Raw genomic sequence first — 226,652 nt, forward strand, 5'->3', positions numbered from 1 at the left:
GGCCCTCGCGACACTGGGCCGGCTGGAGGTTTCGGGAGGACGACAACTGCCGGAGGGCACAGACAATCCATTCGGCCGGACATGGTCGTTCCTCATCGATCAACCGGACCGCGAGGCCGCCCTTGGCGGCTATAGGGCGGCGACGCTCGTGCTGCTGAAACGCTCAGTGCGCAATGGCCAGGCCAGCGTCGTCCACAGCCTGGAACATCGTGCCCCTGAGGACCGTCTGATTCCAAAAGCGCAATGGCAAAAGGAACGAGCACGGTACGCGCGAAACCTCGCGGTGTCAGCCAAGCCGGAGGTGACCATCCGCTGGATCAAGGATGAACTCGCGACGGCCTTGAAAGCGATCGATGCTGCGGTGTCCAAGGGCGATATCCGGATCGAAAACGACCGCTTGGTCGTCCCAAAACTCAAGGCGGCGCCGGAAGATGAAAAGCTCAAGGCCATTCGGCGCGAGCTATTCGCCGGCGTCGGAAAGATCCAGCTACCGGACCTGCTGATATCCATTGATGCCACTACGCATTTTTCCTGGGTCCTGTTGGGCAGGGCGCCGCGAAGCGAGCATGAACTCATACTCCTTTACGCGGCCCTGATAGCCCTGGGCTCCGATCTGACCGCCGCCGACATGGCGCGCATGACGCTCAATATTGAGGCCGACGCTGTCGGTGAGATGATGCGCCGCATCGAGGCGAATGGTCGATTGCCGGCAGCCAACCGTGTGGTACTTGATCATTTCAGGACGCTCCCGGTCACGAGATTGTGGGGAGGCGGACTTCAGGCATCAGCCGACATGATGAGCCTTGATGCAACCCGTCGTCTTTGGACAGCCCGCTATGATCCGCGCCGCCGCACGCCGGCGGTCGGAACCTACACCCATGTGCTCGACCAATGGGTGATCCTACACGACCAGGCGGTCGTGCTGAACCGTCGGCAAGCGGGGGCCGCTATCGAAGGGGCTCTTCGCCACGAATCCGTCGACCTCCACCGTGTCGCGGTGGATACCCATGGCCACACACATTTCGGCATGGCGCTGGCCAATCTGGTGGGGTTTGATCTCGCCCCGAGGCTGGCCGGGATGAACAAACGCAAGCTGTATCTCCCACGTGGCCTGAATATACCTGCCACCCTTCGACCGATTGTGAGCGAGACCGTCTCACTCAGTGCCATCACCCAGGGCTGGGACCCGCTCCTGCGGATTGCGGCATCGACCAAGAGTGGCTGGTGTTCGGCGACCTACGTTCTGGACCGCTTTGGCAGCGCCGCACGAGGCGATGAAGCATTTCAGGCAGGAGATGCCTTCGGCAAGCTCTTGCTTACCCGCTTTCTGGGCGCTTATCTTGGCGATCCGGCGTTCAGAGGGATGAATGACGCCCTGCTTAGCCAAGGTGAGTCGGTCCACACCCTGCAGCGCGCGATCTATTCCGGCCCGATCGGCGCACGGCATGGCCGGACGCCAGAGCAGATGGCCGCGATATCGTCAGGCCTGACATTGCTTACCAACGTCATCATGACGTGGAACGCGACCCGGATCGGTGAGGTTCGAGCGCGAATGCCGGACATCTTTCCGGATCACCACATCAAGCACATCGCCCCCAACGCGCACGAGCATATCAACACCAAGGGCGTCATCACGATTGACGTCTCGCTACACCGGGACCGGCTCTTGGGCGCGGGACCGCCAGCGGCCGGGATTAGAAATGTAATATGAAAAACCTCCCCAGTGAGGAATATCAATCACTTACAAGAAACAATGCGTCGTTATTTAAGCAATTTCAACGGGTTGCTTAGCGGCACTTTTTGCATGGCCGTCACGAGAACCCCGACAAGGAATCCATCGCCACCATTAAGGCCCTTGAAGCGGCCTATGGCCCGGCATGGGTCAACGAGTGGCTGGCCATCCGTGGCGTCGAATCCACCATCAATATCGGCCGCGCGGCGGCGGCCCCCTATACCTCGGAGAAGCTGCATGAGTCTGTTTGACAAGCTGCGGGGGCGGCGAGCTGCGGAAAGCGCCCCGGTTGATCCCAACCCCTACCTGAACGCGCGGCGGCAATGGAATGAGCATGTGGGCGGCCTCGCTGCCTCGCGGCGCTTGTGGCAGACTATGGCAATCCTTTCGATGCTGATCGTCCTCGCCGCTGTCGGCGGCATCATAGCGATTGGCAGTCAGTCGAAATTCATCCCTTACGTGGTCCGTGTGGACTCGCTGGGGGACGCGATAGCGACCCAGCGGGCCGATGTGGCTTCGCCGGTCGATGCGCGCGTGGTGCAAGCGCAAGTCGGCTCCTTCATCCAGTCGGCCCGCATGGTGACGGCTGACGTTGAACTCCAAAAGCAAGCCATTTTCCGGGTCTATGGGATGCTCGCGCCGAATGATCCGGCGTTGGCAAAGATGACCGACTATCTCAACGGCAACCCCGACAATACGCCTTTCGCTCGCGCGGCGCGGGAAACCGTATCGGTCGAAATCGCCTCGGTGATTCAGCAAACCAAGACCTCTTGGCAGGTCGATTGGACCGAGACGGAGCGCGATCGGCAAGGCCAGCCTATCCAGCCCCCGGCGAAAATGCGCGCGCTCGTCACAATCCGCGTTGCGCCACCCAGCTCGGCAACCACGGAAGAACAAATCAAGCAAAACCCCTTGGGCGTGTTCGTCCAAGATTTCTCTTGGTCGCGCACACTCTGATGGGAGGGACATTCAACATGAAAAAGATCGCCTATTTCGCCGCCGCCCTCGCGGCGCTGCCTTCGCTCGCGTCCGCGCAGGACGGCCCGCCGCTTCCCGACGACATGCCGCCAGCGAACGCGCCCATGCCAGCCGGGGGAGGGGGGCAAGTAGATCCCAATGCCTATATCAACCCGCGCAATCCGAACCTGACGCGCACCCAGCGCGAGGGCCTGACGATCGCGCGGCGCTGGCAGGCGGAAAGCGCCGAAGGCATCAAGCCGGTGCCGGGCACCGAAGGCGCGGTATTGTTCGCTTTCGGCACCTCCGAACCTTCCGTGGTCTGTGCTGTGCTGCAAATCTGCGATGTGCAGTTGCAGCCGGGCGAGAATATCAATTCGGTGAACGTGGGCGATAGTGCCCGCTGGATGATCGAACCGGCTATTTCCAATTCGGGGCCGAACGAAACCCAGCATCTTATCATCAAGCCGCTCGATGCGAACTTGAATACAACGCTGATCGTGACGACCGATCGCCGCACCTACCATATCCGGTTGGTGTCGCACCGGACGCAATTCATGTCGCGGGTCGCGTTCACCTATCCCGATGAAGCGCAAGCCAAGTGGGCCGCTTTCCGCGCTCGATCGGACACGGCGCGCGCCGAAAACACGATGGCGGTGCCCGATGGCGCGCGCGGGACAGGCAGGGGAGGGAGCGAATATCTCTCCAATCTCGATTTCCACTATAGCGTTGACGGCCGCGCGCGCTGGAAGCCCGTCCGGGTTTACAATGATGGCGTCAAAACCATCATCGAAATGCCGCACGCGATGGAGCAGACGGAAGCGCCGTCGCTGCTGATCGTGCGGGCCGGGGGCAGCGTGTCCAAGGCGGCTGATACCTCCATCGTCAATTACCGGCTCCAAGATGGCCGCTACATTGTCGATCAGATTTTTGACCAAGCGGTCCTCATTTCCGGTGTCGGCAAGCGCCAAGAGCGCGTCACCATCACAAGGGGGGGCTGATCGTGCGCGGTGCGATTTTTGTATCAGCGGCCTTCCTGCTTACGAGCTGCGCGGGCGTTTCGCACCGGGACAGCTTCGCCGTTCCGGCTCCGCCCGATCAGGCCCAAGCCCTCGTTGACGATTCCGTGGCAGAGCTGGTGAAGCTCTACCCGCCCGCGATTAGCCGGGTTCTGATCCCGACTGGCGGGGGCGGAGCCTATGGCGGGGGCCTGCGCTCCTCGATGCGCCAAGCGGGCTATGCGGTGATTGAGACGGGTAAGGGCGTGAAGCCCGATCCTGCGGCCACGCCGCTGCGTTACTACGTCGATCAGCCGATTGCCGATTCCTACCGCGTGACGCTGCGGGTCGGCGCGCAAACTTTCTCCCGCATATATGGCGTGGATGAAAAGGGCATCTACCCGTCTGCCGGGTGGGCGCTCGATCTGACCGGCGCAACGCCGGAGCTGATCGAACGGGCGAACCGGCCCGTAACGCCTGCCGCGCCGCCTCCCGCTCCGTCGCCGGTGGCCAGCACACAAACCGGCTTTAGCGGCAATGCGACGGGGGCAGGAACGTGGTCTGTCAACCTGACGGGCTTCTCCTCCGAAAGCGCAGCACGCGCCTATTGGCGCGCGACGGCGCGCCTTCGCCCTTCGTGGGCGAACATGACGCCGCGCTTTGTCCAAAACGGCCGCTCTCACGGCATCCAATTCGGACAGTTTCAATCCAGCGCGACGGCGCGCGCCAAGTGCAAGGGCATCCGTGCCGCGCGCTGTGGCGTCGTCAAGGCCGGGTAAGGGGGTAGGTTTATGTCTGATGCTGATAGCATGTCGCCGGAAGCCTCGCCGGGCGGTGCAGCGGACGGGAACAGCGGGCGCTTGGTGACGGGCGTTCGCAGGGTCAATAATGCGCCGCTGCTGATCGTCCTCGGCATTGTGGCGCTGTTCATCGCCATCGTGGTGTCGATTATGATTGATCGCTCCTCGGACAATGCGGCGACCAAGGTTCAACCGGCTGTCGGTCAAAGCTCGGCCGATGTTGCGAACAAGGTTGCGGGGACCGCTCCAAGCGGTGCTGCGGAAGTGATGGCGAACGCGCCCCCGCTGCCGCCTGCCGATGGCATCCCGGTTGCGCCGGTCGATCCCAATGCGCCGCCAACCGTCACCGCCTCGCCCGCGCAATCCAACGGCCCCACGGCGGCCGATCTGCGCCGGGCACGCATGGAAGCGATACGCGAAGCACGCCTTGCCCAATTTGGCAGCGCCGTGCGCTCTCCTACCGCCCTGAAATGGCAGGACGGCCGCAATGGGGCATCCTCTGGCTCTGGCGGCATGAGTGGCGGCGCTGATCCGGCAAGCCAGCTCGTCGCCCTCCAACAGCAAATGGCCGCTGCAATGGCGCAGGGCCGCCAGCCCTCGGCCTCCGACATTGCCACCCTTACGGCCCTGTCAAACCAAGTGGCCGGGGGAGGAGCCGGGCCGGGGGCCGCCAATGCCCGCCCGCCTGCCAACTATGGCCAGTTCGCCAACAATGCGGGTGGCAATCGCTGGGCCTCGAATAGCCAAGTAGAAGCGCCCTCACGCTACCAGCTCCGCGCGGGCTTCGTCATTCCCGGCACGCTGATCTCCGGCATCAACTCGCAAATACCGGGGCAGATTGTCGCGCAAGTTTCCCAAAACGTGTTCGACACCGCCACGGGCCGCTATCTCCTGATCCCGCAAGGCTCGCGCCTTGTCGGCGCGTATGATTCCAACCCGGTCTTTGGGCAGACGCGCGCGCTCATCGCGTGGCAACGGATCATCTTTCCTGACGGCAAGGCGATCGACCTTGGCGCTATGCCGGGGTCGGACAGCGCGGGCTATGCCGGGTTCCATGACCAAGTGAACGCGCATTGGTTCCGTATCTTCGGCTCCGCTCTGCTCATGTCGGGTGTGACCGCTGGCGTAACCCTTAGTCAGCCGCAAACCGGCCTCAACGCCAATGGCACCATGTCCGCCAGCCAAGCCCTTAGCCAAGCTCTCGGCCAGCAACTCGGACAGACCACGGCGATGATGATTGAGCGCAATCTGAACATATCGCCCACGCTGATTATCCGTCCCGGCTTCCGCTTCAACGTGGTTGTCGTGAAAGACCTAACATTTTCAAAGCCTTACCGCTCATTCGATTATTGACGCCAAATGAAAGGGAGCAAGCAAAATGAAGTCTCGAATTTTAGCCGCTAAAATTTCTTTGGCGATCACTCTCGCGCTGGCGGCCCCGTCCGCCAATGCGCAAATCTCGGTTATCGACGTTGCGAACGTCCGCCAGACAACCGTTTCCGCGCTGCAAAACGTCGCCACGGTGGCGAAGCAAATCCAGCAGTATCAGACGCAGCTACAGCAATACCAAAATATGATTCAGAACACGGTCGGCGCGCCGGTCCAGCTCTGGCAGCAGGCTACGCAAACGATCGACAGCCTCCAAGGGCAGGTCAATCAAATCAGCTCGTTCGCTCGCCAAGCTGGCGACGTGAACACCTATATGAACCAATTCAAGAATCCGTCCTATTATCAGACCAACGCTTGCACGTTCGGGAATTGCACGGCGGCGCAACGCGCGGCCGCCTTGTCCGCTACTCGCGCCCGCACAACAAGCCAGATGGCCGCAAATGCAGACGCCATGAACGGGATCAACACCGCAATGAGGTCGCTCGCGTCTGACGGCCAACGCCTCGACCAGTTGCAGTCCAATGCCACGGGCGCGAGCGGGCAGATGCAAGCCCTATCCTATGCCAATCAATTCGCGGCTCAACAGGCCAGTGAGTTGCAGAAAATTCGCGGCGTCCTGCTCGCACAAAGCGCCGCCCTGACGGCCCAATCGCAATATCAGCTTGATCGTGATGCTGCGGCCACGGAGGCATCGGCGGCAATGCGGAAAACCAAGCCGACGCCGATCGGAACCTATCAGAATTGAGGGATACCCATGCCGAAATTACGTCTCATTGCGGCCGTCTCCTGCTGCACCGCTACGCTTCTTCTCGCGGCTTGCGGCAAGTCCGAGTCAGAGCCGAAAACGATGCTCTATTACTCTCAACATTTAGATGAAGCCCGTGAGAAGGTTGCCCGCTGCAAAGCCGGTGTCGAAACCGACGCGGAGTGCCAAGAGGCAGGCAGCGCCTTAGCGCACGAAACCAAGCCGACGCCGATCGGAACCTATCAGAATTGAGGATAGCACTATGAAGGCTTTGGCTCGCCTGCACCTGTCCGCCTTGGGAGTGGCGCTCACGCTCGCCGCAACCCCTGCCTATGCGCAATCGCAAGGTATGCTCGATAATGTTCTGAACAGATATAAGGGCATGGCGGCGGCGTGGGCGAGCGTCTTCACAACACACGCCTCAATCCTATTCGGCGCTCTCGCGGCGATCAGCCTCATTTGGACCTTCGGGCAGATGGCGCTGCGGCGTGCCGATCTTGGCGAGTTCGCCTCCGAAGCAATTCGCTTCGCGGTCTTCTGTGGGGTTTTTTGGTGGCTGCTCATAAACGGCCCCGCGATCGGCATGGCCATCATTGAGGGGCTTCGCTCGCTCGGAGCGCAAGCCTCTGGTCTGCCCGACAACTTGGCCCCTTCCGGCATTGTCGATATTGGCTTTGATATTTTCCGCCAAGCGGTTGAATCGTCCAGCGTATTAACGCCGGTCGATTCCGCTCTCACCATTCTGGTTTCTCTGGGCGTTCTGATCGTCTTGGCTCTCGTCGGCGTGAATATGCTGCTCCTTTTGGCCTCCGGTTATATCCTCGCCTATGGCGGGGTTATCTTCTTGGGTTTTGGCGGCTCCCGGTGGACCTCGGACATTGCGTTGAACTATTTCAAAACGGTGGTCGCGGTCGGCGCGTCCCTGATGACAATGGTTCTCATCGTCGGGGTCGGTAAGACTTTCCTCGACCAATATTATGCTGCGACGGGTGAGGGTTCTACCCTCCAAGATTTAGGGACCATGCTTGTCTTCGCGGTCGTCCTTCTGGCGCTCGTAAACAAGGTTCCCGCGATGGTCGGGGGCGTCATTAGCGGCGGCTCGATCCATGCGGCGGGGGGCATTGGAGCCTTTGGGGCAGGGGCCGCGCTGGGCGCTGCCGGGATGGCCGCTGGGGCTGCGGCCACGGGCGGAGCTATGATCGCTGCTGGCGCGATGAACGCTGCGGGGGGAGCCAGCGCGATCAAGGCCGCCTTCGCTGCCGCTGGTGGGGGCGGTGGTGAAGGCGGCCAAACCGGGATGGGCGGCGGGCAACCGCTGTCGTCTGCGGGCGACATGCCGGGAGGCGGCGACAACGGCGGCGGCGGCGGTGGGGGCGGCGGGACGCCCCTTAGCATGGCTATGGGCGGTGATGGCGGTTCACCCCCGGCCAATGACAACAGCCGCCTTCAAGGCGGCTCGGAAGCCGCCAGCGCGGGCGGCGGCACGGCTGCAAGCGCCGCTGCGGGCAGCGAGGCGGCCGATCGTGAAGACAGCAACGGCGGCGGCGCTGCCGGTGGGTCGCCTGCGGGGGAGGGGGAGGCCAGCTCCGCCAGCTCGCAAGGTGAAGGCACGCCCGCAAGTGGCGATACTGGCGGCACGCAACGCACCGGCCTTAGCCGGGCGGCGAAAACCGCAAGCATCCTCGGCGGCGCTGCCGCTGGCATGGCGGTGGATGCTTTGAAAGAGCGGGTGGGCAATACGGTGGGGGGGCGATTGGCGGCCAATATCCGCGCGTCGGCCGCGTCGGCATCGTCGGGAAGTGAAACGCTCGCTCCCGCGACCGGCGCGGGCAGTCCCGCCAGCTCGTCCGATTCATCGCCGCCGCCCACGGCGCAATTCGCGGGAGATACCATTTCGGCCGCCCGTGATGCGGGCGACATGGAGACGCCAGAGGATGAAGTTGCGGCCTTCGTCCAGAGAAGGGGGGACAGCTAATCATGGCCGCTGATCTGCCTCCGGTTGTCATAGAAGAACGGGTGCAATGCTCGATCGCGGCGGCGCTGCGCTATAACATTCCGGCGAACGTCATGTTGGCGGTCGCGGAGCAAGAGAACGGGCGGCCCGGTGCGCGCGTCCAGAACACCAATAACACCGCCGATCTTGGCTCGATGCAGCTCAATTCCAGCTATATTCAATCGCTGGCACGCTACGGCATCCGGCCCGAATATGTGCTTGCGCCGGGGTGCTATCCCTACAACCTCGCTGCATGGCGTATCAGAAACCATATCCGGGATGACAAGGGCGACCTGTGGACGCGGGTTGCCAATTATCATTCCCGAACGCCGGTCCATAATGCCCGTTATCGGGCGCTGATTATGGCGAAAGGCGCGCGCTGGGAGGCGTGGCTTTCCTCGCGCTATAATACCTACAGCGTGAACGGCGTGCCGGTAAGCGGCGGCGCTCCTGCTACGCGATCGACCTCGATCCCGCTCACGATCACGATCACGGCAGCCGACGCGACGGGCGGGGGCCAGCTCGCAGCGCAACCGGCGATCGTCCAGCCCCAAGGCAGCGCCGACGCCTCGGCGGGCTATGTCGCCTCGATCTTGGCCGCTGCGTTCAATGCCCGCATAACCGATACGTGGCGGGCGCTGGAAGCCAATTACGGGGCCGCCAACAGCTTTCACAAATATGGGCAGGCGGTGGATTTCGTGCCGCGTGCCGGGCTGCACACGATCACGCGCGAGCAAATCCGCGCCGTGATGGCGCAACATGGTATTCGCGTGGCGGAGCTGCTGGGGCCGGGGGACCGGGGCCATGCCGATCATTGGCATCTGGCGTTCTATACCGGCGATCAGACTCGGCCGCTCGATCGCGCTCAAATTGTCGTCGCCAGAGCGGAACGCGGGGTAGGGGGCCTAACCTCGGCGGCCGTGCAGCCGATGGGCAGCTATGAGGCTGCGCCAGCTCCGCAAGCCCGCGTCATGGCGGCTCGGCCGAACGCCGCGCCTATTTCCGTTGCGGTGAATTTCCGGCGCGACATGCTGCATCCTTCGCCTACCGATCCCACGGCGGACCCGCGCTTTATTCCGCGCACAATCACCGCCAGCAATTGAAGCGACGGCGCGCTAGGCGCTCAATTCGGCAAGCCGGTGTGGGCGCTGATCCCCATCCCGGCCAGCTCCTCAATGAGCCAGTCTCGAAAGTCCGAAATGGATTTCGCGCCTTCGGCCCTCAAGGCGGCAACGTCTTCCTCTTTGAAACTCCAATCGTCCTTGCCGATGTGGCGCAGGGCGCGCCAAACGCAATGCTTCTGATAGCTGTAGATCGCGCAACGGAGATACCCGCGAACGATCTTTTCCATAGCCGCATCGTCGTTGCGGTGGCGATCTAGCAATGCGTCAAGGTCGGCTATGGACGGATTGGGATCAAGCATGATCGGCCTCGATCTGTAAGGCGAGCTGGGCGAGGCGATCGGCAGCAAGCAAGTCGTCGGCCGCTAGGTCGATAGCGAAGGGTTCGCCGGGTTCGGGCGGCCGTCGATCGGCGGCGAAAGCGGCAAGATAGGGTTGCGCCGCGTCGGTTTCGATCCAACGCCAGAAGGCAGGCCCTTGGCCGAATAGCCCGGCCTCGAACATATCGAGCCGGGCTTGCGCGAAATCATCGCACATTAGGCGAAGTGGATCACGGCCGATTCAGTGGTCCGCCCCTGCGGGCGCACGACAATATCGACCTTGCAGCCAAGCCGGGTGAGCATGGCTAGAAGCCGCTCAACCGAGACGCTGCGGAACTGGCCTCGCAGGATGCGCGACAATTCCGGTTGGGTAGATCCCGTAACCTTGGCGGCGGCGATCTGCGTCAACTTCCGCTCCTGCATGGCCTCGGCCACACGGGTAACGAGCTGGGCTTTCAAAAGGTGGGTGTCGGGGTCGGCAAAGCCTAGATCGGCAAAGACATTGCCGCTGCCTTCCTCAATGATTTCGTCCTGTGCGCTCATGCTGTGCCTCGCGGGGTCTGGTGTTGCCGGTGATGCTCCTCGGCGGATTTCAGCCGCGTTCGGATCAAATCCATATCGGCCTGCGGCGTGGCCTTGCCCTGCTTGGATTTCTTCTGGAAGGCGTGCAGGACATAGACCGCCTCCGCAAATTTGACCGTATAGACCGTGCGGAACGTATCGCCTTGGTAGTCGTCTATGATCTCGACCACGCCAGCGCCGCCAAAGCCCTTCAAGGGCTTAGTGCTGGGGTGCTGTCCGCCCTGCTGCGCGAGGTGCAGGGCATAGCCCATTACGTCCTGCACATCGTCCGGGAACTCCCGAAAATCGCGCTTTGACGATGCCACCCATCGAACCGGCCGTTCAGTATCCATCGCGGCTATTATGCACAAATATACATAGCTCGCAAGCGGAAATTATGCGCGTATGTGCATACTGCGTGAGGCCCGATGCTATCAGCGGAACGATTGTCGGCCGCCGCGATCGGGGCGGCTCAATCGAGCGCCCTACGCGACGAATGTATCAACGCCGGGGATGCAGGGCCGCAATTTTATGCTAGAGGCCCGGCGCGGCCCACGCCCCCCAATTTGTGCGGCCGTCCACTTCCGACGATGGCCCGCAAGGACTCGCCATCGTCGGAAGACCAACAAACAATCTAGCCGATGCCACGCGCCGCCCCCTGTCCGGGCAGGCGAGGGATGCTTACCGTTGTAATAAAATTACTGTTCAATCTGGCCCTAGTTGCGCGTGCAATTGCCCTATTGTTGAGTCATCGTCCCCCTACAGCGACCGAAAGGAGGACTAGGCTATGGTTGATTCTTCCAATATCTATCGAGAGCAACGGAAAGCGGTTGCCCTAGAGTTCATGGAAAAAGCTCTTGCGATACTCGTTGAGGTCGATGATTCAGCCGCAGATTGTTATCTCCAACAATCAATAGATACGTGCATGGCGTCACCGCGCATGACATTTCCCGAAGATGAATTTTGGGATTGTGTTGATGAATTGCCGCATTTGACCGATCGCGTCTTGTTCCTGCATCGGCAGAACGGGCTTGCGATCGAGCAAATCGCCAAACGACTAGGCATCGAACAGAAAGAGGCGGCCGAACGGCTTTCCGTTGGGCTTGCCCTTGTTCGCGGCTCATTCAGCCTGATGGAACATTAATCGCCGGAATCGGGGGGAGGGAGCATCTTGCCGAGTGTGGCGACCAATTCACCGGGCATGTAGGGCTTGGCGATATAGGCAGCGCCGTTCGGCAATTCGCCTGCACCTGGTCGCACACGGCCAGAGGTAACAAGGACCGGCATGGATGGCCATCGGTCGCGGACGGCAGCGGCCAAGGCGAGGCCGGTCATTCCGGGCATTTCAATATCGGTGAATACCGCGCCAATGTCATCGCGGCCGTCAAGGATCGCCAGAGCGTCGGCCGCCTCGCACGCCTCAAAGACGCGATAGCCCGCGTCCATAAGAATGTCGGCCGCCATCGTCCTCACTAGGGGTTCATCCTCCACAACCAGCACGGCCGCGCTGCCCGATCCTAATCCCATTTTCCCGGCTCCCCGTCCTTTTCGGCCTTCTCCTGTGCCGCATCACGCAACATTCCCGCCCAGCAAGCGAGGATCAAACCTTCATCGGGTGCGGTTTCCCCGGTGATGACAGCGTAAATCCCCAGCACGTTGGAGGTTTCCTCCACCGTTGAGACGCCTTTCCCTTCCAGCAACCCGGCGAGGACCGCTAGCGCCCCGCCCATCGCCCGCACCATTGCCGGATCGGAGAGCTTCGCGCCGGGGAATACGTCTTCATCTGGCGTCCCCTCGTTCATGCGGCCTGCGCGCCTCCCTTGGGTGCGATCATCACTTGGTTTCGGCCGCCCTGCTTTGCGGCGTAAAGGGCTTCATCGGCCGCTTTGAGGGCCGCCCTTGGATCAGGAAAATCAAACACGTCCGCAATGCCAGCGGAGAATGTAATTTGGCCCAATGGTTCATCCGTCTTGCGGTTTCGTAAGCGACGTTCGGCCATTTGTTCGCGCAAGCCGTCAAGTTTCTTATGCGCTTCGGACAGGCTGACGCCTCGGAACAGCATAACAAACTCCTCTCCACCGTGGCGCGCTACATGGCAATTATCGTCCGAAATCGTAGCGAGCATTTCCGCGATAAGCCGAATGACCCGATCGCCTGCATCATGGCCGTGCGTATCATTGATGCGCTTAAAATGGTCTATATCGCAGAAAGCTACGGTCAGCGGGTCAAAGCTCGCTCTGGCGTCACGATATTCCCGCTCTAGGACCGTCTCGAAAGCCCGGCGATTGGGAAGGCCGGTCATGTGGTCAATCTCCGCCTCGCGCCGCGCCTGTTCCAGACTACGGCGGAGCGCCTTAGCCTCCTCCTCGCTGCGCCGCATGTCGGTTTCCAGCTTGCGGGTTCGCTCAAGCATCGCCTTCGCCAAATCGGCTAGGCTGGAAAGGATTTGCCCCGTTCCCTGAACCTGATCCAGCTCGGCCACATGCTGTTCCAGCTCGTCGGTATAATCGGCCGTCGCGCTGCGCGTGTCGTTGGCGTTCTTCGAGAAACTTTCAAGCGTCGTTTCCAACCTCGCCATGAGGTGCTGGATGCCATCGTGCTTGTCGATCGTCTCGTCTGCCGCCGTGATTTCGTCCAGCCATTCCTGTGTCACGGCTAGGCCAGCGGTCACATGCTGGGCGATCTTGCGCGCAAGGGCGGGATTGGACCCGGAAAAGGCTCCGTGCGCGGTGAGAAGATTATTGGGCGTCACGTCCAGCTCATAGGTGAGCAGGAAGGCCGCGATTTCATCAAGCAGATGGCGGCGCGCCTGCTGGAAGACATTGCCAGCGCCGTTTGCGAACGCCGGTTTCCCGTCCACGCTGCGCCCCCCGCGCGCGCCGCGAAAACCAAGCCATTCCAGTATCGAGCCAGAAGAATTTCCCGAATTGGTCACTTACCCCCCCAACAAGCAAAACCGATGGCAGCGACCTCGCGCCATTTCCGAAACTGTGCTGTCGGGAGTAGGCCGGAAAGCCAGCGGCACGCCCCCATATTGGAGGCGTGCCCGCTTGGAACCGGGTGTTGGAAACCTGATAATCGTCAGGCGCGAACGCCTTTAAAGCCGGGTGGCTTCTGGACATGCGCGTCCGCCACCCGGTCGTTAAGCTCGACCGGCTCGATTATCAGAGGGTTTCCACGCCCCCGCCCACGTCTCCGCAGGTAGTGCGTGGATAGGCCAAAAGTGCCTCGAAAAGCAATGAATCGTTACGCTAGAGGGACGGGCCGCGCGCTATCGGTCAGCGTCGGCGGGCGTCGTGGCCAGCCCGTCCCTCGTAAGCGTCATATCCTCAATGACGCGGAGAATTTCGGAACCGCGCATATGGCACATGCGCCAGCGCGCGCCCGGCGTTGCACCTTCCGCGCGATCGGAAGCAACAATGCCGTCGAACATCGCGCACGCCTCGTCCAGCGTGGCAGTTTCGCCTATCAGGTGCCAACAGCCTTTCATTTGGCCCGCCATGCGGAAGTCCACCGAAAAGCGGTCGCCTTCCCGATAATCGTCATACGCCATTTTCTTCGCCCCCCGATCCGCTGCCTGCGGCCTCGTCCGCTGCACGTAGCGCCTCATAGAGCGGCGTCTTGCCGATCTTGAGCGCGGCGGCCGCCTGCCGCACCGTCAACCCCTTATCCATCATGTCGCGCGCGCGTTTCAGCACTCCCGGCGTGACAACCGACCTACGGCCGCCCTTTCGGCCGCGCGCGGCGGCGACCTCCAACCCGGCCTTTGTCCGCTCGCGGATCAGCGACCGCTCAAAGTCGGCCAACGCCGCGAATATATGGAAGATCAACGCGCCGCTGGGCGTCGTCGTGTCCATCCCGGCATCTGTCAGCGATCGGAAGCCTATGCCCCGATCACGCAGATTTTCGACAAGCCCGACCAGATGGGGAAGCGAGCGGCCTAGCCGGTCGATCTTCCACACGACAAGCGTGTCTGACGGGCGAAGATAGGCCAGCGCCTCGGCCAGCCCGGCCCGCTCTGCCTTCGCACCGCCTGCAACGTCCGTGAAGATGCGGGCACAACCCGCCTTCTCTAGCGCGTCGATCTGCAAGCCCATGTCCTGTTCGGGCGTCGATACCCGCGCATAGCCGATCAACGCCCCGCCCTCGGCGCTGCGCCTATTGAGCGTTCCGGGGTCTGGCGCGCCCATCATCGCCACCCCTGCCAGCTCGCAACCGCACGGGGGCACTCACGCGCAACCCGCCCGTCCTGATCCCAACGCGCCACATAGACAGCCTGCCCGGCCTCGATCTGGCGGCATGAGAGGCTGCGCCCCTGCACATAGACCAACGCCAGCGTGCGCCCGTAGGGGTCAACCCCTACGCGCTCGATCGAAAGCGGCCCTGTCATGGTCCGCTGCAACGCCTCTTTGCTCGCCTCGGCCCGCTGCCGGTCGCAAATCGCGCCGGGCTTGGGCACCGGCCTGCACCGGCTGTTGCTCGGATCGTCGGGCGCGTCCACGCCAAGAAACCGGATACGCTCGTCCCCGCATCTGATCGTGTCGCCATCGGTCACGGAACAACCCGCCAGCGCGGCGGCGGCGATGAACACCAAGGGCATCAAGTCAGCCTCTCCAACCGATAACCAGAGGCATGATGTTCGCTGGGGCTGGCCGTGGTGATGTAGCGATCATCCCACGGCGCGGCCCCTGCCAGCGCCAAATCGACCGGCCCCCCGATCTGTTTGGCGATACGGCCCGCCTTCGCCCGCGCGGCGCTATGGCTCGCCATGCGCTCGGTCGTAATCGTCGGTTGCGCCGCGATCACGCCGGATTCGTCCCCGCCATAGGCATGGAACTCGAATTGCAGCATGGGAGGAAAGCTAGTCTTACCCCCGCCCGTCGCGCCGAAAACGGCCGTGTGGCCCATAGCGTCACTCATCCCTTGATCCCCTTCGGAGCATCATTGCTCGCCATTCTCTCCGGCCTGCTTCTTCGCCGCGCGATCCCACTCCCACGCTTCATCAAGCATGATCGGGGCAGGCTTGCCCCCAAAGGCTTGCTCGATAGCCTTGGTGGCGGTGCCTCGATCGACGGCACCGGCATCGCCAGAATCGGAAGGCGGCCGATCGCCGGGGAAGCCCTGCTTCGCCAGCTCCTCGCCTATGATGATGCGGGCGCGGTCGCGCAGCTCGGCGGGCAAGTCGCCCATAATGGCCGTGAGGGCTTGCGAGGCGGCGAAGGCCCGCGCGACCTCGCCCCGCATTTCCGTGAGGGCCTTCGTCTCGCCAGATTCCGCAAGGCGGACATACAGCAAGCCGATTTCGCCCCATGTCGGCGTCAAGTCGATGGTTTCCATAGCAGGCGCTCCTTATCCGTGCCGCGTTTCCAGCTTGTCGGCTTCGGCCTTCGCCCCCGCCAGCTCGCTTTCAAGATTGGTGGTGTAGTCGCTCATCACGTCCCAACCTTCGTTGCCGTAGATGAAGCGGGCATAGCCCTGCCGCTCCATCTTCCCGGCCTCGTCGGGCTTCATGGCGAATAGATAATCCTCGTCGGTGGCGAACATGGCGGCCATGATCGCCTTAACGTCCGTGGACGCCTCCAAGGCGATTTCCTCGCCGTCATAGACCGACACGGCATAGCCGCCCGCAATCAGCCCCTCGGCCGCTTTCCGCGCAATCTGGCGCTCGATCGTCTGCCGCGTCTCAACCTTCATCGCTCTACCTTCCTTCGCCCTGTCTATAGGTCCAGCTCGCCTTGTCTGAACTCGGCGGGTTCCTCGCCCTCGCGCCCCTGCCAGAGAATCTTGTCACCCGGCCCCCAGATGGTGACAAAGCCTTGCCCGCTGGGTCGATAGGCAGGCGGCGGCTTCGCCTCGTAGTTATAGCAACTGCTCCGGCCCATCGTGCCCGAAAATGAAAGCGGGCCTCCGGGCCTGTGCATCACGCGGAAGCAATGGCCGCTCGGCTCCTTCACGCGCCGCCCGCGCCCCGTCATTGCCCAATAGCGATAATCGGATTCCTCCCGCTCGCTGGGCGGCGTCCAATGGATGCAGCGCACGCAGGCGGCATCATAGGGCAAACGCGGCGGAGCTGGCGGGGTATCGTCCAGCGCCGGGCCTCCGTTGTGGCCGAAAGGCGGGCGGCCCGTCACGCGGCCTCCCTCTCCGCCAGCTCGCGACGGGCGCGGCGCTTTTCCAGCACGCGGCGCGCGGCGTGCGTCGACTCTAGATCGGGGTGGCCATTGGCGATTTCCTCAAGGGTCGCGCGAGGCGGTGCAATGATCGTTCCCGCGTCGATCGCCGCTTGATAGAGGCTCGCGGTCCTGCCTGCCTCGATCAACAGGCGGCGCGTTTCGCTCTCATACCATCTGCGGAAAGTCTTGGTCGTCGGCGCTGAACGCAACCCGGCGTGGATATGGCCCCGCGCCTCGGCCATCGTCACCAAGCCGCGCTCGCGGGCGAAGGCATCAAGGCTCTGGACGGGAACGGCCCCGGTCGTGTCGCGGTCCACGGCAAGCCAGCGCCGCAACTGCTGCCGGTGGATGCCGATCCCTCCGCCGTCCGTCTCTGCGATGCTCGGATGCTGGCCGATCGCGCGGCGCATCGCGTCCCGGTAAATGGCACCCCCTGCGAGGAGGATTCTATCAGCGCCCCGCGCCGCTTCCGCGAAGGCCGCATGATTGGACGTTGGGAGCCGGAGCAATTCAGCGGCCCGGCTCGGCGTCATGCGCTGCTCATAGTCAGCGATCCGCATATCTGCCGGATGAAAGCCATAGCGGGCGGACAGGAACCAGATTTCGGGGCGGCAATCTTCCCCCAGCTCGGCCAGCGCCGCGCGCAGCGTGCGCCACATCGGACCATCATAGCGATCTATGGCGGGCATCGCCTCCTCGCCGGGGCGTTTGGTCGATGAACAGGCCATCACGATAAGCGCGGTCATGGTTGCGTGCCTCTTGTGTCCGTTTTCTGTCCGTAAATCTAATGTGTCCGTAAACTCATTGCAAGCAATAAAAGGCGGACAAAATGCGATTGTCCGTAAAAGGACCGTCTGACGGACAAGGACGCGGAAGGAGATAGTGCTTGGCGAGACGGCGACTGGTGAGCGCGGAAATCTGGGCAGGGCATTATGGCGCGCCGCTCGATGAGCGCGAGATTGCGCGGCACTATACGCTGACCGGTGACGACCTGGAAATTGTCGGCCGCCGTCGCGGCGATGCCACCCGGCTCGGCTACGCGATGCTCCTACTCTATATGAGATGGCCTGGCCGTGCGCTGGAAGCGGGTGAAGTCCCGCCCGCTCCTGTGCTCGCCTATGTGGCGCAGCAACTCGGCGTCGCGCCCGAAGCCTTCGCGGACTATGCCCATCGGGACCAGACCCGTCGCGAACATCTCGTTGAAATCCGACGATCGCACGGGTTCAGGATTTTCGACCGCAAGGCTTTCCACGAAGTTGTCGCATTCTCGATCCCGATCGCACAGACCATCGTCCACCCCGGCCAGATGGCGGGGGTCATCGTTGACGAACTTCGGCGCCGGCAGATCCTCCTGCCTTCTTCATCGGTTCTCGAAGCGGTACTCCGGCGTGCTCGCCAGCAGGCCGAACAGCTTACCTATGAAGTGCTCACGAACGGCCTGCGGCCCGATACGCTGCAGGGGCTGGACGATCTGCTGGCCCGACGAACAGGGCAAGCCGCGACATGGCTATCCTGGCTGCGCAATGCACCACAGTCGCCGGCAGCGCGCAACATCCTACGCCTGATCGAACGGCTCACTCATATCCGCGCGCTGGATCTCGATCGCGCCCGTGCCGACATGATCCCGGCTTTGACTTTTGACAGGCTGGCGGACGAAGGCAGCCGGATCACACCCCAGCACCTTGGCGAACTCAATGCCCTGCGCCGCCATGCGACGCTGGCGGCGCAGGGCATCCGTCTTGAGGAAAGCCTGACCGATGCCACCCTGACGATGTTCGACAAGCTGTTGGGCAGCATGTCGCGTCGCGCCGAGAACCGGACCCGTGACAAAGCCCTCAAGACGGTGCGCGAGTTGCAAGGCCATCTCCGGACGCTCACAGGGTCTTGCCGCATTCTCATCGAAGCGCGCACCAACGGTGTGGACTCTCTGGCGCAGATCGAGGCGCTGGATTGGCAGCGCTTCGCCGTGGCGGTCGCGCGGGCCGAAGTACTCGGGCGACCGGAAACCGTCGATCGCACCGCTGAATTGATCGAGCGGCATCGCACGGTGAAGCTCTTTGCCGGTGCCTTTCTCAACACCTTCGAATTTCGCGGCGCCGGTGCGGTGCAGGGACTCCTGTCGGCGCTTACCATCATCGCGGAGCTATACCGGACCGGCAAACGGCGCTTGCCTGATCGCGTGCCGCTGCGCTTTGTGCCCTCCGCATGGCGGCCGTTCGTCCTGCGGGACGGCATCGTCGATCGCGCCGCCTATGAACTATGCGCCTTGTCCCAGCTACGGGAGCGGTTGCGAGCGGGAGACATATGGGTCTCGGGAAGCCGCCAGTTCCGCGATTTCGATAGCTACCTCATCCCGCCGGCCACCTTCGACGCGCTTCGCGAGAAGGGGCCGTTGCCGCTCGCCATCGAAACGGACTTCGATCGTCATATCGAGGAAAGGCGCGCCAGGCTCGACACGGCGATCGAACAGGTGACGGTCCTCGCCCGACAGGGCGAGCTGCCCCAGGTCAGGCTTGACGAAAGCGGCCTTATCATCTCGCCGCTGAAAGCGGCAACGCCACCCGCCACCGAGATTGCCCGTCGCGCTGCCTATGACCGACTGCCGCGCGTGAAGATCACCGATCTCCTGCTTGAGGTCGATGCCTGGACCGGGTTCAGCGAATGCTTCATCCATCGGCGTTCGGGCCGGGAGGCCGACGACCGCAATGCGCTGCTCACCGTCATCCTTGCCGATGGCATCAATCTCGGCCTCACACGCATGGCGGAAACCTGCCGAGGCGCAAGCCTGCGCCAGCTCGCCCATCTCCACGACTGGCACATCAGCGAGGCCGCCTATGGTGAAGCGCTGGGAAGGCTGATCGACGCCCATCGCGCCATGCCGCTCGCCGCGCTGTGGGGAGACGGCACCACCTCGTCGAGCGACGGACAGCAATTCCATGCCGGGGGCCGTGGCGCCGCAATCGGCGACATCAACGCGCGCAGCGGCAACGAACCGGGCGTTGCCTTCTACACCCATGTCTCGGATCGATATGACCCCTTCGCGACCCGGGTAATCGCGGCGACCGCCGGCGAAGCTCCCTATGTGCTGGATGGCTTGCTGTATCAGCAGACCGGCCTGACAATCGAGGAGCACTACACCGATACAGGCGGTGCATCGGACCATGTGTTCGGCCTTATGCCCTTCTTCGGCTACCGCTTCGCGCCGCGCCTGCGCGACATCAAGCAGCGTCGTTTGCACCTCCTTCCCGGCCAGGAAGCCGGCCCCTTGCTTGCCGGCATGACGGCCGAACCGATCGCATTGGGTCATGTCGCGGCGCATTGGGATGAACTGCTGCGGTTCGCCACATCGATACGCACCGGCACCGCCACCGCTTCGGCGATGCTTCGCCGCCTGTCCGCCTATCCGCGACAGAACGGACTGGCCCTCGCGATGCGCGAGCTGGGCCGCCTCGAACGCTCGATCTTCATGCTCGACTGGCTGCGCGACATTGATCTGCGCCGGCGTACCCAGGCGGGCCTCAACAAGGGCGAGGCCCGCAACGCGCTCGCACGCGCGCTCTTCTTCAACCAGCTCGGCGAATTGCGTGATCGGCGGTTCGAGAACCAGACCTATCGCGCCTCCGGCCTCAACCTGCTCGTCGCCGCCATCATCCTGTGGAACACCCGCTATCTCGAAGTGGCGCTGGCTGATATCGGCACGCCCGACGAAATCGCACGTCACGTCGCGCCATTGGGCTGGGAACATATCTCGCTCACCGGCGACTATAGCTGGAATGTTGAAGATCGGCCCGATCCGGATGTCCTGCGGCCACTGCGCGCCATCAGTTCGTTGCTCGCCGCGTAACGTTCACCATACGTTCGCGCTTAGCGTGCGGATGCGTCACTTTCGTGTAGTCACCCCTTTTGGAGGCAGGCTTGAGCCGGGGCGATCTGACTGAAGCGGAATGGCGTGTTTTGAAGGGTTTGCTGCCTATTGAGCCAGCGAACCGAGGGCGCGGACGCCGTCCTGAAGAGAGCCGCGCGATCATCAACGGCATACTCTGGCGGCTTCGCTGCGGAACTCCGTGGCGTGATGTTCCGCCCAAATACGGCAACTGGAACACGATCTACCGGCGGTTCCGGCGCTGGAGTGAGGCCGGGGTCTGGGAGGCCGTCTCAGTGACGCTGGCCGAGATCATGGCCGACAGCGGCCACTACAGCATCGATAGCACAACGGTTCGCGCCCATGTCTCGGCAGCGGGCGGAAAAGGGGGGCTTGTCGACGAGCTCTTGGCCGCTCGCGGGGCGGGTTCACCAGTAAACTTCACTGTCTGGCTGATGGACGAGGACGACCGCTCGCGTTCCACCTGACTGTCGGCGAAGCTGCTGACTGCAAGGCTTATGACACCCTGATCGCCTTGCCGGAACAGGCACCCAAGGCGCTTCTGGCCGATAAGGGCTATGATGCAGATGCTATCCGCGTCGACCTTGCAAAACGCGACATACAGGCCGTCATCCCGGGACGATCCAACCGCCGCGTGAAGATCCACCACGACCGCGAACTCTACAGGCAGCGCAACCAGATCGAGCGCTTCTTCGGACGCCTCAAAATCAATCGCGCCATTGCCACCCGCTATGACCAACTCGCAGACAGCTTCCTGTCCATGGTCCATATCGCGTCAGCAAAATACTGGCTCAAATTTGTCCACGCCGCCTAGAGGCGCGTGGCGATCACGGCCTTGTCGCGTAAAAGCGATGACCTCCCCGTCGTCGATCGTATTTCTGGGTGACAATCACCCGATCCCGCCGGCTTTGCCGTTACCCAAATCCGATTCTATGATCGACAAACCAGTTTGTGTGCAGAAGATGATCATCAATTGGGCCGGAGCGAACAGACCCTATGCCAGCTTCGCCATGAGCCGCCCGGCGGCCCCCTGTTCGGCGGCGAGATTGCGATTGTAAGCGAGCGGCATGCGCGGGCTTTTCCAGCGCAGCGCGTCCATGATCCCGGCCAGCTCCTCACCGCTGACGAACAGATCCTGGTTCAGCCCCACCCGCGTCGAATGCGCGCTGATCCCCCGGAGCAACCGTGTCAGATCGTCGGCGGTGAGGTCGGGCAGCGCGCCGCGGTCGAACGCCCGGCGGATGATCGTGCGCCAGAGCGGCCCGATCGATCCGGGATGCAGCGCCGCCGCGCCAACATCATAGGCGGTGCGCGCCGGCTGCGCAGGCTTACCCTCCCCTCGCATCAGCACCAGCCTGCCTTCCGCGTTGAGCCGGGCGATCCCCTCCCCCGCCACCGCCGCGCGTGCCTTGATCCGCCGCACCTGCACCCGGCGAAACAGCGGCCCTTCCGCAATGTCCGCCGCCTCGAGCCAGGCGGTGATCGCGCGTACGCTGCGCGCGCTGAGAAATGCCGTCGCCCCCTCCCCTTCGGGATCGCCCTTCGAACGCGGGACCCGCAGCAGCCGCGCTTCGGGATCGGTCGCCTCGAGAAGGTGCTCGACCTGGATCGCGACCAGTTCGGAGGCGCGCAGCCCGGTGTCATAGGCGGTTGTGACCGGACAAAGAAGACTGCATCCGGCCCCATTTCCCCGTTTTGCCGGACGGACAGAATTCGCTGCAGCGGCCTCACTTTCTGACGCCCTTCAGCATGCGCGCCGCGGCGTTGGAGGACGGCGCCAGCTTGCGGCCATAGCGTAGAGCAGTCGCGGTAGAGGTCCAGCGCAACGCCTGCGCAATCGGCCCCGCGTCCTCGCCATTGGCGAACAGGTCCTGGGTCAGCCCGACCCGCAGCGAATGCGTGCTCAGGGCATTGATCGCCTCGGCCAGATCGGCTCCCATGAGATCGACCAGGCCCTGATCGGCGGCTGCGAGCGCCGTCCGCTTGATGATCAGACGCACAGCGGCGGGTGTCAGTGCGTCTTCCCCAATTTTGTATGTCGCGGTGGCAGCGCGCGCGGGCCGCGCGACCATGCGGTCGCGATCGACCTGGGCATGATAGGCCAGATCGCTGATGGTACGTTCGCGCCGGGCTTCGCTTGGCTTTGTCCTGGTCACCGCCACCCTGCGGAACAGGACGCCCGCGCGTATGGAGGCTGCCTCCCGCCACAAAGCCACACGCCGCATCGTATCGGGCGAGAGCCACACCAAGGCCCCTTTCCCGTCCTGGTCGGTTTTCGAGCGTGCCAGCTCGAGCAGAGCTGAGCCGTCCTCTTGCCCTTCAATCTGTTCGAGCGCGACCGCCGCCAGTTCCGACACCCGCAGACCGGCATCATAGCCCAGCGACAGGATTGCCGCATCGCGCAGTCCCACGACATCGCGCCCACAGGCATCAAGCATGACCGCAAGCGTGAACCCCTTGACCGGCTCCGGCCCGACTCCGTCGCCGAACCGCAAGGGGCCGGCCTGGCGCTGCCTGACCCCGGCCCGGCGCCGCAGGCCACGAAGGGCATCGCGGACCACCCCGGCACCGACGAGATTGGGAACACCCAGAAGGTGATGGGCCACCGCCAGCGAAGACAGGCGCCGGGACACGGTGGCCGGCTTGAACTTACGCGTCTCGCAATAGTCGACATAGGCCACGAGCCGAGCTTCGCTGGCGGGCAAACCGATCCCGCCCTGCCCTGCCGAAAAGTGCGCGTAGCAATCCAGGTCGACCGCGAGCGCCTTGATGCTGGCGGGCGCCCGCGCCTCGAGACTCTTCTTGAAATTGAGTTCGACCAGACCAGCGCCTTCACCCGTCAGTTCCTGGAGCAAGGCGACGAGCTGGGCTTCGCGATTCCGCGCGGACCCGGAACGCCGACGGGGCAGTTTGGTCTCGCCCGGCGGCAGGATCGTCACGATCTCCCCGGCAACCGCCGCCTTCGGTTGTGCCAGGCGCGGCGCCGGCGCAGACATCGGCAAATCTGATTTCTTGCTCATGGGCCAACCCGGCCTGACGCTGCGGGACAGCCTCCGGCAGGCCAGTCCGGCGTTATTGGCAAGAATCCGGTGTTATTGGGAAAAAAATATCGCCCAAAACCGCGGGCAGCGTGGAGTCCGGTCTTATTGGGAAAACGACACATGGACGGGATTATAGCTGCGAAAATGTGGCTGTCACTATCGATAACAACTCATTATCGTTAGTTCGAAAAAAGGCTGATCAAGGCTGGTGCAGTTAAGTCGATTTAACTAGACTTGGTGGATGGCAGACCCCTCGCCCCCCTTCCATCCGCTCCAGTCAGACGAGGATGCGCCCCTCGACGCGCTCATGGCGGCGCGGGTGCAGGCCACGCTTGCCTGGGGCCAACTACAAGGCAAATTATCACATGTGCCTCGCCAAGTGGCCCATCATTTTTGCGCCGCGCTCGTCCGCCTCATGCTCATCGAGGCCCTCGCCCAGTCTGGCTTTTCCGGCGCCGAGGGCTGGTTTTCCGCGTGGTTTTCCGGCCTCGCCCCCGTGCCTGACGTCACGACCCAGATCACCGCCCCGGCAGCGTTGGTCGCCGACACGCTGCTGTCTGAGCTATCCCTGTCCACCTGGGAACCGCTGGGGCAAGCGACCGCGCAGATCCGCGCCGCGGCGCGCTTCGATCAGGACAGGCACCATGCTGAGCCTGAAATCCCGCCGGCGTTCGCCGTCGAGGAAGCCACCAGGCTGTCCGAGTCCCTCGCATTGGGTCCCGAGGAAAATTGGCCGCTCGCCGCGCTGGATCGCCTGCACGACGCAGCCGCAGGCTCGCCGCATTTCGCGCCTGTCGAGCGGAACCGCCAGTTGCTTGCCCTGCCATCCGGGCCGATGGTCTTCGAGCAGGCAAGGTCCGCCATGCCGCTATGGGCGCTCGATCTTGTCGCCGGTCGTCTGATCGCGCAAAGCAACCCGGGCTCCCCTCCCCTCCCCTTACCCGGCACCGTGCGGGCCGAAGCGCTCCGGCCCGAATTGTGGCCGCGCGAGCGTGCCATTCTAGTGGCTGAGGCCGCCGGAAATGCCGCGCGCCGTGTGAGCGAACAACTGGATGCGGCCTATGCGCGGGTGCAGGTTATGCAGGCGGCTATTTCCCGCCTGCGCTCGACGTCGCGCGCGCCGCATCTGTACCGGCTGCTCGCCGGCTTTGGCCCGCTGCGCCCGCTGCAGATCGAGCAGGCCCTGGGCGTATCGAAAAACGGCGCGCGCGATCTTGTGGCAGCGCTCGTCAAAGCGGGCTTGGCCGAAACAACCGCTCCCCGACATCAGGCGGTCATTCGCGCCCTGCCGCCCCCACGCACTTATAATGTCCCGGCAGCAGAGGACGACGTCAGTGCCGACAGCCCTTATGCCGAACATGACGCGATCATGGCCGATATCGACCGCCTGCTCGCCCGCGCGAATGCCTCCTGTCGAGGAAATGATCTGGACGAGTGAGCCGGCTGCAAAACTCCAGGGCGAATGGAAATTTTCGCCTTGGATCCGCTGTTCAAGCAGCGTTGCAGGCCGCTCAGTCGGCAGATTTCAGGCAAATAATTGATTTTGAACCATAAAATAAAAGTGCCCGCAAAGGCCCCCTAGAGCGCGAAAACGAGGCTCGGATAGGCCAAGGGTGCTCGGAGACCTTCAACACGCCCTACGAGGCTCTGAGGGCAAAATTGAGCCAAATGTCCTGTGGCCGGCATGTGTCGGCCGATTTTTGCATCGTGCGGCAGCGCAAGCTCCGTGTCATGCGCCCTTAAACGTCAATCCTGTCAGAAACGCCGCCGCTTTCATCTGGATCGGCGCGAGGCACTGTGTCCCCTCCAAAGCGTCGAAGCCGACGGGAAGACTTGGCAGATGGAGCAGGACGCGAAAGTCTGGATCGGCGAAGCACGCGGCGAGCCGCGCCCGCAAGCGATGGACATCCTCGTGGCAATCGTCCCAGCGATCGCCATCGCAACGCGCGACAGGATCAGTACCGTCCGCCAACCCGGCTTCCTGCAGATACACCAGCGCCTCCTGGAAGCCCCGCAAACAGGTCTGCGCGGAAATCTCACCACCAGCCATCTCGGCGGCGCGGCGGAGACTCACCTCGTGCGCCAGCGCCGCACGGCCCTTTCGCCACACACCCTGCCAATGCACAAAGCTGTAGTTCTCCTTGGCCCGCTCCAGTCGCTTGCAGACCTTGCCCAGTTCCCGGCACTTGCGCTCAAGCTGCCGCAGGCCGATCCTCGCGATCGTCTTCGCGAGGTCCGGGAGTTTGGGGCCAGACGCGCCCCGCGCCCTGCCCGTTGGCGCGCCGCGTCCGGGCCGCGTCGTGAAGCCGAAAATCTGCTCCCATTGGCCGGCTTGGAGTCCGTCTTTACTGTGGAGGGCCGCCAAGAGCAGATGACGGGCAGGTGCGATATGGAAGCAGTTGCCGACCAGCGCCGCCCGATAGCGTGCCGGCATAGCCCCGAAACTGGGGTCACTCCCGCGAACATGGGCGCGCGCAATGGTCCCATTCCAGGCGAGGCGGGTTTTGACCAAGGTAAAGCGGGCCATTTGCGCCCGGGTCCGATCCACATTCTCCTCAAGCAGCTGCCGCGCCGCGTTGCCATGCCCCCGGACCATGATCCCCCGCAGATCGGTCAGCAACAAGGCATGGGTTTCGCAACAGGCGGTCACGCGCAAAATCCAGCTCCGCTCGATCCGCCATGGCTCGGCGGACGCCAACCAATCGCGCCAGCACTGGGCGCAGCCGATCGAACGCAGCGGCAAAGGCAACAGATCGGCCTTCGGGCAGCCCACGAACGTCCCGGAAATCGCCTTCTCCGGTACCATCGTCGCCCAAGCCAACCGCTCAACCATGGCGTGACGCGGTTCCGCCGCGCCAGCGGCTGAGGATGCCAGATCGCGATCGGCCAGCGCCGCGTCGATCCCGAGATGGCGAAACAGTGCCTTGGGAGTGGTGTCATGACACTCGGCCAAGCGCCGCAGCCAGGATTCGAAACATTCTTCGGGCAGCGGCTTCACCCGAAACGCCAAGGGTTCGATGTCCCGGCCGCTCATTCCGGGCTGTAGGGCATGAAGAGCTGCAACGCCTGGCTGATGTCGTCCTGCGTCACCAGCGCACGGTCATGCCGCTTGGCGACCTTTCCTGACCAGCGCAGGATCCGCTTGAAATTTCCGGTCACCCCGCCGCTTTCGCGCCAAATGCGCTCGGCAAAGGCGGGGTCGGCCAGATGGTCGGGCTCTTCCATCCCCATGCCGCGCGCCAGCGCCCTGATCAGGCGCTGCGAGGGCTCGCCTGGCTCCCATAGCGGCAATTTGAGCATGATCGAACGGTAGGCCAGCTCGACATCGTCAGCAAAGATCTGCCGGGCGACATCGAGGCCCGCCACGACCAGGGGCACATTGCCCGCGCTCATCAGGAAACGGAACGCATCGAGGGTGTCGCGCCGCGCGACGCCGCTGGCCGTCAGCATCACGTGGACATTATCGATTGCGACCAGCCTCGTACCCTGTGCGGCCAGGAGATCGACCACCTTCAAATCGGCGGTTTTGTGCGTGTTCGTGCGGATCGGCCAGCCCTGTTTCCAGAGCAAGGCGAGGTTGATCTTGAGCGAGGTCGGACTCGAGGGAATGACCGTCCGCAACACTGGTTGATAGCGCGCCTCGCCCCAATGGGCAGGCTCGGGAAAGGCCTCGGTCAGGCGCCGCTGGGCTTCGCGCAAGATCGAGGTCTTCCCCATGCCGGACTGGCCGGTGAGCACGATGCAGGTCGGGCGTTCCTCGGGGTCGTCATGGGCGACTTCGACAATCGTCTCCACAGCGTTGTGGGCTTCTTCGAAATCGATCCAGAATGGGGATGCGGGCGCCAAGGAAGGCGGTGGTGCAGCCACGCTCATGTCCGCTCCTGCAACCAGTCATCCTCGCCCAGGTCCGCGACCGGTTTCCAGTCAACCGGCGGCCGTTCGGGCTTTCGGGCAACGCGCAGGTCCGCCAGTGTCGTCCCCTCCCCTTCCCGGCGCTTGGCCTGGCGCCTCGCCTCCTTCGTGCGGGCGCGCGCGTCGTGGATTTCCTGGTTGGCGGCAGCAACCGCCCGTGCGGTCGCGGCGCGACCGCCATCGGCCTGATAGGCCCTGCCCAAGGCCCTGACCCTCGCTCTGCCGGCTTCCCAGTCCGCCTCCCAAACGTCTGGATACTGGCCGATGACCGGCAGTTCCACATAGCTGCCGTCCAGGTCGGCATAGACATGCTGGATCGTCCGCTCATCCCAACTGATCTCGACCTTTTGGCCGATTCGGGCGGCGAGCGCCTGATGCCAGTAATGGCGATATTTGATCCGAACGCCCTTGGCATGGACCGTCAAGGACGTCGACGGCAGGAACTGGCGGAAGAGCTGCTCCGCATCGACCGACAGGGGCAGCAGCCGGCCGCGTCTGGCCGCTTCCCGCTCCCACATCTGAGCGGGGCAGAGGCCGCCCAGCGCGCTGTGCGGCGTGTGGTGATAGATCGCGATCTGGCACAGGAGCCATCGCTCGAATTCAGCCAGCGTCATCGCTGCTTCCGCTTCGGCATCGTACCCGTCGCGCGCCGAGACGTTCGATCCCGTCGCACCGGGCAAAAGTCTCAGTTTTCCGACCATTGTGCCGATCAGCCGCTCGATATGCCCGCCTAGATGGGCAGGCCCAGGCTTGCGGACATCGGGGTCTATCCCGTTGCGCACACAGGCCCGTCTGAAGCCCTCCGACCGATGCGGTTTAGCCTGGTCCGCATGCAAGCGGCTGAACAGGCCATACATTGGGTAGCTGACGTCCACTCCCAGATGATTGAGGATCGGCTCCTTGGGCAACATGGCACTCGCAACCGCCCGCCCGCACCGGAATATCGAAGGGTCGCCGAAGCTGACATAGTAGCCGAGGATCGATCGGGTCCAGATTTCGATGAGGAAGGTGATCCAAGGTCTTCCGAGCTGTTCCCGCCTCAGGCTATCGACCAGGATGACATCACCCCTGGTATGATCCATCTGAACCAGGTCGAGAAATCCGTCGCTGCAATATTCGCCGGGGTGTGGCTCATGGGCACTTCTGGTCTTTGATCCCATCGTGGCTTTGGCCCAGACGCGGCTCGGAATTTCACACAGCAGCCGATCGATCGTTTTCTCGCTTGGGATCAGATCGGCGGAAAACCCGTGATTTCCATTATCCGCGTGCAACAGGCCCCATATCTGCCGCGCCGCTTCCGCCCGCGACGGCGACACCATCTTGAGCGCAATTTCCTCGATCAACGTCTCGATCGCAGCCATCACCTCCGGATCAATCCGGTGCGATCCGAGAGTGGGTCCCCGCGGTTTTGGAGCAAGCGTCTCCGCGACCGGATGCGCCCTAAATCGCGCAGCCAATGTCCGTATCTGCCGCTCCTTCAAGCCTGTTGCCTCGGCAATCGCCGCGACCTGAGCTGCCGTCACCGGGCCGGAAAGGGAGATATGTTGCCGGAAGTGCGGGTATAGCGCCAAACCCGCCTCGAGCGATTTGAGACTTCGTCGGGGCGCGGGAGACGGCTTGCGCTCAATCATGGATGGACTCCACAACGATTTCTGCGTCGATGAAAATGTAGCTTACTTTGTCGACCACCGCGACGGACAAATCGAGCGAGACAGAATTGCTTGCAGTATCGTCGCTATAACCTTTTGATTTGACGATGAAACAGCAAAATGCAGTCTACTTTGTCCGCTGACACCCGACCTGCTGCTCGCCTATGCCGAGGCGCAGGCCGCGCTCACCCGCCTCGTCGATCGGGTGACGCTGAGCCCGGTGCGCGCAGCCCTGCGGACACGGATGGCCCTGGCCGAACGCGCGGCGCTCGGGGCGCTGGACTCGTTGGACCTGCCCGATGATGCTCTTACCATCGACGCGCGCGGCCGGGTGGCGACGACGCCCTATGACCTCACCCATTGGAAGCAGGCGATCGGCCAGCCCATCACCCTGGCGGCGATCACCGAGGACCCCGCCGCGCTGTGCGCCTGGTTCGGGGCCGATCAGTCTCCCTCATTCGATCCCGACGCCTGGGCTGCTCCGCTCGCGCGCGATCCCGGCGTAAGGCTCGCCGCGATTGCCCGCTGGCAACAGGCGTGTAGGGAGCTCTCCCCCGCCCCGCCCCTGCTCCACGCGGCCCGCATCGCGGGCCTGTGGCGGCAGCACGCACCGCTTGGAAAGGGCGACCGGATCGCCAGCCTGCTGATCGGCGATCGCTGGGGGGCCGGGCGCTGGGCCGGCAGCCAGGGCGGGCTCACTGCGCTCGGGCTCCAACAGGCCGGTGCCTCGTGGAAAATCGCCCGGGATGCCGAACTCGACCGGCTCTGGCTCGACGCTGTCCGCGCCGGCGCGGAGGCCCATCTGGAGATGGAGACGCGGTTACGCAGCTATGCCCAGAGGGTCGCTCTCCATTTGGCCGGGCGGCGGCGGCTCGGCCGCCTGAAGGACGTGCTTCGGTTCGCCATGGCCCGCCCCAGCGTCACCAGCGGCCAGGTGGCGCGCTCACTCGGGCTAACGTCGGCCGGCGCGATCAAATTGCTGACCATCGCGGTGACCGAAGGCCTGCTGCTCGAGCAGAGCGGCCAGGCGAGTTTTCGTCGCTATGCCATTCCAGTCACCCCCCCTGCCCCGGGTCGGCGCCGCGCGCCGGACCCCTTTGCCACCGATTTTTGGACAGAAGCGGGCGAAATTGACACCCCCTCAGAGCACCGATGAGACGCGAAACGCGCCAAGATGGGCACAGATGATGCCAAAGAGCCTTAAATCGCCCTACAGCCTTCTGAGGGCATTTTAGAATTGTTTCTTGATTTGTTCTACTTCGCCAGCACTTCTGACCGGTCAATGCGAGCGCTGGTTGCTATATGGCTCACAAACGTCCAGCCATTCTGAAATTGCGGTGGGAACCGAGGCTCCTTGTCGATTTTCTATAACGTCCTCTCATCGCTACCCAATGCCGTTTCCAGCTATCCTGACTTCCTGGGGCTGGCTTCTTAGGCGAGTCGGCCGCCAACGGTAATGCCCGAGTGATGTCGGTGACCGAGCTACGTGTTTCTCCGCCACCGCAGGCACCCCCTTGGCGGGCGATCAAGCTTGCCGCCACCTCGCGCGACCCTGCCTTCATCCTGAGCGTCCCTCCCCTCACCTCGCCCCGGGATTGGTCCACAGTGCCGCCTGTTTCGCGGCAATTTCCCACCAGCACTCGCATTCGCGGCTCTCCCCAGCCCGGATGCTTCTGTTGGAGCTCGGCGCCCTCCCCCCGGCCCAGCTCGCCCGGGCCCTGCCTGCAACCAATGCAGGCGCGACCAATGCGCTGCACTGCCTTGAAGGCCCGCATTTGGCGGACAGTCTTGAACCGTTCGCGCCGCTCGCCAGTACCATCATGTCGCCCACCGTTTCCCAGTCTGCTTGATACCGGCCGTGCGAACCGATCTTTCTCGCAGAGCACGGATCGCGTTCTCAATGACACGCCAAGCTTGCATTGCGAACGATCTTGGACGGGGTCGGAATGTGATATGGCACATCCGACAATGAACTGTTCGGGGGGCCTGAGGGTCGTTCCCCGCCCGACGTTGGCCGCGCGGGAAATCGCGTAGCAATCAGCCGTTCACAGCCCCACGCGTCTTGGCAGCGAATGCTGTCCGCCACAAAGAGCACAGCTATGAGGTTTGCGGATCGGCTCGACTTTTTGCCGCTATGAATGTGAAGAGTGTCTGGGTCCGCGGAGAAAATCGGCTTCGCCACCGTCCTCCCCTTTGCCGATTATGCGCCAGGAACGTGTTTTCATTTATCATGCCGATAATGACGATCGCAGGGCTGGAACCACTCCATTTTAACCGAAATACAAGGACGGCCGGCCTCAATCCGGGGCATAGGTCACATATCGCCGTTGCCTCTAGCGATTCTAAAAACACGTTGAATGGCCGGAATACGGCATCAGCTGCCGGGCGTATTCGCGATGCCATAGGCAAGGGAGTAGAGTGGAAAATGTCCCGGGAGCGCAAGCTAATGGACGAAACAGTTTAGAGCCGCAACCGGGTGCGATGCTTCAGAACAGCGCGTTCGAAGCGTCTCAATCGCTGCGTGACAGAGCGGGGCAGGGGGTGATCCGTTTTTGACGCTGAGATCCCACGCAGAGTCGTAAGCATTTGCGATCATCCACACCTGTGGAATGACCTCGTTGCCGTCGGGTGGCGTCCTAACGTGTTTTTGGAATCGCGCGCAAAACGACCTACTCGAGCCACAGTCGGAATTGCGCCGAGCTAAAGGCCCAGCATTCTCCGGAGTTCAAGCCGACTTGTCGCTATGGTGACCTCCGACAGGGAGGTCCAAAGGAACTTGCCTCATGATACACCGCATGATTCTAAAAACACGTTGTAGGGAACAAAGCATCGGACGACGATCAAAGCCGAAACTTATTGCGGCGATGATGCTCTTTGACAAATCCATAAAACCGCTTCGAATAATTCCGCGGCAACTCGAGCGGATTTGCACCGAGAAAGGCGTCAAACCGACGCATAAGTTCATCATAATCCCAACCAGCAAAATCGGTTCGGATCGCATGATAGGTTTCCGGATCAAGGACCTGCTTTGCAGTCTGTCCGCGGCGGGGTTGGGAATCGCGCTTGGGTGATGTGGGCGCTTTCGACTGGGTCGACCGTCCATCTTCGTCGACCCTAAGTCCCAACGAAAGATTAGCAATCATCGTCCTGGCCATCGCCGGATCTATGAAGGCCTGCTCGGCATCCACCTGAGCCTCCGAACGATTGGCGATTACGGACGATACGGGCAATGAAGTGGAGAGGGGAGGGGAGAGGGGCTGCGATCGTCGATTGGACGAGGGGTCTAAATGCCGTCGCATAACCATTTTCAACTTTGGCTGGGCAGATCGATCCTCGATCACTTCCAGCGAGATGTCAGGCAGCTCGTTCGCTCGAGCCAACTCGAGGAGCATTTTTTTGAAGACCGGAAAACTGCTTTCGCTCCCACTCTTCTGATAGAGCGTCTCGAAGCCTATAGTAAAACCCTCGGCGCCATTGCCGCCGGCATGCTTACGAGCAGCGCGATATAACCACTTGCCCAATCCGCTGGTAATCTCGAAGTAGAGGGGAGAGATCGCAAGAACATTGCGTTTCTCCATCACGCCATCGAAGAACCATTTGGACAGGGTGATTTCCATACCAAGCGAACGCTGCGTCCGTTCATCGACAAGGTGCGTATAACTGTCGATCCAAGAGAAAGTAGTTTCTCTGCTCTTCGAACTGGCTCGGATATTCGTTTTGATGGTCGTCGCCTGAAGACGATCAAGCGCACTTACAAGTCGCTCATAAGCCCGACCGCTGGTGCCCCAACAAATTCTCTTGAGCAAATCCCCGGGCTGGAGCCTGATAACCGGGGAGATGTCGTTGATGCCGCGCTCCTGCAATTCGTTCAGGTGCGACGCCAAGTAGATCATGATATCCGCGTCCCAGATCGTCGCCATTCCATAAGCGGGATTGGATGACACATGGACGGTCACAGATTTATCTGGGCTTACATACTCAATTGGCTTGAGCCGCTTGCGTTTCGACAAGCTAAAAAACGGCCGCTGCATCGTCTCTTGATAATCCCGCAGCGAAATATCGCTGAAGTCGGGCAGCGTGAAAAACATTTCGAATTGAATTTTCCGCTCTTTTGGAGCCGCGGAGCTGGCGCCGTCAGACACGCGATTGCACCTCAGCGTTTGCGATTTCCCCCCGGGGGGAAATTCGGCATATCTCTCTGATAATAAAAAGAAAAATGCCAAAAAGCAGCTTTTTGAATTCGCACATGAACGGCCGCTCCCTTAGCGTTTACGGCCAGCTACCAGCTTCGAGCTCTCAATAACGGGACGCAGTGCGCTCAGAATTTCGTCTGTTGAAAGCTCCGATTGCGAAAGCGTGATCGTCAGCATTTTCCGCTGATCGCGATCGACCTTCCCAATCATCGAGCCATCGTTGGCAGCAATCTCTGCCTTCTGTACGCGCCCCTTCGTCGTGACCGCTTGTAGAAGTCGTGTCATCACCTCCGGACCGGAGATCGGTTGTTCATCGCCAGACCTGCGGAAGCTTTGCTCGGATGCAAGTTGCTCTGCTGCAACCTCCATCTTTTTGCGAGCGCCAAGGTCACGCAGGACGGGGAGGAGCTTCTCCGCATATTTTGCATGCAGATCCATCGGTGAACTGAACGCGCTGACGACAAAGGGGGGCAACTCCGTCAACGCAATATATCGAGCCAGCTGCGACTTCGAGATTTTCAAACGCTCTGCCATCCGCAGCTGCACGCCACCGTAATAGGCATCGACCGCCGCTTTGTAATTGAGGCCGCGTTCGAGGTCCGAAATATCTTCACGCTCGCGATTTTCGATGTCCGCGAGACGAAAGGCAGCTTCGTCATCAATGTCTTCGACAATCGCGACCAGGTCGATGTCGGGATAGTGATTGGCGTTGAGCCATGCGATGGCCCAATGTCGACGGGTCCCGATTATGAGCTCGTAAGGACGATCCGGATTGGAGGTCTTTCGGACGACCGCCGGAATCCGATTTCCATTCTCTGCCAGAATTGAATCGATCAGGCTCCGTAGCCTGTGTTCGTCGAGCAGGGAATAATCGCGCGCGTTACCAGGCCAAATCGAACATTCTGAAGGCTTGAGCCGCATGGTCGGCCGTTTGACCAGCCGCGCAGCTTCCCCGAAGGCTTCCAACCGCTTGTTGGTAAAATTGCGCGGGGGAAGGGAGGGTTGCTCGGATGGCGCGGGCGATTGAGGAGCCTCAATCGGCGCAGAAGCGAGAGCTTCACTGATCAGCGATTTTCTGCTCATGCCGCCACACCCACATTCATGTCGCCTGCGCCCGAGATGCTGGTTGACGGCCATTGCTGGCGGATCTGTTGTTCAACCTCCCGAAACACGGCATCCAAATTTTCCCGGCACCGATTGTAGGTTTGATGTGATGCCGAAGGCTTTGATTCGTAAATTGATCGGAACGCCTGGGTGGCATTTTTGATTTCTTCCGACGCCAAAATTGGCAGGCTCAGCAACATTCCCGCGTAGGTAGCCTGCATGATTTTCCACATGTCGTTTTCACCGGGTTTGCCCGGCGAAAATGTTGAGCAAACAACTCGGATGAAACCGTAATTCACGGGCGTGCCATTTTGCTCAAGAATTTCGATATTGTCAGCGATGGTATCCATGAAATGGATAGTCGACAGGTAGTCCAGCTGACGAGCCGGAACGGGGATGAGAAGGCCCGTCGCTGCTGCCATGACATTCAACCCCAGGAAACCCATCGCTGGCGGCGGGTCGAGCAGGATGACATCGTAGTCTTTGATAATACTTGAAATACCAACACGCAGAGCCTGCAGACTTTCCCTTACGGCTTGCCCGCCATCCTGAAGGGTTGCGGTCAGATCCCACTCGGCATCTTGAAGGCCTAGGCTGGAAGGAATGATCTTGATCGTAGGCCAGGGTGTATCCCTGATAGTTTGGGAAAAGTCGCTAAAAGTGCTGCGTGGCGAAAGAAACGACCCAAGAGATTGCTCGTCATCAATCAACGTCTCAGGCTGGATATCAAACATTGTGGTCGTGGACGCCTGAGGGTCGCAATCAATAACGAGAACACGGTAACCATGGAGTGCGAGATAATCCGCGAAATGTTTGGTGATCGTGCTCTTGCCGACCCCGCCCTTGAAATTTTGAACGGCGAGGACAACGGCGTCTTCATCTGCCTGCTTCCCGACGTGAATACCCAGCGCAGACCGAATTTCAGTCAGATCTTCTAGCGTATAAAAGCGTCGGCCATTTTGCTGCTGCTTTGGCTGCGGCAAGCGCCCCTTGGCTTCAGCTTTTGCAAGTGCCTCGGGGGTGCGACCAATCAGCTCTGCTGCGATCGTCGGACCGAAGGCCAAATCAAGAGTTTTGTGACTTTCCGGTCGAAATGCGAGGGATTTGATATGGTCGCGCATCTGCTGGCATGCTGTGGTTGTATTTCTCAGCGTGTTGACGGTGAACGACATGGGACCCCTCTTCCGAATCATATCTACGACGCGGTTGGTGTTTTATGCTCCCATAATGCGGTGAAAGTCAAACCGTGCCAATCAAGTGGTCTGTGACGCGATCCTTTGCCGCTAGAGGGGCTCGAACGGAAACCCTTCGTACTCGCGATACCGGGAGGCAAGCCCTACCCTGATATCCTGCGGGTTGCGTAGGTGCCGACTAAGCCAACGCTGACGCAATCAATCTCATCAAAATTTTCAAGGATCCGCCGTAGGCGCACCCGTTAGATTCGTTTTAGAGAGGGTTAAAAGGATTAGGATGTCCTGTCATGCGCGCAAAGGCCCAGATTTTCACGAGTCGATATAGATAGTGGAAATTTGATCGCACGTTGGATGAGCGTTGAAAACACGACAGAGCGATTACGAAATCACGTTGGATTTATCATGAAAGTACGTCGGCATTGCGTTCCGGCGGTTCGTCAAAGGCGGCTCGTGTGTCGGTTGCTCATGACCGTGGGACAGTGGTCCTTCATATATCTCGACATCACACGCCAACCTAACATACAGATGTCTGCGCCAATGTATGGCGGGGCACGATCTGTCGTGGTATATGTTTCCGACAGCAACCTAGGAGATAGTCATGACCGCGTATCGAGGCCGAATCGTGTCGGGCGGCCGTCTTCAGATTCCCGCAGACGTTCGAAAGGAGCTCGGCCTTGCCGATGGCGACAACGTACGTCTTGAAGTCGTCGATGGCGAGCTCCGCGTCCGCTCTTATCATGCTGTGATCAAGGCTATCCAGGCTGAAGTGCGGAAATATGTGCCCGCAGGCGTTAGTCTTGTCGACGAATTGATCGCAGACCGCCGGGCGGAAGCAGCGCGTGAGTGAGGTCGTGCTGGATGCATCGGCCTTGCTGGCCGTGTTCAATGGAGAGCCTGGTTCCGACCGTGTGATCGAGGCGTTGCCCGAGGCTGTGATCAGCGCCGTCAACCTCGCTGAGGTGGCGACCAAGCTCCAGGAGCGCGGAATGCCCGATGATCGCATCCGCGCCAACATAGAGGCGCTTGAGCTGACTGTCATTCCGCTCGAAATGGGACTGGCGATTGATACCGGTCTGTTGCGCGCCGCTACCCGCTCGGCCGGCCTCTCGCTGGGCGACCGGGCTTGCCTGGCGTTGGCCGGTTCACTGGGCGCAACGGCGGTAACGACTGATCGTGCTTGGCAAGACCTCGACATTGGAATCGCGATCGAACTTGCGCGCTGACGATGGCACGTGTTCGATTTTCGATTTCCCTTTTCAGTTGATGTCCGAGCGCTCGACAGAGCCCTCCACCGGTTGTGGGAGAGGGGGCTCAAAGGCGAGCACGGAACTTCCAACGCTACGCCCCTTCAACGCGACAAGATGAACAGCCTTTTCAACGTGTTAAGTCGATCAAACCTCGGTTGCTCGACCAGAAAATTCCTGTTTCATGGGAATGGGCTGCGGTGCTGCCTATGAGATCAAGAGAATAACCACCCGTGGGGTTACGGCTTCCACGATGTGGACCCTCCGTTTTTTCTCTTGATCCCGTCAACCCCGCTGCCTCGTCACCCCCATCAGGAATTAGCCTGATCGAGTGGAGGTTAAGCCAGTGCAGAACATCGCTGAATTTCGCATCATCGGCCGCATCGGAAAGATCGCCGAGCTAGACAAGGTCACCAAACTCTCTGTCGCCGCAAACTACAACCGCCAGGACAATGGCGAGTGGATCACCGACACTCACTGGAATGAGGTCACGCTCTTCGGTCGACTGATCGAACGCGCCGCCAAGGCCGAGAAGGGCGACATGGTCCACATCACCGGCCGGGTCCGTCAAAACTCCTACGACGCCCCCGAAGGCAAGCGATACACCGTCGAGCTCATCGCAGACGGCTTTGCCATCCTGGCCAAGGCGAGCGACGCCGAACTGGCCAGCAGCTAGAAACCGTGGGGCCGCATGAGAGCGGCCCCATCCTATCATGGCAATTGCCTTTCAATCAGGCGGGCAGCGGTTCGACGGACCGCTGCCCGCCGTCTGCTTGGGTCCACAGTCCCAAGCCGGTTCGATTTCGACATTTGGGAGATAGGATATGAGCGGCATTGCTGAAGCTGGGCTCATCTTTCTCGTCATCATCGTGCTGAGCATCTTCGGTAGGCGGGGCGGCGGGGCAGCGCCGCCTCGCACCCGTAACGAGGATGAGGAGACCTGGTGGTATGCCCGTCGATCCTGGCGGGACGAGCGGCGATGAAAACGATCGCGGTGAACATCGAAAAGGGCGGGGCGGGCAAGACCACCATCGCCTGTCACCTTGCATGGCACTTGGCCGACGCTGGCCATCGCGTTCTGGTGCTGGACCTGGACCGCCAGTGTAACGCCTCCGCGGCACTGCGCGACTTTGAATCGCTGGGTTCGTGCAAGCCGCTGTTCGAGAATGCGTTCCAGCCGCCAGCTGTGCCGGAGCGCGCGATTTATTCCAATCGCATGACAGGCGAATATGATGCCGACTATGGGAAGGCGCTTGGCGCCTTCCGCGCGAACTTCCCCATGCTGTCGGACGCCTATGATTATTGCGTCATCGACACGCCGCCAGCTTGGAGCTGGATCAACTTCGCCGCGCTCATGATGTGCGACGATCTGATCGTGCCGGTCGAGCTCGGACCCTTCGGGCCAGACTCGACCAGGCAGCTTTCCAACTCGATCCAGACCGTCAATCAAAAGGGCAGGCGCACCCCGATCCGGATTGCGGGCCTGGTCGCGAACCGGGTCAAGGCCAATGACCGAAACCAGCTTGCGATGCTGGAGGAGCTCAAGGCCAAGATCGGCCGCAATCTGTTCGCCACCCATCTTCCCGATCGGGCGCATTATAGTCAGGCGGTCCAGGCCGGGGTTCCGGTGTGGCGGTTCGACAAGGATGTGCGCGCCTCATTGCCTCCGATGCGTGCCTTTCTCGACGAGGCGATGGAGAGGATCAGATCCTGATGGACTTTGGTAATTTCGACATATTCGCAGCCAAGGACGATGTGGGGAACCAGGAGAGGGTGCTTTCGCTCGATCCTCACCAGGTCTATCCCGATCCCGGAAATGTCCGCCGCGCGATCGAGCAGACCGAGATTGATGGCCTGGCCGAGACAATTGCCGCGCGCGGCCAGTTGCAACCGATCATCGTTGCGCCAGCGGATGATGACGGTCGCTACAGGATTCAGTTTGGCGAGCGCCGCTGGCGCGCCTGCCTTCAACTGGGCCGCCCTGTCCAAGCCATCGTGCGCGAGATGTCCGATCCTGATCAGTTGCGCGTGGATCAGTTCATAGAGAATGACCAGCGTGAAGATCTGTCTGTCCGCGACATGATCGCCTTTGTTGCCGATCAGGTGGCGGGCGGCAGAAGCATCGCCGATCTCGCCCGCGGAACTGGTCGTGATCGCGCACGCCTTTCCCGCTTGCACAGCCTGGCGACAGCGCCGGATTTTATCGTGGCTCGCCTGGACGATCTCCCCATCCGCGGTGCGGTCGCCTTGATGAACGCCGCAGCTCATGACGAAGCGGGGGTGAGGCTGCTCCTCGACCGGGCGCCGGTCGGCTCCCTGACGATCGCCGATTGTGAAGCCTTCGCTCGCCGTGACACGGCAGCGCGAACCCTCCCGGAAACGCAGGAGCGCGTTTCCCCGGCGCCCACTCCGGCCGCATCGGCGTCTCTGCCAAAGGACCCGAAGCAGTCTCACCGTGCCCCGGTTGGTTCCTCGGTTCGGGAGCAGACAGAGGCCGTGCGGTTTATCGACATCGATGGAAAGCGCGCCCGGTTGATCGAAGCGGTGGTGCAGTTCGAAGGTGAAGACCAGGCACGCACGGTTCAATTCTAATCCTGCCCCTGAACCCGCATTCCTTTCCGCGTTTTCCAAACCTCCCCGACTGACAGAAGGCTGTGGCACGCGCCACAGATTGGAGCGTGATTTGTGGAGGTTGATTGAGGGCAGGATAGGGGTTGTGGTTGCCGTTGTATTACAGTAGCTTAGCTGCACAGGAAGAGGATCGCCATCGTGACAACCTCCACTGAAACCAAGTCCATCATGACGGTGCGGGTCGATCGGGCGACGCTTGCGGCTTTCGACGCGCTTGCCGAGGGGAGGGGAGGGCGCAGTGCTCTCCTTCGGTCCTTGCTGGACCAAGCGATGCGACAAGCTGGCGGTGCTCCCAATGTCGAGGCACGTAGGGAGCGGACCACCAATCGCATTTCCTTCCGCGTGACGGATACAGAGATGGCGGTCCTGGGTGTGCGCGCCGCGCAGCGCGGAACGGACAGGGCAGGGTGGGTGAAGGCCCTGATGCGTCGGCACCTTGGTCTCAAGGGCCATGTCGACGATGGCCTGCGCGAAACGCTCGGACCGGTGCGGATGCAGCTGCAGCGCATCGGCCGCAATCTCAACCAGGCCATGAAGGCGGGAAATGCGGCTTTGTTGGCTGACAGTGGCTTGCAGATCGAGAGCGAGCTTCGTCGCATTACGGACATGCGGCAGGAGATCAGCGATCAGGTTGCGGCTCTGAGCGAGGCGCTGCGCAATGATCTCAGCTATTGGAAGGTCGCAGACTGATGCCCTTCGCTGAGCGCGAGGACGAACTGTGGGGTGTGTTGAAGCCGGTGTTTCGGCCGCGCGTGTTTGGCGATCCGAACCTGGCTTATGCCAAGCATCTGTTCGATCAGGCTGGCGCGTTCAAGCCAGCCAAGGGTGGGGCGGCGGTTCGGGCGGACCCGCGTGCGGTCCTGGCGCGCGTGGTGCGCAAGGCGCCGGAGGTTTTGGTAAAGGTCACCGGCCGCAAAAAGGGTGCCGAGCATCTCGGCGCCCATCTCGCCTATATCGGGCGTCATGGTGAGATTGCCGTTGAAACGCGCGATGGCGAGCCGATCGCCGACAAGGGCGAGCTTGCGCAGATCGCACAGGAGTGGTCCGAGCCGCTGACCTGGCGGGAGCGGGCCACCGTGTCGGCGGTGGCCATGGTTTTCTCCATGCCGGAAGGGACTGATGCCGAGACGGTTCGACAGGCGGCGCGGGAGACAGCCGATCGAATGATCGGCGACAATCATGATTATCTGATGGCGCTGCACACCGATACACCCCGGCCTCATGTCCATCTGACGGTGCAGGCCGAAGGACTGGATGGCCGGCGCTTTGATCCACGCCGCGAAGATCTGTTCAAATTTCGTGAGACCTTTGCCGAAGCGCTGCGCAGCCGGGGTGTCGAATGCGAGGCCACGCCGCGCTGGACGCGCGGGCAGGGGAGGGCGGGGAGCAGCATGGCGCTCGCCCAGATGCGCGACAAGATCAGGCGGGGGGTGTCGCGGCAGCCGACCGAGGCTGACATGCGGCAGGCTCGCGAGGCCTTGGCCATCGCCACCGGGAAGGCCGTGTCGCCCGCATTTGTCGCGCGCGCAAAGGAGCGGTGGGAAACTACAAAGGATAAGTACGAGAATGCGGCAGATAGGTTCGACCGATCCGCCGATCCGCGCGATCAGCTTCTTGGCAAGGAGCTTCGCGCGTTCCTGAAAGATCGAACGGCTCTCGAGACCGTGCCCGACCGGGTGCTGAAGGATGCGTTGGAGCGTGTCAGGCGCGTTCAGGATCAGCAGCGTGACAAATTACCAGATAGAAGGCATTCCAATGCCTCTCCGCCTGATCGAAAGCGATAGCAGCTGCGATTTTAGCTTGCTCGTGTGACCTTGGAAGTTCGACCCGTTGACGGTGGGTACTGCTTCGTTGCGCGGAAGGCAGGGAGCCGTCATAGGCTGGCAGCGATGGATGAGAATATAACCGCCTTGATTCTACGCGTGATTGAGCGCGCTCCGCACTGGTTGCGGCATGATCTGGAAGCCAAGGATGCAGGCGCCCGGCAGCGTGCTGAGGAGACGCTGGCGGCCATGATTGCCGATGCTCTGGCCAACGGAAATGCCGGGAATTCGGTCGATTGAGGCCGTGAGCGTTAGCGCGCGCTAGTTAGTAGTCGGCTTTTCAGCAGACCATGACATGTCGGCGCGGAGGTCCCATGGGTGGTTATACAACAAGGCCGCGCCATCGTAGCCGAAGCCTGGAGAGCGATATTCACAAACCCTTCGTTTGGTGATAGTTTTTCACAGGCGGTGATGACCATTCGCAGATGGCCTTGATCTGGGTGATTGATTTTCACAGGAAGTAAGATGGGTGAATGGCCTTCGCAGACAGTGAGAGATTTTCGCGGACGGCGTCTACCCGAACTGGCAATCCCGAGCGGCTATGCCGCGCTCATCTCCCGATACGACCTCTCGCTACCCCTTCCACCACGCCTCGCGGCGATCGCCGAACGCCATCATCCAGTATCCACCGACGACTGGACGTTGCTGACCCCCCGCCATCAGGCTGAGCCAACCCTGGCGGGCCAGCTCGTCTTCGCGTTAAAGTGGGAAGGCATCGATCTTGGCGTCCTCGCTCAATTGTTCGCCGTCCTCGGCGCCGATCCGGTCCGCGATCTCATCCTCGCGACACCGACTGGCGCGTTCGCCCGACGCATCTGGTATCTTTACGAATGGCTGACGTCGACCGAACTCGACATCCCCGATCCCGGGAAGGTCAAGGCAGTGTCGATCGTCGATACAGACCTGCAATTCGGGCTTGACCATGGCGTCGCGTCGGCACGACACAAGGTCGTCGACAACTTACCGGGATCGCCGGCCTTTTGTCCCATGGTCCGGCGGACGCCACGTCTCGAGGAGGCGGGGACTAAGCACCTAGACCAGATCGCCCGCCAGGAAGTCGGCCGCATCCGGGCGGATCTCGTCTCGCGTGCGGCGGCGTTCCTGCTGCTCAACGATTCCAAGTCTTCGTTCGCGATCGAAGGTGAGCGCCCATCAGGTACACGCGCTATCCGCTGGGGTCAGGCGATCGCACAGGCGGGCAGCCATCCGCTAAGCCTCGCCGAACTTGATCGTCTCCAGCGGATCGTGATCGGTGACGCGCGTTTCGTGCGTCTAGGCCTGAGAACACAAGGCGGTTTCGTCGGCGTCCATGACCGCGACAATGGAGATCCGCTTCCCGACCATATAAGCGCACGCCATGAGGATCTTGGCATCTTGCTGGACGGTATAGTTGCCTATGCGGACCGAACACGGTCGCAAGGCTATGATCCAGTCGTTGCCGCCGCAGCGATAGCCTTCGGCTTTGTCTACATCCACCCTTATGAGGACGGGAACGGTCGTATCCACCGCTGGCTGATCCACCACGCGCTCGCCTCGGCCAATTATAATCCGCCCGGACTTGTCTTTCCGGTCAGTGCCGCGATCTTACGTCGCCTCGACGCCTACCGCCTGGTTCTCGAGAGCTACTCCAGACCATTGCTCCAGGAAATAGAATGGCAGCGAACGGCAGATGGAAATGTCGAAGTGCTCAACCAGACCATTAATTTCTATCGCTACTTCGATGCGACCGCGCATGCCGAATTTCTCTACGATTGTGTCGAACAAACAATCGTCGAAGACCTGCCGCGGGAAGTCCGGTTCCTTGAGGCGTTTGATCGCTTCAGCGACGGGATCCAGCAAATCGTCGACATGCCCGATGCACAGGTGGAATTGCTACAAAAATTTCTGCAGCAAAATACCGGTCAGTTCTCTCAGCGCGCGCGTTCCCGTGAGTTCGCCGCACTGACCGACGACGAGGCGGCCCAGATCGAACAACTCTATACAGATGCGTTCGGAGATGAGGATTGGCAGCCTTAATCGTAAAGCAAATCAGACTGTTTCAGGTGGGACTTTCCGGCATGTCCGGTTTGGAGCGAGACAGCGTCGAATTCGACAATCGCGGGAGAATGGGCCGGCGCCCGAAACCCTTCGACAAAGCGGACATGCTGCCTGGTCCCAGGGCGGCAATGGGGTGTCCGCTACTGAGGATGGCTATTCGACCGCCGAGCGACGAAGAAGGTCGACCCCGGAATCGATCCGCAACGGCTCTATCTGGGCGGGAACGATGGAAGCCGACGCGGTCAATCAACGGCGGTGACCTGTCGAGCGAAGGTCGCGGTGTCGTCGACGATGCGTGCGCGATAGCGAAACGGACGAGCCATAGCCATTACCATGCCGATGTGACCAATAGCGGGATAGCGCTTGATCCGGACTGTGACGCCGCCGGCTCGCAGCCTTGCGGCAAGCGCCTCGCTGTTGCGCGCACGCACGGTTCCGTCTGAACCGCCGACCAGAAGCAGCGCGGGAGGATCGCCTGCGCCAGCCCAGCTCACCGGCTGAGTGTCGGCAGGTCTGGGCCATGTACCAAACGCCGCCTTGCTGGCAGGAACATCGAAGGGCGCAAAGTCATAAGGGCCGGCTATCCCCACCAATCCTTTGACCGCCTGTCTATCCTTGCCGAGCCAGCGATCGTCGACCGCCAGCATCGCAGCGATATAGGCGCCCGCTGAATGGCCGCTGAGTACGATATAGCTTGGGGCGCCACCATATTCTCTTCCATGCGCGGCGATCCATCGAACGACGCTGGCGCCATCCTTCACAAAGTCAGGATAGAGATTGGCCGGGCCGATCCGATAATCGGGAATGACTACCAGAAAGCCCTGCGCCGCCAATGCCCGGCCGACAAAGGCATAGCCCTTTCGCGTGCCACTGGCCCAGGAGCCGCCATAGAAGAACAGGATGACTGGCAGCCGCGCATTCGCTGCGCGTTGACGCGGTGCATATATGTCCAGCTTTTGCCGTGGTTCCGCGCCATAGGGAATGTCGCTCGCCACTTTGACTCCGCCCCCATCCTTGGGAACAAGCAGGTCGAACGTCCGTAGCGGCGAAATGGCGACTGCAACCATCGCGGCGAGCACGCATGCTCCCGCCGCCACCCATCTCCATCTCCAGCCCATCGTTCCTCCACGCAAGACAAGGGATAATGCGCGGCCCGGCGCGAAAGCGCCATGGGACGAAGGAAGTCCACCAAACGGACAAGATCGGCGGACTTCCACAATTGAGAGGACACGCGATCGAGTCAGGGCATCAGCACCGTATCGACAACATGGATGACGCCATTGGATTGCATCACATTGGCGATGGTGATCTTGGCCGAGCCGCCCTTGGCGTCGGTCAGATACCAGGCATTGCCCTTCTTCCAGGCGGTCAGCGCCTCTCCCTGAACCGTCGTCAGCTTCGCCTTGCCCGCATGAGCCTTGGCATTCGCCGCGATGTCGGCCGCAGTCATGCGTCCGGGGACGACATGATAAGTCAGAATCTTGGTCAACATGGCCTTGTTCTCTGGCTTTACCAATGTCTCGCCGGTTCCGGCGGGAAGCTTGGCGAAGGCTGCATTGGTCGGGGCAAAGACGGTGAAAGGACCCGGACCTTTGAGCGTCTCCACCAACCCGGCGGCCTTGACGGCGGCGACCAGCGTAGTGTGATCCCTGGAATGGACGGCATTGTCGATGATGTCCTTGGCCGGATACATGGCAGCGCCGCCAACCATCGGATTTTTCATCATCATGTCCTTGGCAATGGCGATGCCGCCGCCGGCCAGGCATGTGGCGCTGGCCACGATGAGCGCGAGTTTGGAAAATTTCATTGGAAAAGCTCCTGAAAACGCCATCCCGATTTGGGGGAGGTAGCCTAGCTACGGAGCTTTGCGCCAAAGGATGCGTTCGCCCGCAGTCAGAGAAGCGATATTTTTCCTGTGGCGATCGGCGCGGAACTGGGCGCAGCGTGCGGAGCCCCATGTTGCGGTTCCATGGTGATCGCCAGGGTGGCGCCGTCGACCAGCAGCCGGCGCTGCTGGGCGGACAGCGGCACCGATGTCTGACCCGCCCGCGGGATCAGCCCAAGCGACACCGGTGCGCCGCCGTCAGGGATCACCCATAATTCAGGAAATAGCCCGGTTGCCGGGACGGCGGCGACGACGCGGAGACGAATCTCCGCTGCCTGCGGGTCGTAGCGGGCGAGAACGACCGGCCCGTCCGTTTCGCCGACCATTTGCGCGACGGCCATCGGCGCAGACACCGGCTCAAGGCCAAAGGGGTGCATGACGAGGACGATCGCCAGCGCCGCTGCGATCGCGCCGGTCAGCAACGCTCCGGCGCGCCACCGAGAAAGACGTATTTGCAGGCGGGCGGTTGGATCGGCGATCCGCGCCGCCACTGCGTCCCACACGGCGTCGTGCGGCGCGACATCCTCCCATGCGCCGTGCAGTGGCGCTAGCCGCGCTTCCCAGTCCTGCACCAGGCGCGCGAAAGCGGGATCGGACAGTTGCAGCGCAATGCCGCCGCCCGCTCCGGCCCCGCCAGAACGCCGAGCGCCAGTTCGGCCGCCAACGCATCGCGTTCCTCTTCGGGGGTCAGAGCGTCACTCATCGCTCAGGCAGGCCTTCAACCGCAGTAGCCCGCGCCGGATCAGGCTTTTCATCGTTGCCAGCGGCATGGCCGTCCTTTCCGCCAGTTCGGCATAGGTCAGCCCGTCGAAAAAGGCAGCGCGGATCGACGTGCCGGTACGGTCGTCCAGTTGCTCCAGGCATTCGAACACACGCGCCCGGTCCTGCCGGGCCATCAGCGCCTCATCGGCGCGCGGCTGCGCATCGGCGACCTGGGATGCGGCATCCTCCGGCAGCAGAACCGCTTTACCCGTCATCCGCCGCCAGTCGATCGCGCTGTTGCGAGCGATCGCGCATAGCCAGGTCACGGGACTGGCGCGCCTGGCGTCGAACCGGGCCGCCCTGTTCCAGACCTTGACGTATACGTCCTGCAAGATGTCCTCCGCGCTCTCTTGGTCGCCCGAGATACGCAGGCAAATTCCAAATAGCTTCGCACAAGTCAGCTCGTAAACCTGTCGCAGGGCCAATTGGTCCTGCTTCGCCACGCCGGCCAGCGCGGCGATCAACCGTTCGCGGGCCAGATCGGCCTCTTCCTTCATCCGGGCATCCTCACGCGCTCGAACCTAAGGGCCCGGTACTCCATTGCAAGAGCGATGGCGGACATCCCCGATCATTTGATCCAAGCAGCCCGTGGCAAAGATACTGAGGGTTGGACCTTTTCCCTCCAGCATCGCGCTTGATCGCGATCTTGACGTCTCTCAGAGCGCCGATTTTTGCAATCCAGCCAAAGCATCACGCATTGATGAATGTCCGGAATCTGGAACGCGATTTTGGCTCGGGAACGACCACAAAGGGTCGGGATTCACAGGAAGCAGCCGTGCCGTTCGCGACGAATGACAGGTGTGTCACTTTACCGGGTAAGAAAAAGTGCCACTGCCGTGAAATGTAATGGAGCGCCGCCGCGTCCGACGGCGCCCACCCAAAATCAGCCGTTCAGCTGATCTTTGACCGCCTTCGCAGGCGTGAACGTCAGCTTCTTCGAAGCCGCGATCTGAATGGTTTCTCCGTTGGCCGGATTGCGACCCTCGCGAGCCGGGCTGTCTTTTACCTTGAACTTACCAAATCCGTTCAGGCTCACTTCGTTACCGTTGGCTGCGGCATTGGCGATGGCGGTGAACACGGCATCGACATAGGTACGGGCGTCGGTTTTGGTGAGGCCATGCTCGGCAGCAATGGCTTCGGCTAGGGCTGTATTGTTCATGAAGGAACTCTCCCAATGAATGGAGAGGCCCTATTTACTGGCTTTTGGGCCCGCAGCAACGGGATTTGCGTCCACAAGCCAATCTGCCGCGCTGGGTAAAGTGACAGATGCGTTTTTTGTTGTTCTCGACACGTGCCGGGGGATTCACAGGCGCCGCGCATGTGCTAGATTCCTGATATGTTCCAGCAGCCCGACCTTTTCGAACCCCGCGACGCAGCGCCCAGCCTTGGGTCGCTGCCCGATCTTATCGACCGAATTTCGCAGGTTTCCAAGCGTCCGCGCTATGCCTTCATGGTGCTGAACCTTATCTACAAAGCCGTGGGGCAGGGCGATAGCATCGGACCCTATGTCCGTTATGAGGGGGCGCTGCTGCCGGTTCGGGATTGGCTCTGCGAAGCGTTGATCCCTCTGGCGCAGAGAGACGGTCGCAGGCGCACGCTGATCGAAGCGGTGCGCGCGGACCTCGTCACCCAGGGGCAACTGCCCGACGACCCTGCCGCCGCCGAGATGCTGATCGCGGAGGAAATCAAAGCCCGGATATTGCGGTCGGGCAGGACCAGCATCAGCCGGGCGGCGTCAGACCTGGTCCGAGCCGGGTTGCTCCGCCGCCATTATAAGGGATTTCGTGTCGACCACGCGAACCGCGGCGCACAGCGTGAAGCGGTTTATACGATCACGCCCGAGGCGAAACGGGCTTTGGGTCGAGTACATTGAGGTCGATGCCGATCGCCTGCACTGCACGTCAATCGTCAGGCGGCAGGTAATCAGGCCAGAAACCTGACTCTGGATCAGCCTGCTGCGCATAGAGAGCGTCTTCCGACAGAACCGGCTTGGGCGGCGGCGGGGGCAGGGTGGGATTGCCGCCATCAAGGTGGACACGAATGATGGCGCCGTCGTAGGTCGCTGCCTGGAAGATCGCGCGGACATCCTGGCCCTGCTGTATCTTTGCGCCGATCCAGCCACAGCGTTCGGCGGAAAGATAGCCGATCTGGAATCCGCGAGAGGAAAACACGGCGACCGCGCTGGAGTCCATCTTGTTGCCGGGTTCAGGGATCAGCGAAATGGCATCGCCCGGATTGAGCATCCGAATTTCGAACTGGCGGTTCGAACCATCGCTATTGGGATGCAGGGCTCCGACAACGGCGAGACTGAGTTCCTTTGGCATCGGCTGCGCTGAGGAGGAATTTGGCTTGCTGTCCAGAGCGGTGGAAAGCGGACTGCGGTCACGCTTTTGTGAACCTGCCTGAATGGGCCAGGTAAAATGTGCAGCCTCACCCTGACGCGAGGCTGCACATCTTCTTCCTTCAGTTGATGGAGGCGGCTGCTTCCGGCGCCTTTGCTTCCACGGACGCCGGCGCGGCAGGCTTTGTGTCACCCTTCGCAGCTTTGGGCTTAGGAGTTGCCTTTGCCTTGGTTGCGGGTTTCGCCTTTGCCGCCGCCTTCGCAGCCTTCCCCGCGCCGTTCACAGGAGCGCTGGTCGCTGCGGTCGGTGCTTCGGCTTTCACCTCGACAGGCGCTGTCGGCTTTTCCTCTTTGGGCGCAAACATCGAGAGGCGCTTGCGGGGCGCAGCCTTTTCAGCGGCAGCCGCCTTGGCGTGCGCTGGTTTTACGTCTGCTTTTGCATCCGGCGCTTGCGATGCCTTGGGCTTTGCGGTTTTCGCAGGGGTTTTGGCAGCAGCGGCTTTGGGCGCAGCGGTAGACGCCGCTTCAGCCGGCGCCACGGCTGGCTTCTTTCCCAGACCAAGTTTCTCCGCCACGGCGCGACGCGCATCCGAATAGCTCGGCGCCACCATCGGATAGGATTTGGGCAGCTTGTAGCGTTCGCGATATTGTTCGGGCGTCAGACCATGCTGAGCAAGATGACGCTTGAGTGTCTTGTAAGGCTTGCCGTCGATCAGGCTCAGAATATGGTCGCGCGACGAGATGCTTTTGCGTACCGAAACCGCAGGCGCAAATTCTGGTGTCTCCACTTGCGCGGCAGGAGAAGACAGATCCTGGGTCAAGGCAGACCGGGTGGTCTTGATCAACTCAGCCAGACCTTCGCTCGACACTGTGTTGTTTGATACAAAGGCGCTCAGCAGTTGAACGGTGAGAGCGGTGACGTCGGTGTTGATTTCATCTGCCATGAAGATTGACCCATCTTGCGTGATGGGCCTGCTTTGCGCGAATTTTGTTCGATTGTAAATGTCGCGAATATTGCGGGATCATAATGCCGACGATCAGTCGCTTAGCCATTACTGTTCGCGGCCTCAATCGGGCAGAGCTGAAAAGGTAATATGTGCGCTTGCGCCCTTGCGCCCTTGCGAACTTCAGGTTCCCATTTTCGTGAAAATTCTTGCGTCAGGGAGATGGACTTCAATGGCGCTGTGCAACAGGGGCCAGACCGCCTCATCTTCGGAAACGCCGACGACCCGCTGTGGTCCGACCCCAATGGCAGCGACGAGGAGGTGGCGGCCTTGGTATGGAGTCATCGTTGCAATTTGCACGATGGTGGACCAGGGCGCGACCCACTGATTGGGGGCCATCTGCTAATCCAATCCTTGCGCGTCGGCGCTCCGAACGTGGCAGACCGTGCCTGCCTACTGGTTGCTGCGTCATCGCCTGCCTCCTTGCTCGATCTGATCAACGTCCATTGGGCGACCGCTGCCGTTGCAGGATCTGGCTCTGCTGCATCGAGCGGAGACGTTCATCCTGTTGTTGGCGAAGCTGCACCCCGGCAATCCGTTCGCCGCGCTCGATGCGTCCGGCCACCTCTTCCTTGCGGCGATCGACAAACGCATTGCCCCGACCTTCGTCCTGCGGGAAGCGCTTGGCCGCAATGGTCATGGCATGGGCGACATGGCTTTGGGCGCGGCGCAGCTGCGGATCCCGGGCATTGTCGGCATGGGATTGGCGGCGGAACCGTTCGGCAAGGTCCGTGCGCTGGCCCGGCTTTTCCTTATTGTCGCGGACCTGATTGGCCGTTCGCGGCGAGCGTTGCTTCACTTCCGCGTCACCTGCGCTGCGCACCTGGGAGCGTGCACTCATTGACCCTGCCTGGAGCGCCTGGTCCCGCTCCGCCGCCGCCCGTGTCTTCGCGTCAGGCCGGTAGCCCTCGATCGTCAGCCCTTGCGCGGCTGCGGCCAGATAGGCGGCGCGCTTGAATTCCGCGTCGCCATTGATCTTGAGCGCAGTCCAGCCATTGGCCTTGGCAAGCCGAATGAGGTCGGGAAGGGCGCGGCTGTCCTTCGCCTTGATGCGGTCAGGCGCAATGGTGGCGACCGGGTCCTTGTCGTGGGCGCTGCGATAGAGCTTGTCGCCCACACGCAGGAACCGCGATTGCAGTTCATCGGGCATTTCGATGGTGGCACCCTTGCGCTTCGTCTCGGCGGCCGGTTCGGGAGGGGTGAGGTTATCAGCCATTTATCGCTCCTGCTCAATGATACCGACCCGGCGGTCGCCGCGTTGGTTCGTCTCCATGTCGATCAATATGTCGTCAAATTCCGAAGTCACGACGCAATCCATGGCGAAGGTCTCGGGATCAGGATTTGTCAGCTGATCAGTGTCTGGCAGAACGCAGGGAGGAAGATCCTCATCCTCCCTGATGTGCCGGTCGATGGGCGCGACGCTCGGTGGCGGAGCCAGCCGGCGCGTGAAATGGCGATCGCCATAATAGCGGATCTTGTCAGCCCGGATCGGCGGCATGCCGCCGCGCAGCAACAGTAGCTCGTCACCGGGGAACTGCATCAGTTCCTGCGGCAGCAACAGCGCGCGGCGATGGTCGGACATGGATTTGGAGCGATTGGCAAGAATGCCATGGATGGTGAGCGATTTGGTCACTGCCTCTTGCCCCACATAGCCAATCCGTTCCGACAGCTCGTTGGCGACCCGCAGCTCCTTGGGCGTGAACGCGATCTCGACGCCGCAATTGGCGACGATCTCGTCGGCAACATGCTCGCCATAGACAGCCCGAAGCTGGGACCGGGACTGGATGACCGGTAACAAGCGGATGCCATAGCCCGCCACATAGGAGAAGGCGCCGGCTATGACCTGGGCGCGGCCGAGCCGCGCAAACTCGTCGAGCAGCACCAACACGGAGATCGGCGTGCGTGCGTCAGGCAATTCGCGGACATTGAGGTCAATAAGCTGTTGGAACAGGAGATTATAGAGCGGCGCGACCCGATCAAGCTCGTCGGGTGACACCCCCAGATAGACCGACATGGGTCGCATCCGCAGTTCGCGCAGGTCGAAATCGCTATCCTCGGTGGCCGCATCGACCCGGGGGTTGAGCCACAAGCTGAGCTTGGATGTGACCGTCTGGACGATGCCGGCAAAGGTGTTGTCAGCGCCCGACGTGAAATCAGCGAGCGCGTTGCGGCAGCCTGCCGAGAGGCGCAGACTCCGATCGTCGAGTATCCGGCGGAAAGTGCCCCGCGTATCGCCCGTGGTCATCAGCCGGTAGATGGCGCCGATCGTGAAGGGCCCGTCGGCTTGGGCGAGATAGGCGCCGACGCCGACAAAGGCCGTGCGCGCGGAATCGGTCCAGAAGGGTTCACCCCGCTCAGGAGGCACGAACAACATGGTGGCGATCTTCTGGAGCTCGATGATGACCTGGTCGGCGTCCTGCCTGTCGATATAGCTGAGCGGGTTATAGCGGGCGGTACGGCCCTCGGTATCGGTCGGGTTGAACAGATAGACGGCCTGGCCATGTTTCGCACGAAACCCCGCGGTCACATCATAATTCTCGCGCTTCACATCGAGCACGACGGTCGAGCCGGGCCAGCTCAGCAGATTGGGGATGACGATACCAATGCCTTTACCTGAGCGCGTGGGGGCTTCGACGATGCAATGTTCATTGCCCTCGAAAATCAGGTAGCGACCGGATTTCTTGCCCAGGACGATCCCGTCCTTGCCGCGGAAGCCGTGGCGCACAATTTCGCGTTCCCTGGCAAAACGGGCCGCGCCGTGCAGTGGCGGCTTGCGGGTCACGAACCAGTAAAGAAGCAGACCCGACAGCAGCGATCCGGCTGCCATGCCGCCGGCGAGCCCCTTTTGGACGATAGGGTCACCCCGATAATACCAGAAGAAGGCCGGCATCTTCAGCGGATCATAGGCGGAGGCGGGAAGGCCCAGGGCGAACCACGCGACAATGGAGCCGGTTAGACACAGGAGCAGGAGGACGGCGGGAATGCCGATCGCCAGCGTCGCGCCCCGGCTCATGCGGCGTGCCGCCCTGCGGGATCATAATAGATTTCCGTGACGCGAAACTGCCCTTTCACCTTTTTCATCTGAACCACGACGTCGACGAGGATCTTGAGGAGCGAGCGGATATCGTCGCGGCCAAGATCCGCTCCCCCCTCGCTCTCCTTCACCAGCAGGGTGAGCTGGTCGAAGGCCAGTTCCGCCGACGCAGCGTGGATGGTCGTAATCGATCCGGGATGGCCGCTATTGACGTTGCGCAGGTAAAAGAAGGCGGTGCCGTCCCGCAGCTCCTGCAGCAAAATGCGATCGGGCCGCATCCGCAGGGCGCTTTCGAGCAACTCCTTGGCCGTGACCTTGGCGGTGCCCTGACCGTCCTTGCTGTAGGTCATGTGGACGACATTGCGGTGGGGGACCACCAGCTCGCTTGTGTCTTCGATGGTGAGCAGCCGTTCCTCTTCCGGGATGAGCTGGATCAGCCCCTTGGCGAAGGTCGTCTTGCCCGACCCGGTCGCGCCGGAGATGAGGATATTGAGGCGGCTGCGCACCGCCAGGGTGAAGAATTCGACATGACGCGCCTGCGCCAACAAGCCGAGGAGCTGATGCTCAATGTCGGTCATGCCTCGCTCGGCGACCTTCGTTTCGGCAAATAGGCCGCTTTTATGGAAATCCTCCATGCTCATGGCTTTTGTCGATGGCTTGCGGATTGTGATCGACACTGTTCCATCCGGCGCCACCGGCGGCGCGACGATCTGGACGCGCTCGCCGGTTGGAAAGATGGTGGAGCAGATCGGGTTTTCGCGGGTGACATCCTGGGAGGTGAACGCTGCCGCCGCCGTCGCCAATATGTTGAGGCGGGGGAGGGTCAATTCCTCTTCCCGGCCCCAAGTCCACCCATCCTTCCGCTCGACCGCAACCTCCAGGGGCTGGTTGATCACCACCTCGGTGACGTCCTCATCATCGAGATATTTGCGTAAGGGACGGATCGCGTCGTCCAGCACCGCCGTATTGCGGAAGGCGGTGACGCTCATTTGAGACCCAGTCCATAGACTTGGGCAAAGTCGAAATCCTGGGCCACGGTGATGGCAAGGTCCGTCCCCTGCGGCACTCGCAACACGGGCTTTATCTGTTGCGTGTCCTGGAGGATGGTGGACGCGGAATCCGAGGGCACGCGGGTGACATTGCTGCCGGCCTGGCCCACGGCATTGGAGGCGACCGAGGCACCATCCTCCAGCACGCTGAACAGCAGGGCGGAGCCAAAGCGCTCCCAGAAGAAGCGATCGACCTTCCCGCCAATGCCTGCCCGCCCCAAACTGTCTGACGCGGGCGACGTGATGTCGATCGCGACCCCGCGCGGGGTGACGGCGCGGCTCCACATGGCAAAGAGGCGATATTGCCCGCGATTGAGCCCGCCTTGATATTCGCCGAAGACCCGGGTGCCTTTCTCCATCAGCACGACCCGGCCATTGTCGGAATAAATGTCGCGTGGAACGATGCAGGTGGCATAGCCTGGCACGCTGCTGTCCATCGCGGTCTGGAGAGTGCAGGGAATGATCGACCCTGCGGTGACCAGATAATTGCGGTCGCCGATCATGCGCGCAGTGGTGCGGCCGATTGCCGAGGTACGCTTGAGATTGTCCAGCGCGGTATTTTGTTGGGAGGCGCTTTCAGCACCGCTGGCACCGGGCAGGTTGCCGCCGAACGCTGCGGCTTGTTGGCCAAGCGATTGGCCGCTGGTGCCGCTATAGGCAACCAGGGTGGAGCGGCGGGCGGAATCGCGCAGGGCTTGCGCTTCTGCCATCCGTCGCTGTGCAGCGGTTGCTTCCGGCGATTGCTTGGCATCGGTGCCAGGGGTTCCCGGCCCGATTGCGGGGACCTGCTCGCCGGTGAGCGGAATGGGCGCGTTGGGATCTTGCGCGGCTGTCTCCAGCGTGGGCGCGATCACGGTCTTGGGATCATAGGGTACTTCAGGGGCGGGCGGCTTGGCCTTGACCTCGGGCAGCTTGTTGTTGCCGCCGACACCCGCAGCGATGGTGAGGCCGGCAAACAGCAGCGAGCCGCCGATGGCCCCGGCCACGATCATCTTCTTCGTGTCCCACTGGAACGAGGTCAGCGAAGGAATGCGGTTGGGGCGATCGACCGCTGCCGCATCCCGGTCGATCTCGTTCATGTCGGGGGTCGCGTCGACGTCGAAATGCCTGTCGTTCACATCAATTCTCCGTCTTGCGCTCCACCACTTCCGACGCCGTGTCCGTCTTGGGATCGCGGCCGTAGAAGTTCGGGCTGTCATTGTAGATGCACAGCACCACCTTGCCCCGGCGCAGGCGCAGCTGTCGGAACACGCCATGGATCACGACAAATTCGTCGCGCACATCGAAGGAGGCCGTGGCTTCGCTGCCATCGGGATTGACCGTGAAGATGGCGGGGATCTCGCGCTGATTGGGAAAGCGCAGGACCGTGAACTGGCCATTGTCGGTGACTTCGGACGGCTGGATTTCTGACGAGCCCTGCACGCTGTAGTTGAGGTTGCGCATGCCTTCGAGCACGCCAAGGTCGAGCGCTGCCTTGATCGCCCCATTTTGCTGCGCCAAAACCTGGGTGAGCTGCTGGCGGGCAGCGGCCTCGCGGCGGGCTGCCGCCTCCTGCTCGGGATAGCGTACTCTGACTTTGTAGAATGTTTCGGACGAGCGGCCATTGGCGACGGCGGCGAGCGCAAAGGTGTAGTTCCGCTTCTGGCCCGCATAGTCGGTGACGACGATGAGATTGGTCCCGCCCGCGCGCTCGCGCGGTTTGATGAACAGGGAATTTTCGGCCGGGGCGACTTCCCAGGACACGGTATCGCCCATGGCCACGAATTTGATCACCTCGCCTTGCGCGAACTCGATCTGGGTTGCCGTGCGAAAGGCGCTGCGTATGGCGATGACATTTTGATCGCTATAATTGACCTCGCGGACCCGATGATCGGCGGTGACCGGGCGGGGTGTGTTTTCGGCGGCGGCGCTTATCGGGAGCGCAACGGCCAGAATCGCGGCCGATGCCATGAGGAGCTGTTTCATTTTCCACCTATCTCTACGTCCGCGCGATAGGCTTTCACCTGGAAGCCGAGCGGATTGGCGTAGCGGCCCGCTTCGGATTCCGGCTTGGAAAGCACGTCGAACGTGATGGTTGCGATGGCTGGCGTTTCGGTGGCCTGCCCATCTCGTTCCAGCCGCTTGGTGAACCGCACCTGGGCCACGGTCGGGGAGATGAAGGAGACCGCCCGCACCGCGACGAAGACCGTATCACTGGCCGTCAGCTGGTTCTGCGGGGAGTCGGGATTGTCCTTCTTATAGAAGCTGATCCAGCGGCGCTGTTCCTCCGGCGCCGACAGGGCCAGCACCTGGTTGAAAAATTCCTGCCGCGCCTGCGGTATCCAGCCCTCGCGGGACCGGACATAATTGGCGAGGAAATATTTGCGGACCGCCTCATCATAGGTGACGGTCTTGTCGCCCCGAAGCTGCTGGGTCACTTCGGTGGCGCCGGTCGAGCGATCGACGGTGACGACATAAGGCACCACGGTCTTGAGCGGCGATAACATCGCCACCGACGCGACGCCGACCACCGCGATCGCGCTGGCGGCGCCCGCGACGATCCAGGCGAGCCGCTTCGACCGTTCGGCCGCAACGAAGCGTTCCCGATCCCAGCTTTGCGCTTCGGCGAAATAGGCCTTCAGATCCTCGGCGCTGTCTTTGACCCCGATTGCCATGATCAGCAACTCGCATAGACGGCGCGAGAGGAAGCGCCGGGGGCAGGGGGAGGCGCAGCCTCGCTGATCGGTGGCACGCGATCCACCTTCGCTGCTGGACCACCGCTTTGCGGACTGCTGGGTGAAGGGAAGAATTGGGTCGGTGGGGTGGCAGGCGCGGGTGCCACTGCATTGCGCGCGGGGAGCGTCGGGAGGATTGTCCCATAGGGATTGGCGGGCCGCTTGGCCTGGCCATTGCAGCGCGGGACCTTGGCTTCCTTGGCCGCAAAGACGGGAGCAGCCGGCGGAAGTGCAAGAAGGGCAAGCGGCACGAGGGCCTTGACGATATTCACGGCATTTCTCCTATCGCGTGCGGGTCAGCGTTCCGCCGCCGCCGTTTCGGCTGCCAACCAATTGCCAGGCGCCCGCACCAATGGCGCGGACGCCGCTTGAGGGTGCGCCCGCCATGGTGCGGCCTGCGGCCGGGGCGAAGTTCACTGTAACGGCGTTGGCAAATTGGGCTGCCAGGGCAGGGCCACCGCCACCCAGACCAGATGCCAGGCTGGGGATCTGCAGGAAGAAGTAGAAGCCCAGCACATAGAATGACAGGGCCTTCATCACCGCGATCAGCAATTCGTCGTCGTTGCTGATAGCATTGATGAATGTATCGGTCGTTTGCGAGATGAACAGCGTAACCAGCAGAGCGAACACCACCAGCATGATATAGCTGATGGCGGAACCCATCCATGAGAAGAACCAGCCCCTCGTCGAATCGAACAACAAGGCAGCCACAAACAGCGGGCCGACGACTGCCAGCAGTGCGAGCGCGAAGAGGGCAAAGGCGCAGATCGTGAATCCCAATGCGCACGAAAGCAGCGCAACAATCAAAATGATGAGATTGGCGATTGCGGCGAGGATGATTTCGACGAAATTGTTGGGAATGCCGACAAGATTTTTGCCCGCTACGATCGTATGAGCTCGAATAATCTCCTCGATCTTCGTGATCGCGTGGAAGGCACCTTGCAGCAGATTGTCGAAATAACCGCCAAGACCGTTGACGTCTGCGCCTCCGAGCGCGTTGGCGAACTGCCCTGGCAAACCATTCATGGTGAAGAGGCCGATGGATGCACCATAGAGTGAGCTGACTGCCCAGGTAAGGGCTGCGAGCTTCAGCGCGCGATACACAAATTCCCGCGCGGGATATTGCACAGCTCCCCTGAGGATCGCGCCCCCCAGGAGGATGATGTAGATGGTGACGCCGACGCGGAGGGGGGCAGAAATAATACCGATCACCGAAGAATAAAGTGCGATGATGCCGGCGAGGGCGCCATCCACTGAATTCATCATGTTTTCGAAGATCGGAAAATTCATGGCGCTGCCATCTTGCTAATTCTGAATACCAGCCTGACGCTTCAATTTTTCACGTCGCTCATCCTCAATTTTAAGCATTCGCACGGTATCGTCGTTATTACAGTTTTGAGTCACGACAGAGGGCCAACTCGCTACCGGTCTCTGTGAGCTTTTCCATTCCGAACACATCTTTTGAACTGCCGCTGCATCGTCGGAATGAGACATCAAATACTCAACCGAGCGGAGTGGAATGTCAGACCGCAATGTCTCACCAGACTGCGACTGTTCAGACCGGGAACAAGCGGAAAGCAAAAGCAATGCCGCGCTGCTGATTTTGACGACCTGACGCATTATTCGATACCTGCCTGAGATTTGAGCCTTGAGAGTTGACGGTCCTGTGCAGCGACGTATCCCTGATAATCGGCTTCGGCCTTGGCGCGCCGTTGCAGTTCGACCGCTTGCAGCGCCATCATGTCATTCGTCATCTGCGCCTGTTCCAGCTGAAGGCGGGCGCTCATGTCGGCCCGTTCCGCCGCCGAGTTCGCGGTGGCCAGGCGGGTGCGCAGTTCTTCCAGGCCTTCGCGTCGGCTCGTTACGGAATCGCCCACCGATCCAGCCAGGCCCGCCGTAACGGCGGCACTTCGTGCGCCGGTCTCATAGCTTGCGCGCGTGCTGTCCGAGACGTCAGGGGACAGCTGCCCCATCAAGCCTTGATACACGCTGTCGGACCGACCGCGCAGGCGACCGATCACATCCAGATTTCCGTTGGCATAGCCGTCCAGGCTGCCGGAAGAGACGTTCAACTCGCGCATGGCGTCGGTGCGCAGGCTGCTCGCAATGCTCCCGATATCGGTCGCCTTGTTGAGGTCGCGATACAGATCGCGGGCCTGCTGAAGCTGATTGGCCCCTTGCGCCAGCATCGATACGCCCTGGCGGACCTGCTCCAACTGCTGGAACAGACCACGGGTATCGCTGACGGGGATTCCCTGCGCCTGCGCTGACGTTGCGATGGTCAGAAGCGAGGCCCCTGCCACCCAATAGTGAAGTCCTTTGCCCTTCATCCTACCCTCTCCTCTCAACTTGAGCGTCGGCGCTGATGGAAAATGGGGAGCCACACGGCCGGATCGGGGCCATGTTCGGCGATCACCTCGCAGGCCACGGCGGTCGTTTCCGCCCGGCCTGACAGAACGGCCAGTTCATTGTCGAGGCCTGTCAGATCCAATTCAACGACCACGGAGTCATGCCCTTGCTTGACCAGAAACTTGTGGGACTCCTGGCTGAGCTCTTCACGGATGAGGGCAAATTCGGCCTCCGTCATGGAGAAGCCGTCGATATAGTCCCGCCGCTGGCCATTGGGGTTGGGGAGCATGATCTTCGTTGCGACCTGCTCAAGGATGGAATGGCTGATGTCGCTCTTGAGCGCATCGCCGGGCGATTGGGTCGCGAACACCATGAGCGCATTGCGCTTGCGGTAGGTCTTCAAGCCGTCCTGCGCGAAGCTGCGAAACGCATTGTCACCCAGCGCCTTCCAGAATTCGTCGATCACGATCATGGTGCGCTCGCCGGTCAGCAGCTTGTCGATGCGATGGAACAGGTAGAGCATCAACGGAGCGCGAATATCGGCATTGTCGAGAAAATCGGTCATGTCGAAGCCGATGAAACGGGCGTCGAGCGTCATTTCGTCGGTGGCGTTATCGAACACCCAGCCCAGCGCGCCGCGCGAAGTCCATTTCTCAAGCCTCGCACCCACCCCGCCTTCATCGGCCATGCCGAGCATGGTCCGCAACGCGTCGAGCGAGCGGGCCGCGGGCGGCAGTTTCATGACGGCCGCAATGCCATCATCAATCCGCTTTTCTTCCTGCACGGAAATGGCCCGTCCTTCGACGCGAACCAATTGGCGGATCCACAGCGATAGCCATGCTCGGTCTTCCGCCGTGTCCGACAATGCCTTCAAGGGCGCAAAGCCCGTCGGTGCGCCGTTGGCGAGCGTCAGATAGCTGCCGCCGCTCGCCAGCACAAAAATCTGGGCGCCGCGATCCTTGTCGATGAAGATCTGCCGGGCACCGGTCTTTTCCGCCTGTGCCATGAGGAAGTTCAGGAGGACCGTCTTGCCACCGCCAGTCGGGCCGATGACCATCGTGTGTCCGACATCGCGCTTGTGGAAGCTGAAGAAATAGGGGCTACGCGCGCTGGTCTTGAGCAGCGCGATGGCATCACCCCAATGATTGCCGGTCGCGTGACCGGCGGGATAGGTATGGAAGGGCGAGAAGGCCGCGAAATTGAGCGACGTGATCGGCGCCGGCCGCGCCCGCCATGCAAAATTGCCGACAAGCTGGCTCCAATAGGCGGCTTCCAGTGCGGCCCCCTCGCGTGCTGCCACCATGCCTGTGTCTGCAAGCGCGGCACGCGCGATCGACATATGATCGCGCAGGGATTTAAGGCTGCCGCCATAGACGGCCAGGGTAAAATGATGGTCGCCGAGCACGAAGCGGTTCGACATGAGATCGTCGGCCGCATCGACCAGATCGTGCATCTGGCTGATCGCCCGATCGTCGGCATTCTCCATCTGTCGCTGCCGCAGGCGGAAGCGCTCCGCTGCGGTGGCGCGGCCGAGGAAGGTGAAGGATTGGGTGAGGACGAACCCGAAATCGACGGCGAGGAGGGATTCAAACTGGCGAGGCGTGGTAAAGGCGGGATATTCCCGAATGCCGAATATGCCGCCGAACGAACTGCGATCCGCATCGCGGACTTCCACGGTCTCTCCACCGAAAATGACCCGCTGCCGATAGAGTGCGCTGCCCAGATGGCCGCGAATGATCGGCACGCGGCGATAGCGGCCGGTCATCACCATCTCGGTGACTTCCAGCGGTTCGGAGAATTTAAGGCCGCATTGCCCATAGATAGCGAGGCGGCGTGGCTCACAGCGGGCCATCAACTTCTCGAAATCCCGGGCCTTATCTTCCAGGAACTCGATCAAATCCTGATCGACCGCATTGGCGGCCGCGTCATTCCTGCCTTTGGACCGGAAGAGATGAATGAGCTTGTCGGCGCCATGCGCAGAAGGGCGCACCAGCAGGGTGACAAAGAAGCGGTTGATGAACATCCGCTCGCGGTTGATGCGACCGAAATAGGCGGCATCCAGATCGCGGGCGAATTTCGATCGGAAATTGCCGCCGGGATATTGTTCGACCCGCGCTCTTACAAGATGCGTCCAGATGGAGAGGCGGTCATCATGGAGGTTGCGGAGCATGCCATTCAATTTGGCGTGCCAATCGTTGAGGTCGCGGACATCGGCGGATTCGAAGGCGCGGCCCTGCAACTCGAAGCTGAGCATAATGGCCCCAGAATCGAGCACGATCATCTGGTCGTTGATATGCCGGGCATAAGGCAGAAACTTGGTCGGCATCACTTCCTTGAGCGCGACCTTCAACGGCACCTGGGCTGAGAGGCGATGGGCATTAGCCATGGCGGCCGAAGCCCTTGCGCGCGATGCCCTTGAGAGGAAGAGGGGTATAGCTCGATCCGCCCCAGAAGGTCCGGTTGCGGTTCGCCGCCTTGGTGCGGAAGAACAGGAAAATCAGCCGAAAGGCATTCACATCCTGACGCACCACGATGCGGGCGAGGCCATAGCAGACCGCCGCCGTGATGAGCGCATAGATCGGATTATTGGTGCCGATGAGGACAATGGCCGAGACCAACAGGATCGGCACGGCGGCCTCAATGGGGATGCCCGCCCATAGGGCAGGGCGCGTCACTGCCAGGAACAGCGTGTTGCGCGCTATTTCTTCTCTCTCCTCGCCCAAGCGGTCCTCCTGGCTCTCAGAAAATGGCGGCCCGGCATCGTGTCGAGCCGCTTGGCTATCAGGCGGAGCCTGCGATCTGATCCACTATCCACGGCGCGGAAAAGATGATCGCAATCCCGATGATCACCGTGACAAGGCCGCCGGTGTTGACCCGCCCCATGAGCCATCCCGCGCCCGCGATGATGACCGCGATCACCGCCAAGGCGCGCAGCAGGCCATTGCTGAGCAGGCTGAGCACATTATTGGCGAAGCCCTCCAGATTGGCAGATTGGGCAAAAGCGGGGTCGGGAGACAGGAGCGTCGCAATGCTGACGATAGCAGCTATGGCTGCAAATGACGTCACCTTGCGTTGCAGTGGTGACATGCCCCTTACATAGCGTTGGACGGACGATCGTACCGGCCACGCGCGTATTTGCGAGACTGCGCTCAATTTCATCAGCTTCCTCCTATTTCCGCGTGACGGGCACGCTCGAAAGCCGCTCGGGAGAAGACGTCCCAGGCGGGCGGTGGCGATGCCGCCGGTGTCGGCCCGGCATTGGCCATATTTTCAGCAGCCAACTCGGCCAGCATCGTGGTGGGGGGCTGGCTCTCCTTGCCGCCTTCTGCGGCGCTTATCGGCGCGGCATAGGCAACAGGGGTCACACCATTGGCGACGCCAGCGTTGCTCAGCACACGATGCACATAGCCGTTGCGAAAACCGCGAATCTGGCTGCCGCTATTGTACATCGAGAGAGCGACGCGCAGGGCCTCCTGGGGCATCCTGCCGTCGCGGACCCGGTGGTAATTGCCCGCAAGCACCTGTCCGGCCGCGCCGATATTGGCGCAGGGATCGAACACGCTGGCCCATGTAAGACCGAGCGCATTCATATTGTTGGAGTTGATCTGCCCAAGGCCAAGATCAACCGAATAGCCTTTGGCGATGTAGCTGCGCGCGATGCGCGCCGCATCCGCCGCATTGGTCGGGCGATCGGGTTGCTGGGCCACACCGTTGACGTTGAGGGCAAACTGATAACCTTTGCTTTCGGTATGCACCACGGCTGCAATCGTGGATGGGGCAACGCCGCTTGCGCATTGTGCGGCCAGCCCCAAGATCGCGGCGGTCGTGAACTGCATTATTGCGGCCCACCCGGAATGGCTGTGGCCTCGGCTTGCGCCACCTCCGCTTGGGTCGGGACAATATAGGTCTGCCGGCTGCCGTCCTGCATCGTCATGACGACAGTGCCGGGTCGCCCATTTTTCGGCTCTCTGTACTTTGCCGCCCTGACACCGCCAGCGGTGCATGTCGGAAAGCCCCCGCCCAGGGCAAGGCTTCGCAATAATTTGCGGATGGGAGGCACGCACTGCGCATATTGCATCCAGCCGCCCGGATTGCTTGCGCACAGCAGCACCTCACAAGCCCATGTGCTGTCGGCGGCCTTGGCCGAATAGGGCGTAGCACACGTCAAAAGGCATGCAGCAACGCCGAAGGAAATAGACAAGCGATTTCGCATGTTTTCACCTCTATGGGAAAACAGCTTAAGTCGCTTTCAGGGCACTGCCTAGCCTGCCCCGATGACGCAAATTCCTGAAACTAAGGGATTATCTGGCTTTTCGATTTCAGAAACGGGATGGATCGTTCCATTGAGGCGATGGATTGACGCCAATCATCGCGCTGTAGCCATAGGCGTTCACAATATGACGAATGGCCGATGAAATCTTTGAATATAAACGGATTCTTTTCTTATCGTAGAGTGCGACATGGTAAGGCGTCGAACCGCGCCAGCTGACCCGGACGTTGATGTACCACTTGCCATCGTCATCCCGTTGATGCACCTGAATGTCGGTGATCGTGCCCGCGACCGGGCGATGGGATGTGAGTTCGCGTTCCAGGATCAGTTCGAGTTCCATTTTACCTCATGCAGCGATTTATATATATATCGCTGGTATCGTGACGTTATTCTTATTAGCCTTAGGGTAAGTGGCAAGTGAGAGGAGGTCCAGTGAGCGGTCGCAATCCCGACGCGGTGGCACGAGATGCCGAACGCATCGTCCGACAGCTTGGCGGCAAATGGCAGGGTGATTACGCCATGTGCCGCTGTCCCGCCCATGCCGATGGCGATCCCAGCCTGTCGGTCCGGGTCGGCCGCAAAGCAGTGCTCTTTCACTGCTTCGCCGGCTGCACCTCCGATGCCATTGTCGAAGCGCTGCGCACCGGCCAATTCGCTCCGCCGGCTGGCCATGATCCTGGCCGACGCCATGAGGGAGGGAAGGCCGACTTCAATAAGCTGGCGCTATCTACGTGGCGCTTTGCCGATCCCTTCATCGGCAGTCTCGCGGAACGGTATATCCGCGGTCGGGCGATCGTGCCGACGGGCATCACCGCCCGCTTTGATGCACGCTGTCAGTTTGGCGGCGGTGAGGACAAGGCTTTTGCGCCTGCTCTCATTGTTCCGGTTGAAGAAGATATCGGTGTGGTCGCCATCCACCGCACCTTTTTGCAGGCTGACGGGAAGGGCAAGGCTGCGATCACCAAGCCCAAGAGGTTGTTGGGAAACCCTGGTGGTGGCGCCGTACGATGGGGTGGAATTCCTGCCGATGGCATATTGCGGCTCGCAGAAGGGGTTGAGGACGCCGCGAGCGTCATGAACATGCTGGAGCCGGAAACCTTCGTGTGGCCGGTGTTGGGGATCGAACGATATCAGGCCATCACCATTCCCGAGAGCATCCACAAGATCATCATCTATAGCCAGCATGGCGGTGAGGCAGAGCGCGCCATTGAACGCGCGGAGCCGCATCTCACTGACAAGGGGCGGCAGCTCGATGTGAAGCTGCCGCCGCACTCTGGCGACTGGAATGACCTTTTGCGTGAGATCCGTTCGCAGTGAAGCTGTTTCCTGGGCTTCCCAACCATCAACGGGTCATGCTTGCGCTGATGTTTGGTGCGGTGTCGGTCTATGCCTTGGCACAGCAAAAGCAGCAGATCGGACGAATTGCGTCGCTGCGATTAATCGATCCAGCACCCCGAGTGATTGATGGTGATACGCTGGAGGTAGCGGGATCAACGGTTCGCACTGTTGGGATTGATGCGCCGGACGATGATCTTCCACAGCTCAAGCGGCTGTCAGCGCAGACGATGGCAGGTCTGGTTCAGCGCGATGGGGGCGTCGAGTGTGCAGCCAGCTTGTTTGATGTCGCGCTTCGCCAGGAACAGCAGTGTCGCAGCCCCGCAACCAGCTATGGTCGATTGAACCTCCCATGCCGCCTGGAGAAAAATGGGGCGAGCCTCGCAGCCACGATGGTGGCGCAGGGTTATGCCGTAGACTATCGGCGATATTCTGGCGGTGCCTATGTGAAGCTGATGCAGCAGGCGGCCCGGCAACGCATGGGTCTGTGGGGCCAGGACTATGAAGGCATGCGCCGACTGGCGGTTGATCGAGCGGGGTTGCCTGCTGGTTGTCCAAAATAAAGACGGAGGGCCGCATGGTTTTAGAAGCTGCCGCCGGGCTGCCTCGAGTGTGGGCGGCAAATGTAAATTCACGGAATTGCGGTCTTGAAATACACGCGGCGCTCCCGAGGAGGGTGACAGCATTAAACTATCGATAATGACATGGGCGTTTTGGGCGCTACAATTCTGTCCATGAGCGGCAACTTCGCCTGAGTGTGTCGCCCCCCCCACCTGGATATGGCCGTGGCGGCTTTAATCCACTACAAACCAATCGGTCGACTCGGTGAGGACAAGTCAAAATCTACCTGGCCAATGCTGGTTGATAACAGTAAAAATTGATTTCAAGTGCGAGTGGAAGCTGCATCGAGCCCCGCATTTCTTAACTTCCGTAACGCACCAAGGCAGGCTACCGGACCCAATGATCTCCATTCATCCATTGTACGATCTTCCCGAAATTGCCGCTGGCGACGACCTTGCGGCACTGTTGCGAACCAGCCTTTGCTCGGCAGGACTGCTGCCTTTGCAGACCGGTGATGTGCTGGTGGTGACACAGAAGATTTTGTCAAAAATGGAAGGCCGGATGGTCGACCTTGCCACGGTCGTGCCCAGCCCGGAAGCAATCGAACTGGCCGAGCAGACGCGCAAAGACCCTCGGCTGATCGAACTGGTGTTGCAGGAAAGCACGGCGATCGTCCGGGCCGTTCCCAATATTCTGATTACCCGCCATCGACTGGGCCATGTGATGGCAAACAGCGGCATTGACCGGTCCAATATCGGTCCGGGCGGAACCGAGCGCGCCTTGTTGCTGCCGATCGATCCAGATAGATCGGCTCGACGATTGTTGGAAGCCATGTCTTCCCACAGCGACAGTCGGATGGCGGTCGTCATTTCAGACAGCTTCGGCCGCCCTTGGCGTCATGGCGTTGTGGGCGTGGCGATCGGGGCGGCGGGGCTGCCGGCGTTGGTCGACCGACGCGGTGACCAGGATCGCGACGGCCGACAGTTAGAAGTAACCCAGATTGCGCTGGCCGATCAGATCGCGACCGCCGCCGCGCTTGTTACCGGCGAAGGGGCTGAAAGCGTACCCGCCGCACTGATCCGCGGCCTGAATCTGCCCGAGGGCGAAAATGGTGCTGGCGCCATCGTTCGCCCGGTGGACGAGGATTTGTTCCAGTGAGCGGGCGCGTCACAGTCCTGACTGGCGGCGTGGGCGGCGCGAAGCTCGTGCTGGGGCTGTTGCAGGTCTGCGCGCCAAAAAACATCACCGCTATCGTCAATACGGGCGATGATTTCCAGCATCTGGGCCTTTCTATTTCGCCCGACATCGACACGCTGCTCTACACCTTGTCAGGCAAGGCCAACAAGGCACAGGGCTGGGGACGTGAGGGCGAGACGTGGACCTTCATGGAAGCGCTGAAATCGCTGGCGGGCGAAGATTGGTTCCTACTGGGCGATGGCGACATGGCACTGCATGTCTTGCGCACATCCATGCGCGCATCGGGCCTGCCGCTGAGCGGGGTGACCGCACATTTCGCGGCGAGTTGGGGGCTTGGTCTCAACATGCTGCCGATGAGCGACGATCCGGTTGCCACCCATGTCATGACCGATCAGGGCGAACTGCCCTTCCAGCGTTATTTCGTAGAGCAGCGCTGCGCCCCTGCCGTCCGCGCCATCCGATTTGCGGGTGCGGAGGCGGCACGGCCCGCGCCCGGCGTGTTCGATGCAATCCGTGACCCAGAGACGCGGGCTATCGTGATCGCGCCCTCCAATCCCTGGCTCAGCATCGATCCGATATTGGCCGTGCCGGGCATCCGGGAAGCGCTGGCTGCCGCATCCGCGCCGGTCATCGCCGTGTCCCCGATCGTTGGTGGCCAGGCGGTGAAGGGGCCGACCGCTAAATTGATGGGCGAACTGGGCCTTGCCATCAGCAACGAGGTCATTGCAAATCAATATGCGGGCATAGTCAACGGCCTCATAGTTGATGAGCGCGATGGAGCAGAGGGACTTGCCATCCCCCACGCTGTCACCGACACGCTTATGAAAACTCTGGGCGACAGGGTAAGGGTTGCGCGCGCCGCCCTGGATCTTGCCGCACGGTTGGCCTGAGGCAATGAACTGCTGGGTTGTCATACCGGTCAAGTCGCCTGCATATTGCAAGACGCGCCTTGCGCCGGTCTTGGACGAGGCGGAACGCCAGTATTTGGTCGCGGCGATGCTGGAACGCGTCTATACGGCCGCCTGCGCGGTGGCCGGACCGGACCGGACCTTTATACTTGGCCCGTCGCGGCATGCCCTTGGTAACAAAGTTCGTCTGTTCGGCGATCCAGGGGGCGGCCTCAATCCTGCCGCGACAAGCGCCCGCGATGCAGCGCTACAGGGTGGCATTGAACGGTTGATCCTGTTATCCGCCGACTTGCCCCGGGTCGCAACTGATGACGTCGCCGCTCTGATCAACATTCCGGCAAGAACCATCGCAGTCGCACCCGATGAGAGCGGTCAGGGCACTAATGCTCTGTCATTGCCTTTGCCACAAGCGAGCGATTTTCGCTTTCATTATGGTTTGGGCAGCTGCGCCGCGCATCGGGTCGAGGCCGCTCGCCTCGCCTTGCCCCTTTTAGCGATCGTTCGGCCGGGCCTTGGCTTCGATATCGACGAACCCGCTGAACTTGCCGGCTGGTATAACGCTGGACCGAATAGTAGTTTCACAAATCAATTCTAAGGTTGTGCGGAGCATCTGCATCGTTTGGCTATAGTTTCAGTCAAGCCTGCTTTGCCTCCGTACCGGGGTCATGGCCCCATGCTGATGTTCGGGTCGGGCGCTCCAACGTGCGAAGCACGGTCTTGGAAGGCCGCAGCGGATTGAGCGAGGTCATATCAACGTATCCATCCGGCGGCCGCCGCCTTGTCGTGAGGTAGTGGACTGCTCTTAAGAATGCTCTCGAGAGTAGGCTTAGGAGCGGTTCATGGGGCAGATAACGGTGATGACCGGGCCGGAACGGCGGCGGCGGTGGAGCGATGAGGAACGGCTGCAGATTTTGGCGGAAGCCTTTGCGCCGGGAGCCAGCGTTTCGGCCGTGGCGCGACGGCACGACATTTCCACGGCGCGGATCTACACGTGGCGCAGCAGGCTGCGGCAGGTGCCTGTGTTGACCGAGTTCGCCGAGGCGGTGGTGGACAATGGCGCCCAGCAAGGCGCGCAACAGGCCGGGATGCCGGTGATCATCGTCGATCTCGGCGGCAAGGGACGCGTGAGCATATCAGCTGCGGCATCACCTGCCTTGGTGTCGGCGGCGCTGAAGGTCTTGCGATGATCCCAGCAGGCGCACGGGTGTGGATCGCAATGGGCCATACCGATATGCGTCGTGGGATGCAGAGCCTCGCGGCGATGGTGCAGCAAAGTTTTTCGCGAGACCCATTTGCCGGCGATCTTTGGGTCTTTCGCGGTCGTAACGGGTCGCTGGTGAAGATAATCTGGCACGATGGCCTCGGGATGTCGCTTTATTCGAAGCGGTTGGAACGTGGCAAGTTTATTTGGCCCTCTGCGAAGGACGGCGTGGTGTCTCTGACGAGCTCACAGCTGGCTTGTTTGCTGGACGGAGTGGACTGGCGGAACCCGCAATATAGCTGGCGCCCGCAGAGCGCGGGATAAGCGCGGATTTTCTTCATCAAGCCGCATTTTCCGCTTCAACCGGGCGGTTTTCTGTGATTCCATCCCGGTTGTGGACGCCGCCGTTTCGCCCCTGCCTGACGACATCGAAGCGCTCAAGGCGCTGGTCCGGCTCAGCACGCAGCGCGCAGATGCGGCCGAACAGCGCGCGACGAGTGCCGAGGCTGAACTGGCCAATGCCCGTGCCCGGGAGAGCGCCACCGAGGCCTTGATCTCCCACTACAAGTTGCAGATCGCCAAGCTCAGGCGTGAACAGTACGGCCCCAGCGCCGAACGCACCCACCGGCTGCTTGCCCAGATGGAGTTTGAGCTCGAAGATCTGGAAGCCGACGCCGCCGAAGATGATCTGACCGCCGAGACCGCCGCGGCAAAGGCGACGAACGTCACAGCTTTCGAACGCAAGAGGCCGGTCAGGAAGCCGTTTCCCGATCATTTGCCCCGCGAGCGCGTCGTCGTCCCGGCGCCCTGTTCTTGCCCGGCCTGCGGCGGCATGCGCCTGTCGAAGCTGGGCGAGGATGTGACCGAGACCCTGGAGGTGATCCCGCGCGCCTGGAAGATCATCCAGACCGTGCGCGAGAAGTTCTCCTGTCGTGCCTGTGAGAAGATCACGCAGCCGCCGGCGCCGTTCCATGTCGTGCCGCGCGGTTGGGCCGGACCAAGCTTCCTCGCCATGCTGCTGTTCGAGAAGTACGGGCAGCACCAGCCTCTCAACCGCCAGGCTGAACGTTTCTCCCGCGAAGGTGTGCCGCTGAGCGTCTCCACGCTCGCTGACCAGGTCGGTGCGGCTTCCTTTGCCTTGATGCCCATCTTCCGGCTGATCGAGGCCCATGTCTTTGCCGCCGAGCGAGTGCATGGCGACGACACTACCGTGCCGGTCATGGCAAAGGGCAAGACCGATACCGGTCGATTATGGTGTTGATTGCCGTTGAGAAGTGACCCGGGATTTCCACCGAGAAGTGACCCGCCTGATGGTTATGTTTCGGATGTCATATGTGGGTCAAGGTGCGGGTTTCTCCTTTCTGGGTCTGGCTTGCTGGGCTGAGCTGTTCTTGAACCGGAAGCTGTCGTTGCCGGTCTCCAGGATGTGGCAGTGATGGGTGAGCCGATCGAGGAGCGCTGTGGTCATCTTCGCGTCGCCGAACACGGTGGCCCACTCGCTGAAGCTCAGGTTGGTGGTGATGATGACGCTGGTGCGCTCGTATAATTTGCTCAGCAGGTGGAAGAGCAGCGCGCCGCCGGAGGCACTGAACGGCAGATAACCCAGTTCGTCCAACACGACGAGGTCCGAGTGGACGAGCCGGTTGGCGATCTGCCCGGCGCGCCCCTGGGCCTTTTCCTGTTCCAGGGCATTGACCAGTTCGACCGTAGAGAAGAAGCGGACCCGCTTTCGATGATGCTCGATCGCCTGAACGCCCAGCGCCGTTGCGAGATGGGTCTTCCCGGTGCCCGGACCTCCAACGAGCACCACATTGTCGGCAACATCGATGAAGTCGCAGCGGTGCAACTGGCGCACCAGCGCTTCGTTGACCTCGCTGCTGGCAAAGTCGAAGCCGGCGAGATCGCGATAGGCGGGGAACCGCGCAACCTTGAGCTGATAGGCAACGGATCGCACCTCGCGTTCGGCCGTCTCGGCTTTCAGCAACTGGGAGAGGATCGGCACGGCCGCCTCGAAGGCGGGCGATCCCTGAGCCATGAGATCGGTCACGGCCTGAGCCATGCCGGGCATTTTCAGGCCGCGCAGCATCACGACGAGGGCACCGGTGGCGGGATCATGACGCATGACGGTTCTCCCGGCGCAGGGCATCGTAGCGCTCGACATTGGCCATTGGCTCGCTGACCAGCCTCAGCGCCTGTGGCGCCGTTACCGGCGGCATCGAGAGCGGTTTTCCATCGAGCAGCCTGTGCAACAGGTTGAGGATATGGGTCTTGGTGGGCACGCCCGCGTCCAGCGCCAGGGCGACAGCGGTCAGCACCGCCTCTTCGTCATGGTGCAAAACCAGGGCGAGGATCTCGACCATTTCCCTGTCGCCGCCGGGATTGCGCAGCAGATGCCGTTGCAGCCGCTGGAAGGCCTCGGGCAGTTCGAGGAACGGCGCGCCGTTGCGCAGGGCGCCGGGTTTGCGCTGAACCACCGCCAGATAGTGACGCCAGTCATAGACGGTGTGCCCCGGCCCATCATGGGATCGGTCGATAATGCGCTGATGCTCGCATATGACTTGCCCTTCGGCGACGACCAGGAAGCGATCGGGATAGACCCGCAGGCTGACGGGCCGATTGGCGAACGACGCCGGCACGCTGTAACGGTTGCGTTCCAGGTGGATCAGGCAGGTTGGCGAGACCCGTTTCCCATGTTCGACAAAGCCATCGAACGGTCTGCCCATCGGCATCAGGCTTTCCACTTCATCGGCCCAGGCATCGGCGACCGAACCCGGTTCGATCCCGTGCGGGATATCCTGCCACAGCTCCTTGCAGCGCTCCTCCAGCCATAGGTTGAGAGCATCCAGGCTTTCCGCCTGCGGCGTGGGTTGCCATAGCCGATGCCGGGCATCCTGGACGTTCTTCTCGATCTGGCCCTTTTCCCAGCCTGCTGCCGGATTACAGAACTCGGCCTCGAACAGATAATGACTGACCATGGTGAGGAAGCGGGTGTTGACGTTCCGCTCCTTGCCGCGCCCGACCTTATCGACGGCGGTGCGCATATTGTCATAGATGCCCCGGCGCGGAACACCACCCAGCACGCGGAACGCATGATTATGGGCATCGAACAGCATCTCGTGGGTCTGGAGCAAATAGGCCCGCACGAGAAAGGCGCGGCTGTAGCTGAGCTTGAAGTGGGCGACCTGCAGCTTGGTGCGCACGCCGCCGATGATCGCCCAATCCTCGCTCCAATCGAACTGGAATGCTTCCCCCGGTGCGAAGGACAGCGGCACGAATGTCCCGCGCCCGCTCATCTGTTGCTCACGACGATAATCATCGCGCCAGTCCCGGGCAAAGGCCGCCACCCGATTGTAGGAGCCATCATAGCCCAGGCTGACCAGATCAGCATGCAACTGCTTCATCGTCCGCTTATGCTTGCGGGTCCGACCCATCTCCCGTCTCAGCCAGGCTGACAGCCGCTCCGCGAACGGGTCCAGTTTGCTTGGGCGATCGGGCACCTTGAACCGCGGCTCGACCGTGTCCGAACGTAGATATTTACGGATCGTATTACGTGACAGCCCGGTACGCCGCGCAATCTCGCGGATCGAAAGATGATCGCGGAAATGCCAGCGCCGGATAACGCTCAATAACGCCATGTCCAACACTCCATGACCCCTCGCTCGTCAAAGCCAGGGGTGAGTTCAACATGGGTCACTTCTCAGTGGAAATTTGGGCCCTTCCCGGGTCACTTCTCAACGGCAATCAACACGCCATTGATCTGGATCGAGAACGGCCGCTTTCGAAGGATGATCGCTCCAGACCGGACTAAGCAAAATGTCCCATTTGCCGAAAAGCGGCCCCGCCGCATGATTCCAGCTCGGCCGTTCGGTGGGTGCTCGATGGCACGATGAAACGAGAAGCGATGGGGCATGGCTCGGGGCGCCTCATCGCAAACGAACGAGTCCTGAGTGCCAGTAGCCTCCGCAATATGTCTTGCTATTTATCCGTAAACTCCGTATTTTCCGGCTAGGAGAATCGTTATGGCCCATTCTGTCAGTTCCGTCGAGGCATCCAAATCTTTCGGTCGCATCAGTCGGCAGGCATTGGAAAGCCCGCTCACCATCACGCATCATGGGCATGAAAGCCTCGTCCTCATGTCGCATGCCGAATATCTGCGTCTCAAGAGCCGCGATCGGGAGGTGCTCGCACTCGGCGACTTCACCGAAGAGGATCGCGCCGCCATTGCGGCGACGCGCGCGCCGAGCGAAGCTGCCGATTTCGATGATGAATTGCGGGATCACTGATGCCGCTTCCAGTACCGGTTCCCGGCCTTGTCATTCGATATTCCTTTCTCTGGAGCCATGAAGCCAAAATCGGCGCCGAGGATGGTAGCAAGGATCGGCCCTGTGCCGTTCTGCTCACGACGACGACCAAGGACGGCCAGCACATCGTCACAGTCCTGCCCGTGACCCACACACCGCCCGTCGACGAACGGCTAGCCGTCGAGATTCCCACAAGGACCAAGGCGCGCCTTGGTCTCGACAACGCTCGCTCCTGGATCATCCTGTCTGAAGCCAATCGGTTCCAATGGCCTGGTCCCGACATTCGTCCTGTTCCGGGTGCGAAGGATGGAGGCGTCGCCTACGGCTTGCTCCCAGCCAGCCTGTATGAGCTCGTGCGGACCAAGTGGCTTGCGGCGTTCGACGCACGCCGGGTCGGACAAGTCCATCGCACATCATAATCTCGACGACTGATCCCGTTTCACGATCCGACAGGATGTGGGGGTGGAGGAGATACATGGGTCAGATGTCGACGGGATCGGGCGGCGCGTCTTCGATGGGACCAAAATCGTCGTCGATCGGCTCCAGGGTAGCCAGATAGGCAGCCAGCGACAGAACCGGGGCCGGCTCGATAATGAGCCGATCACCATCCTTGCGGATGATCGCTTTTTCGCCTGGCAGCTCAAACTCGCCCGGAATGCGGATTGCCTGACTGCGGCCATTCTTGGACAGCTTGACGTGGCGCTGGCCGTTCATTGCAACTCCTTGGCCTATGCCAATAGCATATCCCAGCGCACTTCGCGAAACCGGGCCCTGCGATTACCCATCGCTTGCCGGGGAGCCGCAGGTCGAATTTGGACCATCCTCATTCGAGCTTTCGCATCAGTCTTCCGGCAGCCCCCTGCTCGGCGGCGAGGTTGCGGTTATAGGCCAGCGGCATGCGCGGGCTTTTCCAGCGCAGCGCGTCCATGATGCCGGCGAGCTCCTCGCCGCTGACGAACAGGTCCTGGTTGAGCCCCACGCGCGTCGAATGGGCGCTGATCCCGTCGAGCAGCCGGGCCAGATCATCGGCGGTGAGGTCAGGCAGGGCGCCGCGCGCGAACGCCCGCCGGATGATCGCGCGGTACAGCGCCCCGATCGAACCGGGGTGCAACGCCCCTGCCCCGACATCATAGTCGGTTCGGGCTGGCTGCGCGGGCGTGCCCTCGGTCCGGCTGATCACCATTCTGCCTTCCGCGCCGATGCGGGCTTTGGGGTTTCCCCGGCACCGCCGCGCGCGCTTTCACGTGGCGTACCTGGACCCGCCGGAACAGCGGGCCGTCGTGGATGTCCGCCGCCCGCCGCCAAGCCAGGATCGCGCGCACGCTGCGCGGGCTTAAAAAGGCGGTGGCCCCCTCGCCTTCCGGGTCACCCTTGGTCCGCGGAATCGCGAGCAGCCGCGCTTCGGGGTCGGTCGCCTCCAGCATATGCTCGACCGCGATCGCCACCAGCTCCGAGGCGCGCAGCCCGGTGTCATAGGCGGTCGAGAGCAGCGCCCGGTCGCGCAGTTCGGGCAGCGTCTCGCCGCAGCTGTCGAGCAGCGCGCGAATGTTCAAGCCTCGGGGCGCATCGGCGGCGACATCACGCACCGGCCCCTTGAAGCGCAGCGGCCGCGCCTGGCGCTGCGCGCTGCCCTGCGCCTTGCGGATCGCGCGCAGCCGCAGCTTGACCAATTCCGCTTGGGTCGGGTCTTTCAGATCGACCAGCTGGTGGATCTTGGCGATCGAGGCCCTGTAGCGGCTGAGCGACGCGGGCTTCGCCCCCTGCCCTGCCCGCGCATCAAGATAGGCGGTCACCACTTCGGGCGTCGCCGGCAGCGCGATCCGGTTGGTGCGGCGGCACCAGAGGTCAAACGCCTCGAGATCGGAGTGCAAGGCCCGGATCGAATGCGGCGAGCTCGCCGCCTGATAGGCGGCGATGAGATCCTCGTTGAGGGTGATACGCTCGCCCGCGCGCATGGCCACGACGGCGCCGATCAATCCGCCCGCGGCGTCGGGCGCGAGGGCGCCGGTATCGGCGGAAATCGAAACGGTTTCGTCGGGGAGAGGGTGCGGTTCCATGGCCTTGTTACTAGGGGGCACCTCAAGGTTCGTTCGCCAGACAACGCTAAGCCGGAGATGTTTCTGAAACTCTGCAATAACCTTTTTGCATGCCTGCCCCATTGCGCGGGTCTAGCCTGACCGATTGGGGGGTCATTCCGACTCAGGCGGGGTACAACATGGCGCGGCGCAATTTACTGACGCGGGAAGAGCGCGAGCGGCTATTCCTACCAAGAACCGACCACTTCTCGATCATCAGGAACTACACGCTGACGGTCGAAGACCTGGATATCATCGGAAAGCGACGAGGCCCCGTTAATCGGCTCGGTATTGCTGCTCACCTTGCCTTACTGCGGCATCCTGGGTTTGGGCTGCGCACGAACTCGGACATCCCCGATGCTATACTCAACTACCTGTCTGCGCAGCTTGGCGTCGCTCCGGGCACATACGGTGCCTATGGCCAACGTCCGCAAACGCGAACCGACCACAGCTCAATTGCCGCTGATTACCTCGGTCTTAGGCCGTTCACACGCGCGGATGTTGCCCACGCTATTGAACTTGCAGCCCGTGCAGCCATGCGCAGTGACCGCGGAGAAACAATTGCCAGATCCTTGATGGATAACCTGAAGGCGGAGCGCTTTATTCTGCCCCTGCCCGACACCCTCGAGCGGGCCGGGCTTGCCGGGAGAGCACGCGCTCGTAAGCGCGCAGCATCGGAAATCGTCGCCGAACTGGGCGGCAGTACATTGGAGTTGCTCGACGCACTCCTGATCAATGACCCAGCCCTTGGTATGACGCCGCTGGCTTGGTTGCGGGATATGCCCGGATCTCCGTCAACCAAGAACATGAATGCGCTTCTCAAGCGGCTGCGGTTCATACGTGATCTCGGGATTGAACCGGCAATCAGCCTAGAGACTGTTATGGACTTGAGAATCGATAAGATTGAAACGGTTCGGCATGAGCACTTGCCGCAAGCCGTACCCGTCCGATGTGTCCGATGAAGAGTGGTGGCTGGTTGCGCCCTACCTGACGCTGCAGCGTGAGGATGCTGGACAGCGTGAGCATAGCCTTCGCGAGGTGTTCAACGGACTGCGCTACATCGTGAAGACCGGCGCGCCGTGGCGGTGGATGCCGAACGACCTGCCGCCTTGGGCAGCGGTGTATCAGCAGACGCAGCGCTGGCTGGCGGCGGGCTGCTTCGAAGCGCTGGTGGACGATTTGCGCGCCATGCTGCGTTTGGCGGCGGGACGATCGGCCGAACCCACCGCTGCGATCATCGACAGCCGGACGTTGCGCTCCACGCCCGAGAGCGGCGAGCGCGCCGCCTATGACGGGGCAAAACGCAAGAAGGGCTCCAAGCTCCATATCGCGGTCGACACGCTCGGCCACCTGCTCGCACTGCATGTCACGCCGGCCAGCGCGGAAGATCGCGGCGAGGTCGAGAAACTCGCCCGAACGGTCCAGGCCGTCACCGGCGACAGCGTCGAGATCGCCTGGGTCGATCAGGGGTATACCGGCGAGCGTGCCGCGCAGGCCGCCGAACGGCACGGCATCACCCTGGAAGTTGTCAAATTACCCGAGGCGAAGCGCGGCTTTGTTCTCCTTCCCCGTCGATGGGTCGTCGAACGTTCCTTCGCATGGGCAACCAAATTCCGCAGGCTCGTCAAGGATTACGAACGATATGCCCAAACCCTCGCAGGGCTACATGTCGTCGCTTTCGCTTGCCTCATGATCAGGCAAGTCGCCGCTCTCACCGCAGATTCATAACAGTCTCTAGCAACCACGGGCTTCCGCTTTGGCCAATTCGTGCGCGAGGGCAGCGTCGCTCCGCCGTTTCTGTTGGCCGACTATTCCCACAATCGCCGCAGAGCGACGCTGGCAGCCGCGGTCGTCAATCTCGAGGTCAAGCTTGCAGATGCCGCAATCCTGATGTTCGAGCGCCTCATTGGCGGGCTGTTCACCCGAGCCAAGCGTGGCCAGGAACGCCGCTATCAGGACACAGCACCTTCGGTCGGCAAGCTCATGCGACTGTTTGGTGCAACGATCGCGGCGCTGGATATGGCAGAGGAAACTGGCGGCGATCCGCTGGTCCTGGTCGATGAGATGGTGGGCTGGCATCGCCTGATGGCAGCCCGTCCGCACGTCGATGCCTTGGCGGATCTCGCTCAGGAGGACACTCTGGTTCTTGCAACCGAGCGATACGCTACACTGCGCCGGTTCTCCCGCAACTTCCTCGACACATTCACGTTCAAGGCCTCGGGCAGCGGGACCAACCTGCTCTCCGCTCTCGATCTCCTCAAGCAGGCCAACGGCAGTTGGGGTACGCAGTTGCCAGCAAACCCGCCGATGCCCTTTTCCAATCGGCATTGGTCCAAATTGATAATGGAGGGAGGAAAGGTCAGCCGTCCGCGCTACGAGACGGCCGTGCTGGCGACACTTCGAGATAAACTGCGAGCGGGCGATGTCTGGGTCGAAGGAACGCGGGCTTACCAGCGTTTCGACGCCTATCTGCTCCCCCGCAAGGCCGCACAATCGGCAATCTCCGAACTGCCGATCAACGTGAATTCCGGAGAATATCTGGCTCATAAGAGCGCCGAACTTGATCGGCGATTGCGTCACTTCGCGCATCAGCTGCGGACCGGCCGCTTGCCTGGCGTGACGCTCGTTCGCGAAAAGCTGAAAGTCGTTCCGCTGCAAGCGGCGACTCCACCAGAAGCGGAAGCTCTTGACCGCAAACTCGATGCCCTACTCCCGCGCGTCCGAATTACCGAACTCCTGCTCGAAGTCGCTGAACGTACCGGATTTCTCTCTGCATTTCGGGATGTCCGCTCGGGCAAGGAGCACGATAAGCCCGCTGCCGTGCTCGCCGCCATTCTGGCGGATGGTACGAATCTCGGCGTCGAACGCATGGCCAACGCCAGCCAGGGCGTCACATATGCGCAGCTCGCCTGGACCCAGAACTGGTATATCTCGCCCGAGAACTACGAGGCTGCTCTGGCCCAGATTGTGCGCGAACATCACCGCCTCCCGTTCGCGCGAAACTGGGGCGAAGGTGTCAGTGCATCATCCGACGGCCAGTTCTTCCGCACCGGCCGGATCCGATCGGGCGCAGCCGAGATCAACGCAAAATACGGTCACGAGCCAGGTATCAAAATTTACTCGCACCTTTCCGACCATTTTGCCTCGTTCAGTTCGCGCATCATGTCTGCCACCGCAAACGAAGCCCCATACGTGCTCGACGGCCTGATGCTAGGGGCCCGCGAATTGCCACTGAAGGAGCTGTATACCGATACCGGCGGTGCGTCGGATCATGTCTTTGGCCTGTGCCACCTGCTCGGGTTCCGTTTCGTCCCTCGAATGCGTGATCTTGCAGACCGGCGGCTCGGAACCATCGTATCCGGTGCAAACTACAAAGGCATCGAATGTCTGTTCGGCCAGGCGATCAAGGTCGGCACCATTGAGGCAGAGTGGGATGATCTCGTCCGAATGGCCGCCTCAATTCGTGAAGGAACTGTTGCTCCATCTATCATCCTGCGCAAGCTTTCCGCCTATCGCCGGCAGAACAAGCTTGACCTTGCCCTTCGCGAACTTGGCCGCATCGAGCGGACGTTGTTCACGCTCGACTGGCTGGAACAGCCGGATTTGCGCCGCGCCTGCCAAGCCGGATTGAACAAGGGAGAGGCCCGGCACGCTCTGGCAGACGCCGTCTACACCAACCGCCAGGGCCGGTTCACCGATCGAACTCTTGAGAACCAGCAATACCGCGCATCTGGGCTCAACTTGCTCATCGCCGCCATTGCATACTGGAATGCCCTCTATCTCGGCCGGGCCGCCGATCGCCTGCGGTACTCGGGAATTGAGATCGACGAAACACTGCTAGCGCACGTCTCACCTCTGGGTTGGTCGCATATCGGCCTCACAGGTGACTACCTTTGGGAAGATGCATCTTTCAGCGGCAACCGCGGGTACCGAGCACTCCACGACCCGAACGGCAGACTTCGGCTCGTCGCCTAGGATGTTCTCAGTATTTCCAGCTTAGCGTTGTCTGGCGAACAAATCTTGAGGTGAGGCCAATATAGGTAAGCGGATCCTCATCCTCATTTCCCGCTCGCAACCGGCTTGCGGGCGGTTTCGGGCGTCCGATAGCTCGCCTGAAGCTGGCCTGCCGGAACGCCATGTTGAAACCAAGCAACACAAGAAGCAGTCCGAAAAAATCCACGAGCCATACATAACCGGGCACATTTCTCTCCTGAAGTTTCCAGGATTGCCGCGCGCGTTCATCCCGCGCATGCCGCCAATCCCTGATCGAGGCCGGCGATCAGATCTTGTTCGGCTTCGAGGCCAATCGAAAGCCGCAGCAGGCTGTCGCTGATGCCCGCTCTTGAGCGCGCCTCCTCGCCCATATCGGCATGGGTCATGGTCGCCGGATGCGCGACCAGGCTCTCGATCCCACCCAGCGATTCCGCGAGCGTGAAATAGCCGACCGCAGCGACAAACCGCCGAACCGCTTCCACCCCTCCTGCGAGTTCAAAGCTCAACATCGCCCCGAAACCGCGCTGCTGGCGTGAGGCGATCCGGTGGCCGGGATGGGCGACGAGACCTGGATAGTGGACTTGGGACACCGCCGTATGTCGGTCGAGATATTGCGCGACGATCATCGCGTTGCGCTGCTGCTGCTCCATCCGGGCAAATAGCGTGCGAAGGCCCCGTAAGGTTAGCCAGGCATCAAACGGCGCGCCTGTGCTCCCCACGACATTTGCCCAATTACGCAAATCATCGACCTGCACCGGATCAGCCGCGACAACTGCGCCGCCGATCACGTCGGAATGGCCGTTGAGATATTTGGTCGTGGAATGGATGACATAGTCCGCGCCCAGCGCGATCGGTTGCTGGATAGCCGGTGAAAGAAACGTGTTATCGACGGCAACCGCAGCCCCCGCCGAGCGCGATTTTGCGGCAAGCTCTGCGATATCGACGACCCGCATCAAGGGATTGCTCGGCGTCTCGATAAGCACCAGTGCCGGAATATCCTCCAGCGCGGCGGCAAAGGCGCTCTCGTCCCCCTGATCAACGAACCGGACGACGCAATGCCCTCGGTTCGCGCGCGCCTTCAACAGGCGCATCGTACCGCCGTAGCAATCATGCGGTGCGAGGATAAGATCGCCCGGCCCGATTCTCCCGACGAGAAGATCGAGCGCGGCCATGCCGCTCGCCGTGATGACCGCGCCTGCGCCACCTTCAAGCTTCGCCAGTGCCTGCCCGAGAAGATCGCGGGTGGGATTACCCGCCCGACCATAGTCATAGGAGCGCGGTTGATCGTAGCCGGCAAACTCATAGGTGCTCGAAAGATAAAGCGGCGGAGCGACAGCTCCAAAGGCCACATCGCTGGCAACGCCGTGCGCGGCGGCGACTGTCTGAAGGCGAGATGCCTGATCTTTGGGTTCAGTCATTGAAGCAACGCCCCTCTGTTACTTGAAGTACGATGCCAGATCGGCTGAGTGGCCAGTTTGCGGCCCAAATATTTTGTAAGTGACCGGCCTGACCGAACTTCGGAAAGACGCCGGCTGCGGCAGGGGGGGCCGCGAGCCGGCGTCTAACCTGGTGAAGTAGCCGCTAAACCGAGACGCCTGCGCCGCCGTCCAGCGATGCGGCCACATCCTGCACCGATCGCCATACTCCGTCTGCGTCATGCACTTATCCTCGGTTTCTGGCTCCCTTCCCGCGCTCCGGCCTGCTTTCGCAGGATCCTCTCCGGGCGCTGTTGTCGTGAAGCAACTTCACTCTGCAGATCGCGTTGTGCCGGTTAGAATACCATAAGACAAATGAATGTTATTTCTGTTTCAATGCATCATAATTGCATTAAATGCTGCTTGCTCATCCCAATTGTTCGAAGATGCCGGTGAAGACCGGCCGCAAGCGCTGAATTTCCTCGCGATGGACAGCCGACAGGGCGTCGAGCAAGGCATAAGCCTTGGGGGTAAGGCGTAGCAGCGCCCGCCTGCGATCGGTAGCAGCCGCCTCGCGCGTAATAAGCGCCAAGGCTTCGAGGCGATTGATCAGGCCCGTGGCGCTATGCGGCTTTAATATCAGACGTTCGGCGACATGGCCGACGGTGGCTTCATCCGGCGGACAGCCCCGGATCGCGAGGAGAGCCTGGTGCTGTTGCGGCGTCAGCCCGACTTCGATGGCCTTTTCCTCGCTGAACGCCTGGAAGCGGCGAATGGCGTGGCGAAATGAGGCCAGCGCCACATAGTCAGCATCCCCCAGCAATTTATCCTTTTGCCTCAATTGATCCTCACTGATTGAAATACATCGCAATGCGATATAATGGGCTCGAGCTACTTTTGCAGGATAATATCGATTCATGTCGCTGACACCCCCACGTTCCGTTGAAGGCCACCAACTCGCCGACCATAGTGTCGATCGCCGCATGGTCATGCTGGCGGTCATGGCCGTCGTGGTCGGGACGGGCGGTGCCTTCGGCGCATGGGTGCTGGTCAAACTCATTGCGATTGCCACCAATCTCTTCTGGTTCGGTCGACTCTCCGCCGATCACTCCGTGATAACCGACGCATCGGTGGGCTGGCTGGTGGTCGTGATTCCGATCATCGGCAGCCTTATCGTGGGTCTGATGGCGCGTTTCGGATCGGACAAGATTCGCGGCCATGGCATTCCCGAGGCGATCGAAACGATCCTCTTCGGCGAGAGCCGACTGTCGCTCAAGGTGGCGCTGCTCAAACCCCTGTCCTCAGCGATCTCGATCGGCAGTGGCGGACCCTTCGGCGCGGAAGGACCGATCATCATGACGGGCGGGGCCATTGGTTCGCTGTTCGCCCAATGCTTCCATCTCAGCGCGGCCGAGCGCAAGACGCTCCTCGTGGCCGGTGCGGCAGCCGGCATGACCGCCATCTTCGGTACGCCGCTCGCGGCGATCTTGCTGGCCGTCGAAGTGCTCCTGTTCGAGTGGAAACCGCGCAGCTTCGTCCCCGTCCTCGTTGCAGCACTTGTTTCCTTCGCCTGGCGTCCGCTTCTGCTCGGATCGGGACCGATGTTTCCAATGGCGGCGATGGCTCCGCAGGAAAGCTGGGCCCTGCTCGCTTCCGGCGGGATCGGCCTCGTCGTCGGTCTTGAAGCCGCTCTACTATCGACATCCCTCTACCGTATCGAGGATCTCTTCCATCGCCTGCCATTCCACTGGATGTGGTGGCCGGCGATCGGTGCGGTGGTCGTTGGTCTGGGTGGTCTCATGGATGCACATGTGCTTGGCGCCGGTTATGCGAGCATCGAGGCTCTCCTCAATGGCTCGTTATCGCTCCGGGTCGTTGCTGCGCTCCTCGTCGTGAAGGCCATCGTCTGGTTGGTCGCGCTGGGGTCGGGCACGTCTGGCGGCGTTCTTGCCCCGCTCCTCATCCTGGGCGGCGCAGCCGGCTTCCTGCTCGGGCAGTTCCTGCCCGGCGATCCGGGGTTCTGGGCCATGATCGGCATGGCGGGAATCATGAGCGGCGCGATGCGTGCGCCGATGACCGGCGCGATCTTCGCGGTCGAACTCACCGGGCACTTCAGCGCCATCCCATGCACGATCGCGGCTGCGGGCGGCGCCTATGCCATCAGCGTGCTGCTGATGCGGCGATCGATCCTCACCGAGAAAATCGCGCGGCGCGGACGGCATATCCTGCAGGAATATACGGTCGATCCGCTCGACCTCATCCAGGCCGGTCAGATCATGACGCGCGATCCGGCGACCCTACCGGGCACGATGACCGTGGAGGCGGCGGTATCCTTCTTCGCAACCAAAGCCGTGCATCGCAGCTATCCGGTGACCGACCCGCAAGGAAGATTGCTGGGTCTCGTCTCTCGCACCGATGCCCTGCGCTGGCAGGGCGAGCGCGACGACGATCAAACGCCGCTCATCGACGCCATCTCGGACGCAGCACAGCCCGTTGCCTATCCCGATACGCCCACCGGCGTCGTCGCCGATCTCATCGTCGAATCCGGCATCGGTCGCATTCCGATCATCGAGCCCGGAACCAGGCGCGTGCTCGGCATCCTTTCGCGCCAGGATCTGCTCAAGACCCGCAGCGCAAACCGCCATGCCGAACTTGGTCGCTCACGCCATCTCGGAACAAAACTCCAACCACGCACGCAGTAGAACGGCCTAGGATCGGTCGGTTACGACGTGCAAGGACGGGACCGGGGAACCAACCCGCACCTATTTTCGTTCGTATTGCGATACAAACTCCTGCCGCGGCATCGGAAAAGGAGGAACGGGGGGACGTCGCATGTCGGACGCCAAGGTGCTGCTGCTGGTTGAGGACGAGCGGCTTATCCTGTGGACGCTGCAGGAGATGCTAGAATTCGGCGGATACGTGGTCATCGCCGCGACCTGTGGAGTGGATGCCATCACCATTCTCGATAGCCGTCATCCTGAAATCGCCGGAGTGGTCACCGATGTGAGGCTTGGGGTGGGTCCCAACGGATGGGAGGTATCGTGGCGCGCCCGAGAACTGCAACCGGATATTCCTGTGGTGTATGCATCAGGAGATAGCGCCGCAGAATGGCCGCTTTATGGTGTTCCCAAAAGTATCATGGTTCCCAAGCCATACGGAACGTCGCAAATGCTGACGGCGATCTCGTCCATTCTTATATCGTCGACGCCCTGAGCGTCTCGTCGCCAGTCTTTACAAACGACCTGCGTTTTCGAGATCGAGAGAGCTGAGAAGCGCGGCGGCATCACAACAGATTTCTTGATGGAAAACTTCAATATCTTGCGGTTTTGCGTTGGCTCGATCCCGCTAGAAGGCACAATATGTGTAAACCTCTTCTCGCGCTCGTCGCGCTGCTTTTGATCCCGTCTGAACTCGAGGCGAAGGACGAGGCAAAGCCGTCATTGCAATTCACCGTTCTCGAAGACGACTATCAGTGGAACAATGACATCGAGAAGGCACGCACCACTCTTGCCCGGGAGATTCCGCCAGGCACGTCCTTCTGGAGCGCGCTCGACGTCCTTGAAGAGGCTGGCGCGCATTGCACGGGCGATCGGCAAGATCCCGAGATCGCGCGTTGTGTCTATTCCGACTGGATGATGGTGCATGACTACTACCGAGCCAATTTTTACTGGACGGCGGTCGTCCACCTCGACGATGGCAAGGTGGGGAGCCTCACGCTCGATCGCACCGTCGAGGAGAAATGAGCGGGAACCGGGTTCGGCATCACCGAATTTGTACTGCGGTCGTCGGTCAGCGAATCCTGGAAGGCTGCGCGCACGCGCCAGCAGCAAACGTGGCAGCCCAGGTTCTGACGGCAGAGGAAATCACATCGCGTTTCAGTTGGTCCATCCTCCGCCAAGTGTGAGGAACAGCGTAATCTGATCGTCATTGATCGCCGCGCGCGCCTCGGCCGCCGCCTGATCCGCCGCGATCCGATCACGTTCAGCCTCGAGCGCGGGCAACGCGGCGATCTTGCCTCCACGCCGCAACCGGCCTATCCGCATCGCTGCTCGCATGGCATCTTCGGATGCACGATCCAGGCTTTCCTGCTGCTCAAGCCCAGCTTGATAATTGGTCAGCGCCGTCTCAACCTCTCGCAACGCCTTGATCACCGCGCCGTCAAACGCGGCGAGGTCGCCGCGACTTTGGGCCTCAGTTGCCACAATGCGGGCGCGAACGGCATGTCGGTTGAGCGTCCAACTGATCAGCGGCCCGAGACCAAAACGGTTGGTAAGCGGTGACAGGAAATCGGCGGCAGCCCCCGTGGAGCCGATCGATGCCCCCAGGCGGATGTCTGGATAGAGATCCGCCGTGGCGACGCCGATCCGCGCCGTCGCCGCGGCGAGCCGGCGCTCGGCCATGCGGATGTCGGGCCGACGCTTGAGCAGCGCGGCACCGTCGCCAACGGGGATCATGCGTGTCAGCGCAAGCGGGGCATGGCACGCCAACAGGCCGGGGTCCGCGTCGCTCGGCATGCGACCGGCCAGCGCTGTGGCACGGAAAAGGGCGTTGCGTTGGCGCGCCACCAATTGTGGGAGCCGGGCCTGGCTCGCTTCGAGCAACGCTTGTCGCCGGTCCAGTTCATAGGGTGCCGCGCGTCCATGCGACACCATGATCCGGATTAATCGAACACTTTGCTCTAGGACAGCAATCGCACGACCCAACACATCGCGCTGATAGCCCGCGTTACAGATGTCGGCATAGGCGCGCGCCGTCTCGGCCGCGACGGTCACACGCACCAGATCGCGCGCCGCCACGGCAGCGTCGGCATCGGCACTTGCTGCCTCGATCCCGCGCTTTATTCCGCCGAACAGATCGAGATCATAGCTGACCCCGATGCCCATATTGTAGATTTGCCGCGTCGGCGGCTTCACATGGCTCAACTCGGCTTCCGCCGAGCGCTGGGCCCAGCTTGTTTCGGCGTTCGCGCTGCCCTGAATTTCCCGGCCCGCATTGCGCTGGTCGAGCAAGGCCAGACTGCGTTCGAGATTGGCCTCGGCCACTCGCAGATCCGTATTGGCGGCGAATGCCTGTTCGATCAGCCGGTCGAGGGTCGGGTTCTCGTAGAGCCGCCACCAATGATCGGGCAGCGGTTCCTGCGTCGTGGCCGCGCCTATCGACTGAAACGCGCCTTGCGCCGCAGGTGCCTTCACCATCGCGGCGTCAGGCACATGATAATCGGGTCCGACCACCGTGCAGCCGCCCAGGGCGGCTGCAGCCGCCAGCACCAGCGCGCGCCTTACCATGGCAGGCTCCGGTGCACGCTGCGCCCATCATCGCGCGGATGAACGACAACCGTGGCCGTCTGGCCCGGAATCATCCGTACATTAGGCGGTATTCTATCAATCGTGACACGCACGGGAATGCGCTGCGCGAGGCGAACCCAGGTGAAGGACGGGTTTACATTAGCCAGTTGCCCGTCGGTTCCGGCCCGCTCGCGATCCTCGACACCGCCCGCAATGCTCTGAACATGCCCCTCGATCTCGTCAGCAACGCCCATCAGGTAGATGCTTGCACGGTCGCCGACGCGGATCGCCGGCAATTTTGTTTCCTCAAAATAACCTTCCACCCGGAGCGAGTGGTCATAGACGAGCGCTAACGCGGCTTTGCCGGCCGTCAGATAGACCCCGGGCTGGAGCGACATGTTGGACACGGTCCCGTCCACCGGTGCACGCACGATGGTTCGTTCCAGATTGAAGCGGGCCAGGTCGCGCGCTGCCACCGCCTGACCAATCGTCGCCCGCAGTCCTTCGACCCGCGCCGTGCCTTGTTCGATCACTTCAGCGGCGATCACTTCGGGCATGGCCCGGTTGCGCCGATCCTCACGGACAGCTTGCGCGAGCGCGGTGCGCTGGCTTGCCACGTTGGCCTCGGCCTGTTCCAGCGCAAGCCGGTAGCGCGGACGGTCGATGATGAAGAGTATCTCGCCCTTTCGGACCTTCTGATTGTCGGCGACCTTCACCTCGGTGACGAGCCCACTGACATCGGCGGCCACCGGCACCATGTCCGCGCGCACCTTGCCATCACGCGTGACCGGCTCGACCTGATAGCGCAGCCACAGTGCATATATCCCCCCCAGAACTACGAGTATGACAAGGAGCGTGGCGAGCGATCGCAGGAGATTTTGTCGGTGCAACATGTCAAGACGCGACCCATCGGTAGAGGAAACTATCGGCGAGCGCGCTCAGGCCCCACCACAGCAGAATGAAGAGAGCGAGCTCGAGCAGGCTTGGGTGCCAGAGCAGTCGATAGCCCGGCAGGCGCTGCAGGAGCCCGCGCACAATATAGACGAGCACCGCGGCCAGCACGCCCCAGGCGAGCGCCGCCGGCATATAAATGCCGAGCACATTGATCTCCTCGATCATGCGCTTTCCCCAGCTCTTGATGAAACGATATGGGGCGCAGCGGCAGTCGGGAAGAGATTGCAGCGCATCCCTACCAGCGCCCGCAAGGCAGGCCGGCGATGCTCATCGAGCGGCAGGCTGAGAAGCGCTTCCAAGGCCCGGTCGATCGGATCGAGCAAGCCGGGCGGCGGAGCATCCGCATTGCCATGGCGCCAGCGATCCCCATAAAACACCGCCAGCACGGCAAGTACCGCGCCCAGGCGGTGCCGCACGTTATGCGGGACATGAGACAGCGCCCGGCGGATCGGAATAATGTTGCGGCCGATCCTGAGGTCCGCCAGACCGTCAGCGGCACGGAGTCTATCGCCGGCGGGCGCCACCGCCATGCGTGCAGCCACCTGCCCGAGCCGATCGACCGCTCTTGCCGTCCAGCGGTCCGGACGGAACGGCCGACGAATGTCCGCAAGTAGGGCCAGTTCACCCCAGTTCGCGCGCAGGATACGCCGGGCGGTCCACAGGACATTGGCCGATCGGAACATGCGGGTGACGGCAAGCGTCGCTACAATTCCACCCAGCTGGGCCAACCCCGTGTTGATGAACAGTGCAAAATCCGCCTGAAAACGCGCGAGAAAGCCCATGGCGACAATGAAGCAGGAGAACATCGGCAATGCCTGCGGCGAACGTGCGGGATCGGCCTGGATATAGCCCGTCCACAGCAAGGCTGGCGCCAGCGTGACGATCAGCATTTCATAGCCATCGACCCGGGGCAGGATCACGAAAAGATAGAGGGCCGCCAACGGAAAGGTCTTGAGCGTCGCCACGAGATAGCGACCGATCACCGGCGCGGGATCGTCCTGTGCGGCAAAAGAACAGGTAATGAGCGCGGCAAAGGCCGCGGTCGCCGATCCATTAGGCCAGGCGAGCAGGATCCAGACGGCGCAATAGAGCCCGATTGCCGTGGCGGTCGCCAGGCCCGCGAGCGCAGCGACGCCATGATCGCGGGCAAGCGAAAAGGATTTTGCGGCAAGAATTTTAGCGCTGGGCCGACCCGGTGACCCGATCCTGTCCGCCAGCCTTCGACTCGCGGCCAATGCGGTCAGGAACTCGGCGATGCGGATGCAGGCGCTCGCGGTCAGCAGGTCGTTCCAGTCGCCGCGCGCCTCAGCGGCAGCCGCCAGCGCCTCGCACCGCCGCACCAGCGATCCCACCCGGTGCAGCTCGCTTTGCTCATCATCCAGCCAGTCGGTGACGTCGGCCAGCAAAGCTTCGAGCTCCGGGGGGAGATCGCCAGCTTCGCGAAGGCGGTCGAGCCGGTTCGCCGCAGCCGAGGCAAGTGGCAGGACGGTGGCGAGCTGCTGTTGCAAGGCCGTAACCCGTCGCCGGGTCGCGGGAGCCCAGCGCTGATCGAACGGCAAATGGACCGCGATCATGCCGAGTTCGGTGACATCCGCCGCCAGTGCGCGGCGATGCGCGTCCTCGAGACGGGTATGTTGACTGCCAAGCGCCTCTGCGGTCCAGCGGCGGGCGTGACCCAAAAAAGATTGGACACGGGCGCGAATAGCCGGCGTCGCGCTCCAGGGTTGGAGCAGCGCATGAACCGCCGTCACGCACAGGATAGCAACCGTCATCTCCTGCACCCTCGCGGCCGTGGTTTCGAAAATATTCCCCGGATCATCGAGATACGGAAAGCTGATCACCGCTGAGCTGAACGCCGCCATCTGGAACAGGAAAGCACGCGGGGTGCGATCAAGAACCGCAAGATAGATGCAGAAACCTGTCCAGGCCGCGAGGCACAAGACCAGAAGTTCGGGCGAGTTCTGCAAGTTGGGAACGAGCAGGATCGTGACAGCGGCACCGGTTAGTATGCCGCCCAGACGGTAGAGAACCTTGGGCCGAAAGGCACCGGCCATGGGTTGAGCGGTAACGTATACCGTCAACAGAGCCCACCAGGGGCGCGGCAAACTGGCTGAGAAGGCTATGGCCAACGTAGCGGCTGCCGCCAGCAAGCTGCTGAGCGAGAAGAGCAGCTTCTGGGGGTCAACCACCAAGGGAGAGGCTGGCAGGCGTTTCCCGCCTGCAAACGCAACAAGCATCACTGACAACCATGACAAACGGGATTGTCACGATCGACAGCGACCGTGGTCATTACCTCCCATGGATATGAGAAAGCTCTTTAACCGAGCCAGCGCCCTAAACCGTAAATCAAAATATTAATGGATAAGCGCAAATATTTTGCGTTTAATTCTTTCTTGTGGACGCGCGCGAATTGGTGCCTTGGTCTGTCTTGTTCGAACCATCAGACATGTCCTGCCCTTTGCCCGACACAAAGAATGCGGCGATCGGTACGGCGAGGAAAATCAGCAGCATAGTCTGCTCCTCACTGAGGAGGCGATATTCGCTGAGGCAATAGAGAGCAAAGGCGAGCCCAGCGAACAGAAGCGTCCACAGAGCCCGCGACCATGTAAAAACGGCCTGTGTAGCAGGGTCGCCCGACATAAACCTCTTCATGCGGCATCCTCTCCTGTCGATGCTCGCTCGCAACCAGCTATCTTCATGGTTTGATAGAAGCAGGGTGAAAGAATGCGCACTGCGTCGCAAACGAATGTTTTTGCAGGTTAAGCGCAAAAACTCTGAGGTCGCGCAAACGGGGCATCAGCATAGCACGCAGGGGCGTTCGCAAAGCGAGAGTAGGAAGCGCCTATTCGTCCGCTATCAACTGAGCAGTTGGCGCTTTCAAAGCCGCTTCGATCAGGCGACGCACCTTCCCTCGGCGTGCTACGTCCGAACCCCCAGCTGCAGCGGCTTCACGCCGGGCTCGTCGAACGAAACTGCGCATTTCAGCAAAGCTCGGCCGTCTATTCTGGCCTAGAACCGCGATGAGGGCGGGATAGATCCAGATCTGCGTTGCCATCAGTGCTTTCCTTTAGAGAGGGCGGAGCGGCCCGGCTTGGTATCGCGCGAAGATCCTCCATCCCGTTCTTCCCGGCCTACCAGATAGAGCAGGCCTGCCCCAACCAGAGCGAACACGGTGGCCATCTTCACGAACTCACTTTGCCCTAACGCAGCCAGCCAGGTGCCACCGACTATGATGAGCAGAAAAGCCGCGCCCCAGCGCGGATGATGAACGCGGGTGGCCAGCCACCAAGCCAGACAGGACAGCGATATCGCGACCAGCAAGCTGCCCAACGTCAGGCCGACAGCCGTGACCAGGATTTGCAACATCGGCATATCTGCCTCCATCGACATCCCCTCCGCGCCCTTCGTTCCAATATATCGTGTTGCGATATATTTACAAGGACCCCGCTCATCACTTCCAGCATTCAAGGCACGATGGTCTGGTTAATATATGGTGCGCGCGCCAGGTGCCGAACTACCGTCCAAACCAGAGGAAGGAACTGCCTTCATTCCGTGGCGAATTGGGGATGCCGCAGCGCCCAAATCGGTACTCGCCCATCTGTCGCGGACTGATAGACGTCAGGGTAGCGGCTCAGCGCAGCATCGACGGCACCCGGATGAAAGGGGGCGTCGGGCTCGAAGCTGTCGAAGCCGCAACGCCGCATAAAGAATACGAGATCAATGAGCACGTCACCGATCGCGCGGATTTCGCCTGTGTAGCCCGCCTCGCGCAATATGCTTGCGCTGGAAAAACCACGCCCGTCGCGAAACCGCGGAAAGTCGATCTCGACGAGCCGCACGCGGCCAAGTTCGGGTAACAAGGCGCGGACATCATCGCCCGCCTCGAGAAGCACTGAGGTTGCGTCCTTCTGATTGAGAAACGCATCCAGGGAAACTCCCGGCTCATCCGGTGCCGGATCGTCCCGGAAGCGTAACGGATCACCCATAAATAGCCTCCTTGAACGGATCCATGCCAACGCGGCGATAGCAATCGAGAAAGCGTTCACCTGGCTCGCGAATCTCACGATAGCGTTCGATCGTGCGTTCGACGGCATCGACGATCCCGGTCTCGTCGAAGCCCGGCCCGGTGATCTTGGCCTGCGAAACATCCTCGGCCCCGGACCCGCCAAGCAGCAACTGGTAGTTCTCTGTGCCCTTACGATCGACACCAAGGATACCGATATGGGCCGCGTGGTGATGACCGCAGGCGTTGATGCAGCCCGAAATCTTGATCTTGAGTTCGCCGAGGTCGAGCTGACGATCGAGATCGGCAAAGCGCTCTGCGATCTGTTGGGCGACGGGTATCGAACGCGCGTTGGCCAGGCTGCAATAATCGAGTCCGGGACAAGCGATGATGTCCGTGACGAGGCCGAGATTGACGCTTGCCAGCCCCGCCGCGTCCAGCGCCTGCCAGACCGCATGGAGATCCCGCTTGCGCACATGGGGCAGCACGAGATTCTGGACATGCGTCGAGCGCAGGTCATCGAAGCTGTAGCGTTCGGCAAGGTCGGCCACGAGCTCCATCTGCTCGGCTGAAATGTCGCCGGTTATACCCCCGTCGGGTTTGAGGCTGATATTGACGATGGCATAACCGGGCGCCTTATGTGCGGCGACCTGGCGATCGACCCATAGCGCGAAGTCGGGATCGGAGCGGTCGAGCTCCTCGGAAAGCCCGGTCTCGAACGGCGGCGGGTCAAAATGGGCGGCAATCCTGTCATACTCGGCCTGCGGAAAATCCCGGCCCAGCGTCAGGATGTGCTCGAACTCCATCTCCACCTGACGGCGGAACTCTTCTTCCCCCAGTTCATGAACAAGGATCTTCATCCTCTGCTTGTGGATGTTGTCGCGCCGCGCATGCCGGTTCCACACCCGCAGGATCGCCTGGATATAGGAAAAGATCTGGCCTGCCGGACAGAACGTCCTGATCGGGAAAGCGATAATCGGCGTGCGCCCCATACCACCGCCAGCATAGACCTCGAACCCCTGCTCACCGCTCTCGTTCTTGATGATGCGCAGTGCACAGTCGTGCCAGCGCAGCGCGGCACGGTCTTCCTGCGCGGCGATCACTGCGATCTTGAACTTGCGCGGCAGATAACTGAATTCTGGATGGAACGTCGTGGCCTGGCGGATCAGTTCGGCCCAGGGCCGCGGATCGCATATCTCGTCGGGAGCAGCTCCAGCATAATGATCCGCCGACAGGTTGCGAATGCTCTCGCCGCTCGTCTGGATGGCGTGCATTTCCACCGTCGCGAGCTCAGCGAGGATGTCGGGCGCATCCGCCAGTTTGATCCAGTTATATTGGATGTTCTGTCGTGTCGTGAAATGACCGTAGCCTCGGTCATATTTGCGCGCGATATGCGCCAGCTTGCGCATTTGCCGCGAATTGAGCGTGCCGTAAGGCACCGCTACGCGCAGCATATAAGCGTGCAGTTGCAGGTAGAGCCCATTCTTGAGCCGCAGAGGCTTGAACTGGTCTTCGCTGAGATGGCCTTCGATCCGACGGCGCGTCTGGTCGCGAAACTCTTCGACCCGGGCATCGACCATGGCCTGATCATACTCGTCGTATTTGTACATATCAGCCTCTCACGCCCAAGGGGACATCAGGATGGCATCACGAGCACTCATGCACAAAATGACTTTTAATGCAGCGATCCATCAAAATAATTGCTCGATAAGGCCGGTCGCTGCAGGCCAACAACCATGGGCCGATCGTTGCAAGTCGGCTCGAGGGCGATCCCGGCCTTAACATGTCTGTGACATACAGGTATGGTGTTGCAGATTGGTTCTCGGGAGTTCTGCGTGCGGCTGACACGCTACACGGATTATTCACTGCGGGTCTTGATTCACCTGGCCCTTCACGAAGAGCGCCTGTGTTCGATCGGCGAAATCGCGCGGGCTTATGATGTCTCCCACAATCACCTGATGAAGGTCGTCAACGCCCTGGCGCACGACGGCTTCATCGAAACCGTTCGCGGTCGCGCCGGCGGCATGCGTCTCGCCCGACCAGCGGATGAGATCACCGTCGGCGAGGTCGTCCGCCGCACCGAGGAAGGCTTCCAACTCGCAGATTGTTCCGGGTGTGCGCTGTCTCCCGCATGTGGACTGACCGGCGTGCTGGCGCAAGGCATGCAGGCGATGATGGCGGTATTCGATACCTACCGGATTTCCGATCTCCTGTCCGATCGTGAGGCCATGAAGCGGCTGATTAACCGCCAATCACCGCTCGGCGTCGGCATGGACTAAATGATACAGCTGCGGATTTCCGCGCAGGTCAATGCTCCGCTTCAAGATGCGCTGCGGCGCGATCGATGTTGACCCGATGGCTCTCGAGCATCTCGCGAAGATCGGCATGCAATGCCTCGTCACGAACCCTAGGGGTCAGAGATTCCAGTTTGCGAACCACCCAGGCTTGTCCGCGGTTGAGAAAGGCGAGCCTTTCAAGCGGATCAGGGATTGCCAACGCCTTCTTGTAAAAGGCGCCGGTCTTGCGTGAGGGCGCTGCGCCCAATCGCCTGATCTGCCTCGAGAGCATCGCGCACCAACGTGCTTCGTCGGCACGGACCGATCGCATCAGTTCGGCGTAGTCGGGATCGTTCGCCGACTTGGTGCTGGCGAGCGCGACGCGGGCGCCGGCCCGTTCGGCTTCCAGCAGTTCGTGGAGCGCCGCGAGGATCTCCTCGCGACCGGCAAAGCCCATGTAAATGTCATCGGCTTCGCTGGCGTAACAAACGGGCGAGGATGGTTCGTTCACGGTCATGCTGTAATCGCCGCGGCCGCCTTGAGGCCGGCACGAATGCGGTCCATCACGCCCGGGTCGGCCTTTGTGCTGTGGACGACATAGGCCGAGTACGAAAATTCAGGACTTCCGGGGACGAGAGCGAGGCGGCCTTCCTCGAGATAGGAGCGGATGAAGCCTTTGCGAAAATAGCCGCTACCCCCTGTCGCCAGGATATAATCGAGCGCGAGCGGACCATAGCTTATCGAAACGACGGCGTTAGGCTGATCCGGGAAAGCGGCGTGATAGCTCCCGGCAAACTCCTCACCCCAATCGATCTGAACATGATCTTCCGGTGCGAGAGGGCTGCTGGTTGGCGTGGTCCGCACCAGGACCAACTTTTCCTCGAACAAGAGTTCGGCGATGATCCCCGGACGGCTCGGCGCGGCATAGAGCACCGCCATATCGAGTGAGCCATCCTGGACCTGCTCCATCAGGCGTTCGGATGTGTCGATATGGGTGCTTACCGCGATTTCCGGACATTCCCGACGCATCCAGAGCAGCCAGTGCCGCAGCAAGGGACTCCACAGACTGAGCTCGGCGCCGACCGTTACCACGGTCTCCCGTCCCGGCGGGAGCGCGACGGCGCGGCGCGCCCGATCCCAGACCTGCACCATGGTGGTTGCAAAGCGCAGAAACTGCTCGCCCGCCGGTGTCAGCTTCGCACCTGCCTTGTTGCGGATGAATACTGGCCGATCGAGCAGGTCCTCAAGCACCCGGATGCGGGCACTGACTGCGGTCTGCGTGAGGTGAAGGTTCGACGCAGCGTTCACAAAACTGCCGGTTTTGACGACTTCCAAGAATGTGCGCGCAACATTGATATCCATAAGCCATCATCCTTGCGCTCAATGCGCAATAATATTCATTTGCTTGCTTCATGGTAGCGGGCCGATGATGGGATCACAAGGCAAGACCCGTGTGATCGACCCTGGACAGGCACCAACAACCATAAGGCGTCCAACGGTTTGGGCGAACTTTCAGATGAAACCTTTAGGCCGCTTTACGCCCGAACCGCCGCCGCCGCGGGCCGAAATCTGGAAAGTCAGCATAGCGCTGGCGTTGCTGGTTTTAGGGATAGGCATAGCACTTTTCAGTTTTTACGACGCTGGTGCGATCAGTGACGATGTCTTCGTTGCCGTGGTGGTCTTCGTGATCGCGGTTTGTATCGGTGTGATCCTCTCTCTCGATTGGGAACAAACGGCACATCGCCGAGTGCGTCAGCCCTGGCAGGAAGTGCCCCCTCCGTTTGACTTCATTGCGCTGTGGTCATCTGAAGACCGACAGCCGTCGGGTGAAGATGCCCCTAATCTTCAGGAAACCTGCCGCCGCAAACCGCCTCCCTCGTCACGGACAAAGCTGCCGTGAAGGCTGACAACGATGATGACCGACAAGCGCGTGGACCAGAGCGCCCGCCCTCCATGTCCGGGCTCTATCTGATTTTCGCCGCAAGCATCGCCTTCGTCTCGATCCGCCTTTTTGTCGATTTGCTCCGCCAAAACGGCTTCGTCGCCGAAGGGGACGGCAATGGGATAGTGCTGTTCGCCATGCCGATAGCCCTCCTCGTGATCGTGGGGCTCGGACCGGGAACCCGGCGCTAATTTATATCCAATATCTTTGCTGATAAATAATATTAACATTCGTTTGTATGATGCTTCGTCCATCTCCACATCAGATCTGCGATATGAAGGAGTTCCCATGGCCATTCAGCTCGGGCAGATCGCCCCCGATTTCGAGCAGGACAGCACGCACGGTCGCATCAGCTTCCACGATTGGCTCGGCGGAAGCTGGGGTGTCCTGTTCAGCCATCCCAAGAATTTTACGCCGGTCTGCACGACGGAACTGGGCGAGGTTGCCAAGCTCCGGTCCGAATGGGACAAACGCAACGTCAAACCCATTGGCCTCTCGGTGGATCCGGTCGAAGCCCATCACAAATGGGAGCTCGACATTCACGAAACCCAAGGGACGAAACTCGACTTCCCGATGATCGCCGATGCCAACACCAAGGTGTCGGCGCTCTACGACATGATCCACCCCGAGAGCGACCCGACGGTCACTGTCCGTTCCGTCTTCGTCATCGATCCGTCACGCAAGGTGCGGCTGATCCTGACCTACCCGCCTTCGACCGGTCGGAATTTTGCCGAGATTCTCCGTGCCATCGACAGCCTTCAACTTACAGATGCCCGTAGCATCGCAACGCCCGTCAACTGGGAACCTGGCGAGCCGGTCGTCATATCGCCGAAGCTGTCGGACGAGGAGGCATCCCGGCAGTTCCCACAAGGCTACAAGACACTGAAGCCCTACCTTCGGGTCGTCGATCTGCAGGCTCCCGGGCAATGAGGCAATTGGAGGAGAGTGGAAAAAGACAGACCGCCGCCGACGGAGCAGACGACGGCGGCCTCTCCGACCTGTTGGCCCGCAACCGCGTATGGGCTGACGCCAAAACCCTGATCGATCCCGGATTCTTTAAACGGCTCGTAGGCCAGCAGCGGCCACGCTACTTCTGGATCGGCTGTTCGGACAGCCGGGTGCCGGCCACCGAAATCGTCGATCTCGATCCCGGCGAGATGTTTGTTCATCGCAACGTCGCCAATCTCGCCACGCCGAGCGATCCTAACTTCGCCGCCGCCTTGGAGTTCGCGGTCGATGTTTTGAAGGTCGAGCACATCATCGTCGTGGGCCATTACGGGTGCGGCGGGATTCAAGCGGCAATGGCACCGGACAGGGACGACGCGATCGGGCTTTGGCTCGCACCGGTGCGTGAGCTCTATCAAACAGTCTGCTGCACCCCGGATACCAATGCAGACCGTTTGTGCGAACATAATATCCGCGCCCAGGTGAAAGCACTCGCAGCCAACCCATTGGTTCTTCGGGCCTGGGCGCGGCACGCTGCGCTAACGCTTCACGGTTGGGTCTACGCCATTGGAGACGGCCTTCTCCAACCGGTCTGCTCACCCGTCAGTCGCCACCCCGATGAGGCAGTTCCCAAACTCCGGATTGCAGGCGCGTCATGATCGCCGTGCGCGCCCTGTGCCGCGTGAGGGCGATTGGCCATGACGACAGCCTCGTCGACGCCATCTCCGCCTGCAAGGGCGCGAGTGAACCCGATCGCGACATTGATGCACGGATTGCGCTGGCCGTATTTCCGGCACTGCGCAGCTTGACCGTTATTGCTCCGGGAGTCTGGCTGCAGGACGACGGCAACCACGTTCGGGCACTGCTCTACACGGCGACTTGCCGCGCTGCCGCTATGTTGGTGCCATCCGGCTATTGGATCGAAGCCGGCCCCCAGGGAACCACCGTGGTGGGCGAGCTTGGCCAATGGACAGCCCATCACCCGGTTGAGGCAATCGCCCTGTGCATGGCCGCGCTCGATGCGCGAAGGGCGGAGCTGTCCTATGCACATTGACCGTTCTCACCAAAGACCATTGCAGCGCCCTGTGCGGCTGCATCAGCAATGGTCCCGCAGCGCTCATCATCAGGGCCTTCCTACCGACTTATCTGCGCCGGATGGTGCCGCATCATCACGCCTCGGCCGAAACGATTTCCGGCGCTATTTCTGCTCAAGGAGACAAGCGATGGCTGATCAAAGCCGCAATGCTGTAATAGCTCAATCCGACCTTGAGAGGCTCGTCTTCGAATTGCCTCCCCTGCCCTATGGGACCAAGGATCTCGAGCCTGTCCTCTCGGCGGAAACACTGGAGATCCACCACGGCAAACATCACGCACGCTACGTGGAAACGCTCAATCGGCTGCTGGCCGAGCAGAATTTCTCGGCCCACACGCTCGAGGAAATCATCCGTATCGCGCACGGCAGCGGCGCGAAGGGCGTCTTCAACAATGCAGCCCAGGCATGGAACCATAGCTTCTTTTGGGAGAGCATGGCGCCGAAAACGGTTAAACCTGCCGGGCTGCTCGCCAGCGCCATTTCGTCCGAATTCGGGAGTCTCGAAACGCTCAGACAGCGTTTTTCCGCTGAAGGAACGGGCCATTTCGGATCGGGTTGGGTCTGGCTCATCGCGAAGCGCGACAAGCTCGAGGTGATCTCTACCCACGACGCGGGTAGCCCAATCCTTGAGGAAGGGGTGACGCCGCTGCTTGCTTGCGATGTGTGGGAGCATGCCTACTACATCGATTACCGCCAGGATCGCGCGGGCTGGATCACGTCCTGGTGGAACAGGCTCGCAAATTGGAGCTTCGCCGAAACGCAGTTTGACGCAGCGATCGGCCAGGGCAAGCCGTGGCGCTATCCACCATCACAGACCGCCCGTTGAATAAGGAGGAGAAGTAAATGCTCGTTGACGTTTTGGCTGGCGATAGCAGTTCCCCAGCAGCCCGGGGCAGTTTTCACTTCGCGCGGTCACCCCAGGCAGGCGAAGAGATCGAGATCGACGGAACGGTCGTCGTCGTGACGCGGGCCTGGCATCGGCCCAGCATCTATTACCAGGGTGCCAAGTTCGCGATTCTCGTCGAGGAACCTGTCGCTGACGCCCAAGTGCGTCCAGAAGTCCGAGATCACGCCGACATGGCGGTTTGAGTAGACGCGGAGAAGGGCGATGTCGCCCTTCTCCGCGCTCAGTCAGGCGGCGAGCAATTCGTCCGCCGGACCGAAGAATTCGTAATGAATGCGGTCGGATGGGACGCCAGCCAGCGACAAGGTCGAGACGGCGTGCCGCAGAAACGGGCGTGGTCCGCAGATATAGTAATCGGCCTCACCTACAGGCGTGTTGGCGACCAGCCATTCATCGGTAATGATGCCGGCGACGTCATAATCCCGTCCTGCGACTTCATCTTCGAGCGGGGTCTGATGAAAATCGGTGACGGTGATTGACTTGCCCCGCCCAGCGACAGCGCGAACATGATCACGCATTGCGTGGGTATCGCGGTCATGAGTTCCGTGGACATAGTGCACGGGGACTCCCGCCTCGCCCTCAGCAAGCGTTTCGAGCATGGCCACCATCGGGGTCAGCCCCACGCCGCCCGACAGGAGGATCACCGGGCGTTCGACATGCGCTGCCAGGAAGAATTCGCCTGCAGGCGCGGCAACTTTGAGCACCGTGCCCGGCTTGGCTTCATCATGAAGCCAGCCTGACGCAAGACCAAGCGGCTCACGCTTGACCGAAATGCGATAGGTTTCGCCGTTGGGGGCTGCTGAAATCGAATAGTTGCGCTTGACTGGCGGATGTCCCGGAATTTCAAGCCAGAAGGTCAGATATTGCCCGGGCTTGTGCCGCATGACGGCCCCGCCATCAACGGGGCGCAGAACGAAGGAATTGATGACGCTACTCTCACGCACGACGTCCTCGACGCGAAAATCGCGCCAGCCATTCCATCCGCCGGTCGCATCCTTCTGTTCTGAATAGACTCGCTGCTCGCGGGCGATCAGGATGTTGGCCAGGAACCAGTAGGCTTCGCCCCAGGCAGCGAGAATTTCATCGGTGGCCGCATCCCCCAGCCCCGCCTTGATCGCCCCCAGGAGCGCCTCGGCAACGTGCGGATAATGTTCGGGCAGAATTTGCAGGCCAACATGCTTCTGCGCGATCCGCTCGACCGCCGGGGCAAGCGCACCGAGATTTTCGATGTTGCTCGCATAGGCGAGAATGGCGCCGGTCAGTGCCCGCGGCTGCGAACCGGCATCACCATGGTGCGATTGGTTGAAAAGGTCGCGAATGTTCGGGTTCTGGAACATCCGGGAATACATCTCGTTCACGATGTCGAGGCCATGCGCTTCGAGCGCGGGGACGGTCGCCTTGACGAGCGCAATGGTCTGATCGCTGAGGGGCTGCGTCATCAACTTCTCCTTTTTGAATGCGTTGAAAATCCCGGAATGTCAGAGCTTGGGAATGTGATCGTAAAAATCCACCTGCATCTTCATCGGCCCTGTCGGCGTTACGAAATGCGGTTGCTGAGGGAGAATCAAGCCAGGCTGGTCAGGCGTCAGGACGATCTCCGAAGGTGGCTCGAGGTAGGTTAGCCGGAGTTCGCCCTCGAAAACCCGGATCACGCCCCAAACACCAGCCTTCGTGTCATGTCGCGCGCGCAAGGCAGCCGGCAGAGTGTCCTGGTTGAACACCGGCGTGGAACGGTAAGGCAAGATTTCAGCCATGGGTTTGCCCTGGTCGCTCGATGGCATCCTTACGTTCCGCGTTGGCGACCGATGCAGCACTCCGTTCCTCCAGTTGGAAGAACATCGCCAGTTGCAGGCTCTCGGCGATGCGCCGCGCCTTCGCTTGTAGCGCCGCTGCCGCTTCGGGCGTCATCCTGTCATTGGTCGTTTGAACCCAGAGTGCGAGCCACCGCTCGAACAGCGCGGGCGTTATCCTGGCCTTATGCTTCAAATGGGCCGGCATCGGTTGCCCCTTGTATCGGCCACTGGTGAGCATGACGGAGGACCAGAACGCAGTCAGCTTCCCAAGATGCTCCGGCCAGTCATCGATCGCATCGTTGAAAATCGGCCCAAGCGCGGGGTCGGCGCGGACCCGCGCGTAAAATTCCTCCACCAAAGGAGTCAGCTCTTCTTCTCTGATTTTCGAGACACCGTCCACGACTCGCGCTCCAATCATGTATATATAATACATCTATCATGATTGCGCATAAACGCAAGGCTAGCGCATATTTCCAGGTCGTCGGTCGCGGCGATGTACACAGCCTGAGAAACTGCTCAGCCCCGCTAGTTTAGCCTTGAATCCGAAACACGAAGGCATAGCATCAGCCAGCGACCCGAAGGAGTCTCGGTAAGACGTAGACACCTTTCCTTGCCCGCCCGTCAAAAGACGGGCGGGTTTTCTTTTTCGATTCCGTCGGACATTCGCTGGAACGCTAATCCGCGTGATCTGGCGCACTCGGAATTTTCAAACACCGTCACAAATACCTAATTGTGCGCAGATCAAGATCTAATCACCCGATTTTCGCGATCAAGCGGCCGGCGGCACCCTGCTCTGCCGCCAGATTGCGATTATAGGCGAGCGGCATCCGGGGACTCTTCCAGCGTAGCGCATCCATGATCCCCGCCAGATCCTCGCCGCTCGCAAACAGATCCTGGTTCAAGCCCACCCGCGTCGAATGCGCGCTCACGCCCTTGAGCAACTGCGCCAGATCATCGGCGGTGAGGTCGCTCAGCGCGCCCTTGTCGAAGGCGCGCCGGATCATTGCCCGCCAGATCGGCCCGATCGAACCCGGGTGCAACGCCCCCTCTCCCACATCATATTCGGTGCGCGCCGGCACCGCCGACTTCGGCAACGTCTTGCGCAGATCCCAGCTTTCGCGGCCAGAAATCGTCTCGATCCGCCGCCCCTTGACCGCGGCCCGCGCCTTGTAGCGGCGCACCTGCACCCGGCGAAACAGCGGTCCCTCCTCGATGTCGGCAGCCGCAGTCCAGGCGGCGATCGCCCGCACCGAGCGCGGGCTGAGGAACGCGGTCGCGCCCTTTCCCTCCTGATCGCCCTTGCTGCGCGAAATCGTCAGCAGCCGCGCCTCGGGATCGATGGCGTCCACAATGTGCTCGACCTCGACCGCGACCAGCTCGGAGGCGCGCAAGCCCGTGTCGTAGGCGACCGACAGCAAAGCCCGATCCCTGAGCCCCGGCAAATCATCCGCGCAGGCCTCAAGCAGCCCCCGCACATTAAGCCCCCGGGGTGCATCCCGCTCGACATTGCGCACCGGCCCCTTGAACCGCAGCGGCCGCGCCTGGGCTTGCGTGCTGCCCTTCTCCCGGCGGATCGCGCGGAGCCGCAGCTTGACCAGCTCGGCCTGGGTGGGATCCTTGATGTCGAGCAGCTGGTGGATCTTGGCGATCGACGCCTTGTAGCGACCGAGCGAGGCGGGTTTCGCCCCCTGCCCTGCCCGGGCATCGAGATAGTCGGCGACCGTCTCGGGAGTCGCCGGCAAGGTCACGCGCCCGTTTCGGCGGCACCAATGGTCGAACGCCTCGATGTCGCTGGCAAGCGCGCGCAGGGAATGCGGCGAGGATGCCGCCTGATAGGCGGCGATCAGCTCGGCGTTGATCGTGATTGGCGATCGGCAGTTCAGCTTGGTCACCTCCCAGGCGAGGTCGACGGCCTGTCGGCCTCGCCGGCTGCTGATGGGCGCTGGGAGGCTCATCTGGACAGCGCGACAATCTGGTCGAAGCTGTGCGGTTCGACCCCATAGATAGCCTCACGCGTCACGCGCCCATCAAAATCGCTCTGCCATGACCAGAATATCGTCTTTTCAGTGTCCAAATGCCCTGCCCTCCGCCGGGATGCACATACCCACCTTATAGGGGGCGTCACATAAAACGGGCACAGATATACGCTAAGGCCTGAGGGCGTCGGAAAACACCTGTTTTTCGTACACTGCGGATTACAAGTCCGTTGAATTCTATGTTCGCGGCACCAATCTGCTCAATGAACTGGCCTTTGCGCACACGTCCTTCGTGAAGGACCAGTCACCTCTGCGCGGACGAAGCGTCGCCTTTTGCATGCGGCATTCTTTCTGAGTAATACTGTGCCAGTCATCGGGAGTGTCTGTCGTCAGAACATTTGGCGCAGATCGCGGCGTAGATTAGCGGAGCGCGGGCCTCGTCCTGGGGTTGATATTAAGCGGCGAGCTTGCGGTGCTGCAAGCGTCGGTGTTCGATGGTCTTCCGTTTGATCCTTTCGCGCTGTTGGATGATGGCGTCAGCCCTGCCGAAGTAGGTGTCGGCGGGCGTCACATTGCCGAGGCTTTCGTGATATCGGCGGTGATTATAGTGGTCGATGAAGGCCTCGATCCGGGTCTCCAGATCGCCGGGCAGGAAGTAATTTTCCAGCAGGATCCGGTTCTTGAGGGTCTGGTGCCAGCGCTCGATCTTGCCTTGGGTCTGGGGATGCATCGGGGCGCCGCGGACATGGCTCATACCGTTGGCACCGATCCATTGGGCCAGCTCCTCGGCGATGTAGCTCGGACCATTATCGCTGAGCAGCCTGGGCTTTTGCACGACCCTGGCTGACGAACAGCCCGAGGCTTCAAGCGCCAGTTCCAGCGTGTCGGTGACGTCCCCGGCGCGCATGGTGGTGCAAAGCTTCCAGGCGATGACATAGCGGGAGAAGTCGTCGAGCACGGTCGACAGATACACCCAGCCCCAACCGATGATTTTGAAGTAGGTGAAGTCGGTCTGCCACATCTCGTTCGGCCGCGTCGTCTTGGTGTGGAACGCATCGGCCGCCTTGATCACGATGAAGGCCGGGCTGGTGATCAGGTCATGGGCTTTCAGAAGCCGGTAAACCGTCGATTCCGACACGAAGTAGCGCTTCTCGTCGGTAAAGCGCACAGCCAACTCGCGGGGCGATAGCTCGGACTGGTCCAGCGCCATCTCGACGATCTGCTGCTGGATATCGTTGCCGATGCGATTCCACACCCGGCTCGGCGCCGATGGCCGATCCTCCAGCGCCTCCGGCCCGCCTTCGAGGTAGCGGTCATACCATCGATAGAAGGTCCGGCGGGGGATGCCGAGCTGGTCCAGCGTCCGCTTGGCGGGCAGATGCGACTGCTCGACGATCCTGATGATCTCGAGCTTCTCAGATGCGGGATACCTCATTCTTCGTCGCCCCCATCCGCGATCATGCTTTTTTTGAGCAGACGGTTTTCCAGCGTCAGGTCGGCCACGCATTCCTTCAGGGCACGGGTTTCGCGGCGCAGGTCGTGCACCTCGCCGGTGGTCGCAGCTCGGGCGGTATCGCCGGCCAGACGACGCTTGCCCGCTTCCATGAACTCCTTCGACCAGGTGTAATACAGGCTCTGGGCGATGCCTTCCTTGCGGCACAGCTCGGCGATACTGTCTTCGCCGCGCAGCCCCTCCAGCACGATCCTGATTTTGTCCTCTGCAGAGAAGTGCCGGCGCGTCGCACGCCGTATGTCCTTCACCACCCGCTCAGCTGGGGCCTTCGGCGCCGATTTTTTCAAGGAGGATTTGGGCTTCATCTTCGTTCCTTCGTCACTACGACGAAGCCCAAATCCTCCTTAAATCACAACCTCAATCTGTGCCATTGGCGCTGACGGCGGACAATCGCTAGCCACTGGGAAGACATCGTCCGCCTCGCAACATCTATCCGGACCGGAGTCACGAGTGTCTCCACCATGCTCGAGCGCCTTGGTTCATATCCGCGCGCCAACGGCCTGGCGCTGGCGCTACGCGAGATAGGCCGGGTTGAACGGACGCTTTTCACCCTAGACTGGATCGAAAAGCCGGAAGAACGGCGCCGTGCTACGCGCGAACTGAACAAGGGCGAGGCGCAGAACGCCCTCAAGCGCGCGATCTTCTTTCACCGCACCGGCCGGATACGCGACCATGGGCTACAGGCTCAAGGACACCGAGCGTCCGCGCTCAATCTGGTGGCTGGAGCCATTGTCCTCTGGAACACGACCTACCTCGAGGCGGTGCTTCGCCATATGGAGCAGCAAGGAAAGGAGATCCCGGCCGAATTTCTCCAACATCTGTCACCGCTGGGCTGGCAACACATCAATCTGACCGGCGATTACCTTTGGACGGATCATGACTTAACGACCGGCACGCTACGGCCGCTGCGCCAAAAGATCGGCGCTACCGTGCCCCAAAAGGCTTAGCGTATATCTGTGCCCGTTTTATGTGACGCCCCCGGCTTGGGAAAACATAGTCTTCGATTGCACCTCCTCGTCGCTCCAGCCATGCTAACAGGCTAGGCGGCGTGGACAAATTGGTTGACGTTGCGCCGGGCCATTGATTCAAGGCTGCCTTTTGGAGGCAGGCTTGAGCCGGGGCGATCTGACTGAAGCGGAATGGCGTGTTTTGAAGGGTTTGCTGCCTATTGAGCCAGCGAACCGAGGGCGCGGACGCCGTCCTGAAGAGAGCCGCGCGATCATCAACGGCATACTCTGGCGGCTTCGCTGCGGAACTCCGTGGCGTGATGTTCCGCCCAAATACGGCAACTGGAACACGATCTACCGGCGGTTCCGGCGCTGGAGTGAGGCCGGGGTCTGGGAGGCCGTCTCAGTGACGCTGGCCGAGATCATGGCCGACAGCGGCCACTACAGCATCGATAGCACAACGGTTCGCGCCCATGTCTCGGCAGCGGGCGGAAAAGGGGGGCTTGTCGACGAGCTCTTGGCCGCTCGCGGGGCGGGTTCACCAGTAAACTTCACTGTCTGGCTGATGGACGAGGACGACCGCTCGCGTTCCACCTGACTGTCGGCGAAGCTGCTGACTGCAAGGCTTATGACACCCTGATCGCCTTGCCGGAACAGGCACCCAAGGCGCTTCTGGCCGATAAGGGCTATGATGCAGATGCTATCCGCGTCGACCTTGCAAAACGCGACATACAGGCCGTCATCCCGGGACGATCCAACCGCCGCGTGAAGATCCACCACGACCGCGAACTCTACAGGCAGCGCAACCAGATCGAGCGCTTCTTCGGACGCCTCAAAATCAATCGCGCCATTGCCACCCGCTATGACCAACTCGCAGACAGCTTCCTGTCCATGGTCCATATCGCGTCAGCAAAATACTGGCTCAAATTTGTCCACGCCGCCTAGCGTGGGCGTCATCCATCAACTTGAATTGGACGGGTCGGCCGATCTTCTGCTGCACGACCATCGCAGGGGTGCGAATGGCTCGGTTGCAGACCAGATAACAGCCCGCAGCGTGCTGTCGATTGCAAGATCGAACTACGCTCGATCGCGTATGCGTCTGGTCCGATCGAGATAGAAGCGAACTGCGCAAACCTGTCGAGGCTTAAACGCACGTTTCGCGCCAACCTTACGGCTGGCATTCCAAGCGTGCCGTTCTTGCGCAGCTGACCGCGACCGCGATTTGCCCAACCTAAAGCGGACGGCCCGGCCCTCCCGGTCAGCTCCGTGGCCATATGTGAATGGCCGCTTCCAAGCACGACGCTCGGCCCCTTCAGGCCGGCGTTCACGCGCTCGTCGATGTCTTGCGCAGCTTGGAAACCGGCGACTTGGACATGCCGGTCATGCCCATGACCTGGGCCAGTTCGTCGACGCGGCGCGTGCTGACGCCGCCTATCCACGCTTCCTGGATCACGGCCACCCCAAACACACCGCTCCATTCATGGAGCTTGCGCAGGATTCCTGTTCGTCGCGGCCCCACATGCCGGTGGCAACGATCCGGGAAATGCCGCCTTTCACACGGATCGCGTCACGGAAATGATTGCCGCCTAAGGCACGGCGATACGACAAGGCGGCTTGACCAACATCGCGAAGATGGGCACCATTAATATCCCAGACTCCACTTGCGAGTGAAGGGAGTTTGGGAAGCACATCAGATTAATGAAATGAATGAAGGTACAGGCTTTGGGCGATTCATATCTCCTGATTGATGGAGACATGCAACCGGCAGGCATGATCGCCATTCCCGGCGGTCGCTTCTCAATGGGGGAGGAGGGCTTCTACCCTGAGGAAGCCCCGGTGCGACAGGTGCAAGTCGACGATTTCCTGATCGACGCCACTCCCGTCACCAACAGGCAGTTCGCAGCCTTTGTGGCGGCCACCGGCCATCGCACGCTGGCGGAGATCGCGCCTGACCCGAACGACTATCCCGGCATGCCCCCGGAGATGGCGAAGGCGGGATCACTTCTGTTCAGTCGACCCAGTCATGTGCCGGACATGCGCGATTACCGCTATTGGTGGTCCTTCTGTTTTGGTGCGGACTGGCGTCACCCGCTGGGCCCGGGCAGCAGCCTTGACGGGCTGGAGGATCATCCAGTCGTCCACATTGCCTATGCCGATGCCCTCGCCTATGCTGACTGGTTGGGCAAGGCGCTGCCGACCGAAGCGGAATGGGAATATGCCGCGCGGGGCGGCGTCGACGGGGCGGCCTATGCCTGGGGTAGCGAACTGGCACCCGGCGGCGCGATGCTCGCCAATTACTGGCAGGGTGCCTTCCCGGTCGAAAACACGCTGGCCGATGGGTGGGAGCGCACTTCGCCGGTCGGCGCCTATCCGGTCAATGGCTATGGCCTGTCCGACATGATCGGCAATGTGTGGGAATGGACGCAGGATTGGTATGCGGATGCAGCGAAAAAGGGGGCGAGCGCTAGTGACTGCTGCATCCCCCGCAACCCGCGCGGCGGGAAAGAGCAGGAGAGCTACGACCCGTGCACACCAGATATCGCGATCGGCCGCAAGGTGCTGAAAGGTGGATCGCATCTGTGTGCGGAAAATTACTGCCAGCGCTATCGCCCGGCGGCCCGTTATGCGCAGCCGATCGACACGTCGACCTGCCATGTTGGCTTTCGCTGCGTGGTGCGACCCAGCTCAGCCTTGTGAAGGGTTACACCAATTTTCTCTCGCGCCTCAGAGCAATATTATAAGACGAGCCAGAAATTAAGTGCCCACCGTTTTTCCGCCTTGTCAGTTGTCTATCAATCGAATGTCAACGCGTTCAATTGTAGCATTGTTTAACTCATAGGGGGCGGCATAGCGATTACTCACTGGACTCCCGTTGTCGCGCCCCACATCTGCCGTCTCGGCGCCCGCGGAATAGGCGGAAATCGCCGTTACGGGAATGTTTCCTGATGCGACTTCGTGGTTATTAATATAGAGATGCGCGGTACCGGAGCCGCGGTCAGTGCTGCGAAACTCGACGGACAGCGTGGATTTGCCGGGCGAAACCACCTGCGGCGATTCAATGTGATAAATGTCCGCCGACAGACCGTTCACATCGTAGTTCAGCTTTCCATTCTTCAGATACAGACTAAAGCCCGCTTCGGATCCGCCGACTGCCATTATCACACCCTGGCCTCCTTGCTTCATGTCAACTACGGCGTCGATCCTATGACTATTGCCCTTCAACGGCGCGAAGGCTTGGTCGGACATGCCATGCGCGCCGGGCCCATAATAAGTAAAGTTAGTGGTCCCTTTCCACAGGCGCTCGTTGTTGAGCCGGCCCCGACTCGGGTTATCATCCAGAGGATAGACGTTGTTGGCCAGCGCCTCGTGGTGCCAGAGCGCCTTTAGTTCCTCCAGCTTGGTCGGGTTTGTCGCCGCAACATCCTTGACCTCCGTGAAGTCGTTGGGGCCATACAGATGCCAGACGTCATCCCTGAAAGGCGTGTTATGCTGGAAATCCCAAGGCGTGGCACGATGTTCGACCACGGCCTTCCAGCCATTGGCATAGATGCCGCGATTGCCCCACAACTCATAATATTGGATTTTGTGTCGCTCCGGCGCCTTTGGATCGACGAAGCTGTAATTCAACGCCACGCCGTCGATTTTCTGCTGGCTAACGCCATCGACCTGCGCCGGCGGTGTGATCCCTGCCGCCTCAAAAATGGTCGGCGAGATATCGACGACATGGCCATATTGGGATCGGACCCCATGCCCCTTGATGGCTTTGGGCCAGGACAGGATCATGGGCACGCGGGCGCCGCCTTCATGAGAGGACTGCTTGAAATAGCGGAACGGCGTATTGCCCGCCATGGCCCAGCCGGCGTGATAATGCGGCGTCGTGGCGGGGCCACCCCATCGGTCATAATATTCGAGATTGTCCACCAGAGTCGTGGGCTGTCCGTTGGCGAAGCGCATCTCCCGATAAAGGCCTTCCAACCCACCCTCTGCGCTGGCGCCATTGTCGGAGACGATGAAGATCAGCGTATTGTCGAGCTGTCCGGTGCGTTCGAGCGCATCGAGCATACGGCCGAATTCATGATCCGCCTGCGACAATTGCGCGGCGAACGCCTCCATCTGGCGGGCGTACATCTTCTTCTGATCCGCGCTCAGGCTGGACCAAGCGGGGATTTTGTCGCTACGCGGGGACAGCTTGGCGTCGCGCGGGACGACCCCAAGCCGTTTCTGCCGCGCGAATATCTGTTCTCGGGCGACATCCCAGCCCACATCAAACTTGCCTTTGTACAGCTCCCGCCACGGGGTGGTCGATTGGTGCGGTCCGTGCACCGCTCCCGTCGCCCAGTAGAGATAGAAAGGCTTGTCGGGCGCAGAGGACTTGGTACCGGTGATGAAGTTGATCGCCTGGTCCGCCAGATCGGTAGTCAGATAATAGTCCTTGGCGTGAGGCCGCGTCGGGATGAGGCTGTTATCCTGCCAGAGATTAGGCTCGAAATGGTCGCTGTCGGCACCCATGAAACCATAAAAATGGTCAAAGCCCTGTCCCAGCGGCCAGAGGTCGAAAGGCCCTGCAGGACTGGTGAACTGACCCGGTGTGTGATCCCATTTGCCTATCGCCATGGTGCTATAGCCTTGGCCGCTCAGAACCTTCGCGGTGGTGGCGGCGCTCTTGGGAATGATGTCGTCATAACCGGGAAACCCGGAAGGTGCAGCCGCATGCGATCCTATATGGACGGCATGATGGTTGCGTCTTGTCAGCAGGGCGGCGCGTGACGGCGAACAGAGCGAAGTCGCGTGAAAATTGTTGTAGATGAGGCCGCGCCCAGCCACCCTGTCAATATTCGGCGTATTCGCCAGTCCGCCCAATGCACCGATCTGACCAAAGCCGACATCGTCCAGCACCCAAATGACGACATTAGGGGCGTTTGCCGGCGCCTTGGTCGGCACCGGCCAATCGGCCATGCTGTCCTTGGCATAGGTCGAAATCCTGCCCTTGAAATCCGGTGCATGCGCCGGCTGAATAGGAGCAGGCGGCGCGACGGGTTGGGCTGTCAGACAGGAAGCCTTCAAGATCAGAAGGAGAGGCGAGCCACTGGCGAGCAACCGTACAAGTTGACGAGTTGCTCTGTTTTTGCCTGCCATCGTCATACGCCTCTCCTTATTCAATCTGAAAATCTGCTCGGCGGAAAATCCATTTGGCGCGAAGGGGATCAACTCAGCGATCAACCCGCTGTCGGCTTGATCATTTCACGTCGATGCTGAGCTTCCGCAGTTCACCGTCGAACAGATTGGGTGCGGCATAATCGTCCGGCGCGACGGGCGTGCCCCGGTCGCTGCCGACGTCGAAGCTTTCGTCCAGCGTGAAGCGCAGGTTGACGGTGGCCGGGATCTCCCCGTGCGCTGCAGGCTTGCCATCCACCAGCAGAGTGAGGGTCGCGCCTCCCTGCTCGGCCCCTGGGCGCCGCGTCAGTTCGACCCCGAGCCGATGGTCGCCGGGTGGCAGAGCCGTGTCCGTCGAAACCGTGGTCTGCGCGCCGCCCATCATATTGTAGCGAAAGGTCGGCCGCCCCTGCTTGAGGTACCAGCTCAGACCGCCGAACCGCCCGCCCAGAGCAAGCAGCGTTCCATTGCCTTGTCCCTGCGCCAGACGCACGTCGGCCGACAGGGCGAAGCTGCGCGTGGCGAGCGGCGGTGCGACATCCTCGGGGATGCGGTCGGCTGGGCCGTTGAAGAGGAAATGGGTCTGTCCGGCAATATAGTTCGGCCGCCCCGCCATTCCCTCGTAGCGATGCACCGGCAGTGCCTTGTAACGGCCGGCTTCCGCTTCGAACAGCGCCTTCATCTCTGCCAGCTTTTGTGGATAGCGCGCGGCGACGTCGGTCGACTCGCTGAAATCCTTACCAAGGTTGTAGAGCTGCCATTGACGCCCATCGATATGGGCGGGCTTTGCAGCGTCCCTGCCGAAGGTCCAGGGCATGATCTCCGGCATCGAAGCGGCAAACCAGCCGTCATGATAGATACCCATATTGTCCCAGATGCTGTAATATTGCGTATTTCGCCGGGACGGCGCGGACTTGTTATCAAAGCTGTAGCGCATGCTGACCCCGTCCAGCGGCTGCTGGGGAACGCCGTCCACCTGCGCAGGCAGGCTGACATGTGCGACGTCCAACAAGGTCGGCATGATGTCAATGATGTGATGGAATTGCGGACGCACGCCACCCCGGTCGCGGATGTGATCCGGCCAGCTGATCACCACCCCGTTGCGGGTCGCGCCGAAATGCGACGACAGTTGCTTGAACCAGGGAAAGGGCGTGCTCATTGCGAACGCCCAGCCTGAGGAATAATGATTCATCGTCGTCGGACCGCCAAGTTCCGACCGGCGCGCGTCGATCTGGCCCAGACTGTCGTTCAGTCCGTGGAACAGCGCATGTTCATTGGCTGTGCCGTCGATCCCGGCCTCCGCGCTTCCGCCATTGTCGCCCTGCACATAGACGACGATCAGATTGCCGTTGGCCTGCCTGCGCATCGCCTCGATGACGCGGCCGATCTGATCGTCAGCATAGGCGAGCGCCGCAGCATAAACCTCCATCTCGTGCGCATAGACGCGCTTCTGCTGATCGGTCAGGCTCGACCAAGCCGGTATCGCATCCGGTCTGGCGGCAAGCTTGGTTGAGGAAGGGACGATACCCAGCGCTTTCTGCTTTGCCAGCGTCTCTTTCCGGATCGCATCCCATCCTCGGTCGAACCGTCCGCGGAACTTGGCGATCCATTCAGGAGGGGCATGGTGCGGGGCATGGGCGGTGCCGGGCGCATAATAGATGAACTGCGGCTTGCCGTTGTTGGCGCCGTCAGCCCGATTGATCCAGGCGATCGCCTTATCGGCAAGGTCGCGGTCCAGAATATAGCCTGGCTGGTCCGTCGGTGCTTCCACAGGACTGTTGTCGCTGTAGAGAGCAGGCGCCCATTGGTTGGTATCGCCGCCCAGAAATCCGTAGAAATGCCCAAATCCGAGACCTGTGGGCCAGCGGTCGAACGGGCCGGTCGGGCCGGTTTCCCAGCTTGGCGTGATATGCCCCTTGCCGAACATGGCCGTCGCATACCCAGCGTCCCGCAACAACCGCGCGCCCGTCGCCGCGGACTTGGGTATGTCGCTCGTAAAGCCGTCGAAACCAGATGCCGCGTCGGTGACATTGCCAACATTGACGGAATTATGATTGCGGCCGGTCAAAAGCGCGGCGCGGCTTGGTGAGCAGATGCCGGTGGTCGTCATCTGCGTATAGCGCAGCCCCTCCGTCGCCAACGCATCAAAGGTCGGCGTGGAAACTGGCCCACCAAAGGTGCTGGATGCGCCAAAGCCGACATCGTCCGTCATGATGAGCAGGATGCTGGGCGCATCAGGCGCCGGCTTCACCAAGGCAGGCCATGCGCCTGCCGCCGGCGGCGAAGCGGTCTGCGCTTGGGAAACGGCGGCCGTCATCAAGGCCCATCCGCCGGCAGCTGTGAGCAACAAACTATACTTGATCATATGGGTCCTCTTCCGCAACCGGCCGATGGGGAGGACCCCACCGGACCGGCATGCCACATTTTCATGAGGCCGGCGCAGACTGCCCGGCGCTTACGTCCTAGAAGCGGTAGCCGATTTCCACACCGTAGGTCCGCGGCTCGCCATAGACGCTGCTCTGGATGCCGACGCCTTCGGCGAGCAGGCCGAGAACGCCGATCCGGTAGGTCTCATTGGTCGCATTGTTGACGAAGGCAGCCACCGACGCACTTGAACCGCCGACATCGTTCAATTCGGCCCGCAGATTCACGAGGGAATAGGCTGGCTCCAGACCCTGTATCTCAAAGTCGTCGAGATACACACGGCTCCGCCAGGTATAGTTCAAGATCAGGTTCAATTTGCCCGTTTCCGGATTGATCGGGGGCGAAATGGTCGCTGTCGCCCCCGCCTGATGTTTGGGCACGCCGCGCTGGTCGAATTCGGGTCCGCTGGCGGATGTGGCGCGGCCCTCCAATATCTTGACCTTGGTATAGGAGTAGAAGCCCGTCAGCGAGAAACCGTCGGTGCTCAACGTCGCCTCAAACTCGCCACCGCTATTGCGCTGCTTTGCAGTATTGTCGACAATGGTGAAGACGTTGTCATTCACGAAGGTCGCCCGCTGCTTCTGAACGTCGGATGCGTCCTGCCGAAACAGCGCCGTGCTGGTGGTCAGGCGGCCGGCGCCCAACGGTGTGTTAGTCTTCAGCCCGATTTCATATTCGTCGACGAATTCCGGCGCGAAGGGCTGTAGAGCGACAAAGCTGGTAGCGCGGGTCGAAAAGCCGCCCGCGCGGAAACCGTGGCGGTAGGATGCATAAGCGGTCACCCTGGCGCTGGGTTCATATTGAACCGTTGCGTCATAGGTCCATTCCTTGAAGCTCTTGCTGTTGGTGAAGGAGCAGTCGGACAGCGGAACTGTCTGCACGCCGGCGGTCGCGGCATCAATGTCGAATGAGCAGCGCCCGGTAGTGCCGTCGGCATTGGGGAAGTTTCGCTGCGCGGGTGAAACCGTGATTTTGCGTTTATCGTAGTTGTAGCGCAACCCTCCCGACAGGGAGAGTTGGTCGGTCATGTGGAACGTTCCCGCCACAAAGCCGGCTGCAGTGCGCGAATAGCCGGTGCCCGGTGTATAGTTCCCGAACAGAATGGCCGGCGCCGTCCGCGGATTGAGTCCGGCTCCGGCAATGCCAAGTTCTGGGAGGGTGACGCCGATGGAACCATCAGTGCCCTTCTCCTCGAAATAATAGGCGCCGACAATATATTCCAATTTGTTATCGAATGCCGTGCCCTGGACCTGGAACTCTTCGCTGATGTTCCGCGACCGCGCAAATTGATATGGCGTTATCATGAACGCAGGAATGCCATCATAATCCTGCACCATGTCACGACGTTGCTTCCTATATCCGAAGATATTCTTCAGCGTGATGTCGTCGCTTAAATTCCAGGTCGTCTTGTTCGTGACGCCCCAGTTTTTCATCCTTTCATAAGGCGCGCCGAATGCATCCAGATTGCCGCCGTCACCCGCGCCGATGTCGAGCGAAAATCGGCGCGTACGGAACAGCCGCTGCGCCTCGGCGAACTGCGCTGGGATGTTGGAGTCGATCCTGCCGGCCCTGCGCAAATTCTCGTAGTTGGTGATCGCTGATGGCTGGGAAATTGCGGTCAGGAAGGCGGCAGTGCCAGCCTCCTGCGACTTGTACCAATCGAAAATTGTAAGGGATTCGAACCCAGCGAACGGTTCGACCAGGGCCGAGATACGAAAACTGTCGAAATTCTGGTTATCGTACCGGCGACCTGTTGTAACTTCATGCGCCCAGCCGTCCCGCTCATGTGTCTTGCCGGCAAAACGCAGAGCGACGCTTTCACCCAGCGGAATGTTAAACACCCCGTAGATATCGTGCATGTCGTAGTTGCCATATTGGCCCCGGACCTCGCCGGTAAATTCACCCAACTTGGGATGCTGGGGCTCGACCAACACTGCGCCGCCGGTCATGTTGCGACCGAATAGCGTGCCCTGGACCCCCTTCAGCACTTGGACGGATTGAAGATCGTAGAAGGATTTGCCAAACCCGTAGGGGCGTGGCTGAACGACTTCAGCGAAGTAGGTCCCGACCGGCGGATCGGTGAACAGTTGCGTTTCCTGGGTTCGCTGGCCGCGCAGCGAAAAGGCGACGGTATTACGTTGGCTCTGCGAGCTGGTGATCGTCAGAGATGGCGTACGATATTGCAGGCTTTGCGCATCCGTTACTCCCGATCTCTCGAGTTGCGCGCCGGAAAGGGCCGACACCGAAAGGGGCACATCCTGCAATGCCTCCTCGCGCCGACGCGCTGTCACGACAATGTCCGAATTGTCTGACGCAGCCACACCAGATTGAGGCGCAGCCTGCGCCCAGGCTGACGCCGAAATTGCGGATGTACACATTAAAAAGACTGCAGACGACACAAGGCGCTTCACGGCCTTTCTCCTTCCCTCTGTTATATTGAAGACTTGGCGGCCGGTTAGATCACCTTTATACCATTAGTAATGATGGCTTTGATCTGATCGATTTCTCGCTCAAGCCATTCAATGCTGGAATTGTTGGATTTCAACCAGCGCCTGAAGACTGCATTGCGTAATATTTCGAAATGTCGCACTATGTCTTCGGCTGGTATATCCGCTCGAATCTTTCCGATGCTCTGCAACAACTTCGTGCGGGCTATCCGGGCCGTCCGATTTGGTTCGAGATCGATCACCGGATCATTGTCATCAGAGGAGAACAGGTTCGCGTACTCGACCCCCAAGCGCATTAACACACGACACTCGGCCATGGCCTTAAGCGTCCGGTCAAACCGCGGGAAAAAATCCTCGATTTCACCCGTGCTGAGTTCCGCATTTTCCTTTAGGGGCGTTGTGACAGGCTCACTCAAATGATGCCGTATCACCATCGTGATCAGCGCAGGCTTGGAATCAACATAGTTGAAAAGCGTTTTCCTGGAAATGCCTGCCGCGAGCGCGATCGCATCCATCGACGTCGCGTCATAGCCATCCTTCACGAATAAGGTGGCGGCGGCAATGATAATCTGTTGCATGGTTTGGGCCATGCGTCGTTCCAGACCCGCCATTCTCTCCATAAAACTTTCTCACGGATACACCATGCCGCACTCTCTACACGGAGTGTAATTCCTATACCAGAGCCGCCTCGGCGCCAAGACGACCCATCACATTCGTGATCGCATCACTAGACCGTGGAGCCCTTCATATGACGCATATCCTGCGGTATTATATGAAGTTCCAGCATTCGCCTGGCGAGTAAGGTTTCAGATATGACTGAGGGCACGCCAGAGTTGGTTAATGGTTCGCGCACCGATGCATCGCAGATGAACCCTGAGTTTGGCGAAAGCCACCTCGATCGGATTGAGGTCTGGTGAACATGCGGCAATACCGGGACTGCTTTAACCAAAAGAAATTGTTGAACACTATTGGCGAATTTATAATCCTGAACGAGTTTCTGAGTATTGTGCAGGTTGATATCTTCGGCTTATGCGAACGGAGATCGCTGGTAGCTAACGACAGCTATAGCCGAGGGCCTTCTCCAAAGCTGACAGTCGGCTACGTCCCAGCCTTTGCCGGAAAGCGGACCGGCATTGCGGTCCCAAAGCCCGTCAGCGATGGCCTGTGCTCGAGAATGTGGCCGGAACCTCTTCGCTAAACCCGGCGCCCCGTGACCAGCTGATAAATGACGACAATCACCGCCAGAACAAGCAGCAAATGAATGAGGGCACCACCCACGGGAACCACGAAAGCGCCGAGCACCCAAAGAACGAGCAGAATGAGCAGGACTGTCCACAACATGACACGACTCCTAAAACATTACGGGAGGTAAACAGATGCAGGCTGGATCGGGTTCCTGCAGCAGACCGGCAATTCGGTCCCATTTCCCTCAAAGTCGGGCTGTCAGCAAAGAGTGCGACGGCGTATCAGAACGGCCCGGAGTGCCTACGGCGTAAGTTGGGGCTCGCTCAGGAGTTCCCAGTCATATTTGAAACCGTCGATTTCGACAGTGCCGCCGCGGCCGTGCGTATGAAGCATGTTATGCCCTTAGCATGCCAGCAGCGGCACTCCACCCATCACTGGTGGTGCAAGGTTTTCTCGAACCCTTCATTCGCCTTGGTCATCTTGGCCAGTTTCCTGAGGTACGTGCGGACATGCCGTTCGAACCGCGTGTCGTCATAGGTGCTTGCCGCCTGATAGTCGTCTTGGCTGATGAGTTCCTTGAGCCGCGTCGCGAACGCGGCCTGGTCGTTTGTGCAAGCGGCGTCCTTTAGCGCGCGGCAAGCCCATTCCTCGGCAACGGCCTTGTCATAGTCGTCCCGCGCCTCATAGCCGCGCCTGTCCGCCGCAGCCTGATCCAACCGCGACACCTCGAAACGACGCGCAAGCCATTTGCGGACCAGTTCTCCATCCCACGGTTTCGACGTATTCGTCATCGTTCTTTTCCAGTCAGTTAGCGCCAAGAACCAGTGCTATGAATTTGCTCATGTGATGCGGCTGCTCGTGTCGCTATAGGCTGAACGAAATCAAGGAAGCTAGATCGACATATGGCCCGCAAACGTTCGAAACACGATCCCTATGACCATCTCCCGCAAGAAGACGAGGCGCCGGCAGCGCCGGCGCTCTGCTGGCTGTGCGGTCGGCCGACCGGCAAGACCATCGTCTGGCATCATCCCGTGCCCAAGAGCCGCGGGGGCCGCGATGTCGTGCCGATGCACTCGATCTGCCAGCAGACGCTGATCGCCAATTTCACCAATTCCGAACTCCAGCGCCACGGGATGGAGGTCGCGGGCCTGCTGGATAATCCCAACGTGCGCAAATTCGTGGACTGGGTGGCGAACAAGGATCCGGACTTCACGGCGACCATCGCCAAAAAGCAGCGCTGAAGGACCTGCTCCCCTGACCAGTTCCCCCTCCTCCATTTGCGTGGCCGCTCTCTACAAGTTTGCCCGGCTGGACGACTGCGAAGCGGTTCGTCGCGAACTGGCGCGGTTGTGCTGCAGCGAGGGATTGAAAGGAACGCTGCTGCTCGCCAGCGAAGGGATCAACGGCACAATCGCCGGATCGGACCATGCGATCGAAAGGGTCGTCGCATTCATCCGCCGCTTGCCGGGCTTCTGCGATCCGGAGGTGAAATATGCAGCGTCCGAGACGATGCCCTTCCACCGCATGAAGGTGCGGGTTAAGCGCGAGATCGTGACAATGGGTCAGCCCGGGATCGATCCGCTCACCGGGGTCGGGCATTATGTGTCGCCGCAAGACTGGAACGCCCTGATCAGCGAACCGGGCACGATCGTGATCGACACGCGCAACGACTATGAGGTGGCGGTCGGCAGCTTTGCCGGCGCGATCGATCCAAAGACCGCGAGCTTCCGGGATTTTCCTGCCTGGTTCCGCGCCGAGCGCGAGCGGTTGCTCGGCACGATCGATCGGCCGAAGATCGCGATGTTCTGCACCGGTGGCATTCGCTGTGAGAAATCGACCGCCTTCCTGAAGGCCGAAGGCATCGAGGATGTCTATCACCTCCAGGGCGGAATCCTGAGATATCTGGAGACCGTCCCTGCTGAGCAGAGCCTGTGGGAAGGAGAATGTTTCGTCTTCGACCAACGCGTCGCAGTAGGCCATGGACTCAAAGCCGGCACCCATGTGCTTTGCCATGGTTGCCGCCGGCCAGTCAGCCGTGGAGATCAGGCCTCGCCGCTCTACGTGTCTGGGGTAAGCTGTCCAGCCTGCCATGCGACGCGCACCGATGCCCAGCGCGCGGGTTATGCCGAACGCGACCGGCAGGAGCACCTCGCCAAGACGCGGGGCGTCGCACATATCGGCGCCAGCGCGGCCGAGCGGCGTGAGAGATAGGCCGATCCTCTACAGCTTCCGGCGCTGCCCCTATGCCATGCGCGCCCGCATGGCGCTGCTGGTCAGCGGCACAGCCTGCCACATTCGCGAGGGCTCGCGCAAGCCCGCGGAACTGATCGCCGCGTCTCCCAAGGCGACGGTCCCGGTGATCGTGCAGACTGATGGCCGGGTTATAGAGGAAAGTCTGGCGATCATGCGCTGGGCGCTGGCGCGGAACGATCCCGAAGGATGGCTGGAGCGCGAAGACCGCACGCTGATCGAAGCCAATGATGGGTCGTTCAAGCACCACCTCGATCGCTACAAATATCCCGAACGCCATGCCTCAGACCCGGCCGAGCATCGCGCGGCGGGACTGGCGATGCTCCAGCTACTCGAAGCGCGCCTCGTTGCGCGGGGGAGTCTGTGTGGAGACCGGCGGGGCATCACCGACATTGCGATTTTCCCTTTCGTGCGGCAATTCGCCGAAACCGATCGCGCCTGGTTCGACATGCAGCCGCTTCCCGGACTGCAGGCATGGCTCCGCGATCATCTTCAATCGGTGCTGTTTGGCGCGATCATGGTTCGCCTCGAAGCGTGGCAAGCGCGCGACGCTCCGCGGGGATTCCCAGGAGATTGACCCAGTTTTGACCGGCGATACTGCCAGCCGTCGCCTCACCGCTCAGCATTCTCTCTGATTTCGCGATAGGCCGCTTCATCCCCCCTGCCCGGCTCGGACATCGTTGACCGGCATCGCTCTGCGCATGAACGCGCCAAACATCGGCACGGTAAAGGCCGTCTCTCCATAGCCGGGTGTGTAGATCATGCCCTTGGTAATCAACGATGCGCGGACGGGGCCGAAGCTGGAAGGCTTGCGGCCCATATGATCGGCGATGGCGGTCGAGACGAAGGGCCCCTCCCCGAGATCCGCCATCGCGCGCAGATAGCGTTTTTCCGACGGGGTGAGCCGGTCGAAGCGAACGCGAAAAAAACTGTCGTCGAGCGCGGCTAGCGCGGTGGGGTGGGCGAGATCGACGTCGGCAGCGGTAATCGGGCAAGCGGCGGCCGCATCCCAGCATTGCTTTCCCCATTCCTGCAGAAAATAGGGATAGCCTTGGGTGACGGCGATGATCTGCGCAACCGCATCGGCCTCGATGGTGCATTCCTCCGCCTCAATCGGATGGACGAGGGCAGCGGTGGCCGCCTCGATCCCCAGCGGACCAATGCGGGTGAAGAGGAACAACCGTTCGGCATAGGATTTGGCTTTGCCCATTTGTCCGGCCAGCTGCGGCAGGCCTGCGGCCACCAGCGTTATCGGTCGGTCATTCTGACGCGCGCGATGCAACGCGGCGATCAGCGCCGCCAATTCGCGTTCGGGGACATATTGCAATTCATCAATGAACAGCACGAGCGCTGTCTGCCGTTCAGCGGCTGCGGCACCGGCCAGGTCGATCAAATCGATGAGATCGGCGTCGAGATCGCCGTTATCGGCTATGCCGATTTCCCCGAGATCCAGCGATGCCTCGAGCTCGCCATAGCTGAGCTTGAACGCCTTGACGAAGCGGGCCAGCGCACCCAGGCCGCGCTTGGCCAAGGTCATCGCCGCCTGTCCGCGGTCGAGTTTCAGCATGGCGGTCCGCAACGCCGGAACCAGCATGGCGGGCAGCGACTGCCCCTCCGGCGCCTCGATCGGCACGCACAATATGCCCTCCCCTTCGGCCGCCCGGCGCATGGTGTTAAGGAGGACCGTCTTGCCCACGCCGCGCAGACCCAGCAGGATCATGCTTTGCGCATGCCGTCCATTGCGGATGCGGTCCAGCGCGATAGCAACGCTTTCCAGCACATCTTCCCGACCGGCAAGTTCGGGCGGACTGCTGCCCGCACCGGGGGCAAAGGGGTTGCGACGAGGATCCATTCTAGGGCCTTTAACAGGTTATAGCCGATTTAGATAGAACTGGTTAAAATGACTAGGCGGCGTGGACAAATTGGTTGACGTTGCGCCGGGCCATTGATTCAAGGCTGCCTTTTGGGGGTGACTACACGAAAGTGACGCATCCGCACGCTAAGCGCGAACGTATGGTGAACGTTACGCGGCGAGCAACGAACTGATGGCGCGCAGTGGCCGCAGGACATCCGGATCGGGCCGATCTTCAACATTCCAGCTATAGTCGCCGGTGAGCGAGATATGTTCCCAGCCCAATGGCGCGACGTGACGTGCGATTTCGTCGGGCGTGCCGATATCAGCCAGCGCCACTTCGAGATAGCGGGTGTTCCACAGGATGATGGCGGCGACGAGCAGGTTGAGGCCGGAGGCGCGATAGGTCTGGTTCTCGAACCGCCGATCACGCAATTCGCCGAGCTGGTTGAAGAAGAGCGCGCGTGCGAGCGCGTTGCGGGCCTCGCCCTTGTTGAGGCCCGCCTGGGTACGCCGGCGCAGATCAATGTCGCGCAGCCAGTCGAGCATGAAGATCGAGCGTTCGAGGCGGCCCAGCTCGCGCATCGCGAGGGCCAGTCCGTTCTGTCGCGGATAGGCGGACAGGCGGCGAAGCATCGCCGAAGCGGTGGCGGTGCCGGTGCGTATCGATGTGGCGAACCGCAGCAGTTCATCCCAATGCGCCGCGACATGACCCAATGCGATCGGTTCGGCCGTCATGCCGGCAAGCAAGGGGCCGGCTTCCTGGCCGGGAAGGAGGTGCAAACGACGCTGCTTGATGTCGCGCAGGCGCGGCGCGAAGCGGTAGCCGAAGAAGGGCATAAGGCCGAACACATGGTCCGATGCACCGCCTGTATCGGTGTAGTGCTCCTCGATTGTCAGGCCGGTCTGCTGATACAGCAAGCCATCCAGCACATAGGGAGCTTCGCCGGCGGTCGCCGCGATTACCCGGGTCGCGAAGGGGTCATATCGATCCGAGACATGGGTGTAGAAGGCAACGCCCGGTTCGTTGCCGCTGCGCGCGTTGATGTCGCCGATTGCGGCGCCACGGCCCCCGGCATGGAATTGCTGTCCGTCGCTCGACGAGGTGGTGCCGTCTCCCCACAGCGCGGCGAGCGGCATGGCGCGATGGGCGTCGATCAGCCTTCCCAGCGCTTCACCATAGGCGGCCTCGCTGATGTGCCAGTCGTGGAGATGGGCGAGCTGGCGCAGGCTTGCGCCTCGGCAGGTTTCCGCCATGCGTGTGAGGCCGAGATTGATGCCATCGGCAAGGATGACGGTGAGCAGCGCATTGCGGTCGTCGGCCTCCCGGCCCGAACGCCGATGGATGAAGCATTCGCTGAACCCGGTCCAGGCATCGACCTCAAGCAGGAGATCGGTGATCTTCACGCGCGGCAGTCGGTCATAGGCAGCGCGACGGGCAATCTCGGTGGCGGGTGGCGTTGCCGCTTTCAGCGGCGAGATGATAAGGCCGCTTTCGTCAAGCCTGACCTGGGGCAGCTCGCCCTGTCGGGCGAGGACCGTCACCTGTTCGATCGCCGTGTCGAGCCTGGCGCGCCTTTCCTCGATATGACGATCGAAGTCCGTTTCGATGGCGAGCGGCAACGGCCCCTTCTCGCGAAGCGCGTCGAAGGTGGCCGGCGGGATGAGGTAGCTATCGAAATCGCGGAACTGGCGGCTTCCCGAGACCCATATGTCTCCCGCTCGCAACCGCTCCCGTAGCTGGGACAAGGCGCATAGTTCATAGGCGGCGCGATCGACGATGCCGTCCCGCAGGACGAACGGCCGCCATGCGGAGGGCACAAAGCGCAGCGGCACGCGATCAGGCAAGCGCCGTTTGCCGGTCCGGTATAGCTCCGCGATGATGGTAAGCGCCGACAGGAGCTTTCAATTACCCACAAGTGTTGCGGCTGACGTTGGCACCGATTTTGATGTCCATCAGGCGAGACCATCCTCTCCAGATGACGATGTTGCCAGGCGGCGGGTCATGGGCTCGCGCAAGATAGCCTCCGAGCCGGGCGATTTGGGTTAGATAGTCGGAAAGGGTTCTGCCTGGCGGTTCATTCTTTCGGGAAGCTGCGAGGCGGTCGATCAGGGTAATTTCGACATCGGTCAGGACCAGCCGAGGCGAGGCGTCAGGAGCGGCGCGATTGATCATGGTCATCCAAAACAGGCGCCATGACAGAATGCAGAATATGGCGATCAGATTGGCGAGGCGTTCGGCGGTCCGCAGCCGTGCATCTTCGGCTCGGCAGCCAGATTTGAGTATCTTGTGGAAGAGTTCGATCTTCCAACGCTGGGCATACCAGTCAAGCTTTTCGATGGCTTCGTCAGGCGTTGTTACCGGCAGATCGGTGATGAGCCGCCAGTCGATTGGGGGGCGCCCTTCAGGCGTTCCACATTCACGGGCATGCAAGATGGTCAGGCTGAGGGAAGGATAGCGCTTTTGCTTTCCGATCGGCGGCAAAACTTGGATTCGCCTATAGCGTAGTTCGATGTCGGCATGATCGTCTTTGCCAATGGTGATCCGATGCATGCCTTGCACGGTGGTTTCGCTCATTTCGTCGGCGATCGTATGGCCACCGTCGCCAGCCAGACGATCGACACAGGTGCGGACCAGGAAATGCGTGCCGAGCGCCTGTGTTTCGCAGAAGAACTCGTAAATGTCGTTTTCCCGATCGCCAATGTGAACCAGTCGCTCCGGATCGCCCAGCAGGGTGGTCGATTGGCGCATATTCTCGAGCCAGCGGTAGCTCTCCTTCTCCTCGATCGGCACGCGCGTGGGATTGATCCGCCGCTTCAACGCGTTGGCGCCCTTGAACCTGGTACGGGTCCAGAATTTCGCCGCTGTCAGACCCAGTGGCAATCCCTCGGTTGTGATCGCAAGGCTGGAGTGCATGAGCAGGCCGCAGACCGTATGAAGCCGAAGCCGACCATTCTCATCACGCCGGCTCGGCGCAAGACCGATGGCGCCAATCGTTTCAGGATTGCGCCTTTGATAGGAGAATTCGGTGGTGTCCTGTAAAACCAGGATGAACCCCTCAAGCGCCGCCGCGCGTGCCCGTGTCGCCTGGAAATGCCCGGCAAGTATGTCTCCCTCGTTCACCGAGCCATTAGACAAAAAACGGTAGGCCGCCTTGGTATTGGCCCAGTCCTGGCACGCCATCGGTATCGGTGCGCCAATCGCTCCTGCCATCTGCTTAAGCATCGTTCGAAGCCGTTCGGCCAGTCGCTTATCACGAAAGGCGGCGGGATCGACTTCCCCGTCAGCCCATCCTGCCGCATCGAAAACGGACGTCTCCACGTTGCACCCCGCCAACCGCTTTAGGTGCCAGGGAATGAATCATGCCTGATTCCAGGCGAGCAATGCTCATGCGGCCAACGGAATCACGTTCGCGACCACTTGTGGGTAATTGAAAGGGCCTGAGGACCGCGGTTCAAGCGGCTTCGGTGATCGGTTGCTGATCTGGACGCCAGTTCCACGGCATGAGTTCATCCCAGCGGGCAGCAGGCCAATTGCCAGCGATCTTGGCGATGACGTCGGCGATATAGGCCTGCGGTTCGAGGCCATTGAGTTTGGCGCTCTCGATGACGGAATAGACGGCCGCCGCGCGGTCGCCGCCCGCCTTTGATCCGGCGAACAGCCAGTTTTTACGGCCCAGGGCCACGCAGCGCATGGCGCGCTCCGCAATGTTGTTGTCGATCTCCAGACGGCCATCGTCAAGGAAGCGCGTCAGCGCGACCCAGCGCTTGCGGCCATAGGCGATCGCCTTGGCCATCTCGGACTTGGGCGAGAGACGGCGCAGGGCATCGTCGAGTGCCTGCCGCAGCTCGTCGATCAATGGTCGGGTGCGGTCCTGCCGGCTTCGTCGTCGGATATCGGGTTGCTGGCCTCGAACCTCTGCCTCGATCTCATAGAGCTGGCCAATGCGTTCCAGCAGATCAGCGGTAAGCGACGTCGGCTTGGTGGCGTGGATGTCGAATATCTTCCGCCGGAAATGCGCCCAGCAAGCAACCTCGGTGACGCGGTTCGTGTCGTAGAGCTTGTCATAACCGGCATAGCCGTCGGCCTGAAGATAGCCGGTGAAGTTGGCCAGCTGCCGCTGGGGATGCGCGCCGGTGCGATCGGTGGTGAACTCATACCAGACGAGCGAGGGGTTGGTGGCGCCGGAGCCGCGATCGTCGACGGCGTAAGTCCAGAGCCTGCCGGTTGCCGTCTTGCCGCGGCCCGGATCAAGCATGGGAACCGGCGTATCGTCAGTATGGATCTTCGAAGCGGTCAGGCCGACCTCGCGGATGCGACTGACGATCGGGTCGAGCAGCACGGATGCTTGTCCAACCCAGCCCGCCAGCGTCGAGCGGTCGATCTCGATGCCCTGCGCCGCCATGATCTCGGCCTGGCGGTAAAGCGGCAGATGATGATCGAACTTGGAGACGACGACGTGGGCCAGCGTGCCGAAGGTCGCCTTGCCCCGGGCAATGGCTTTTACCGGCGCGGGCGCCTGCACGATCTTCTCGCAGGACCGGCAGCTATACTTGGGCCGGATGGTCCGAACCACGCGCCACTGTACCGGCACCGCATCAAGCATCTCGTCGCTATCCTGCCCCAGAGGCCGCAACGCGCCGCCGCAGTCGGGACAGGCGCAGTTGCCCTTCTCAGGTTCGATCCGCCGATCTTCGCGTGGCAAATGGGCGGGCAGCGCCCGAACAGGCGATGGCCGATCGATGGCTACTGGACCGCCTCGACGCGCGGCGGCGACAATGGCCTCGCCTTCCAGTTCCTCGAGCGCCAGTTCAAGCTGTGCGATCTGGGTATCGAGCTTCTCGGACGACTTGCCGAACTGCATCCGCTTGAGGCGCGCGATCTGCACGCGCAGTGTGTCGATCAGGATGTCGCGGGCAGAAATATCGGCGTGGGCGGCCGCCAAAGCAGCTTCGAGCTCGGCGATCCGAGCGTCTTTGTCAGCGGTGGAAAGGCCTGCGTCCAACACCGCGATCCTATAGCGGAACAGCCGCCGGGATGCCAGAAAAAGTGCCGGAAAATGGGCGTTCTAGCCCGCGAGTGACGGGGTAAAAGTGCGTTCCGGCCGCCGCCAGTCAATGCCTTCCAATAGCATGGAAAGCTGGGCCGCCGTCATCACCACCGACCCGGTCTTGGTCGATGGCCACACGAACCGGCCCCGGTCCATCCGTTTGGAAAACAGGCACATGCCCTGGCCGTCATACCAAAGCAGCTTAACCAGATCGCCGCGCTTGCCGCGAAAGGCGAACAACGCGCCGGAATGCGGGCTTTGCTCCAGAATCTGCTGCGTCATCACAGCAAGGCCGTCAAAACCCTTGCGCATGTCTGTCGCGCCGCAGGCGAGGAATATCCGCGTTGAGGGCGGCAGCGGGATCATCGCGTCAGGATACCGATCACCCGCGACAGGGCATCGGCATCGACCGTGGCGTCCACGTTCACCCTGATGCCCGACGGCAGCTCGATGCCGATCACTCCGTCGCTGCGTGCCGCGACCGTCGGCGCGGGCAAGGCTGGCTGCTCGCTGATCTGCACCTCTGCAAATGCCGGCTCCGCCAGCTTGCGAACTCCGGCAAGCTCACCGGACATCGCCTGGCGCCGCCAGGTGTAGATCGAGCCGCTGCCGACGTCATGGCGTTCACAGGCCGCACGCACGGAGCCCTCCGGGCCGAATGCATCGCGCAGGACGGCCAGCTTCTGCTCCACCGTCCACCGTCGCCGGCCCGACACCCGGCTAACGATCTCTATCCGACTACTCATACGACCGCTCGTATGAGTAGTCGCTGCACCGCTAGCTGAAACCTCGATCTCGTCCGACACCCGCCACTCCCCTCAAAGAGCGGCAATCATCCCGGCGATTGGGCGCCGCGCAAGGCGGCCGTCAGACCCTTTCAATTACCCACAAGTGGTCGCGAACGTGATTCCGTTGGCCGCATGAGCATTGCTCGCCTGGAATCAGGCATGATTCATTCCCTGGCACCTAAAGCGGTTGGCGGGGTGCAACGTGGAGACGTCCGTTTTCGATGCGGCAGGATGGGCTGACGGGGAAGTCGATCCCGCCGCCTTTCGTGATAAGCGACTGGCCGAACGGCTTCGAACGATGCTTAAGCAGATGGCAGGAGCGATTGGCGCACCGATACCGATGGCGTGCCAGGACTGGGCCAATACCAAGGCGGCCTACCGTTTTTTGTCTAATGGCTCGGTGAACGAGGGAGACATACTTGCCGGGCATTTCCAGGCGACACGGGCACGCGCGGCGGCGCTTGAGGGGTTCATCCTGGTTTTACAGGACACCACCGAATTCTCCTATCAAAGGCGCAATCCTGAAACGATTGGCGCCATCGGTCTTGCGCCGAGCCGGCGTGATGAGAATGGTCGGCTTCGGCTTCATACGGTCTGCGGCCTGCTCATGCACTCCAGCCTTGCGATCACAACCGAGGGATTGCCACTGGGTCTGACAGCGGCGAAATTCTGGACCCGTACCAGGTTCAAGGGCGCCAACGCGTTGAAGCGGCGGATCAATCCCACGCGCGTGCCGATCGAGGAGAAGGAGAGCTACCGCTGGCTCGAGAATATGCGCCAATCGACCACCCTGCTGGGCGATCCGGAGCGACTGGTTCACATTGGCGATCGGGAAAACGACATTTACGAGTTCTTCTGCGAAACACAGGCGCTCGGCACGCATTTCCTGGTCCGCACCTGTGTCGATCGTCTGGCTGGCGACGGTGGCCATACGATCGCCGACGAAATGAGCGAAACCACCGTGCAAGGCATGCATCGGATCACCATTGGCAAAGACGATCATGCCGACATCGAACTACGCTATAGGCGAATCCAAGTTTTGCCGCCGATCGGAAAGCAAAAGCGCTATCCTTCCCTCAGCCTGACCATCTTGCATGCCCGTGAATGTGGAACGCCTGAAGGGCGCCCCCCAATCGACTGGCGGCTCATCACCGATCTGCCGGTAACAACGCCTGACGAAGCCATCGAAAAGCTTGACTGGTATGCCCAGCGTTGGAAGATCGAACTCTTCCACAAGATACTCAAATCTGGCTGCCGAGCCGAAGATGCACGGCTGCGGACCGCCGAACGCCTCGCCAATCTGATCGCCATATTCTGCATTCTGTCATGGCGCCTGTTTTGGATGACCATGATCAATCGCGCCGCTCCTGACGCCTCGCCTCGGCTGGTCCTGACCGATGTCGAAATTACCCTGATCGACCGCCTCGCAGCTTCCCGAAAGAATGAACCGCCAGGCAGAACCCTTTCCGACTATCTAACCCAAATCGCCCGGCTCGGAGGCTATCTTGCGCGAGCCCATGACCCGCCGCCTGGCAACATCGTCATCTGGAGAGGATGGTCTCGCCTGATGGACATCAAAATCGGTGCCAACGTCAGCCGCAACACTTGTGGGTAATTGAAAGCGACAGGAGTCCCTGCACCGCACCGGCGCCGCGAAATTCGAAGGTGTTGAGAAAGGCACCGGCAAAGAGCTTCACCGTGCGATGCCGCTCGATCAATTCAGCGGTGCGATCGACGGTTTCCGGTCGCCCGAGTACTTCGGCCCGCGCGACCGCCACGGCGAAGCGCTGCCAATCCAGCGCCTCGATCTGCGCCAGAGAGTCCACACCGTTGGTGCGCGCTTCGATGAGAATGCGGCAAGACCCTGTGAGCGTCCGGAGATGGCCTTGCAACTCGCGCACCGTCTTGAGGGCTTTGTCACGGGTCCGGTTCTCGGCGCGACGCGACATGCTGCCCAACAGCTTGTCGAACATCGTCAGGGTGGCATCGGTCAGGCTTTCCTCAAGACGGATGCCCTGCGCCGCCAGCGTCGCATGGCGGCGCAGGGCATTGAGTTCGCCAAGGTGCTGGGGTGTGATCCGGCTGCCTTCGTCCGCCAGCCTGTCAAAAGTCAAAGCCGGGATCATGTCGGCACGGGCGCGATCGAGATCCAGCGCGCGGATATGAGTGAGCCGTTCGATCAGGCGTAGGATGTTGCGCGCTGCCGGCGACTGTGGTGCATTGCGCAGCCAGGATAGCCATGTCGCGGCTTGCCCTGTTCGTCGGGCCAGCAGATCGTCCAGCCCCTGCAGCGTATCGGGCCGCAGGCCGTTCGTGAGCACTTCATAGGTAAGCTGTTCGGCCTGCTGGCGAGCACGCCGGAGTACCGCTTCGAGAACCGATGAAGAAGGCAGGAGGATCTGCCGGCGCCGAAGTTCGTCAACGATGACCCCCGCCATCTGGCCGGGGTGGACGATGGTCTGTGCGATCGGGATCGAGAATGCGACAACTTCGTGGAAAGCCTTGCGGTCGAAAATCCTGAACCCGTGCGATCGTCGGATTTCAACGAGATGTTCGCGACGGGTCTGGTCCCGATGGGCATAGTCCGCGAAGGCTTCGGGCGCGACGCCGAGTTGCTGCGCCACATAGGCGAGCACAGGAGCGGGCGGGACTTCACCCGCTTCCAGCGCACGGCCAGGCCATCTCATATAGAGTAGGAGCATCGCGTAGCCGAGCCGGGTGGCATCGCCGCGACGGCGGCCGACAATTTCCAGGTCGTCACCGGTCAGCGTATAGTGCCGCGCAATCTCGCGCTCATCGAGCGGCGCGCCATAATGCCCTGCCCAGATTTCCGCGCTCACCAGTCGCCGTCTCGCCAAGCATCATCTCCTTCGCTTTGCGTGTCCGTCAGACGGTCCTCTGGCGGCCAACAGGAATATGTCCGTTAACTCTGGACCTGTAACGGCGATTCGGACAAGATCGCATAATGACGGGAAAACGGACAGGATCGGGCATCATGTGGCGCTGATCGGCTATGCGCGCGTCTCGACCGCAGACCAGAAGCTGTCGCTCCAGCTTGACGCGCTGAACACTGCCGGGTGCGACCGTATATTCGACGATCACGCATCCGGGGCAAAAGCCGATCGGCCTGGCCTAACCGAAGCGCTCGCCTATTTGCGCCCCGGCGACACGCTGGTGGTCTGGAAACTCGACCGCCTCGGCCGCTCGATGAGCCACCTGATCGAGAAGGTCGGCGAGCTTGCGGCGCGCGGCATCGGGTTCCGCTCACTCACCGAGAATATCGACACCACCACTTCGGGCGGCATGCTGGTGTTCAACATCTTCGGCTCGCTGGCCCAATTCGAGCGTGACCTGATCCGTGAACGCACTCATGCCGGCCTCAAGGCCGCACGCGAGCGGGGCAACAAGGGTGGTCGCCGGCCTGTCGTTACCCCCGACAAACTACGTAAAGCGCGGGCGCATATCGCAGCGGGCCTCACTGTTCGTGAGGCGGCGGCCCGGCTCAAGATCGGCAAAACCGCCCTATACAAGGCTCTGGAAAACGCGTGAAACCGCTGGCGATCAAGAACTCGTGGGTGCTGGTCACAGGGGCTTCGACCGGTTTGGGCAGAGCGTCCGCCCTCCGCTTGGCGGCATCGTACCAGGCCAAGCCCCTGATTGTTGGACGAAGGCTCGACAACTTGCGGGAGCTACAGACCGAAATTGACGAGCGGTTCAATGTGCCGTGCGAGATTATAGTGGCTGATCAACGTGAAATCGAGGGCAGGGAGAAAATCGCGGCTAAGGTTGCAGAATTGCAAGTAACAGCCGCTTTGTTGGTTGCCGGAATGACGAGCGTTGGTTCATTTGATGCAGGCCGTGCCGACACTTATGCCGAGGTAATTGAAACAAACATACTCGGTTTCACGGATTTGCTGGCTCGCCTGATTGCGATTTTCAGGGAGCAGCCGTTTGAATCCTCAGTAATCGCCGTGTCGAGCCTGGCGGGCGAAACATCCGTGCCCTTCCAAGCGGTCTACGGCGCGTCGAAAGCCTATGTGAGCACCCTCATGCGAGCGCTTTCCGTGGAGCTTGCCGGGACGGGAGTGAGTGTTGGGTCTTTTGCACCCGGTGGAATCGACACAGACATGGCTGCCCTCAGCGATTTGGCCCCGTGACCGCGAAGCTGTGCAAATTGGCCATTTGGGGTTTCAGCGCCAGAGTCCCTCGAACCGGCGTCCGGCCGTACGCGTGTAGCGGACGGTATGTTTGGGGTCACGGTGGCCGAGATAGTCCTGGATCAGCCGGAGGTCGTAGGCGCGGTTCGCGAGCGCGAACCCGCACGAGTGGCGCAGCATGTGCGGGTTGACCGGCGGCAGGCCGGCGCGCGCCGAGGCTTGGGTCAGCAGGTAATTTACGGCCTGACGGGTCAGCTGAGCCCCGCGCTCAGACACGAACAGCCAAGGCAGGTGATCGTCGCGCCCGCTGAGGTAACGCCTGATCGCGCGCAGTTCGTCGCCTGCGATCGGCTGTTCGACTGACAAACCGTTTTTGAGGCGACGCACCCACAGGCGCGATACGGCAACGTCGACCTCGTCGCGCCGCAGCGCGGTCGCCTCACTTACACGGAGCCCATGACGATACATCATGAGCAGGAGCAGGTGGTCGCGCGGTCCATGACGGCCAGCCTTGGCGGCATCGAGCAGGCGGTCGATTTCGGCTGCGGTGAGGAAATCCTTGCGGCGTTCGTGAGCATCAGCGGCCGCATCGGCGCCACTCTTTACATTTCGCCGGCTGATCACCTTCTCAGCCATGCTGCGTTCTCCTTGGCGCATCGCCTTACTGTCGGAGCTACTCTTGACGAAATACGCCTTTTGTAAAGAGTGAATAGGCCGGTCGAGGTTTACGCGGCTATTCTTGCCTCAATGTCGAGCCGGCGCTCCATGTTCAGGTCGAACGCGCCATACGGGCTGACATGCGCCCAGATGAGGGGAGTCAGCCCACGCTCGTCCGCCGCGGTCATGCGCCCTCGCCAGCGTTCCTCGGCGAGTACGCGCTGGAGCATCAGCGTGTTGACGTACACGAGGCAGGACTGGAGGAGGTGCAGCGCCGCGACCGACGCCTGCTGGTCGTCGAGCCGATTTGATGCGACCTCGCCGCCTCGGCCAAAGAAGATGAAACCGTTGGCTGAGTTCCAGGTCTCGACGACGTTCAGCCCTTCGTTGATCTCGCGACGCAGGGCCTCGTCGTGCAGGTAGCGGCAGAGAAACGCGGTCTTCATCGCCTTGCCGAGCTCGGCAAGCGCCTTGTAGGTCGGGTGCTGGACGTTGTTCCTCGTGAACCGCCGGAGGATCGCCTCCGGATCGGCGGTGCGCTCGGCCATCGCGGTCGCGTAGCGGACCATCTCGTCATACTGCCGCTCGATCAGCGCCCAGTCGATCGGGCGCGTCAGGATGCAGCCGAGGTTGGGGTAATCGTCCGCCGTGCCGGTCCCGGGCAGATAGAGCTTCTGGCCCGCGATCGCCTTGAGGCGCGGTAGCAGCTGGAACCCAAGCAGCTTGCAGAACGCGAACGCCACCTCGCTCTGCCCGTGGCTGTCGACGTACTGGCGATCGACCTCCATCTCGGTGTCATGCGCGAGAACGCCCTCGATCATCGAGGCGACCTCGGACGACGAGCAGCGCTTCAGGCGCGAATGGATGCACACCGACTGGCGCTCGACGTGCCAGTAGATCATCACGCCCCGCCCGCCGTAGCGCACGTGCCACTCGGTCATCAGGTTCTGGTCGAAGGCGGCGAAGTGCTTGCTGTCCGATGCGCACGCGGTCGTGCCCTCGCCCCAGACCGCCGGATCGCGCGCGGCGAGCGTCGCGTTCACCACGCGCCTGGTCGCATCCCGCAAGGACTCGGCGTCGATATAGCGGCGGCGGGTGTGGAGCAGCTCCTTATAGGTGAAGCCGTGGTCGCCGACGACGAGGCGCTTCAGCCCGGCGTTGGTGCCAAGGCCGTACAGGCAGAGCAGCAGACGCCGCCGGACCTCGTCGGGGTCCGTCGCCTCGCGCGATGCCGCCGTCGAGAATGCCTGGGTGAAGCCTATGCGGAGGTCCGCCTCCTTCAGGATGTCGAGCAAACCCGTCATCGGCCAGCGGCGGCCGAGTTCGCCGCCGAGCGCCTCGAGGGTGGGGGGTGCCGGAAGGGGATCGAGCGGGGTCACGACGATCGGGTGACGCCGGCGCGGATTGAGTTTGACCTTGGTGTTGCTCGGCATACCGGGATCGAGCACCGCCAATGCCTGCTCCATCTCCGCCTTTACGGCACAGGTGAAGGCGCGCGCGTCGGTGGTAAGGCCGAGCCGCTCATAGCACTCCGCCCGTCGTTCGGTGTCAACGGGCGCCGAAGATTCCGCAAAAGTGGGCATCTAAAATTCCCTAGTTTGGCGGGACGGTTGTGTCGGTGATCAGCCGTGATGGAGATCGGGATTTTCCTTTGCTGGCGGGCGGCCACGCCGTTTGGGCAAGGGCGGCGGGTTGATGGACGGTGCCATGCGCGCATGCTCGGGCAGCAGGTCAGCGTGCTGTCGCATGCGATAGCTGGAGCCCTCGATCTGGATGACCACCGCGTGGTGAAGGAGGCGGTCGAGCAGCGCGGTGGCCACCACCGGATCGCCAAAGACATCACCCCATTCGGCAAAGCCGCGGTTGGATGTCAGGATCATAGCGCCCTTTTCGTATCGGGCATTGACGAGTTGGAAGAACAGGTTGCCACCGCCCGGCGTAACAGGGAGATACCCGATCTCGTCTACGACGAGCAGCGCGGATCGGCATAGGAAGCGGATCCTTTCGCGCAGCGTGCCCTCCCGTTCCGCCTTGGTCAGTGAAGCGATCAGATCGGCGAGCGGGATGAAGTAGACGCTCTTGCCCGCCTTCACGGCCTCGACTGCAAGAGCAGTGGCGATATGGCTTTTTCCGGTACCGGGCGGACCCAACAGATGCACCACCTCGGCCCGGTTGATGAAGTCCAGGCCAGCGAGCGCCAGGATGCGGTTCCGGTCGAGCGATGGCTGGAAGGAGAAGTCATATCCGTCCAGCGTCTTGATGATCGGCAGCCTTGCCATGCGCAGGGCCGCCTTGATCCTGCGGTTCTCCCGGAGCGATAGTTCTTCGTTCAGCAATATGTCGATGGCCTCGATGCCATCGATTTTGCCCTGCTCTATGCCGCGCAGGGTGGCGTCGAGCATCTCCAGAGCGCGTGGCATTTTGAGATGGACCAGGCTGCGGCGGATATTATCGACGCGGGATGCGGCACCCCCTTGGTTCATGGCCGTTCTCCCCGCGCCAGTTGGCTGCCGATCGCCTGATAGATGGCCAGGGAGCGCACAGCGACATGCTCGCCTATACGACCGATGGCGATTACCTCTTTGCCATGGATACGGCGCTTGGCGCCGCTGCCGCCTGTCCGATGCGCAGGATCGATCCTACACTGCCGACGCCCCTCAAGAACCGGGTGCTCGGCAATGACCTGGCCCAGGTCTACGATCCTGATCTTGTCAGGCAACTGCTGGATTTCGACGACGCGCCGAGTGCGATCGGGAACGCTGTAGTAATTGCCGCCGACAGAGACCATCCCATCATGGCTGACGCGGCGCTCCAGCTTCAGAACGGCGTCAAAGCGACCCGCCGGGAGCAGCTGCAACTCAGGCTGCTCGGCGGCGAAGGCTTCAACAATAATCCGCTGCGTCGTCCCGTGGACACGGACATTGGCGACGGTATCGAGCCAGTCGATTAGCTGGACATTGAGATCGTCCAGATTGCGGAAGCTGCGGCCCAGGAAGAAGTCCTTGCGGATATAGCTGAACGGCCGCTCGACCTTTCCCTTGGTCTTGGCCCGATAGGGACGGCAGGCGCGTGGCACGAAGCGGTAATGCCCCGCCAGGGCCAGCAATGATCGATTGTAGATGATATGGCCCTGATCATCTTCGCCGGTTACGGCGGTTTTCATGCGATCGTAGAGGATTTCGATCGGGACGCCACCGAGCGCTTCAAAGGCCTGCATATGACAGCGCAACAGAGTTTGGAGATCCTGGTGCATGACGTAGCGTGCAAACAGGAAGCGCGAATGTCCCAGCACCAAGCTGAATAGCCAGACGATCCGGCTGACGCCGGGCTCATCGGTAAATTCGACGACGAACCGGGCAAAGTCGACCTGTGCCTGCACGCCAGGCGGCGTCTCGAACCGAACCTCGAAGGGCTTGGGGCCGTTTTCCGGTCGAATCGCTGCCAGGAACCGCTTTACCGCAGTATAGGCGCCCATATACCCCAGCTCACGGATTTCCCGCGTCAGACGCGCCGCCGTCAGATCGGGAAAGGCCACCACTCGCTCACGCAAAAATTCTAGATAGGGTGCCAGTTTGTTCGGTCGACCCAGCATGCGTGGGCCGTAAACCGGGGCCTCGACACCCCGTTCGATATATTTTCGGATGGTCTTGGGATCGCGACCAGTGCGTCGGGCAATGGCGGATATCGATACGCCCTGCCGATGTAATTCGAGGATCATCATCAATTCTCCAAGTCGGATCATCGGCCCCGTCTCCGCGTCTGCAAAGGAGATGAGGACAATGTCGGCTCATCTCATTCTGCCGGGGCTAGCCCCGGCAGAATGAGATGAAGGGGCCACCAACTAGGGAATTTTCAAAGCCCACTTTTGCGGAGAATTGCATGACCGATGACATTCGGCGAAGTCAGCAGGCAGATCGTCGTCGGGGTTGCGGAACCGGCCGGCGCCCGTGACCCACACCTCCTTGCACCGAAGCTTCTCGCGCAGGGTCTGGAGCACGCAGATCTCGTAGTTGATCCTGTTGACCCGCTCCGAGCCGTCCGGCGCTTCCTCGATCACGATATCGCGCCACTTGGGCCGCACGACGCCCTCGATCGCGACCTCCGCCGTGCTGAAATACTGCCGTCCGTCATTCTCGGCCGCGCGGATCTTCGCCAGCGCGTCGGTGAGCGGCTTGTGTGCGCTGTTGTTCGAGCGGAAGTCGAGCGCGGCGAGGAGCTTCGGCATCATGCGCCGGTAATAGGCGCCGTAGGAGGCGCGGACCGCTTTGTGGACGCGGCGCGCCGGCGCCGAGCCGGTGGCGAGCGCCTCCTTGACCAACGCCTGGAAAGTGCGCTCGTCGACCACGGGAAAGATCACCTCGCGCACGGAGCCGTCGGGCGCGCCGGTGACGGCGGAAGCCACCTTGAACAAGATGCCGGTCTTGCCCCTGACCGCCCTTGCTTCCTCCAAGAGCTCGGTCACGACGCGCCGCTCGGCCTTGACCGTGATGCGGTGCGTGATCTGGATGAGCAGGTCGACCAGCCCGTCGACGATCTCGGCCTCGCGCGGGACGCAATAGAAGGCGAGCAGCGGCAGCCTGATACGATCCGGGTGGCGGCGAAGCTCCCAGGCGCTCTCGACCGCGGCCCGCCTGCGGAATCGCTTCACAAGGTCGGGATGCACGCCGCCGAGCAACTCTGCCGATAGTTCAAGTCCACGAACCAACTCGAGCTTGGCGATCTCGGCCAGCAGGCTGTCGAGCCCGGGCTTTCCGGGATCAGCGGACAGCCGCGTATAGGCCGCGCCCTCACCATCGTCGGCGAGCAGTGCGTTCAGGCGCGAGCGGGCTCCATCGTCAAGGCGATCACCGACGGCGGCGAGCATCGCATCATCGTGGCCGGCGCGAAGCGAGCGGACCAGTCGGTCGAGGCGGTACGATCCGGGCCTGACAACCCGCCGCGCGGCGAACCATCCGGTGATCTCGTCCTCAAGCGCGGACAGTGTCGGCTCGCGGGGGAGCATGTCCGACAGCAGCCACGACCGAAACGCTGCCTCGGCCGCATGGTCAAAGGTGCCGACCGCCAGATGATCGAGAACAAGCTGGCGGTGCCGGCGTCCCGAGCGACCGGTGAACGCGTAGCTCTCGACGTCTGCCTCGACGCCGATCTGGCCGGCGAGATGCGCGATCACGGCCGGGGCGAGGTCCGCTTCCTCATCTGGAAAACGGCCCTGCGACCGCCAGAACGCCAGCTGACAGGCGAGCCCCAGCTTACCGGCATCAGCATTGCCAGCGATGAACGCAACATCGTCGGGCGACAGCGTCCAGCGTTCACCCAACTCGTCCACCGACCACAGTCGCTTCATGCACGCCCCCTGATCCACGCCGCAGCGGCATGCTAACCCGGATCACCGGACGCGCGAAGCCAAATGGCCATTTTGCACAGCTTCGCGGTCACGGGGCCGACTCGCGATCAACCGCGCTCATCCCCGAGCGCCACCCGCAACATGATCTGTTCATTTGCGATGTGGGCGACGCCGTTCTGAAAGACGTGATGCCGCAAATGGAGCATCCGTTCTATTCGCTCTCGAAGAAGCCTGAGACGGCCGTTCGCCGCTATGAGCATAACGGTAACTGGCTTGAAGTAACGCCAAGCGTGAAGGGCCTCGCGACGATCTACGACAAGGATATTCTGATCTATTGCATTTCGCAGATAATGGCGAAGCTCAAACTGAATGAACCTGTCTCACAGCGCGTGCGGATTAGCAGCCGCGAATTGCTTGTGTTCACCAATCGCGGGACTGCTGGCAAGGATTACAAGGCGCTGATCGAAGCTCTCGATCGACTGGAAGGGACACGCATCCGCACCAACATCGTCACCGGCGATGAAGAGCAGGTGGACGGCTTCGGCCTGATTGACGCGTCCGCGATCCGCCGCAAGCACGGGCTGGACGGGCGATTGCTCTATTGCGAGGTCAAGCTGTCGGATTGGGTGTTCAACGCGATTCGGCATAACGAAGTGCTGACGCTCCACCGCGATTATTTCCGGCTGCGCAAGCCGATCGAACGCCGGATATACGAGCTGGCGCGCAAGCATTGCGGCCAGCAATCGAGCTGGAAGGCATCGGTTGAAATCCTGTTCAAGAAATCCGGCTCCCAAGGAACCGAAAGGCGCTTCCGCTTTGCGATCAAGGAGCTGGCCGAAAGCGATCATTTGCCCGACTACCAGGTGGAGTTCGACCCCGAGACGGACATGGTGACATTCACCAATCGGGGCTCGATGAAGGCTGCGCTGACGGCCCCTGCTGCGGAGCCTTGGACCGGGCCGCTCGATGGCGACATTTTTGGTGACGCGCGCAATGTCGCGCCAGGCTGGGACGTTCATTATCTCGAACGCGAATGGCGGGAATGGCTGGGCGAAAACGAGATAGCCCCGAAGAACCCGGAGCGGCATTTCATCAAGTTCTGCCAGAGCTGGTTCGAAAAGCGCGGGCGGCCGTGATCCGGCCCGGCGCTGGCTCGCTATGAACCGTCCTGACCGCCTGCTAACCCATTCAGCCCCCATCCCAGTATAGGCGTATACAGGTATACGCTGACGCTAACTGGTGATGCGGCCCTCCCCTTCTTCACGAACAGGTCGTCCAGCGCTTCGCCGAGCAGCTTCTGAACCGTCGTGCCCTCTTCGGCCGCGAGGATGCGGAGCTGGGTGCTGACCTCGGGCGGGAAATGTCCGCCGATCAGCTTGGTGCCCTGTCGGCCGCTCGGCGCGGCCTTCTCGCTGCTATCCGCCGGAGAAGGCGTAGCCAGCGGTGCCGGGGCCGGCTCGCCGCCGGCCTTGGCGCGGTCGAGCATCGCTTGCAGGGAATTGCCGCCCTTCGCCATCACGCCGCCTCCTGCCGGAATAACTGTATATCTGTATACTCGTATAGCCGTCGTATTTCCTCGGCGGCGGGACCGTGTGGCTCGAACTCCTGCACGGCTTGGCCGGCAGCCTGGGCGCGGAAGAAGGCTTTGCGGCTGCCGATCGTCACCGGGCAGACGCTCGCCCCCAGCTCGGCGACGGCCTTGATCGCATCGCCGGTTTCCTGGCCCTGGGGCGGCACGAAGGTCAGCACGACGGAGAAGGGGCGATCGAGCTGGCGCACGACGTCGAGCGTGTGGGTCATGCTCATGGTGTCGAATACCGCCGTCTTGGTCGGGATCAGGATGAAATCGGCATGGCGGGCCGCTTCATAGGCAACGTCGCGCGCGACGGCCGCACCGTCGATCACGACAAGATCGGTGCCGGCGTCGGCGCACGCCTTGAGCATCGCCGGCAGGCGCACGGGCTGGATCGAGGCCACGGCCGGGGTGTCGAGCTGGCGAACGTCTTTCCAGAACGAAGCCGTCGCCTGCGGATCGAGGTCGATGATCGCAACCTCCTTGCCGGCTTGCTCGGCCGCGACCGCAAGGCAGGTCGCCAGCGTCGTTTTGCCGACGCCGCCTTTCTGCGAAAGGATGGCGAGAACCTTCATGCGACACTCCTACGGGTATAGTCCTATACCTGTATACAGGTTCATTACGGAAGGAAAGTGGGCACGCGTCGCTGAAATGACGATAAGGGCGGCGCTGATTCTGAAATGACGATCGCGCCTCACGCCTCCGGCTCGGGATCGTCCTCGTCGAGCGGATCGTGCTGCATCGGCCCATGCCCCTCGATCGGGCAGAGCGGCGCGCCGGCCTGTTCCAGCCATTTGCGCGCGGTCCTCACCGTGTAGCCGCACGTCGCGCAGTCGCATTTGAGCAGCCGCGTGGTTTGCTTCTTGGGCGCGGTCGTTTCGCCGGCGGTGTCGAGCCGGGCATGGAGAAGGGGGCCTGCCGCATCGAGGATCGGTGCCACGCTCGCCAGGAACGCTTCGCCCGGTGTGGTGGCGCGCATCGGCCCGACCAGCCCCAATCCCAACACGACCCGTTTAAACGTCTTCCCATGCCCGGCCGGGATGCCGACAGCGGCGTGGACCAGCTCGTGCGCGAGGATCGCCGCGATCTGCGCCGGCATGGCGTCGGGCGCGTAGGCGAGGTCCGGCCGGATGAAAATCTCGAAATGGCCGTCACCGCTCAGCCGATTATCCCAGCACTCGCCGATCGCCTTGCCTTTGGCGCCCCGACTGGTGAAGCCGATCGCGACCCGCGCGCGCGCGGGCAGGGGGGCCTCAAGCGGGGTCCATCCCCGCAAAAGTACCGAACGCGACATAGGAATTTCGGTCAAGCACTGAGGGCATTCGGAGTGCCGGACGCGACTTTGAGGACCCGCTTTGCATGATCGCGCAACTGGCCGTTCGGTCCGACGTAGCGATAGAGCGTCGCGCGGCTAATGCCGAGTTCACGGCATAGGTCAGCGATATTCGTGTCGCGATTGGCCATCGCAGACTGGGCCAGGCGGATCTGGTTTTTGGTCAGCTCGAATTGGCGGCCGCCTTTACGTCCGCGTGCGCGGGCAGCGGCGAGACCCGCCATTGTGCGTTCGCGAATGAGATCGCCCTCGAACTCGGCCAGTGCCGCGAATATCCCGAATATCAGTTTGCCGCTTGATGTGCTGGTGTCTATATCGGCGCCCTGGCCGGTGAGGACGCAAAGCCCGACGCCTCGTTCAGACAGACTGCGTACGGTCGTGACCAAATGCTTGAGATCGCGTCCCAGCCGGTCAAGCTTCCATATATAAAGTGTGTCGCCTGGCCGTAGCGCTTTCAGGCAGGCTTCCAGCCCCGGACGATCATCCCGCTTTCCAGACGCTTCGTCCTTGTAGACGTGGTCGGGAGTGACATCGGCCGCCGTGAGCGCATCCATCTGAAGGTCGAGGGTCTGCGAGCCGTCTGCTTTGGAAATCCGCGCATATCCGAGCTTCATGAGTGTTTCACAGACGGTCGTTTGTGTGACGCTGGCGAAACAGCCCGCCAGCATGATCGATTTTGTATCATATCCCGTCTCACAGATAAAGGATAGCAAACCCTATCCAAAACGAAAAGAGACGCAGCTTATGCCACGCATGCAAATTCTCTCGCCCGGCGAACAGAACGCTTTCGACACACCGCCCCGGATGAACGCTGCCCAGCGCAAGGCTGCCTTCGATTTGCCACTCGGCTTTCAAAAAGAGATCGAGCGACTGCGGGATCCAGCCCACCAGGTCGGGTTCTGTTTAAATGCCGGCTACTTCCGTCATGGCCGGCGCTGCTTTGCCCCCGAAACATTCCACGACAACGACATTGCACATGTCTCCAGTCGGCTGGGGCATGACGCGGGAATGTTTGCACCCGCCGCCTATCCCGACCGGACACGTCAACGCCACGAGCGGATAATAGAGCGCCTGGCCGGTTTCCGGACGCTCGGTGGCGATGGTGAAGCGCATCTGTCTCTCATGATCGACCAGAAGGTCAGGGCTCACGAGAAACCGAAGGTTATCTTCCAGGCTGCCGTCGACCATCTGCTGACAAATCGGATTGCCTTGCCGGGCTACCGGCGCCTGCAGGATTTGATCCTGTTGGCGATCGGGCGGTCCAGAACGCGCGAGATGGCTCTGGTCGATGCCCACCTGCCACCGGCACTCGGCCGGGAACTCGACCTGCTTCTGGGTGATGGTGAGGAAACAGACGGGATCGCGCGGAGCCGTCTGGCGGCCCTCAAGCAGAATTCACAATCCGTTCGTCCCCGTTCGGTCAAGGACAGGCTGGCCAATCACACGGAGCTCTCCGACCTGTTTCACAAGCTCGAACCGGTCATTACGGCCCTGGGTTGGGATCGAAGCAGCGCCCGCAATTACGCGCTTGCCGTCATGAAATCGGATCCCCACGATCTGCGGCGTCGAAAGCCGGCAGACCGCTATCTTCACCTCATCGCCTTCGTCGTCCATCAATACTTCTCGCTGCAGGACAATCTGGTGGCCACGCTACTCAGCTCCGTTAAGGCTACCGAGACTGCGGCAAGCCGCGAGTTCAAGGACTGGTGCTATGTCGAGAGAAAGTCTCAGGCCGCAAAGCTCCGGGCCCAGATACAGGCTTTCGAAGATCATTTCCAATCGGCCATGGCCACCCTGCGCGGTGTGTTCGAAGCCGACCTCACAGACGCTGACAAGCTGCAGAGCCTGCATCTCTTGCTGTTCCCGGTCGATGCGGCGCCAGTGTTGTCCGATGCCATTCTGAAAGACATGAAGGATGACGCGAGCGTATCGCAGAACGAGGACGCCCGCTATTACGACATTCTTGAAGCCAGATCCCGACGCCTGCAAAACCAGGTGTCGGGTGTCATGAAGTCTCTGTCCTTCCAGACGGAAACACATATCAAGCCGCTGCTGGCGGCGCTGGTGCATTTCCGCAAGGCCGATGGCCAGGTGACGCGATCGGCGCCATCAGGCTTTCTCGATCCCGACGAGCGCAAGGCCGTGGGAAGTGGCGCGGAATTCAGGCCGTCGCTTTATAAGGTCATGCTGTTCCAGCACGTCGCCAGGGCGATCAAAGCCGGCGGTGTAAACCTGCCCCAATCTCACAGATATCAGCCCCTGGATAGCTATCTGATCGGGACAGAGCGCTGGCAGCGCGATCGTGAGCAATTACTGGAACGCGCCGGAATGGCGCGTTTCTCGGACCCGAACGCCGTGCTTGCGACGTTGAAGCAAGCCCTGAGCGACCAGTTTCTCCTCACCAACAGCAATATCGCAGACGGCAGAAACCTTCATGCGACGGTCGCGGCTGCCGGCCACATCAAGCTCAACACGCCCAAGCAGGAGGAGATCGAGACGACTGCCCTTTCCAGGCTCTTTCCGCAACGGCACTATGTGCCGCTCTCCGAGATCCTCAACACGGTCAACGTCGCTAGCGGTTTTGCCGACAGCCTGTCGCATCTGCGCCAGCAATACGCCCGCCCGGTTTCGACCGCCGTTCTCCTGGCCGGCGTCATTGGCCTGGGATGCGGGATCGGCCTGCGGAAAATGGCCCGAATATCCGGTGCGATCAAGGAGGACGCTCTGGATCACGCCGTCAACTGGCACTTCTCCCGCGAAAATCTTGTTGCTGCCAACGATCGCATCCTCGCCCTCATGGACAGCCTCGATCTCCCGGAAATCTACCGGCGCCATGCCGGTGAGACCCACACGGCCAGTGACGGCCAGAAGTTCGAGGTAACCGGCGATAGCCTCGATGCCAGCCATTCCTTCAAATATTTTGGGAAAGGTCAGGGAAGCAGCGCCTACACCTATGTCAGCGACAAGATCTTGCTCTGGTATTCCACCGTCTTCAGCGCCGCCGAACGCGACAGCGCCTACGTCATCGACGGTCTGATGCACAACGACGTGGTGAAATCGACGATCCATTCGACGGACACCCATGGCTATTCCGAAGCGATCTTCGGCGCCACCTATCTCATCGACATTGCCTATGCCCCCAGGATCAAGGGCCTGAAGCATCAAACCCTGTATGGCTTCAGGTCCATGACGCACGAAAATCGGAAGAACTGGGCCGTCCAACCCGACAAATATGTTGACGAAAACATCATCCGTACCCACTGGGACGAAATTCTCCGGCTCATGGTCACCATCAGGCTCAAGGAAACCACGGCGTCGGATATATTCCGGCGGCTCAATTCATATTCCAGGCAGAACAGTCTTTACACCGCCCTCAAAGCTTTCGGACGCATCGTCAAAACCCTGTTCATCCTGCGCTACATCGATGGCGTCGAACTGCGAATGGATATCGAAGCCATGCTCAACAAGGTCGAACTGGCCAACCGGTTTACCCGAGCGGTGGCCGTCGGCAGTCCGCGTGAGTTCATCTTTACCGTCCAGGAGGATCAGCAGGTAGCCGAAGCCTGCAACCGCCTGATCAAGAACGCCATCATCTGCTGGAATTATCTCTATCTCGAAACCAGGCTACGCGCCGCCGATCCCGAAACGCACGCCGAAATGATGCAGAGTATCAAGGCCCATTCGCCGCAATCCTGGGCGCACATCAACATGCTGGGCGAATACGATTTCTCCGACAAGAAGCTTGCAGACAGCTTCGGTATCCTCCCCCTGAAACAGGGCCTCTGAAACCAGGCCGTAAATTGGGGAATGAAAATGAGGGAATTTATCAGCAACTCAATACCTTGCCAGAATTCCTATGTCGCATTCCGCCCCTTTGCGGGGACGGACCCCAAGCGCGTCGAACAAGGGCGCCATGCCGAGCGCCACCCGGTTAAGCCAGCTTTCGCGTTGTCGTCGGTCATCGCATTTGCTCCTTCAAATCGCCCACGGGCGATGGCCTCGCCATCGCTCCCGAGTTCGCGCGGAGCAGCGGGGGAGAGGGGGCAGCGAGAATCTGCCGGGTGGTGCGGGCGCAGCGAGGCGCAGCCGAGTGAGCCACGGCCGGCTGATTGTCGTTGCTGAGGGGGAGGGGGGGCGGCGTCCCCTTCACCCGCCCCGGCGCGTCTGCGCCGACAAGACCCAGGACGAGATCCGCGCTAGCGGTTCTCGGCCCCGCCATGTGGATCGTCACCTTGGGCCGAGACCGCGTGCGGGCTCGGGGAGCGAAGCGACTAGAGCCACGGTGCTGCGCCAGCGGCAGGCGCATGTGCCACATTGCTTTCTCTGGCACTAAGTGCTATACAATCGCCATGATCGACGCCGAGGAAGCCGCGCGGACCTTCAAGACCGCCTGGTTCGCCAAGGCGGCGCGGAAGGCAGGGATCACAGATGACGAACTGTGCGAGGCTATTCGCGCGGTCCGAAAGGGTCAGGCCGATGATCTTGGCGGCGGCGTGTTCAAGAAGCGCCTCGACAAGAACAGGCACCGCAGCATCATCCTCGCAAAAGGGCGGCGCTTCTGGGTTTATGCCTATCTGTTCGCCAAGAAGGACCGCGCCAATATTGATGATGCCGAATTGCGGGCATTTCGCGAACTCGCTGATCTCTACGCCCAAAGACGGAGGATCAGATTGAGCGGGAACTGGAAGCGCGCGAGATACTGGAGATTTGCATATGACCGCCAAGGGTAAGTTCAAGAGCGATGCTTTCGAGGCGATTCATAGCGCCGCTGCTGGCATGTATCGCGTCGGCGCGATCGACAAGGCCACCATGCGCCATTTCGATGAAAGCTGCCTGACCACGCCGCCGCCGATCGCGCCGGCTGAAATCAAGCGGCTGCGCGAGCGCAACAAAGTCAGTCAGCCAGTTTTCGCCCGCTACCTCAGCACTAGCGAAAGCACGGTGCAGAAGTGGGAAACCGGGGCGAAGAAGCCAAGCGCACCGTCGCGCAAGCTCCTGTCGCTTGTCGCAAAACACGGCATTGAGATCCTCGCCTGAGATCGTCGGATTAACCGGGAGAAACCGCCGCACCGGCGGGAGTATAGTCCTATACCTGTATACAGATTGAAAGATCAGGCGTGGTGAAGCCCGAGAAATTGCCGACGATCCTTGCCGTCCATGCGACCGGGCCTGCGTCCATCCATCTCGCCTGGTCGGACGGGATCGAGGGCGAGTTGAGCCTGACCGCCGTGCTCGCAGATCGCCGTTTCGCGGCGCTGCGCGATCCGGCGGAGTTCGCTCGGGTCGGGGTAGGGGAGTGGGGCCACAGCCTCGTTTGGCCCTCCGGGGCCGCGCTGGATGCCGACACGCTCCGGCACGAAATGGAGCTGTCGAGGGTGCCTAACGCCACAACCCGCGAGGCGATGGCCGAGCTGTCGGCCGGGCATGGCGCAAAGTTCGCCAGCGTCGATGCGCTGATGACAGACCTCCGGGACAGTTGAAGCCTGATCCTACGTCAGCCTATACGGGCTATGGTCGCGGTATCCATTCCGCATAGCCCGATCGTTCAACCCCGCTGGCAGCGATGCCGGCGGGGTTCGCGTTTCAGCGCTGGGCGCGCGCCAAGGTGGACAAGGGAAGGGCGAGCAGCTCGTTCATGGCCTCATCTCAAGGTTTGTGCGCCAGACAACGATTTGGCGAACATAATGAGAACAAAGGCTATGCCACGCGTTTGAGGCGGGCCATGGGATCGTTGAGGGTGCGGAACTCGCCAGGGGAGAGCCGGTTTGCCCTTTGTCACAGATAGTCGCCGGTCAAGCTGATGTGCGCCCAGCCCATCGGCGAGAGATGGGCAAAGAGGGCATCGTCGAACGTGCCGCCGGATGTTGTGAGGTGCTCGGCTGCGGCGTCCATGTAGATCGTGTTCCAATAGACGATCGCGGCGATGACCAGGTTGAGGCCGGATGCCCGATATTGCTGCACCTCATGGCTGCGGTCGATGATACGGCCCTGGCGGAAGGTGTAGATCGCCTGCGCCAGGGCATGGCGTTGCTCGCTGTTGTTGAGACCGGCATGGCATCGCCGGCGCAGATCGGGGTTTTCCAGCCAGTCGAGCATGAACAGCGTCCGCTCGATCTTGCCGATTTCCTGTAGCGCGACGTCGAGCTGGTTCTGCCGCTCATAGGCGGCGAGCTTCCGGAGCATGACCGATGGCGCGACGTGGCCGGCCTTGATCGACCCCACGAGGCGCAGCACGTCATCCCATTGCTCGCCGATGATGTCGGTGCGGATACGCTTGCCCAACAGCGGGGTGATGGACGGATAGGCCGTGACCGGGCGCGATCGGCGCAAGCCGCCTGTCGGGAAAGTCGCGCAAGCGCGGGCAGAAGCGAAATCCCAGCATGGCGCACAGCGCGAAGACATGATCGGTCGCCCCGCCGGTGTCGGTGTAATGCTCGGCGATTTTCAGATCGGTGCCGTGGCTGGTGAGGCCGTCGAGGACATAGGGCGCCTCATGCGTCGCGGCCGAGATCACGTTGATGTGGTGTAGGGCGCGCGCTGATCGGAAACATGGGTGTAGAAGCTGAAGCAATGATCGACACCATAGCGGGCGTTGATGTCGCCTCCCGACGCGCCGCGCTTCGCGCCTCTGAAGAACTGCCATCGGAGCTGGACGTGGTGCCGTCGCCCCATACCCGCGAGAATGGCAAGCGGTGGTGCGCGTTGATGAGAACAGCCAGCGCCGCGCGGTAGCTGTCGTCGCGGATATAGGCGTCATGGGTCCACAGAGTTGGTCGCGCGTGACGCCCTGGCTCGCGGCCGCCATGCGCGACAGGCCGAGATTGGTGGCGTCGGCGAGGATGGTGGCGAGCAGCGCGTTTTCATTGGGACATGGCTCGCCGGTGCGCAGGTTGGTGAACGCTGCGAGAAAGCGGTTTCCTGCGCTACCTCATGCAGCAGTTCGGTGATGCGGATGCGTGGCATCATGCATCGAGCCGGTCGGCCAGCGCTTCGGCGTCTGGCGTCGCGATCATTCGAACCGGGGATATCTGGAGGCGGTCGTCGCGGTATCGCACACCTTCCAGAGCGTCGCGCTTCAGACGCTGGGCAAATTTCTTCAGCGCCAGTCCAGTTCGCGGCCCCGCTGTTCGAGCCAGTCGCCGGCTGTGGGTGGCAGGCCAAGAGCCGACACGATCGGCTTCGCCTTCGGTTCGCTGAGCAGGTAGCTGTCGAACCGGCGGTATCCCGCCGACCGCTCCACCCAGACATCCCGGAACGCAGCTTGTTGCGCAGATGCGCGATCGTTGCGATTTCCCAGAGCCGCCGGTTGATCTTGCCGTCATCGCCCACGACGATTTTCCGCCATTCCTTGCGGAAGGGCATTGGAGCGTCGGCAGGCAAATCACGTTTGCCCGACCTGTTGAGGTCGCGCAGCATCTCGATGGCGGCGATCGTTCTCGCGCTGCCTTTTCCGGCCTTGAACTGTAGCGCTTCAAGCAGGTCGGGGGCGAACTTGCGCAACGTCGCATAGCGGTCGGCCGCGACCGTCAGCGGGTCGAGGCTGGCGGTTTCCGCGATCGTCGCTACTTCCGGTCTGGCCTTCAGGAGCGTGTTCCACCCACCGAAGCGTCCAGGGCCTCTATCGGATCTTCGCCGGTATCGACGGCATCGGTGAGCGCGTCGATCGTCCTGCGAAGATCAGCATCAGCCGCGCCACATTCTTCGACGTGGTGGCATAGCTGCGCGCTTGGGCGTTCTTCGCGCGGGTGAAGATGCTGCCGATCAACTTGTCCGCCATCTCCAGAGCGCTGTCGGTCAGCCGTTCCTCGAGATCGAGCAGGAAGGCGACAAGCGTGGCGCGTCGGCGGGAGGGGATATATCGCTCGATCATGTAGGCAGGCGAAGCACGGCTTCCCTGACATATTGCCGAAATCGGTCCGCATGGATGCGGCCCGCCACGTTCGGAGAAATGCCGATCGTCCGCAATTGCCGCAGGCGGTCGAGAATCTGGCCGATGTGATCGGGCTGACCGCGACGGGGATGGTCTTGAGCGAGGCGAGCTGACTTATGCCGCCGGCGTCGTCAAAGAGCTGGTCGAGGGCATGGACCTGTTCGGCGCTGAGATCGGCGATCAGAGCGTAGACCGCTTGTTTGCGGGCACGCGCGCGCCCCGCGCTGCTGGCACGCTCGATGGTGGAGATCGACGGCAGCAGAATCCTGGCTTCGCGAAGGGCGGTGACGACGCCGTTCGCGATCGTCATCCCTTTGTGGGTCGCCCATGCCGTTTTCGCGGCCGCTTCGATCATGAAGGGAATATCGGCGCGGGTTGGTCCCCGAAGACCAAAACGCGCCGCCAGCTCGCGGGCATGGTCCGTCATTGTCTGGTCCCGCGCCGCATAGTCAGCCAGGTCCGTGACGCGCAAGCCAAGTTGTTCCGCGACGAAGGCGGCGAGATCATGGGGGATCGCTCTCCTGTCCTGTAACAACTGGGCAAGTGTGATGCCCGGGTGGCGCAAGAGCGCGAGTTGCAGCGCGACGCCCAACTGGTTCCGTCGCTCCCGCCGCGCACCGATGATCTCGATGTCCGCAGGTTCGAAGATGTAAAGCCGGGCTAGATGGTCGCGATCGGTCGGGATAGCGAGGATCTGATCGCGCTCGCTTTCGGTCAGGAGCTGATGCTTGCGCTTCGTCATGCCGATTCCCGTCCACAAAAGGTCATCTGCGCCTATGGACAGCGAGTAGTAAAGAGACATAGTATGTGGACGGATATGGATGGGGCGAAGTGGTCGCCTTCATAGCGTCCACAGAACGACCGTTTGGGAGACGTGCGGCATGGGTGATATTCTGGGCTATGCCCGCGTCAGCACCGGCGATCAGGACGTTGCGGGCCAGACCATGCGTCTGGAGAAGGCTGGCGCCATCAAAATCTTCACCGATGTCATTTCAGGTAAGAGCATGGAACGGCCCGGTCTGGCTGAGCTAATCGCCTATGCCCGCAAGGGTGACACGCTGGCGGTGGTCCGCCTCGATCGGCTTGGGCGCTCGCTTGCCGAACTTCTCACCACGGTTGAGACGCTACGCGGTCAGGGCATCGCGCTCCTGAGCCTTGAAGAAAAGATCGACACTTCGTCAGCTGCCGGCGAGCTCATCTTCCATGTGTTTGGGGCCATCGCCCATTTTGAGCGACGGCTGATTTCTGAGCGAACCAGAGATGGTATTGCCGCCGCCCGTGCTAAGGGCAAACAGCCTGGCCGTCAGCCGCTGGACATGTCCAAAGTGGATGCGGCCATCAAGCTGGTCGAAGCTCGTATCTCGCCTACCGAAGCAGCGCGGCAACTCGGCATCGGCCGATCGACCATTTATCGCGAAATGCGTAGGATGGGAATCGAACGGCCCGCCTGATTAAGCGCCCGTCCGTTCGCATCGAGCGTTCGCCATGCGTTCTCGCTTAGCGTTGTTTAGCGTACTTTCCACGCTATGCCCTCCAGCAGCGTGTTCGTCGACGGATCGATGACCGATACCGTGTTGGAAAACTGGTCCGAGGTGTAGAAACGGTCCTGAGCGCTGATAGCCCGATCAGGCTGGGCATTGGGAACCTGCTGCGCATTTGCCGGGAGTGCGACAAGGGCAGCCGCTATCGGCAAGGTGTACGACACGATGCTCAGCGTCTTCTTCATTTGTCGTCTCCCATGTGATGGTGCGCGCTGGCAGCGGGGCCTGTCTTTTTCGCGAGAATGTCCTGCATGACGGCGATCTCCTGCCGCTGCTCGACGATGATGCCCTGAGCCAGGCGGCGCAGGCGTTCGTCTTTTCCGTATCTGAGCTCCGCTTCCGCCATCTCGATCGCGCCCTGGTGATGGGGGATCATCATCGCCGCGAAGTCGCGGTCCGGGTCGCCCGATGGCGCAATCATCATCGCATGGTGCATCCGCTCCATGGAGGCTGCCATCTGGCTTGCAAAGCCATCGGACGATGCCGCCAGTGCGGCCGCCGATGCTGTCGCCGCGCAAAGGCCGGCCAATCCCCATAGCAGTTTCAAGTGAAGCCCTTTCGTCATGGCGTTCCGGCGATAACGCCTACAGCGGTCGCAGGTGTCATCCTCGCAGCATGCAACGGAAAAAATGCGAGCTGCCGAGGAGCAGGTACGCCAACGCAGGCGTTGCCTGTCGAACACATGGCGCAACACTCGCCATCGATCCAACCGATGATTTTTGTAGTTTCGATAGGATTTGACGATCAATGGCCTGGCTGGATGATCCCGCGTTGATCGCCGAACGCAGAGCGGCACTTGGTGCGCCGCACATTGCGCCGCTGGAGATATGGCGTGAGGGGCTCGTTGGCGCAGGACACACGGTGCCGCATTTCGACCCGTTCGATGGCGGCATAGATGCGCGCCTTCTCCTGCTTCTTGAGACGCCGGGCCCCGGGCCTGATCGCACTCGCTTCGTGTCGCGGGACAACCCATCTGGCACTGCTCGTAACCTTCGCCGTTATCTGGAAGCGGCGGGCATCGCGCGAATGGACATCGTTCAGTGGAATTGCGTGCCCTGGATCGTCCACGCCCCCGGTGCCCGCAATCGCGCGCTGCGCCGAACGGAGATTGCCGAAGGTCTCGCAACGCTTCCCGACCTGCTTGCGAAACTGCCGGGCGTGCGGGTCTGCATCTTGGCGGGCCGGGTGGCGGCGGGGGCGGAAGCACTTATCGAAGAGGCACGGCCCGATGTGTCGGTCATCACCATGCCCCACCCTAGTCCGGCCAATGTCTGCACCAGTCCTGATGTCAGCCAACGGATCGAAAGCGCGCTGCTCGCCGCCAGGAACGCACTCATCAAATGATCTTAGAACGAGATTGGAATGATATAATCAATGCGTTGGAGTGATTGATCGGGCTGCGGTATCAATGGTGACAGGAGATCACCATGACCCTTGAACAATTACGCATCTTCGTGGGCGTTGCCGAACGCGAACATATGACGCGGGCCGCCGAGGCACTGGGCGTGACCCAGTCCGCTGCCAGCGCGGCGATCGCTACGCTGGAGGCCAGGCATGACGTGCCGCTCTTCAACCGCGTGGGCCGCGGCATCGAACTGACCGAGGCGGGTCGCATGTTCCTCGATGAGGCACGCGCCGTTCTTGGCCGCGCCGCGACGGCGGAGCTTACCCTGGCCGAGTACGGCGGCCTGAAGCGCGGAACCCTGCGCCTTGTCGCCAGCCAGACCATCGCCAGCTACTGGCTGCCCTCGCGCTTGGCTCAGTTTCACAGCCGCCACCCCGCGATCCGCGTCGAACTCGCAATCGACAACAGCGAGGGTGCGGCGGCACAGGTACTGGATGGCCGCGCGGAACTGGGCTTTGTCGAAGGTTCGATCGACCAGCCCGCACTCGCCCACTGGAAAGTCGGCGAGGACCGGATGCTGCTGATCTCGGGGCAGGCTGTCGATACCATCGATGAGGACTGGGTGCGCGGCGCCAACTGGATCGTGCGGGAGCACGGGTCCGGCACACGGTCGAGTTTCGAGGATGTCCTGCGTGATCGCGGTATCGATCCGGCAGACCTGAACATCGCCATGACGCTGCCGTCCAACGAAGCCGTACGGTCCGCTGTCGAGGCCGGCGCCGGTGTCGCGGTCCTTTCCGAACTGGTGGTGCGCCGCGCGCTTGCTGCGGGGCACCTTCATGAATTGCCGCTCGCGATGCCAGCCCGTCCATTTGAGGCGTTACGCCACAAGGAACGGTATCGCACTCGGGCAGCCGACGCGCTGACCGAACTGGTCAAGGAGTTTGGATGATGACCACGGATATCAAGCCCATCCTCGAAGGGATGCGCCCGCTCAGCCGGCTCGATCACCCGCGCGAGATGATCCGCCAGTTCACGCCCAACTGGTTTGCCGCAACCATGGGCACGGGCATCCTTGCGCTGGCCCTCCCGCAGATGCCGGGCATCGGCGCTTCGCTCAAGCCGGTGGGAGAAGTGATGTGGTTCTTTAACATCGGGCTCTTCACCCTTTTTACCGCGCTCTATACCGCGCGCTGGATCCTGTTCGGCCACGAAGCGCGGCGCATCTTCGGGCACAATACCGTATCGATGTTCATCGGCACGATCCCCATGGGCCTCGCCACGATCATCAACGGCTGTCTCGCATTCGGTATCGCGCGCTTCGGCGAGGGCATCGTGCCGGTCGCCACGGTCTTGTGGTGGATCGACGCCGCCATGGCGGTGAGCTGCGGTGTGCTGATCCCGTACTTCATGTTCACGCGCCACCAGCATTCACTCGATGGGATGACGGCGGTGTGGCTGCTGCCGGTCGTGGCGGCCGAAGTGACGGCTGCCAGCGGAGGACTGTTGGCGCCGCATCTGGCGCAGGGCAGCGCACAGTTTGGGATGCTCGTCACGTCCTACATCCTGTGGGCCTATTCGGTCCCGGTCGCCTTCAGCATTCTTGCACTGTTGATCCTGCGCATGGCGCTCCACAAGCTGCCGCATGAGGGCATGGCCGCATCGAGCTGGCTGGCGCTTGGCCCGATCGGTACCGGCGCGCTGGGCATGCTGGTTCTGGGCGGCGACGCCCCCGCGATCATGGCTGGGCATGGGCTGGCCGATGTCGGCACTGTCGCCCAAGGCATCGGCACAATCGCCGGTCTGTTGCTGTGGGGCTTTGGCCTCTGGTGGCTGGCGCTCGCCTCGCTCATCACCTGGCGCTACTGGCGGGCAGGTATCCCGTTCAACCTTGGCTGGTGGGGCTATACCTTCCCGCTAGGCGTCTTCACCGTGGCAACCTTTCGCCTTGGCACGACCCTGAACCTTGCCTTCTTCGGTATCGTCGGCACCGCCCTGACCCTGGCGCTCGCGCTGATGTGGATCGTGGTGGCCGCCAAGACCCTGATCGGCGGATGGCGCGGCAATCTGTTCGTATCACCCTGTATCGCCGCTACAAACTGATCGGGCATTGCGATCAGTAACGGCGTTCTGATCGCTTGCTTCTCACAGCAGCACCCGCCACCATTTTGCCCGAGAGGATACGACCATGGACAGACTGGATGCTGAGCTCGCGGCCGAAACAAGCCGCCGCCGTTTCCTGCAGAATGCCGCGCTCGGCGGTGCAGCCATCGCTGCCGCACCCGCTCTGGCGCAAGGCATCACGCAGGGTCTGACCGACCTGCATCTCCCCGGCGGCAATGCGCAGCGCCCAATGACGAGCGCATTTCCCGGCAAAGGAAGCATGATCCTCCAGCGCGTCCATCCGCCGTTGCTGGAAACACCGATGGATGTCTTCGACCGAGATGTGTTCACCCCCAATGACCAGTTCTTCGTGCGCTGGCATTGGGCGGACATCCCGACCTCGATCGACGTCGATGCCTTCCGGCTCACTATCCGCGGGCACGTCAACAAGCCGATCGCAATCAGCCTCGAACAGCTGATGCGCCTGCCGCGGGTGGAGATGGCCGCGGTGAACCAGTGCTCGGGCAATTCGCGCGGGCTGTTCCAGCCCCGCGTCCCCGGCGCGCAGTGGGGCAACGGGGCGATGGGCAATGCGAAGTGGCTCGGCGTGCGCCTGCGCGATGTGCTCGATCTGGCCGGGGTGAAGGCGGGGCGGTCCAGGTCCGGTTCGGGGCGCTCGATCAACCTGTGGTCGCCGGTGCCCCGGACTTCGAGAAGGCGCTCGACATCGATCATGCCCGCGACGGCGAAGTGATGATCGCCTTCGGCATGAACGGCACGCAGCTGCCGCTCCTCAACGGCTTCCCGATCCGGCTGATCGTGCCGGGCTGGTACTCGACTTACTGGGTCAAGATGCTGAACGACATCGAGGTCTTGCCCGGGCCTGATGACGAATACTGGATGGCCAAGGCCTACAAGATCCCGGCGACGCCGGGCGCCAATGTAAAGCCCGGCGCCAAGGACTTCCCAACCGTTCCGATCAACCGCATGATCCCGCGTTCGTGGGTTACCAGTCTGGGCGAAGGTCAGCGGATCGCACACGAGGCCTCGATCCCGCTCGGCGGTATTGCCATGGGCGGCGACTGCGGCGTGGCACGGGTCGATGTGTCCACCGACGGCGGTCGCCACTGGTTTGCAACCAAGCTCGGACCGGACCACGGGAAGTACAGTTTCCGGCGGTGGGACGCCCAGGTTCCCTTGCCCGGCCCCGGAAAGACGTCGCTTATGTCGCGCTGCTGGAATACGGCAGGCGTCGCACAGCCGATGGCGCCGATCTGGAACCCTGGCGGTTTCATGCGCGGCAATATCGAAACCACTACCATCGTGACGGCATAAGGAGCTTTGGCATGAAAGCGCCAACCCCAGGCATGCTGGCCGTCGGACTGCTCGGCGTGACCGTCTTCACCCTCATGATGGTGGGCCCTCCCGGCAGCTACACCCCGCTGCCCGAACCCCAATCCACAGGGCCTACACCCAGCAGCATTTCCGTGAACGGCTTTACCATGACCTCGGATACGGTCGATCTTCCTATCGATGAGCAGCAATATCCCGATGGCCCTCATGCCGATGTCATCAATGCGAATTGCACGTCTTGCCATTCCGCCAGCATGGCGATGACCCAGCCAGTGCTTTCAGCGGACCAGTGGAAGGCAACGGTCACCAAGATGAAGGATGTCTACAAGGCTCCCGTGGCGGACAAGGACATTCCGGCTATCGTCGACTATCTGACGGCGATGAGTGCAGCGCAGGATGGGGCGCCGACCGGAAAGGCTCAGGATACCGCCCCCGGCACCGCGCCGGATGCCTCCGGAGGAACGGGTTGAGGCGCCAAGCTGCGTAACGTCTGCTTTCAGGCGCTACCCTAGGAGCATTGAGCGGCGGGAATGGGCGCATGTTGCCCAATCGCGGGACGGAATGGAATTGATGAAATCCAGCAGAAGCGCCGCATTCAGGTGCGCGCCGCCAACCTCCTAAGTTAATGGACACTTGCCGCTAAAAAGCGTGCGGCCAGCTAGAGGCCAAATGCGCCTGCCATCCGTAGGCTCGCGGGTACTTAATGGCGCGAAGAGAACGCATTTCCGGCCGCGTCACGGAAGAGAGTTTTGTAGGCCGTCGAGGCGCTCCGTAACGCGGACATCCGCTCGACTTTTTCGTTCCGATGGCACGCTGCTTCCACTGTTCTTTTCAACGTCGGCGAGCACGCCTGACGATCTTGGATGAACTGTTGGAGTGCGATGCTATCGACCATCCGCGCCCATACGTCGACAACCGGCTCGTCCTCGTTTCGCACCGTTGGGTCACAGTCTGCATCGAGCATCGCGGCGCAGATTGCGATAAGGCAACGACGCATTGAGGGGCTGGCAAGCGCGAGCGGCATTTCACAGGAAGGCTCGTTGGGGCAAACGTTATCGAGCGTGAGCACAGGCGCCGCAAACCGATGTAGGAGTCTATCACGCAGTCTCCAGCGCCTGTGGGCCCTTGCGAACAGTAGACAGATTCTGGCGGATTCTTCGAGCAGCTGACCGGCTGAAGTGTCGTTGAAGCGAAATTGATCTGGGACCTTTCCCCTAAGCGCACCCCTCAGCGCGGCTTCAAAGGCTACGATATTGATCCAGATGGGCTGCGCTGCTGGCTCAAGCTCGAGCGCCCTGGGGTGCGCCCGTTCGAGGCCCCGACGGCAGCGAATACAGCACAATCTTGGCGGCCCCTGCGATGACCGCTTAATCGCCCAATGACTACTCCCGCAAGACACGCATCGATCGACGAGTGGCCAGTGGTGCCGGAAACAGAAGCCCCACGCAGCCATGGCCCAGTCCGCACGGATATAGGCGGGGCGGCCAGCGGCATAGTCCTCGGCAAGGCAACGACTGCACCAGCTCAACCGGAGGGTAAGAGCGGGCGCGAAATCTCGGCTAGGATCATCGGATGGAACGTGGTGCCAGGCTACAAAATCCGGGGTGATCCTCGGATACCGATAGCAAAGACCGAGTTCGGCGACACTGTTTTCCGTGAAGCCCTCGCTTGCGGCAAGCTCAGCGATCATCGATTTTTTTGGGTTTACATCGGGATGCCGCCAATGGCCTGCGCGATTTCGATAGGCGCGCAGCAAAGGCTCACCCGGAGCCCGCTGATCGCGCACGCGCGCCAGCCATGAACTGAGAAGTTCATCCGCGAATGGCTCCACGAAACTCATACGGTCGCCCGGCCGATTGTCCTTCGCTTGCCTGCCGACGTAAACATGGAGACGAGAGGAAGCGTCACGTCGTTGGCCTCGAAGCTTGCGGCATCAAGCATCTCGCGGCCATCGCGGATAGCCGTGACAGCGGCTGCCTCGATGAGCCGGAATATTCGGCCCGTCACACCCTGGGTGAGGGCCAGCACGCGTTGCCGCGCTTCGACGGTGTCGAGCATCGATGGGCGTCTCAGGGGCAGCAGGCCCGAGAAGCTCGCAAGCAGCTGGCGCAGGGCATGATCGTTGCGCCATGGCATCAATTCGAACGCCCCAAACCGGTCGGCAAGGTTCGGATCCATCAGGACCGCCATCCGCGCGTCCTCGGTCCCTGCGCAAACAATTGGAATTTTCAGATCGTTGGTCAAAAAGCGGATAGTATTGAGGAACACCCGCTGCTGGCGAGGAGTGCCGGCGAGCATCCTGTCGATTTCATCCAGGACGAGCACCTTGGTTTCGACTTCGGCAAGCAGTTGCCTGGCTTCCGCTCGCATCGATCGCACGGACAGTCGGCTAAGGTCGACGCAATTTAGCGCGGTCAGCACCTCGGTGTAAAATTGCTCCTCACTCGGCTCTGGCGGTATCTGCGCGAGCAACACCGGCATCTTGCTGAGCCCGGTCCTGATATCGAACTGAGGAGCGTGAAGTTTCGAGAAGCGGCTGACAATTTCGGTCTTGCCCATCCCGGTGGCGCCAAACAGTAACAGGCAGGGCATTCGCCCTCGCGGCGGATAGATTACCAGGTCTTCAAGGTGGCGGAGCGCGGCCTCAGCCTGTGGCAACGATATCCAGCGGTCGCGGCGTAGCCAGTCGATCCGGGCCTCATCGGTCAATTCGGCATACTCGCGATAAGCCGGGAAGATATGGCTGTAGAGCACGTTCATGACTGCTCCTCGATCGCGAGTGGTACAACCGGCCCGTCGAGATTTGGCGGTGTCAGCTGCGCGTTGGCCTCTTGGTGCTGGACAAAGGCCGCAGGCGGTTCGCCGCGGATGAGCGCATCGACGATGCGTTGGGTTGATCGTCGAGCTCCGCGCGTCTTCTCTACGGCCCTAAGCACAATCCTGCGCTGCGTGCTCACCATCTCGAAAAGCATCTGCTCATCGACGGCGGTTCGCCCGCGCTCTCGAAGCGCTCTCAGGGCTTGGTCGTGCTCGAACTTGGTAATTGCAGGACGCCGCTTATCGCGAAGAGGAACTGTGACATGCTCGCCGCCGGGCAGTTCGAGATAGACGGCCGAGAGGTTGAGCGGATTGTATTTGATCGGGAATTTATGAACGCTGTTCGCGACCAGCGTGGCCAAAGCGCCATGCCAGTAGAAAACGTGGAAGAGTTTGATGCCCTCGCGCCGGACCCGGCGCATCTCGAACGGGAGGAAGTCGAGCAGAAAACGTTCTTCATCGGCCGGCAGGCGCAGGGCTGCAACACGCTTACCTTGATCGTCCTGCCACGCTGTCATCGGGGGGACGCCAAGTGAGCTGTGAATGGTGCGATGATAGATTCCCACCTGGAGGGCGAACCATCGCTCGAATTCCTTGAGGGTCATGCAGGCTTTGCCCTCAGCGTCGTAGTCTCCCTTGTCCTGGATGTTGGAGAACGTAGTACCCGGAAGAAGGTGAACTTCGCCGATGGCGGTGCCGATCATGCGCTCGATGTGCCCGCCAAAGTGCGGAGTGCGCGGTGGACGGTAGTGAAGCTCGATCCCAAATTGCTGGCAGCCCCGAGTCAGCGCGCGTGAGTGAAATTCCGAGGCATTGTCGAGATGGAGGATGTCTGGCAGGCCGAAGACAGGCCATGCGAAGGTGAGCTCTCGATCGGCCAGCCAATCATTCTTGGGCAGTACTGCATGACGGATCGCCATGCCGACCGAAATCGCGGAAGGTCGTTCCAGTGAAATGTAGAAGCCGGGTATCACCCGCGTCGCTACGTCGATCTGCAGGGTCAGCGTTGGCCGCCCGACCGGTCTCCTGAGATACTCATCGACGATGATGATATCGACCAGCGTGTGGTCCATCTGTACGACCTGAAGAGGGTACTGCGCCTCGTATGAGCTGACGACGGGTCGGAAGCGGTCTGCTGCGGCTTTGGTCCCATCACGGGCGCCTGTCAGGCGTGTCCGTTCCACGGCGTTGACCCGCAGGACAACAGTTTGCCGTGCTGGAGGTCGCAGATTCTGCTCCAGGCACGAAAAGCGAATTTGACGGACCAGTTGTGCGATGGTGGGCTTTGGACGGCTGAGATAAAATTGCTCTATTTTGGCATCGATCAGGCGTTCCACCTCGCAAGGGAGGCGAGAGCGCCCTTTGGGAAATCCATCGTGCTGGTCGACCAACGAACTGGTCACTGGGTTTTCCCGGTATCTCGCGAGCAGTTCGTAAATTCGGGACCGGTTGAGGCTCAGCTTCAGGCCGGCCTCAGCAATCGCTTTGCGTCCGAGCCGGGGCTCTGCCGTAAGCGCACGAATGATAGGCTCGCGCTCACAAGCTTTGCGCCATTCTGTATGATCAACCGTCGTGAGGGCAGTGCCTGTTTCGGCCATGACCTATCCCCGATTTTCGCCAGGGACTCGTGTTGCCGGGTCCGGTCGTTTTGTAGCAGAATCGCGCTGTCAGGTCGAACGTCCGGAGGTATTCTTGTACATGATCCACGCAACTCGGCCGTTTTCTCGTCCGCCCGTATTCTTTAAGTGACAAGGTGCGCTACAAGCGCCGCCGTGACGGCAGGGGTGAGCACGCATGGAAAAGACGGTTTTCTGGTCATGGCAGAGCGATCTCGACAGCCGGGTCACGCGCGAGGTCGTCCGTTTCGCGCTCGACGCCGCGATCACGATGTTGTCGGCCGACGTCGAAGAGGCCGATCGACCGAGCCTGACCTCGGACACGCAAGGCGTCGCCGGCACGCCCGATATCGTCGCGACCATTCTCCGCAAGATCGACGAAGCTGCGGTGTTCGTCGGCGACGTCACGCCGATCTCCGTGTCGGAGAGCGGCAAAGCCTGCGCTAACCCCAACGTCCTGCTCGAGATGGGCTATGCCAACCGGGCGCTGAGCGAGCACCGCGTCATCCAGGTCTGGAACACGGCGTTTGAGGGCGCCATGCTCGACAAGCTGCCGTTCGATATGCGCGGACGGCGCGGGCCTATCAGCTTCCATCTCCCCGTCGGCGCTGACACCTCAGAGCTGCGGCGAGTGCGTGGAGAATTGGCAAAGCAGCTCGCGGGCGCGTTGAAGGCCTCACTGGACGAACTTCCCCCGCCGCCGCCAGAAGCCATTCATTGGCAGGCGCACTTCCCGGGCGATGCCGATCTCTGGTTTGATCGGTCCGAAGTGCAGACGGTCACCAATCCGATGCACGGCACGACGAAGCTGCGCTGGAAGCCGCACTTCGCGGGCTATGCGCGGATCATTCCGTCGAAATGGGCGGCGAAGCCGGGAGCAAAGCAATCTCTGGCCGGGAGTGCGGGTCATTCGGCGCTGCTGGCGCAGCCCAACTCGCTCAATTTCGGAATCAGCAAGGGCGGAGCGATGGTCTATTGGCCCGGCACCGCGGAAGAGGGCGTCGATCCCACCGTCGCCTTGACCCAGTGGTTCGAGAAGACCGGCGAAATCTGGGGCGTGGGCGGGGGGTTCCTGTTTCAGCGCGATGGCGAGAGGCTCACCCTGTCGACCGGCTATTTCTACCAGCGCTGGCTCCACTTTCTGGAACGGAACTGCGCGCTTGTGCTCGCGCACGGCGGCGCGCTGCCGATCCATGTCCGGCTCGGCATCAGCGACATCAGGGATAGCTGGTGGCCGCGCGGCCCGTTCCAGTTCAACGATGAGGGCTACGCAGCGGTTGAGGACGCCTACGAATATGACACGACGCTGACGTCCGTCGCGCCTGAGGAGCTACAGCGTGTCGGTGTCGAGGCATTCAACGGCCTGGCCGCGGCTTACGGCATGGAGCCCTTCACCCACGACCAAATCATCGAACAGTCGAGGCCCTGAGCGTGGACACACTGCCCGCCACGCTGCCAGAGGCCGACCCGCCTTCGGGATCGGGAATCGATCTGGCGTGGGAAATGACGAAGCTTGGGGCCGGGCAGACGATCACCGTCAACAAGGCTCTGATCGACGCCTATCAGGCCGCCTCCTCTCCCCACAGCATCCGCGCCCTCAAATCCGATCTGGAAGCGTTCGACCTCTGGTGTCGGCGCTCGCACAGAGCATCGTTGCCGGCGACCCCCGAACTCGTGGCTGACTATCTCGACGCAAGGGCGGGGAAGGGGGCCAAACCGGCTTCGCTCGGCCGTTACAAGGCGTCGATCGCGAAGATCCATCAGCTTCTCGATCTGAAGGATCCGACGCAGACCGAGCTGGTCAAGTTGCGGCTCAGGGCGATCCGGCGCGAGAAGGGGACGGCGCAGACTCAGGCGCGGCCGCTGCGATTCAAGGGAGCGGTGCGCGATGTGGAACGCGAGGCACCGAGGGGGCTGAACGTGCGGGCATTGCTCGAGGCCTGCCCCGACGATCTGCCGGGCCGGCGTGATCGCGCGCTGCTGTCGGTTGCTTATGATACGGGGCTGCGCGCCGCCGAGTTGGTGGCGATCGCGGTCGAGCATCTTCTTGAGGCTCTCGATCCCGAGGCGCGCCTCCTTTCGATACCGCGCAGCAAGGGCGACCAGGAAGGGGAGGGGGCGACTGCATTCCTGTCGCCGCGCTCGGTGTGTGCGATCATGGCCTGGACGCAAGCAGCAGCTATATCCTCGGGGCCGCTGTTCCGTCGGGTGCAGGTGCGGCGATACAAAGCCCGGCTGGCGGTGAAGGGAAGGCGGATCGAGAGCATTTCGGCGCGCGAGACCTGGGACCTGCGCAAGACGCTGCCTCGGCCCGCGATTGCGGCGCGGACGGAATATGATGTTGGTGACCAAGCCCTTCATCCGGGGTCAATCGGACCGATCTGGCGTTCGATCATTCAGCGGGCGTTCGATCGTGGCGCGCTGGCCGATCTCACCGCGGATGATCTCGCGCGGCTGCTCAAGGGGATCAGCGCGCATTCGACGCGCGTGGGGCTCAACCAGGATCTGTTCGCGAGCGGCGAGGATCTCGCGGGCATCATGGATGCACTGCGGTGGAAGAGCCCGCGAATGCCGCTTGCCTACAATCGCAATCTTGCTGCCGAGGCGGGCGCGGCGGGGCGGCTACTTGGGAAACTCAAGTGATCAGGAGGCCTGTCGCAGGCGATGCAACACTATTGGCGGGATAGCTGCCCTTCTTCTCGTCGTGACGGAGCATGCGCCGTCACGGAGCGGAGTCACCGATTCAATGGCATCGATGGCACGCGGCGAACGAAAAGCAGCAGCATCGCGACCAGCGCAAAAGCCCCGCTGACGAGGAACGTCGCATCGGCACCGAACCTGTCCCAAACGACTCCGGCGATGACGCTGGCAAACAGCATGGTGAGCCCGGTCGCGAGATTGAACAGCCCGTAGGCCGAACCCCGGAGTTCCGGCGCCGCATTGTCTGCAACAAGCTTGGCGAATAGCCCTTGCGTCAACGCCATATGGGCTCCCCACATGGCGATCCCGACAAATGCCCCTCCGATGCCGCGCAATAACGCCAGTGCGAGGTCGGCGAATATTAGGCAGATCATGCCCGCTGCGAGAATGGCACGCGCCGACACGCGGTCGGACAATTTTCCAGCTGGATACGCGCCTAACGCGTAGATGATATTCATGGCAACAAGCACCAGCGGCGCCAGCGCGAGCGGCAGGCCCTCCGCATTCGCCTTCAGGATCAGAAAGGCCTCGCTGAACCGCGCGAGCGTAAAGACGACGCCGACGGCGACTAATTCCCAGAACGGGAGCGCCAGTCGCCCGAGATCGGCAAAACGGATGGGCGAGCGAGCTGCGGCATCGCCGTGCCGGGGCTCGGCGTCTTCGACGCCCACGACCACCAGCAGCACTGCAATGGCCGCTGGGATGGTCGCGAACCAGAAAACCGAACGGATGTCGTTGGTGAAAACTACCATCAGGCCAACGGCAAGTAGCGGCCCCGCGAACGCACCAATCGTATCGAGCGACTGACGTAGCCCAAAGGCCTTGCCCCGGATCTCGGGCGGCGTGACATCGGCGACCAGCGCATCTCGCGGGGCACCGCGTAATCCCTTGCCGATCCGATCGGCGAAGCGCGCGCCGAGCACGACAGGTGCGCTCCCGGCGAGCGCGAACAGCGGCTTGGTCAGCGCCGCGAGGCCATACCCGATCAGGATCAGCGGGCGACGCTTGCCGATACGGTCTGAAATGTAGCCCGAAAACACCTTGGTGATCGAGGCGGTCGCTTCGGCAACACCGTCTATTGCGCCGACGACAGCGACGCTGACACCAAGCGTCGTAGTGAGAAACAGCGGCAGGAGCGCATGGATTATCTCGGACGACAGGTCCATAAACAGGCTGACGAACCCCAGCATCCAGACCGTGCGGGGCACTGCGGTGACGAGTGGTTTCATGCCTGGGCCACCTTGTTCTGTTCGCGGCCGCTCCGCCCACGTCTCCGCAGGCACATGCGGGTTAGCCTGAAACTGTAAAGAACGACCCTGGATTTTCGTTCGCTCCGCACCGCCGATGGTAACATTCCCAGCTGCGCTTCGCCGCCGGCTGTTCCAGCGCGAACGGTGCGTGCCGCGTCGGCGCAGCCACGTACGAGCCGTACTGGGGCACAATGACAATCACCTGAATGCTGGTTAGTTAAGGCTAGCATCGCTGGCGCCCCGGGCAGGAGTCGGCAGGCGGATGATCACGCCAAAGCCTCTCGCCGGCCGAGACAGGGTTGCCTCGCCGCCGTGCCCGGCAGCAATGGCCTTGACTAGAGCCAAGCCGAGCCCATGGCCTGCAGTCGTGCGAGAAGCTTCTGCCCGCGCGAAGCGTTGAAACAGTCGATCGGCTTCGGCCTCCGGAACGCCTGGTCCGTCGTCTTCCAAGCGAATGTTGATCGTGCTTTGCGACGCGAGAGCGGTGAGGGTCACGGTCGTTCGTGAGGGCGTATGTCGCAGGGCATTCTCCAAAAGGTTGGAAAGCGCCTGCGCAAGCAAGCGGCGATCGCCTCGAAGTCGCAACCCGGGCGGGATGCTTGCCAACAGCCGTCGCTCACTTGCTTCAAAGTCCGGCCGATAGGTATCCGCCATCTCCTCAAGAAGAGCGGTAACGTCGACAGAGACGAGCGCGCGCCGCTCGGCAAGCCCCTCGACTTCGGCGATCCGCAAGAGGGCAGCGAAGATCTCCAATAATTCGTCGGCTTGATTACGCGCGGCGTGGATCGCCGCTGCGCGCTCGGCTTCGTCCTCGCCCGTCGAAGCGCGCTCAAGCTGGTTGCACAACCGAGTCAGAGGCGTGCGCAAGTCGTGCGCCACATCGCTCGATACCTGCCGAAGATTGTCCATCAGCGCACCGATCCGGTCGAGCATCTGGTTCAGCGTGGCCGCAAGCCGGTCGAACTCGCTCTGCGAGCCGTCGCGCGGTACGCGCTGGGTTAGGTCACCGGCGATGATCGCCTTCGCGGTGGTGTCCACCCGCGACAGGCGCCTTCGGGTCAGCCAACCGATCAGCGCGGCCGCACCAACGCCCAGCGCAAGCATTGCGCCGAGAGCGCCGGCGAAAAGCATTTCGAGCGTGCGATCGATCTCCTTCAGGTCGTGTCGATCAGCGATGACAACCAGAAGCCCACCAGGAAGAGCAGAAGTGAGAGATTGGCCGACCCCAGTATATCGCCCCCGTCGGAAGCGGAAGAACTCCTCATAACCCTCCTTGAGCGGGACGAGCGGCGATATGGTGGCCGCGATCGGCCGGCCGGCATCATCGACCAGCAGGTAATCGAGGCTGGACGAGTTGCGAGCTTTCTCGCGAAGCCGAATAGACTGTGCGATACTCGCAGGGCCGCCTTCCTTCGCTTGGTCAAGCAGTGCCTGGGATTCTACCGCGACGCGGTGATCGAGCTGCTTTTCCAGCGCCTCGTGGGTGACGATATAGGCGATTCCGCCGATCGCCAAAGTGGCGGCGCTGAACGCCAGTGCGACCAAGGCGACGACGCCGAAGGTAGATCGCCAGAGGCGGAGCAGCACCTATTCGTCCCGGATCATGTAACCGGCGCCGCGCACCGTATCGATCGCGTCCTCGTCGAAACCAGCGTTAAGCTTGGAACGCAGCCGGCTGAGATGGGTTTCGACAATGTTGGTCTTCGGGTCAAAGTCGAAATCCCACACGCGCTCGAGGAGCATGGTGCGCGTCATCACCCGATGGGGGTTGCGCATCAGCTCGGCCAGCAAGGCGAACTCGCGGGGTTGAAGATGGATACGCTGTCCGGCGCGCTCGACGCTCCGGCGGTCGAGATCCAGCACGATATCGGCAACCCTGAGCTGGTGCGGCTCGCTGCGCTGCGCTGGTCGCCGCGCCAGCGCGTTGAGCCGCGCCGCCAGCTCGGAGAACGCGAAGGGCTTCACCAGATAATCGTCTGCGCCGCTCTCCAGCCCTTCCACGCGATCGGCGATGCCGCCAACTGCCGTCAGCATCAGGACCGGGGTGGTGTCGCCGGCGGCGCGCAGCGCCTTGACCAATGCGAGGCCGTCGAGGCTCGGCAGCATCCGATCGACCACGATCGCCTCGAACTCGCCGCCGGTGGCTTTGAACAAACCGTCCCGTCCGTCCGCGCTGATCGCGACCTGATGCCCAGCTTGCGCGAGACCCTGCGCCACAAACGCGCTGGTTTCGGAATCATCCTCGACGATCAATATACGCATCTCACACCTTACCTCGCTCCAGCATCCGTGCGCCAGCCACCACCCAGAGCCCGAAATAAAACGACTTCGCTTTGCGACACCAGCAAATCGGACTCAACCTGCTGGAGCGTGGCGGCGGCAAGCGAGCGCTGCGCGTCGATCTGCAGCAGCCCCGGCGCATCGCCTAGCCGAACACGCGCCGTGGCCCGCCGGACATAAGATTGCGCCTCGCGCGAGGCCAAATCCAGATCGCGATTCCGACGCATCTCCGCGTCATAGGCGGCCAGCGCCGTCTCCACTTCGCGCAAGGATCGTAGCACAGCCACGTCCCATCCCGCGAGCGCTGCCCGTTCGGTCGCACGCGCCTGTTCCAGCTTGGCTCGCGCGGGCGCCTGGTTCGGAAAGGCCCAGGTGACGAGCGGCGATGCGACCGCCTTGAACCCGCCGGACAATAGCCCGAGCGCCCCGCCGAGATTGACTCGGGGATAAAGATCCGCGCGCGCCACGCCGACACGCGCCGCAGCGGCGGCAAGGCGTCGCTCGGCCTCGCGCACGTCGGGGCGGCGCAACAGAAGGGCGTTCCCGTCCCCAATTGGCGCCACCGCGCGAAGACGAGGCGGCGTCTTGCAAGTGAAGTTGTAGCTCCGCGCTTCGGCAGGGGGACGGCCTTGCAGCGTCGCCAAGCGATAGAGCGCATTAGTGCGCCGCGCCTCAAAGGGCGCTACAGCCGCGCGGGTGGTGGCCGCGGCCGTCGCGACCTGCGACACTTCCAAGGGGGATACCTCGCCGGCGCGAAGCTGCTCGCGCACGAGGGCAACCGATCTGTCCTGTGCGGTCGCGATCTCGCGCGCGGCATCGATCGCGCGGGTCGTGCCGCACAGGTCGACATAGGCGAGCACCGTATCGGCAACCACGGCGACGCGCAGACCGTCGAGGATCGCGGCCTGTGCCTCGGCATCGGCGTGGGCGGCCGCTGACGCGGAACGAAGGCGACCGAACAGGTCGATATCCCAGCTCGCTGTCGTCGCTATGTCGTAATCGGTGGTCGGGACGTTCCCCGATGCGCTGGGTTGCGAGGCGGAGTTGTCGATCCCGAGCGCGCTTTCGAAGGTCGTTTGCGGAAGCCGCGCCGCCTGCGCTTGCCGCAGCGCCGCGCGCGCACCGTCGAGATTGGCATAGGCGACGCGCAGGTCTGCATTGGCGACAAGCGCCGCGCGGACGAGACCGTCAAGCGCAGGGTCCTCATAGAGCCGCCACCAATCGTCGGGCACCGGCTCGATCGAGGCGACCGGGAGCTGTGCGAATGCGCCGGTCGCGCTCGCCGGTGCCACCGTGGCTGGCGGCTTAGGTACGCTCATGCACGCGGAAGCGAGGAGGGCAAAGACGGGTGCAATGCGCGGAAGGACGGTCATGCCAGCGCCTCCTGGCGATCGGCGGCAGGCGCAGGGCGCTCTTGGCCGTAGCGAGCATAGAGCGCAGGCAGCAGCAGCAGGTTGAGCGCTGTCGATGAGATGAGGCCGCCCAGGATCACGATCGCCATCGGATGCTCGATCTCGTGGCCGGGGGCGTTGCCGGCGACGATCAGCGGCACCAGCGCGAGGCCTGCGCAGGCCGCGGTCATCAGGATCGGCACCAATCGTTCCTCGGCGCCGCGCAGCACCAGCTCGCGCCCGAACGCCATGCCCTCGTACCGTTCGAGGTGCCGATAATGCGACAGCAGCATGATGCCGTTGCGCGCGGCGATGCCGATGACGGTGACGAAGCCGACCAGCGAGCCGAGCGACAGCACCCCGCCGGTGAGCGCGACCGCCACCACCCCGCCGACCAGCGCGAAGGGCAGGGTGATGCCGACCAGCGCGGTAACGCGGCGTGAGCGGAACTCGACCCATACGAGGAGCAGGATGCCGACCAGGCACAAGGCGCCGGTGGTCCATAGCCGCTCGCGCGATTCCTTCAGCGCGGCGTATTCGCCGAGCACCTGGGGATGATAGCCGGCCGCGAAGGGCACTTTGGCGACCGCCGCGTCCACGGCCTGCGCGACCGTGCCCAGGTCCGCGCCCGCGACGTTCATGGTGACGTCCAGACGGCGCTGGCCGTTCTCACGCTTCACTTCGTTGGGGGCGGGCACGATGTCGATGTCGGCGATATCGGCAAGCCGCACCGGCGCGCCGCCGCCCGATGCAACCCCGGTGGCGGGCGGCGCCTGTATCATCAGATCGCGTAGCGCATGGATGCTGCCCCGCACCGCAGGTTCGCCCCAGACCGCGACATCGAACGCCTTCTGGTCGTGGTATATCTCGCCGACCTTTGCTTGCGCGACGAGCACCTGGGCCTGGCGGCGGACCTCGCCGGCGGTGAGGCCGAACCGGGACAGTTCGATCGCGCGCGGCCGGATGCGGATTTGCGGCACGAGCACCTGGCTTTCCAGCTTCAGGTCGGAGACCCCCTGGATGCCGCTGATGGCGCTGCGGACGCGCGCGCCGGCTGCGCGCAACTCCTCCTGATCGGGGCCATAGATGCGCACGACGATCGTTGCGCCGGCGCCGGTCAGCACCTCCTTGATGCGCTCGCGCAGATAGGTGAGCACATCGCGGAACAGGCCGGGATAACCTTCGACCACTTCCTTGATGCGCTTGACCGAAGCGTCATAGTTGGCGCTCTCGTCGAGGCTGATCCATAGCTCGGTGAAGTTGGGACCGACGACCTCGTCAGCCTGTTCGGCGCGGCCGATATGGGCGCCGAAGTTGCGGACGCCGGGAATGGCGCGCAGCTCCTTCGACGCGCGGATGGTAATCCGGTCCATCGCCTCGATCGAGGTGCCCGGCTTCTCGACGAAGTGCATGAGGAAATCGGTTTCGCGGAAGTCCGGGAGGAACTGGTCCTTGAAGGTCGCATAGCCGGCGCCGGTGAGCAGCAACCCGCCCGCGATGATGCCGACCGCGATCGACGGACGGCCGACGACGCGCGGCAGGAAGCCGGCGTAGCGGCGCTTCAAGGCAGTGACGAAGCGAGTATCGCGCTCCTCCTTCAGCGGTGCGTTGGGGAGGAGCAGCAGGCACATCGCCGGCGTGACGGTGAGCGCCACCAGCAGCGACGTGGCGATGGCAAGCACATAGGCGATGGCGAGGGGCTGGAAGAAGGTGCCGGCAACGCCACCCAGGAAGAAGATCGGCAGGAAGACGAGCATCACGACGAGCGAGGCGAACACCACGGCCGAGCGCACTTCCAGTGAGGCGGCCAGCACGACATCAAACGCTGTCTTTGGATTGGCAGACTCCCGATTGAGCCGCAGGCGTCGTGCAATGTTTTCGACGTCGATGATCGCGTCGTCGACCACCTCGCCAAGCGCGATGACGAGACCCGCGATAATCATAACGTTGATCGTCGCTCCCGACCAGAGCAGCACCAGCCCGGCGCCCAGCAACGACAAGGGGATGGCGGCAAGGCTGATCGTCGCCTGTCGCCAGTCGCGGGTGAACAGGAACAGCACCGCCGCCACCAATACGCAGCCGATCAACAGCGCGCGGGTGAGGTTGTCGATCGAGCGCTCGATGAAGGTCGCGGGACGGAAGATGGTCGTGTCGACCTTCACGTCCTTCAGTCCGGGCTTCAGCTCGACGAAGGCAGCCTCAACCGTGTGAGTCAGCTCAAGTGTATTGGCAGTGGGCTGCTTCTCGACGATCAGCATGATGCCGGGGCCATCGTCGATGATGGCGTCGCCGATCGGCGCACTGAAGCCGTCGACCACGCGGGCGACGTCGCCGATCCGCACGGGGGCTTCGCCGGCCTGCTTGACGATCGCCTGGCCCAGCTCGGCCGCGGTCTGGACCGCGCCCGCCTGCTGGACAGCAAGCCGTTGGTTGGGCGTGTCCACGAACCCACCACCGCCTACAAGCACCGCGTCACCGGCGGCAGCGCGCACTTCGGCCAGCGTGACACCGGCGGCGCGCAGAAGATCGGGATCGACGAGCACTTGGAGCTGGCGATCGCGCTGGCCCCATACCGCGACGTTAGCGACGCCGGGCACCGCCATCAGGCGGGGCCGGATTGTCCAACGCACCAGCTCTGAAAGCTGCTTCTGGTCGAGCTTGGTCGATGATAGCCCGACCTTCATTGCCCGGCTTGTTGATGAGAGGGGCGGCATCAGCACCGGCTGACGCGCGGCGAGCGGCAGCCGCGGTTGCACCTGCGCGATACGCTCGCCGACCATCTGGCGTGCGCGGATCACGTCGGACCCGCGCTCGAAAAGGATCTGGACGGACGACAGCCCAAGCACCGACTTGGAGCGCAGTGTCATCAGGCCGGGCACGCCGTTGACCGCGGTCTCAATCGGGACCGTGACCAGGCTCTCGACTTCCTCCGTGGAAAGGCCCGGCGCTTCGGTCTGGATTTCGACCATCGGCGGAGCGAACTCGGGGAACACGTCGAGCGGCACGTCGCGCCCGGCGCGGATGCCGAACACGACCAACAGCACGGCGACCGCGAGGACGAGAATTCGCTGTGCGAGCGCGAAGTGGATGAGACGGCCGAGCATCAGTGCGCCGCCCCGAACTCGGTCCCGAACAGCTCAGCCGCGCCGGTGGTCACGATCTCTGCACGCTGCGTCAGCCCGCGGGCGAGTAATGCGCGCCCGTTCGCCTCGGAGGCGACCTCGACGCGCTGGCGCACGAAGGTATTGGCAGCAGTCTTCTGATAGACCCATTCGCCGCCATAGATATCGCGCAGGATCGCGGCGGACGGAACCGACAGGCCCTCGGTGCGGCCGGCAAGTGGCAGGTCGACGGACACGCGCTGGCCAACCCGGAAAGCACGGTCGCGATTGTCGACCGCAAAATACAGGTCGACAGTGCCGGCGAGTGTATTGGCCGAAGGCGGCGCCTGCACCGGGCGCGCGCGGCGCGGCGCGGCACCATTACCCAGCGGACGGATCGTCGCGGCACCGTCTCGGCGGACATTGCCGATGTCGCCGCTGAAGACGGAGGCGCGCACCCACAAGATCGATTGCGAACCCAATGAGGCAACGGTCGGGCCGAGCAACTGGCGCTGCTGGCGCGCGGCGCCAAGCGCGGCCTGCGCTGCTACGAGTGCGGCAGCGGCTTCGTCACGCGCGCGGACGCTACCCGCTTCCTCGCGCACCAAGCCCTCGGCGCGATCGAGCGCAATCCGGGCGAGCCTGGCCTGCGCGCGCGCGCGCGCCAGCTCGGCGTCCGCGGCCGCCTGCTGGCTGCCGATCTGCTGAAGATTGGTAGTCGAATTGACCGGCACACCGTTGGCGCTCGTGGGTGGAACGACGATCTCGCCAGCAACCTGTCGCTGTGCCGTTGCCGAGCCGCCGCCCACGCGCGCCAGGCCGATTCCGAGTCGCTGTTGGGCTTGCGGCGAGAGTGTCAGCTTCAGCAGTTCCGTTTCGTGCACGATCGGCTCGGCGTGCGAGGGCGGGGCCGCTGGTTTCGATGGGTTGCTGCCGCAGCCGGCGAGCAAGATGGGCAATAGGAAGAGGGAATGGCGCATGAACGCGGCGTAACATCCGAATGATGGGGGCCGGTGGAGCGCACTATACAATACGTCAATGTGCGCGCCGAGAAGCGATAGACGTCCGCACCCTCGTCAGTGACTCAATGCATTGGGGAAACATTGGGACGAGTATACAATACCCCAATGCAGGAGCTCATGGCTTGCTCCTGGCCCGTCATGCAGCCATGCGGCAGATGCAAATCGTTCGCATTAGCATTGACGTGTCAGGGGAAAATAATGAAAACTAGTATCATCTCGCGCATCTCTTTGGGGGCCATGTCTACCGTGCTGGCGGTTGCTGGCGCGGCACCGGCCTTCGCGCAGACGCAGGACAAGCCGACGGAGCTGGGCGGGGTCACAGTGACCGACACGGCCATCGACGATCAGGAAGCCGAGACGTCCTACAAGGTCTCGCGCAGCATCGGCGCGACGCGCACCGATACGGCGCTAGTCGACGTGCCGCAGAGCGTGACGGTCGTGCCGGTGAAGCAAATCGCCGATCAGGCGGCCAACAGCATCGGCGATGCGATCCGTTATGTCCCTGGCGTCTTCTCGTCGCAGGGGGAGGGCAATCGCGAAACCCTGTCGTTCCGTGGCAATTCGACCACGGGCGACTTCTTCGTCGATGGCGTTCGCGACGACATTCAGACCTATCGCGACCTCTACAACATCGACCGACTTGAGGTGTTCAAGGGGCCGAACGCGATGATCTTCGGCCGCGGCGGCGTGGGCGGCCTCATCAACCGCGTCACCAAGGTTGCCGATAGCCGGCAGCATATCGCCGGTCGCCTCGAAGCCGGCAGCTTCGACCACTATCGCGGGCAAATCGACATCGGCGCGCCGGCGAGCGAGGTGCTTTCGCTGCGCCTGACTGGTGTCTATCAGAACAGCGGCAGCTACCGTGATGGCGTCGACTATGAGCGCTGGGGTCTCAATCCCACCGCCACGTTGGCGCTTGGCCCGGACACGACGGTGTCGGTCGGATATGAACATTTCGAGGATAATCGCGTCGCCGATCGCGGCGTCTCGTCCTATCTGGGACAACCGCTCCGCACCCGGCGCGGCCAGTTCTTCGGCGATCCCGGGAACAGCCCGACGTGGACCGATACCGATGCTGGCACGCTGTTTATCGAGCATCGCTTCAGCGAAACGGTGTCGATCCGCAATCGTACGCGCTACGCGGAATATGACAAGTTCTACCGCAATGTCTTCGCTGGCGCGGTGAACACCACCACCTAGGTCAACCCGGCTGGCCTGCCTGCCGGGAGCTATGCTTCCGGTACGATCGTCGCAATCCAGGGATATGACAACGCGACCCAGCGCAAGAATCTGTTCAACCAGACTGACGTCAACGCGACGTTCTCCACCGGCGCGATCGAGCACACGCTGCTGATCGGCGCCGAGTTTGGCCGCCAGGAAACGGATAATTTTCGTAACGAGGGTTTCTTCCCGACAGCGACGAATGCGCAGGGGGTCTCGCCCATCTTCGCTACAATTGTCGCGCCGCGCGTCCGACGTCCCGACGTGCTCTGGCGCCAGACTGCCAGCAGCGCAAACAATCATAGCGTTGCCAAGGTCGCAGCGGGTTCCATTCAGGATCAGATTGCGCTCTCGCCGATGTTCGACGTCGTGGTTGGCATCCGCTACGAGCATTTCAACACGAAGGTCCGCGATCAGCGCACGGTCGGTTTCCCGGCCGGCCAGCAGCGCGAGTTCGACGTCACCAACAATCTGTGGTCGCCGCGTGCGGGCCTGATCTTCAAGCCGGTCGAGCAGGCTTCGATCTACGCCGCTTACTCGCGGACCTATCTTCCGCGCGGCGGCGATCAGCTCGCTGGCCTGAACCTTACCAATCAGAGCCTCGCGCCTGAAACATACGACAACTACGAGATCGGGGCGAAGTGGGATATCGTGCCCACATTCAACCTCTCTGTCGCGGTGTTCCAGCTCGATCGCAGCAATGTGCTGGCCCTCTCCGATCCCAACAATCCCAGCTCGCCGACGATCCCGATCGGCCGCCAGCGGACCAAGGGCGTCGAGCTGAGCGCGCAGGGTGAAATCACCGATCAACTCAGCGTGATCGCCTCCTATACCTATTCCGATGCCAAGTTCCTGGACTCGCAGTCGGGAACTGTCCTGCGCGGCAATCGCGTCGCAAACGTGCCGAAGCACGCTGCCGCACTGTGGACGCGGTTCGATCCGACGGAGACGCTCGGCGCCGCGATTGGCGTGATCCACCAGGGCCGTCGTTTCGCTGCAACGGACAATCTCGTCTCGATGCCGAGCTACACCCGGGTCAATGGCGCGATCTACTATCGCTTGTCTCCGCAGCTCGATTTCCAGCTCAACGTCGAGAACATCTTCAACGAGCGATATTTTCTGTTCTCGAACAGCAACACCAATATCACGCCCGGGTCGCCGACGGCGTTCCGGGTCGGTGTCAACGCCCGATTCTGATGTTGTCATGCGCGTGTTCGGCCTTGCGCGGCTCACATCACGCGAACTCTATGTGATCGGCCTCCTCCGGGGGGCCGATCCGGCGACCGGGTCCGCCGATCTGGTGGCGCATTTCGATGGGCTTCGCACAGCAGCTGCCAACCTCGGCTTCCATCCGGGGCCGCCGGACGGTGCCTATGCAAGCCGCCATGAGCTGTGCCTGCTCGGCTGCAGCGAGAACCCTGATGTGCTTCTGAGTATCGGCAAGGCGATCCGCCGGCCTGCGCTTGCCCGCGCGCGCCATTTGGACGGTCAGGGCATCCATCTCGCCCACGCGGCGATCTCGCCGGGTTCGGAGTTTCGCGGCAGCCCCCGCCTGATGTTCAAGCGAGGACTTCTCGTGCGTGTTCGGACCGGACTCTACTGCGCTGCGCCCGAGACAATGCGTGGGTGAGGGTGTGAAGGTCAGCGAATTTGGTCAAGGGAAGTCACACCGCGAGGCCGTGCGGCAGGCGCGGGATACGCAAGCGGGCGAGCTGACTGGGGGGCGGTATCAGCCGAGCCGCAAGCTTCGCTGGATCTCGCTCGGCATTATCGCAGCCATCCATGTCGCGGGGTTCTACGCGCTGCAATATCTGGACGTGAACATCGTCCGCCGCCGTCCGGTGCCCCCGCTGGTGGTCAACCTCCTGCCGCTCGATCCGCCGCCACCGCAGTCCATGGCGCTTCCGACGCAAAAGATCGTCGAGCAAGCGCCGAAACCCCAACTGGTGGTCGTCCCGCCTCCGCTGATTGCGATGCCCGCAGCGCCCACGACAGTCCAGACGACAACGAAACCCGAGCCCGCGCTTCCAGCGCCGGTCGAGGCAGACGAGCCCAGACCGGCGGCGCCACCCGCAGCAAAGGCGCTGGCCAACCTAAACACGCGGCTGCTCTCGACTGAGTCGCCCCGCTATCCAATGGAATCACGGCGCCGTCGCGAAGCTGGAATCGTGGTTCTCTTGGTCGTCGTCGACGAGCAAGGTAGCGTGAGCGACATTTCGATCGCAAAAAGCAGCGGTTTCGAGCGGCTCGACAAGGCAGCGCTGAGTGCTGTGCGTCGTTGGCGCTGGTCTCCTTTGATGATCGAGGGTCGACCGAGCCAGGTGACGGGCCTTGTCCGTATTCCCTTCGAACTCAAGGCTGCGCGCTAGGGGTTCTGCCAACAAACTGTATGCTGATCGCCGCTGGTTTTGCACCAATAGTAAATTAGAAGGGCAGGCCTGACACCGGGACCCGATCACGCCTGCTCCGGTGCACGAAGTGAGGACAGGACTTTTCGTCAACCTGATAAGCGCGCGCAAATCCACGTCGTGATCGTGTTGATTGGACGAGTTAATCGCTGGGCGAACCAGGTTTCGACAGAGCCCGGTCCATTGAGGCTTTCCGCGCGCCAGCCCAGGGCGACCATCCCGCTGCAGATACAGACCAAGGTGCCGAAGCCAACCAAGGGATAGTCAGCGGCAGCGGTTTCCACATAGCTAGAAACGCGGATATAGCCCACAATTGACAGGATTCCGACGCCGATCCCGTAGGGCGAACTTCCCCGCACCGGCAGTGCACCGAGAAGCAGTGCGAGGAAGGGAAGGAACAGGCACAATGCGGCATAGGCGCATCGCGAGGCAAGGGACGAAAGCGCGGCTCTCGCTCCCGTGCCGGTGGCACGTTCGGATTGAATTCGCGGGATCAATTCCGTGTAGGATAACCGATCGAGCGCGGTTGTAACACGGCGCTGGGCGTTGCGATCCTCGCGTACTAGATTGATCCTCAGCCGCGCGAAGTTCATGCTAAAAAAGCCGCCCTCGGAGCGCGGTGCGAGACTCTGGCCATTCTCGAGCAGGAGATTGAGGTTTCCGGCATCGTCGAAGGACGCTTCGGCCTGCCCGGCGGCTAACACCGTGTTCTTTCGAACGATGAAGACGTTGATCAGCTTGTGCGTGGAGTGGTCGAAGCTGTCTGCCGTCATGATCGTATCATTGTCGAGCCGGACGAACTCGCGAACATTCCCGCCGAGGCCATAAAGCCCACGGCGTATGTCCGAGATGAGGCTGTCCAGCTCATATTCGCCGGCCGGGCGGAAATGGAAGTGGATGCCGATCTCGGCCGTGGCGCAGAACAGGCCGATGAGGAGGGGCACCATAGATAGTCGCGCCGGGGATATGCCAGCTGCCGCGAAAATTTGCCACTCCCCGCGCAGCGCCAGCGACCGAAGGGTAAGTGCGATCGACAGGAAGAGAGCCAGGAGGATTCCAATTCCGAGATATTCGGGCAGCAGATAGAAGGAAAATCGCGCAAGGACCTGCAGTGGCTTCCGCACATGCTCAAGGAAGTTCAAAAGGCGCCCGATATTTTCCAGAAGCAGGATTGCGACAATGCACACCAGAATGGAGGCAAATCGTAGCAGAATCCGCTGGAGAAGGTACCGGTCGATCAACATCTGCGGTCAACGCTGACTGTGACGTGTCGCCCACCAAAGGAACCGGACGATCAAAGGCCAGCCTGAGCAACTGAACTGCCACTTCAGCCCGCACTGGTCCCGAAAATCGGCGCGTGGGGCGCGATTGATCGCCAGCAGCCGCGCTTCTCTTCGGGTTCGAGCGGTCCGCCTGGACGCAGTCCCGGCGACCGGAACTAAATGTGCATCTGGCGGCGGCGTAAGAGACTCAGGCCGCATCGGCGATTCTGCACTTACTGAGCGAGTAAGTTTCGAACAATCGCTGGAAATGATCGTCCATGCTTTGCACATCGCACGCCGTCAGGCTTGCGCGCTGTCGATGGAGGGCCGGTCCGGCCGCAACAAATCGGCGAATGGCGTTGGCCAGGCCCCATGCCGACCTTGCTTCATACATCTCCCCCTGGCCTGGCACGAATTGATCGGCCGCCCCGCCTTCGTCGGGAACGATGAGGGGAAGGCCGCTGGCTTTTGCCTCGGCGGCAACCATGCAGAAGGTTTCGGCTTCGCAGCCGTGGACAAGTGCATCGGCGCTCGCCAGCACGGCAGCGACTTCCCGCCGGTCGGTTATCGGGGCGGCGAGATGAACATGGGGATTGTTCGCGGCCGCGCGGACGACAGCCGCTTTCTGCCGCCCATTTCCGAGTAGAACGAGGCCGACAGGGTGGTCGTAGCCTATCGCCGTGATGGCCTCGATGACCATCGGCCAGCGCTTCTCGGCGGCGAGGCGTCCGAGGCCCAGGAGAAGCGTCGCATCCTCCGGCAGGTCGCACCGTGCAAGAAGTCGCGCCCGGAGTTCCGCATTTCTTAGCGCGGGCGAGAACAGTCCGGGCGCAACGCCCATAGGGATTGTCCTCACCTTGTTGAGTCCGCCCGCGCTCAGTCGTGCAGAGAGGCTGTCGCTGGCGCTCACGACCATGTCGAACTGATGGTCTAGCCGCCGCAAATGACGCCAGTACCAGTCGAAACCGCGATCGATTTTGTCCCGCGATGCGAGCGTACCGAACCAGCGATAGGCATAGGCGGAGAGTGGATCGGCATGCATGACCAGCGAGCGCAACGCGGGACCTTGCCAACGGGCCACCATCGCCGGGCTAGCCCAAGGCGACGACGCCTCCACCACGTCGGGAGCGAGACGATCAAGCAGCGCATGGAGTGCAAGCTCGTCGGCGAAATAGCGATAGCGGCGGTCGAGCGGGAAGCGCGGAGCGGCGAGCGTCATGATGCACCCGCCGGCGGTGCGCTGGATGGTGCTGTCATGTTCCCCCGGCGCGACGACGATCACCTCTTCGCGTCCTGGACGCGCGACTTGCAGCTTGCGCTCGACATAGGTTTTCACGCCGCCACCTTGCGGAGCATAGAAGGCGCAAACATCGACGATCCGCATGGGTCTACCTTTCGATGGGGCCGAAGGAGAACAGCCCCTTGCGGTAGTTGACGATGATGCGCACGCGCGTGGGCCCATCGCCGACGTGTACGCTCGCGGACGCAGCGTTTGGCTTGGACCATCCAAGCTTCGGGTTGCCGCTGAAGCCGATGCCGTCGACGGAGAGGCCGAATTTTCGGTTTGCGTCGCGGTCGTGCAGCAGGCTGAGCGCGAATGTTCCAGCGGACGGTGCGCGGATGCAGAGTTCGACCGGGCCTGTACGCGGCACATCGACTTCGACGCGTCTAAATGTCTTTCCGGCGCTCAGCAGGATGTTGTCATCCTGAAGGAAGTCGCGATCATTGGCCGGGTATAGTTCAAGTTTCAATCTGCCGCGTCGATCCTTGAGGCCGATGACCTCGACCAGCAGAGAGGATCCCGCCTCGCCCGGCCGGCATTGTCCCTCGGCTTTGCCGAGATCCGGTGTAGACGGCAACTGGGCGCCGACGAGGAACAGGAGTGGCCCCATCGTGATCATCGCATACGGCTTTCGTCGAGCAGGGCGGACATGCCGAGACTGCCGCCGACCAGCAGATGCGCGCCCAGGATCAGGCTGGCCATCAGGGTCATGGCGGCGACGATCTGTTGGTCTGACCCAACCATAAAGACCGCAAGACCAGCGAAAACGACGTCTTTGTTGGGCAGAAACGGCAGCCGCGACAGAAGCTGGCGCGCGGTCGCCAGGAGCAGCCACCAGCTCAGGGCGACTGCGGGCAGCAAGAGATGCCACATGATCGCCGCCAGAAGCGCCGAAATTATGATCCGCGCAACATGCGTGCCGGCTACAAACCAAAGTTCACGACGAGGCAGGGTGAACAGGCGCTTGCGCAGCAGGAGGGCCCCGATCGACGAGCCGAGGATGAAGAGTGCCGAAGCGACAAAGGCGGTGCTGTCGATCCCGAGGTGAAGCGCTCCCAGGAACGGCGCCGACATGATCACCATCAGCAAGGTGAACACGTTGCCCGTAAGTGCGCTCAAGATTGCCACATCCTTGATTGCGCCGAAGGGGGCGGCGCTGACGTGCGCGTTCCGCCGCGCCCAGGTGTAGAAATAGACCTCGCCCAGATACCCGAGGAGAATCTCATTGCTGACGAGCTTACGCAGGAGTGCGGCAAACCCTTCGGCCGGCAGCGACCACAGGCGGCGGAAGATGATCCACTCGCTTGCTGGGCCGACGAGATAGGAGGCTATGAACGTTCCCCAAAAAAGGGGATTTGACGGCAGAAGTGTAAATAGACTGCGATAGTCGATTTGCCGGAGTTGGTAGCTTACCGCGACAAGGATAAGGAAAGAAATGAGCGGTCCGGCCCATTTCGTCCAGTTCCTGCCTTTCTCCACCAGTGGAGCAGGATCGATGACATGACCGATGGTCGCTACGGCTTCGATCTTTTCCAGTGATGCTTGAGCGGTATTGCCCATTGAAACGGTGCTGATCATGAACAAGGATCTCCAACCTGCGCACGCTGACGGCGTGGGCTGGGCGACACCTCAGTTCGGATCGCTAAGGCTTCTGCCTCGTCTCTGTGGCGATGAAGCATGGCCATCGCCGCCAGATAGGCCTCGGATGCACGTTCCAATGTGAAGCGATCGGCCTGCGCCAGACTCAAGCGTTGATTCTGAGTCGCGGGATGAGCGCGCGCGATCGCTGCTGCCAGCATATGTTCATCGCCGACCGGGACCAATTCACCCAGCAGGCCATCCTGCAGTAGTGTCGCCATGCTGCGGCTGCAGTCGGTAGCGATAATCGAAAGGCCAGCCGCAAGCGCCTCGAGCACGACCGCGGGCACGCCTTCATAGTTCGACGACAGGAGCAGGATGTCGAACTCCGGCAGGATCGTCGCCGGCTCCGCGACATAGCCCGAGAAAATCACGCGACCGTCCAGGCCCAGGCGCTTTGCCAGAGTTTCGAGTTTCGGCCGCTCTGGACCGTCCCCAATCACCGTCAGGACATCGTCTTCGCAGGCACCGCGAGCAAACGCGCGAAGCATCAGGGCGATGTTCTTCTGCGGCGCGAGCCTGCCGACGGCGACAAAGCGCCCGCCGGCATGGACAGTGCGATCGATTCTCGGGTTTGCCCTCAGCCTGTCGATCAGCGACATGGACAGCGCGGGATCAGGGATGATGGTGATCCTGTTGGGTGGCACGCTGAGCCGTTCTTGTATCTCGTCCGCCATTGGACCTTCCATGCCGACGAGATGATCAAGGAATCGGCCCTGAACTCTGAGCCAGAGGCGATACAGCGTCCGCTGCCACCACGGCTTGTCGTATCGATCGAGGTCGTTGCTGACCTTTGCCAATATCGGGGGACAGCGGCGGCCGAGCAGGAGCCTCATGGCAACGGCGATGACCGCATAGGTGTTTCCAGCGCAGAACAAGACATCCGGACGCAGCTCACGGATTACGCGCGGGAGCGTCCTGATCATCCAGATCGTCTCCCACCTCGCCGTTCGCGGGCGGGGAACGGGCGGCGTGATGAACTCTATGCCCGCGCCAACATCATGGCCCATTTCGCCATCGGTCCTGCCGAGGAACAGGGGCGCGTCCACCCCCAATGCACGCCATTGCCGGACCAGTCGCAGCGCGATGCGCTCGACGCCCCCGGGTTCGAAGCTGTGAAGGAATGTCAGCACCCTCAAGCGGTTTGCTCCGTTCCGAGCAGGTCGCGATAGTGTGCCGGGCTATGGGACTTTCTGACATTCGCAATGGTGCGATCGATGCTTGCCATCAGTGCCGGTACGCCCGTGTCCCCAGGATGCACACCGATGCGCGCGACGGATAAGCGCCGCAGAAGTGGCGGCAACGCTCGAGCCACAAATAGCGATGACGCGATCCGGCTCGGACTGCGGCTTGCCCAAGTCAGCACAGGGCTTCTGGACAATATGCGTCCCGTGACTGGGTGCCACACCTTCCAGTGATCTTCGGCCAGCGCGAAACGACAATCCGCAAGCGCTTCAAGGGCGCCGGGTCCATAGAGCCATGCCGGGGCGATGAAGCCTGCCACATCGCGACCCGTGATGTCCTCAAGGAGTGCCCTACCGTCGAGCATGAGCTTGACGGCGCCCGCGCGGTCCAGGCCGAGAAATTCCCCTTCTCCGGCTGTCATGTAGCTGGCCTTGAAGCGGGCAGCGCTCGTGCGGTGCCCGCTCAAATCGCGATGGAACCATCCGTGCAGGAATATCTCAGTGCCACGCTCCGCCCAGGCTCTCAGGCGGGTGGCGAAGGGGGAGCCGGCCGTGATCGGAGTCTCGCCCCAGTAGTTTGGCACGACGAGAAGGGCGATCCTGTCTTCCGGCGCATGGCGACAAAGGTGACTTTGCAGCCGATCAACCGCACTTTCGAAGCGCGGGCTGACATCGTGGATGCTGAGCAGCAGGTGCCGCTCACGTGGTGTTGGGATCGACATTCTATCGCGGGATCCCGCCGGATAGATTTGGCCGGCGATCGGCGGAGTGGCGGCCGCGGGCGCTGCACCCGGAATCGGCTGGACGCCGATGCGTGGCTACGAGGGATGGCAGGAAAGTCGCGCTCTCCAGATATCCTGTCTTCAAATCCGCCTCCGCTTCCCGAGTGGATTGAAGACGCTGTCGGATGAGGCAACCTCAGTCGGCCGGTAGAAATTAAAAGGTGTTCACTGCCGACTGCGGTTGTGCGCCGATCGTGTCGTCGCAGCGAGACTTCGAATTGTTCGGTTGGATCGATGAACAGGTTCTGGAAGATCGGCATCATCGTATCGGTGTTGGCCCTGCTCGGGGCCAGACACCCACACCCGCTAGATGTTCTGCCCGCGCCGTCGGCTACGCCGCGTTTCGATGGGACGCTGTCGGTCCTTACCTATAATGTGAAAGGCCTGCCGTGGCCGGTCGCGCTTGGGCGCGGTAGTGCGCTTGAACAGATCGCGTCAAGATTGCGCGCATTGCGAAGTTCGGGGCGAGCTCCGCAAGTTGTCGTCCTGCAGGAAGCCTTCACGGACGAGGCTCGGTCGATCGGTGTTGAGGCGGGCTACCGCTATGTCGTCTCGGGTCCCGAGGCTGATGACGCGGGTTCCACGTCGATGACGCATGAGGACCGTGCCTATGCGTCCGGCGCCCGCTGGTTCAAGGGAGAGACGGCCGGGAAATACGTCGGTAGCGGCTTGCAGATCCTGTCCGACTATCCGATCCGGGCCGTCAGTAGAATCGCCTTTCCGTCCTTCGCCTGTGCGGGCTTCGATTGCCTGGCTAACAAGGGTGCACTGCTTGCAAGGCTCGACATTCCCGGCGCTGCGACGCCCATCGATGTGCTGACGACCCATCTCAACAGCCGCAGGGCCTCGCGCGTTGGAGATTTTCGCACCATCTATGCCTATCGTCGCCAGGTGGGGGTGCTGAGCGAATTCATTCGCGATAATCATGACTTGCGCCTTCCGTTGATCGCGGCGGGCGACTTTAACGTCGGATCGGCGGCTCCGCGCCGCGAATTCCTCCTGGCCGATGTGAGAACCAAATGGGTGCAGAATGAGCCTGTCCGGGACGCATTAGGTCAATTCCAGAGGCAGGGGGGTATCCTCTCCAGCGATGCCGCCGATACCTTCAGGCGCGCGCGCGACTGGCAATTTTATTCCGATGGGAAGGCGGGCAGGCTGGTCCTTACCGGGATCGATGTACCTTTCGGCCATGACAGGCCGGGAGGCATGCTGTCAGATCATGTAGGCTATGTGGCGCGCTACCGTCTTGAGGCGCCGAATGCAGCGGCTGGCGACGTAGAGCAAGCTACCAAGCCCGTGAGATGGAAAACGTGAATGTTCGGGGGCGCAGCGGCGTATATTGCGGCGCTTCCATGATCGAGAACGGATTGCCGAAGGCGAAGCTGTCGCCCCTCACGTCGAACATATTGTCGATCCGCGCCCCGATGGTCAGCCGGTTCCGGGTGAAGAAGGCCGCTATGGAGGAGATGGTATAGTCTCCCATCTCGCGGTCGAGATTCTCATCGAAGGTTAGACGCGACCGACCGATATAATTGGCTTGCGCCGAGACGCTCGTTGCCCAGCTACCCAGCGTGAAATTATACTGTGCGGTCAGCCGGCCTGTTAACTCGGGCGTGATGGGCAGCCGGCGGTCGTCGATCTCGAGTCCGGCTTCTGTGCTGACCAGCCTGGCATTGAGATAGCTGGACCCGGCCGAAAGCTGGAACCCGTGAAACGGACGCCAATCCGCGCTGGCCTCGATGCCATAGATGCGACCCCGGCCCGCATTACGCGTCGAGACGAGTCCGTTTGGTAACAAATAGTCCGACTGGATATGGCTCCAATCGGTGTAAAACAGGCTGGCGCTGACGGAAAGGGCATCTCCCGCGAATGTGTGACGGAGGCCGAGATCGAAGGTGCCGAGTTCGTCTGAATCAAACCGGCGGGACGCGGCCTGACCGGTAGGTGCCAGGCCTCCGGGCCGCAGAGCACTGGCGAAGCGCAGATAGACGATGCTGCGTTCGCTGGGCGTCCACGCCACAGCGAGGCTTGGAGACAGGATTGTTTTGGACACCCGGTCGGATGAGCTGCCGGACTGCTCGAGAGCCTCGTCTTCCGCAATCGATCGGAATAGACGGGCACCCGCAATCGCCTTGATGCGATCGACGAGCGGGATGGTGACTTCGCCGAAGACGGCAAATTCCGTGATCTTGCGGTCCAGCGATTCGACGGTCTGCGCGTTGTTCCCCGAACTCATGATCCCCTGGTTATGGCTGCGCGTGCGCATATAGGATAGGCCCGCAAGCCAGGTCGATGAACCGGCCGGGGACACACGAAGCTCATGATTGATGATCGTATATTTGCGATCGTCCAGATAGATCGACCGTCCTGAGAATCCGAACTTGGCCGACGCATCGGTTGAGTCCAGCGTGTAGTCGACCCCATGGTCGATGTAGCTCGTGGTCGCGAGCAGATTGAGCTCGCCGATCCGTCCTTGAACCGTTGCCGCCACCGATTTGAAGTCATTGTCCGTCGGCTCGGCAATGCGCGCCTCGCGGCGCACCGCGTCGTCGGAGGCGGTCACATATTGGCTGTCGCGGGAATTCATGTCCTGAAGAATGCCGGACACGTCTATAGACCAGTCGATAACGGGCTTCCAACGTAAGGCCAAGCGAGCGCCAGTGGTCTTCGTTTTGTTCGCGTCCCGATTGCGCCCGAGATTGTCTATATAGCCGCCCGAACGCGTCAAATAGCCGACGCCGCGGACCGCCAGACTGTCGGTGACGAGCGGGAAGTTCAGGACGGCCTCGCTCCCGCCGCCCAGACCGCCATGCTCGACAGCTTCCCCGATCAGCCGGAAGTTACCGCTGATCTGAGATAGATCGGGCTTGCGTGTAACCATATGATAGATGCCGCCGAGCGCGCCCGAGCCATAGAGAGGGCCTTGCGGTCCCTTGAGGACTTCTACCCGTTCCATATCGACCAGGCGCACATCTGGGTCGGGCGCGTCGAAGGTCACACGCGCCTCATCGAGCTGGACGGCAACCGTCGACTGGCTGGGGCCGTTGAAAGGACTGTCGGCCACGCCGCGAATGAACTGCCGGTTGCGTCCGGGACCAAGGTTCGTAACGGCTAGCCCCTCGACTGAAAGCGCAAGATCACGGCTTCCAGCGGACAGTCGGCCGGTGACGTCATTCTCTAGCGGCACGATCGAGACCGACATGGCTACGTCCTGGAGAAGCTGCGGGCGTTTCTGGCCGGTCACGATAATGTCGCCGACAGGCTGTGGGGAGTGCGTGATCGGCGCGGCGGGCGGCTGAACTCGGCGAGATCGCGCTGCTCGTGAAGGCTGCGGCTCGCGTTCGATCCGATAGGCCGTTGGGCCTACGCGTACGGCTCTCCAACCGCTTCCGGACAGCAATCGGCTCAGTGCTTTGGCGATGCTCATCGACCCGCGCAGTGCCGGCGCGCGAAACTGCGGCAGCTCACCTGAAAGGCCAACGGAAACGCCCGTCGCCTGGGACAAGGCCGACAGTGAGCTGCTAATTGGGCCTGCGGGAATATCCAGCCGGTATTGGATGTCTCTTGCGGCGGCCGGCGAGGATACGAAGACTGCCTCAGCGAGCAGCGCTGATGCGAACGCTATTGCCTTGCTCTTCGTAGGAAAGCGCCATGAGATCCGACAAATTGGCCAATAGTTTAGAGCCGTCCCCAATGGCCAATACCCCCGAAAAAGGTCGATTGCTGATAGCGGGATCCACCGCGATCGTTTTGCCAGAATAGCGTGCAATGTCGGCGGCGATGATACTGAGGGGCGCGTCGTTATAGACGAGCCGGCCTTGTCGCCAGCTCCCGACATCCCCGACCAGGACCGGGCTTACCTGCGCGGAATGATTGCCCCGTTGCGCGATCAGTTGCTGGCCCGCCGACACGCGGGTGGCTTTGCCGCTTTCGGAAGCGACAGAGACATGGCCTTCAGCCACCGCGACGGCAACCGCCTCGGGGGAAAGGTTGAGACCAAATGCCGTTCCGATATCTCTGATGGCATATTCGCCGGCCTTGATCGAGAGGACGCGATTTGGATCATGATCTACGGCGAAAAAGACATCGCCTTGTGCCAGTTCGAGGTTCGTCGGATCGCCGCCATTCACGACGAGCCGGCTGGAGGGGGAAAGGTCGACCGAAATTCCCTGGGAGAGAGCGATATGCTTCGTCTCGCCGCGCGCGGTCGCATAGACGACGTCCTGATGCTGAGACCAGAACATAGGAATGCCGACCGCGAGTGCCAGCGCGGCCGCGACCGATCCATAAAGCCATCTGCGACGCGATATCATATGGGAATCGACGCGCTCAGGGCCCGGCGCTGCGCGCAGGATCTTGAGATCGTCGATGCGCTCATCCACGATCCGGTCCGTGAGCGTGACCTCGTCGAAGGCTTTGCCATGCAGCGGATCTGCATCCAGCCAGCGTGTATAAGCATCCCAGTCCGCATCATCGTGCTTGAGGGCATGGTGCCACGCCAGCGCTTCATCCAGCAGCCGTTCGTCGATCTCCGACCGCGCCGTCATGGCGATGGGCTTTCTTGGAAGGTCATAATTCGTCGATCGACGTCACGCATGGCCTTCCACCTCAGTCCAACAACGCGCGGCGAAGATACTTCATGGCCACCGCCATATGTTTTTCGACGCCGCTCTTGGAAATGCCCAGGCGCATTGCGACCTCCGCATGGCTCAGCCCCTCGACCTTGTGAAGCTCAAATGCCCGGCGCGCTCCGTCGGGCAGCGTCTCCAGAGCGGAAGCCAGCCGGGCCGTCTCCTCACGATCGAGCATGGCCTCTTCCGCGTTTGGCCCGGCATCAGCCCGTTCGCTTCCGCCTCCAGCACCAGAGAGATCGTCGAGCCAAACCCGTTCTCGGCGCATCCGGCGCTGCCTTTCCCGAAGCCGGTCGATCACGAGATTCTGTGCCATGCGGAAAAGATAGGCCCGGCCATTGGCGATCGGCGACGTTGAGGCGTGGCGCAGCCTGATCCACATTTCCTGAAGAATTTCTTCGGCCTCACCCGAATCTCCGATGCGCGCGATCAGCATGCGCAGCAATTCTGCGCGGTGTAGGCGATACAGGGCTTCGAGGCCTTGAGAGCTATCGGGTCGCACAACTCGCCTTCTAGTGAATGCACAGCGAGCGACAACCAGTTGCGTCACCGGAAACGCATTGACCCTCATGTTGCGCGCATCCGGTTCGGCTGTTCCTGACGCGCGACGCCCGTCCGCGGCCCACCTGTGGGGGCTATTGTAAGGGTTGTCGTGAAGGGCGGACGTATTGAACCACACGCGGGGCTGCAAACCGGTCTTGTGCCCGATGCTCGGCGGCGATTGCCTTGATCAGATCGAGCGGAAGGCCATTCAGGCGTGAAGCGACTGATTCCAGGCGTGACCCTTGAATTCGTCCGGCGGCCGGAACTGCGCTGGCACCGCAAGATTGTGAGAGGTGGCAGGCGTGAACCGCTCTAAGGCGATCCTGCCCCGACCTGTCTACAAATGGCCGTTGTTACCTGGCCACGTTTTCGTCTCGTCGGGAGTGCAGGTTATCAATCTCGGCCTGGCGTGTTGCCAGATACAGGGCGCGTCGCGTCGCGTAGGGATCGCCTGGTCCTTTCCGAACAGTCTGCAGGGTATTATCGAGTCGCAGCCGACGATCTAGCAGCTTCAGACTTCCCGTTGTCGCCACATACGTAATACCTCCGATCTGACCACCGGCCAATGAAGGCACGAGCAGCCGATCTACGCCACCACCAAATAGATCCCGAATCGTAGTCGGCCCAATCAGCGGAAGGAACAAGAACGGTCCAGGCTTCACGCCATAGTAGCCCAGGGAGTTGGCAAAACTGTTGGGCCGACGCGGCAGGTTAAATGGCCGATTTTTGGCAACGTCCATTATTCCGACGACTCCAATCGTCGTGTTGACCACAAATCTGCCTAACGTCTCGACCGCTTTGCCTGGCTTAAGTTGGACAAGGTAGTTCAATAAAACTGTCGGCTCATGAAGATTGTAGAAAATGTTCCGCAAACCTCCGCGCACCGGCTTGGGCACGACATGCTCATAGGTGTGCGCTGCAGGACCGATGATCGCATCATCAACGGCTTGCGTTACGGCGAAGGATTCGGCGTTGAGATGCTGTAGTGGATCGCCTCGCGGCCGAGCGGTCACCACGATGTCACCTTGGCTCGTCCCGCTGTCGTTCGGAAGTGCAGTGGTTGCGATCGGCGCTGGGGCCGACGAGGGCGAAGCGGCGATTGGTGCCGATTCGACCGGTAGAGGTGTTTGTGGCGGCGTATCGTCGCCTCGCGGCTTCGTCGACTCTGCCTCGTCGACTTGGGCGGGCAGGGTCGGCGTGTCGGTCGGAGGAGCAGGGTCCGGTGGGTAAACGGCCAAGAGCGTCACAGCGAGCAGCGGAATCATGAGTTTGAAGGGTCCACTTTTTACGGCCTAGGGACGGTGAGATATCCGCGCCCATGACGCCGAAGGCTTATCGGCGACGGTCCGGCTCGAAGGCTGACCCAAGGGACAACGCGACGCTGAAACCTGTCAGCCTCTTAGACGGCACCGAGTCGATTTGCCGCATGTCGCTTCTTCCGAAAGACCGGCTTCAGAGCTGTTGGTGTGTGGAACGAGATGGCTCAGCCGTCGCCAACGCCCGGGATGCTGGCGAGAATGGCGAGGTGGCGTTGTAGCTTGGGCGGCTGCGACAATAGCGGTTGCTTCAGCGGTTGCTTCCGCTCGGCGCCCTCGATCTGCCAGAAGGCGATCTTATCGCGAAGGTTGTCTGGCGCCTGAGCACGTTGATGGTCAAGTGGTGGTCCTGTTCGCGGGGCCAGGCCGCCGCTTTCCCGCATCCGGGGGCCAGCCATTTCTCAGTCCGCCGGTTGAGGCCTTGAACATGCGATTAAATTTTCGCGGGCCCAGACCATGGGATGATCATTTCGCTCCTCTTTTGTGATATATATATGGGCGGCAGTTGACGAGTACGGCCGGAGTGGCCGGAGGATCATGCGCTAGCTGGCGCGCGCCGCCTGACGAATGCCGGTTGATTGTATGTACAAGGGCTCGGCGATCGGTTGCAGCGGTAAGCCGAGTACGCGACCTCGATCGACTAGCGATTGCGGGATTTCGGCGCCGACTACAACGCGTGTCAGCAGCGGCAGCGGATGAGGCCGTGATTCTAGCTCAGAGACAAGACCCGACAGAAGTTTCGCATCGACGGCCATCGAGGTGATCCGAAGGTTGTGGATCGCGTCCACCATCTGAGCATAATCGGGGCGCTCGCGATCGGCGAGACCGAGATGATGCGAAGGGGCCGCGACGTAAGTGCCGCCGGCAAGAATCGTCGGGAACAAGCCCGCAACCGATTCCAGTAATCGCCAGGCTGGAAGCAATGCCAGGTGGCGATCGAAGTGGCTTGGTTTCGCCGTCTGTATCAGCGACTCCGCAACGGCAATCAGAGTTCCGGCGGTGAACCGGCTTTGCCCGAAATGGCCATCATGCCCGGATGCAAACATGACGGCTGCAATGCCGCACGGCAGTGAAGCAACCGGAACGGGCGCGCGAAGGGGTATTCTGGCGGTTGTACGCAAATAGACTGCCTGCGCCCCGCTCCAGGCAATGGCGGAGGCCACCTGATTTGCCGTGAAGCAATCAGGCAAAGGCAGCCGAGCGATGCCAGCCTCGAACATCGCCAGCTGGAGCAGGCACTGGGCGAGACCATGCTCCAGTTGGACTGCGACCGGCCAGAAAGGATGGAAGTCCTCACGCAGATCTGTCGCGAGCGTCTTCACCATCTGTGAAGTCAGAAAGTAATCGATCGGGAATTCCGTGACGGGATCTATTGCCATGCGGTCGTAATGCTGGTTGCCGTGGACATGCAAGGCTTGGATGAGGCGGTTCATGGTGCGCTCCGGTCAGGACGGGCAGGGGTTGCCAAGAAGACGGCACGATTGCCGATGGCCGCAGTTATTAGGCGGTCGTGTTCACCTTTTGGATGCCTGCGGCAGCACGGATGACCGGATCGGTGTCTTGTTAGGCTAAGGTTGGGAGGGCCCGCTTCGATGTTCTGGGCCAAACGGCTCATTGGACCGCCTGACTGTTGATTACCGTTGAGAAGTGACCCGGGATTTCCACCGAGAAGTGACCCGCCTGATATTATGTTTCGGATGTCATTGATGGGTCAAGGTGCAGGTTTCTCCTTTCTGGGTTTGGCCTGGTGGGCCGAGCTGTTTTTGAACCGGAAGCTGTCGTTGCCGGTTTCCAGGATATGGCAGTGATGGGTGAGCCGATCGAGGAGCGCGGTGGTCATCTTGGCGTCACCGAACACGGTGGCCCATTCGCTGAAGCTCAGGTTGGTGGTGATGATGACGCTGGTGCGTTCGTATAATTTGCTCAGCAGGTGGAAGAGCAGTGCGCCGCCTGATGCGCTGAACGGCAGATAGCCTAGCTCGTCGAGGACGACGAGGTCGGAGTGGACGAGCCGGTTGGCGATCTGCCCGGCGCGCCCCTGGGCCTTTTCCTGTTCCAGGGCATTGACCAGCTCGACCGTGGAGAAGAAGCGGACGCGCTTTCGATGATGCTCGATAGCCTGAACACCCAGCGCCGTGGCGACATGGGTTTTGCCGGTGCCCGGTCCGCCGACCAGCACGATATTGTCGGCAACGTCGATGAAGTCGCAGCGGTGCAACTGGCGCACCAGCGCCTCATTCACCTCGCTGCTGGCAAAGTCGAAGCCGGCGAGGTCGCGATAGGCGGGGAACCGCGCGACCTTGAGCTGATAGGCCACAGACCGCACCTCGCGTTCGGCTGTTTCGGCTTTCAGCAACTGGGAGAGGATCGGCACCGCCGCCTCGAAGGCGGGCGATCCCTGCTGCATGAGGTCGGTCACAGCCTGGGCCATGCCGGGCATTTTCAGGCCGCGCAGCATCACGACGAGGGCGCCGGTGGCGGGATCATGACGCATGACGGTTCTCCCGGCGCAGGGCATCGTAGCGTTCGACATTGGCCATCGGCTCACTGACCAGCCTCAACGCCTGTGGCGCCGTCACCGGCGGCGTCGAGAGCGGCTTTCCATCAAGCAGCCGGTGCAGCAGGTTGAGGATGTGCGTCTTGGTCGGAACGCCTGCATCCAGCGCCATGGCGACGGCGGTCAGCACCGCCTGCTCGTCATGATGGAGGACCAGCGCCAGGATCTCGACCATCTCCCTGTCGCCGCCGGGGTTGCGCAGCAGATGCCGTTGCAACCGCTGGAAGGCATCGGGCAGTTCGAGGAACGGCGCGCCGTTGCGCAGGGCGCCGGGCTTGCGTTGAACGACGGCGAGATAATGACGCCAGTCATAGACGGTGTGGCCGGGACCATCATGGGATCGGTCGATGATGCGCTGATGCTCGCATATGACCTGTCCCTCTGCGACGACCAGGAAGCGATCGGGATAAACCCGAAGGCTGACGGGCCGATTGGCGAAGGACGCCGGAACGCTGTAACGGTTGCGTTCCAGGTGGATCAGGCAGGTTGGCGAGACCCGTTTGCCATATTCGACAAAGCCATCGAACGGTCTGCCCACCGGCATCAGGCTTTCCACTTCATCGCCCCAGGCATCGGCGACCGAACCCGGTTCGATCCCGTGCGGGATATCCTGCCACAGCGCCTTGCAGCGCTCCTCCAGCCACAGGTTCAGGGCATCCAGGCTTTCCGCCTGCGGCGTGGGTTGCCATAGCCGATGACGGGCATCCTGGACATTCTTCTCGACCTGGCCCTTTTCCCAGCCCGCTGCCGGATTACAGAACTCGGCCTCGAACAGATAGTGACTGACCATGGTGAGGAAGCGGTTGTTGACGTTGCGCTCCTTGCCGCGCCCGACCTTGTCGATGGCGGTGCGCATATTGTCGTAAATCCCACGGCGCGGAACGCCGCCCAGCACGCGGAATGCGTGATTATGGGCATCGAACAGCATCTCGTGGGTCTGGAGCAAATAGGCCCGCACGAGGAAGGCCCGGCTGTAGCTGAGCTTGAAGTGCGCCACCTGCAGCTTGGTGCGCACGCCGCCGATGATCGCCCAGTCCTCGCTCCAATCGAACTGGAATGCTTCCCCCGGTGCGAAGGACAGCGGCACGAATGTCCCGCGCCCGCTCATCTGTTGCTCACGACGATAATCATCGCGCCAGTCCCGGGCAAAGGCCGCCACCCGATTGTAGGAGCCGTCATAGCCCAGGCTGACCAGATCAGCATGCAGCTGCTTCATCGTCCGCTTCTGCTTGCGGGTCCGACCCATCTCCCGTCTCAGCCAGGCTGACAGCCGCTCCGCGAACGGGTCCAGTTTGCTCGGCCGATCGGGCACCTTGAACCGCGGCTCGATCGTGTCCGAACGTAGATATTTACGGATCGTATTACGTGACAGCCCGGTACGCCGCGCAATCTCGCGGATCGAAAGATGATCGCGGAAATGCCAGCGCCGGATAACGCTCAATAACGCCATGTCCAACACTCCATGACCCCTCGCTCGTCAATGCCAGGGGTGAGTTCAACATGGGTCACTTCTCAGTGGAAATATCGGCCCTTCCCGGGTCACTTCTCAACGGTAATCAACAGCCTGACCTCCTTATGTAAGGATCACGTTCAGAAACGGGTTGCTCAATCCCAAATGCGCTGTGTAGCTTGAAGCGGTGATCGCCGATGTGTGCGCGGCATCGGGTCAAATTTGCTGATCGGCGTTCGACAGAGATCAATTTTTCAAGATAGACAGTTATCGGTCGTATCTTTTCATTATGCGCAATCGGGTGATAGCCGTGCATTGTGCCCCAGCCTCAGCCGGTTGGTAAGGTGGCTATCTGATCGGAGGTTCTAGCTTGAGCGATTCTCCAGTACGCCGTGCTCGCTTGATGGCAGCCAGCGCTCCGTTGATCATGGCGATAGCATCAGGCTGTGCATCGGCGCCGCCGTTCGTCGGCGATCTCGTCCCGGCATCGAATGGCCAAATTGCCGTCGTTCGAGTTACTGGCCACATTGAAGATACGGGAATAGTCATTGACGGCGACGTTCGAAGGCCCAACGGGTACGCTGGAGTAGTCCCAGGATATCTGCGGATCGAAGGGCGAGATGCTTCTGGATCGGTTATCGGCGTGACCAAGGCCAACTGGGGTGAATTTAAGTCTCGTCGGTTTCGACTGGCCTATTTCCATGCAAATCTTCCGGTTGGGAACCCTGCGTTGGTTAAATCGATTACCATTGAACCGGTGACCGCCCCTGGCAAGTAATGCGCCACTCGCGAGTGCGGCCTAACCTCGCAGAAGGCGGACACTGTCGCCGCCAAGCTCGCTCGCGTCAAAGTGTTCGGTGCCAGATCTGCATGGTCCTTGATGAATTTGGCGCCGTTCGCGCGTGAGCCGCTTTCCCCTCCGCTGCCTTTCGTTGCGAAGCTAATCGGCTCGTTCTTCGACTTGCGTCCGGGCCCTGGGAGTGATGGCCAGGATGAGAGCGGGAAAGAGCAGCAAGACAAGCGGGACAGCGGCGGTCAGGCCGAAGATGATTGCTGTTGCTAAAGGCTGCTGCAACCCGGCCCCACGACTGATCCCAAGCGCTAGCGGGCTCAGCGTCAGGATGGCGATGAGCGCGGACATCAGGATGGGACGAAGGCGCTTGTCGCCTGCTTCCGTGAGCGCCGCCGGCTCAACGGGTCCCTTCAAATCCAGTTCGGATAGATAGAACACGATCAGTTCGGTCACCATGCCCACAACCATCGTAAGCCCCATCAGTGCAGACACGTCTAGCTCGATGCCGGAGATCCAGAGCCCGCAGAACACGGCGGCCGCGCTCAGTAGCACGGTGATGATCGCCGCCAGCGTCCAGGCAATTCTCTCGAATAGCACGGTCAAGAGCAATGCGGCCAACAAGAGTGCTGCCGCAAAAACCATTGCCATGTCTGCAAAGCTCTGGCGTTGCTGGGAATAGAGGCCGCCATAGTCGACTCGAATTGAGGCGGGCAGGTGCAGTCCGGTCATGGTCTTGCGAACCTCTGCCATCCCCGAACCGAGATCGCGGCCTTCAAGCCTTGCCGTGACGTCGATAAAGGGGGCGAGGTCTTCGCGCGTTCGCTGCTTCTGGCCGGCGGCGATCGTCACGTCGGCGATCTGCCCGACCCGCACGAGATGGCCATCGGGCGCTGTCAACGGCAGGTCAGCGACCTGTGCCGCGCGTTCGCGGATGTTGATCGGGCCGCGTACGCGTACGCCGATGAGCTGCTCGCCGATTTTGAGGCTGGTGGCCTGACTGCCTCCGACCAGCCCCTCAATCTGGCTCGCGATCGTGGCGGGATCGAGGCCATGCTGCTGCGCGATACCGGGCCGCACGCGAACCGAGATGGCATCGCCGGCGACGCGCAGCCCATCGACTACCTCGACCACGCCCTTGATCTGGCCGATTGCCTGCGCGACCCGCTTGGCCGTCTGCTCCAATATGGCCGGATCGTCGCCGAATAGCTTGATCTCGATCGGTTGCGGCACGGCGGTGAGGTCACCGATCAGGTCTTCCATGAGCTGCATGGTTTCGATCTGCAGCCCGGGTACCTTCGCTTCGATCTGCTGGCGGATATCGCCCATGACCGCTTCGATCGGGCGCCGGGATCCGCCCTTCAATCGAATGAAATAATCGCCCTCGTCGGCTTCGGTCAGGCCGCCGCCAAGCTGCAGGCCTGTCCGGCGCGAATAGCTGGCCACCTCGGGTGTGCGCTGGATGATCTGCTCGACCTCGCGCAGAAGGTGATCGGTGTCGGAGAGGGCCGCGCCGGGCTGTGCCTTGTAGTCTAGGATGAACCCTCCCTCATCCATTTTCGGCATGAAGCCGGAAGGCACATTGTACCAGGCCAGCGATCCGGCCAGAGTGAGGACGGTGCAGACTATGATCGCAAAGTGGGCGGGCCGCTCGAGCGCATGGCCGATCGCGCTGTGATAGCGAGCGCCGAGCCGTCCCAGCCAGCCCGACGCGCCTTCCGCCGCCTCGGCATCGCTCGGCCGCAGCCAATGAGCGCAGATCAGGGGGATGAGGAAGCGCGCATAGAGCAGCGAAATCGTCAGCGCTGCGACCATGGTCACGGCCAGCGCCTTGAAGAAGCCGCCGCTGACGCCGGAGATGAAGGCCAGCGGCAGGAACACAACTATCGTGGCGCCGGTCGAACCGAACAGGGGTTTCGCCATCTCTGCGGCGGCAGTCAGGATCGTCGGCGTGTCCCGTGCCGCCCCTTCCTGCATCCGGCGCATGACGTGCTCGAGCATCACCACCGCATCGTCGACGATGAGGCCCACGGCCGCGGCCATGCCGCCGAGCGTCATCATGTCGAAATGCATGCCCATGGCGAAAAGGATGAGGCACGTGCCGGCGAGCACCGCGGGGAGGACGGCGGCGGTGATCGCCATCAGCCGCACCGAACGCAGGAACAGGAAGAGTACCAACCCGGCAAGCGCTGCACCCAGAAGAATCGCGTCGCGCACTGCATTGGCCGCGCCAACGACGAGTTCGGATTGATCATAGAAGGGCGTCACGGTGACGCTCGGCGGCAGGCCAAGCCCCTTGAGGCGGGCATCGGCATCGCGCACCACCTTGACGGTATCGCCGCCAAGCGCCTGTCGGACGTTGACCAATACCGCGCGGCGGCCGTTGCTCGTCACCAGCGAATAGTTCGGCTGGACGGTCGGGCGGATCGTGGCGATATCTCCGACCGTCACGATCCCGGCGCCGCCTGCCGCCCCTGCCTTCACGGGGGTCGCTGCGATGTCGGCAGCTGAGGTCAGGCGATTTTCGACGAGCAGCAGGTAGAGCCGATGGCGGTCCTCGATGCGTCCGGCTCCGCGGACTACGTTGGCCTGCCCCAGAGCCTTGACCACGTCGTCGGGCGACAGGCCCAGGGCAGAAAGCCGCGCGGGTTCGAGGTCGACCGAGAATTCGCGCGGCGAGCCGCCGAGGACATCGACGCCCGCCACGCCGGGCACTGCCGTCAGCGCCGGTCGGACCTTCAGCTCCGCGATCTGACGCAGCGCTTCCTGATCGAGCGAGGTGGAGGTGAGCGCAATGCCCACCACGGGAAACAGCGTCGGATCGGAGCGACGCACCTCGAAAGCCGTGCCTTGGGGGAGGGAGGGCAGAACAGTCGCCAGCGCGCCTTGCGTCGCCAGCGTCGCCGCCGTCATGTCGTGGCCCCAGTTGAAGTTCAGTGCGACCTCGGCCGAGCCGCGACTGGTCGTCGAGCGCAGGTGCGCCACCCCGGGCACCGAGCGCAGCGCGATCTCGATCGGCCGGGTGATCTCGGCTTCCATCTGGGCAGGATCGCGCTCACCCGCGTCGATCGCGACGACGACGCGGGGATAGTCGATGTGTGGAAACAGGCTCACCGGCAGCCGCAGTGCGCCGGCGACCCCGCCAAGAGTCAGCAGCAGCATCGCCAGCCAAAGGCTGCGAGCGTGGCGCGCCAGCCTGGGCCTCACTTGGTGCGAACCTTCATGCCGTCTTCGACGCCGGTTGCGCCTTCGACGACGACCAGTTCGCCATTGCTTACGCCCTTGAGGACGGCCGCCCTCTTTCCGTCGCTAGCCCCGGTCTGGACGTCCCTCCGGTGTGCGATGCCGTCCTTGACCACATAGACGAAGGGCTGGCCACCATCGTCGAGCAGCGCGGCATAGGGCACCGTGGTCGCGGCGCGCGAGGCGCGCGTCACCAGGCGGGCCGACAGCGGCTGTCCCGCGGCCAGGCCCTGTCGTGCCGGAATGTCGACTAGCGCCGAGGCAAGGCGCGTCTGGGCATGAGCCACCGGACTGATGCTGGCGATGGGCACGACGAAGGGAGGAGATCCGTCGCCGGGATGCACCTCGATCGGACTGCCGGTGGCAAGCCCGCGCGCGAGTGCGGGATCGATACCGAACCGCGCTCTGACCGAGCCGGAGCGGGATAGGGTCGCAATCGCTGCGCCGGGCTGGACCAGATCGCCCACGCTCGCGCCGGTTGCATCGACAAAACCGGCATGGGGCGCACGCAAGATCAGGTTCGCGCTGCGTTCGTTGAAGGAGGCCATCAGCGCCGAAGCAGCTGCCGCGCGCGATCGGGCGGCTTCGACGTCGGCGTCACTGGCGAGGCCGTCGGTGCGCAGCCGCTGCGCCCGCGCCAGCGCTTGTTGCGCGGCGGTCGCATCGGCCGAGGCCGCGCGGAACTGGGCCTGGCTTGCCGGGCTGGCCCGGAGGCGGGCGACGATCGCACCGGCCGCCACGGCCGAACCCGCGGGCGCCTCGATCGAGACCACCGTTGCCTCGACCGGCGCTGACAACACGATTTGGCTGTCGCCGCCGCGATCGATCTCGCCGTAGAGCGTTACCGTCTGGGCGATGTCCCCGGTGACAGCTTTGCCAAGGGCAACCAGTGCGACAGGGGTGACATTGCCGCTTTCGTCGGCGCTGCCCCCCGAGCAGGCGGTGAGCAGGGCCAGAAGGGGTAGGATAGATAGACTTTGCTTCATTTCCACCCCTCGATCGGTTCGCCGCTCAGAAGTTCGAGGGCAATCGTCTGTTCCAAAATGGCTTGGTGGGCCTGGGCGATGATCAACTGCCGATCGCGCAATTGCTGCGCGGCCGTCATCGCTGCCGCGCTCGACAGGTCGCCCCTGCGGCTTGCCCGGCCACTCGCGTCCGCCTGGCGCTGCAACGTCGGCAATCCGGCTTCGGCTTCGCCGAGTTGTCGCCGAGCGAGCGCTATGCCCGCTGAGGCCGCCGCGATATCGGCGCGGGTCTGGAACAGGCGCGCTTCATATTCGGTCTTGAGCGCTTCGCGCATGGCGCGTTCGACGGCAATGCCCCCACGGTTGCGGTTCCACAGCGGCAACGTGAAGTCGATCGTCGGACCCAGCAGCAAGTTCCCCGCCGAGTCGCGGTTGGCATTGACCGTCAGGTTGAGCGTCGGAAACTGATCGAGCACCGCCTTGTGCACGGCCGCTTCCTGCGCGCCGTAGCCCGCGCGCAGCGCCGCGAGATCGGCACGGCTGTCGCGGGCGAGGGCGAACAGGCGATCCGCGGGCGGTGGTGCTTGTGGCAGGACAACCGGTGAGAGCGCCAGGGGCGTGTCGGGTGGCAAGCCAAGCAGACGCGCCAGCTCCCCCTTGGCGGTGAGCAGATCCCGCTCGGCTGTCCTAAGGCGATCCGCGGCATCGAATGCGGCGATGCGCGCCGCTTCCGCGTCGCTGGCGGGAACGTCGCCTCGAGCGACTGCCCGCGCGGTGCGCGCGAGCTGCGCTTGCGCCGCAACGTCGGCTGCCCGGGACAGATCGACGATCCCGGAAAGCCCGCCGATCCGCACCGCCTGGATCCTTGCCTGCCCTGCCGTTTGCCATTCCGCCCAAGCGAGATCGAGGCGCACCTGCCGCGCCTGCGCGCGGGCTTGCTCGCGTGTCACCGCTCGCTTGCGTAGCGCATTGAGATCGAGGCCGAGCGCGCTGGCAATGTTGAGGAAAGTGTCGGGGCCGCTCAGGACCTTGTCCGCACCGATGCTGAAGGTCGGATCGGGCAGGAGCCCGGCCGCGAAAGCCTGCGCATCGGCCACATCGGTGCGCGCGCGCAAGGCGATGAGGTCGGGGTTGTTGACTACCGCCAGAGCGGCCACACCTTGAGGTGTAAGCGGTGCGGACAAGTCGACCGTCGCCGGCTGAAGCCAGGGGCGTAAGACGGAACTTGCCCGGGCTTGCAGCACGCCGGCGACAGGTGCGGCGAGAACCGCCGCATGCTCGTTCAACGGAGCCGGAGCGTAGTGGGCGCAGCCTGCTGTGAGCAGAACTAGGGGCCAAGCGGGACGGAACTTCACAGTGGCATCCTTCGCGGGATTCTGAGTTCTGCGACGAGGCCGGGATCGGCGTCGCCAAGGACCAGGCTGCCCCCGTGGACGTCCGCGATCGCCCGCACGAGGCTTAGACCGAGCCCGTGCCCCGGGGTCGAACGCGAAGCTTCAAGCCGCACGAAGCGCTGCTGGACGCGCTCATGTTCATGCGGAGGGATGCCGGGCCCATTATCCTTGACGCGAACGACGATCTGATCGGCTTGCGCGAATGCTGTCAGTTCGACCAAGGCTCCCGGCGGGGTATGACGCAAGGCGTTCTCGATAAGATTGATCGCCGCCTGGGCAATCAGTTCGCGGTCTCCCTGGACCCAAAGCTCAGCGTCGGTGCTGACAGAAAGGGTGTGGTGCAGATCCTCGGCCAACGGAATGTGGGCTTCGCCCAATTCCGACACGAGCTGTGACAGGTCGACTGGCTTGAAGGCTTTGCGTAGCCGGCCCTCTTCGAGCTCGGAAATCCGCAGGATGGCCTCGAACAGAGCCAACAGGTCGTCAGCCTGATCGACCGCTTCTTCCAGCGATGCGGGGTTCGTTCGGCAGTCGGGGTCCATGCGCATCGTCTCGAGATGATTGCGCAGCCGGGACAACGGTGTGCGCAGGTCATGGGCGAGATCGCCTGTCACCTGCCGCAAATTGGCGATCAGTCCAGCGATCCGGTCGAGCATCGCGTTGAGCGAGGCCGCCACCCGGTCGAACTCGTCACCAGCATCACCTACTTGCGCGCGCTGGCGGAGATCGCCGGCGATGATTGCGGCCGCGGTAACCTTGATGCCGCTCAGCCTGCGCCGGAGATAGGCCGCCAGCAATAAGGCACCGACGGTCCCGAGCAGCAACAGTGCCCCGATAGCGGTGGCAAACATTGTGAGGATCGTCCGATCGATCGCTTCGAGCGTTTCCAGGTCGGCGGCAACCACCAGGCGGTAGCCGCCGGGCAGCAAGGTTACCTTGGCGCGCGCCGGGTCCGGACCTTCCAGCGGATCGGCAAAGACAATCTGCTGCCAACCGGGAGCCGGCATATCCGTCTTGAGATTTCCGGCGATATGCCGTCCGTCGGGCGCGAACAATGCGTTGCCGAGCGAGATTGGTCCGGGACCATGAAGCTGCCTCATGGCTTCGGCAACGCCGTTGATCCCGTCGTCGCGATATTCACCACGTAGCGCGTTGGTTGTCTGTTCGATGCTGGTGTCGATCTGGCGTGATACGGCAGTATGGGTCGCGAAGAAGACCGCAGCGCCGAGAACCAGCAGAGCCAGCGCGTAGGCGAGGAAGGTGACCAATGCGATGCGGTTCGCCGCGCTACGCGGCAGCACTCTCATGTTGCCCGAATCCGGTAGCCGACGCCGCGCACCGTCTCGATTGCGTCAGCCTGCTGGCCTTCGTTGAGCTTGGCCCGCAACCGGCTCATGTGCGTCTCGATAATCTTCGTCTGCGGGTCGAAGTGGAAATCCCAGACACGCTCGAGCAGCATGGTGCGAGTGACGAACTCACCGGCATGGCGAATGAGTTCTTCGAGAAGGCGAAACTCGCGGGGGTGGAGGTGCACCAACTTGCCCTCGCGTCGAACCTCGCGCGCCAGCAGGTCCATTTCGATTCCACCGGCGGACAGCTTGGTCGTGACTGCGGCAGGTGCACTACGCCTTCCGAGCGCCTGGATGCGCGCTGCCAGCTCGCTGAACGCAAATGGCTTTACAAGATAGTCGTCGGCACCGGCCTCGAGTCCATCGACGCGATCTTCGATGCGCCCGAGCGCGGTGAGCATGAGCACCGGCGCGGTGATTCCTCCCGCGCGCAGCCGCTTGAGCACCGAAAAGCCGTCGAGCAGCGGCATCATCCGATCGAGAACGATGACATCGATGGCCTCGGTCAGCGCACAATGAAGCGCATCCTCCCCATTCGCTGCCGAGATGACATTGTGACCGAGTTCGCCAAGCCCGCGCTCGACGAATTGCCGCGTGTCCTTGTCATCTTCGGCAAGCAGGATGCGCATCACGGATCGGCTCAGTCCCTGGCGTTCAGCGGTTCGAACTTGTTCTCGACGATCTTGCCGGTGGCGACATCGACGCCGATTTCATGGATCCGTTGGCCCTGGCGGATGTCGAACGAATAGCGCAGGCCGCCGCCTTCACGCTCACGCTCGGCTTTCTCGACCCGGCCAGGCGCGGCATGGAGCGCGATCGCGCGCGCCTGCGCCATGGTGATGCCGACCGGTTTGGCTTGTCCCCCTTGGGGAAGAACAAGCGCCGAAGCGGCCAGCGAGAGGATCATTGCAAACTTCATCACGGATACTCACTCCTACTTACGTGCGGATGCACGCTCAGTGAGATAACCGCTCATAGCTCACACGACGGTTGAACTGGGGATACAATTTTGTAACCGAGGGTGCCTCAAGGCGAACTTCATTTGAAGAATGGCGTAGCCTTGCAATCGCTATGCTACAGCGCAGTTGCTGGCCACGCTGCTTCTCGGTGGGTCAGATCGCATGTGGGAATCAGGTCGCCGAAGGCTGCGGAGCAGTACTCTTTTGCCGGCACGCCCAAAAAGTCAGGCCTGCGCCGCCCAGTATCATTGGCACGCAAAGCCATTGACCCATGTGAAGCCCGGTTGCGGCGGCAAAGGCGACGAGCTGCTGGTCTGGCTCGCGAACGAATTCGACAAGGAAGCGGAAAAGGCCATAGCCGAGTACGAAAGCGCCGCACAGCAGCCCGGGACGGTGGCGCGCACTCGTGAAACGAAACAGACACCACAGCAGTACGAACAGAACCGGTCCTTCGAGCACCGCTTCGTAAAGCTGGCTCGGATGACGGGGCAAAGGGCCGGCGCCAGGAAAAACCATTCCCCAAGGCAAGCCCGTCGGACGTCCCCACAATTCGCCGTTCACGAAGTTGGCGAGGCGGCCCAGGAAGAGTCCGATCGGCGCGCACATCGCCACATAATCGATGATCCGCAGCCAATCGACGCGATGGCGACGGGCATAGACGATGATGGCAATCGCAACACCCAGTGCCCCGCCGTGGAATGACATCCCGCCTTCCCACAGGCGCAAGACATTGAGTGGATGGGCGAGGTAGGCACCCAGATCGTAGAAGAGGACATATGCAAGTCGCCCGCCGATCAGGATGCCTGCGGTAACCCATGTCACCAAACCATCGGCGTGCTCGCGTGTCATCGGGGCTCCGTTTTCGGCCAGTAGCCGGATCAGATAGAACCAGCCGAGAAGGATTCCGGCGATATAGGCGAGGCTATACCAGCGGAGTGCAAACGGCCCGATCTGCAGGAGCACCGGACTAAGATGAAGCGATGTAAAATAGATCGCGGTTGGGGCAGAACCCGCGAGACTCATGATGGCGGTCCGATTTAAGGGGATGGTGGCCCTTCGCATTTTTCGGACTCTCGCTCAAACGGTAATCTTTCGCATGTTCCCAGTCATTTCCGCTCCGGCTGGCGCCAGGACGCGTAGCCATATTTCCCATGAATGACCGCTTTTTGCGTCCCACCGGGCTTGTTTCGGTCGCGCGGCGTCTCTTTCGATCCAGCGAAGCGGGCTTCATTTTTCTCTCAGTTGGCGTCGGCATCGCCGCCGGGCTGCTCGCGGCTGTTCTCGGCGGCGTTACCCATGTTCTGCAATCCACGCTTTATCATCTCAATGCCGATGCTCGACTAAGCGGCCTCGCGACAATCTCGCCTATGCGATTGCTCGCCCTGCCACTTGGCGGGCTTCTGCTCGGGGCAATCGTCCTGCTAGTCCGCAATCGCAAGCGCACCGCTATCGACGTCGTGGAGGCCAACGCCCTTCATGGCGGCCGCATCCCGTTCCGCGACACGCTGCTCGTCTCTGGCCAGACGCTGATCTCCAATGGCTTTGGTGCATCGGTCGGGCTTGAAGCGGCCTACGCGCAGGCCGGGGGCGGAGTGGCATCGCTCATCGGCCAGTGGCTCAACCTGCGCCGCAACGATCTGCGCGTCCTGGTCGGTGCCGGGGCCGGCGCCGCAATCGGTGCGGCATTTGGCGCACCCCTGACCGGTGCTTTCTATGCCTTCGAAATCGTCATTGGCGCCTACACACCCGCCAGTATCGCGCCCGTCGTCGCCGCCACGCTTGCTGCGGTGATCACGGCGCGCACGCTGGGCGCAACCCCTTATCTCATCGCGGCAACAAGCAGCCAGAATCTCGCAACGGTCGATTACCTGCTCTACGCGGTACTCGGCTTGATCGCGGCCATGATCGGCATCGCGTTGATGCGCCTGGTCTCGCTCGCTGAGGCGGGCGTCCGGCGCACCAGCCTTCCGGAATGGTCGCGGCCCGTCCTTGGTGGATTGATCCTAATCCCGATCGCAATGATCTCGCCCCATGCGCTCTCCGCTGGCCACGGCGCCTTGCATCTAACGATCGGCGGGGAACTCGCGCTGGGCGCTCTCACGCTCATCTTCGTGTTGAAGTGCCTGGCATCGATCGCGTCGCTCGGGTTTGGATTTCGCGGCGGCCTCTTTTTTGCTTCGCTGTTTCTTGGCGCGCTGCTCGGCCAGATCCTTGCGGGCCTGTGGGCACTCATCCCCGGCGTAATCCCGCTGTCACCGGTGGATGCGGCGTTGGTCGGCATGGCGGCGCTTGCGGTCGCAGTCGTCGGCGGGCCGATGACGATGTCGCTTCTCGTCCTGGAGGCCACGCATGATTTCGCAATAACCGCGGTCGTCCTGACCGCCACGCTTTGCTCAAGCGCGCTGGTCCGCGAGCGGTTCGGCTATTCGTTCTCCACTTGGCGTCTACATCTGCGGGGCGAAGTGATCCGTAGCGCGCGGGATATAGGCTGGATGCGCTCGTTGACGGCGCGCAAGATGATGCGGACGGCACCGGCCACAGCCTTGCCGACCTTGTCGATGGCTGCCTTCCGGCAGCAATTCCCGTTGGGATCGACCAGCCGCGTTTTGCTTCAGGACGCGGCGGGCCACTATGCCGGCCTGGTCCCGACGGCAGCCGTTTTCGCAGACACGGGGGAGGGTGATCGACCGATCGCCGATCTTTCCATCCTCAAGGGCGTCACATTGTCACCCGACTCGTCGATCGGATCGATCATGGAGTGCTTTGACGAAAGCGGGGCGGACGACCTTGCCGTTGTCGACGCGGAAGGCCGCATACTGGGCATGCTGACGGAGAAATATGTCCGGAAGCGCTACGCTGATGAGATCGATCGCTCGCAGCGCGACCTCTATGGCGAAGATTAGCTTGGCTTCTTGAAGTGAATTGACGGTTCCCGACGGTCGCACACACGGTGCGAGTGGGGCCGGATTCGAATGACGCGCCTTCGCGGTGCTGGTCAAAGCTTCATTGATAGGGTAGGGGGGTATGCTATGGGACATTTGACCGATGGCAATGATGAGCTCTTGAATCGGGTGCGTCGCATCGCGGGACAGGTTGCGGCGATCGAGAAAGCGCTGGCTGCAGGGACAGACTGTACGACGACTCTGCATCTCGTCGCAGCCACGCGCGGCGCCATGAACGGTCTCATGGACGAGATCATCGAAGAGCATGTCCGCACCCATGTGGCGCACCCCGAGCTCGCGGCCGAGGATCGTGCCGCAGGGGCGGAAGAATTGATCGCGGTCATCCGCCGCTACGCGAAATAAGGGTGAAATAATGACGACGTCCCGCGATATTGACGCCTTTGTGCACGACCATGTGTATCTAGGGGCCTCTCACGACGATAACGCTCGCAGGACGCTGTGGGTTGTTGTGCTGACCGCTGTGATGATGATCGGCGAAATATTCGCCGGGTACGTCACCGGATCAATGGCACTCTTGGCCGATGGTTTCCATATGGCGACCCATGCTGGCGCGTTGAGTGTCGCGGCGATTGCTTATGCCTATGCCAAGCAACATGCGTCGAACCGGCGGTTCAGCTTCGGAACGGGCAAGGTCGGCGATCTGGCGGGCTTTGCCTCGGCGCTGGTGCTTGGCCTGATCGCGCTCGGGATCGGGATTGAATCGATCCTTCGGCTGTTCGAACCCATAAAGGTTGCCTTCGGCGAGGCGACTCTGATTGCCGTCACTGGGCTTGGCGTGAATATCCTCAGCGCCTTCCTGCTGTCGGGCAGCCACCACCACCATCATGGGCATGACGATCATGCCCACGACCATCATGCCCATGGCGGCGACAACAATCTCCGCTCGGCTTATGTGCATGTCCTGGCCGACGCTCTCACATCGGTATTGGCAATCGCGGCCCTTCTGGCAGGCCGCTACCTTGGCTGGGTGTGGATGGACCCCGTCATGGGGATCGTGGGAGCCGTCGTAATCGCCCGCTGGTCCTGGAGCCTGATGCGAGATACCGCCTCAGTCCTTCTCGACTCGACCGACAGCCATGTTGCCGAGGAAATACAGGGGTCGGTTCCGGCTCAGGGCGAAATGACACCCTAAGCCGATTGAGCCGCATACGCCTCATTTGAGACCATGCACCGCCAGATCATTGGCAATGAGCCCATTCCATTGCGTTGGCTGAGAGGGTTCGACCGGACTGCCGATGACACGCTCATCGCGCCAAGCCCAGTGCGTTGGCGATGCCGTGTCAAAAGTGAATCCTGGCGACAGCCACAACGGCGCTGCCAAGCGTGCATATCGGACCTCCGTGCGGCGCATAAGCCGAACCAAGCCTGAAGGTGTGCGTCGGAACACCTCTCGGCGTTTGAATGGCACGATGGGGTGCAGCGAAAGGCGATAACCTTTGCCTTCGAAATGGAAGCCTCGAAATGCGGGATCGTAATTCCACCGCTCGACGACGAGGACGTCGGATCTCACATCCCGTACTGCATCGTCATGCAAACACAGGCCCTCCCGCGCGAAATCCTCCAGTTTGTCCGAGAGTGGCGGAGGTGGGGGTGGAACTTCACGCCCAATTTCTGCGCTCGTGGCATACGTCGTCTGTAACCGCGTATTGTTGCATCCTGGTCCAATCGGCCCGAGCGAAAAGCGCCGTGCTGGGGTCGGGAGCGAGGCTTGCCTCGGCAGCACATCAAGCGGCACTTCAATAAAGCTTTTTGCCGTGCGCGAGAATAGGAGCCGCTGGCAGGTGTCCCAGCACTTGCCGGACGAACCCAAGCCTTTGTCGATTGCATAGGTGATGGAAAGACCTGCGGGCAATATTGGAGGGGTGCCGTGATCTTGAGCGATCAGCGCTTGTACGCGTCGTTCAGTGATTCCATTGGCCCACCATGGAATAGCGAAGCCGACCGCCAGCGGTAGTATGGCCGCCGCCGCCAACATTACCAAGCGCGGAGTGCCGCCTGACACTCTGCGCAGGATCATATAGGTTGCCAGCGTCGGCGTGAAATATATCCAAGCTCCTGGCGTGAGGCTCATCAGCCATGCCAAGGGAATGCCGATAAGTGTCAGCATGAGAAGAACGACAATTGCTGGCAGGAAAATTGCGCATCCGGCTCCTACCGTCATTAACAGCCATAGATAAAGAAGGCGCCGATCGACTACGTGCATTTTTATATCGGACTTCCGTAGTGGGATTGAGGTGACTAACTTTTAGGGAGGCAATCATACCGTCATTTCAAGATCATTTTTGGCATTGGGCCTGTTCCGGCTCACGATTGCAGCGACCGTATTCTTGCTCAGGCCAAGATCGCGGGCGATCCAGCGATAACTGCGCCCCTCTTTAACCAGCGCCAGCACCTTGGGCCCAAGCCGATCGGACTTGGGCCGTTCCCCCGGTTGCCGTCCGAGCTTGCGCCCGCGCGCCCGAGCTGCGGCCAAGCCGGAACGGACACGCTCGCTGAGCATGTCGCGCTCGAACTGTGCGATGCCGGCAAGCAAAGTGGCCATCATCCGCCCATGCGGCGTATCGACCTCGAACGTCATGCCGCTCATTGCCACTACGGACACGCGCCACCCGGACAATCGGTTCAGCGTGTCGAGCAGGTCCTGGGTGGATCGGCCCCATCGGCTTAGTTCGGTCACAAGGATCGCATCGATCTGGCGTGCCTGCGCCAGCTTCATCACCTGGTTACGTGCCGCCCGGTTCGCCTTCATGCCGGAGGCGGTCTCCCGGAACACTTCTACCACTTCATAGCCGCCCCGCTCGGCAAAGCCGGCAAGGTCGCGCAACTGCCGTTCACAAGACTGGTCGGCGGTCGAAACCCTTGCGTAGATGGCGGCGCGCTGTCCCAATTGAACCCCTCTCGATTTAGGCTTTGAAAACCCTTGATCCGCGTGGGGTCAATGTTGTCCAAAACAGACTTCTGATCAACTGGGACAATGCCTCATGCCGCGACGCCATATCCTGAGCGCCCGGCAGCGATCGGCGCTGCTCGACCTGCCGACCGACGAAGCATCCCTGCTCCGCCATTACATTCTGGCTGACGATGACCTGATCCACATCAACCGACGACGCAGGCCTGAGAACCGGATCGGTTTCGCGCTGCAACTGTGCGCGCTGCGCTATCCCGGTCGGATGCTGGCACCGGGCGAGATCATCCCCCTCGCAGTGTCTGCCTTCCTTGGTGCCCAACTCGGCATCACCGGCGACACGCTCCTTCGCTATGCTGTTCGCCGCCAGACGCGCCAGCAGCATCTGGAGGTGCTGCGCCGAAGCTACGGGTACAAGATGTTCTCCGGTCAGGGGGCGCCGGCCCGGGCGTTCTGCAACTGGCTGTTCGCCGAAGCCGAACAGGCGCGCTCGAATGACGATCTCGCCCGGCGCTTCATTGCCCGCTGCCGCGACACCATGACCATCCTGCCGGCAGTCACCACCATCGAACGGCTGTGCGCTGACGCGCTGGTCGCGGCCGAGCGCGGTATCGAGAGGCGGATCGCCGCGCGGCTCGGTCGCGTCGCCTGCACCCGGCTCGACCGGCTGACGACCGAGATGCTGCCGGGTGCGATCAGTCGCTTCATCTGGCTGCGCCGGATCGAGCCGGGCAACAATTCCGCCGCGGCGAACCGGCTGCTCGACCGGTTGGAGTTCCTGCGCACGATGAACCTCGGCGCTGACCTGCTCGCAGGCATCCCGCCGCACCGCGTCGCCCGGTTGCGCCGGCAGGGCGAACGCTATTTTGCCGATGGCCTGCGCGATCTGAACGCCGATCGGCGCCGCGCCATCCTCGCGGTCTGTGTTATCGAATGGGCCGCCACGACCGCCGACGCCGTGATCGAGACGCATGACCGGATCGTCGGCCGCACCTGGCGCGAGGCGAAGCAGCTGCACGATGCGCGTACTGCGGAAACCAGAGGTGCGGTCACCGCGACCCTGGACGGGTTCGCGGCGCTCGGCCGATCACTGCTCGACGCTCATGGCGACGGCGCATCGCTGGAGGATGCAGTCGCGCGCGCGGGATGGGACCGGCTCGACCGTCTTGTCGCAACGGCCAGGTCGCTGACCGACACGCTCGGCGACGATCCGCTGGCGCATGTCGATCAGGGGTATCACCGCTTCCGCCGGTATGCGCCGCGTATGCTGCGCTGCCTCGACCTCGCAGCCGCGCCGGTTGCCCGGCCCCTGCTCGACGCGGTGACCGCGATCGCCGCCAAAGGCGGGGTGCCGGCGGCCGACGACTTCCTGCGCCCGCATTCCAAATGGCGTCGTCAGCTGCGGTTGAAGGGCGGTGACGATGCGCGGATGCGTGAAGTCGCGGTGATGTTCCACCTGCGCGACGCGTTGCGCTCGGGCGACATCTGGCTCGAGCGCTCGCATCGCTATGGCGACCTGCGCCATGTCCTAGTGCCGATGACGGTCGCGCGTACCATGAAGCTGGCAGTCCCGTCCGATCCGCATGTCTGGCTAGCCGACCGCAAGGTCCGGCTTGCCGATGGCCTCGGCCGACTCGGTCGCGCCGCGCGCAATGGGACGATCCCGCATGGCAGTATCGAGGACGGCACGCTGCGCATCGACCGTCTCACCGCCGACCCGCCGGGCGGGATCGAGGAACTGCTGCTCGACCTGTACCGTCGCCTGCCGCCTGTCCGCATCACCGACCTGCTGCTCGAAGTCGATGTCGCACTCGGCTTCACTGAAGCCTTCACCCACCTACGCACCGGCGTGCCGTGCAGCGACCGGATCGGCCTGCTCAACGTACTGCTCGCCGAGGGGCTGAACCTCGGCCTGCGCAAGATGGCCGAGGCCTGTAATACCCATGATTACTGGCAGCTCTCCCGCCTCGCGCGCTGGCATGTCGAAAGCGAGGCGATCGACCAGGCGCTGGCGGCCGTGGTCGCCGCGCAAGGCGATCTGCCGTTAGCGCGGGTCTGGGGCATGGGCACCACCGCGTCCGCCGATGGTCAGTTCTACCCCGCCGCGCGACAGGGCGAGGCGATGAACACGGTCAATGCCCGCTACGGCAACGATCCCGGCATCAAGGCCTACACCCACGTCAACGACCGCTTCGCGCCGTTCGCGTCACAGCCTATCCCCGCGACCGTCAGCGAGGCACCCTATCTGCTCGACGGTCTGACGATGAACGAGGCCGGGCGGCGGATCGAGGAGCAGTATGCCGACACTGGCGGGTTCACCGACCATCTGTTCGGGATCAGCGCCATGCTCGGCTATCGCCTCGTGCTGCGTATCCGCGATCTGCCGTCCAAACGGCTGTACGTCTTCGATCCCGCTGTCACGCCGACCGAACTGCGCCCGCTGGTGGGCGGCAAGGCGCGTGAGGCACTGATCGTCTCCAACTGGCCCGACCTGTTCCGCTGCGCCGCCACCATGAGCGCGGGGCAGGTCGCGCCGAGCCGCATCCTGCGCAAGCTCGCCGCCTATCCGCGCCAGAACGACCTGGCCGCAGCACTGCGCGAGGTCGGGCGGATCGAGCGGACGCTGTTCATCATCGAATGGATCCTCGACGCCGGCATGCAACGCCGCGCACAGGTCGGCCTTAACAAGGGCGAGGCGCACCACGCGCTGAAGAACGCCCTGCGCATCGGTCGCCAGGGCGAGATCCGTGACCGCACTACGGAGGGCCAGCATTACCGGATCGCCGGCCTCAACCTGCTCACCGCCATCATCGTCTACTGGAACACCCTGCATCTCGGCCATGCTGTAGAGGCCCGGCGTCGCGAAGGACTCGATACCCCGGATCATCTGCTGGCCCATGTCTCCCCGCTGGGGTGGGCGCATATCCTCCTCACCGGCGAATACCTCTGGCCGAAGGATGCCGACGCTTAGGGTGTCATTTCGCCCTCAGCCGGAACCGACCCCAATACAGGATCTCGTTGAAGGGCCAGGCGATGTGCGTATTGCCGATCTGCATGTCTGGCGTGTCGGTCCCGAGGCCCATGCCGCCATCGTCGGAGTGGTCGGCAGTGCGGGGATCAATGCAGGGGTAATCCGCGACCGACTCGTGCCCGTCCATGAGTTGAAGCACCTGACAATCGAATGCCACTGACGAGGTTCCTGTGAAGTCGCCGTGCATAGACCTTTGCCGTTTCGATGGCACGACCGGGTGGTGTCGAGGGTGCGGTAGGTCCAAACCCGAATGCCGGGCATGGAAGAAGGCGCAGCCTCAACAGCAACGCAAAATTGCTGCCGATCTTCCGCGCCGGCTCGCGAAACTGGCGGGTCGCGAGTTGCAGAAATGAGCGCGAAGGCCCCGCGCGAAGATTAGATTCAAGATTCCAGATGCGTCAGGATCGGACATTCCGGCCGATTGTTGCCATGACAGCTCCTCGCCAGATCCATCAGCGCTGCTCGCATCGCATTAAGCGCGTCCGCCTTGCGGCCAAGGTCGGCTGCGCGGGACTCTGCCAGTGCCTTGACCTCGGCACTGGCGCGGGCCCGATCGGACCATAGATCAAGCAGCTTTCGGATTTCTTCGATTGGAAAGCCGAGGTCGCGGGCATTGGCTATGAACCGAAGTCGATGCACATCGACATCCGAGTAATCGCGATACCCACTATCCCGCCGCGCCGCTGACGGGATCAGGCCGATTTTCTCGTAATGGCGGATCATCCGCTGAGAGACCCCGCTCGCGTCCGATGCCGCGCCGATGTTCACAATGCCACCCGGTTGAGCCGCAATGCGTTCGTCACGACGCTGACCGAGGACAGTGCCATCGCGGCCGCCGCGATGATCGGCGAGAGCAGGATGCCGAAGATCGGGTAGAGCAGGCCCGCAGCGATCGGGACCCCGGCAGCGTTGTAGATGAAAGCGAAGAACAGGTTCTGGCGGATGTTGAACATCGTTGCTTCGCTCAAACGGCGCGCACGGACGATGCCGTTCAAGTCACCCTTCAGCAGGGTGACGCCGGCGCTTTCGATTGCGACATCGGTGCCCGAGCCCATCGCAATGCCGACATCGGCGGCGGCGAGCGCGGGCGCGTCATTAACTCCGTCGCCTGCCATGGCCACGATGCGCCCCTCAGCCTTCAATCGCGAGACCACATCGCTTTTCTGATTCGGCAACACTTCGGCTTCGACATCATCGATCCCGAGTTTCCGCCCGACCGCCTGCGCCGTTGTGCGATTGTCGCCCGTCAGCATCACGACCCTTATGCCCTCCTTACGAAGCGCTGCGATGGCCTCAGCCGTCGTTGCTTTGATCGCATCGGCAATGGCGAGGATCCCGGCTGGCTGTCCATCGATCCCGATGAAGATGGCGGTCGCACCGTCCTGGCGCAGATCGTCCGCCTGCGGCTCAAGGGCGCGAACCTCGATCCCGTTTTCTGACAGGAAGCCGGCATTGCCCAGCGTGATGCGCTTGCCATCGACCGTGCCAATCGCCCCCTTGCCGGTTGGGGAATCAAAGTCTGTGACTTGCGGAAGCACGCTTCCCCTGTCCTTGGCGGCGGCGACCACGGCCAGTGCCAGCGGATGTTCGGACGCCCGCTCCACGCCGGCGGCGAGCCGCAGCAGTTCGCTCTCCTCATAGCCGGTCGCGGGAACGATGCGGGTGAGCGACGGCCGGCCCTCGGTCAGCGTGCCGGTCTTGTCGACGACCAGTGTGTCGATCTTCTCCATCCGCTCCAGCGCTTCGGCATTCTTGATCAGCACGCCGAGCCCTGCGCCCCGGCCGATGCCGACCATGATCGACATCGGCGTCGCCAGCCCCAAGGCGCAGGGGCAGGCGATGATGAGGACAGCGACAGCGGCGATCAGGCCATGGGCCAGACGCGGCTCTGGCCCCCAGATTCCCCACACGCCAAAGGCAATGACAGCGATCAGCAGGACCGCGGGCACGAACCATCCCGCGACCTGATCGGCCAGGCGCTGGATGGGTGCCCGCGAACGCTGGGCGTCAGCGACCATCTGGACAATACGGGCCAGCATCGTGTCGCGTCCGACCTTCTCTGCGCGAATGACGAGGGCGCCGCTCTGGTTGATCGTTCCGCCGATAACCGCATCGCCCAGCGCCTTCGTGACCGGCATCGACTCGCCCGTCACCATCGACTCGTCGAGCGAGGATCGGCCGTCTTCGACCTTGCCGTCGACGGGTACTTTTTCGCCGGGCCGGACACGGAGACGATCACCGACGGCCACCTGCTCGAGCGAGACCTCTTCATCGTCCCCGTCGGCGCCAATGCGGCGCGCGGTCTTGGGCGCGAGGTTGAGTAGCGCCTTGATTGCGCCCGAAGTCCGCTCGCGGGCGCGCAGCTCGAGCATCTGGCCCAGCAGCACGAGCACGGTGATGACGGCGGCGGCCTCGAAATAGATCGCGACCGTCCCGTCCATCATGCGAAACGCTGCCGGGAATATCGAAGGGGCGATGGTTGCCACCACGCTGTAGGCCCAGGCCACGCCCGTGCCCATCGCGATCAGGGTGAACATATTGAGGTTCCGTGTCCGCACGGACGCCCACCCACGTTCAAAGAATGGCCATCCCGCCCAGAGCACGACCGGGGTAGCCAGCGCAAACTGAAGCCAACCAGATAGTCGGGGCGGCACAAGATTGTGCAGCGCCGGGAACAAGTGGCTGCCCATCTCCAGGACAAACACCGGGATGGTGAGCAGCAAGGCGATCCAGAAACGCCGGGACATATCCAGAAGTTCACCGCTCGGCCCAGTGTCTGCCGTCACAAGTTCCGGCTCAAGGGCCATGCCGCAGATCGGGCATGGCCCGGGATGATCCTGGCGGACCTCCGGGTGCATGGGGCAGGTCCAGATTGCGCCCGGTTGAGCGGTTGCCGCCTCCTTCTCACCCTCGGACAAGTAGCGCTCCGGGTCAGCGACAAACTTCGTGCGGCAGCCCGCGCTGCAGAAATGATAGTCCTCGCCGTCATGCGAGGCATGATGTGACGTTCCCGTCGGATCAACCATCATCCCGCAAACCGGGTCTTTGACGGTTTTCACGTCCGTGCCGCCACCGTGCTTGCCGGCGCAGCAGCTATGGGCGCTCGAATTGCTAGCTGGAACAGGATCAGTCACAGGCTCGTCTCCTTATCGACGAAATGCAATCTGGGGTCTGACATCGTGTCAGGGTCAAGCCCGACATGCATATATTTTTGATGGCTGATTCTGCGCTGGCGTCTCAGCCTGACAACAGATTGTGGATCGCCGTTGCAGCCTTGGCGGCCTGACCGGCTGCAACGGCGATTTGATCCAGCCCTTCGACCATGTCGCCAGCAGCGAACAGGCCGCTGACCGTCGTTTGTTGATGCTCGTCGACGACAATGCACCCTGCCTGGTCCAGTTTCGCACCGGCCATGTGCGCGAGTTTCGAGCGAGGGGAGGTTCCGAGGGCAACATAAAGGGTGTCGAACCGAAGCAATCGGCCATCGGTCAATTGAGCGATCAGCTTCTTTCCATCGATCGACAAATCTTGGACAGGGGCGCGTTCGAGCGCTATACCGCCTCGAGCCAGATCTGCCTCTTGGGCCTCCGACAGTTGCGAGCCGTCCTGCGCGAGCAAGGTGACGGTGTCGCTATAGTGCCGCACGAACACAGACTCGGCGGCGCCATGGTCTGAGCGCCCCAGCACGGCCACCCGCTTGCCGCGTACCTCATAGCCGTCGCAGATCGGGCAATAGCGTATCAGACCTTGCACGAGGCCTCGATCATGCGTTTCCTGCGCCATTCGTGGACGATGATTTATCACGCCTTGGGCAAGCAATATCGTGCGGGTATTGACGGCCTCGACACCTGTAGTGACCAGGAAGCCCGTCCGGGTCTGTACAATCCCATTGGCTAAACCATCGGAGAGCTTCGCGCCGTAACGCAGGGCATCCCGGCGCATCCGCGACAGCAGATCGTCGCCCGATATGCCGTCTGGAAAACCCATCAGGTTGTGCGTGGCTGGAATGGAGGACGCGCGGCCGTCGCCAGCATCGATGACGAGCGTAGAACGCAGAAGCCGGCCCAGATAGGTGGCTGCTGTCAGCCCTGCCGGGCCGCCGCCTATGATGACGCAATCGTACATGCGAGCCTTTCGCTGACCTCGGTCGTCACTGATATTACGCGGTACGATGCCTCTTCCCTCGAACAGAGGCGCGCTCTGTCCAAAAAAGATCGGGTCGTGAGGGGTAAACGCCAGCGCTGCGTAAATTCAGATGAAGCCCATCGCCTGGCAGGATGGACAGCCGAGGTGCCCACGGGTCGCAGCGTGGCGCCGGGGCGAGCGGATGTGGAGAAGAAGGATTGGAATCAACCGATCGCGCTCCGTGTCGCTCGCCCCGCAACAAAGGTTGCAGCATCACGGGCAGGGGGGGCCGCATCATAGTCGGTTGGGAGCAATGGAGACCTATAGCCCTTTCTCGGCCTCGATGGGCCAGGCGCTTTGGGTGATCATGATCGTCGCTGGCCCCCCGCTGATAATCATGTTGGTGGTCGGGCTGATTGTCTCGATGATCCAGGCTGCTACATCGATTAACGAACAGACCGTGAGCTTCGTCCCGAAGCTCCTGGCGTTCATCTTGTTCCTCGCGCTTTACGGGGCAACCGCTGGCGATCTCCTGATCGACTATACCCGTGACCTGCTGACGCATATTCCGGACGATATAAAATAATGAGGACCAATTTTCATTCGGGGTGACCTCGCAAAAACTGGTCGAATACGGGGCGGAGTGCTAGCGTCGGAGAGGATCGGCGCGAAATGGGAGCGGGGTTTGGCGGAGTTTGAATTGCTGGCGCGGCAACTGATCCAGCGATGGAAGGAAGACCCGAACGCGACGTACCAGAGCTGGTTTCTATGGGATGAGCGCATCAAGAACTTTCGCTCGATCAGGCGTGGTCTGGCTCAGGTGGTTGCCGAGATCGAAGCCGGTCGGTTTGGCGTGGCCTATCGCGGTTCTTCTCTGGAGACGGTCGTTCATTCAGTCGCCGAGCAGAGACAGATCTTCAAGGGCGCGGACCATGCGTTTCTCTGGAAGCCCAAATTGCGCATTCCCGACATCTATGAAAACCCAGCAAACCAACGCGCGTTTGGTCGATTGCTGGACCATTGCGCCTGTTGCGACACCGCGGAAGAGATCATTGTAGGTATTCACACGATTGATCGTCTGAACATCAAAGGGCTGGGGCCAGCGGTGGCCAACCTCCTCTATTTCCTGCATCCAACCCTCGTGCCGCCGTTCAACACGGCGATCGTCAACGGCTATAACAAGCTGACCGGCGGCAAGGTGAAGCTCGGAAGCTGGCAGCATTTTCTCGCAATGCGCTCGGGCGTGCTCGACCTGAACGAGCGTTTTCGCGATCTGCTGTCGAACGATCTGGGCGCCATTGGTGGCCTTCTGTTCGACATCGGCTCGGGCCGCTATCCCGCGCCCCCGCGCGACGAGGAAGACCAGACTCTAGGATCCTGGGCCGCGCGCCTCGAGCAAGCCCGGGCCGAAGCTCAAACCCTTAACAAAGCGCTGCAAAAGCAGGGCGAGAGTGACCGCACCCATTCGGAAATCCAGGCGTGGCTGCGCGATATCGGTCTAGCGCTAGGGTATGACATCTGGATCGCATCCAATGACCGGGGACGGCTGCATGACGGGGTGCGCTTGGGGGAGGGGTGCCTCGAGAGCCTGCCAACTTCCATTTCGACATCGACGGGAGCGGATGCGATCCGCCTCATCGATGTTTTGTGGCTGGAGCAAGGCGGCGACCGGGTCGCGGCAGCCTTCGAAGTCGAACATTCCACCTCCATCTATTCGGGTATCGTCCGGATGCTGGACCTTGCGCTGAGCGGCAGCGATCTTCACGCGACAGCCGGATTGTTTCTTGTCGCTCCTGACGCCCGCGAAAGCGAAGTCCGCGCGCAAATCGCAAGGCCGGCGTTCAGCCGGATCGCGGACCTCGAAATCGCCTATCTTCCTTATGGCGAGCTCGAACGGCACAAGGAGGCGATTTCTCGGTTTGGTTCGGGTCTAAAGGCGATCAAGGCGATATCGCGCGCGCTGCCTTGACGCCTTCTTACATCCCGGAGGCAGGTGGCGCCAACAGCCCCAACCAGGCAACCAAGGTAAGAATGGTAACGGCGCAGCCGGTCTCGACTGCGAGGCTGCGGCGGAGCGACCCAATCGCCGAGGAGGTGTTGCCTGTCTCGATCGCCGCCGCGAGCGACGGCGTCAAAAAGTAGCGATTGGCCGCCGCCAGTAACAGCATCAAGCCGAACAGCAGCAGCTTTACCACCAGCAGCAGGCCGTAGAGGCTGGTAAACAGTGACCCCAGATTGGAGGGTCCGATCAGTATCCAACTATTGATCAAACCCGACACGATAAGCAGCGCCACGACCACCGATCCGACCTTCGCAAATCCATCCAGCGCGCGCTGCGAGAGGTGAATGTGATCCATCGCCATGCGCGCGGCAGGGCGGAAAACAAGGAGGCAAAGCGCGAACAATGCGCCTACCCAGATGCCCGCTGCCCAAAGATGGATGATGTCGGCACCAAGATGGACCCATCCCCGCAAGCCTTCATCGGCAGCGCCATGCCCCGTCCAGGCCAAGGTCGCCAGAGCGACAGCCGCGGTCGCTGACAGCGACCACAGGGCGAAAGCGGGACGCCGCCATCCGACGATGGAAAAATAGAGCACGAGTAGGAGGGCGGCGACCCGTATCTGCCAGACCGTCCCGATCGCAGTGCCCGATATGAGAAGATTGACCGTGGCGCGGTCTACCTGATCGAGTGGCACGCCCCCCATCGAGGCCGCCAGGACCATCATGCCCAGGATAGATAATACGATACCGGCCAGCGCAATTGTCGCCAACACCGACCGGAAACGCAGGACCGAGCCGGATGCCCGCTCAGTCCCGCGCAACGTGTAGAGGCCGAACATCGGCAACCCGAAGAGGAGCATGAGATCGAGGAAAAGTCCCAGCCTCACTGCGATCGCTATGATGTCCGGCACGGTCTTACTGGACCTTGAAGGTGTAGCTGCCCTGGATGCGATGGGTGTCAGCAGAGACGACGTGATAGTCGACCTTGTAGGTTCCAACCGGCAACGGCTTGGCAAGCGTCGCGACAAGAGTCTTGCCATCGGCGCCCACGGTGGTCTTGACGCCGTTCATCTTCATCGGCCCCATCTTCATGCCTGGCATTTCGGTCATCGTCAGGTCGAGCCCGGAAAATTGTGCGACGAGCGCTTCAGAAAAGACGAGCTGAATTCTGGTCGGGGCGGCGACCACGGCATTGGCGGCAGGGGTTGCGCCATTAAGCTTAGGGTGAGCCTGCGCCGCGGTAGCGGTGAGGACAGACGCCGCCATGGCGACGGCAAAGACTGTTTTATGAAACATCGATTTCTCCATGGGCGGCGAGACTGCCGACACATCGAATTACGCACCACGCGGCGCCACCCCTCATCAGGCGCGCAAGAATTCTACAAATCGGAACCCCGGCGGGATTTGCGAATGAGATCTGCGCGACAGATGAGGGATCGAAGCTTGCAGTGCGTATGGACAATTGGATGGGTGCGAGAACCACCTGGATCCAAAGGACGCTGCCGCTCGGGAGGAAGCTATGGAGAATGCTAGGACGACTTGGCTGCGCAGGCACTTTCCAAGTGTTGGTTTTATCGCCGCAACGGCGCTGGTTGGCGGCGCGCTAGCGGGGATCGTCGTCTATGTGGGTGCGTATGACATCGGGGCGGATTCGCCACACACCAAACCGGTCTATTGGCTGATCGAGCAGCTCCGAGATCGTTCCATCGCCGTGCGATCCCGTGATGTGAATGTCCCGGCTAACCTTGGGGACGTGAAGCGGCTGCAGAGCGGGGCGGGGCTGTACACCGAGATGTGCAGCGGCTGCCATCTCGGGCCAGGACTGGAAAAGTCCGAAATCAGCCAGGGACTCTATCCGAGGGCGCCGGAGCTTTCCCGCGAGGAGCAAAGATCGCCAAAGGAGCAATTCTGGATCATCAAGCATGGGGTCAAGCTGACCGCGATGCCTGCTTGGGGTAAGACCCATAGCGACGAACTGATCTGGGACATGGTGGCTTTCGTAAGGCAACTTCCGCGTATGTCACCCGTCCAATATCAGGCGGCAATAGCCAGTGCGCCCGAAGACCATGACGCGATGATGAAGGATATGCCCGGCATGACGAAGACGGCGCCATAGCGATGCGGCTGCTCCGTCGCTGTTGCTCAGATCTGCCCGCTATGTGCGATGCTTTGACGGACAGGCTGATAGAGGGGAAAGTAGAGAACGCGTCCTGGGCCGTTGCCCCGGATTGATTGAGGATTGGACTTTTCGATGGATACCGACCTGGACCGGCTGCTGAGCCGCTTACGCAACGAACCGACGCATCCGGGGCTGATTGGTCTGGAGGATGCTGTGTTCCGGCGCATAGCGGCATTGCCGCAGGTTTCAACCGCGTCTCAATTCCGCCTCGGTGCGGTCGCGGCTTTCGGAGCGGTACTGCTGGGTATCGCCAGCAATGGCTTTACGCCGCGTGCCGAGGCGTCGGTCACGCTCTCGCCTTTCGGGCCATCAAATCCGCTTGCCCCTTCGACGCTGCTGGTAGGTTCTCAATGAAGCCCAAATTGCTGCTCCTCGTCGCCATCGTCGCCTTTGCATCGGCGGTTGCGGGCGTGTTCCTGGGCCGCTACTTTTTCCCGCAGCCCAAGGCAGCCGGCGTCGAGCTCCACGATGTCTTGCACAGCAAGCTCGATCTGGATGATCGTCAGAAGGCCAAGATCGAGCTTCTAGAGCAGGGTTTCGCCGTGCGTCGGCGCGCGCTGGAGCTTGAACTGCGATCGGACAATGCGCGTCTCGCAGCCGCGATCGAGGTCGAACATGGCGAAGGGCCGCGTGTGACCGCGGCCGTCGATCAGTCGCATCAGGCAATGGGCGAACTGCAAAAGGAAACGCTCGGGCACATCTTCGCCATGCGGCAAATTCTTCGCCCCGATCAGGCCAAGACCTTCGATCAGGCGGTGGTACATGCGCTCACCGACGATGCACGGTGAGTCTGGATCTCCAGGCGTGTTCGGACGGTGAACTAGCGGCACTGACGCTTGCCGGTCGGCAGTCAGCTTTCGCCGAGATCATGCGTCGGCACCAGACAGCGATATTTCGACTGGTGCGCGGCTTAGTCGGGAATGCCGAGGAAGCACTTGATCTCACGCAGGACTGCTTTGTATCCGCGTTCAGTCATCTGCGGAAATATGATGGTGCGCGTCCGTTGCGGGCCTGGCTATCCCGGATCGCGATTAACAAATGTCGCGATTGGCGCCGCCGCCAGAGGGTGCGGCAGCTCTTCACATTCGGCTCCGCGCCGTCGGATGATGAGATTGAGCAAGTGCCGGATGACGCACCCTCCGCACATGCCAGTGCTGAATCGAAAATAGAGGTGGAGCGACTGTCGGCGGCGATCAGCGCATTGCCTAACACGTTGCGTGAAGTTCTGATGCTCAGGACCATCGAAGGGCTCAGTCAATCAGAGGCTGCCAAAGCGCTTTCCGTCAGTAGCAAGGCTGTGGAGACGCGCCTGTATCGCGCGCGCGCGCGCCTCGCAGAAATACTCGCTGAGGGATGAGGGATGCGCGCTGTTCACGCGTAAGGATAAAGAGATACCGCGCTTAAGCGTCTTTTCAGACCTAAAGTGCTGCACGTTGAACAAGGAGATATTATGCCCCCCGGATTGAACCGCCGCGACCTTTTCCGCGGCGCTGCGCTGGCCGGCGGTGGCCTCGCATTGTCGGCATGGCTACCGGCATGGGCTCAACCCATTTCGTCCGGGATTGCCAAGCCACTGCCAACGGTCAGCGGCAATGATATCACGCTCAAGATCGCGCATCAGATGATGATGATCGACGGCCGACAAAGCCATGCCATCGGCATCAACGGCACGGTTCCGGCGCCGCTCATCCGTTTGCGTCAGGGCCAAAACGTCCGCCTGTCGGTGATCAACGATCTCGAGGAAGACAGCTCGATCCACTGGCACGGCCTGCTTTTGCCGTTCCAGTTCGACGGCGTGCCCGGCATCAGCTTCCCCGGCATCAAGCCCAAGTCGACCTTTGTCTATGAGTTCCCCATCGTCCAGGCTGGCACCTATTGGTATCATAGCCATTCGGGGCTGCAGGAGCAGTTGGGTCATTACGGACCCATCGTCATCGACCCGGAAGGCGAGGATCCGATTCAGTCGGATCGGGAGCATGTCATCGTGCTCTCCGACCATAGCCAGATGCATCCGCACGCAATTTTCCGGAAGCTCAAGCAGGTCGGCGGTGGCTATTTCAATTATCAGCGCCAAACGCTGGCCGGTCTGCTGGCCAAGGAAGACCAACCCCTCAAGGACCGACTTGACTGGGGCAATATGCGGATGGATCCGACCGACGTGTCCGATGTCACGGGCTCGACCTATACCTATCTCGTCAATGGGCATGGCCCACGGGACAACTGGACCGCGCTTTTCAAGCCTGGTGAGCGCGTTCGCCTGCGTTTCGTCAATGCCTCCGCGATGACGACGTTCAATGTCCGGATTCCCGGTCTCAAACTTACGGTTGTTCAGGCCGACGGCCTCAATGTCAGGCCGGTCGAGGTCGACGAGTTTCAGATCGCGGTTGCCGAGACCTATGATGTCATCGTTACTCCGACCGATGATCGCGCCTACACACTGGTTGGTGAATCCGTAGATCGTTCGGGCATGGCACGCGCCACACTGGCCCCGCGTGAAGGCATGACGGCCGAAGTTCCGCCGCTCCGCAAGCGGCCCCTTGCCGATATGAAGGACATGGGCATGGGGGACATGGATATGAGCGGCATGTCCGGCATGGACCACGCAGCAATGGGGCATGACATGTCTGCCGGCGGAGCTGCCGCGGGCGGGATGGCAGGCATGGATATGGGGGCCGGCGCGTCGATGCCAGGCATGCAAAAACCGGCGGATGGTTCCATGGCCAACATGCCCGGAATGGGCAGCGGGTCCGATGATACAATGGGCGGCATGGCGATGGGCGGAATGGGCGGCATGAACATGCGCGACGCCAGCAAAGCGCCGCAGGTCAAGATGGGACCGGGTGTCCAGACGATCTCGCCCATGCCGATGGATCGCACGGGAGAACCCGGACAGGGTCTCGAAGACGTTGAGCACCGGGTTCTTGTCTATCGCGATCTCATGGCGGTGGAGCGAAACCCCGATGTTCGCGCGCCCGACCGCGCGATGGAAATTCACCTGACCGGTAATATGGAACGCTATATGTGGTCGTTCGACGGGGTGAAACTCAGCGATAAGCGCGAACCCATTCCGTTTATCGAGAACGAAAGGGTTCGCGTCACGCTCGTCAATGACACGATGATGTCGCACCCGATCCATCTTCATGGTCATTTCTTCGAGCTGGTGACCGGGCATGGCGAGTATTCGCCGCGCAAACACACCGTCAATGTCGCACCAGGAGGCAAGGTAAGTTTCGACGTCACCGCCGACGCAGTCGGCGACTGGGCGTTTCACTGCCATATGCTCTATCACATGCATGCCGGGATGATGCGCGTCGTCTCTGTCCGTCCCCGGGGAGATGCCGCATGAAGTCGCTTTTCCTTCTGATCGGCGCGGCCCCGCTCGCCTTGGCGACCCCCGTCAGCGCGCAGTCGATGCAGAATATGCCGGGCATGCACATGCCTGCTGCCCAGCCCGCGGCGAAGAAAAAACCGGTGGCCAAGCCAGCAAGCCAGCCCAGGCGCGCCGCTGCGCCCACACCTAAGGGCAAGTCTGCCACCCCGAGGCGTCAGGCACCGGCAGCAAAACCCAAGTCGGCGCCGCACGACATGTCGGGGATGGGGGCTATGCCCGGCATGGAGATGCCCGGTGACAAGACGCCTCCAACGGCCGACCCTCATGCTGGCCACGACATGTCCGGCATGCCTGGCATGACCATGCCCGATAGCGCGGGCGGTACGATGAAACACGACATGCCCGGCATGGACATGCAGGCGGCACCCAGCGGTCAGCCGATGCAGCACGATATGTCGTCGATGACTAGCATGCCAATGGATGGGTCGATGGCTGGCCATGGCGCTGGTGGCACCAGCCTCATGCCCGGCAACGCCCCCGCACCCCAACCTCCTACCGACAACTATGCCGACCGCGTCTACAAAAACGGCGAGATGGCAGCTTCGCGTACTATGCTGCATAAGGAACATGGCGGCACATCCAGCTCGATGATCCTGTTCAATCTGGCGGAATATCAGGTCAAAAATGGCCGCGACGGGTATCGTTGGGATGGCGAAGCGTGGTTCGGCAAGGATCTGGACCGGCTCGTGGTCAAGACCGAGGGCGAGGGGGCATTTCGCGAAGGTGTCGATAGTGCCGAGATTCAGGCCCTCTACAGTCGCGCGCTCGATCCTTATTGGAACCTGCAGGCCGGTATCCGGTACGACTTCAAGCCAAACCCGTCCCGGACATATGCGACGATCGGAATCGAAGGCCTCGCGCCTTATTGGTTCGAAACCGAGGCAGCCTTGTTCCTGTCGAATAAGGGGGAGGTGCTTGGGCGCCTCGAGGGCTATTATGATCAGCGCATAACCCAGCGCTTGATCCTGCAACCTCGGGTCGAACTGAACCTGTCGGCTCAAAACGTGCCCGAGACCCGGATTGGGGCGGGGCTCTCTAACGCTGAGCTGGGGCTGCGCCTACGCTACGAAGTCCGCCGCGAGTTCGCTCCCTACATCGGCGTTTCCTACGATCGGAAGTTCGGTCGAACGGCAGACTATGCGCGGGCGGATGGCAAAGACGTGAAGGCGGCTAGCTTTGTCATCGGCATTCGGACCTGGTTCTGAGAAGCACCAAACTCCGTCTCCACATCGGGGCTAGCCGCGTTCATCGATGGCTAGCCCTGATCATCGGCGTACAACTGCTCCTTTGGTTTGCCAGCGGTCTTGTCATGAGCCTGTTGCCGATCGAGCGAGTCCGCGGTGAACATCTCGTCGAGCGATCGTCGCCGGCGATATTGGAACAGTCGAGATCGCGCGCGCCGTTGGATCTCGTGTTGCGGGCGGCGGCCAGACCGGTGCGTGAAGTCCGATATCGCGCGCTGCTCGGCCGCGAGATCGCGGAGGTTGAGTCTGTCGATGGGACGATCTCACTCCACGATGCAGAGACAGGACGTCGACTTGGTCCCGTGAACGCTGCGATGGCTCGCGCGCTGGCGATACAGGCCTATCGTGGCACGTCGGAGCCGCCGAGCGTCCGCCTGGTTGTGGCGTCGACCTCAGAATTCAAGGGCGTCCTGCCGGCCTGGCGGGTGGACTTCCCTGACGGCGAAGCGACCCGCGTCTATGTTGCGCAGAATAGTGGTCGGATCGTCGCTGTGAGAAATGGAACGTGGCGCCTGTATGATTTTTTCTGGGCGCTCCACATCATGGATTGGAAAAATCACGAAGATTTCAACACGCCTTGGTTGATGGCGTTTGCCGCAGGGGGTCTCGCATTGGCGATAGCGGGTTCGGCGCTTTTGTATCTTCGGTGGCCGCGAAAGCGCCGCCGCACGGGTTGAATAGTCGAGGAGGATCGGGGCGGGGGCCTAAGGAGACGACCAATGATGAAAAATGCCTATGCGAGCCTCGCCCTGCAGACCCTGGTCGGCGGCGTCATCATGTATCTGGTGATGTTCGTCATGATCGACAGCTTGGGGAGCTTCTACAACAACCTCAATATGCTATACATGACGGTGATGATGGTGGCACCCATGGTGGTGCTGATGGTTCTCGCGATGGGTCATATGTTCCCGTCGAAAAAGGCAAACGCGGCCCTCATTTTAGGGTCAGTGGCAATATTTGCCGGATCATTTGCCCTCATCCGCACGCAAACAACGATCGGCGATACAGCCTTCCTCCGATCAATGATCCCGCATCATTCGGGCGCGATCCTGATGTGCCGCGAGGCCTCCTTGAAGGATCCGGAAATCGTCCGTCTGTGCGGCAGCATTGAGGAATCGCAGCGCCGCGAAATCGATGAAATGAAGGCTATTCTAGCCCGCAAGTAGGCTTCGCGCTCCCGTTCCCGTAAAATTTGTGCCGCCTCGCGAGGGAAATGGCGCGCCCATGCGTATTATCAATGCGGGGCGCTGAGGAGAGAATTGTGAAGAAAATAGTCCCCATCATCATCGCTGGATTGTTGGCCACGCCGGCGATCGCCCAAATGCAGGGCATGGACCATAGCAAGATGGACATGCGCCAGACCATGAACCCCACGCCAGCCAATCCTTACCCGCCTGCTGAAATGGAGATGCATCAAAAGATGATGTCCGCCACGGGCAGCGATGCAACGGAGACCTGGGTACGCAAGATGATCGAGCATCATCGCGGTGCGATTGCGATGTCACGCATAGTTCTGCGCGACAGCAAGGATGCGCAGGTCCGAATGATGGCGAACAAGGCGATCACCGAGCAAACGCGCGGAGTTGGCGAACTTCAAGGCTGGCTGAGAGCTCACAACAAGCGCGCCCAATAAACCTTTCCTCCCCGCCCAGGGGCGGGGGAACCAAAAAGGGATCGTATGACAACCAAATTGGCCCTCGCTGCGTTCATGGCAGCCCTCTCCGTCGTCAGCGCCGAAGCTGCCCCGATCATCATGCATCGTGACCCTGGTTGCGGTTGCTGCGAACAGTGGGCGGCCCAGGTGCGCAGACAATTTGGACAGAGCGTCAATATCGTCGACGACCAGCAACGCGGCCGCTTTCAACGCGCTCAAGGCGTGCCCGCTGCGCTGGCATCATGCCATACTGCAATTATCGATGGCATGGTTTTCGAGGGCCACGTTCCCATTGCCGACATGAAGCGCGCGATCGCGAAGCGCCCGAAGGGCGTAAAGGGATTGGCCGTGGCTGGCATGCCGCGGGGTTCTCCCGGGATGGAAGTCCCTGGCCAGAAACCACAACCCTACACTGTCATCGCCTTCGGAGCGGCGGGCCCGACGATATTTGCCCGACATGGCGGGTGACCATCTCGTTGATCTTTGATGCCCGGAGGCGTAAGAAATAACGGCTGTGAATCGCGTTTTGCAACTTCTTCTCCTGCTGGGAGCCATGGTTGGCTTGATTGGCCAAGCGGCGGCCTTTGCGTCCGCTCCGCCTGCGATGTCCGCCCCAATGGCAGCGTCTGCGCAGGCCGTGGCTGGGATGTCGGAAGACTGCATGAAGAAAATGGCACAGCAGCAACAACCTGCTCAGAAGCCTTGCAAGGGCATGACCCTGGAATGCATCGCGGCCATGGGCTGCGTCGTTCCGCTGGCCGTTCGTAATGACGCGCCTCTGCTGGAAGCACGCAAAGCCAGTCCAGCTCTGCCCTTCTGGGCAACCATCACTGTCCTGCACGGCGGTGACCTCACTCCCGAACCGGAACCACCGACTCTCCTTGGCTGATCGACACCGGCTGCCAGGCTGACAGGATTCTTGCGTCTATCGCGCATCTCAAAATCCTGTCTGACCCGCGGCTACCACGATATTTTGCCAAAGGATTACAGTCATGAAGAACGGTGTTTTCTATGCCCTGCTGGGCATCGCGCTTGCCGCTCCCGTTGCCGCTTTCGCCGGCGAACCCAACACAAACTCGCAGTCTGGCCATTATGAATGGCGTCGGTCGCCAAACTATGGCCCGCGTGCGCCATCTACGAGCCCCCGTCGCGTTTGGGTGCCCGATGCTCCGCAGATGGCGAACTGCAACTGCGACATGATGAAGATGAGCGCGGCGGACTGCATGAAGGAGATGCACAGCATGGCATCGCCTTCGTCGGCTCCCTCGGCCGGCTAGGCACAGGCTCTGGCCGCGTAAGGTCGCATAGACGGCCAGGCCAGCAGTGGCGGCGGGATTGCCCCTATCCTGCCGCCACTGACATGCTGCCAGAGTGCGCGCCGTCGGCCTGATCCTCCGATCAGGAGTTTTCCATGCGATTGTTTCTTTGTTGGCCGCTGCTCGCGGCGATCCCCGGCGTTGCGTTTGCCGGTCCGCTCACTTTCGACGCTGCGCTCCAGCGCGCGCGGCAGGAAGCGCCGTCGATCAAGGCCAAGGCGCTCGCCGCCGAGGCCGCTCGTTCCGCTCGTGGCGGCGCCGGATTGCTACCTGATCCGACTCTGGCCGTTGGGCTCGACAGTTTCCCGATCTCGGGGCCATTGGCGTTTGCTCCCGGGCAGGACAATTTCACGATGGCGCGGGTGGGCGTGTCCCAGGATATTCCCAACCTCGCCAAGCGCCGTGCGCAACGCGAGCGCGCTGACAGCAATATCAAGGCAGCAGATGCCGACACCGCAGTTGAGGCGCGTTCGGTTGAGGTCGGCACGGCGCTTGCCTGGATCAACCTTGCCTATGCCGAGCGCCGGCTGACCGCGCTTGATGATCTTCTAGCCCGTCTGGAGCGCGTGGTGCGGACAACGCCCAGTGCCGTCGCGTCGGGCAATGCCCGGCCTGCGCAGACTCTTGCCGGCCGACAGGCGATCGCCTCATTAGAAGATCGTCGCAGCGAACTGGTCTCAGACATAGCGCGGGCACGGGCTGCTCTGACGCGATGGACGGGTGACCCGGCGCCTGAAATTGCCGGATCTATTCCCGACTTCCCTGTCGATGGGGCCGAACTGCGCGCTGGCCTGGATCGCCTTCCCACCATGGCAATGATCGACGCCCAGTCCGGTCAGGCAATGGCCGATGTGCGTATGGCCGATGCCGACCGCCGTTCCGACTTCGGGGTGAACCTTGCCTATCAACGCCGCGACCCTCGTTTCGGAGATTATGTGTCAGCCGGTGTGACGGTCAGTCTGCCCTTCTTTACCCGCAGTCGACAGAATGCGGGCATTGCGGCGGCCCAGGAGAATGCCGAACGCATCCTGGCCGAACGCGACGCGGCCCTGCGGGCGCTGGCCGCTGATCTCGAAACCGATCTTGCGGACCATATCATGCACCATGAACAGTGGCTGCGCGCGCGTGACACATTGCTGCCACTCGCCGAGCAGCGGGTGACGTTGGAGACGGCAAGCTACGGGGCAGGTCGCGCCAATCTTGTCGATATCGCAGATGCCTATGCGGCCCTTGCCGACGTCACCCTCAACACTCTCGACCGTGAAGCCCTTGTCGCTGCTGACGGTGTTCGACTGAACCTTACGTACCGGAGCGAATCGCAATGAGCCATTTCACAATCCCTCGGGGCGGCCTTTTCGGTGCCGCGGCGCTGCTCGCGGTCGCCGCTGGCGGGGTTGGTTTCACCATCTCTGAATGGAGAGGAGGATCACCCGACGCTACGGCCGCCAAACCGCCGGTACGCAAGATCCTCTATTGGTATGACCCGATGATCCCGGCCGAGCATCATGACGGTCCAGGCCTGTCATCGATGGGAATGCAAACAATCCCGCGCTATGCGGATGAGGCGGGGGCAAGCGCGGCACAGCCGGGCATATCGATCGCCCCCTCCGCGTCCCAGGCGCTCGGGATGCGAACGGTGGCTGTGCGGCGCGGCGAATTGGCGAGCAGTCTCACCGCCACCGGCACGATCGACTTCAACCAGCGCGACGTTGCGATCGTTCAGGCGCGTGCAGGCGGCTTCGTTTCCCGTGTCTATGGCCGCGCACCCGGTGATATGATTGGTGCGGGCGCGCCGCTTGCCGATGTTCTGGTGCCGGAATGGGGCGGCGCACAGACCGAGTTTTTGGCGGTCCGCCGCACCGGCAACGCCGCTCTGATCCAGGCCGCGCGCCAGCGGCTCATGCTGCTCGGCATGCCCTCGGGCACGATCGCATCGGTCGAGCAAACGGGACGACCGCATAACGTGATCACCATCTCCACGCCCACGGGCGGCGTGATCAAGACATTGAACGTGCGGGGCGGCATGACCTTGATGGCAGGCCAGACGCTTGCCGAGGTCAACGGGCTCGGCACAGTCTGGCTGAATGCCGCCGTGCCGGAAGCGATCGCTGGTCCTCTCAAGCCTGGACAAGCGGTGCGAGCCGAGCTTGCAGCCTTCCCCGGCGAAACCATCTCCGGGCGCGTCTCGGCGATCCTCCCCGAGACACAGGCCGACAGCCGCACGCTCACCGTTCGGATCGAGCTGCCCAATCGCGGCGGGCGACTGCGTCCCGGCATGTTTGCGACCGTCTCGTTTGGCGGGAGCGCGCAGCCGGCGTTGCTGGTGCCGTCCGAAGCCCTGATCCGCACTGGCAAGCGGACCTTGGTCATGCTCGCGCTCGACAATGGGCGCTATCGCCCTGCCGAGGTGCAAACCGGCAGGGAAGCTGCCGATGATACGGAGATTCTGGCGGGCCTGAGCGAAGGCGAAAGGATCGTCGCATCGGGCCAGTTCCTGATCGATTCTGAAGCGAGCCTCTCGGGCGTAGACGCACGGCCGATCGGAGCTGGCATGCCAAAAGGTCCTGCCAAACCTATGGCGACCGGCGCAGTCTATGAGACCGTCGGCACGATCAAACAACTCACCGCCCAGTCGGTGACGCTGAGCCATCAAGCCGTGCCGGCCATTGGCTGGCCAGCGATGACGATGGCCTTTCAGCTCACCGATCCGAACGTCGCGCGCGGCTTGAAGGCGGGCGACAAGGTCCGGTTCGGGTTCGATCAACCGCCAAGTGGACCCACCGTGCGACGCATGGCGAAGGTGATGGGCCAGTGATTGCCCATCTCATCCGTTGGTCGGTCAGGAACCGCTTCTTCGTCATGATCGGGGTGCTGGCGCTGATCGGCGTGGGCGTCTGGGCGGTGCGGTCGACCGCGATCGATGCGCTGCCCGATCTCTCCGATACGCAGGTCATCATCCGCACCTCCTATCCGGGACAGGCTCCGCAGATCGTCGAAAACCAGGTCACTTATCCGCTCACCACCACGATGCTCTCGGTGCCCGGCGCAAAGACTGTCCGGGGCTATTCCTTCTTCGGCGACAGCTTCGTCTATGTGATCTTCGAGGACGGCACCGATCTCTATTGGGCGCGCAGCCGCGTGCTCGAATATCTCAACCAGGTGCAAGGTCGGTTGCCGGCCAGCGCCCGCAGCGCGCTGGGGCCGGATGCGACCGGGGTCGGCTGGGTCTATGAATATGCGCTGGTCGATCGCACCGGACGCCACGATCTCTCGCAGCTCCGTGGGCTTCAGGACTGGTTCCTGCGCTACGAGCTGAAAACGGTAAAAGGGGTTGCAGAGGTCGCCAGCATCGGCGGCATGGTGAAACAGTATCAGGTGCTGCTCGATCCGGTGAAGCTCGCCGCTTATGGCGTCACCCACGCCCAGGCGGTCGATGCCATTCAGAAGGCCAATCAGGAAAGCGGCGGCTCGGTGCTCGAGATGGCCGAGGCCGAATATATGGTCCGTGCCTCGGGCTATCTGAAGACGCTCGACGATTTCCGCGCAATTCCCTTGAAAACTGCAGCCGGCGGCGTGCCGGTGCGACTGGGCGACGTCGCCACGATCCAGCTCGGCCCCGAGATGCGGCGCGGGATTGCCGAGTTGAACGGTGAGGGCGAGGTCGCGGGCGGCGTTGTGATCCTGCGCTCGGGCAAGAATGCGCGCGAGACGATCGCGGCGGTCAAGGACAAGCTCGCCGAGCTCAAGAAGAGCCTGCCACCCGGCGTCGATGTGGTGACGGTCTATGATCGCTCGCAGCTCATCGACCGCGCCGTTGAGAATCTGACCCACAAGCTGGTCGAGGAATTCATAGTCGTTGCGATCGTCTGCGGGCTTTTCCTTTGGCATGTCCGTTCGGCGCTCGTCGCTATCCTCACGCTTCCGCTTGGTGTGCTGGCAGCCTTCGTTGTCATGCGTTTCCAGGGGGTCAATGCCAACATCATGTCGCTGGGCGGCATCGCGATCGCCATCGGCGCGATGGTCGATGCGGCGGTCGTCATGATCGAGAATGCCCATAAGAAGATCGAGCGATGGGACCAGGATCACCCGGACGAGCATCTCGAGGGCGATACGCGCTGGACCGTCATCACCGAAGCTGCCGCCGAGGTTGGGCCAGCGCTGTTCTTCAGCCTGCTGATCATCACGCTGTCGTTCATCCCTGTGTTCACGCTTGAAGGACAGGAAGGGCGGCTGTTCGCACCCCTCGCCTTCACCAAGACCTATGCGATGGCGTCGGCGGCGATCCTGTCGGTGACCTTGGTGCCGGTGCTTATGGGTTTGCTGATCCGGGGCAAGATTCCGCCCGAGCAGTCCAACCCGGTCAATCGCTGGCTGACGAATATCTACCGGCCCGCACTCGATTGGACGATGCAGCGGCCAAGGACCGTACTGCTGATCGCGGCACTCGCTTTTGCGACAACGGCCTGGCCGCTCACCCAGCTTGGCGGCGAGTTCATGCCGAAGATGGAGGAGGGTGATTTGCTCTACATGCCCTCGGCGCTGCCGGGTCTTTCGGCGGCGAAGGCGTCGGACCTGCTCCAGCAGACCGACCGCCTGATCAAAACCGTGCCCGAGGTCGAGAGCGTGTTCGGCAAGGCCGGCCGCGCCGAGACTGCCACAGACCCTGCACCGCTCGAGATGT

The 226,652-nt window shown here is 61.9% G+C and carries 219 protein-coding genes and 12 pseudogenes (2 of these 231 only partly in view); 102 read left to right on the forward strand and 129 right to left on the reverse strand.

The genetic code is table 11. The features are described from left to right. From CAF53_RS22890 to CAF53_RS22935, 10 genes are all read left to right on the forward strand, one after another. On the forward strand, window positions 1-1,711 hold the 3' portion of the coding sequence (locus tag CAF53_RS22890) for a Tn3 family transposase (protein WP_100239704.1). It extends 1,208 nt beyond the left edge of the window; only the last 1,711 of its 2,919 coding nucleotides appear in the window; the start codon falls outside the window, past its left edge; the stop codon is at window positions 1,709-1,711. An 89-nt stretch (window positions 1,712-1,800) separates the two neighbouring features. Continuing rightward, window positions 1,801-1,983, forward strand: coding sequence for a hypothetical protein (locus CAF53_RS22895; RefSeq protein ID WP_100239705.1), 183 nt, complete (start codon window positions 1,801-1,803; stop codon window positions 1,981-1,983). Then, window positions 1,970-2,689: a VirB8/TrbF family protein gene (locus tag CAF53_RS22900; protein ID WP_100239706.1), complete on the forward strand. Its 720-nt coding sequence runs from the start codon at window positions 1,970-1,972 to the stop codon at window positions 2,687-2,689. The genes CAF53_RS22895 and CAF53_RS22900 overlap by 14 nt, the downstream gene beginning before the upstream one ends. A 17-nt stretch (window positions 2,690-2,706) precedes the next feature. Then, on the forward strand, window positions 2,707-3,690 hold the full coding sequence (gene trbG, locus CAF53_RS22905) for a P-type conjugative transfer protein TrbG (protein ID WP_100239862.1): 984 nt from the start codon (window positions 2,707-2,709) through the stop codon (window positions 3,688-3,690). 2 nt (window positions 3,691-3,692) lie between these two features. After that, a complete protein-coding gene (locus tag CAF53_RS22910; RefSeq protein ID WP_100239707.1) occupies window positions 3,693-4,466 on the forward strand; it encodes an SPOR domain-containing protein in 774 nt (257 codons plus the stop codon). Between the two features lie 138 nt (window positions 4,467-4,604). Further along, window positions 4,605-5,840, forward strand: a complete 1,236-nt coding sequence (locus tag CAF53_RS22915; protein ID WP_242443577.1) for a TrbI/VirB10 family protein — start codon at window positions 4,605-4,607, stop codon at window positions 5,838-5,840. Window positions 5,841-5,865: 25 nt separating this feature from the next. Further along, complete coding sequence (trbJ, locus tag CAF53_RS22920) at window positions 5,866-6,621, forward strand: P-type conjugative transfer protein TrbJ (RefSeq protein ID WP_100239709.1); 756 nt, start codon at window positions 5,866-5,868, stop codon at window positions 6,619-6,621. Between the two features lie 9 nt (window positions 6,622-6,630). Then, entirely contained in the window at window positions 6,631-6,873 is a 243-nt protein-coding gene (locus CAF53_RS22925) for an EexN family lipoprotein (protein ID WP_100239710.1), read from the forward strand. 10 nt (window positions 6,874-6,883) lie between these two features. Continuing rightward, window positions 6,884-8,596: a P-type conjugative transfer protein TrbL gene (gene trbL / locus CAF53_RS29105; RefSeq protein ID WP_100239711.1), complete on the forward strand. Its 1,713-nt coding sequence runs from the start codon at window positions 6,884-6,886 to the stop codon at window positions 8,594-8,596. Between the two features lie 2 nt (window positions 8,597-8,598). Further along, complete coding sequence (locus CAF53_RS22935; RefSeq protein WP_100239712.1) at window positions 8,599-9,717, forward strand: transglycosylase SLT domain-containing protein; 1,119 nt, start codon at window positions 8,599-8,601, stop codon at window positions 9,715-9,717. Between the two features lie 20 nt (window positions 9,718-9,737). Here the strand turns inward: CAF53_RS22935 and CAF53_RS22940 are convergent, their stop codons facing one another. Genes CAF53_RS22940 through CAF53_RS22955 form a run of 4 tightly spaced genes read right to left on the reverse strand, consistent with a single transcriptional unit; the run spans window position 9,738 to window position 10,969 of the window. Beyond that, window positions 9,738-10,037, reverse strand: coding sequence for a hypothetical protein (locus CAF53_RS22940; RefSeq protein WP_100239713.1), 300 nt, complete (start codon window positions 10,035-10,037; stop codon window positions 9,738-9,740). Next, entirely contained in the window at window positions 10,030-10,272 is a 243-nt protein-coding gene (locus tag CAF53_RS22945) for a hypothetical protein (protein WP_100239714.1), read from the reverse strand. Before CAF53_RS22945 ends, CAF53_RS22940 begins: the two co-directional genes overlap by 8 nt. Continuing rightward, window positions 10,272-10,598, reverse strand: a complete 327-nt coding sequence (locus CAF53_RS22950) for a helix-turn-helix transcriptional regulator (RefSeq protein WP_006964370.1) — start codon at window positions 10,596-10,598, stop codon at window positions 10,272-10,274. The genes CAF53_RS22945 and CAF53_RS22950 overlap by 1 nt, the downstream gene beginning before the upstream one ends. Continuing rightward, on the reverse strand, window positions 10,595-10,969 hold the full coding sequence (locus CAF53_RS22955; RefSeq protein WP_100239715.1) for a type II toxin-antitoxin system RelE/ParE family toxin: 375 nt from the start codon (window positions 10,967-10,969) through the stop codon (window positions 10,595-10,597). Before CAF53_RS22955 ends, CAF53_RS22950 begins: the two co-directional genes overlap by 4 nt. A gap of 434 nt (window positions 10,970-11,403) precedes the next feature. Here CAF53_RS22955 and CAF53_RS22960 point away from each other — a divergent pair, with 434 nt between their 5' ends. Beyond that, window positions 11,404-11,760, forward strand: coding sequence for a hypothetical protein (locus CAF53_RS22960; RefSeq protein ID WP_100239716.1), 357 nt, complete (start codon window positions 11,404-11,406; stop codon window positions 11,758-11,760). On the opposite strand, the gene CAF53_RS22965 is transcribed toward CAF53_RS22960, so the two are convergent. From CAF53_RS22965 to CAF53_RS23015, 11 genes are all read right to left on the reverse strand, one after another. Next, window positions 11,757-12,143, reverse strand: coding sequence for a response regulator (locus CAF53_RS22965; protein ID WP_100239717.1), 387 nt, complete (start codon window positions 12,141-12,143; stop codon window positions 11,757-11,759). The genes CAF53_RS22960 and CAF53_RS22965 overlap by 4 nt on opposite strands. Next, the gene (locus CAF53_RS22970) at window positions 12,134-12,418 is read right to left on the reverse strand and encodes a hypothetical protein (RefSeq protein ID WP_100239718.1); all 285 of its coding nucleotides are present in this window, start codon (window positions 12,416-12,418) and stop codon (window positions 12,134-12,136) included. Before CAF53_RS22970 ends, CAF53_RS22965 begins: the two co-directional genes overlap by 10 nt. Next, the gene (locus CAF53_RS22975) at window positions 12,415-13,368 is read right to left on the reverse strand and encodes a diguanylate cyclase (RefSeq protein WP_242443578.1); all 954 of its coding nucleotides are present in this window, start codon (window positions 13,366-13,368) and stop codon (window positions 12,415-12,417) included. The genes CAF53_RS22970 and CAF53_RS22975 overlap by 4 nt, the downstream gene beginning before the upstream one ends. Window positions 13,369-13,887: 519 nt before the next feature. After that, a complete protein-coding gene (locus CAF53_RS22980; RefSeq protein WP_100239719.1) occupies window positions 13,888-14,169 on the reverse strand; it encodes a hypothetical protein in 282 nt (93 codons plus the stop codon). Further along, entirely contained in the window at window positions 14,159-14,806 is a 648-nt protein-coding gene (locus tag CAF53_RS22985; protein WP_100239864.1) for a recombinase family protein, read from the reverse strand. Before CAF53_RS22985 ends, CAF53_RS22980 begins: the two co-directional genes overlap by 11 nt. Continuing rightward, window positions 14,806-15,216 carry a thermonuclease family protein gene (locus tag CAF53_RS22990; protein WP_066609323.1) on the reverse strand — a complete coding sequence of 137 codons (411 nt, stop codon included), beginning with the start codon at window positions 15,214-15,216 and terminating at the stop codon, window positions 14,806-14,808. The genes CAF53_RS22985 and CAF53_RS22990 overlap by 1 nt, the downstream gene beginning before the upstream one ends. Then, window positions 15,216-15,536, reverse strand: a complete 321-nt coding sequence (locus CAF53_RS22995; RefSeq protein WP_157801347.1) for a hypothetical protein — start codon at window positions 15,534-15,536, stop codon at window positions 15,216-15,218. Before CAF53_RS22995 ends, CAF53_RS22990 begins: the two co-directional genes overlap by 1 nt. 21 nt (window positions 15,537-15,557) lie before the next feature. Further along, on the reverse strand, window positions 15,558-15,953 hold the full coding sequence (locus CAF53_RS27235; RefSeq protein WP_157801348.1) for a hypothetical protein: 396 nt from the start codon (window positions 15,951-15,953) through the stop codon (window positions 15,558-15,560). 12 nt (window positions 15,954-15,965) lie between these two features. Continuing rightward, complete coding sequence (locus CAF53_RS23005) at window positions 15,966-16,310, reverse strand: hypothetical protein (protein WP_014194368.1); 345 nt, start codon at window positions 16,308-16,310, stop codon at window positions 15,966-15,968. 23 nt (window positions 16,311-16,333) lie between these two features. After that, window positions 16,334-16,747, reverse strand: coding sequence for a hypothetical protein (locus CAF53_RS23010; protein WP_066609321.1), 414 nt, complete (start codon window positions 16,745-16,747; stop codon window positions 16,334-16,336). Continuing rightward, window positions 16,744-17,535 carry a hypothetical protein gene (locus CAF53_RS23015; RefSeq protein WP_100239721.1) on the reverse strand — a complete coding sequence of 264 codons (792 nt, stop codon included), beginning with the start codon at window positions 17,533-17,535 and terminating at the stop codon, window positions 16,744-16,746. Before CAF53_RS23015 ends, CAF53_RS23010 begins: the two co-directional genes overlap by 4 nt. Window positions 17,536-17,675: 140 nt before the next feature. On the opposite strand from CAF53_RS23015, the gene CAF53_RS23020 reads away from it, so the two are divergent. Then, a complete protein-coding gene (locus CAF53_RS23020) occupies window positions 17,676-20,633 on the forward strand; it encodes a Tn3 family transposase (protein WP_011627729.1) in 2,958 nt (985 codons plus the stop codon). Between the two features lie 119 nt (window positions 20,634-20,752). Then, window positions 20,753-21,486, forward strand: a pseudogene (locus tag CAF53_RS23025) (IS5 family transposase). Window positions 21,487-21,666: 180 nt separating this feature from the next. On the opposite strand, the pseudogene CAF53_RS23030 reads toward CAF53_RS23025, so the two are convergent. Next, window positions 21,667-22,329 (reverse strand): annotated as a pseudogene (locus CAF53_RS23030) (integrase); the annotation flags it as partial. Window positions 22,330-22,399: 70 nt separating this feature from the next. After that, entirely contained in the window at window positions 22,400-23,692 is a 1,293-nt protein-coding gene (locus CAF53_RS23035) for an integrase (protein ID WP_232307637.1), read from the reverse strand. 262 nt (window positions 23,693-23,954) lie between these two features. Here CAF53_RS23035 and CAF53_RS23040 point away from each other — a divergent pair, with 262 nt between their 5' ends. Then, entirely contained in the window at window positions 23,955-25,151 is a 1,197-nt protein-coding gene (locus tag CAF53_RS23040; protein ID WP_157801338.1) for a hypothetical protein, read from the forward strand. Between the two features lie 291 nt (window positions 25,152-25,442). On the opposite strand, the gene CAF53_RS23045 is transcribed toward CAF53_RS23040, so the two are convergent. From CAF53_RS23045 to CAF53_RS23055, 3 genes are read right to left on the reverse strand one after another with little or no spacing between them, the layout of a single operon-like run. Continuing rightward, the gene (locus tag CAF53_RS23045; RefSeq protein WP_046765158.1) at window positions 25,443-26,747 is read right to left on the reverse strand and encodes a TniQ family protein; all 1,305 of its coding nucleotides are present in this window, start codon (window positions 26,745-26,747) and stop codon (window positions 25,443-25,445) included. Further along, the gene (locus CAF53_RS23050; RefSeq protein ID WP_046765159.1) at window positions 26,744-27,586 is read right to left on the reverse strand and encodes a TniB family NTP-binding protein; all 843 of its coding nucleotides are present in this window, start codon (window positions 27,584-27,586) and stop codon (window positions 26,744-26,746) included. Before CAF53_RS23050 ends, CAF53_RS23045 begins: the two co-directional genes overlap by 4 nt. Then, window positions 27,583-29,256, reverse strand: coding sequence for a Mu transposase C-terminal domain-containing protein (locus CAF53_RS23055; protein ID WP_046765160.1), 1,674 nt, complete (start codon window positions 29,254-29,256; stop codon window positions 27,583-27,585). The genes CAF53_RS23050 and CAF53_RS23055 overlap by 4 nt, the downstream gene beginning before the upstream one ends. A gap of 262 nt (window positions 29,257-29,518) precedes the next feature. Between CAF53_RS23055 and CAF53_RS23060 the strand changes: the two genes are divergently transcribed. After that, window positions 29,519-30,430, forward strand: a complete 912-nt coding sequence (locus tag CAF53_RS23060) for a hypothetical protein (RefSeq protein WP_242443579.1) — start codon at window positions 29,519-29,521, stop codon at window positions 30,428-30,430. 1,684 nt (window positions 30,431-32,114) lie between these two features. Here the strand turns inward: CAF53_RS23060 and CAF53_RS23070 are convergent. The 3 genes from CAF53_RS23070 to CAF53_RS23080 all read right to left on the reverse strand — a co-directional run bounded on the left by CAF53_RS23070 (window position 32,115) and on the right by CAF53_RS23080 (window position 35,743). Then, window positions 32,115-33,416 (reverse strand): replication initiator protein A, encoded by a 1,302-nt coding sequence (locus CAF53_RS23070; RefSeq protein ID WP_242443580.1) that lies wholly within the window; start codon window positions 33,414-33,416, stop codon window positions 32,115-32,117. A 120-nt stretch (window positions 33,417-33,536) separates the two neighbouring features. Further along, window positions 33,537-34,550, reverse strand: coding sequence for a ParB/RepB/Spo0J family partition protein (locus CAF53_RS23075; RefSeq protein WP_100239725.1), 1,014 nt, complete (start codon window positions 34,548-34,550; stop codon window positions 33,537-33,539). Beyond that, the gene (locus CAF53_RS23080) at window positions 34,547-35,743 is read right to left on the reverse strand and encodes an AAA family ATPase (protein WP_197707544.1); all 1,197 of its coding nucleotides are present in this window, start codon (window positions 35,741-35,743) and stop codon (window positions 34,547-34,549) included. Before CAF53_RS23080 ends, CAF53_RS23075 begins: the two co-directional genes overlap by 4 nt. Before the next feature lie 619 nt (window positions 35,744-36,362). Here CAF53_RS23080 and CAF53_RS23085 point away from each other — a divergent pair. The 10 genes from CAF53_RS23085 to CAF53_RS23120 all read left to right on the forward strand — a co-directional run bounded on the left by CAF53_RS23085 (window position 36,363) and on the right by CAF53_RS23120 (window position 43,478). Beyond that, window positions 36,363-36,611: an AbrB/MazE/SpoVT family DNA-binding domain-containing protein gene (locus CAF53_RS23085; protein ID WP_100239726.1), complete on the forward strand. Its 249-nt coding sequence runs from the start codon at window positions 36,363-36,365 to the stop codon at window positions 36,609-36,611. Further along, the gene (locus CAF53_RS23090; RefSeq protein WP_100239727.1) at window positions 36,604-36,987 is read left to right on the forward strand and encodes a type II toxin-antitoxin system VapC family toxin; all 384 of its coding nucleotides are present in this window, start codon (window positions 36,604-36,606) and stop codon (window positions 36,985-36,987) included. The genes CAF53_RS23085 and CAF53_RS23090 overlap by 8 nt, the downstream gene beginning before the upstream one ends. 367 nt (window positions 36,988-37,354) lie before the next feature. Next, the gene (locus CAF53_RS23095) at window positions 37,355-37,684 is read left to right on the forward strand and encodes a single-stranded DNA-binding protein (RefSeq protein WP_100239728.1); all 330 of its coding nucleotides are present in this window, start codon (window positions 37,355-37,357) and stop codon (window positions 37,682-37,684) included. A gap of 148 nt (window positions 37,685-37,832) precedes the next feature. Then, window positions 37,833-37,991 (forward strand): hypothetical protein, encoded by a 159-nt coding sequence (locus tag CAF53_RS27240; protein ID WP_157801349.1) that lies wholly within the window; start codon window positions 37,833-37,835, stop codon window positions 37,989-37,991. After that, a complete protein-coding gene (locus CAF53_RS23100; RefSeq protein ID WP_100239729.1) occupies window positions 37,988-38,722 on the forward strand; it encodes a ParA family protein in 735 nt (244 codons plus the stop codon). Before CAF53_RS27240 ends, CAF53_RS23100 begins: the two co-directional genes overlap by 4 nt. Then, window positions 38,722-39,600, forward strand: coding sequence for a ParB/RepB/Spo0J family partition protein (locus CAF53_RS23105; RefSeq protein WP_100239730.1), 879 nt, complete (start codon window positions 38,722-38,724; stop codon window positions 39,598-39,600). Before CAF53_RS23100 ends, CAF53_RS23105 begins: the two co-directional genes overlap by 1 nt. A gap of 177 nt (window positions 39,601-39,777) precedes the next feature. After that, window positions 39,778-40,329, forward strand: coding sequence for a hypothetical protein (locus CAF53_RS23110; RefSeq protein WP_100239731.1), 552 nt, complete (start codon window positions 39,778-39,780; stop codon window positions 40,327-40,329). Then, on the forward strand, window positions 40,329-41,423 hold the full coding sequence (locus CAF53_RS23115; protein WP_100239732.1) for a relaxase/mobilization nuclease domain-containing protein: 1,095 nt from the start codon (window positions 40,329-40,331) through the stop codon (window positions 41,421-41,423). Before CAF53_RS23110 ends, CAF53_RS23115 begins: the two co-directional genes overlap by 1 nt. Before the next feature lie 105 nt (window positions 41,424-41,528). Further along, window positions 41,529-41,702, forward strand: coding sequence for a DUF6771 family protein (locus CAF53_RS27650; protein ID WP_197707545.1), 174 nt, complete (start codon window positions 41,529-41,531; stop codon window positions 41,700-41,702). A gap of 225 nt (window positions 41,703-41,927) precedes the next feature. Beyond that, a complete protein-coding gene (locus tag CAF53_RS23120) occupies window positions 41,928-43,478 on the forward strand; it encodes a Fic family protein (RefSeq protein WP_242443581.1) in 1,551 nt (516 codons plus the stop codon). A gap of 263 nt (window positions 43,479-43,741) precedes the next feature. On the opposite strand, the gene CAF53_RS23125 is transcribed toward CAF53_RS23120, so the two are convergent. From CAF53_RS23125 to CAF53_RS23145, 6 genes are all read right to left on the reverse strand, one after another. Then, complete coding sequence (locus tag CAF53_RS23125; protein ID WP_242443582.1) at window positions 43,742-44,596, reverse strand: alpha/beta hydrolase; 855 nt, start codon at window positions 44,594-44,596, stop codon at window positions 43,742-43,744. Between the two features lie 143 nt (window positions 44,597-44,739). Beyond that, window positions 44,740-45,306 carry a fasciclin domain-containing protein gene (locus CAF53_RS23130; RefSeq protein WP_100239735.1) on the reverse strand — a complete coding sequence of 189 codons (567 nt, stop codon included), beginning with the start codon at window positions 45,304-45,306 and terminating at the stop codon, window positions 44,740-44,742. A gap of 86 nt (window positions 45,307-45,392) precedes the next feature. Next, window positions 45,393-45,956: an anti-sigma factor gene (locus CAF53_RS23135; protein WP_242443583.1), complete on the reverse strand. Its 564-nt coding sequence runs from the start codon at window positions 45,954-45,956 to the stop codon at window positions 45,393-45,395. After that, the gene (locus CAF53_RS28390) at window positions 45,932-46,087 is read right to left on the reverse strand and encodes a hypothetical protein (RefSeq protein WP_242443584.1); all 156 of its coding nucleotides are present in this window, start codon (window positions 46,085-46,087) and stop codon (window positions 45,932-45,934) included. Before CAF53_RS28390 ends, CAF53_RS23135 begins: the two co-directional genes overlap by 25 nt. Beyond that, a complete protein-coding gene (locus tag CAF53_RS23140; protein WP_100239736.1) occupies window positions 46,080-46,643 on the reverse strand; it encodes a sigma-70 family RNA polymerase sigma factor in 564 nt (187 codons plus the stop codon). The genes CAF53_RS28390 and CAF53_RS23140 overlap by 8 nt, the downstream gene beginning before the upstream one ends. Window positions 46,644-47,029: 386 nt before the next feature. Next, window positions 47,030-47,305, reverse strand: a complete 276-nt coding sequence (locus CAF53_RS23145) for an HU family DNA-binding protein (RefSeq protein WP_100239737.1) — start codon at window positions 47,303-47,305, stop codon at window positions 47,030-47,032. 177 nt (window positions 47,306-47,482) lie between these two features. Between CAF53_RS23145 and CAF53_RS23150 the strand changes: the two genes are divergently transcribed. Further along, on the forward strand, window positions 47,483-48,019 hold the full coding sequence (locus CAF53_RS23150; protein WP_100239738.1) for a hypothetical protein: 537 nt from the start codon (window positions 47,483-47,485) through the stop codon (window positions 48,017-48,019). Between the two features lie 28 nt (window positions 48,020-48,047). On the opposite strand, the gene CAF53_RS23155 is transcribed toward CAF53_RS23150, so the two are convergent. The 17 genes from CAF53_RS23155 to CAF53_RS23240 all read right to left on the reverse strand — a co-directional run bounded on the left by CAF53_RS23155 (window position 48,048) and on the right by CAF53_RS23240 (window position 63,247). Then, a complete protein-coding gene (locus tag CAF53_RS23155) occupies window positions 48,048-48,389 on the reverse strand; it encodes an HIRAN domain-containing protein (protein ID WP_242443585.1) in 342 nt (113 codons plus the stop codon). Window positions 48,390-48,609: 220 nt separating this feature from the next. Next, window positions 48,610-49,431 (reverse strand): MucR family transcriptional regulator, encoded by an 822-nt coding sequence (locus CAF53_RS23160; RefSeq protein WP_100239740.1) that lies wholly within the window; start codon window positions 49,429-49,431, stop codon window positions 48,610-48,612. Window positions 49,432-49,927: 496 nt separating this feature from the next. Continuing rightward, the gene (locus CAF53_RS23170) at window positions 49,928-50,707 is read right to left on the reverse strand and encodes an LPD7 domain-containing protein (RefSeq protein WP_100239742.1); all 780 of its coding nucleotides are present in this window, start codon (window positions 50,705-50,707) and stop codon (window positions 49,928-49,930) included. Next, window positions 50,708-52,504, reverse strand: coding sequence for a type IV secretory system conjugative DNA transfer family protein (locus tag CAF53_RS23175; protein WP_100239743.1), 1,797 nt, complete (start codon window positions 52,502-52,504; stop codon window positions 50,708-50,710). Then, window positions 52,501-53,514 (reverse strand): P-type DNA transfer ATPase VirB11, encoded by a 1,014-nt coding sequence (gene virB11 / locus CAF53_RS23180; protein WP_100239744.1) that lies wholly within the window; start codon window positions 53,512-53,514, stop codon window positions 52,501-52,503. The genes CAF53_RS23175 and virB11 overlap by 4 nt, the downstream gene beginning before the upstream one ends. Further along, window positions 53,511-54,692 carry a type IV secretion system protein VirB10 gene (gene virB10 / locus CAF53_RS23185; RefSeq protein WP_242443586.1) on the reverse strand — a complete coding sequence of 394 codons (1,182 nt, stop codon included), beginning with the start codon at window positions 54,690-54,692 and terminating at the stop codon, window positions 53,511-53,513. Before virB10 ends, virB11 begins: the two co-directional genes overlap by 4 nt. Window position 54,693: 1 nt before the next feature. Next, window positions 54,694-55,539 (reverse strand): P-type conjugative transfer protein VirB9, encoded by an 846-nt coding sequence (gene virB9, locus CAF53_RS23190; RefSeq protein ID WP_100239745.1) that lies wholly within the window; start codon window positions 55,537-55,539, stop codon window positions 54,694-54,696. Then, a complete protein-coding gene (locus CAF53_RS23195; protein ID WP_100239746.1) occupies window positions 55,536-56,228 on the reverse strand; it encodes a VirB8/TrbF family protein in 693 nt (230 codons plus the stop codon). Before CAF53_RS23195 ends, virB9 begins: the two co-directional genes overlap by 4 nt. A gap of 2 nt (window positions 56,229-56,230) precedes the next feature. Beyond that, a complete protein-coding gene (locus CAF53_RS23200; RefSeq protein WP_100239747.1) occupies window positions 56,231-56,560 on the reverse strand; it encodes a hypothetical protein in 330 nt (109 codons plus the stop codon). A gap of 10 nt (window positions 56,561-56,570) precedes the next feature. Then, window positions 56,571-57,578 carry a type IV secretion system protein gene (locus CAF53_RS23205; protein ID WP_100239748.1) on the reverse strand — a complete coding sequence of 336 codons (1,008 nt, stop codon included), beginning with the start codon at window positions 57,576-57,578 and terminating at the stop codon, window positions 56,571-56,573. 329 nt (window positions 57,579-57,907) lie between these two features. Continuing rightward, a complete protein-coding gene (locus CAF53_RS23210) occupies window positions 57,908-58,618 on the reverse strand; it encodes a type IV secretion system protein (RefSeq protein ID WP_100239749.1) in 711 nt (236 codons plus the stop codon). A 14-nt stretch (window positions 58,619-58,632) separates the two neighbouring features. Then, window positions 58,633-61,023: a VirB4 family type IV secretion/conjugal transfer ATPase gene (locus CAF53_RS23215; protein ID WP_100239750.1), complete on the reverse strand. Its 2,391-nt coding sequence runs from the start codon at window positions 61,021-61,023 to the stop codon at window positions 58,633-58,635. Next, entirely contained in the window at window positions 61,016-61,360 is a 345-nt protein-coding gene (locus tag CAF53_RS23220; RefSeq protein ID WP_157801350.1) for a type IV secretion system protein VirB3, read from the reverse strand. Before CAF53_RS23220 ends, CAF53_RS23215 begins: the two co-directional genes overlap by 8 nt. Window positions 61,361-61,418: 58 nt before the next feature. After that, window positions 61,419-61,796, reverse strand: coding sequence for a TrbC/VirB2 family protein (locus CAF53_RS23225; RefSeq protein WP_240962546.1), 378 nt, complete (start codon window positions 61,794-61,796; stop codon window positions 61,419-61,421). Beyond that, the gene (locus CAF53_RS23230) at window positions 61,796-62,473 is read right to left on the reverse strand and encodes a lytic transglycosylase domain-containing protein (protein ID WP_100239752.1); all 678 of its coding nucleotides are present in this window, start codon (window positions 62,471-62,473) and stop codon (window positions 61,796-61,798) included. Before CAF53_RS23230 ends, CAF53_RS23225 begins: the two co-directional genes overlap by 1 nt. Continuing rightward, entirely contained in the window at window positions 62,473-62,838 is a 366-nt protein-coding gene (locus CAF53_RS23235; protein ID WP_197707546.1) for a hypothetical protein, read from the reverse strand. The genes CAF53_RS23230 and CAF53_RS23235 overlap by 1 nt, the downstream gene beginning before the upstream one ends. Window positions 62,839-62,956: 118 nt before the next feature. Then, a complete protein-coding gene (locus CAF53_RS23240; RefSeq protein WP_066564695.1) occupies window positions 62,957-63,247 on the reverse strand; it encodes a hypothetical protein in 291 nt (96 codons plus the stop codon). A 92-nt stretch (window positions 63,248-63,339) separates the two neighbouring features. Between CAF53_RS23240 and CAF53_RS23245 the strand changes: the two genes are divergently transcribed. From CAF53_RS23245 to CAF53_RS23280, 8 genes and pseudogenes are all read left to right on the forward strand, one after another. Then, window positions 63,340-64,224: a toprim domain-containing protein gene (locus tag CAF53_RS23245; RefSeq protein ID WP_237230218.1), complete on the forward strand. Its 885-nt coding sequence runs from the start codon at window positions 63,340-63,342 to the stop codon at window positions 64,222-64,224. After that, a complete protein-coding gene (locus CAF53_RS23250; RefSeq protein ID WP_242443587.1) occupies window positions 64,221-64,805 on the forward strand; it encodes a thermonuclease family protein in 585 nt (194 codons plus the stop codon). The genes CAF53_RS23245 and CAF53_RS23250 overlap by 4 nt, the downstream gene beginning before the upstream one ends. Window positions 64,806-65,202: 397 nt before the next feature. Continuing rightward, on the forward strand, window positions 65,203-65,961 hold the full coding sequence (gene cofE, locus CAF53_RS23255) for a coenzyme F420-0:L-glutamate ligase (protein WP_100239753.1): 759 nt from the start codon (window positions 65,203-65,205) through the stop codon (window positions 65,959-65,961). Next, window positions 65,958-66,890 (forward strand): 2-phospho-L-lactate transferase, encoded by a 933-nt coding sequence (gene cofD, locus CAF53_RS23260; RefSeq protein WP_100239754.1) that lies wholly within the window; start codon window positions 65,958-65,960, stop codon window positions 66,888-66,890. The genes cofE and cofD overlap by 4 nt, the downstream gene beginning before the upstream one ends. A 4-nt stretch (window positions 66,891-66,894) precedes the next feature. Next, complete coding sequence (cofC, locus tag CAF53_RS23265; RefSeq protein ID WP_100239868.1) at window positions 66,895-67,503, forward strand: 2-phospho-L-lactate guanylyltransferase; 609 nt, start codon at window positions 66,895-66,897, stop codon at window positions 67,501-67,503. Between the two features lie 244 nt (window positions 67,504-67,747). Further along, window positions 67,748-68,095, forward strand: coding sequence for a transposase (locus CAF53_RS23270; protein ID WP_100239755.1), 348 nt, complete (start codon window positions 67,748-67,750; stop codon window positions 68,093-68,095). Beyond that, window positions 68,092-68,433 (forward strand): IS66 family insertion sequence element accessory protein TnpB, encoded by a 342-nt coding sequence (gene tnpB, locus CAF53_RS23275; RefSeq protein ID WP_031286377.1) that lies wholly within the window; start codon window positions 68,092-68,094, stop codon window positions 68,431-68,433. The genes CAF53_RS23270 and tnpB (CAF53_RS23275) overlap by 4 nt, the downstream gene beginning before the upstream one ends. 121 nt (window positions 68,434-68,554) lie before the next feature. Then, window positions 68,555-69,364, forward strand: a pseudogene (locus CAF53_RS23280) (IS66 family transposase); the annotation flags it as partial. A gap of 84 nt (window positions 69,365-69,448) precedes the next feature. Here CAF53_RS23280 and istB (CAF53_RS23285) read toward each other — a convergent pair. Then, window positions 69,449-70,231: an IS21-like element helper ATPase IstB gene (gene istB / locus CAF53_RS23285; RefSeq protein WP_100239418.1), complete on the reverse strand. Its 783-nt coding sequence runs from the start codon at window positions 70,229-70,231 to the stop codon at window positions 69,449-69,451. Then, window positions 70,221-71,744, reverse strand: coding sequence for an IS21 family transposase (gene istA, locus CAF53_RS23290; protein ID WP_100239417.1), 1,524 nt, complete (start codon window positions 71,742-71,744; stop codon window positions 70,221-70,223). Before istA (CAF53_RS23290) ends, istB (CAF53_RS23285) begins: the two co-directional genes overlap by 11 nt. 384 nt (window positions 71,745-72,128) lie before the next feature. On the opposite strand from istA (CAF53_RS23290), the gene CAF53_RS23295 reads away from it, so the two are divergent. Continuing rightward, window positions 72,129-72,392 carry a type II toxin-antitoxin system Phd/YefM family antitoxin gene (locus tag CAF53_RS23295; protein WP_100239756.1) on the forward strand — a complete coding sequence of 88 codons (264 nt, stop codon included), beginning with the start codon at window positions 72,129-72,131 and terminating at the stop codon, window positions 72,390-72,392. After that, window positions 72,392-72,829 (forward strand): hypothetical protein, encoded by a 438-nt coding sequence (locus tag CAF53_RS23300; RefSeq protein WP_100239757.1) that lies wholly within the window; start codon window positions 72,392-72,394, stop codon window positions 72,827-72,829. Before CAF53_RS23295 ends, CAF53_RS23300 begins: the two co-directional genes overlap by 1 nt. A 61-nt stretch (window positions 72,830-72,890) precedes the next feature. Here the strand turns inward: CAF53_RS23300 and CAF53_RS23305 are convergent, their stop codons facing one another. The 3 genes from CAF53_RS23305 to CAF53_RS23310 all read right to left on the reverse strand — a co-directional run bounded on the left by CAF53_RS23305 (window position 72,891) and on the right by CAF53_RS23310 (window position 74,467). Beyond that, window positions 72,891-73,124 (reverse strand): AbrB/MazE/SpoVT family DNA-binding domain-containing protein, encoded by a 234-nt coding sequence (locus CAF53_RS23305; protein ID WP_100239758.1) that lies wholly within the window; start codon window positions 73,122-73,124, stop codon window positions 72,891-72,893. Between the two features lie 109 nt (window positions 73,125-73,233). Continuing rightward, a complete protein-coding gene (locus CAF53_RS28395; protein WP_242443589.1) occupies window positions 73,234-73,593 on the reverse strand; it encodes a hypothetical protein in 360 nt (119 codons plus the stop codon). After that, window positions 73,538-74,467, reverse strand: a complete 930-nt coding sequence (locus CAF53_RS23310; protein ID WP_242443590.1) for a site-specific integrase — start codon at window positions 74,465-74,467, stop codon at window positions 73,538-73,540. Before CAF53_RS23310 ends, CAF53_RS28395 begins: the two co-directional genes overlap by 56 nt. 158 nt (window positions 74,468-74,625) lie before the next feature. Between CAF53_RS23310 and CAF53_RS23315 the strand changes: the two genes are divergently transcribed. From CAF53_RS23315 to CAF53_RS23325, 3 genes and pseudogenes are all read left to right on the forward strand, one after another. Further along, a complete protein-coding gene (locus CAF53_RS23315; RefSeq protein WP_242443591.1) occupies window positions 74,626-75,447 on the forward strand; it encodes a DUF4158 domain-containing protein in 822 nt (273 codons plus the stop codon). Continuing rightward, the gene (locus CAF53_RS23320; protein ID WP_046765929.1) at window positions 75,404-76,213 is read left to right on the forward strand and encodes an IS5 family transposase; all 810 of its coding nucleotides are present in this window, start codon (window positions 75,404-75,406) and stop codon (window positions 76,211-76,213) included. The genes CAF53_RS23315 and CAF53_RS23320 overlap by 44 nt, the downstream gene beginning before the upstream one ends. 3 nt (window positions 76,214-76,216) lie before the next feature. Then, a pseudogene (locus CAF53_RS23325) lies at window positions 76,217-78,460 on the forward strand (Tn3 family transposase); the annotation flags it as partial. A gap of 263 nt (window positions 78,461-78,723) precedes the next feature. On the opposite strand, the gene metB reads toward CAF53_RS23325, so the two are convergent. Both metB and CAF53_RS23345 read right to left on the reverse strand, forming a co-directional pair. After that, window positions 78,724-79,896, reverse strand: a complete 1,173-nt coding sequence (metB, locus tag CAF53_RS23335) for a cystathionine gamma-synthase (RefSeq protein WP_015449312.1) — start codon at window positions 79,894-79,896, stop codon at window positions 78,724-78,726. A 424-nt stretch (window positions 79,897-80,320) separates the two neighbouring features. Then, window positions 80,321-80,716, reverse strand: coding sequence for a MarR family transcriptional regulator (locus CAF53_RS23345; protein ID WP_015449310.1), 396 nt, complete (start codon window positions 80,714-80,716; stop codon window positions 80,321-80,323). A 94-nt stretch (window positions 80,717-80,810) separates the two neighbouring features. Here CAF53_RS23345 and CAF53_RS23350 point away from each other — a divergent pair, with 94 nt between their 5' ends. From CAF53_RS23350 to CAF53_RS23360, 3 genes are all read left to right on the forward strand, one after another. Then, complete coding sequence (locus CAF53_RS23350; protein ID WP_100239760.1) at window positions 80,811-82,595, forward strand: chloride channel protein; 1,785 nt, start codon at window positions 80,811-80,813, stop codon at window positions 82,593-82,595. 130 nt (window positions 82,596-82,725) lie between these two features. After that, window positions 82,726-83,106 (forward strand): response regulator, encoded by a 381-nt coding sequence (locus tag CAF53_RS23355; protein ID WP_100239761.1) that lies wholly within the window; start codon window positions 82,726-82,728, stop codon window positions 83,104-83,106. 146 nt (window positions 83,107-83,252) lie between these two features. Continuing rightward, the gene (locus CAF53_RS23360; protein WP_021318859.1) at window positions 83,253-83,636 is read left to right on the forward strand and encodes a hypothetical protein; all 384 of its coding nucleotides are present in this window, start codon (window positions 83,253-83,255) and stop codon (window positions 83,634-83,636) included. Between the two features lie 132 nt (window positions 83,637-83,768). On the opposite strand, the gene CAF53_RS23365 is transcribed toward CAF53_RS23360, so the two are convergent. The 8 genes from CAF53_RS23365 to CAF53_RS23400 form a co-directional block, all read right to left on the reverse strand. After that, entirely contained in the window at window positions 83,769-85,178 is a 1,410-nt protein-coding gene (locus CAF53_RS23365) for an efflux transporter outer membrane subunit (RefSeq protein ID WP_100239762.1), read from the reverse strand. Continuing rightward, window positions 85,172-86,071, reverse strand: a complete 900-nt coding sequence (locus CAF53_RS23370; protein ID WP_100239763.1) for an efflux RND transporter periplasmic adaptor subunit — start codon at window positions 86,069-86,071, stop codon at window positions 85,172-85,174. Before CAF53_RS23370 ends, CAF53_RS23365 begins: the two co-directional genes overlap by 7 nt. A 1-nt stretch (window position 86,072) precedes the next feature. Beyond that, the gene (locus CAF53_RS23375; protein WP_008828027.1) at window positions 86,073-86,297 is read right to left on the reverse strand and encodes a DUF1656 domain-containing protein; all 225 of its coding nucleotides are present in this window, start codon (window positions 86,295-86,297) and stop codon (window positions 86,073-86,075) included. Continuing rightward, window positions 86,294-88,369, reverse strand: a complete 2,076-nt coding sequence (locus CAF53_RS23380) for an FUSC family protein (protein WP_197707547.1) — start codon at window positions 88,367-88,369, stop codon at window positions 86,294-86,296. Before CAF53_RS23380 ends, CAF53_RS23375 begins: the two co-directional genes overlap by 4 nt. Window positions 88,370-88,514: 145 nt before the next feature. Further along, window positions 88,515-88,784, reverse strand: a complete 270-nt coding sequence (locus CAF53_RS23385; protein ID WP_100239764.1) for a hypothetical protein — start codon at window positions 88,782-88,784, stop codon at window positions 88,515-88,517. 402 nt (window positions 88,785-89,186) lie between these two features. Continuing rightward, entirely contained in the window at window positions 89,187-89,516 is a 330-nt protein-coding gene (locus CAF53_RS23390; RefSeq protein WP_235181669.1) for a hypothetical protein, read from the reverse strand. Between the two features lie 161 nt (window positions 89,517-89,677). Continuing rightward, window positions 89,678-90,118 (reverse strand): DUF934 domain-containing protein, encoded by a 441-nt coding sequence (locus CAF53_RS23395; protein WP_020820542.1) that lies wholly within the window; start codon window positions 90,116-90,118, stop codon window positions 89,678-89,680. Next, window positions 90,111-91,745 carry a nitrite/sulfite reductase gene (locus CAF53_RS23400; protein ID WP_100239765.1) on the reverse strand — a complete coding sequence of 545 codons (1,635 nt, stop codon included), beginning with the start codon at window positions 91,743-91,745 and terminating at the stop codon, window positions 90,111-90,113. Before CAF53_RS23400 ends, CAF53_RS23395 begins: the two co-directional genes overlap by 8 nt. A gap of 225 nt (window positions 91,746-91,970) precedes the next feature. Between CAF53_RS23400 and CAF53_RS23405 the strand changes: the two genes are divergently transcribed. Continuing rightward, window positions 91,971-92,414, forward strand: coding sequence for an Rrf2 family transcriptional regulator (locus tag CAF53_RS23405; protein ID WP_008828736.1), 444 nt, complete (start codon window positions 91,971-91,973; stop codon window positions 92,412-92,414). A 28-nt stretch (window positions 92,415-92,442) separates the two neighbouring features. Here CAF53_RS23405 and CAF53_RS23410 read toward each other — a convergent pair whose 3' ends face one another. Together CAF53_RS23410 and CAF53_RS23415 are read right to left on the reverse strand one after the other, a co-directional pair. Continuing rightward, window positions 92,443-92,928, reverse strand: a complete 486-nt coding sequence (locus tag CAF53_RS23410; RefSeq protein WP_056379653.1) for a DUF6306 domain-containing protein — start codon at window positions 92,926-92,928, stop codon at window positions 92,443-92,445. Next, a complete protein-coding gene (locus CAF53_RS23415; protein WP_054435103.1) occupies window positions 92,925-93,773 on the reverse strand; it encodes a LysR family transcriptional regulator in 849 nt (282 codons plus the stop codon). The genes CAF53_RS23410 and CAF53_RS23415 overlap by 4 nt, the downstream gene beginning before the upstream one ends. A gap of 154 nt (window positions 93,774-93,927) precedes the next feature. On the opposite strand from CAF53_RS23415, the gene CAF53_RS27245 reads away from it, so the two are divergent. The 8 genes from CAF53_RS27245 (at window position 93,928) to CAF53_RS23445 (ending at window position 97,480) form a co-directional block, all read left to right on the forward strand. Further along, the gene (locus tag CAF53_RS27245; protein WP_157801351.1) at window positions 93,928-94,311 is read left to right on the forward strand and encodes a hypothetical protein; all 384 of its coding nucleotides are present in this window, start codon (window positions 93,928-93,930) and stop codon (window positions 94,309-94,311) included. Window positions 94,312-94,364: 53 nt separating this feature from the next. Continuing rightward, entirely contained in the window at window positions 94,365-94,544 is a 180-nt protein-coding gene (locus CAF53_RS23420; protein WP_020820536.1) for a hypothetical protein, read from the forward strand. A gap of 97 nt (window positions 94,545-94,641) precedes the next feature. Continuing rightward, the gene (locus CAF53_RS23425; protein ID WP_008828739.1) at window positions 94,642-95,283 is read left to right on the forward strand and encodes a peroxiredoxin; all 642 of its coding nucleotides are present in this window, start codon (window positions 94,642-94,644) and stop codon (window positions 95,281-95,283) included. After that, window positions 95,280-95,957, forward strand: a complete 678-nt coding sequence (locus CAF53_RS23430) for a carbonic anhydrase (protein ID WP_020820535.1) — start codon at window positions 95,280-95,282, stop codon at window positions 95,955-95,957. The genes CAF53_RS23425 and CAF53_RS23430 overlap by 4 nt, the downstream gene beginning before the upstream one ends. Beyond that, window positions 95,954-96,352, forward strand: a complete 399-nt coding sequence (locus tag CAF53_RS23435; protein WP_020820534.1) for a hypothetical protein — start codon at window positions 95,954-95,956, stop codon at window positions 96,350-96,352. Before CAF53_RS23430 ends, CAF53_RS23435 begins: the two co-directional genes overlap by 4 nt. Continuing rightward, entirely contained in the window at window positions 96,349-96,549 is a 201-nt protein-coding gene (locus CAF53_RS27250) for a hypothetical protein (RefSeq protein WP_021318857.1), read from the forward strand. Before CAF53_RS23435 ends, CAF53_RS27250 begins: the two co-directional genes overlap by 4 nt. Further along, window positions 96,522-97,217: a superoxide dismutase gene (locus CAF53_RS23440; RefSeq protein ID WP_100239766.1), complete on the forward strand. Its 696-nt coding sequence runs from the start codon at window positions 96,522-96,524 to the stop codon at window positions 97,215-97,217. The genes CAF53_RS27250 and CAF53_RS23440 overlap by 28 nt, the downstream gene beginning before the upstream one ends. Window positions 97,218-97,234: 17 nt before the next feature. Then, window positions 97,235-97,480 (forward strand): hypothetical protein, encoded by a 246-nt coding sequence (locus CAF53_RS23445; RefSeq protein WP_020820532.1) that lies wholly within the window; start codon window positions 97,235-97,237, stop codon window positions 97,478-97,480. 42 nt (window positions 97,481-97,522) lie between these two features. Here the strand turns inward: CAF53_RS23445 and hmpA are convergent, their stop codons facing one another. From hmpA to CAF53_RS23470, 5 genes are all read right to left on the reverse strand, one after another. Further along, entirely contained in the window at window positions 97,523-98,734 is a 1,212-nt protein-coding gene (gene hmpA, locus CAF53_RS23450; RefSeq protein WP_100239767.1) for an NO-inducible flavohemoprotein, read from the reverse strand. A 39-nt stretch (window positions 98,735-98,773) separates the two neighbouring features. After that, complete coding sequence (locus CAF53_RS23455) at window positions 98,774-99,049, reverse strand: DUF1971 domain-containing protein (RefSeq protein WP_020820531.1); 276 nt, start codon at window positions 99,047-99,049, stop codon at window positions 98,774-98,776. Then, the gene (locus CAF53_RS23460; RefSeq protein WP_100239768.1) at window positions 99,042-99,521 is read right to left on the reverse strand and encodes a group III truncated hemoglobin; all 480 of its coding nucleotides are present in this window, start codon (window positions 99,519-99,521) and stop codon (window positions 99,042-99,044) included. Before CAF53_RS23460 ends, CAF53_RS23455 begins: the two co-directional genes overlap by 8 nt. A 319-nt stretch (window positions 99,522-99,840) precedes the next feature. Beyond that, window positions 99,841-101,043 (reverse strand): tyrosine-type recombinase/integrase, encoded by a 1,203-nt coding sequence (locus CAF53_RS23465; RefSeq protein WP_056383872.1) that lies wholly within the window; start codon window positions 101,041-101,043, stop codon window positions 99,841-99,843. Between the two features lie 475 nt (window positions 101,044-101,518). Further along, window positions 101,519-102,882 (reverse strand): IS3 family transposase gene (locus CAF53_RS23470; protein ID WP_100239769.1). Its coding sequence is split into 2 segments (ribosomal slippage): window positions 101,519-102,534 and window positions 102,534-102,882, totalling 1,365 coding nucleotides; the frame shifts between segments, so codons are not numbered across the junction. 84 nt (window positions 102,883-102,966) lie between these two features. Here CAF53_RS23470 and CAF53_RS23475 point away from each other — a divergent pair. Both CAF53_RS23475 and CAF53_RS23480 read left to right on the forward strand, forming a co-directional pair. Then, window positions 102,967-103,524: pseudogene (locus CAF53_RS23475) on the forward strand (Tn3 family transposase); the annotation flags it as partial. Window positions 103,525-103,735: 211 nt separating this feature from the next. Then, window positions 103,736-104,469, forward strand: a pseudogene (locus CAF53_RS23480) (IS5 family transposase). Between the two features lie 374 nt (window positions 104,470-104,843). Here the strand turns inward: CAF53_RS23480 and CAF53_RS23490 are convergent. Next, a pseudogene (locus CAF53_RS23490) lies at window positions 104,844-104,980 on the reverse strand (transposase); the annotation flags it as partial. Between the two features lie 299 nt (window positions 104,981-105,279). On the opposite strand from CAF53_RS23490, the gene CAF53_RS23495 reads away from it, so the two are divergent. Further along, window positions 105,280-106,221 (forward strand): formylglycine-generating enzyme family protein, encoded by a 942-nt coding sequence (locus CAF53_RS23495; RefSeq protein WP_242443593.1) that lies wholly within the window; start codon window positions 105,280-105,282, stop codon window positions 106,219-106,221. Between the two features lie 84 nt (window positions 106,222-106,305). On the opposite strand, the gene CAF53_RS23500 is transcribed toward CAF53_RS23495, so the two are convergent. The 6 genes from CAF53_RS23500 to CAF53_RS23530 all read right to left on the reverse strand — a co-directional run bounded on the left by CAF53_RS23500 (window position 106,306) and on the right by CAF53_RS23530 (window position 115,525). Then, window positions 106,306-108,666: an arylsulfatase gene (locus CAF53_RS23500; RefSeq protein ID WP_100239770.1), complete on the reverse strand. Its 2,361-nt coding sequence runs from the start codon at window positions 108,664-108,666 to the stop codon at window positions 106,306-106,308. Window positions 108,667-108,760: 94 nt separating this feature from the next. Beyond that, window positions 108,761-111,043: a sulfatase-like hydrolase/transferase gene (locus tag CAF53_RS23505; RefSeq protein WP_100239771.1), complete on the reverse strand. Its 2,283-nt coding sequence runs from the start codon at window positions 111,041-111,043 to the stop codon at window positions 108,761-108,763. Window positions 111,044-111,140: 97 nt separating this feature from the next. After that, window positions 111,141-113,513, reverse strand: a complete 2,373-nt coding sequence (locus tag CAF53_RS23510; protein WP_242443594.1) for a TonB-dependent receptor — start codon at window positions 113,511-113,513, stop codon at window positions 111,141-111,143. Window positions 113,514-113,557: 44 nt separating this feature from the next. Next, a complete protein-coding gene (locus CAF53_RS23515) occupies window positions 113,558-114,160 on the reverse strand; it encodes a TetR/AcrR family transcriptional regulator (protein ID WP_157801353.1) in 603 nt (200 codons plus the stop codon). 583 nt (window positions 114,161-114,743) lie between these two features. Further along, on the reverse strand, window positions 114,744-114,890 hold the full coding sequence (locus CAF53_RS27260; RefSeq protein WP_157801354.1) for a lmo0937 family membrane protein: 147 nt from the start codon (window positions 114,888-114,890) through the stop codon (window positions 114,744-114,746). Between the two features lie 275 nt (window positions 114,891-115,165). Then, complete coding sequence (locus CAF53_RS23530; protein WP_197707548.1) at window positions 115,166-115,525, reverse strand: hypothetical protein; 360 nt, start codon at window positions 115,523-115,525, stop codon at window positions 115,166-115,168. A 111-nt stretch (window positions 115,526-115,636) separates the two neighbouring features. Here CAF53_RS23530 and CAF53_RS23535 point away from each other — a divergent pair, with 111 nt between their 5' ends. Genes CAF53_RS23535 through CAF53_RS23545 form a run of 3 tightly spaced genes read left to right on the forward strand, consistent with a single transcriptional unit; the run spans window position 115,637 to window position 117,561 of the window. Further along, on the forward strand, window positions 115,637-115,975 hold the full coding sequence (locus tag CAF53_RS23535) for a hypothetical protein (RefSeq protein WP_100239775.1): 339 nt from the start codon (window positions 115,637-115,639) through the stop codon (window positions 115,973-115,975). A gap of 34 nt (window positions 115,976-116,009) precedes the next feature. After that, window positions 116,010-116,945 carry a rhodanese-related sulfurtransferase gene (locus CAF53_RS23540; protein ID WP_347337871.1) on the forward strand — a complete coding sequence of 312 codons (936 nt, stop codon included), beginning with the start codon at window positions 116,010-116,012 and terminating at the stop codon, window positions 116,943-116,945. Then, entirely contained in the window at window positions 116,935-117,561 is a 627-nt protein-coding gene (locus tag CAF53_RS23545; RefSeq protein ID WP_242443595.1) for a glutathione S-transferase, read from the forward strand. Before CAF53_RS23540 ends, CAF53_RS23545 begins: the two co-directional genes overlap by 11 nt. 75 nt (window positions 117,562-117,636) lie before the next feature. On the opposite strand, the gene CAF53_RS23550 is transcribed toward CAF53_RS23545, so the two are convergent. The 6 genes and pseudogenes from CAF53_RS23550 to CAF53_RS23575 all read right to left on the reverse strand — a co-directional run bounded on the left by CAF53_RS23550 (window position 117,637) and on the right by CAF53_RS23575 (window position 124,633). Beyond that, window positions 117,637-118,836 (reverse strand): ATP-binding protein, encoded by a 1,200-nt coding sequence (locus tag CAF53_RS23550; protein WP_100239777.1) that lies wholly within the window; start codon window positions 118,834-118,836, stop codon window positions 117,637-117,639. 171 nt (window positions 118,837-119,007) lie between these two features. Further along, window positions 119,008-120,738: pseudogene (locus CAF53_RS23555) on the reverse strand (Tn3 family transposase); the annotation flags it as partial. A 7-nt stretch (window positions 120,739-120,745) separates the two neighbouring features. After that, window positions 120,746-122,158: an IS4 family transposase gene (locus CAF53_RS23560; RefSeq protein ID WP_100238666.1), complete on the reverse strand. Its 1,413-nt coding sequence runs from the start codon at window positions 122,156-122,158 to the stop codon at window positions 120,746-120,748. Window positions 122,159-122,291: 133 nt separating this feature from the next. Further along, the gene (locus CAF53_RS23565; RefSeq protein ID WP_100238667.1) at window positions 122,292-123,803 is read right to left on the reverse strand and encodes an IS66 family transposase; all 1,512 of its coding nucleotides are present in this window, start codon (window positions 123,801-123,803) and stop codon (window positions 122,292-122,294) included. Between the two features lie 102 nt (window positions 123,804-123,905). Further along, on the reverse strand, window positions 123,906-124,253 hold the full coding sequence (gene tnpB, locus CAF53_RS23570; protein WP_100237244.1) for an IS66 family insertion sequence element accessory protein TnpB: 348 nt from the start codon (window positions 124,251-124,253) through the stop codon (window positions 123,906-123,908). Continuing rightward, on the reverse strand, window positions 124,250-124,633 hold the full coding sequence (locus CAF53_RS23575) for a transposase (protein ID WP_100237243.1): 384 nt from the start codon (window positions 124,631-124,633) through the stop codon (window positions 124,250-124,252). The genes tnpB (CAF53_RS23570) and CAF53_RS23575 overlap by 4 nt, the downstream gene beginning before the upstream one ends. Before the next feature lie 244 nt (window positions 124,634-124,877). Between CAF53_RS23575 and CAF53_RS23580 the strand changes: the two genes are divergently transcribed. After that, a complete protein-coding gene (locus CAF53_RS23580) occupies window positions 124,878-126,290 on the forward strand; it encodes an IS4 family transposase (RefSeq protein ID WP_100238666.1) in 1,413 nt (470 codons plus the stop codon). Window positions 126,291-126,297: 7 nt separating this feature from the next. Here CAF53_RS23580 and CAF53_RS23585 read toward each other — a convergent pair. Beyond that, window positions 126,298-127,515, reverse strand: a pseudogene (locus CAF53_RS23585) (DUF4158 domain-containing protein); the annotation flags it as partial. Between the two features lie 157 nt (window positions 127,516-127,672). Between CAF53_RS23585 and CAF53_RS23590 the strand changes: the two are divergent. Together CAF53_RS23590 and CAF53_RS23595 are read left to right on the forward strand one after the other, a co-directional pair. Next, complete coding sequence (locus tag CAF53_RS23590; protein WP_004213210.1) at window positions 127,673-128,224, forward strand: recombinase family protein; 552 nt, start codon at window positions 127,673-127,675, stop codon at window positions 128,222-128,224. Further along, window positions 128,221-128,832, forward strand: a complete 612-nt coding sequence (locus CAF53_RS23595) for an SDR family NAD(P)-dependent oxidoreductase (RefSeq protein WP_242443597.1) — start codon at window positions 128,221-128,223, stop codon at window positions 128,830-128,832. Before CAF53_RS23590 ends, CAF53_RS23595 begins: the two co-directional genes overlap by 4 nt. A 33-nt stretch (window positions 128,833-128,865) precedes the next feature. Here the strand turns inward: CAF53_RS23595 and CAF53_RS23600 are convergent, their stop codons facing one another. The 5 genes from CAF53_RS23600 to CAF53_RS23620 form a co-directional block, all read right to left on the reverse strand. After that, complete coding sequence (locus tag CAF53_RS23600; RefSeq protein WP_100239778.1) at window positions 128,866-129,468, reverse strand: tyrosine-type recombinase/integrase; 603 nt, start codon at window positions 129,466-129,468, stop codon at window positions 128,866-128,868. Window positions 129,469-129,557: 89 nt separating this feature from the next. After that, window positions 129,558-131,072, reverse strand: a complete 1,515-nt coding sequence (locus CAF53_RS23605) for a Tn3 family transposase (RefSeq protein WP_100239779.1) — start codon at window positions 131,070-131,072, stop codon at window positions 129,558-129,560. 39 nt (window positions 131,073-131,111) lie between these two features. Further along, window positions 131,112-131,972 carry an IS21-like element helper ATPase IstB gene (gene istB, locus CAF53_RS23610; protein ID WP_067739292.1) on the reverse strand — a complete coding sequence of 287 codons (861 nt, stop codon included), beginning with the start codon at window positions 131,970-131,972 and terminating at the stop codon, window positions 131,112-131,114. Then, window positions 131,969-133,231, reverse strand: a complete 1,263-nt coding sequence (gene istA, locus CAF53_RS23615; RefSeq protein ID WP_067739295.1) for an IS21 family transposase — start codon at window positions 133,229-133,231, stop codon at window positions 131,969-131,971. Before istA (CAF53_RS23615) ends, istB (CAF53_RS23610) begins: the two co-directional genes overlap by 4 nt. 99 nt (window positions 133,232-133,330) lie before the next feature. Continuing rightward, on the reverse strand, window positions 133,331-134,833 hold the full coding sequence (locus CAF53_RS23620) for a DUF4158 domain-containing protein (RefSeq protein ID WP_100239780.1): 1,503 nt from the start codon (window positions 134,831-134,833) through the stop codon (window positions 133,331-133,333). A 188-nt stretch (window positions 134,834-135,021) separates the two neighbouring features. Here CAF53_RS23620 and CAF53_RS23625 point away from each other — a divergent pair, with 188 nt between their 5' ends. After that, a complete protein-coding gene (locus CAF53_RS23625; RefSeq protein ID WP_197707549.1) occupies window positions 135,022-135,969 on the forward strand; it encodes a replication initiator protein A in 948 nt (315 codons plus the stop codon). Between the two features lie 20 nt (window positions 135,970-135,989). On the opposite strand, the gene CAF53_RS23630 is transcribed toward CAF53_RS23625, so the two are convergent. The 4 genes from CAF53_RS23630 to CAF53_RS23645 form a co-directional block, all read right to left on the reverse strand. Then, complete coding sequence (locus tag CAF53_RS23630) at window positions 135,990-136,349, reverse strand: ribbon-helix-helix domain-containing protein (RefSeq protein WP_242443599.1); 360 nt, start codon at window positions 136,347-136,349, stop codon at window positions 135,990-135,992. Beyond that, window positions 136,349-136,981 carry a ParA family protein gene (locus tag CAF53_RS23635; RefSeq protein ID WP_100239781.1) on the reverse strand — a complete coding sequence of 211 codons (633 nt, stop codon included), beginning with the start codon at window positions 136,979-136,981 and terminating at the stop codon, window positions 136,349-136,351. The genes CAF53_RS23630 and CAF53_RS23635 overlap by 1 nt, the downstream gene beginning before the upstream one ends. 119 nt (window positions 136,982-137,100) lie before the next feature. Continuing rightward, window positions 137,101-137,700, reverse strand: coding sequence for a transcription elongation protein SprT (locus CAF53_RS23640; protein WP_242443600.1), 600 nt, complete (start codon window positions 137,698-137,700; stop codon window positions 137,101-137,103). Between the two features lie 11 nt (window positions 137,701-137,711). Then, entirely contained in the window at window positions 137,712-138,353 is a 642-nt protein-coding gene (locus tag CAF53_RS23645; protein ID WP_100239682.1) for a recombinase family protein, read from the reverse strand. Here CAF53_RS23645 and CAF53_RS23650 point away from each other — a divergent pair. The 4 genes from CAF53_RS23650 (at window position 138,352) to CAF53_RS27265 (ending at window position 143,219) form a co-directional block, all read left to right on the forward strand. Next, window positions 138,352-141,525: a Tn3 family transposase gene (locus tag CAF53_RS23650; RefSeq protein ID WP_100239681.1), complete on the forward strand. Its 3,174-nt coding sequence runs from the start codon at window positions 138,352-138,354 to the stop codon at window positions 141,523-141,525. The two genes, CAF53_RS23645 and CAF53_RS23650, sit on opposite strands and share 2 nt — an antisense overlap. Window positions 141,526-142,088: 563 nt before the next feature. Continuing rightward, window positions 142,089-142,469 (forward strand): type II toxin-antitoxin system RelE/ParE family toxin, encoded by a 381-nt coding sequence (locus CAF53_RS23655; RefSeq protein ID WP_197707550.1) that lies wholly within the window; start codon window positions 142,089-142,091, stop codon window positions 142,467-142,469. Beyond that, complete coding sequence (locus CAF53_RS23660; RefSeq protein ID WP_100239782.1) at window positions 142,453-142,776, forward strand: DNA-binding transcriptional regulator; 324 nt, start codon at window positions 142,453-142,455, stop codon at window positions 142,774-142,776. The genes CAF53_RS23655 and CAF53_RS23660 overlap by 17 nt, the downstream gene beginning before the upstream one ends. 80 nt (window positions 142,777-142,856) lie before the next feature. Further along, window positions 142,857-143,219, forward strand: coding sequence for a DUF2442 domain-containing protein (locus CAF53_RS27265; RefSeq protein WP_157801355.1), 363 nt, complete (start codon window positions 142,857-142,859; stop codon window positions 143,217-143,219). A gap of 298 nt (window positions 143,220-143,517) precedes the next feature. Here CAF53_RS27265 and CAF53_RS23670 read toward each other — a convergent pair. Continuing rightward, window positions 143,518-146,411 (reverse strand): annotated as a pseudogene (locus tag CAF53_RS23670) (Tn3 family transposase); the annotation flags it as partial. A 139-nt stretch (window positions 146,412-146,550) separates the two neighbouring features. Between CAF53_RS23670 and CAF53_RS23675 the strand changes: the two are divergent. Further along, the gene (locus tag CAF53_RS23675) at window positions 146,551-147,120 is read left to right on the forward strand and encodes a recombinase family protein (protein WP_011607925.1); all 570 of its coding nucleotides are present in this window, start codon (window positions 146,551-146,553) and stop codon (window positions 147,118-147,120) included. A gap of 56 nt (window positions 147,121-147,176) precedes the next feature. Here the strand turns inward: CAF53_RS23675 and CAF53_RS23680 are convergent, their stop codons facing one another. Both CAF53_RS23680 and CAF53_RS23685 read right to left on the reverse strand, forming a co-directional pair. Then, window positions 147,177-147,395: a hypothetical protein gene (locus CAF53_RS23680; RefSeq protein ID WP_242443601.1), complete on the reverse strand. Its 219-nt coding sequence runs from the start codon at window positions 147,393-147,395 to the stop codon at window positions 147,177-147,179. Next, a complete protein-coding gene (locus CAF53_RS23685; RefSeq protein WP_242443602.1) occupies window positions 147,392-147,958 on the reverse strand; it encodes a DUF305 domain-containing protein in 567 nt (188 codons plus the stop codon). Before CAF53_RS23685 ends, CAF53_RS23680 begins: the two co-directional genes overlap by 4 nt. Between CAF53_RS23685 and CAF53_RS23690 the strand changes: the two genes are divergently transcribed. The 5 genes and pseudogenes from CAF53_RS23690 to CAF53_RS23710 all read left to right on the forward strand — a co-directional run bounded on the left by CAF53_RS23690 (window position 147,958) and on the right by CAF53_RS23710 (window position 152,481). Beyond that, on the forward strand, window positions 147,958-148,554 hold the full coding sequence (locus CAF53_RS23690; protein ID WP_048939396.1) for a uracil-DNA glycosylase: 597 nt from the start codon (window positions 147,958-147,960) through the stop codon (window positions 148,552-148,554). The genes CAF53_RS23685 and CAF53_RS23690 overlap by 1 nt on opposite strands. Window positions 148,555-148,637: 83 nt before the next feature. Next, window positions 148,638-149,507 carry a LysR family transcriptional regulator gene (locus CAF53_RS23695; RefSeq protein ID WP_048939395.1) on the forward strand — a complete coding sequence of 290 codons (870 nt, stop codon included), beginning with the start codon at window positions 148,638-148,640 and terminating at the stop codon, window positions 149,505-149,507. Beyond that, window positions 149,504-150,658 (forward strand): TDT family transporter, encoded by a 1,155-nt coding sequence (locus CAF53_RS23700; RefSeq protein WP_223806804.1) that lies wholly within the window; start codon window positions 149,504-149,506, stop codon window positions 150,656-150,658. The genes CAF53_RS23695 and CAF53_RS23700 overlap by 4 nt, the downstream gene beginning before the upstream one ends. 85 nt (window positions 150,659-150,743) lie before the next feature. Beyond that, window positions 150,744-151,993: pseudogene (locus CAF53_RS23705) on the forward strand (molybdopterin-dependent oxidoreductase). An 11-nt stretch (window positions 151,994-152,004) separates the two neighbouring features. Next, window positions 152,005-152,481 (forward strand): hypothetical protein, encoded by a 477-nt coding sequence (locus tag CAF53_RS23710; protein ID WP_008830650.1) that lies wholly within the window; start codon window positions 152,005-152,007, stop codon window positions 152,479-152,481. Window positions 152,482-153,847: 1,366 nt separating this feature from the next. Here the strand turns inward: CAF53_RS23710 and CAF53_RS23720 are convergent. Beyond that, complete coding sequence (locus tag CAF53_RS23720) at window positions 153,848-154,771, reverse strand: TniB family NTP-binding protein (protein ID WP_100239784.1); 924 nt, start codon at window positions 154,769-154,771, stop codon at window positions 153,848-153,850. Beyond that, window positions 154,768-156,426, reverse strand: a complete 1,659-nt coding sequence (locus tag CAF53_RS23725) for a Mu transposase C-terminal domain-containing protein (protein WP_017503293.1) — start codon at window positions 156,424-156,426, stop codon at window positions 154,768-154,770. Before CAF53_RS23725 ends, CAF53_RS23720 begins: the two co-directional genes overlap by 4 nt. Before the next feature lie 196 nt (window positions 156,427-156,622). On the opposite strand from CAF53_RS23725, the gene CAF53_RS23730 reads away from it, so the two are divergent. Then, window positions 156,623-157,873 carry a hypothetical protein gene (locus CAF53_RS23730; RefSeq protein ID WP_100239785.1) on the forward strand — a complete coding sequence of 417 codons (1,251 nt, stop codon included), beginning with the start codon at window positions 156,623-156,625 and terminating at the stop codon, window positions 157,871-157,873. 74 nt (window positions 157,874-157,947) lie between these two features. Next, window positions 157,948-159,087: a site-specific integrase gene (locus CAF53_RS23735; RefSeq protein ID WP_100239875.1), complete on the forward strand. Its 1,140-nt coding sequence runs from the start codon at window positions 157,948-157,950 to the stop codon at window positions 159,085-159,087. 92 nt (window positions 159,088-159,179) lie between these two features. Here CAF53_RS23735 and CAF53_RS23740 read toward each other — a convergent pair whose 3' ends face one another. The 6 genes from CAF53_RS23740 to CAF53_RS23765 all read right to left on the reverse strand — a co-directional run bounded on the left by CAF53_RS23740 (window position 159,180) and on the right by CAF53_RS23765 (window position 168,146). Beyond that, on the reverse strand, window positions 159,180-160,373 hold the full coding sequence (locus tag CAF53_RS23740; RefSeq protein ID WP_100239786.1) for an MFS transporter: 1,194 nt from the start codon (window positions 160,371-160,373) through the stop codon (window positions 159,180-159,182). A 234-nt stretch (window positions 160,374-160,607) separates the two neighbouring features. Then, window positions 160,608-161,939: an ATP-binding protein gene (locus CAF53_RS23745; protein ID WP_242443603.1), complete on the reverse strand. Its 1,332-nt coding sequence runs from the start codon at window positions 161,937-161,939 to the stop codon at window positions 160,608-160,610. A 42-nt stretch (window positions 161,940-161,981) separates the two neighbouring features. Next, entirely contained in the window at window positions 161,982-162,656 is a 675-nt protein-coding gene (locus CAF53_RS23750; protein WP_100239788.1) for a response regulator transcription factor, read from the reverse strand. A gap of 8 nt (window positions 162,657-162,664) precedes the next feature. Further along, window positions 162,665-164,047, reverse strand: coding sequence for a TolC family protein (locus CAF53_RS23755; RefSeq protein ID WP_100239789.1), 1,383 nt, complete (start codon window positions 164,045-164,047; stop codon window positions 162,665-162,667). Beyond that, window positions 164,044-167,169, reverse strand: a complete 3,126-nt coding sequence (locus CAF53_RS23760) for an efflux RND transporter permease subunit (RefSeq protein ID WP_100239790.1) — start codon at window positions 167,167-167,169, stop codon at window positions 164,044-164,046. The genes CAF53_RS23755 and CAF53_RS23760 overlap by 4 nt, the downstream gene beginning before the upstream one ends. Next, window positions 167,169-168,146, reverse strand: coding sequence for a membrane fusion protein MtrC (locus tag CAF53_RS23765; protein ID WP_100239791.1), 978 nt, complete (start codon window positions 168,144-168,146; stop codon window positions 167,169-167,171). The genes CAF53_RS23760 and CAF53_RS23765 overlap by 1 nt, the downstream gene beginning before the upstream one ends. 240 nt (window positions 168,147-168,386) lie before the next feature. On the opposite strand from CAF53_RS23765, the gene CAF53_RS28400 reads away from it, so the two are divergent. Genes CAF53_RS28400 through CAF53_RS23780 form a run of 4 tightly spaced genes read left to right on the forward strand, consistent with a single transcriptional unit; the run spans window position 168,387 to window position 171,778 of the window. Next, window positions 168,387-169,388, forward strand: coding sequence for a TonB-dependent receptor plug domain-containing protein (locus tag CAF53_RS28400; protein WP_242443604.1), 1,002 nt, complete (start codon window positions 168,387-168,389; stop codon window positions 169,386-169,388). Between the two features lie 45 nt (window positions 169,389-169,433). Beyond that, a complete protein-coding gene (locus tag CAF53_RS28405; protein ID WP_277949221.1) occupies window positions 169,434-170,606 on the forward strand; it encodes a TonB-dependent receptor in 1,173 nt (390 codons plus the stop codon). 7 nt (window positions 170,607-170,613) lie between these two features. Further along, window positions 170,614-171,039 carry a hypothetical protein gene (locus CAF53_RS23775; RefSeq protein ID WP_100239792.1) on the forward strand — a complete coding sequence of 142 codons (426 nt, stop codon included), beginning with the start codon at window positions 170,614-170,616 and terminating at the stop codon, window positions 171,037-171,039. A 4-nt stretch (window positions 171,040-171,043) separates the two neighbouring features. Further along, the gene (locus CAF53_RS23780) at window positions 171,044-171,778 is read left to right on the forward strand and encodes an energy transducer TonB (RefSeq protein ID WP_100239793.1); all 735 of its coding nucleotides are present in this window, start codon (window positions 171,044-171,046) and stop codon (window positions 171,776-171,778) included. 128 nt (window positions 171,779-171,906) lie between these two features. Here CAF53_RS23780 and CAF53_RS23785 read toward each other — a convergent pair whose 3' ends face one another. From CAF53_RS23785 to CAF53_RS23810, 6 genes are all read right to left on the reverse strand, one after another. After that, window positions 171,907-173,061, reverse strand: a complete 1,155-nt coding sequence (locus CAF53_RS23785) for an LptF/LptG family permease (protein ID WP_100239794.1) — start codon at window positions 173,059-173,061, stop codon at window positions 171,907-171,909. A gap of 226 nt (window positions 173,062-173,287) precedes the next feature. Beyond that, window positions 173,288-174,463 (reverse strand): glycosyltransferase, encoded by a 1,176-nt coding sequence (locus CAF53_RS23790; RefSeq protein ID WP_100239795.1) that lies wholly within the window; start codon window positions 174,461-174,463, stop codon window positions 173,288-173,290. A gap of 4 nt (window positions 174,464-174,467) precedes the next feature. Then, the gene (locus CAF53_RS23795; RefSeq protein WP_100239796.1) at window positions 174,468-174,980 is read right to left on the reverse strand and encodes a DUF2141 domain-containing protein; all 513 of its coding nucleotides are present in this window, start codon (window positions 174,978-174,980) and stop codon (window positions 174,468-174,470) included. Continuing rightward, window positions 174,977-175,939, reverse strand: coding sequence for a hypothetical protein (locus CAF53_RS23800; RefSeq protein WP_242443605.1), 963 nt, complete (start codon window positions 175,937-175,939; stop codon window positions 174,977-174,979). The genes CAF53_RS23795 and CAF53_RS23800 overlap by 4 nt, the downstream gene beginning before the upstream one ends. Next, entirely contained in the window at window positions 175,936-177,132 is a 1,197-nt protein-coding gene (locus CAF53_RS23805; RefSeq protein ID WP_242443623.1) for a glycosyltransferase, read from the reverse strand. The genes CAF53_RS23800 and CAF53_RS23805 overlap by 4 nt, the downstream gene beginning before the upstream one ends. Window positions 177,133-177,134: 2 nt before the next feature. Beyond that, a complete protein-coding gene (locus tag CAF53_RS23810; protein ID WP_100239798.1) occupies window positions 177,135-177,905 on the reverse strand; it encodes a polysaccharide deacetylase family protein in 771 nt (256 codons plus the stop codon). Window positions 177,906-178,199: 294 nt separating this feature from the next. Here CAF53_RS23810 and CAF53_RS23815 point away from each other — a divergent pair, with 294 nt between their 5' ends. Next, window positions 178,200-179,279, forward strand: a complete 1,080-nt coding sequence (locus CAF53_RS23815) for an endonuclease/exonuclease/phosphatase family protein (protein ID WP_100239799.1) — start codon at window positions 178,200-178,202, stop codon at window positions 179,277-179,279. Here the strand turns inward: CAF53_RS23815 and CAF53_RS23820 are convergent. From CAF53_RS23820 to istA (CAF53_RS23855), 7 genes are all read right to left on the reverse strand, one after another. Continuing rightward, entirely contained in the window at window positions 179,251-181,209 is a 1,959-nt protein-coding gene (locus CAF53_RS23820; protein ID WP_242443606.1) for a TonB-dependent receptor, read from the reverse strand. The two genes, CAF53_RS23815 and CAF53_RS23820, sit on opposite strands and share 29 nt — an antisense overlap. Before the next feature lie 352 nt (window positions 181,210-181,561). Further along, window positions 181,562-182,512, reverse strand: coding sequence for a FecR domain-containing protein (locus CAF53_RS28410; RefSeq protein ID WP_100239801.1), 951 nt, complete (start codon window positions 182,510-182,512; stop codon window positions 181,562-181,564). A gap of 61 nt (window positions 182,513-182,573) precedes the next feature. Next, window positions 182,574-183,275 carry a sigma-70 family RNA polymerase sigma factor gene (locus tag CAF53_RS23830; RefSeq protein WP_242443607.1) on the reverse strand — a complete coding sequence of 234 codons (702 nt, stop codon included), beginning with the start codon at window positions 183,273-183,275 and terminating at the stop codon, window positions 182,574-182,576. Window positions 183,276-183,492: 217 nt separating this feature from the next. Beyond that, on the reverse strand, window positions 183,493-184,404 hold the full coding sequence (locus CAF53_RS23835; RefSeq protein ID WP_100239803.1) for a VacJ family lipoprotein: 912 nt from the start codon (window positions 184,402-184,404) through the stop codon (window positions 183,493-183,495). Window positions 184,405-184,997: 593 nt separating this feature from the next. Further along, window positions 184,998-185,888 carry a hypothetical protein gene (locus CAF53_RS23845; RefSeq protein WP_100239805.1) on the reverse strand — a complete coding sequence of 297 codons (891 nt, stop codon included), beginning with the start codon at window positions 185,886-185,888 and terminating at the stop codon, window positions 184,998-185,000. A 278-nt stretch (window positions 185,889-186,166) separates the two neighbouring features. Then, on the reverse strand, window positions 186,167-186,949 hold the full coding sequence (istB, locus tag CAF53_RS23850) for an IS21-like element helper ATPase IstB (protein WP_100236963.1): 783 nt from the start codon (window positions 186,947-186,949) through the stop codon (window positions 186,167-186,169). Then, window positions 186,939-188,462 carry an IS21 family transposase gene (istA, locus tag CAF53_RS23855; RefSeq protein ID WP_100236964.1) on the reverse strand — a complete coding sequence of 508 codons (1,524 nt, stop codon included), beginning with the start codon at window positions 188,460-188,462 and terminating at the stop codon, window positions 186,939-186,941. The genes istB (CAF53_RS23850) and istA (CAF53_RS23855) overlap by 11 nt, the downstream gene beginning before the upstream one ends. A 370-nt stretch (window positions 188,463-188,832) precedes the next feature. On the opposite strand from istA (CAF53_RS23855), the gene CAF53_RS27270 reads away from it, so the two are divergent. Beyond that, the gene (locus tag CAF53_RS27270) at window positions 188,833-189,240 is read left to right on the forward strand and encodes a hypothetical protein (RefSeq protein ID WP_157801356.1); all 408 of its coding nucleotides are present in this window, start codon (window positions 188,833-188,835) and stop codon (window positions 189,238-189,240) included. A 162-nt stretch (window positions 189,241-189,402) separates the two neighbouring features. Here the strand turns inward: CAF53_RS27270 and CAF53_RS23860 are convergent, their stop codons facing one another. The 7 genes from CAF53_RS23860 to lgt form a co-directional block, all read right to left on the reverse strand. After that, window positions 189,403-192,459, reverse strand: coding sequence for an efflux RND transporter permease subunit (locus tag CAF53_RS23860; RefSeq protein WP_242443608.1), 3,057 nt, complete (start codon window positions 192,457-192,459; stop codon window positions 189,403-189,405). After that, complete coding sequence (locus tag CAF53_RS23865) at window positions 192,456-193,481, reverse strand: efflux RND transporter periplasmic adaptor subunit (protein WP_100239806.1); 1,026 nt, start codon at window positions 193,479-193,481, stop codon at window positions 192,456-192,458. Before CAF53_RS23865 ends, CAF53_RS23860 begins: the two co-directional genes overlap by 4 nt. Next, window positions 193,478-194,644, reverse strand: coding sequence for a TolC family protein (locus CAF53_RS23870; protein WP_242443609.1), 1,167 nt, complete (start codon window positions 194,642-194,644; stop codon window positions 193,478-193,480). Before CAF53_RS23870 ends, CAF53_RS23865 begins: the two co-directional genes overlap by 4 nt. A gap of 167 nt (window positions 194,645-194,811) precedes the next feature. Then, window positions 194,812-196,161: a HAMP domain-containing sensor histidine kinase gene (locus CAF53_RS23875; RefSeq protein WP_100239807.1), complete on the reverse strand. Its 1,350-nt coding sequence runs from the start codon at window positions 196,159-196,161 to the stop codon at window positions 194,812-194,814. Next, entirely contained in the window at window positions 196,158-196,832 is a 675-nt protein-coding gene (locus tag CAF53_RS23880; RefSeq protein ID WP_100239808.1) for a response regulator transcription factor, read from the reverse strand. Before CAF53_RS23880 ends, CAF53_RS23875 begins: the two co-directional genes overlap by 4 nt. Before the next feature lie 11 nt (window positions 196,833-196,843). After that, complete coding sequence (locus CAF53_RS23885) at window positions 196,844-197,122, reverse strand: PepSY domain-containing protein (protein ID WP_100239809.1); 279 nt, start codon at window positions 197,120-197,122, stop codon at window positions 196,844-196,846. Between the two features lie 211 nt (window positions 197,123-197,333). Continuing rightward, complete coding sequence (lgt, locus tag CAF53_RS23890; protein WP_242443610.1) at window positions 197,334-198,185, reverse strand: prolipoprotein diacylglyceryl transferase; 852 nt, start codon at window positions 198,183-198,185, stop codon at window positions 197,334-197,336. 128 nt (window positions 198,186-198,313) lie between these two features. On the opposite strand from lgt, the gene CAF53_RS23895 reads away from it, so the two are divergent. The 3 genes from CAF53_RS23895 to dmeF all read left to right on the forward strand — a co-directional run bounded on the left by CAF53_RS23895 (window position 198,314) and on the right by dmeF (window position 201,257). Next, window positions 198,314-200,065 (forward strand): chloride channel protein, encoded by a 1,752-nt coding sequence (locus CAF53_RS23895; protein WP_100239811.1) that lies wholly within the window; start codon window positions 198,314-198,316, stop codon window positions 200,063-200,065. Window positions 200,066-200,191: 126 nt separating this feature from the next. After that, window positions 200,192-200,467 (forward strand): metal/formaldehyde-sensitive transcriptional repressor, encoded by a 276-nt coding sequence (locus tag CAF53_RS23900; protein WP_100239812.1) that lies wholly within the window; start codon window positions 200,192-200,194, stop codon window positions 200,465-200,467. Window positions 200,468-200,477: 10 nt separating this feature from the next. Then, window positions 200,478-201,257 (forward strand): CDF family Co(II)/Ni(II) efflux transporter DmeF, encoded by a 780-nt coding sequence (dmeF, locus tag CAF53_RS23905; protein ID WP_157801357.1) that lies wholly within the window; start codon window positions 200,478-200,480, stop codon window positions 201,255-201,257. A 21-nt stretch (window positions 201,258-201,278) separates the two neighbouring features. Here dmeF and CAF53_RS23910 read toward each other — a convergent pair whose 3' ends face one another. Together CAF53_RS23910 and CAF53_RS23915 are read right to left on the reverse strand one after the other, a co-directional pair. After that, window positions 201,279-202,328, reverse strand: a complete 1,050-nt coding sequence (locus tag CAF53_RS23910) for a hypothetical protein (protein ID WP_100239813.1) — start codon at window positions 202,326-202,328, stop codon at window positions 201,279-201,281. Window positions 202,329-202,382: 54 nt separating this feature from the next. Beyond that, entirely contained in the window at window positions 202,383-203,012 is a 630-nt protein-coding gene (locus tag CAF53_RS23915; protein WP_100239814.1) for a recombinase family protein, read from the reverse strand. Window positions 203,013-203,106: 94 nt separating this feature from the next. On the opposite strand from CAF53_RS23915, the gene CAF53_RS23920 reads away from it, so the two are divergent. From CAF53_RS23920 to CAF53_RS23930, 3 genes and pseudogenes are all read left to right on the forward strand, one after another. Further along, window positions 203,107-206,001, forward strand: a complete 2,895-nt coding sequence (locus CAF53_RS23920) for a Tn3 family transposase (RefSeq protein ID WP_100239815.1) — start codon at window positions 203,107-203,109, stop codon at window positions 205,999-206,001. Between the two features lie 34 nt (window positions 206,002-206,035). Next, window positions 206,036-206,221: pseudogene (locus CAF53_RS28415) on the forward strand (cation transporter); the annotation flags it as partial. A 10-nt stretch (window positions 206,222-206,231) separates the two neighbouring features. Next, window positions 206,232-206,414 (forward strand): DUF1289 domain-containing protein, encoded by a 183-nt coding sequence (locus CAF53_RS23930; RefSeq protein WP_100239816.1) that lies wholly within the window; start codon window positions 206,232-206,234, stop codon window positions 206,412-206,414. 28 nt (window positions 206,415-206,442) lie between these two features. Here the strand turns inward: CAF53_RS23930 and cueR are convergent, their stop codons facing one another. The 3 genes from cueR to CAF53_RS23945 form a co-directional block, all read right to left on the reverse strand. After that, on the reverse strand, window positions 206,443-206,829 hold the full coding sequence (cueR, locus tag CAF53_RS23935; RefSeq protein WP_100239817.1) for a Cu(I)-responsive transcriptional regulator: 387 nt from the start codon (window positions 206,827-206,829) through the stop codon (window positions 206,443-206,445). Then, complete coding sequence (locus CAF53_RS23940; RefSeq protein WP_197707565.1) at window positions 206,826-209,090, reverse strand: heavy metal translocating P-type ATPase; 2,265 nt, start codon at window positions 209,088-209,090, stop codon at window positions 206,826-206,828. The genes cueR and CAF53_RS23940 overlap by 4 nt, the downstream gene beginning before the upstream one ends. Before the next feature lie 208 nt (window positions 209,091-209,298). Beyond that, window positions 209,299-210,186, reverse strand: a complete 888-nt coding sequence (locus tag CAF53_RS23945; protein WP_100239819.1) for an NAD(P)/FAD-dependent oxidoreductase — start codon at window positions 210,184-210,186, stop codon at window positions 209,299-209,301. Window positions 210,187-210,499: 313 nt separating this feature from the next. On the opposite strand from CAF53_RS23945, the gene CAF53_RS23950 reads away from it, so the two are divergent. Together CAF53_RS23950 and CAF53_RS23955 are read left to right on the forward strand one after the other, a co-directional pair. Next, the gene (locus CAF53_RS23950; RefSeq protein WP_100239820.1) at window positions 210,500-210,772 is read left to right on the forward strand and encodes a flagellar biosynthetic protein FliQ; all 273 of its coding nucleotides are present in this window, start codon (window positions 210,500-210,502) and stop codon (window positions 210,770-210,772) included. Between the two features lie 99 nt (window positions 210,773-210,871). Further along, complete coding sequence (locus CAF53_RS23955) at window positions 210,872-212,155, forward strand: type II restriction endonuclease (RefSeq protein WP_100239821.1); 1,284 nt, start codon at window positions 210,872-210,874, stop codon at window positions 212,153-212,155. Between the two features lie 7 nt (window positions 212,156-212,162). Here the strand turns inward: CAF53_RS23955 and copD are convergent, their stop codons facing one another. Further along, window positions 212,163-213,098 carry a copper homeostasis membrane protein CopD gene (copD, locus tag CAF53_RS23960; RefSeq protein WP_100239822.1) on the reverse strand — a complete coding sequence of 312 codons (936 nt, stop codon included), beginning with the start codon at window positions 213,096-213,098 and terminating at the stop codon, window positions 212,163-212,165. A 4-nt stretch (window positions 213,099-213,102) separates the two neighbouring features. Then, window positions 213,103-213,483: a copper homeostasis periplasmic binding protein CopC gene (copC, locus tag CAF53_RS23965; protein ID WP_157801359.1), complete on the reverse strand. Its 381-nt coding sequence runs from the start codon at window positions 213,481-213,483 to the stop codon at window positions 213,103-213,105. Window positions 213,484-213,706: 223 nt separating this feature from the next. Here copC and CAF53_RS23970 point away from each other — a divergent pair, with 223 nt between their 5' ends. From CAF53_RS23970 to CAF53_RS24040, 15 genes are all read left to right on the forward strand, one after another. After that, complete coding sequence (locus CAF53_RS23970; RefSeq protein WP_100239823.1) at window positions 213,707-214,303, forward strand: cytochrome c; 597 nt, start codon at window positions 213,707-213,709, stop codon at window positions 214,301-214,303. A 135-nt stretch (window positions 214,304-214,438) separates the two neighbouring features. Then, window positions 214,439-214,720 (forward strand): hypothetical protein, encoded by a 282-nt coding sequence (locus tag CAF53_RS23975; RefSeq protein ID WP_017502274.1) that lies wholly within the window; start codon window positions 214,439-214,441, stop codon window positions 214,718-214,720. Next, complete coding sequence (locus tag CAF53_RS23980) at window positions 214,717-215,154, forward strand: periplasmic heavy metal sensor (RefSeq protein WP_031290470.1); 438 nt, start codon at window positions 214,717-214,719, stop codon at window positions 215,152-215,154. Before CAF53_RS23975 ends, CAF53_RS23980 begins: the two co-directional genes overlap by 4 nt. Next, a complete protein-coding gene (locus tag CAF53_RS23985; RefSeq protein ID WP_100239824.1) occupies window positions 215,151-215,723 on the forward strand; it encodes an RNA polymerase sigma factor in 573 nt (190 codons plus the stop codon). The genes CAF53_RS23980 and CAF53_RS23985 overlap by 4 nt, the downstream gene beginning before the upstream one ends. A 93-nt stretch (window positions 215,724-215,816) precedes the next feature. Then, window positions 215,817-217,712, forward strand: a complete 1,896-nt coding sequence (locus CAF53_RS23990) for a copper resistance system multicopper oxidase (protein ID WP_100239825.1) — start codon at window positions 215,817-215,819, stop codon at window positions 217,710-217,712. Next, entirely contained in the window at window positions 217,709-218,962 is a 1,254-nt protein-coding gene (locus CAF53_RS23995) for a copper resistance protein B (protein WP_100239826.1), read from the forward strand. The genes CAF53_RS23990 and CAF53_RS23995 overlap by 4 nt, the downstream gene beginning before the upstream one ends. Before the next feature lie 23 nt (window positions 218,963-218,985). Beyond that, window positions 218,986-219,678, forward strand: coding sequence for a PepSY domain-containing protein (locus tag CAF53_RS24000; RefSeq protein ID WP_277949222.1), 693 nt, complete (start codon window positions 218,986-218,988; stop codon window positions 219,676-219,678). A gap of 42 nt (window positions 219,679-219,720) precedes the next feature. Next, window positions 219,721-220,167, forward strand: a complete 447-nt coding sequence (locus CAF53_RS24005; protein WP_100239828.1) for a DUF305 domain-containing protein — start codon at window positions 219,721-219,723, stop codon at window positions 220,165-220,167. A 71-nt stretch (window positions 220,168-220,238) separates the two neighbouring features. Next, window positions 220,239-220,634 carry a DUF305 domain-containing protein gene (locus CAF53_RS24010; RefSeq protein ID WP_100239829.1) on the forward strand — a complete coding sequence of 132 codons (396 nt, stop codon included), beginning with the start codon at window positions 220,239-220,241 and terminating at the stop codon, window positions 220,632-220,634. A 45-nt stretch (window positions 220,635-220,679) separates the two neighbouring features. Further along, entirely contained in the window at window positions 220,680-221,123 is a 444-nt protein-coding gene (locus tag CAF53_RS24015; RefSeq protein ID WP_100239830.1) for a DUF411 domain-containing protein, read from the forward strand. Between the two features lie 193 nt (window positions 221,124-221,316). Then, on the forward strand, window positions 221,317-221,544 hold the full coding sequence (locus CAF53_RS28420) for a hypothetical protein (RefSeq protein ID WP_242443611.1): 228 nt from the start codon (window positions 221,317-221,319) through the stop codon (window positions 221,542-221,544). Window positions 221,545-221,647: 103 nt separating this feature from the next. Further along, window positions 221,648-221,932, forward strand: coding sequence for a hypothetical protein (locus CAF53_RS24025; protein WP_100239832.1), 285 nt, complete (start codon window positions 221,648-221,650; stop codon window positions 221,930-221,932). A 134-nt stretch (window positions 221,933-222,066) separates the two neighbouring features. After that, on the forward strand, window positions 222,067-223,296 hold the full coding sequence (locus CAF53_RS24030; protein ID WP_100239833.1) for a TolC family protein: 1,230 nt from the start codon (window positions 222,067-222,069) through the stop codon (window positions 223,294-223,296). Further along, window positions 223,293-224,786, forward strand: coding sequence for an efflux RND transporter periplasmic adaptor subunit (locus CAF53_RS24035; protein WP_100239834.1), 1,494 nt, complete (start codon window positions 223,293-223,295; stop codon window positions 224,784-224,786). The genes CAF53_RS24030 and CAF53_RS24035 overlap by 4 nt, the downstream gene beginning before the upstream one ends. Next, a protein-coding gene (locus CAF53_RS24040) for an efflux RND transporter permease subunit (RefSeq protein ID WP_100239835.1) crosses the window boundary here: on the forward strand, window positions 224,783-226,652 show its 5' portion. 1,271 nt of this gene lie beyond the right edge of the window; 1,870 of the gene's 3,141 nt are visible here — the first part of the coding sequence; the start codon lies at window positions 224,783-224,785; the stop codon falls past the right edge of the window. Before CAF53_RS24035 ends, CAF53_RS24040 begins: the two co-directional genes overlap by 4 nt.

The sequence above is a fragment of the Sphingobium sp. LB126 genome (assembly GCF_002795205.1).
Lineage (GTDB): Bacteria > Pseudomonadota > Alphaproteobacteria > Sphingomonadales > Sphingomonadaceae > Sphingobium > Sphingobium chungbukense.

What these genes read in the sequence shown, in the direction of transcription:
- CAF53_RS23865 (WP_100239806.1), bottom strand. Translation starts at nt 193,481, where the DNA reads ATGAAGCAAAGTCTATCTATCCTACCCCTTCTGGCCCTGCTCACCGCC.
- istB (WP_067739292.1), bottom strand. Translation starts at nt 131,972, where the DNA reads ATGAACCAAGGGGGTGCCGCATCCCGCGTCGATAATATCCGCCGCAGC.
- CAF53_RS22935 (WP_100239712.1), top strand. Translation starts at nt 8,599, where the DNA reads ATGGCCGCTGATCTGCCTCCGGTTGTCATAGAAGAACGGGTGCAATGC.
- CAF53_RS23440 (WP_100239766.1), top strand. Translation starts at nt 96,522, where the DNA reads ATGGCTGATCAAAGCCGCAATGCTGTAATAGCTCAATCCGACCTTGAG.
- CAF53_RS23380 (WP_197707547.1), bottom strand. Translation starts at nt 88,369, where the DNA reads ATGCTTGTTGCGTTTGCAGGCGGGAAACGCCTGCCAGCCTCTCCCTTG.
- CAF53_RS23645 (WP_100239682.1), bottom strand. Translation starts at nt 138,353, where the DNA reads ATGAAGCTCGGATATGCGCGGATTTCCAAAGCAGACGGCTCGCAGACC.
- CAF53_RS23420 (WP_020820536.1), top strand. Translation starts at nt 94,365, where the DNA reads ATGTCCGGGCTCTATCTGATTTTCGCCGCAAGCATCGCCTTCGTCTCG.
- CAF53_RS22985 (WP_100239864.1), bottom strand. Translation starts at nt 14,806, where the DNA reads ATGGGCGCGCCAGACCCCGGAACGCTCAATAGGCGCAGCGCCGAGGGC.
- CAF53_RS23775 (WP_100239792.1), top strand. Translation starts at nt 170,614, where the DNA reads ATGCGCGTGTTCGGCCTTGCGCGGCTCACATCACGCGAACTCTATGTG.
- CAF53_RS22940 (WP_100239713.1), bottom strand. Translation starts at nt 10,037, where the DNA reads ATGCTTGATCCCAATCCGTCCATAGCCGACCTTGACGCATTGCTAGAT.
- CAF53_RS23080 (WP_197707544.1), bottom strand. Translation starts at nt 35,743, where the DNA reads ATGTCGTTCACCGTCAACACGCTGAGAAATACAACCACAGCATGCCAG.
- CAF53_RS23310 (WP_242443590.1), bottom strand. Translation starts at nt 74,467, where the DNA reads ATGGAACCGCACCCTCTCCCCGACGAAACCGTTTCGATTTCCGCCGAT.
- CAF53_RS23920 (WP_100239815.1), top strand. Translation starts at nt 203,107, where the DNA reads ATGCCGCGACGCCATATCCTGAGCGCCCGGCAGCGATCGGCGCTGCTC.
- CAF53_RS27240 (WP_157801349.1), top strand. Translation starts at nt 37,833, where the DNA reads ATGAGCGGCATTGCTGAAGCTGGGCTCATCTTTCTCGTCATCATCGTG.
- CAF53_RS23400 (WP_100239765.1), bottom strand. Translation starts at nt 91,745, where the DNA reads ATGTACAAATACGACGAGTATGATCAGGCCATGGTCGATGCCCGGGTC.
- CAF53_RS23765 (WP_100239791.1), bottom strand. Translation starts at nt 168,146, where the DNA reads ATGCGCCATTCCCTCTTCCTATTGCCCATCTTGCTCGCCGGCTGCGGC.
- CAF53_RS24010 (WP_100239829.1), top strand. Translation starts at nt 220,239, where the DNA reads ATGCGGGGCGCTGAGGAGAGAATTGTGAAGAAAATAGTCCCCATCATC.
- CAF53_RS22965 (WP_100239717.1), bottom strand. Translation starts at nt 12,143, where the DNA reads ATGGGATTAGGATCGGGCAGCGCGGCCGTGCTGGTTGTGGAGGATGAA.
- CAF53_RS23950 (WP_100239820.1), top strand. Translation starts at nt 210,500, where the DNA reads ATGGAGACCTATAGCCCTTTCTCGGCCTCGATGGGCCAGGCGCTTTGG.
- CAF53_RS23725 (WP_017503293.1), bottom strand. Translation starts at nt 156,426, where the DNA reads ATGGCCGAAACAGGCACTGCCCTCACGACGGTTGATCATACAGAATGG.
- CAF53_RS23375 (WP_008828027.1), bottom strand. Translation starts at nt 86,297, where the DNA reads ATGATCGAGGAGATCAATGTGCTCGGCATTTATATGCCGGCGGCGCTC.
- CAF53_RS22900 (WP_100239706.1), top strand. Translation starts at nt 1,970, where the DNA reads ATGAGTCTGTTTGACAAGCTGCGGGGGCGGCGAGCTGCGGAAAGCGCC.
- CAF53_RS23690 (WP_048939396.1), top strand. Translation starts at nt 147,958, where the DNA reads ATGGCCTGGCTGGATGATCCCGCGTTGATCGCCGAACGCAGAGCGGCA.
- CAF53_RS24015 (WP_100239830.1), top strand. Translation starts at nt 220,680, where the DNA reads ATGACAACCAAATTGGCCCTCGCTGCGTTCATGGCAGCCCTCTCCGTC.
- CAF53_RS24025 (WP_100239832.1), top strand. Translation starts at nt 221,648, where the DNA reads ATGAAGAACGGTGTTTTCTATGCCCTGCTGGGCATCGCGCTTGCCGCT.
- CAF53_RS23360 (WP_021318859.1), top strand. Translation starts at nt 83,253, where the DNA reads ATGTGTAAACCTCTTCTCGCGCTCGTCGCGCTGCTTTTGATCCCGTCT.
- CAF53_RS23160 (WP_100239740.1), bottom strand. Translation starts at nt 49,431, where the DNA reads ATGGCAGATGAAATCAACACCGACGTCACCGCTCTCACCGTTCAACTG.
- CAF53_RS23035 (WP_232307637.1), bottom strand. Translation starts at nt 23,692, where the DNA reads ATGAGCAAGAAATCAGATTTGCCGATGTCTGCGCCGGCGCCGCGCCTG.
- CAF53_RS23205 (WP_100239748.1), bottom strand. Translation starts at nt 57,578, where the DNA reads ATGAATTTTCCGATCTTCGAAAACATGATGAATTCAGTGGATGGCGCC.
- CAF53_RS23015 (WP_100239721.1), bottom strand. Translation starts at nt 17,535, where the DNA reads ATGACCGCGCTTATCGTGATGGCCTGTTCATCGACCAAACGCCCCGGC.
- CAF53_RS23425 (WP_008828739.1), top strand. Translation starts at nt 94,642, where the DNA reads ATGGCCATTCAGCTCGGGCAGATCGCCCCCGATTTCGAGCAGGACAGC.
- CAF53_RS23215 (WP_100239750.1), bottom strand. Translation starts at nt 61,023, where the DNA reads ATGGCTAATGCCCATCGCCTCTCAGCCCAGGTGCCGTTGAAGGTCGCG.
- CAF53_RS23895 (WP_100239811.1), top strand. Translation starts at nt 198,314, where the DNA reads ATGAATGACCGCTTTTTGCGTCCCACCGGGCTTGTTTCGGTCGCGCGG.
- CAF53_RS23150 (WP_100239738.1), top strand. Translation starts at nt 47,483, where the DNA reads ATGTTCCAGCAGCCCGACCTTTTCGAACCCCGCGACGCAGCGCCCAGC.
- CAF53_RS23415 (WP_054435103.1), bottom strand. Translation starts at nt 93,773, where the DNA reads ATGGATATCAATGTTGCGCGCACATTCTTGGAAGTCGTCAAAACCGGC.
- CAF53_RS23045 (WP_046765158.1), bottom strand. Translation starts at nt 26,747, where the DNA reads ATGAGCGGCCGGGACATCGAACCCTTGGCGTTTCGGGTGAAGCCGCTG.
- tnpB (WP_031286377.1), top strand. Translation starts at nt 68,092, where the DNA reads ATGATCCCAGCAGGCGCACGGGTGTGGATCGCAATGGGCCATACCGAT.
- CAF53_RS23885 (WP_100239809.1), bottom strand. Translation starts at nt 197,122, where the DNA reads ATGAAGTTTGCAATGATCCTCTCGCTGGCCGCTTCGGCGCTTGTTCTT.
- CAF53_RS23600 (WP_100239778.1), bottom strand. Translation starts at nt 129,468, where the DNA reads ATGGCTGAGAAGGTGATCAGCCGGCGAAATGTAAAGAGTGGCGCCGAT.
- CAF53_RS23385 (WP_100239764.1), bottom strand. Translation starts at nt 88,784, where the DNA reads ATGAAGAGGTTTATGTCGGGCGACCCTGCTACACAGGCCGTTTTTACA.
- CAF53_RS23140 (WP_100239736.1), bottom strand. Translation starts at nt 46,643, where the DNA reads ATGAAGGAAGAGGCCGATCTGGCCCGCGAACGGTTGATCGCCGCGCTG.
- CAF53_RS23675 (WP_011607925.1), top strand. Translation starts at nt 146,551, where the DNA reads ATGGGTGATATTCTGGGCTATGCCCGCGTCAGCACCGGCGATCAGGAC.
- CAF53_RS23660 (WP_100239782.1), top strand. Translation starts at nt 142,453, where the DNA reads ATGACCGCCAAGGGTAAGTTCAAGAGCGATGCTTTCGAGGCGATTCAT.
- CAF53_RS23370 (WP_100239763.1), bottom strand. Translation starts at nt 86,071, where the DNA reads ATGTTGCACCGACAAAATCTCCTGCGATCGCTCGCCACGCTCCTTGTC.
- CAF53_RS23680 (WP_242443601.1), bottom strand. Translation starts at nt 147,395, where the DNA reads ATGAAGAAGACGCTGAGCATCGTGTCGTACACCTTGCCGATAGCGGCT.
- CAF53_RS23195 (WP_100239746.1), bottom strand. Translation starts at nt 56,228, where the DNA reads ATGGCAATCGGGGTCAAAGACAGCGCCGAGGATCTGAAGGCCTATTTC.
- CAF53_RS23515 (WP_157801353.1), bottom strand. Translation starts at nt 114,160, where the DNA reads ATGGCGGGTCTGGAACGACGCATGGCCCAAACCATGCAACAGATTATC.
- CAF53_RS23445 (WP_020820532.1), top strand. Translation starts at nt 97,235, where the DNA reads ATGCTCGTTGACGTTTTGGCTGGCGATAGCAGTTCCCCAGCAGCCCGG.
- CAF53_RS22955 (WP_100239715.1), bottom strand. Translation starts at nt 10,969, where the DNA reads ATGGATACTGAACGGCCGGTTCGATGGGTGGCATCGTCAAAGCGCGAT.
- istA (WP_067739295.1), bottom strand. Translation starts at nt 133,231, where the DNA reads ATGATCCGACTTGGAGAATTGATGATGATCCTCGAATTACATCGGCAG.
- CAF53_RS23530 (WP_197707548.1), bottom strand. Translation starts at nt 115,525, where the DNA reads ATGACGAATACGTCGAAACCGTGGGATGGAGAACTGGTCCGCAAATGG.
- CAF53_RS22945 (WP_100239714.1), bottom strand. Translation starts at nt 10,272, where the DNA reads ATGTGCGATGATTTCGCGCAAGCCCGGCTCGATATGTTCGAGGCCGGG.
- CAF53_RS23880 (WP_100239808.1), bottom strand. Translation starts at nt 196,832, where the DNA reads ATGCGCATCCTGCTTGCCGAAGATGACAAGGACACGCGGCAATTCGTC.
- CAF53_RS23815 (WP_100239799.1), top strand. Translation starts at nt 178,200, where the DNA reads ATGAACAGGTTCTGGAAGATCGGCATCATCGTATCGGTGTTGGCCCTG.
- CAF53_RS28420 (WP_242443611.1), top strand. Translation starts at nt 221,317, where the DNA reads ATGAAGAAAATGGCACAGCAGCAACAACCTGCTCAGAAGCCTTGCAAG.
- CAF53_RS23505 (WP_100239771.1), bottom strand. Translation starts at nt 111,043, where the DNA reads ATGATCAAGTATAGTTTGTTGCTCACAGCTGCCGGCGGATGGGCCTTG.
- CAF53_RS23875 (WP_100239807.1), bottom strand. Translation starts at nt 196,161, where the DNA reads ATGAGAGTGCTGCCGCGTAGCGCGGCGAACCGCATCGCATTGGTCACC.
- CAF53_RS22960 (WP_100239716.1), top strand. Translation starts at nt 11,404, where the DNA reads ATGGTTGATTCTTCCAATATCTATCGAGAGCAACGGAAAGCGGTTGCC.
- CAF53_RS23755 (WP_100239789.1), bottom strand. Translation starts at nt 164,047, where the DNA reads ATGACCGTCCTTCCGCGCATTGCACCCGTCTTTGCCCTCCTCGCTTCC.
- CAF53_RS27245 (WP_157801351.1), top strand. Translation starts at nt 93,928, where the DNA reads ATGAAACCTTTAGGCCGCTTTACGCCCGAACCGCCGCCGCCGCGGGCC.
- CAF53_RS23465 (WP_056383872.1), bottom strand. Translation starts at nt 101,043, where the DNA reads ATGAGCCTCCCAGCGCCCATCAGCAGCCGGCGAGGCCGACAGGCCGTC.
- CAF53_RS23640 (WP_242443600.1), bottom strand. Translation starts at nt 137,700, where the DNA reads ATGTCGCGTTCGGTACTTTTGCGGGGATGGACCCCGCTTGAGGCCCCC.
- CAF53_RS23145 (WP_100239737.1), bottom strand. Translation starts at nt 47,305, where the DNA reads ATGAACAATACAGCCCTAGCCGAAGCCATTGCTGCCGAGCATGGCCTC.
- CAF53_RS28400 (WP_242443604.1), top strand. Translation starts at nt 168,387, where the DNA reads ATGAAAACTAGTATCATCTCGCGCATCTCTTTGGGGGCCATGTCTACC.
- CAF53_RS23500 (WP_100239770.1), bottom strand. Translation starts at nt 108,666, where the DNA reads ATGACGATGGCAGGCAAAAACAGAGCAACTCGTCAACTTGTACGGTTG.
- CAF53_RS23390 (WP_235181669.1), bottom strand. Translation starts at nt 89,516, where the DNA reads ATGGAGGCAGATATGCCGATGTTGCAAATCCTGGTCACGGCTGTCGGC.
- cofE (WP_100239753.1), top strand. Translation starts at nt 65,203, where the DNA reads ATGATCTCCATTCATCCATTGTACGATCTTCCCGAAATTGCCGCTGGC.
- CAF53_RS23845 (WP_100239805.1), bottom strand. Translation starts at nt 185,888, where the DNA reads ATGAACCGCCTCATCCAAGCCTTGCATGTCCACGGCAACCAGCATTAC.
- CAF53_RS23155 (WP_242443585.1), bottom strand. Translation starts at nt 48,389, where the DNA reads ATGCTCAATCCGGGCGATGCCATTTCGCTGATCCCTGAACCCGGCAAC.
- CAF53_RS23970 (WP_100239823.1), top strand. Translation starts at nt 213,707, where the DNA reads ATGGAGAATGCTAGGACGACTTGGCTGCGCAGGCACTTTCCAAGTGTT.
- istB (WP_100239418.1), bottom strand. Translation starts at nt 70,231, where the DNA reads ATGCGTCATGATCCCGCCACCGGTGCCCTCGTCGTGATGCTGCGCGGC.
- CAF53_RS23990 (WP_100239825.1), top strand. Translation starts at nt 215,817, where the DNA reads ATGCCCCCCGGATTGAACCGCCGCGACCTTTTCCGCGGCGCTGCGCTG.
- CAF53_RS23740 (WP_100239786.1), bottom strand. Translation starts at nt 160,373, where the DNA reads ATGAAACCACTCGTCACCGCAGTGCCCCGCACGGTCTGGATGCTGGGG.
- CAF53_RS23695 (WP_048939395.1), top strand. Translation starts at nt 148,638, where the DNA reads ATGACCCTTGAACAATTACGCATCTTCGTGGGCGTTGCCGAACGCGAA.
- CAF53_RS27235 (WP_157801348.1), bottom strand. Translation starts at nt 15,953, where the DNA reads ATGGAAACCATCGACTTGACGCCGACATGGGGCGAAATCGGCTTGCTG.
- cofC (WP_100239868.1), top strand. Translation starts at nt 66,895, where the DNA reads ATGAACTGCTGGGTTGTCATACCGGTCAAGTCGCCTGCATATTGCAAG.
- CAF53_RS23300 (WP_100239757.1), top strand. Translation starts at nt 72,392, where the DNA reads ATGCCGCTTCCAGTACCGGTTCCCGGCCTTGTCATTCGATATTCCTTT.
- CAF53_RS23735 (WP_100239875.1), top strand. Translation starts at nt 157,948, where the DNA reads ATGACGAAGCTTGGGGCCGGGCAGACGATCACCGTCAACAAGGCTCTG.
- tnpB (WP_100237244.1), bottom strand. Translation starts at nt 124,253, where the DNA reads ATGATCCCGCTGCCGCCCTCAACGCGGATATTCCTCGCCTGCGGCGCG.
- CAF53_RS23910 (WP_100239813.1), bottom strand. Translation starts at nt 202,328, where the DNA reads ATGCACGTAGTCGATCGGCGCCTTCTTTATCTATGGCTGTTAATGACG.
- CAF53_RS23835 (WP_100239803.1), bottom strand. Translation starts at nt 184,404, where the DNA reads ATGATTCCGCTGCTCGCTGTGACGCTCTTGGCCGTTTACCCACCGGAC.
- CAF53_RS27260 (WP_157801354.1), bottom strand. Translation starts at nt 114,890, where the DNA reads ATGTTGTGGACAGTCCTGCTCATTCTGCTCGTTCTTTGGGTGCTCGGC.
- CAF53_RS22980 (WP_100239719.1), bottom strand. Translation starts at nt 14,169, where the DNA reads ATGGCGTATGACGATTATCGGGAAGGCGACCGCTTTTCGGTGGACTTC.
- CAF53_RS23940 (WP_197707565.1), bottom strand. Translation starts at nt 209,090, where the DNA reads ATGATGGTTGATCCGACGGGAACGTCACATCATGCCTCGCATGACGGC.
- CAF53_RS23130 (WP_100239735.1), bottom strand. Translation starts at nt 45,306, where the DNA reads ATGAAATTTTCCAAACTCGCGCTCATCGTGGCCAGCGCCACATGCCTG.
- dmeF (WP_157801357.1), top strand. Translation starts at nt 200,478, where the DNA reads ATGACGACGTCCCGCGATATTGACGCCTTTGTGCACGACCATGTGTAT.
- CAF53_RS23700 (WP_223806804.1), top strand. Translation starts at nt 149,504, where the DNA reads ATGATGACCACGGATATCAAGCCCATCCTCGAAGGGATGCGCCCGCTC.
- CAF53_RS23975 (WP_017502274.1), top strand. Translation starts at nt 214,439, where the DNA reads ATGGATACCGACCTGGACCGGCTGCTGAGCCGCTTACGCAACGAACCG.
- CAF53_RS23980 (WP_031290470.1), top strand. Translation starts at nt 214,717, where the DNA reads ATGAAGCCCAAATTGCTGCTCCTCGTCGCCATCGTCGCCTTTGCATCG.
- metB (WP_015449312.1), bottom strand. Translation starts at nt 79,896, where the DNA reads ATGACTGAACCCAAAGATCAGGCATCTCGCCTTCAGACAGTCGCCGCC.
- CAF53_RS23100 (WP_100239729.1), top strand. Translation starts at nt 37,988, where the DNA reads ATGAAAACGATCGCGGTGAACATCGAAAAGGGCGGGGCGGGCAAGACC.
- CAF53_RS23800 (WP_242443605.1), bottom strand. Translation starts at nt 175,939, where the DNA reads ATGATCAGCACCGTTTCAATGGGCAATACCGCTCAAGCATCACTGGAA.
- CAF53_RS23455 (WP_020820531.1), bottom strand. Translation starts at nt 99,049, where the DNA reads ATGGCTGAAATCTTGCCTTACCGTTCCACGCCGGTGTTCAACCAGGAC.
- CAF53_RS23175 (WP_100239743.1), bottom strand. Translation starts at nt 52,504, where the DNA reads ATGAGCCGGGGCGCGACGCTGGCGATCGGCATTCCCGCCGTCCTCCTG.
- CAF53_RS23355 (WP_100239761.1), top strand. Translation starts at nt 82,726, where the DNA reads ATGTCGGACGCCAAGGTGCTGCTGCTGGTTGAGGACGAGCGGCTTATC.
- virB11 (WP_100239744.1), bottom strand. Translation starts at nt 53,514, where the DNA reads ATGAGCGTCACCGCCTTCCGCAATACGGCGGTGCTGGACGACGCGATC.
- trbJ (WP_100239709.1), top strand. Translation starts at nt 5,866, where the DNA reads ATGAAGTCTCGAATTTTAGCCGCTAAAATTTCTTTGGCGATCACTCTC.
- CAF53_RS23790 (WP_100239795.1), bottom strand. Translation starts at nt 174,463, where the DNA reads ATGCGGATCGTCGATGTTTGCGCCTTCTATGCTCCGCAAGGTGGCGGC.
- CAF53_RS24030 (WP_100239833.1), top strand. Translation starts at nt 222,067, where the DNA reads ATGCGATTGTTTCTTTGTTGGCCGCTGCTCGCGGCGATCCCCGGCGTT.
- CAF53_RS23075 (WP_100239725.1), bottom strand. Translation starts at nt 34,550, where the DNA reads ATGAGCAGAAAATCGCTGATCAGTGAAGCTCTCGCTTCTGCGCCGATT.
- CAF53_RS23115 (WP_100239732.1), top strand. Translation starts at nt 40,329, where the DNA reads ATGCCCTTCGCTGAGCGCGAGGACGAACTGTGGGGTGTGTTGAAGCCG.
- CAF53_RS23655 (WP_197707550.1), top strand. Translation starts at nt 142,089, where the DNA reads ATGATCGACGCCGAGGAAGCCGCGCGGACCTTCAAGACCGCCTGGTTC.
- CAF53_RS23395 (WP_020820542.1), bottom strand. Translation starts at nt 90,118, where the DNA reads ATGGGTGATCCGTTACGCTTCCGGGACGATCCGGCACCGGATGAGCCG.
- CAF53_RS23295 (WP_100239756.1), top strand. Translation starts at nt 72,129, where the DNA reads ATGGCCCATTCTGTCAGTTCCGTCGAGGCATCCAAATCTTTCGGTCGC.
- CAF53_RS23750 (WP_100239788.1), bottom strand. Translation starts at nt 162,656, where the DNA reads ATGCGTATATTGATCGTCGAGGATGATTCCGAAACCAGCGCGTTTGTG.
- CAF53_RS23270 (WP_100239755.1), top strand. Translation starts at nt 67,748, where the DNA reads ATGGGGCAGATAACGGTGATGACCGGGCCGGAACGGCGGCGGCGGTGG.
- istB (WP_100236963.1), bottom strand. Translation starts at nt 186,949, where the DNA reads ATGCGTCATGATCCCGCCACCGGCGCCCTCGTCGTGATGCTGCGCGGC.
- CAF53_RS23225 (WP_240962546.1), bottom strand. Translation starts at nt 61,796, where the DNA reads ATGAAATTGAGCGCAGTCTCGCAAATACGCGCGTGGCCGGTACGATCG.
- CAF53_RS23085 (WP_100239726.1), top strand. Translation starts at nt 36,363, where the DNA reads ATGACCGCGTATCGAGGCCGAATCGTGTCGGGCGGCCGTCTTCAGATT.
- CAF53_RS23550 (WP_100239777.1), bottom strand. Translation starts at nt 118,836, where the DNA reads ATGGATCCTCGTCGCAACCCCTTTGCCCCCGGTGCGGGCAGCAGTCCG.
- CAF53_RS23210 (WP_100239749.1), bottom strand. Translation starts at nt 58,618, where the DNA reads ATGAAGGGCAAAGGACTTCACTATTGGGTGGCAGGGGCCTCGCTTCTG.
- CAF53_RS23305 (WP_100239758.1), bottom strand. Translation starts at nt 73,124, where the DNA reads ATGAACGGCCAGCGCCACGTCAAGCTGTCCAAGAATGGCCGCAGTCAG.
- CAF53_RS23710 (WP_008830650.1), top strand. Translation starts at nt 152,005, where the DNA reads ATGAAAGCGCCAACCCCAGGCATGCTGGCCGTCGGACTGCTCGGCGTG.
- CAF53_RS23945 (WP_100239819.1), bottom strand. Translation starts at nt 210,186, where the DNA reads ATGTACGATTGCGTCATCATAGGCGGCGGCCCGGCAGGGCTGACAGCA.
- CAF53_RS23170 (WP_100239742.1), bottom strand. Translation starts at nt 50,707, where the DNA reads ATGGCTGATAACCTCACCCCTCCCGAACCGGCCGCCGAGACGAAGCGC.
- CAF53_RS23795 (WP_100239796.1), bottom strand. Translation starts at nt 174,980, where the DNA reads ATGATCACGATGGGGCCACTCCTGTTCCTCGTCGGCGCCCAGTTGCCG.
- CAF53_RS23720 (WP_100239784.1), bottom strand. Translation starts at nt 154,771, where the DNA reads ATGAACGTGCTCTACAGCCATATCTTCCCGGCTTATCGCGAGTATGCC.
- virB9 (WP_100239745.1), bottom strand. Translation starts at nt 55,539, where the DNA reads ATGAAACAGCTCCTCATGGCATCGGCCGCGATTCTGGCCGTTGCGCTC.
- CAF53_RS23625 (WP_197707549.1), top strand. Translation starts at nt 135,022, where the DNA reads ATGCCGCAAATGGAGCATCCGTTCTATTCGCTCTCGAAGAAGCCTGAG.
- CAF53_RS23105 (WP_100239730.1), top strand. Translation starts at nt 38,722, where the DNA reads ATGGACTTTGGTAATTTCGACATATTCGCAGCCAAGGACGATGTGGGG.
- CAF53_RS23430 (WP_020820535.1), top strand. Translation starts at nt 95,280, where the DNA reads ATGAGGCAATTGGAGGAGAGTGGAAAAAGACAGACCGCCGCCGACGGA.
- CAF53_RS23495 (WP_242443593.1), top strand. Translation starts at nt 105,280, where the DNA reads ATGCAACCGGCAGGCATGATCGCCATTCCCGGCGGTCGCTTCTCAATG.
- CAF53_RS23575 (WP_100237243.1), bottom strand. Translation starts at nt 124,633, where the DNA reads ATGAGTAGTCGGATAGAGATCGTTAGCCGGGTGTCGGGCCGGCGACGG.
- CAF53_RS23120 (WP_242443581.1), top strand. Translation starts at nt 41,928, where the DNA reads ATGGGTGAATGGCCTTCGCAGACAGTGAGAGATTTTCGCGGACGGCGT.
- CAF53_RS23650 (WP_100239681.1), top strand. Translation starts at nt 138,352, where the DNA reads ATGAGTGTTTCACAGACGGTCGTTTGTGTGACGCTGGCGAAACAGCCC.
- CAF53_RS23055 (WP_046765160.1), bottom strand. Translation starts at nt 29,256, where the DNA reads ATGATTGAGCGCAAGCCGTCTCCCGCGCCCCGACGAAGTCTCAAATCG.
- CAF53_RS23785 (WP_100239794.1), bottom strand. Translation starts at nt 173,061, where the DNA reads ATGTTGATCGACCGGTACCTTCTCCAGCGGATTCTGCTACGATTTGCC.
- CAF53_RS23605 (WP_100239779.1), bottom strand. Translation starts at nt 131,072, where the DNA reads ATGCCCACTTTTGCGGAATCTTCGGCGCCCGTTGACACCGAACGACGG.
- CAF53_RS28390 (WP_242443584.1), bottom strand. Translation starts at nt 46,087, where the DNA reads ATGAGTGACGCTCTGACCCCCGAAGAGGAACGCGATGCGTTGGCGGCC.
- hmpA (WP_100239767.1), bottom strand. Translation starts at nt 98,734, where the DNA reads ATGACGCAGCCCCTCAGCGATCAGACCATTGCGCTCGTCAAGGCGACC.
- CAF53_RS23315 (WP_242443591.1), top strand. Translation starts at nt 74,626, where the DNA reads ATGGCGCGGCGCAATTTACTGACGCGGGAAGAGCGCGAGCGGCTATTC.
- CAF53_RS22990 (WP_066609323.1), bottom strand. Translation starts at nt 15,216, where the DNA reads ATGCCCTTGGTGTTCATCGCCGCCGCCGCGCTGGCGGGTTGTTCCGTG.
- CAF53_RS23995 (WP_100239826.1), top strand. Translation starts at nt 217,709, where the DNA reads ATGAAGTCGCTTTTCCTTCTGATCGGCGCGGCCCCGCTCGCCTTGGCG.
- CAF53_RS23730 (WP_100239785.1), top strand. Translation starts at nt 156,623, where the DNA reads ATGGAAAAGACGGTTTTCTGGTCATGGCAGAGCGATCTCGACAGCCGG.
- CAF53_RS23320 (WP_046765929.1), top strand. Translation starts at nt 75,404, where the DNA reads ATGAGCACTTGCCGCAAGCCGTACCCGTCCGATGTGTCCGATGAAGAG.
- CAF53_RS24005 (WP_100239828.1), top strand. Translation starts at nt 219,721, where the DNA reads ATGATGAAAAATGCCTATGCGAGCCTCGCCCTGCAGACCCTGGTCGGC.
- trbL (WP_100239711.1), top strand. Translation starts at nt 6,884, where the DNA reads ATGAAGGCTTTGGCTCGCCTGCACCTGTCCGCCTTGGGAGTGGCGCTC.
- trbG (WP_100239862.1), top strand. Translation starts at nt 2,707, where the DNA reads ATGAAAAAGATCGCCTATTTCGCCGCCGCCCTCGCGGCGCTGCCTTCG.
- CAF53_RS23620 (WP_100239780.1), bottom strand. Translation starts at nt 134,833, where the DNA reads ATGAAGCGACTGTGGTCGGTGGACGAGTTGGGTGAACGCTGGACGCTG.
- CAF53_RS23630 (WP_242443599.1), bottom strand. Translation starts at nt 136,349, where the DNA reads ATGGCGAAGGGCGGCAATTCCCTGCAAGCGATGCTCGACCGCGCCAAG.
- CAF53_RS23230 (WP_100239752.1), bottom strand. Translation starts at nt 62,473, where the DNA reads ATGCAGTTCACGACCGCCGCGATCTTGGGGCTGGCCGCACAATGCGCA.
- CAF53_RS28395 (WP_242443589.1), bottom strand. Translation starts at nt 73,593, where the DNA reads ATGGTGATCAGCCGGACCGAGGGCACGCCCGCGCAGCCAGCCCGAACC.
- CAF53_RS23900 (WP_100239812.1), top strand. Translation starts at nt 200,192, where the DNA reads ATGGGACATTTGACCGATGGCAATGATGAGCTCTTGAATCGGGTGCGT.
- CAF53_RS23040 (WP_157801338.1), top strand. Translation starts at nt 23,955, where the DNA reads ATGGCAGACCCCTCGCCCCCCTTCCATCCGCTCCAGTCAGACGAGGAT.
- istA (WP_100239417.1), bottom strand. Translation starts at nt 71,744, where the DNA reads ATGGCGTTATTGAGCGTTATCCGGCGCTGGCATTTCCGCGATCATCTT.
- CAF53_RS23635 (WP_100239781.1), bottom strand. Translation starts at nt 136,981, where the DNA reads ATGAAGGTTCTCGCCATCCTTTCGCAGAAAGGCGGCGTCGGCAAAACG.
- CAF53_RS23365 (WP_100239762.1), bottom strand. Translation starts at nt 85,178, where the DNA reads ATGGTAAGGCGCGCGCTGGTGCTGGCGGCTGCAGCCGCCCTGGGCGGC.
- CAF53_RS22925 (WP_100239710.1), top strand. Translation starts at nt 6,631, where the DNA reads ATGCCGAAATTACGTCTCATTGCGGCCGTCTCCTGCTGCACCGCTACG.
- CAF53_RS23350 (WP_100239760.1), top strand. Translation starts at nt 80,811, where the DNA reads ATGTCGCTGACACCCCCACGTTCCGTTGAAGGCCACCAACTCGCCGAC.
- CAF53_RS23240 (WP_066564695.1), bottom strand. Translation starts at nt 63,247, where the DNA reads ATGGAACTCGAACTGATCCTGGAACGCGAACTCACATCCCATCGCCCG.
- CAF53_RS23005 (WP_014194368.1), bottom strand. Translation starts at nt 16,310, where the DNA reads ATGAAGGTTGAGACGCGGCAGACGATCGAGCGCCAGATTGCGCGGAAA.
- CAF53_RS23535 (WP_100239775.1), top strand. Translation starts at nt 115,637, where the DNA reads ATGGCCCGCAAACGTTCGAAACACGATCCCTATGACCATCTCCCGCAA.
- lgt (WP_242443610.1), bottom strand. Translation starts at nt 198,185, where the DNA reads ATGAGTCTCGCGGGTTCTGCCCCAACCGCGATCTATTTTACATCGCTT.
- CAF53_RS23460 (WP_100239768.1), bottom strand. Translation starts at nt 99,521, where the DNA reads ATGTATTATATATACATGATTGGAGCGCGAGTCGTGGACGGTGTCTCG.
- copC (WP_157801359.1), bottom strand. Translation starts at nt 213,483, where the DNA reads ATGTTTCATAAAACAGTCTTTGCCGTCGCCATGGCGGCGTCTGTCCTC.
- CAF53_RS22970 (WP_100239718.1), bottom strand. Translation starts at nt 12,418, where the DNA reads ATGAACGAGGGGACGCCAGATGAAGACGTATTCCCCGGCGCGAAGCTC.
- CAF53_RS23060 (WP_242443579.1), top strand. Translation starts at nt 29,519, where the DNA reads ATGGCCCTGGCCGAACGCGCGGCGCTCGGGGCGCTGGACTCGTTGGAC.
- CAF53_RS24035 (WP_100239834.1), top strand. Translation starts at nt 223,293, where the DNA reads ATGAGCCATTTCACAATCCCTCGGGGCGGCCTTTTCGGTGCCGCGGCG.
- CAF53_RS22995 (WP_157801347.1), bottom strand. Translation starts at nt 15,536, where the DNA reads ATGAGTGACGCTATGGGCCACACGGCCGTTTTCGGCGCGACGGGCGGG.
- CAF53_RS27650 (WP_197707545.1), top strand. Translation starts at nt 41,529, where the DNA reads ATGGATGAGAATATAACCGCCTTGATTCTACGCGTGATTGAGCGCGCT.
- istA (WP_100236964.1), bottom strand. Translation starts at nt 188,462, where the DNA reads ATGGCGTTATTGAGCGTTATCCGGCGCTGGCATTTCCGCGATCATCTT.
- CAF53_RS23410 (WP_056379653.1), bottom strand. Translation starts at nt 92,928, where the DNA reads ATGACCGTGAACGAACCATCCTCGCCCGTTTGTTACGCCAGCGAAGCC.
- CAF53_RS23810 (WP_100239798.1), bottom strand. Translation starts at nt 177,905, where the DNA reads ATGTCGATCCCAACACCACGTGAGCGGCACCTGCTGCTCAGCATCCAC.
- CAF53_RS23435 (WP_020820534.1), top strand. Translation starts at nt 95,954, where the DNA reads ATGATCGCCGTGCGCGCCCTGTGCCGCGTGAGGGCGATTGGCCATGAC.
- CAF53_RS28410 (WP_100239801.1), bottom strand. Translation starts at nt 182,512, where the DNA reads ATGACGGCGCGGTCGGAGATCGACGAACGGCTGCTGGATGAAGCGCTG.
- CAF53_RS23050 (WP_046765159.1), bottom strand. Translation starts at nt 27,586, where the DNA reads ATGAGCGTGGCTGCACCACCGCCTTCCTTGGCGCCCGCATCCCCATTC.
- CAF53_RS22950 (WP_006964370.1), bottom strand. Translation starts at nt 10,598, where the DNA reads ATGAGCGCACAGGACGAAATCATTGAGGAAGGCAGCGGCAATGTCTTT.
- CAF53_RS23760 (WP_100239790.1), bottom strand. Translation starts at nt 167,169, where the DNA reads ATGCTCGGCCGTCTCATCCACTTCGCGCTCGCACAGCGAATTCTCGTC.